A 229,288-nucleotide genomic window follows, 5' to 3' on the forward strand; every position below is an offset into this window, starting at 1 on the left:
AACCAGTCCTTGATCCGGGCGGCCTCGTACGTGGTACCGACGGCGAGGACGTCCGAGCCCAGCCGGGTGGCCTCCTCGGCCAGCCGCTCGTGTCCGAAGCCGTAGCCGTTGCCCTTGCAGACCGGGACGAGTCCCGGGAACTGCTGCTGCACGTGCTTGTGATGCGCCCGCCAGCGCGCGGTGTCGACGTAGAGCGTGAGCGCCATGGCCGGACCTGGAACCTTTCTTGTGGCTGTGGTGTGTCGGAGGAATGAGAGCTGTGAGGCCTGTGAGAGCCGGTGGAGCGAGCTGTACGGCGGAGCCGGGATCAGCGGCGCGACATGTAGATGTCGAGTGCCTTGTGGAGCAGCTTGTTCAGCGGGAAGTCCCACTCGCCGAGGTACTCGGCGGCCTGGCCGCCCGTGCCCACCTTGAACTGGATCAGACCGAAGAGGTGGTCGGTCTCGTCCAGTGAGTCGGAGATGCCACGCAGGTCGTAGACCGTGGCGCCGAGCGCGTAGGCGTCGCGCAGCATCCGCCACTGCATCGCGTTCGAGGGACGGACCTCACGGCCGATGTTGTCGGAGGCGCCGTAGGAGTACCAGACGTGACCTCCGACGATCAGCATCGTCGCCGCCGACAGATTGACGCCGTTGTGCCGGGCGAAGTACAGCCGCATGCGGTTGGGGTCCTCCGTGTTGAGGGCGGTCCACATGCGCTGGAAGTACGACAGAGGGCGCGGCCGGAAGTGGTCGCGCACGGCGGTGATCTCGTACAGCCGCTGCCACTCGGCCAGATCGTCGTAACCGCCCTGGACGACCTCGACACCGGCCTTCTCGGCCTTCTTGATGTTGCGGCGCCACAGCTGGTTGAAGTTCTTGTGGACCTCTTCCAGGGACCGGTTCGCCAGCGGCACCTGGTAGACGTAGCGGGGCTGTACGTCGCCGAATCCGGCCCCGCCGTCCTCGCCCTGCTGCCATCCCATACGGCGCAGCTTGTCGGAGACCTCGAAGGCACGGGGCTCGATGAAGTCGGCCTCCAGGTCGCGCAGACGCTTCACGTCCGGGTCCTGGATCCCCTTCTTGATGGTCGTCGCCTCCCAGCGTCGGATGATCACCGGCGGCCCCATCTTCACCGAGAAGGCACCCTGCTGCTTCAGATGCGCGAGCATCGGCTCGATCCACTCCTGAAGGTTTGGCGCGAACCAGTTGATGACCGGGCCTTCGGGGAGATAGGCCAGGTAGCGCTTGATCTTGGGAAGCTGCCGGTAGAGGACGAGGCCGGCGCCGACGATCTCACCGGTCCGGTCGTCGAACCAGCCGAGGTTCTCCGCACGCCACTCCGCCTTGACGTCCGACCAGGCAGGGACCTGCATGTGACTCGCCGACGGCAGGCTCTGGATGTATGCCAGATGCTGCTCTCGGCTGATGGTCCTCAGGGTCAGGCTCATTTCGGGGCGCTCCTCGGGCTGGTGTGTCCCCATGGGTTCAGGGGCTCCGGCTCTCGCGCGAAGCCTACTGCGCCGTGGGGGCGCCCCGGTTGGGCACACGGGACCTGCGCCCCGGCCCGTCGGCCGGGGCGCTCCACGGTATGCGGGAGGAGGCGCCCGACGGGATGTTCCGCCGGACAGGCTCTAGTCGAAGACCCCGCCGAACAGGCCGCCGTGCGCCATGCCGAGGAAGAAACCGATCGCCGCGGCGCCCAGTCCCAGGATCAGGCCGAAGCGCTCCCGTGTCGTCTCCGAGATCCACTGGCCGTACGCGCCGGTGAGGATTCCCACCAGGCCGGTCCAGGAGCTGAGCAGGTGCAGATGGTGGAACATCGCGGTGACGAGGGATGTGACCCCCAGTACCAGGGTCACCGCGAGCAGGGCCTTCTGGACTGGGTGGGGTTTGCCGTCCGTGGCGAAAAGGCCTCCGGCGGTGTTGGGTCGCAATGCCTGTGCCATGGGGCACCTCCTGCGAAAGGCGGCGCATCGTAGCGCCATACACACCCGATGTGTACAGACTGACGGGCTTCCGAGACGGATTTCAACCGGAAGCCGCTGTGCGGGTACTCTGTACCGTCTGCACCGGTGTCTGTTCGGACAGATCCAGTCACGTTCAGGACAGGGCCACGGGTCCGCCCCGGCCGACCTGGAGAAACCGCCGCCCGACCGCGATTGTCAGTGGCGGCTGTTCTACTGACAGGCATCGTTGCGCAACGCATCACGACCCTCCTGCCACGGAACGACCGTGGCCGCTGAGTCCAAAGGAGGTGGGTTCCACATGCGTCACTACGAGGTGATGGTCATCCTCGACCCCGATCTCGAGGAGCGTGCTGTCTCCCCGCTGATCGAGAACTTCCTCTCTGTCGTCCGTGACGGCGGCGGAAAGGTCGAGAAGGTCGACACCTGGGGCCGTCGTCGTCTCTCGTACGAGATCAAGAAGAAGCCCGAGGGCCTCTACTCGGTCATCGACCTGCAGGCCGAGCCTGCGGTCGTCAAGGAGCTCGACCGCCAGATGAACCTGAACGAGTCGGTCCTCCGGACCAAGGTCCTCCGCCCCGAGAACCACTGAGCCCTTTCGCTCAGCTGGTCTCGGGATCCGAGTAGCAGTACAAGCAGCCAGCAGCAAACCCGCCGAGAGGTTCCCCCATGGCAGGCGAGACCGTCATCACGGTCGTCGGCAACCTTGTCGATGACCCCGAGCTGCGCTTCACCCCATCCGGTGCGGCCGTCGCGAAGTTCCGTGTCGCGTCGACTCCCCGCACCTTCGACCGCCAGACGAACGAGTGGAAGGACGGCGAGAGCCTGTTCCTGACCTGCTCGGTCTGGCGCCAGGCGGCGGAGAACGTCGCCGAGTCGCTCCAGCGAGGCATGCGCGTCGTCGTGCAGGGCCGGCTGAAGCAGCGGTCCTACGAGGACCGCGAGGGCGTCAAGCGCACGGTCTACGAACTGGATGTCGAGGAAGTCGGCGCCAGCCTGCGCAACGCCACGGCCAAGGTCACCAAGACCACCGGCCGCGGTGGCCAGGGTGGTTACGGCGGCGGTGGCGGCAACCAGGGTGGCGGCGGCTGGGGCGGAAGCCCCGGTGGCGGCCAGCAGGGTGGCGGCGCTCCGGCCGACGACCCCTGGGCATCCGGCGCTCCTGCCGGCGGCCAGCAGGGTGGCGGCGGCCAGGGTGGCGGCGGCTGGGGCGGAAGCTCCAGCAGCAGCAGCGGTGGCGGCGGCTACTCGGACGAGCCCCCCTTCTAGGCGGGGCCGCACCACACTTCTTGATCACACAGGAGATACATCATGGCGAAGCCGCCTGTGCGCAAGCCGAAGAAGAAGGTCTGCGCATTCTGCAAGGACAAGGTCACGTACGTGGACTACAAGGACACGAACATGCTGCGGAAGTTCATTTCCGACCGTGGCAAGATCCGTGCCCGTCGCGTGACCGGCAACTGCACTCAGCACCAGCGTGACGTCGCCACGGCCGTCAAGAACAGCCGTGAGATGGCGCTGCTGCCCTACACCTCCACCGCGCGATAAGGGAAGGGTGACCGACTCATGAAGATCATCCTCACCCACGAGGTCTCCGGCCTCGGTGCCGCGGGCGACGTCGTCGACGTCAAGGACGGTTACGCTCGCAACTACCTGGTTCCGCGGAAGCTCGCGATCCGCTGGACCAAGGGTGGCGAGAAGGACGTCGAGCAGATCCGTCGCGCTCGCAAGATCCACGAGATCCAGACCATCGAGCAGGCCAACCAGGTGAAGGCCCAGCTCGAGGGCGTCAAGGTCCGCCTCGCGGTCCGCTCCGGCAATGCCGGTCGTCTCTTCGGTTCCGTCACGCCGGCCGACATCGCTTCCGCGATCAAGGCCGCCGGCGGTCCTCAGGTCGACAAGCGTCGCATCGAGCTCGGTGCGCCGATCAAGACCCTCGGCGCCCACGAGACGTCCGTGCGCCTGCACCCCGAGGTTGCCGCCAAGGTCGACCTCGAGGTTGTCTCGGAGTAATTGCTGTTCGTTGTAGCAGTGGGATGGGGCCGCGCTTTCAAGGCGCGGCCCCATCGTCGTTTCACGTGAAACGTGGGCTTCCACGTGAAACGGTCAGCGTGCGGCGCCGGTGACGACCCAGCGGCCCGAGCGGGTACGGAACCACAGGGTCAGCAGCCGAACGGCCATCATGAGCGCCATCGTGCCCCACAGTGCGGTGAGCCCGCCTCCGAACACCGGAACCAGCAGGGCGAACGGAGTGAAGACCGCCAGGGTGATCAACATCGCCCATGCCAGATACGGCCCGTCGCCCGCGCCCATCAGTACCCCGTCCAGAACGAAGACGATGCCGGAGATGGGTTGGGACAGCGCGACGATCACCAGAGCCGGCAGCGCCGTGTCCGTGACCGTGGAATCGCCGGTGAACAGGGGCAGGAAAACCGGCCGGGCGAGCACCACGAGTACTCCGAGGGCGGCCCCGACCGCGAAGCCCCACTCCACCATGCGACGGCACACCTGGCGGGCACCCTGGGCGTCCCCGGCTCCCAGGTAGCGGCCGATGATGGCCTGCCCAGCGATCGCGATGGCGTCCAGCGCGAAGGCGAGCAGGCTCCACAGGGAGAGGATGATCTGGTGAGCCGCGATGTCGGAATCACCCATTCGGGCGGCGACTGCGGTGGTGATCATCAGAATGGCCCTGAGTGAGAGGGTCCGTACCAGCAAGGGCGCGCCGGCCTGGGCGGAGGCTCTGATCCCCGCGAGGTCCGGGCGTAGCGAGGCGCCATGCCTGCGCACCCCCTTCAGCACCACGATCAGATAGGCAACGGCCATACCCCACTGGGCGATGAATGTGCCCCAGGCGGAGCCCGCGATACCGAAGCCGGCGCCGTAGACGAGAGCGGCATTGAGAGCGCCGTTGGCGGCGAAGCCGCCGACGGCGACGTAGAGAGGGGTCCTGGTGTCCTGTAGTCCGCGGAGGACACCGGTCGCGGCGAGCACGATCAACATGGCCGGTATGCCGAGTGAGGAAATACGCAGGTAGGTGATCGCGTAGGGAGACGCGGTGTCCGAGGCGCCGAACAGATCCACGAGGGCAGGTGCCATGGGCAGGACCACGGCGACGACACCGGCACCGAGGAACAGGGCAAGCCAGATTCCGTCCACGCCCTGGCGGATGGCTGAGGGGAGGTCGTCGGCGCCGACCCGCCGGGCGACGGCGGCCGTGGTGGCGTAGGCGAGGAAGACAAAGACACTGACGGCGGTCATCAGGAGGGCCGAGGCGACGCCGAGTCCGGCGAGCTGTGCTGTGCCGAGATGGCCGACGATGGCGCTGTCTGCCATGACGAAGAGGGGTTCGGCGACGAGGGCGCCGAATGCCGGTACGGCCAGCATGACGATCTCGCGGTCGTGCTGCCGTCGGGCGGCTCGGGGGCGCGCGGGGGCCTGTGTCATGTGCACCAATCTAATCGTCCACAGGTAAGAGACGCAATGCTCAATGGACCCTTACGTGATGGCTCAGGGTGTGTGCTTGCATACAGCGCTCGGGGAGATCTTGAGCCGATGGGGAAAGTTTTTGTTCTGCACAGGCGGTGGACGATGAAAGGCCAGGTCAGGAACTTCGTTGCGGATCGATGCAGGTCTTGTTCACAGGGCTGTCCACCGGGCCGTGCACAGGTTCGGCGGACTTCTCCACAGCATTGGGCCAGTCGTCCACATGCCCTGTGGATAACCAGATTGGCTGACGGTGCGGAGGGGCCTACGGTGGTCCGGCGCCTGCTCCGTCCGCCGGTTTCCAAAAGGTCGCAAAACCGGCGCGCGACAACCGGAGTCGGGCGTCCTATTTATCAGTGCCGTGCCGTAGAAAAAGATGGGGCATGGCGAGGTCCGCTCGGCGGACGGGAGGAGGTGGCTCGGTGAGCATTTCCGAGCCCTTGGACGACCCGTGGGCCGACAGCGGACCCAGTGATCGTCTGCCCGCCTCCCGGCGCCGTGAGGACGGGGGCCGGAGCCGCGACGAGCAGCACGACCGCGGCCGTGACTCCGGCGGATGGGACGGCACGGGCTCCGCCTTCGAGCGGGTGCCGCCGCAGGACCTCGAGGCCGAGCAGTCCGTTCTGGGCGGCATGCTGCTGTCCAAGGACGCCATCGCCGATGTCGTCGAGATCCTCAAGGGCCACGACTTCTACAAGCCGGCTCACGAAACCGTCTACACGGCCATTCTCGACATCTATGCGAAGGGCGAGCCGGCCGACCCCATCACGATCGCCGCGGAGCTGACCAAACGCGGCGAGATCAACAAGGTGGGCGGGGCCTCGTATCTGCACACCCTCGTCCAGATGGTGCCCACGGCGGCCAACGCGGCGTACTACGCGGAGATCGTGCACGAGCGCGCCGTGCTGCGCCGTCTGGTCGAAGCCGGTACGCGCATCACCCAGATGGGATACGCGGCCGACGACGACGTCGACGAGATCGTCAATCGTGCGCAGGCCGAGATCTACGCCGTCACCGAACAGCGCACCAGCGAGGACTACCTCCCGCTCGGCGACATCATGGAAGGCGCGCTGGACGAGATCGAGGCGATCGGCTCGCGCAGCGGTGAGATGACCGGTGTGCCCACGGGGTTCACGGACTTCGACTCGCTCACCAATGGGTTGCATCCCGGGCAGATGATCGTCATTGCCGCGCGTCCCGCGATGGGCAAGTCGACGCTCGCGCTGGACTTCGCCCGTGCCGCGTCCATCAAGCACAACCTGCCGAGTGTGGTCTTCTCGCTCGAGATGGGGCGCAACGAGATCGCGATGCGTCTGCTGTCCGCCGAGGCCAGGGTCGCCCTGCACCACATGCGGTCCGGCACGATGACCGACGAGGACTGGACCCGCCTTGCACGCCGGATGCCGGACGTGTCGGCGGCGCCGCTCTACATCGACGACTCCCCGAACCTGTCGATGATGGAGATCCGCGCCAAGTGCCGTCGGCTGAAGCAGCGCAACGACCTGCGGCTGGTCGTCATCGACTACCTCCAGCTGATGCAGTCCGGCGGTTCCAAACGGGCGGAGAGCCGTCAGCAGGAGGTCTCGGACATGTCCCGTAACCTCAAACTGCTCGCCAAGGAACTGGAACTCCCGGTCATCGCGCTCTCCCAGCTCAACCGCGGCCCCGAGCAGCGAACCGACAAGAAGCCGATGGTTTCCGACCTGCGTGAGTCGGGTTCCATCGAGCAGGACGCAGACATGGTCATCCTGTTGCACCGCGAGGACGCGTACGAGAAGGAGTCCCCGCGCGCGGGCGAGGCCGACCTGATCGTGGCCAAGCACCGAAACGGCCCGACGGCGACCATCACGGTCGCCTTCCAGGGTCATTACTCCCGCTTCGTGGACATGGCGCAGACCTGACCGGTTCTTTTCCTGTCGGGCGCCGGGGAACAGCACGGAGGGCGGCCGCAGTGCTTGACTCTTCCGTATGTCGACGACTCTCGGTGTGCCCCGACCTGATCAGGCTGACTACATGCTGCGAGCGGCAGCCGGCGCCGGCCGCGGCTACAAGCGGGAGCTGATGGACCGGCTGGACGTACAGGCGGGGCAGACGGCACTCGACGTGGGCTGCGGCCCGGGTACCGACCTGCCGGCACTGGCCGAACGCGTGGGTGTCAGCGGCACGGTGATCGGAGTCGACCGTGACCCGGCCATGCTCACCGAGGCGCGCCGGCGCACGAGTGACCTGTCGGCAGTGGAGATCCGGAAGGGGGACGCCCACTCCCTGCCCGTCGCACCGGGGGCAGTGGACCGGGCCAAGACAGACCGGGTTCTCATGCATGTCGCCGAGCCCACCGATGTCCTGGCACAGCTCCACCTGGTCACCCGGCCAGGTGCGCGGGTCGGTCTCGCCGAACCCGACTGGGACACATTGATCGTCGACGCGGAGGATCTCGACACAAGCCGCGCCTTCACGCGCTACACCACCTCGGAAGTGGTCCGGCACGCCACCATCGGCCGCAGCCTCGCCCGCCACGCCGAGCAAGCCGGTTTCACCGTTGAGGCGGTGACCGTCACGACACCGGTCTTCCTCGACTTCCAGGACGCGGACCGGACTCTGGGCCTGGGCCGCAACACGCAACAGGCCATTCAGGACGGTCACATCGGCGAGGAACGTGGCCGTCGCTGGTTCGCCTCTCTTTCCGAGGGGACCTTCTTCGCTTCCTTCGCGCTCGTCAGCGTGATCTGCTCCCGCTGACGAGCGCCCAGGACGGACGCGGCGACAAACGCTCCGGCACCCAGGCCGTCGGCTTCGTTCGGGCGGAAACCGCATCTGGTGAACTGAGGGCATGACGACTCATCAGGAAGAACTGCTGGCCGGTACACGTCGGGCGTTGCTGCACCGGATCGCCGTCGCCCAGGCGGAGGGGCGTGCTCCGTCGCTCGTCGCGACCGTGGTACGGAGCGGCCAGGCCGTGTGGACGGGGGCGCGGTCATCGGTGGAGGGACATGCGCCGGACGAGGACGTGCAGTACCGGATCGGCTCCATCACCAAGACGTTCACCGCCGTTCTCGTTCTCCAGCTGCGCGACGAGGGAGCGATCGACCTCGGGGACCCGCTGGAGAAGTATCTGCCGGGTACGGGCGTGGGGGAGGCGACCCTTGCCGAACTGCTCTCGCACTCGGGCGGTCTGGCGGCCGAGACGCCGGGGCCATGGTGGGAGCGCACCCCCGGTGCACTGCGGCCCGACCTGGCCGATGTCCTGGGCGAGCGGCCTCTGGTGCATCCGGTCGGCCGACGGTTTCACTACTCGAACCCCGGATACGCGCTGCTCGGCGCGCTGGTGGAGAAGCTGCGCGGTGCCTCGTGGGAGGAGGTACTCCGGCGTGACGTTCTCGAGCCCCTGAGCCTGTGTCGGACAGGTGTGCGTCCGCAGGCGCCGCATGCGGATGGCTGGGCCGTGCATCCGTGGGCCGACGTGATGCTGCGCGAGCCTGCCGAGGACCTCGGGCGGATGGCGCCGGCAGGACAGCTCTGGTCCACCACAGGTGACTTGGCGCGCTTTGCGGCCTTCCTGGCCAACGGGGACGAACGCGTGCTGAGTGCCGAGTCCTTGCGGGAGATGAGGAGGCCCGCGGCGCCTGCGGAGGCGACGGACGTGGCGAGCGGCTATGCCTACGGCCTGGGACTGGAGTTGCGTCACCGGGACGGGCGGGCTCTTGTCGGGCACACCGGATCCCTGCCGGGCTTCCTCGCCTGTCTGGCGATCGGAGTGGAGGACGACGTGGCCGCGGTGGTCCTGGCCAACTGCACGTCGGGGCCGCTGCTGTTTCCGGTCGTCGCCGATCTCGTTCGAATCGTCGCCGAGGCGGAACCGCGTATCCCAGCTCCCTGGCGGCCGTTGCGGGAGACTGATTCCACGGTGCTGGCGCTGGTGGGTCAGTGGTACTGGGGGACGCAGGGCTTCGCCCTGCGTCTGTCGGCCGACGGACTGCTGTCGTTGGAGCCGCTGTCCAGTACGGGCCGTCGTGCCCGCTTCCGCTCGAATGGCGACGGAACCTGGACCGGGCTGGAGGGCTATTACGCCGGAGAGCTTCTGAAGCCTGTACGGCGGCCGGACGGATCGGTGGGCCACCTTGACCTGGGGTCCTTCGTGTTCGGCCGTCAGCCGTACGGGGAAGAGGCTTCCGTGCCCGGCGGGGTGGACTCCGAGGGGTGGCGAGGGATCGGCTAAGGCCCGGTTGCCCACCCGGCCTGCCCAGGGGTTCAGAGGGCTTGGAACCTCTGGGGCCTGTGGCTGTTTCACGTGAAACAGCCACTGCGGATTGTCCTTACAGCGCCAGCTTGAAGCCCACGTGGGAAGCCGAGAAGCCGAGCCGTTCGTAGAAGCGGTGGGCATCGGTACGGGTGTTGTCGGAGGTCAGCTGTACCCATTGGCATCCCTGGCGGCGGGATTCGGCGATGGCCCACTTGATGAGTCGGGCTCCCAGACCGCTGCCGCGCTCGTCGGCGTGAATACGGACGCCCTCGATGATCGATCTTGTGGAGCCGCGCCGGGACAGCCCGGGAACGATCGTGAGCTGGAGTGTGCCGACCGCGCGGTTCTTGCGGACTGCGACGACCAGGTGCTGGTTCGGATCGGCGCTGAGTCGCTTCAGTGCGGCCAGATACGGAGCGAGGTCGTCCGGAGACTCGCGCCGCGCCCCCAGAGCGTCGTCCGCGAGCATGCCGACGATCGCGGGGATGTCATCGGCGACCGCGGCGCGTATCTCAAGATCTTCCATGGCGGCACCTTACGCAGGCAGCCGGTACGCTCCGGCGCGGCCGGCTCATGCCGGCACGGACGCCTTCAGTGTCTCCACCGTGCGGACCAGCGGGGCCAGGTCGGGGTTCTCCGCCGCCACGTCGAGTGCCTCGCGCAATGCGGAGTCGTTGGTCGGCCGCGCCTCCTCGAGGAGGGCGAGGCCGGTGGGTGTGACGTTGGTGTAGATGCCACGCCGGTCCGTAGGGCAGAGGTAGCGTTCCAGCAGGCCACGGTCCTCGAGCCGGGTGACCAGGCGAGTGGTCGCGCTCTGACTGAGTACGACCGCGTCTGCCACCTGTTTCATCTGCAGATGTCCCCCGTCGCCGTCGTGCTGTCGGCTCAACACGTCGAGCAGGGAGTATTCCCGCACGCTCAGATCGTGCCGGGTCTGGAGGGCTCGCTCGATGTGGGCCTCGATTCTCCCGTGCAGCAGGGAGAGCGCGCACCAGCCCTGCGCAAGGGCGGTGAGTGCGGGGTCCGTGGCTGTCATGGGTGTTTCCCTCCGTTCGGGAGCTTCTGGAACCAGGATAGAGCAACATCGAAATAGACAGCGCTTGCATTTATCCCGCGCTTGCAATTATTGTTTGAGCCCGCAAAGCGATGTTGCAATCTTTAGGGAAGGGCTGTCTCCTCATGCCTCTCGCGCTTCTGGCCCTCGCGATCGGGGCCTTCGGGATCGGAACGACCGAGTTCGTGATCATGGGCTTGCTGCCCGAGGTCGCCGGCGACTTCGGGGTCTCCGTCCCCACGGCCGGCCATCTGGTGACCGGCTACGCCCTGGGCGTCGTGCTCGGTGCCCCGCTGATGACCGTGCTCGGCACCAAGATCTCCCGCAAGCGGATGCTGATGCTGCTGATGGGTCTGTTCATCGCCGGGAACCTGCTGTCGGCCCTGGCCCCGGTCTTCGGTGTCATGCTGCTCGGGAGGGTGATCGCCTCTCTCGCTCATGGCGCCTTCTTCGGGATCGGCTCGGTGGTCGCGGCCGGTCTGGTAGCCCCGCACAAGAAGGCCGGAGCCATCGCCCTGATGTTCACCGGACTGACCGTGGCCAATGTCGTCGGTGTCCCCCTGGGCACTCTCATCGGCCAGTCGGTCGGCTGGCGGATCACGTTCGGGCTCGTCGCCGCGCTCGGCGTCATCGGACTGGCCGGTATCGCCGGGCTCGTTCCCGACCTTCCCACGCTCGAGGGCGTACGGCTGCGTCACGAACTGGCTGCCTTCAAGAACGTCCAGGTACTGCTCGCCATGGCGATGACCGTCCTGGGATTCGGCGGTGTCTTCGCCGCCATCACCTACATCGCGCCGATGATGACGCAGGTCGCCGGCTTCGCGGACGGATCGGTCACCTGGCTGCTGGTCCTCTTCGGTCTCGGCATGGTCGGGGGCAACCTCGTGGGCGGCAGGTACGCGGACCGCGCCCTGATGCCCTTGCTGTACGTGTCCCTGGGCGCTCTCGCCGTCGTTCTCGCGCTCTTCACCCTGACCGCGCACCACAAGGCCCTGGCGGCCGTCACGATCGTCCTGATCGGCGGCTTGGGCTTCGCCACCGTTCCGCCTCTGCAGAAGCGTGTTCTCGACCAGGCCCACGGCGCCCCCACGCTGGCCTCGGCCGTGAACATCGGTGCCTTCAATCTCGGCAACGCCCTGTCCGCTTGGCTCGGTGGTCTGGCGATCGCGGCCGGTCTCGGTTACACCGCGCCCAACTGGGTCGGTGCCGTTCTTGCCGCGAGCGCCCTGGTGCTGGCCTTCGTCTCCGCCGCCCTCGACCGTCGAGGCAAGGCCTTGGGCGCCGTGACGGTCGGCCAGGCGCCTACCGAGCGGCGGACCGCGGTTCCCCACTGACCGCGACACCTGTGGGCACAGAGGCCGGGGCCACCTCCGCACCCTCCGGTGGACCCCTTTGCCGCCACGGTCGGTACCGCCTCCACCCCCGGCACCACTTTCCTTACGGACCTCACCGCTTCAAGCACCACCACCCCTGCACACGAGGAGTACCTGTTCGTGAACACCAGCACCGCTGTCGCCCTGCTCACCACCGCCGGCGCCGAACCCCTCGTCACGGCCGCACAGCAGGCCGCCGGGGCCGCAGTCAGCGTGACCGTCCTGGACGCGGGCGGGCATCTGCTCGCCTTCCGGCGGGACGACCGCGCCGTGCTGATCTCCGGCGAGACCAGCACCCGCAAGGCGTACACCGCTCTTCAACTGAACGCGCCCACAGCCCACCTCGTCGACGCCGTACAGCCCGGGGAACTCTTCCACACCCTGCCCATCGCACTGGACCGGCCGTTGCTGTTCATCCCGGGGGGCGTGCCCGTCCAGCGTGGCGGCCGTCCGATCGGCGCGATCGGCGTCGGCGGCGGCACGCCGGAGCAGGATCACTCCTTCGCCACGGCCGCAGTGGACGCTCTTGCCTGAACAGCGGGCCCCAGGCACGTACGCCGGTTCTGCGCCGGTTCCCGGCACCTGCGGGAACCGGCGTCGTCGTGGCCGGACTGCCTCAGCCGGCCGCGACTGTCACAGGGGCGAACCGCCTGGTCCAGTCGCCGGGCAGGTCCGTGCTCCCGTACGTCATCACCGCGCTGAAGGTGCCGGATGCCAGACCGCGTGCCTTCGCCCAGGTAAGCAACTCTTCGTGCCGCACGTCGATGTCGGTGCGCAGCGACCGGTCGGTATGGGCGGCGAGTGAAGCGATGAGCGCCTTGGCCACGAGGGTGTCGCGGGCGATCAGAGGGCCCACGACATGAGTGTCCATGTGAGGCCACGCAGCGGCGTAGCCGACGATCCGGCCTTCCTCCTCGGCCACACGCAGCTGGTCGGCGAATGCGGGCAGCCGGGTGACGATGTGTGTGCGGTCCGCTCCGAACACGCCCTCGTCGAGCTGGAGGAGGGCGGGCAGGTCCCTGGCGGTTGCGGTGCGGGTGGAGACCTCGGTCTCCGGTTCACCCGAGCCCGGGACGAAGTGCCCGTGGAGCATCTCCACTCGGCCGGTGACCTTGAAACCGAGCTCCTCGTAGAGCGGGAGGCCGTGCGACGTCGCGTGCAGTGTCAGTGGCGTGGAGCCCATCGTCGAGACCACGTGGCGCATCAGACGGCGTCCTACACCCTGCCGGGCATGCCGTTCCGCGACCAGGAGCATGCCGATGGCACCGAGTGTGGGCTGTTCCTGGGGTCCGTACTCGGTGACGACGCAGGCGGATACCAGCCCGCCGTCGGGGTCGTCGATGCCGTAGCCCTTCCCGGCGGAGAGGAGGAAACCCCACTTGTGCTCCTCGCGCGACCACCCCCGGTCCTCGGACAAGTCGGCGCAGGCCGAGAGATCGCGGAGTGTCAGGCGGCGGATGGGCAGAGAAACAGGGGGAGGTGTCGGCACGCAGGTCAGGCTGTCCGACGTCGGCTGTCGACGTCCACTTGTTTCCGAAGATCGATGCGATCTTTCGGTCACACCGAGGCCGATGCGGGGATGTGGTCGCCGGTAGAGGATGTTTCACGTGAAACGCCCGAAACGAACGAACTTGCCACAGGGTCAGCCCAGGTCGGGAGCGTGCAGGGCACGCACACCCTCGATGTTGCCGTCCAGATAGTGCCGCAGTGACAGTGGGACGAGGTGGACGGAAGCGATGCCCACGCGAGTGAACGGCACGCGGACGATCTGGTACTCACCGGCGGGCTCGTCGACCTCCGGGCCGTGCCGCAACGAGGGGTCCATGGAGTCGAGGTGGCAGACGAAGAAGTGCTGCACTTTCACGCCGGTGGCACCGCCGTCCGCGCCGGTGTGCTCCACCGTGTCGACGAAACAGGGCACCACATCGCTGATCTTGGCGCCGAGCTCCTCGTACACCTCTCGGTGGAGAGCATCGACGACGGTCGAGTCCTCAGGCTCTACACCACCGCCCGGGGTGACCCAGTAGGAATCCACGCCGGGCTTGGTGCGCTTGATCAGAATCAGGTGGCCGTCGTCCAGCAGAACGGCTCGAGCGGTGCGCTTGACCACGGGTCGGACGGTCATGGAGGAAATCTGGCCCAGCTCGTTCCACGTGAAACATCACGGGACATCACCGGTCGGATTTCCGGCCGTGGGCCGCACGGCCGGGGGGTCAGCACCAGTCGGTGGCCGCCTGCTGCAGTGCCTCATGGGCGCGTGCGACATGTGGCATGGCCAGGGTGCCGTTCCGGGCGACCAGGAAGTACGTACGCAACGGCGGCACCGCGGGCTCGTGCAGGGCGGTCACCTCCCCCCGTTCGAGTGCGGCTGTGCACAGATACCGGGGCAGCACGGCCAGCCCGGCCCCCGCGACTGCGCAGGCCAGCACCGCGCGTAGATCCGGGACGACGACAGTGCCCGCGGTGGCGGGCCGGGAGTCGAAGACGGAGGCCCAGTAACGGGAGACGAGGGGGAGCGACTCATGCACCTCGATCACCGGGATCTGTTCCAGAGAGGATACCCCTGTGGGGTAAACCTTGTCGGAGCCGATCCGCTCGGCCCACCGGGGCGCGGCGACGAGGACGTGTTCCTCGTCGCAGAGCGGAGTCGCCGAGAGCAGTGCGCCGCGTGGCCGGACCGTACTGATGACCAGATCGTGTCGTCCGGCGGCCAGCCCCTCCAGCGTCTCCTCGGCGGTTCCGAAGGATGCGCGCAGGGTGAGGCTCTGGCCGTCCCCGCGGGACAGCGCGGTGAGCACGGGCACCGCCCGCTCGGACGTGAACTCCAAGGGCCCCGCCAGATGCAGCGTCCGCGAGGAGGAGTCCTCGTCGAGACCGGTTTCGGTGATCTCCGCCAGGGCGTCGAGATGGGGTGCGGCCTTGTGGGCGAGCTCGTCCCCGATGGTCGTGGGTGTCACGCCACGGGCCTGCCGCAGGAATAACGGCCGCCCCAGCTGCCGCTCCAGGGTCCGGATCTGTGAGGTCACGGCCGGCTGGGAGAGGCCGAGCAGGGCGGCGGCACGGGTGAAGGACCCGGCTCGGTGCACGGTCACGAAGGTCCGCAGCAAGGCCAGATCCACAGCACGCCCTCCCGTTTGTCGGCCTCGCTGCCGATTCGGCACAACTATAAATATGTCGATAGGTGACCGTCGCTACAGTGATTGGACACTGACGCAGAGTCAACTAGCCTTGGTCACACGGTTCTTCGCACGCGCAGAACCGGGACGGTCCGAGCCACGAGGGGGGAGACTCGGACCGTCCGTCGTCCGAGCCGGGTTTTTGGTGTTCCACCCGGCCGGGCCGGTCAGTCGGCCGACTCGTCGAGTGCGTGCAGTACGTCCGCCACCAGATCGGCAGGGTCCTCGGCACCGACGGACAAGCGGACGAAACCCTCCGGCACCGCGTCCCCGCCCCAACGACCCCTTCGTTCGGCTGTGGACCGCACACCGCCGAAGCTCGTCGCGTCGTCCACGAGCCGCAGCCCGTCGAGGAACCGGTCCGCACGCGCGCGTGAGGGCAGTGTGAAGGACACCACGCATCCGTAGCGCCGCATCTGCTGCGAGGCGATCTTGTGCGAGGGGTCGTCAGGCAGCCCCGGATAGCGCAGCCCTGTCACCTCGGGCCGTTCCCGCAGCGCCTGGGCCAGCATCAGCGCCGTGGCGTTCTGCCGGTCGACCCGCAACTGGAGCGTGGCGATCGAACGGTGTGCGAGCCAGGCCTCCATGGGCCCGGCAATGGCACCGGCGATCTTGCGCCAGCGGCGTACCGAGGCCATCGCCCCGGCGTCGCGGCCGGCGACGTATCCCAGCAGGATGTCGCCGTGCCCGGTGAGCTGCTTGGTACCGCTGGCCACGGTGAAGTCGGCACCGAGCTCCAGGGGGCGCTGGCCGAGCGGTGTCGCGAGGGTGTTGTCGACGGCGACCAGCGCACCGCGTGCGTGTGCCGCCTCGGCGAGCCGTCGCACGTCGCACACGTCGAGCCCGGGGTTGGACGGAGTCTCGATCCACAGCAGCCTCGCGCCGTCGAGGAGATCGAGTTGGGCGTCGCCGCCGGTCGGTGCGGTGCGCACCTCGATGCCGTACGCCTCCAGCTGGGCGCGTACCAGAGGCAGTGCCTGATAGCCGTCGTTCGGCAGGACGGCAACGTCCCCGGTGTGGAGCTGGGAGAAGAGCACCGAGGAGATCGCGGCCATGCCCGAGGGGAACACCAGGGTTTCGACGTCGTCCTGTCCCGGTGCCTCCAGTTCCCCGATGGCCCGCTCCAGCAGCGTCCAGGTCGGGTTCTCGTCCCTGCCGTAGGTGTAGGGGCCGGTGGGGTCGCCGGGCAGGTGGAAGTGGGCGGCGAAGACGGGGCCGGGCAGGGTCGGCTCGTGCTTGACCGGCTCGGGCAGCCCGGCCCGCACCGCGCGCGTGCCGTCACCGGGAGATGCCTCCCCCGCACCCGCCCCGTGGCCGCTGTCCTTTGTCGGATCGCTCATGCCGCCCGTCCTTCCGCTTGCTCACGTATCGAGGAGAGCAGCCCGTCGCTCGCCGCCTCCACCATCTCAAGACATGTGGAGAAGTCGTCCGTCTCCCCGTAGTAAGGGTCGGGCACGTCTGGATCGCCGCCCGCTCCGGGGTCGTACGAGCGGCAGCAGGCGCACCTTGTCCGCGTCCCGCTGGGTGGGGGCCAGGCGGCGCAGGGTCCTGAGATGGCCTGTGTCGAGGGCGATGACCAGATCGAGGCGGCCGAACCAGGACGGGTCGAACCGCCGGGCGGTGTGGTCGCCGGCGTAGCCGTTCTCCTCAGGGACGGCAACCGCTCGGGGGTCGGCGCCGTCACCCGCGTGCCAGCCGTCGGTGCCGGCGCTGTCGGTCTCGACCGCGCCGTCGAGGCCCGCCTCGACGATGCGCGAGCGGAAGACGGATTCGGCCATCGGGGATCGGCAGATGTTGCCGGTGCAGACGAAACAGACGCGGTAGGCCATGCTGCTCAGTCTCCGTCGGGCAGGACGACGTTCAGGGCCCAGGAGACGACCGAGATGACCAGACCGCCCAGCACGGCCGTCCAGAAGCCCTCCACATGGAAGCTCAGGTCGACCACGTCGGCGAGCCAGGAAGTGAGCATCAGCATCAGAGCGTTCACCACCAGTGTGAACAGCCCGAGCGTCAGGATGAGCAGCGGGAGACTGAGGAACTGCACGAGTGGCTTGACCAGGAAGTTCACCACGCCGAAGATCAACGCGACGAGTATGAGGGTACCGATCTCCTTGCCCGTGCTGTCGCCGGACAGGGTGATCTTGTCGATCAGCCATACCGCGACCGCGAGGGCCGCGGCGTTGGCGATCGTCTTGACTACGAAATTCTTCATGTGTCTGATCGTGGCAGACAGGACCGGGCATGAGCAGTGAGGCAGGGGCGGACAAGGCTATGAAGGCATTTCGGCTGGACGAACTGGAGGCCGAACGCGCCGCCAACGAGGGCGCCTACCTCCAGTTCCTGCGGGAGCGGAACATGTCGGTCGGTCTGTACGCCCTGGACGCGGGCGGGCAGGATCCGCAGCAGCCGCACGGCCAGGACGAGGTGTACTTCGTCGTCAGCGGCAGGGCGGCGATCACCGTCGGCATGGAGACCACGCAGGTGGCCCGTGGCAGCGTCGTGTACGTGCCGGCCGGGGTCGCGCACAAGTTCCATCACATCAGTGAGGACCTGAGGGTCCTGGTGGTGTTCTCTCCGCCCGAGAGCTGAGCGGCGGTCTCGGGTTCCCTAGGGGACCGCTCAGGGGAGGACAAGGGATCCGAGGCCCCCGGCAGGGCTCCTGCCGCCCTAGCATCGAGTGCAGGACATCATTCACGTGGCCCGGTATGAGACGGGCGGAGCAGGTAAGGACGAAGGCGATGCGAGAGATCTTCATGGGACTGCCGTGGTGGGTGAAGTGGATCGCGGTGCCCGTCATCGCCCTGGTCGTGTTCGGCGGCCTGATAGCCAGCGTGGTCGGCTTCGTGATCGGACTGCTCTTCAAGGTGCTGGTCTTCGTAGCCCTGGTCGGCGGACTCATCTACGTGGTGCGGAAGTTCACGTCGAGTTCGACGTCGCGCGGCGACTGGTGAGCCTCAGGGGGAGTCGGTGAAGCGGTAACAGCCGACGCCGGTTCCCTCGGGCGGGGGAAGTTTCCCGGACGGACCGTCTGTCTGCGGTGACAGAGGGTTAGAGTCCGGAAAGCCATGCGGGGGCGATCCCCGCGAGCGGCGTACACCCCCACCCGTGTTCCCCCGCACGGGCTGCCCCCTCGCTTCGGGAGTGACCCTTGGCCACGGCTGCCACCGTCCCCGCACACCTGTCCGCCGTTCCCTGCCAGCCCCGCGTGCGGGCGGCGTCCGAGCCGGCTCCCACCGCGACCCTGATCGGCTCGGTGCAGCGCGCGATGCGTCTGCTGGAGTCCGTGGCAGGACACGAGTACGGGGCCCCGGCCAAACAGCTGGCCCGCGAGACGGGGCTGGCGCTTCCCACGGCCTACCACCTGCTGCGCACCCTGGTGCATGAGGGCTATCTGCGCCGTGACAAGGGGCTGTTCTTCCTCGGCGACGCGGCCGAGCGACTGACCGGCACCGGAGCCCCGCAGAAACGTCGCCGCACGGTTGTCGACGCGCTCGCGCGCTGGCGTGACGCAATCGGGGCTCCCGTCTACTACGCGGTGTACCGCGAGGGCGAGATCGATTTGGTGTGCGTCTCCGACACCCCGGGTCATCCCGCGGTCCAGGAACGGGCCGACTTCCGGGCGACCGGTCATGCGCATGCCATCGGACAGTGCCTGCTCTCCCAGCTCGACGTGGCCGCCCGCCGGGACCACCTCGACCGCTATCCCGTGCAGCCCGTCACGCCGTACACCGTGCGCGACGGGCACAGCCTGCTCCGGCGCCTGGAGCGGACGCGTCGTATGGAGCCGGTGTTCGCGCGTCAGGAGTACGCGCTGGGCACGGTGTGCGCGGCCGTCCCCATCACAGCCGGTGCCACGGCCGCGACGGTCGCCGTCTCTCTGCCGGCGCACCAGGTTCACCGGCTGCACCCTGCCGCCCAGCAGTTGCAGACGGAAGTGGGTCGTCTGCTGGGCCCATTGGCACTCTCTATCAGTATCTGAAAACTCACTCCTTGTGATTCGACGTGTACGTTGAGCAAGATTCACCTAGTGTCAGGAGTCCATTCCCGGCCGGTCCGTAGCGAATGACGGGGTAGGCGATGCGCGAGTCCGTGCAGGCAGAGGTCATGATGAGTTTTCTCGTGTCGGAGGAGCTGTCCTTCCGTATCCCGGTGGAACTCCGCTACGACACCTGTGATCCCTACGCCGTACGGCTGACCTTCCATCTTCCCGGTGACGCGCCGGTGACCTGGGCGTTCGGCCGGGAGTTGCTGATCGACGGCGTGGGCAGACCATGTGGCGAGGGCGACGTACGCGTATCACCGGTCGATCCCGACGCCCTGGGCGAGGTACTGATCCGGCTTCAGGTCGGCGGCGACCACGCGCTGTTTCGCTCGTCGACGGCGCCGCTCGTGGCCTTCCTCGACCGCACCGACAAATTGGTGCCGCTGGGCCAGGAGGGGGCGCTCGCCGACTTCGACGCCCATCTCGACGACGCGCTGGACCGCATTCTGGCGGAGCAGAGCGCCGGGTGAAGCGTTCTGCCACCGGTCCCCGCTGCGGACTGGCCGGCCCGTAGTGGGTGACCGGTGGCCGACTGTCGGAAGGCGGGTCGTCGAGGGAGGGGCCGGGGGCGGTCACGAGCCGACGGCGTGATCCGGCGCAGCAGATCAGCGCTTGCGGCGCCTGCCCCGCCCCCCGCCGCGTGCCGGAGCCGCCCGGACGCCCTCTTCGGCCGCCTGTGCCGTCGGACGGTCGGCCGAGACCACCAGGGCGGCCAGCGCCGTGGTGACCGGCACCGAGGCGACCAGACCGATCGATCCGATCAGCGTACGCACGATCTCCTCCGCCACCAGCTCGCTGTTGGCGACGGTCCCCACACTGCTCTGTGCGATGGAGAACAGCAGCAGCAAGGGCAGCGCGGCGCCCGCGTAGGCGAGGACCAGGGTGTTGACGACGGACGCGATGTGGTCGCGGCCGATGCGGATGCCTGCGCGGTACAGCCCGCGCCGGCCCATCGACGGGTTGGCCTCGTGCAGTTCCCAGACGGCCGACGTCTGTGTGACCGTCACGTCGTCGAGCACACCGAGCGATCCGATGATGACGCCGGCCAGCAGTAGGCCGCTCATGTCGATGTCGGGGTAGAGGCCGTGGATCAGCCCGGTGTTGTCGTCGGTGTCGCCGGTCAGCGCTGCCCAGCTGATGAAGGCCGAGCCCAGAACACCGATCAGCAGCAACGAGATCAGCGTGCCGAGCACTGCCACGGAGGTGCGTGCCGACAGTCCGTGACAGAGATACAGGGCTTGCAGCATGATGGCGCTCGCCCCCACCACCGCCACGACCAGGGGGTTCGATCCCTGCAGGATCGCGGGCAGGATGAAGAAGTTCAGCACCAGGAAGCTGACCGCCAGTGCGATCAGCGCCATCACACCGCGCAGCCGTCCGACGGCCACTACGGCGACCGCGAAGATGCCGGCGAGCAGGGCCAGCGGCACGCGCCGGTTCACGTCGGCGACCGAGTACTGGAGGTCCTCAGGCGCGGAGGGCTCGTAGGCGACCACGACCTCCTGCCCCTCGCTCAGCTGCCGTGACTGGTCCGGCTGCACGATCTCGGTGAAGGTGCGGCCTGCATCGTCGCCGGTGTCGACCCGGATCGTCGCCTTCTTGCACGTGCCGTCCGCCTGCTGCTGTGCGGAGGACCCCTCGGCCGTCGAGGTGTCGCCGGTCGGGACGCCTCCGGACGCGTTGACGGACGAACAGCTCACCTCGTCCACCTTGGTGACCGTGGCCTGCTGCGTCTGCCGGTCGAAGCCGACGCCGGTGCGTTCGTGGCCGGGTGCGCCACCCGGCCACAGCACCGCGAGACCGATCAGCACCGCAGCGCCGAACGGGATGAGGACTGCCGCGATGACCTTGCGCAGGTGCTTCGAGACAGGGGCGGCCGGGCCGTGGCTGTGACTGTGCCCATGGCCGTGCCCGCCATCGGAGCCCGGACTGTGCTGGTGTCCGCCGTCGCCCGGAGGCGGACCGCTGTACCCGCCGCCCGGGTTGGGGCCGCCACCGGAGTTCGAGCCATGCCCGCGGCCCCCGCCACCGGGGTCCGGGCTGTGGCCATGGTCAGGACCGCGATCCTGGCCGCGGGCACGACCCTGCCCTTGCCCTCCTTGCCCTCCTTGCCCTTGCCCCGGGCCCCTGCCGGGCAGGCGGCTCTGCGCCGCCGGTGCCTCGCCGGAACCGTGTCCATGCCCGAACCAGTCTCCGGAGCCGGGGCCGTCTTTCTGACCGTCCCCATGGTTCAGGCCGTGGTCGGGGGTGGGCTCTCTGCCACGGTCGCCGCCGATTCGGGCTCCGGAGCCGCGGGGTGGTTCGGGCGGCGGGTACGGGGGAGGTTGCGTCGAGGTCACCGCCCGATCATCGCAAGAACAACGAGGGCCCTCTGTTCACCGCGCCAGAATTCCCGCTAGCGTGGGGGCACCTTTTGTACGCGCGGGAGCTCGGAGCACCGGGCTGAGAGGACGCTGACCTTCGTCCCAGGGGCGTTTCACATGAAACATCACCATTGTCCGAGTGATGTTTCACACGGAACGCCGACGGACGGAAGCCGCTGCGTCGACCGCTGAACCTGTTACCGGGTAATGCCGGCGTAGGGAGTAGGTCTCATGACCAACAAGGATGCACGCACGCCTGCCTCCGCCCAGGATCCGACGGAAGCGTCGGTGCGGGAGGAGGCCGGGAAGCCCATCGGCTGGCACAAGGCGTACATCGAGGGCACACGCCCCGATCTGCGGGTGCCGGTCCGTCAGGTGCACCTCACCAACGGGCAGTCGGTCACGCTGTACGACACATCGGGCCCGTACACCGACCCCCTGGTCGACACCGATGTGCGCAGAGGGCTGGCCCCGCTGCGGGAGAACTGGATCATTGCGCGTGGTGACACCGAGGAGTACGCGGGGCGTCCGGTCCGTCCCGAGGACGACGGGATCAAGCACACCTCGCCGCGCGGTGGGCTGCGCAATCTCGACGCGGTGTTCCCCGGCCGGCCCCGTCAGCCACGCCGGGGCCGGCCGGGCGGGCCGGTCACACAGTTGGCGTACGCACGCCGCGGCGAGATCACGCCCGAGATGGAGTACGTGGCCATCCGGGAAAACGTTTCGCCGGAGGTCGTGCGGGAGGAGATCGCGGCAGGCCGTGCGGTGCTGCCCGCCAATGTCAACCACCCGGAGATCGAGCCGATGATCATCGGTAAGCGGTTCCTGGTGAAGGTCAACGCCAACATCGGCAACTCCGCGGTGACCTCCTCCATCGAGGAAGAGGTGGAGAAGATGACCTGGGCGACCCGATGGGGTGCCGACACGGTCATGGACCTGTCCACCGGCCGCAACATCCACACCACCCGGGAGTGGGTGCTGCGCAACTCTCCCGTCCCCATCGGCACAGTGCCGCTTTACCAGGCGCTGGAGAAGGTCGACGGCAGGGCCGAGGAGCTGACCTGGGAGATCTACAAGGACACGGTCGTCGAACAGGCTGAACAGGGCGTGGACTACATGACGGTCCACGCGGGCGTACGGCTGGCGTATGTGCCGCTCACCGCCCACCGCAAGACGGGCATCGTCTCGCGCGGCGGCTCGATCATGGCGGCATGGTGCCTGGCACACCACAAGGAGTCGTTCCTGTACGAGAACTTCGAGGAACTTTGCGAGATCCTCGCGGCGTACGACGTCACCTACTCGCTCGGTGACGGTCTCCGGCCGGGCTCGATCGCCGACGCCAACGACGAGGCCCAGTTCGCGGAGTTGCGCACCCTCGGGGAACTCAACCGGGTCGCCAGGCGTTTGAACGTGCAGACCATGATCGAGGGCCCGGGGCATGTCCCGATGCACAAGATCAAGGAGAACATCGAACTTCAGCAGGAGATCTGCGATGAAGCACCGTTCTATACGCTCGGCCCGCTGACGACGGACATCGCGCCCGCGTACGACCACATCACCTCCGGTATCGGTGCGGCGATGATCGCCTGGTGGGGTACGGCGATGCTCTGCTACGTCACGCCCAAGGAGCACCTGGGCCTGCCCGACCGCGACGACGTCAAGACGGGCGTCATCACCTACAAGATCGCCGCACATGCGGCCGACCTGGCCAAGGGGCATCCAGGGGCGCAGGAGTGGGACGACGCCCTGTCCGACGCGCGCTTCGAGTTCCGGTGGGAGGACCAGTTCAACCTGGCTCTCGACCCGGACACGGCACGCGAGTTCCACGACGAGACCCTTCCGGCGGAGCCCGCGAAGACGGCGCACTTCTGCTCGATGTGCGGGCCGAAGTTCTGCTCCATGAAGATCAGCCGGAGCATCACGGAGCGGTTCGGAGGGATCTCGACGGAGGGGGCGTCGGCCGAGGAGATCGCCGAGGGGATGCTGCGGAAGTCGAAGGAGTTCGCAGAGGCAGGCAACCGCGTGTATCTGCCGTTGACGGACTGAGACGGACCGAACGAACAAGCGGACCGGAAGAACGAGGGGGCGGGCCGTTCGGGCCCGCCCCTCCCTTCCCGGAAGGACGGGTCGGCAGACTGGATGCCATGACAGCGAGATCAATGAGCAAAGGGTCCAACCTCCCCGTCGACGCCCAGGCGGTGCACGTCGAGATCGCTTGGGCGGCCGGAGCCGGTGTGCCCGACATCGACGCGTCGGCTCTGCTGCTCACGGAGGCCGGGCGGGTGCGGGACGACGGCGACTTCGTCTTCTACAACCAGCCGCGGCACACCTCCGACGCCGTGACGCACCTGGGGAAGCGGAACGCCGTCGGCGCCGCGACCGACACGATCGAGGTGGACCTGAGCCTGCTGGAACCGGGCGTCGATCGGGTCGTACTGTGCGCATCGTCCGACGGCGGGACGTTCGGCCAGGTGCCGGGACTGGTACTCAGGCTGCTCGACGCCGGTGCGGGGTCCGAGATCGCCCGGTTCGACATGGCGGCCGCGACGGAGACCGCGTTCATCGGGGGCGAGCTGTACCGACGCCAGGGAAAGTGGAAGTTCCGCGCGGTGGGGCAGGGGTACGCCTCGGGGCTCGCCGGGCTGGCCACCGACTTCGGTATCACCGTGGAAGACCCTTCCCCGGCGGCAGCGGCCTCCACGACGGCTGACGGCTCCACCACGGTACCCGGCGCTACGACACCCCCTGCCGCGCCCGCGGTGCCGCCGGTCCCGCCTGCGGCACCCGCCACCCCGCTCCCACCCCGGCCCTCGGTCGCGCACACCGCCTCCGCCCCGGGGCCCTCTGCCCCGCCCTCCGTGCTGTCGGCCGTTCCTTCGGCCGCTCCGCGGCTCGCCAAGGGTGAGGAGCGGTTGCCGGTGGACATGCGCAAGCGGCTGTCATTGCGCAAGGAACAGGTGGCAGTCAGTCTGCGCCAGCACGGGGCCGCCGGGGTCACCGCGCGCGTCGTCCTCGTACTGGACGCCTCCGGTTCCATGTCCTTCCTGTACTCCAAGGGAGTCGTGGCGGACGTCGTCGAACGTATGGCCGCGGTCGCCGCGCAACTGGACGACGACGGTGAGATGCAGGCCTGGACGTTCGCATCGAATCCGGCGCGGCTGCCGGACCTGCTCCTGGGCGAGCTGCCCGAATGGCTTCGGCTGCACGTACGGGTGGGAGAGATGAGTCTCTTCCGGCGCGGGCGGAAGAAAGGGCTGGACCCGAGCCAGGTCGACATGCGGGAGGTCGGCATCCAGAACGAGGAGCAGAAGGTCATCGCCGAGGTCCGCTCGTTCGTCAGGCACAGCCCCGCGGCGGCCCCGACGCTCGTGCTGTTCTTCTCCGACGGCGGTGTCTACCGGAACGCAGAGATCGAGCGGGAACTCCGCGAAGCGGTGGAGGAACCGATCTTCTGGCAGTTCGTGGGCCTCGGCCGGGCGAACTACGGCGTGCTGGAGCGGTTCGACACGCTGCCCGGACGCCTTGTCGACAACGTCGGGTTCTTTGCCGTCGACGACATCGGCACCGTGCCGGACCCGGAGTTGTACGACCGCCTGCTGTCCGAGTTCCCCCAGTGGATCACCGCAGCCGGCCGGGCGGGCATTCTCCGTTCCTGACAGCCACGGCCCGGGCCGGCAAGGGCGCAGGGCGGCGCGCTGGGCACCCGGCTCACGTCCCTCGGCGCGGAGCCTCGGCAACGGGATCCGCCGGTGAGGGAGCGGAAGCCGACGGCCCGGCCGTCCGAACACCGTGGTCCGTTCGGCAGGCTCATCCGGCTGTCCGACTCATCCGGTTCGGCAGGCTCATCCGGTTCGGCCGGCTCCGGTGGGCCCGGCTTATTCGCTTGTTACGGCTACTCCGGCTTGTGCTCCGGCTCTCCGAAGTCCGGGCTGGTGTAGTCGGGACTCGAGTAGCTCGGCCGCCGGCCGCGGTTCGTACCCCCGCCGGGGCTGGTGAACCCTGGCCGGTCGTAGCCGAGATGCGGGATACGGCCGGCCGGTTCGGCCGGTGCCGCGCAGTGCAGTGCGGCCGCCGTGCCCGGGTCGGCGAGCGCGTCCCGCAGGAACGGGACGATTCCCCGTTCCAGCAGTGCCTCGTGCCAGGCTTCCCTGGCCAGAGTCATCTCCTTGTCGGCTTCGCCGTGCGGCCCACTTCGGGCCGAGGGCTTGTTGCGCAGTGCGGTGAGCAGCAGGCCCACCGCGGCGACCAGGATGGCGACCGCGGTCACGGCGCCGAATGTCCAGCCCGTGGTGAGCATGGTCCGGGCGAAGGCCGCGCCGGGGTCGAGCATCCGCAGGACGTAACCGACCAGCAGGAATATCGCGGCCGCGGTTCCGGCCAGAACAGGTGCCAGAACGGCGACGACGGCTACGGCACCCGCGCCGACGGTCTCGGCGACCTCTCCCACGGTCGTGGCGATCCCCGCCGTGCCCGGCTCCGGCTCGGACGTGCGCGTGGACGGGGTGGACGACGCCGGTGGCCGGCGCAGTTCCTCGCGGACCTTGGTGTAGTGCTGGTACTCGGTCGCCGCGGCCGCCGTGATGATCGCGGTGGCGTTGAGCGCCATCGTGCGTAGTTGTTCGGAGGTGAGCCGCTGTCCGACAGTGGTCAGTTCCGGGCGTTGTGGTGCGGAGCGCAGCACCTCATCGAGAATCCGCACGTAATCCTGGCGGTCCTCGGTCAACAGATGCTGCGGAACGCTGTTCATGTGCATCCCCCGATGCTCCGTAGGGCTTGTGGCTCGGCATGCTGACGAGCCGTTGGGCAGAAACGGAGGGGAGCCTGCTACGGATAAGCCGATGGTAGAGCGCCGACGGTGCGCCGTGACAGGGGGTTTACCGAAATTGGCCTCGGTCCGATGCCGGGCCGGGCCGGGGAGACCGGGCCCGGCGACCGTTCACTTCGCGAGCGGCAGTTGCTGGACCAGCAGCTTTCCGGCCATCGTCACGCCACCGTCCATCGCGATGGCCAGTCCCTCGGCGTAGACGTGCGGACCCTCGACGACCGGACCGTTGTCGTCCTCACCGTCCTCGGAGCCTACTTCGCCCAGCAGGTAAGGAATGGGGCTGTGGCCGTGAACGACCCGGGTGCCGCCGTACGTATCCAACAGGGAGCGCACGGCTTCGGCACCGCCCTCGTCGCGGAAGGAGAACCGCTTGGTGAACTTGCGGAACAGGTCCCAGACCTCATCGGCGTCGTTGCGGGTGATCGTCTCGCGGACGGTGTCGTTGACCTCCTCGATGGAACGGCCGTAGTCGAGATAGGCGGTGGTGTCGGAGTGCAGCAGCAGGTGGTCGTCGACGGCCTCGACGGCGTCCAGGCGGGCCATCCACTGCAGGTGGTGGTCCTGGAGACGGTCCATGTCGCTCTTCTGCCCACCGTTGAGCAGCCAGGCGGCCTGGAAGGTGGCGGTGCCCGCGCCGGAGTTGACGGGGGTGTCGCCGAACCGCTTGGCGCCGAGCAGCAGCAGTTCGTGGTTGCCCATCAGGGCCTTGCAGTAGCCGCCGGCCGCGGCGGCCTCGGCGGACAGCCGCATCACGAGGTCGATGACGCCGATGCCGTCCGGGCCTCGGTCGGTGAAGTCGCCGAGGAACCACAGCCGTGCGGGGCCGGCGCACCACTGGCCCGCGGAGTCGACAAGGCCCTGCTCCTGGAGGGCGGCCAGCAGCTCGTCGAGGTAGCCGTGGACGTCACCGACCACGTAGAGCGGGCCGGGCCCGGTGGCGGGCTGTGGTGCGGGTACGGACGCGGGGTCGACGGTCACCTGCACAGTGTCACCCCGATTGATGACCGGGAGGTCCCGTTGCGTGGGCGTGTATCCCTCCGGGTGGTTCGCCTCGGAGGGCGGGGTCACATCGCCGGGGTGCATGCTGTGGGCGTACGGACCGGTCTCGTGGACGTAAGCGGGCACCCGGAAGTCGCGCACCGTAGCTGTGCGCTCCGCCTCGGGTCCCTGACCGGCCCCCTGCGTCATCGACCCCTCCACCATCAAGCCGCAACTGCACCGCGTCGGACTGCCTGGTCGCAGCGGCCCGCGGTGTCGTGGGCCCATCATAGGAATGTGGATCGCGCCGTGTGATGACCCAGGGGTGGTGAATCGGGGAACGACTCCAGTTCACCGCGGCTTTTTTCCGATTGGTCAGTTCTTCGGCCCGTCCGGAAGCCGTCCGACGGCGCGGCGGAGGGAGCCCGCGGCAAGGCCGCGGAAGTGCGGCGCCGCACCACTCCCGTGGAAGCAATGGCTCCACCCCTCCGGGAGCCGTTACTGCCACCGGTGCCACCGCACCCTCCGCCCCGCTGTCGAGCCCCGCGCTCCGTCACGTCCGCTCCGGTGACCGCGGCGGGCTGACCGTCGTGCGCGGCGGGCGGCGCTGCGACGAGGTGCGCACGATCAGCTCGGTGGGTATGACCTGCGCCACCGTGTGCTCGGGGTCGACGCCCTCGATCGCGTCGATGAGCAGTTGGATCACCGCCGTGCCGATGCGGCGCGGTTTGAGCGAGAGCGTGGTGACGGGCGGCTCGGTGTTGGCGTAGACGGTCGACTCGCTGCAGCAGACCAGCAGCAGGTCGTCCGGGACACGCAGGCCGTAGCGGCGTGCGGCGGCGAGCAGATCGGTGCCGTTCGGATCGAACAGGCCGTAGACGGCGTCCGGGCGGTCGGGACGGGCGAGCAGCCGGTCGGCCGCGACGGCGCCCGCGCACGGATCGTGCGCCGGATAGGCCTCGTACACCGGTTCCTGGCCGACGCGCTCGCACCAGTGCAGATACGCGGTGGTCGACAGGTGGGTGTACGTGTCGGTCGTGGTCCCGGTCAGCAGGCCGATGCGGCGGGCGCCGGCGTCGGCCAGGTGGTCGAGGATCCCGAGGACCGCCGCTTCGTGGTCGTTGTCCACCCAGGCCGTGACCGGGAGCGAGCCGGCCGGGCGGCCGTCGGAGACGACCGGTAAACCCTGCCGGACCAGTTCGCTGACGACCGGGTCCTGGTCCGAGGGGTCGATGACGACCGTGCCGTCCAGGGCGACGTTGGACCACACGTCGTGCCGGGAGGTCGCGGGGAGGATCACGAGGGCGTAGCCGCGGGCCAGCGCGGCGGAGGTGGCGGCGCGCGCCATCTCGGCGAAGTACGCGAACTCGGTGAAGGTGAAAGGTTCTTCCCCGTACGTGGTCACGGTCAGGCCGATGAGTCCCGACTTTCCGGTGCGGAGCGTACGGGCGGCGGCCGAGGGGCGGTAGCCCAGTCTGTCGGCGACCTCGCGGACGTGGCGCCGGGTGGCGTCCGGGAGTCTGCCCTTGCCGTTGAGGGCATCGGAGACGGTCGTGATGGATACTCCGGCTGCGGCGGCCACGTCCCTGATGCCCGCCCGGCCCGGCCTGCTGCTTCGGCGTGAGGTTTCCGCGCGGCTCACCTGGTGCTTCCCTGCTGCTGTCATGGCGAGCCGATAGTAGGGCTCATGCGGTGGGGTAGGGCGGACGCATATGCGCGCATTGACAGGCACGTTTCTGCATGATCATTAAGCGGTAACCTCCTTGGAAATCAAGGAGGTTGAACGTTCCAATATCAAGACCTAGCGTGTCGGCGCATGCGGGCCTGTCGAGGGGGCGATGTTGCGAAGAGGTCTCAACTCACCTGCACGAGGGACGCGCGCCACGGCGTGAGCTACCGGCGCGTAGATATATGTGAGGCGCGCCCCCTGGGTGGACACCCTTTGTGGGCCTTCGAGCGGTGATGCCCCTGTTGCCGAAGGGGCCGATGCGGCTCAGAGGGCTGACCGCTCCGAAGGTTCCCGGGAGGCCGCCCCGCCCCTCGGCGCCCACCCCGACGCAGGCCGTGACGCCCCCGCCGGCACGCGCGCCGGACCGCACCATGACCCGGACCCCGGCAGGCCCGTCCGTGTCGCCGCTGTACGCGTCTACGCAGCGACGCCGAATCCTCTTAAGGTGAGCAGTATTGGATGTCGGCGGCGGTCAAGGGCCGCCGGTCTTCGGAGGAGGACTGCGGTGAGCGAGACGAGCCCCAGGCTGCGCGCCGAGCTGGAGGGTATTCCCACGTACAAGCCGGGCAAGCCGGCGGCGGCCGGGGGCCCGGTGGCCTACAAGCTGTCCTCCAACGAGAACCCCTATCCGCCGCTGCCGGGGGTGATGGAGGCCGTGACGTCCGCGGCGTCCGCCTTCAACCGCTACCCCGACATGGCCTGTACGTCTCTGATGGCGGAGCTGTCCGGGCGCTTCGCCGTCCCGGTCTCCCATCTGGCCACCGGTACCGGCTCGGTCGGCGTCGCCCAGCAGTTGCTGCAGGCCACCTCGGGCCCCGGCGACGAGGTGATCTACGCGTGGCGTTCGTTCGAGGCGTACCCGATCATCACCAGGATCAGCGGTGCCACCGCCGTGCAGGTGCCGCTGACACCGGGCGATGTGCACGACCTGGACGCGATGGCCGGGGCGATCACCGAACGGACCCGGCTGATCTTCGTCTGCAACCCCAACAACCCGACCGGCACGGTGGTGCGGCGGGCGGAGCTGGAGCGTTTCCTCGACCGGGTGCCCCGTGATGTCCTGGTGGTGATCGACGAGGCGTACCGCGAGTTCATCCGTGACCCCGAGGTCCCGGACGGCGTGGAGTTCTACCGGGACCGGCCCAACGTCTGCGTCCTGCGGACCTTCTCCAAGGCCTACGGTCTGGCGGGGCTGCGGGTCGGCTTCGCGATCGCCCATGAGCCGGTGGCCGCGGCGCTGCGCAAGACGGCGGTGCCGTTCGGTGTGAGCCAGGTCGCACAGGATGCCGCGATCGCCTCGCTGCGTGCCGAGGACGAGCTCATCGGACGGGTCGGCTCGCTGGTGTGTGAGCGCAACCGTGTCGTGGAAGCGCTGCGCGCCCAGGGCTGGCAGGTTCCCGAGACCCAGGCCAACTTCGTGTGGCTGCGGCTGGGGGAGCGCACGATGGCCTTCGCGCAGGCGTGCGAGCAGGCGGGGGTGGTCGTCAGGCCCTTCCCCGGTGAGGGCGTGCGGGTGACGGTCGGCGAGGCCGAGGCGAACGACATCTTCCTGAAGGTGACGGAAGCCTTCCGCGAGGGCCTGTAGGGGTTGTCACCGCACACGGTCAGGAGCAGGTCCAGGAGTGCCGGGCGACGGGTGGGCCGTCGCCCGGCACTCCTGTGTTCCCAGCGTTGCCGAGAAGGGGTTGACGTCACAGGGGACCCCCCTTCCAGATGCGAAAAGCAGTAGGTCATAATTGCTTGTGAATGTGAACGCGTTCACAAGCGCGTCCTGTTTCCTCCGGGCTGCGTCGGACGAACAGGGCCAAACGGTCGTTGTGACCACGGCGATGTAAGGAGCGGCGACGTGGACCTGGCTTTGGCGCCGGAGACACTGGCGCGATGGCAGTTCGGTATCACCACCGTCTATCACTTCCTCTTCGTTCCTCTGACGATCTCGCTGGCCGCCCTCACGGCCGGGCTGGAGACCGCATGGGTGCGCACCGGGAGGGAGAAGTACCTCAGGGCGACGAAGTTCTGGGGGAAGCTCTTCCTGATCAACATCGCGATGGGGGTGGTCACCGGCATCGTGCAGGAGTTCCAGTTCGGCATGAACTGGTCCGACTACTCGCGGTTCGTCGGTGACGTCTTCGGCGCCCCGCTCGCCTTCGAGGCCCTGGTCGCCTTCTTCTTCGAGTCCACCTTCATCGGTCTGTGGATCTTCGGCTGGGACAAGTTGCCCAAGAAGATCCACCTGGCCTGTATCTGGATGGTCTCCCTCGGCACACTGCTGTCGGCGTACTTCATCCTGGCGGCCAACTCCTGGATGCAGCACCCGGTCGGCTACCGGATCAACGAGGAGAAGGGGCGGGCGGAGCTCACCGACTTCTGGCTGGTGCTCACCCAGAACACCACGCTCAACCAGGTCTTCCACAGCTTCTCGGCGTCCGCGCTGACCGGCGGCGCCTTCATGGTCGGCATCGCCGCCTTCCATCTGATGCGCAAGAAGCACATCCCGGTGATGCGGACGTCGCTCCGGCTCGGCCTGGTCACCATGGCGGTCGGAGGCATGTTCACCGCAATCAGCGGAGACACCCTCGGCAAGGTCATGTACGAGCAGCAGCCCATGAAGATGGCCGCCGCCGAGGCCCTGTGGGAGGGCGAGAGTCCGGCGCCGTTCTCCGTGTTCGCGTACGGCGACGTCGACAAGGGGCACAACGAGGTCGTCCTGGAGGTACCCGGGCTGCTGTCCTTCCTCGCCCACGGCGACTTCGATTCGTACGTGCCCGGCATCAACGACACCAACGAGGCCCTGCGGGAGCAGTTCGGTCCCGGTGACTACAAGCCCATCGTGCCGGTCGCCTACTGGGGCTTCCGCTGGATGATCGGCTTCGGCATGGCCTCCTTCTCGCTCGCGCTGCTGGGGCTCTGGCTCACGAGGAAGAGGTTCCTGGTGCCCGCCGCCCTGCGTACCGGGGAGGACGAGGTGCCGCACCTGGTGCTGCTGAAGAAGCCGCTGGGCGCGAGGCTCACCCGGCTGTACTGGCTCCTGGCGCTCTGGACCATGGCCTTCCCCCTGATAGCCAATGCCTGGGGCTGGATATTCACCGAGATGGGCCGGCAGCCCTGGGTCGTCTACGGCGTGATGCAGACCCGGCACGCGGTCTCCCCCGGAGTGTCCCAGGCCGAGGTCGTCATCTCGATGACCGTCTTCACCCTGCTGTACGCCGCTCTGGCCGTGGTGGAGGTCAAGCTGCTCGCCAAGTACGTCAAGGCGGGCCCGCCCGACCTCACCGAGGCCGATCTCAATCCGCCCACGAAGATCGGTGGCGATCTCCGGGACGCCGACAAGCCGATGGCCTTCTCGTACTAGGCCCGAGGGAGCCACAGAGTCATGGAACTTCACAACGTCTGGTTCGTTCTGATCGCCTTCCTGTGGATCGGCTACTTCTTCCTGGAGGGCTTCGACTTCGGGATCGGGATCCTCACCCGGCTGCTTGCCCGTGACCGCGCCGAGAAGCGGGTGCTGATCAACACCATCGGCCCCGTCTGGGACGGCAACGAGGTATGGCTGCTCACGGCCGGCGGCGCGACCTTCGCGGCCTTCCCCGAGTGGTACGCCACGCTCTTCTCCGGCTTCTATCTGCCGCTGCTGGTCATCCTGGTCTGCCTGATCATCCGCGGTGTCGCCTTCGAGTACCGGGTCAAGCGGCCGGAGGAGCACTGGCAGCGCAACTGGGAGGCGGCGATCTTCTGGACCTCGCTCATCCCCGCGTTCCTCTGGGGCGTGGCGTTCGGCAACATCGTGCGTGGAGTGAAGCTCGACGCCGAGTTCGAGTACGTGGGCAACGTCTGGGACCTGCTCAACCCGTACGCGTTGCTGGGCGGTCTGGTCACACTGACGCTCTTCACCTTCCACGGCGCCGTGTTCGCCGCGCTCAAGACCGTCGGTGACATCCGGGGCAGGGCCCGGCGGACGGCCCTGCGAACGGGGCTGATCACCGCTGTCCTCGCGCTGGTCTTCCTGGTGTGGACGCAGATCGAGCGTGGTGACGGCGCGAGCCTGGTCGCGATGGTCGTCACGGTGGCTGCCCTGGCCGCCGCGCTGGTGGCGAACCAGGCAGAGCGCGAGGGATGGTCGTTCGCCCTGTCCGGTGTCACCATCGTGGCCGCCGTGACGATGCTCTTCCTGACGCTCTTCCCGAACGTCATGCCGTCCACGTTGGACGCGGACTGGAGTCTCACCGTCACCAACGCCTCCTCCAGCGACTACACATTGACGATCATGACCTGGCTCACGGTGATCGCCGCGCCGCTCGTCATGGTCTACCAGGGCTGGACCTACTGGGTCTTCCGTCAGCGGATCGGCACCCAGCACATCGCCGATCCCGTGCACTGAGGTGTGTTTCACGTGAAACCAATCGATCCGCGGCTGCTCCGCTACGCCCGTGCCACACGGCTCTTCCTGGTGGCGGTGGTCGCCCTGGGTGTCGTCGGCGCGGTGCTGGTGATCGCTCAGGCCATGCTCATCGCCGAGGTGGTGGTGGGTTCCTTCCAGCACGGCATGGCGGTGGCGGACCTCGGCACTCCTCTGGTGCTTCTGGCCTGTGTCGCGGTCGGCCGTGCCCTGGTCGGCTGGCTCACCGAACTGGCCGCGCACCGGGCCAGCGCGGCGGTCAAGTCGGAGCTTCGGGGCCGGCTGCTGGAGCGGGCGACGACGCTCGGCCCGGGGTGGCTGACCGGGCAGCGGACCGGCTCGCTGGTCGCCCTGGCGACCCGCGGGGTCGATGCCCTCGACGGCTACTTCTCGCGCTATCTGCCCCAGTTGGGGCTCACGGTGGTCGTTCCGGTCGCGGTGCTGGCGCGGATCGTCACCGAGGACTGGATCTCGGCGGCGATCATCGTCGTCACCCTGCCGCTCATCCCGGCCTTCATGATGCTGATCGGCTGGGTCACCCAGTCCCGGATGGACCGGCAGTGGGAGCTGCTGTCCCGGCTGTCCGGCCACTTCCTGGACGTCGTGGCCGGGCTGCCGACGCTGAAGGTGTTCGGACGGGCCAAGGCACAGGCGGAGTCGATCCGGCGGATCACCGCCGAGTACCGCAGGGCGACCCTGCGGACCCTGCGGATCGCCTTCATCTCCTCTTTCGCGCTGGAACTCCTCGCCACCCTCTCGGTGGCCCTGGTCGCCGTGACGATCGGCATGCGGCTCGTGTACGGCGACATGGACCTGTACATCGGCCTGCTCATCCTGATCCTCGCGCCCGAGGCCTACCTGCCCCTGCGTCAGGTCGGCACGCAGTACCACGCGGCGGCGGAGGGGCTGGCCGCCGCAGAGGAGATCTTCGAGGTCCTGGAGACACCCGTTCCGGCACCGGGGGCTGCGGCGGTGCCGTCGGGGGCCCTGTCCTTCGAGGGCGTGACCGTCCGCTATTCCGGACGGTCGTCGGACGCCGTGTCGGACGTGTCGTTCTCCGTCGAACCCGGGGAGACGGTCGCGCTCGTCGGGCCGAGCGGGACGGGCAAGTCGACACTGCTGAACGTGCTGCTGGGCTTCGTGCGGCCGACCGAGGGGCGGGTCCGGATCGGGGGAGCCGATCTCACCGGTCTCGATCCGGCCCAGTGGCACAGCCGGGTGGCCTGGGTGCCGCAGCGGCCGCACCTGTACGCCGGGACCGTCGCCGAGAACGTACGCCTGGCCCGGCCCGACGCGGACGACGATGCCGTCCGTCGGGCTCTGCGGGACGCGGGCGCCCTGGAGTTCGTGGACGCGCTGCCCGAGGGCACCGGCACGGTGCTGGGGGAGGACGGGGCGGGACTGTCCGCGGGACAGCGGCAACGGCTCGCGCTCGCCCGTGCGTTCCTCGCGGACCGGCCCGTGCTGCTGCTCGACGAACCGACGGCCGCGCTGGACGGTGCCACCGAGGCCGAGGTCGTGGCGGCGGTACGGCGCCTGGCGGCCGGACGGACGGTACTGCTGGTGGTGCACCGCCCGGCACTGCTCGCGGTGGCGGACCGGGTGGTGCGGCTGGCCGAACCCGCCCCCGGTGACCGGCCGCAGCCCGAGCAGGGGGACACCGTCCTCGGTGCCGGCCGGGAACGGGCGGACGTCCAGCCCGCTCTCGACTGGGAGCAGGTGGAGAAGGCCGGGCCCGCCGACTCCGAGGACCCGGCGCCGACCGGGCCGGTCGTGGCGGCCGGAGCGGGCGGCGTGCTGGCCCGTGTCCGTGCCATGTCCGGTGCCCACCGGGGGCGGCTCATGCTCGCGCTGCTGCTCGGCAGCCTCGTGCTGGGCAGCGCTGTGGGCCTCATGGCGACATCCGGGTATCTGATCTCCCGGGCCTCGCAGCAGCCGCCCGTGATGTACCTGATGCTCGCCGTCACGGCGACCCGGGCCTTCGGTATCGGGCGGGCCGTGTTCCGGTACGCCGAGCGGCTCGTGTCGCACGAAGCGGTGCTGCGGATGCTGGCCGACACCAGGGTCGCGGTGTACCGGCGGCTGGAGCGGCTGGCGCCCGCCGGACTGCGCGGGGTCCGCAGGGGCGATCTGCTCTCCCGGCTGGTCGCCGATGTGGACGAACTCCAGGACTACTGGCTGCGCTGGCTGCTGCCGGCCGGTGCGGCGGTGGTCGTCTCGGCCCTGTCCGTCGGCTTCACGGCCTGGCTGCTCCCGGAGGCCGGTGCCGTCCTCGCGGCCGGGCTGCTCGTGGCGGGGGCGGGTCTGCCCCTCCTCACGGGCTCGGTGGCCCGGCGCGCGGAGCGCAGGCTGGCGCCCGCCCGCGGAGTCCTCGCGACCCAGGTCACCGACCTGCTCACCGGGACCGGGGAGCTGACGGTCGCCGGGGCTCTGCCCGCGCGGACCGCCGAAACCCGGCGGGCCGACGGCGTGCTCACCCGGATCGCCTCGCGTGCCGCCACCGCCACCGCCCTCGGCGACGGGCTCGTCGCACTCGTCTCGGGCCTGACCGTCACGGCCGCGGCCGTCGTCGGCGTCCAGGCGGTGGCCGCCGGCCGGCTGGACGGAGTGGCACTGGCCGTCGTCGTCCTCACCCCGCTCGCGGCCTTCGAGGCCGTACTCGGGCTGCCGCTCGCCGTGCAGTACCGGCAGAGGGTGCGCAAGAGCGCCGAGCGCGTGTACGAGGTGCTGGACGCCCCGGTGCCCGTACAGGAGCCGGAGCAGCCCCGGCAGGCGCCCGCGTCGCCGTTCCCACTCGTGGTCAAGGGGCTGGAGGCCCGGCACGCCGGGCAGGAACGGGACGCGCTCGCCGGGCTGGACCTGACGCTGGAGCAGGGCCGCAGGATCGCGGTGGTCGGCCCGTCGGGCTCCGGCAAGACGACGCTCGCACAGGTGCTGCTGCGGTTCCTGGACCCCGGCGCCGGTTCGTACACGCTGGCCGGTGTGGACGCGTACGCCCTGGACGGTGACGACGTACGAGGGCTGGTCGGGCTGTGCGCGCAGGATGCCCATCTCTTCGACAGCTCCGTACGCGAGAACCTGCTGCTCGCCAAGCGCGAAGCCACCGAGGGAGAGCTGCGCGACGCGCTTGCCCGCGCCCGGCTGCTGGAGTGGGCCGACAGCCTGCCCGACGGCCTGGACACACTCGTCGGCGAGCACGGGGCGCGGCTCTCCGGCGGCCAGCGACAACGGCTGGCGCTGGCCAGGGTGCTGCTCGCGGACTTCCCCGTGCTGGTGCTGGACGAGCCTGCGGAGCACCTCGACCTGCCGACCGCCGACGCCCTCACCACCGACCTGCTGGCCGCCACCGAGGGCCGTACGACGTTGCTGATCACCCACCGGCTGGCCGGGCTCGAGGCGGTGGACGAGGTGATCGTGCTGGATGAGGGGCGTGTGGTGCAGCGCGGTGCGTACGGGGAACTGGCCTCCGCAGCAGGGCCGTTGCGGCGGATGGCGCGGCGCGAGGCCGAGGCGGACCGGCTGGTGGAGCTGGCGGAGGTGGGCTGACCGGGTACGAGGGGCGGGCATGTGGCACGAGGCGCGCGCGCCCGGTACGGACGTGCCTGACGGAAGGATGATTGACCGGCTGTCAATCCCGGCTCCCCGTGCCTCTGTTCGGCGGTATCAATGGTCCATCCGGGTCGTCCGGTCCCCCAGGCGTACGACGTGAACAGGGTCGTGGGCCGGGGCGGGGACCAGGATCGCTGTCATGCGTTTCACCCGCCGTCATCCGCTGCTCGTCGCCGTGCCGTTGTGTGCGCTCGCCGTGCTCGCCGCCCGGTCCACCGACCGGGAGGGCGACGGTCCGCATGCTCCGGGTCACGGTCCACAGGCGGGGATCAGCGCACAGGTGGCGCGGCTCTACGAGGAGGCGGCCGCGGCGACGCTGAAGTACGAGGCGGGCCGGCGCGAGGCCGAGCGGCAGCGGACCGAGGTGCTGCGGCTGGAGAAGTTGCTCGACCGGGAGCGCCGGGACGCCGAGGTCCTGCGCGACGACCTCGGTCGTATCGCACGGTCCCAGTACCGCAGTGGCGGCGGACTTCCGTTGACCGTGCACATGTTTCTCGCGGACGACCCGGAGGAGGTGATGCGTGGTCAGCGTGCCCTGTGGAAGGCGAACCTGGCTCTCGACAAGGCGATCGGGAAGAACGCGCGGGCCGAGGCCCGGCTCGCCCGCGACGAGGCGAAGGCGGCGGGGGCATGGAAGGCGCTGGAGAAGCGGAACAAGGAACTCGCCGACCTCAAGAGCGGTATCGAGCAGAAGCTGGAGACGGCTCGGTGGCAGCTCCAGGGCCAGGCGGACGCCTCGGTGGCGGCCGGCTCCTGCCGCGGTGCGGTGCGGCTCGACCAGCCGGAGACCGTGTTCACCGACTCCTGGGTGGCACCGGTGGAGACCTACGCGCTGTCCGCGTCCTACGGAAGCGGTGGTGCGCGCTGGGCGAGCCGGCACACCGGCCAGGACTTCGCGGTGCCGATCGGCACGCCGGTGCGGTCCGTGGGCGCGGGCAAGGTGGTGAAGGTGTCCTGTGGAGGGGCGTTCGGTATCGAGATCGTGGTCGAGCACGCGGGCGGCTATTACACGCAGTACGCCCACTTGGCCGCCGTCGCCGTGGACCAGGGCGAGCACGTCTCGCCCGGCCAGTGGATCGGTCAGTCCGGGACCAGCGGCAACTCCACCGGGCCGCACCTGCATTTCGAGGTACGGGTCACGCCCGAGACGGGCTCGGCGGTGAACCCGGTGCCGTGGCTGGCCCAACGCGGGGTGCCGCTCTGAGCGGGCACCGGGCCCGGCCCGCTTCGCCGTTCGCGCCCGGCCCGGTCGAGGGGGCGGGCCGGAGTGGATCCGTTCCGGTGCTCGGATCCGGTCAGGGCCGTTGGGCCAGCATCTGTTCGATCATCACGGCCACACCGTCCTCGTTGTTGGCGACCGTGTGCCCCGAGGCGGCGGCCAATACGTCCGGGTGGGCGTTGCCCATTGCGTAGGAACGGCCCGCCCAGGTCAGCATCTCGATGTCGTTGGGCATGTCCCCGAACGCCACGACCTCCTCGTGGGAGATCCCGCGCTCGGCACAGCACAGGGCGAGCGTGCTGGCCTTCGACACGTCGGGTCCGCTGATCTCCAGCAGGGCGCTGGGGCTGGAGCGGGTGACGTTGGCGCAGGTGCCGATGGCCAGCCGGGCCAGCGTGAGGAACGCGTCGGGGTCGAGCTCGGGGTGGTGGGCGAGGATCTTGAGCACCGGCTCGGCGGCGGCGGCGCCGTCCGGTGCCAGCAGGTCCTCGGCCTGGGCGCGGACGTCCGGGATCTCCATGTGCAGCTTCGGATACGCCGGCTCCTGGTGGAAGCCGTAGGTCTGCTCGACGGCGTACACGGTGCCCGGCGCCGCGTCGCGCAGCAGGCGCACCGCGTCCAGTGCGTTCTGCCGGGCCAGCTCGCGTACCTTCACGAAGCGGTGGGCGCCGGGGCCACCGTGCAGGTCGACGACGGCGGCACCGTTGCCGCAGATGGCGAGCCCGTGGCCGTGGACGTGGTCGCTGACGACGTCCATCCAGCGGGCCGGGCGGCCGGTGACGAAGAAGACCTCGATGCCCGCCTTCTCTGCGGCGGCCAGCGCGGCGACCGTGCGGGGGGACACCGTCTTGTCGTCGCGCAGCAGGGTGCCGTCGAGGTCGGTGGCGATGAGCCGCGGCGGGGTGAGAGGGCTGTCTCCCCGCTCGAGCGAGGTCGAGAACTGGGGGGAGCCCGGGGTCTCGGGCTGTGCGGTCGCTGAGGTCACCCGGCCATTGTCCCGTACGAGTCCGCACGGGCGTGCGGCACTCCGCACATGTGAGTGGGTACCGTTCCTGGTGAGCGGCCCGCTCAGCCCAGCTGGGTCGGTGCCTCCATGGCGATCCGCTCGAAGGTCTTCTGGTCCGCCGCGAAGTCCGAGTCGGGGATGGGCCAGTGCAGCACGAGCTCGGTGAAGCCCAGCTCCGCGTGGCGACCCGCGAAGTCGACGAACGCGTCCAGGGATTCCAGCGGGCGGCCCCGGTCCGGGGTGAATCCCGCGAGCAGGATCTTTTCCGGCCCTGTCACGTTCCGCCCGATCTCGGCGCAGGCCTCGGCCAGCCTCTCCACCTGACCTCGAAGGGCGTGTACCGACTGCTCGGGTGTGCCGTTCTCGTACAGCTTGGGGTCGCCCGTGGTCACCCATGCCTGCCCGTACCGGGCGGCGAGCCGCATCCCGCGCGGTCCGGCGGCGGCCACGGCGAACGGCAGCCGGGGCCGCTGCACGCAGCCCGGGATGCCGCGGGCCTCGTGTGCCGCATAGAAGTCGCCCTCGTACGACACCGTGTCCTCGGTGAGCAGCCGGTCGAGCAGGGGGACGAACTCGCCGAAGCGGTCCGCCCGCTGGCGCGGGGTCCACGGCTCCTGGCCGAGCGCGGTGGCGTCGAAACCGGTGCCGCCCGCGCCGATACCGAGGGTGACGCGCCCGCCCGAGATGTCGTCGAGGGAGATCAGCTCCTTGGCCAGGGTCACCGGGTGCCGGAAGTTCGGAGAGGTGACGAGCGTGCCGAGCCGGATCCGTTCGGTGGCCGCCGCGGCGGCGGTGAGCGTGGGTACCGCGCCGAACCAGGGGCCGTCCCGGAAGGTCCGCCAGGACAGGTGGTCGTAGGTGTAGGCGGTGTGGAAGCCCAGCTCCTCGGCGCGCCGCCATGTGTCTCGGCCCCCCTCGCGCCAGCGGTCGATCGGCAGAATCACAGTGCTCAGTCGCATGGGGACGACCCTACGAGAGACCGAGCAGGTGTTGCATCGACTGCGCGGCGCGGACGGCGGCGTCACCGCAGCAGTTGTTGAACAGGACGTGGACCTCCCGCGTCTGCTCGGCCATCTCGCGCACGTGCGGTGTCCACTCGGAGAGTTCTTCGGGGGTGTAGGAGTGGCGGAACCTCTCTTCCTTGGTGCCGGTCCCCCACGCGCTGCTGCGGCCGTGGAAGCGCACCAGGGCGAGTTCCGGGGTGGTGACCCGTACGACCGGTGGCACGGAAGCGGGGAGCGTCTGCACCATGTCCACGGCCACGGCGGCCGTGTCCAGCTCCGTCAGCAGGGCGGTCGTCGCATCGACGTGCTCCTCGCGCCACCAGCCGGGGTGTCGGAACTCCACGGCCATCGGCCATCCCGCGGCACGCTCACGGCACCGGCGCAGGAACTCCACCGCCGGCCTGCCCGGTACGAGCCGGTGCGGGAACTGGAAAACCAGAGTCCCCAGACGGCCGGACGCGCGCAGTGGTTCGAGGGCCGCGCTGTACCGGTTCCACACGTCATCGAGCAGTCCGGGGTCGATGCCGGCCCGCCCCCGCTGTCGTGCGAGGGCCGGTCGCAGTTCGGCGGGCAGCGCTTCCGGCCGTGTCGGATGCCCGGTGAGCAGGGAGAACGCCTTCACGTCGAACCGGAAGCCCTCAGGGGTGCGGTCGGCCCACAGAAGGCTGTTACGGGTACTGGGCAACCCGTAGTAGGTGGAGTCCACCTCTGCCACCGGGAACTGTGTGGCGTAGTGCCGCAGTCTGCCCTCCGCGTCACGGTGGCCTGTCGGGTACCAGCCGCTGGACACCAGCGCCTTGTCCGTCCACGAGCAGGTTCCGACCCGGATCTCTCCCATCCTGCCCGTCTTCCCCGGCCGCGGTGACGGATGCGTCCAGAGCGTGGGGGCACCCACCCGGCGGTCCGGGGCGGGCCCCGGTGGTCCCGCCGGAGCCGTCGGTCAGCGGACCCTGCCGTTCCTCCAGGGCATGGGCGAGGTGTCGGGTACGGGTTCCTCGTACGTCTCGTCACCGGGGAGCGGGGCGGCCGGCCGTCGGTCGGACGGGAAGAACCGGCCCTTCCTCCACAGGGGCGAGTCCGTCGGTGTCGACGACTCGGTACGGCACCTGACCTCGTCCCGCCGTGCCACACGCCGGGATTTCCGTGGGCCGAACCAGCGGTGGTGTCTGTCCGGTTCAGCTCGTGGCGGATGGGCAAGGCCGGACCGAGGTCACCGGGATGCCCAGGCGCATCCGGTCGGTGACCGGCCGCCGTGGCGGCGGCGCGGGAGGAACACGGTGCTCAGGTGTGGACTCATGCCCTCGAGCCCAGGTCCTGAGGGGCTTCCCGGGACGCGGTGTTTCACGTGAAACGATCACTGCACCTTCGGTGAATACTGAACCTCCGGCGACCACTGCACGTCCGGCGACCACTGCACGTCCGGTGACCACCGGCTCCGGCTGGTCACCGCACGCGGGCACTCAGCCAAGGCGTGAGGACGATCATCGGGATGAACTCCTTGTGCGTCCGGCCCCCGGGGGAGCGGTACGACCAGGAAGTGGCCCGGCGGGAAGCGCCGGCCTCGGACGTGGGCGAGGCCGTCGAAGACGGAGCGGAGGAAGGCGGGTACGTCGTCGCGGGCGATGTCGGGGCACTCCACGCCCTCCACGTCGATCAGGGCATCGTCCTCGGGATAGAGCCGCACGCCGACCCGGGGCAGGCCACCGAACTCGACGTGGGCCTCGTGGGGGAGAGAGCCGTCCGGGTCGGTGGTCACGCCCACGCCCGCCGCGGTGCGGCGTGATGTCTGGTCGGCGCCGATGTCGTGGGTGACCTCGATCTCACGCTCGTACACGGCCGCGAGCTCCCGGAGTGCGTTGACGGCGGCCTCCGTGGTGGGCAGATGTTCCATACCGCCGATCATGCATCATTGCGGGCCGTCGGAAACTGCCGGGTCAGTGGCTCGAGGGGAACCGCAGATATCCAGGAGGCACGGTGCCGGTCAGCCACACGCCGTTCGCGCTCACCCGGAAGACATGGCCGTCGCGGTCCATGGCGGCCGCGTCCACGGGGAGGACCACGGGGCGGCCTCTGCGGGCGCCCACGCGGGTCGCCGTCGCGCGGTCGGCGGAGAGGTGCACGTCGTGCCGGTTCATGGGCAGCAGCCCCTCGGCGCGGATGGCGGCCAGGTGCCGGGCGACGGTGCCGTGGAAGAGATACGGCGGCGGGGTGGCCGGCGGCAGCCCGAGGTCGACCTCGATGCTGTGCCCCTGACTGGCGCGGATCCGGGTGCCCTCGGTCGCGAAGCGCTGCTTGTCGTTCGCGGTGACGACGTGGTCCAGTTCCGCCCGGGTGAACCGGAAGCCGTGTGCGGCCGCCGCGGCGATCAGCGTCTCGATCTCGACCCAGCCGGCCTCGTCGAGGGTGAGCCCGATCGCCTCGGGCTGGTGGCGCAGATGTCTGGCCAGGTACTTCGACACCTTCACGGTGCGTCTTTCGTCCATCCGCTCAGCCTGCCGGGCGAGACGTGCACCACGCGATCGAATATGCCCGGGATGTGTGATCCACAGCCAGGACTGTTTACCCGCAGCGGAGGGGCCCCGTGGGCCCCGCAGCCGGCCGACCCGGCGCGGAGGAGGCCCCGCAGCCGGCGGTCGATCCAGTGCCGAAGGGGTTGAGCGAAGGCCCGGGCATCGAGGTGAACGAGGCTGTCCGTCCCTCGGCACGTCCGACGGTGACGAACTCCCCTGCCTGCACCGAGCTCCAGTCGTGCCGCACCAGAGGCACCGGCTCGTCCGGGCCGACCGCGTCCGCGACGGCCAGGAAGTCGTCGGTCGGTTTTTCGAGGGTGGATCCGCCCCGCGACAGGCGCGGCGCGGTGGACCGCCCGTGGCCGCGGATGTCGTGCGCCACGACGTGGAAGTGCCCGGCGGGACGCGGCGCGACCTCGGACCGCACCTCCTTGCTGTCGGGGTAGCCGTGCACCAGGACGACGGCCGGCCGTCCGGGGCGCCGGCTCCTCCCCGCACAACTCGACGCCACCCGTGCGCACCCGGCGCTCGCGCGCCCCGCAGCACCGCTTCGGACAAGCCCTTCCCCCCTCCGCCCCGCGCGCCCCGCAGCACTGCTTCGGGCAAGCACCCCACCCCCTCCGCCCGCGCCGACGGGCGCTGGGCCCGAACGGCCCTCCCGCACCGTTCCCGTCGTCGGCGACCGCCGCGCCGCAGCCGCGCCGTGGTCCCGGACAGCCGGCTGCGCTACGTTTCCGTAGCGTGCCACCGGCGAATCTCGTAGTTCCCCGGAGGCCGGTTCAAGAGCGGCCCGGAGGGAGGGGACAGCTCCTGGCGGGGGATCCCCTACGGGCCTGTACGACTCCAGACGGACGCCAAGACCGCTCTCCGGTCTGACGACCCGCGTGGCGCGGGTCACTAACGTCGGTGAGGTGACTGTGATCGCGACCGAAAGCCTGAGCAAGCGGTTCCCCAGGGTGACCGCGCTTGACCGGCTCTCCATGGATGTCGGCCCCGGTGTGACCGGGCTCGTCGGGGCCAACGGAGCCGGCAAGTCCACGTTGATCAAGATCCTTCTGGGTCTGTCCCCCGCGACGGAGGGCCGCGCCGAAGTGCTCGGCCTCGACGTCGCGACCAAGGGCGCCGCCATCCGGGAGCGGGTCGGCTACATGCCGGAGCACGACTGCCTGCCGCCTGACGTCTCGGCCACCGAGTTCGTGGTCCACATGGCACGCATCTCCGGCCTGCCGCCCACCGCCGCGCGGGAGCGCACCGCGGACACCCTGCGCCACGTCGGCCTGTACGAGGAGCGCTACCGCCCCATGGGCGGCTACTCGACGGGCATGAAGCAGCGCGTGAAGCTCGCGCAGGCCCTGGTGCACGACCCGGACCTGGTCTTCCTGGACGAACCGACCAACGGTCTCGATCCCGTAGGCCGTGACGAGATGCTCGGCCTGATCCGCCGTATCCATACCGACTTCGGCATCTCGGTCCTGGTCACCTCCCACCTTCTGGGCGAACTCGAGCGCACCTGTGACCACGTGGTCGTCGTGGACGGCGGCAAGCTGCTGCGCTCCAGCTCCACCACGGACTTCACCCAGATCACGACGACCCTCGCGATCGAGGTCACCGACACCGACGAGCACCCCGACGGCACCCGCGCGGTGCGCGACGCGCTCCACGCGCGCGGGGTGACCGTCCAGGACGGCAGCGGGCTGCCGGGCTCCGGACACGTCCTCCTTCTCACCGCCCAGGGCGAGGAGACCTACGACCTGGTGCGGGACGTGATCGCCGACCTCGGACTCGGCCTGGTGCGCATGGAACAGCGCCGCCACCACATCTCCGAGGTCTTCACGGACGACACGGACACCGGCGCAGGCGCAGGTACGGACACAGGAACAGGCAAAGACACCGGGGCCGACGGCGGCAACGGCGAGCAGCGGAAGGAGGCGGTCGGCCATGGCGGTTGAGCAGCCCCTGCGGACACCCGCACCGACGCCGGGTGACCAGACCCGGATCCACAACATCGGCTACCGCTCCTACGACGGACCCCGTCTCGGCCGCTCCTACGCCAGGCTCTCGCTGTACTCGCAGTCCCTGCGAGGCTCCTACGGACTCGGACGCTCGGCGAAGTCCAAGGTGCTGCCGATGCTGCTGTTCGTGGTGATGTGCGTGCCCGCCGCCATCATGGTCGCCGTCTCGGTCGCCACGAACGCCAAGGAACTGCCCGTCGACTACACGCGCTACGCGATCATCATGCAGGCCGTCATCAGCCTGTACGTCGCCGCTCAGGCACCGCAGTCCGTCTCGCGCGACCTGCGCTTCAAGACGGTTCCGCTGTACTTCTCGCGGCCCATCGAGACCACGGACTACGTGCGCGCCAAGTTCGCGGCACTGGCCTCGGCCCTGTTCATCCTGACCGCCGCTCCCCTGCTCGTGCTCTATGTGGGCGCGCTGCTGGCCGAACTCGATTTCACCGACCAGACCAAGGGATTCGCGCAAGGGCTCGTCTCCGTGGCACTGCTCTCACTGCTTTTCGCCGGCATCAGCCTCGTCATCGCGGCAGTCACCCCGCGCCGCGGCTTCGGCATCGCCGCCGTGATCGCCGTCCTGACCATCTCCTACGGCGCGGTCTCCACCCTCCAGGCGATCGCGGACGTCCAGGACAGCTCCGGTTCGATCGCCTGGATCGGGCTGTTCTCGCCGATCACCCTCATCGACGGTGTGCAGTCCGCCTTCCTGGGCGCGAGCAGCACCTTCCCGGGCGGAACCGGACCGTCGAACGGCGAGGGCGTGGTGTACGTCCTCTTCACCCTCGGCCTGATCGCGGCCTGCTACGGCCTTCTGACGCGCCGCTACCGGAAGGTGGGCCTGTGACCACGCTCTCCATCGACCATGTCTCCCGCTGGTTCGGCAACGTGGTCGCCGTCAACGACATCACCATGACCATCGGCCCCGGCGTCACCGGCCTCCTCGGCCCCAACGGCGCCGGAAAGTCCACCCTCATCAACATGATGGGCGGCTTCCTCGCCCCCTCCACCGGCACCGTCACCCTCGACGGCCAGGCCGTGTGGCGCAACGAGAAGATCTACCGGCACATCGGCGTCGTCCCCGAGCGCGAGGGGATGTACGACTTCCTCACCGGCCGCGAGTTCGTCGTCGCCAACGCCGAACTGCACGGGCTGGGCGCCAAGGCGGCCCAGCGGGCCCTGGCGACGGTCGAGATGGAGTACGCGCAGGACCGCAAGATCGCCACGTACTCCAAGGGCATGCGGCAGCGCGTGAAGATGGCCTCCGCGCTCGTCCACGAGCCGTCCCTGCTCCTGCTGGACGAACCGTTCAACGGCATGGACCCGCGCCAGCGCATGCAGCTGATGGACCTGCTGCGGCGCATGGGCGACGAGGGCCGCACCGTGCTGTTCTCGTCCCACATCCTCGAAGAGGTCGAGCAGCTCGCCTGGCACATCGAGGTCGTCGTCGCCGGCCGGCACGCGGCCAGTGGCGACTTCCGCAAGATCCGCCGCCTGATGACGGACCGCCCGCACCGTTATCTGGTGCGCTCCAGCGACGACCGTGCCCTCGCGGCCGCGCTGATCGCCGACCCGTCCACGTCCGGCATCGAGGTCGACCACAGCGAGGGCGTTCTGCGTATCCAGGCCGTCGACTTCGCCCGCTTCACGTCCCTGCTGCCCAGGGTCGCGAAGGAACACGGCATCCGCCTGCTCACGGTCTCGCCGTCCGACGAGTCCCTCGAGTCCGTCTTCTCGTATCTCGTCGCGGCGTAGGAGGCCGAACCATGTACGACCCCACAGTCGCCCGACTCACCTACCGGGCCCTGCTCGGCCGTCGCCGGGCCCTCATCCTGGGCGCCCTGCCCCTGCTGCTGATCGCGATCTCCCTGGCGGTGCGCGTCCTCGCCGGTGCCGACGACCAGACCGCGGCCGACGTGCTCGGCGGGCTGGCGCTCGCCACCATGGTGCCGATCATCGGTGTCATCGCCGGCACCGGCGCCATGGGCCCCGAGATCGACGACGGCTCGGTGGTGTACCTGCTGTCCAAGCCGGTCAAGCGGTCCACGATCATCTTCACCAAGCTGATCGTGGCGATCGCCGTGACGATGGTCTTCTCGGCGGTGCCCACCCTGGTCGCCGGTTTCATCCTCAACGGCAACGGCCAGCAGGTCGCCGTCGCCTACACGGTGGCCGCGCTGGTCGCCTCCATCGCGTACGCGGCGCTCTTCCTGCTGCTCGGTACGGTCTCCCGGCACGCGGTGGTGTTCGGTCTGGTCTACGCGCTGGTCTGGGAGGCCCTGTTCGGCTCCCTGGTGCCCGGGGCCCGCACCCTGAGCGTCCAGCAGTGGTCGCTCGCGGTGGCCCAGAAGGTCTCCGGCGGCGACCTGGTCACCTCGGACGTCGGCCTGACGACCGCGACGGTCCTGCTGGTCGTCGTCACCGTCCTGGCCACCTGGTACGCCGGTCAGAAGCTGCGCACGCTGACACTCGCCGGAGAGGAGTGACCTCACCTCGTTCCGCGGTCTGTTCCACTCCGGCCCGCGGGCGCAGGGGGACACCGGGGGCTACGGCTCCTGATCCGACGGAAGGACCGATCGCGACGGCGGACGGGACGTTCGGGCACGACGAGCGGCGCAAGCACGAGAGCGACGACCTCCCCGGCCTCCGGACCGGCGGCCCGGCCCGTGACGGGGACACCGAGGCCACGGGCGGGGACTCCACCGCCCCGGACGACGTGGTCCTGGACGACGCCTTCATCCGCGCCGCGGAGCCCGCCGAGCCGTCCGCCCGCGCCCGCATGCCGGCCGAACGCCGACTGCACGAGGAGCCGCAGCCCCGGCGCTCCAACGAGCCGCCGACGGGACGGGTTCTTCAGCAAGGCGCGCCGGCGGGGGTGGCGGTGTCGGCGGGGATGAGGGCGGCGGGGCGTCAGGGCTCCGCGGCCCCGGCCCCCGGCCCCGCGTCTTCGGCGTATCCCGTCGGCCGGGCCGGTCCTTGGGGGCCCTTCCCTGTGCCCGATCGGGGCGTGGTGCCGGGCCACGCGACCCGATCGGACGCTCAGAGGAAGAGGGCCCCTTAAACGAGTGGCATCCCACTCGCCCGGCGGGCAGAGTGGTCGTGTCCGCATCGCCGGGAACGCCCGGTGTCGTGATCCGGGAGAGGAGCGGGGCGATGTCCATGCACGGCAGTACGTCCAGCTCCTGCCAGGGCAGCCGACGGCGGACTCCGGAGTAGTTCCTGCTCCGTTGTTGAGTCCGCCCCACCGGGAGCTGCCCGGGGCGGCCGCTTCGAGCACGCGCATCAGCCGCGTGGGCCGCCCACCCGGAGGATTGGCCGAGAGGTAAGGCACCGGCTTGCTGAGCCGCGGTCGGGCGAAAGCCCGCGCACGTTCGATCCGTGCATCCTCCGCACGACGTTGAACCCGCGATGCCCGCCGAGCGCGGGCGTCGCGGGTTCAACGGGCCTCTCAGCCCAGCAACCGCTCCAGCACCACCGCGATCCCGTCCTCCTCGTTGGAGGACGTCACCTCGTCGGCCACCGCCCGCAGTTCCTGGTGGGCGTTGGCCATGGCGATGCCGTGCGCGGACCAGGCGAACATCGGGATGTCGTTGGGCATGTCGCCGAAGGCGATCGTGCCCGTGGCCTTCGCCCCGAGCCGGCGAGCGGCCAGGGACAGCCCGGTGGCCTTGGACAGGCCGAGGGGAAGCAGCTCGACGATGCCTTCGCCCGCCATGGCGACGGTGACGAAACCGCCCGCGGTGCGGGTGGCCACCTCGGTGAGTTCGTCGTCGGTGAGTGCCGGGTGCTGGATGTACAGCTTGTTCAGGGGAGCCGCCCACAGGTCCGCCGCGTCCGTGAGCGGCGTCGAGGGCAGTCTGCCCGTCACCTCGTAGCCGGGGCCGACCAGTACCTCGCCGTCCAGACCGTCGCGGCTCGCGGCCAGGTGCAGCGGACCGACCTCCGCCTCGATCTTGGCCAGCGCCACCGAGGCCAGCTGCCGGTCCAGGGTCACCGACGTGAGCAGCCGGTGAGCCCCGGCGTCGTACACCTGGGCGCCCTGGCCGCAGACGGCGAGCCCCTGGTAGCCGAGGTCGTCGAGGATGGGCCGGGTCCAGGGAACCGCGCGGCCGGTTACGACGATGTGGGCGGCGCCCGCCGCGGTGACGGCGGCGAGCGCGTCCCGGGTGCGGTCGGAGACCGAGTGGTCCTCACGCAGCAGTGTGCCGTCGAGGTCGGTGGCGACAAGCTGGTACGGGAACGGCGCGCTCACCTGGTGACCGGTTCCAGGAGCTCCCGGCCACCCAGGTACGGACGCAGCACTTCAGGGACCCGCACCGAACCGTCGGCCTGCTGGTGGTTCTCCAGGATGGCCACGATCGTGCGCGGTACGGCACACAGGGTGCCGTTGAGCGTTGCCAGCGGACGCACCTGCTTGCCGTCCCGCACGCGGATCTGGAGCCGACGGGACTGGTACTCGGTGCAGTCCGAGGTCGAGGTCAGCTCGCGGTACTTGCCCTGGGTCGGGATCCACGCCTCGCAGTCGTACTTCCGCGCGGCGGAGGAACCCAGGTCGCCCGAGGCGACGTCGATCACGCGGAACGGCAGCTCCAGCGACGTCAGCCACTGCTTCTCCCACTCCAGCAGCCGCTGGTGCTCCTCCTGCGACTCCTCCGGAGTGACGTAGGAGAACATCTCGACCTTGTCGAACTGGTGTACGCGGAAGATGCCGCGGGTGTCCTTGCCGTGAGAGCCGGCCTCGCGCCGGAAGCAGGGCGAGAAGCCCGCGTACCGGAGCGGCAGCCGGTCGGCGTCGATGATCTCGTCCATGTGGTACGCCGCGAGCGGCACCTCGGACGTGCCGACCAGGTAGAGGTCGTCCTTCTCGAGGTGGTAGACGTCCTGGGCCGCCTGGCCGAGGAAGCCGGTGCCCGCCATGGACTGGGGCCGCACCAGGGCCGGGGTCAGCATCGGGGTGAAGCCGGCCGCGGTCGCCTGGGCGATCGCGGCGTTCACCAGCGCCAGCTCGAGCAGGGCGCCGACGCCGGTCAGGAAGTAGAAGCGCGACCCGGAGACCTTGGCGCCGCGCTCGACGTCAATGGCGCCGAGGATCTGGCCGAGCTCCAGGTGGTCCTTGGGCGCGAAGCCCTCGGCGTCGAAGTCGCGGGCGGCGCCGTGTGTTTCCAGCGTGACGAAGTCCTCCTCGCCGCCGACCGGGACATCGGGGTGGACGAGGTTGCTCAGCCTGCCCAGAAGCTCCTGCGTCTCCGCCGCTGCCGTGTCCCGTTCCGCGTCGGCCGCCTTCACGTCGGCCGCGAGGGTACCGGCCTTCTTCAGCAGCTCGGCCTTCTCGTCACCGGCCGCCTGGGGAATGAGCTTGCCGAGCGCCTTCTGCTCGGCGCGCAGCTCGTCGAAGCGGACGCCGGACGACCTGCGCCGTTCGTCGGCGGACAGGAGGGAGTCGACGAGCGCGACGTCCTCTCCACGGGCGCGCTGCGAAGCGCGCACACGGTCGGGGTCCTCACGGAGCAGGCGAAGGTCAATCACGTGGTCAAGGCTACCGGTGCGGGGTGACGCCCCACGACTCGCTCTTCCACCGGACCTGCTCGCCGACCGTTATAGGCGAATTGCACCCTGTGCCCGTAAGGGCTGATTCGAGGTCTCCGTGGGGACGTCACGGGGCCGATTCGGGGTGGACGGGAGTGTGCTGCACCGCCTGGAAAGGGGGGCGGCCCGCAGGCTGCGCGTCGACTGCAATTCCCTGCTGGAGTCAGGGTGCGGCCCCAGTTGTCCACAGGCCCTCGCGGGCTTCCGAAAGTTATCCACAGGGTGTGAGGAAAGTCTGTGGACTTCGGAATCAACCACTCCGAAACGCGCGACCGGAGGTGGGGATTCCCGTCGAGAAATCCCCTTACCTCCACTTTCAGGTGGAAAGGGATCCTCCCGAAGGGTTGACGAAAGGGAAAGGGTGGACGAAGGGCGATCCTCGGGCGAGTAACCGCGATCATGGACAGGGGGTGATTTGTCGACGAAACGGCACAACGCTGTCGACTTGTCCCCAGGTCGAGAAGTGGGCCTGTGGATAACTTCTGTGGATAACGAAAATCAGAAAATGAGACTGATAAGGCCGGCCGCGGGCAGCCCAGGGCCGCCCGCGACCGGTCTCCCACCTGACCTCAGACCCTCAGAACCGGCCGTCCTGGCAGCGCGCCACCCAGTCCGCCGCGGACGCGAATTCTTCGTCCGAGGTCCCTGGCTGGAGATCCCGTACCTTCGGCGGACCCACATCCGCACGCGGGTACGAGCCGAGGAAGCGCACCTGAAGGCAGACCCGCTTGAGACCCATCAGTGTCTCGGCCACCCTGCGGTCCGAGATATGGCCCTCGGCATCGATGCAGAAGCAGTAATTGCCGATACCGGCACCGGTGGGCCGGGACTGGAGCAGCATGAGGTTGACGCCGCGCGTGGCGAACTCACCCAGCAGATCGCGCAGGCCACCGGGGTGGTCGTCGCGCTGCCACAGCACGATGGACGTCTTGTCCGCGCCGGTGGGCGCGGCGGGCCGTGCGGGGCGTCCGACCAGGACGAAGCGGGTCTGGGCATTCTCCGCGTCGTGGATTCCGGTCTCCAGGGCCTCCAGCCCGTACCGGGCCGCCGCGAACTCGCCGGCGAAGGCCGCGTCGTACCGGCCCTCCTGCACCAGTCGGGCACCGTCCGCGTTGGAGGCGGCCGACTCCCAGACGACGTCCGGGAGGTGCTTCTTCAGCCAGTTGCGTACCTGCGGCTGGGCGGCGGGGTGGGCGGTGACGGTCTTGATCTCCGACAGTCTGGTGCCGGGACGGACGAGCAGCGCGAAGGTGATCGACAGCAGCACCTCGCGGTAGATGGTCAGCGGGGTACCGGCGACCAGTTCGTCGAGAGTGGTGGTGATGCCGCCCTCGACGGAGTTCTCGATGGGGACGAAAGCGGCCTCGGCCTCCCCGGCGCGTACCGCGTCGAGCGCGGACTGCACGGACACGTACGGGATCAGTTCCCGGGTGGCTGCCTCCGGGAGAGTACGCAGGGCGACTTCGGTGAAGGTGCCCTCGGGGCCGAGATACGCATAGCTCGCTGGCATGACCTCACCCTAATGGGCCCACGCCGGGCGCATCCCCGGACGCGAGCCCAGGAGTGCCCCCGCGAGTGGCAGGTATGTGACACGGGTGGCCTCAGCCCTCCAGCAGCAGCTGCCCCACATACCCGCCCTCCGCCGCGCCACCCGGCACCGCGAACAGTCCGCTCGCCTCGTGCCGGAGGAACGGCGTCAGCGCGTCGCCCCGGTCGAGCTTGCGCTGCACCGGTACGAAGCCGCGCAGCGGGTCGGCCTGCCAGCAGACGAACAGCAGACCCGCGTCGGGCACGCCGTCCGCGTCCATACCGTCGTGGTACGAGAGGGGGCGCCGGAGCATCGCCGCGCCGCCGTTCTGGTCGGGGCGGGTGATCCGGGCGTGGGCGTTGACGGGAACCACCGGATTGCCCGCGGAGTCCGTCTTCTCCAGGTCCATCTCGGTCGTCTCGGTCCCTCCGGACAACGGCGCTCCGTCGGACTTGCGGCGCCCGACGACGGCCTCCTGCTCCTTGACCGCGAGCTTCTCCCAGTCGTCGAGCAGCATGCGGATGCGGCGGACGACCACGTAGGAGCCGTGCGCCATCCAGGCGGGGTCACTGTTCGCCGGTACGAAGATCCGCTGGTCGAAGTCGGATTCGGACGGCTTGGGGTTACGGGTGCCGTCGATCTGGCCCATCAGGTTGCGTGCGGTCATCGGGCGGGCGGTGGCGCCGGGTGAGCGGTTGAACCCGTTCATCTGCCAGCGCACCCTGGCCGCAGAACCGGCGTCCTTCTGCACGGCGCGCAGTGCGTGGAAGGCGACCAGGGCGTCGTGGGCCCCGATCTGCACCCACAGGTCGCCGTTGCTGCGGGCCTTGTCGAGGTGGTCGGAGGAGAAGTCGGGCAGCGGGTCCAGGGCCACCGGACGCTGCTTCTCCAGTCCGGTACGGGCGAAGAAGCTGTGACCGAAGCCGAAGGTGAGGGTCAGTGAGGAGGGCCCGGCGTCCTGGGCCACACCGGTGTCCCCATTGGCGCTCGGTTCGCCTGCCATGAGCCGTCGGGCCGTGTCCGACCAGCGGCGCAGCAGGGCGGCCGCTTCCTTGCGTCCGGCGCCCGGCGCGAGGTCGAAGGCGATGAGATGGCCGCGGGCCGGGAGTCCGTCGGTGATGCCGGGCTGATGTTTCCCGTGAAACATTGCCCGGTCCTCGCCCACGGAGGTGAGTGGGGTGACTTCGGCGGACGCGGCGGGCGCGGCGGCGGCGTAGCCCACCGTACCGCCCGCGGCGCCGAGCACGACTCCGGTGGCCCCGGCGGTGCCGAGCAGACGGCGCCGGGAGATGCCCTCCCGGTCGGCGCGCGCGGTGGTGCCTTCCCGGGGTTCTGGCACCGCAGTGGTGCGGGCCTCCGGAGTGGACTGGTCAGCCATGGTGGTTCAGCCGATCTGTGCGTTCTTGGAGACGGTCGCCTGGTCGATGTCGGAGGTCCGTACGGTCACCTCGACCGTCCAGTCTCCGGCCATGGGGATCTGCACTCCGCTCGCCGACCAGTGTCCGGTGGCGAGGTGGTCGGGGACGACGGACAGCGGTCCGATGTCCTTCGCGTCGAGGGTGAGGGCGACTTTGAGTTCGGGGACGTCGAAGGCCTTGCCGTCGGTCCGCTCCACATAGACGTGCAGGTCGTTGCCGCCCACGCGGGCGGGGTCCAGGTCGATGGTGACGACGCCCCTGCCGTTCTTGCCGCCGGTGTCGAAGGGCATGTTCAGGGTCACCGCACCGGTTCCCTGGGCGGCCGAGGACGAGGGCGACGACGTGGCCGGGGACGACGAGGCGGCCGACGCGGCCTCCTGCTCCGTGCGCCCCGGCTCGGTCTGTGTGAGCACGGTGGTGATCGTGAGCAGGACGACGGCGATACCGGCCTCGGCGAGCACGGAGCGGCGCAGCCCGAAGAGGTTCGGATCGGAGTCCCGCAGCCGCTTCTGCCGGGCGCTCGCCACGGCGGCCCGCTGCCGGGCGAGTTGTGCGGCCCGCGCGGAGTCCACGCCGGCCTGCGCCCCGGCACCGGATTCCTCCGGACGAACATCGGCAGGCCCCGTGTCGTCCGCGACCTTCCCCCGTTCCACCTCGGTGTCGGTGTCGGTGTCGGTGTCGGTGTCGGTGTCGGTGTCGGTGTCGGTGTCGGCGGCAGGGACGCCCCTCTCCGCACCGGTCGCCCCGCCCTTCGAGTCCGACACCGCCGCCACGGTTTCCTTCGGCTCCTCCCGGAGCGACACCGGCGCCCCGGGCTCCGCCAGTCGCGCCGTCCACCGCCGGGAGGCGTACGCGATCCCGACCATGACCACCACGAGCCCGATCTTGGCGAGCAGCAACTGCCCGTACCGGGTGTCGGTGAATGCCGACCAGGAGCCGAGCTGCCGCCAGCTCTGGTAGGCCCCGGTGCCGACCAGGGCGACCACACTGCCGAACGCGAGCCGCGAGAACCGCCGGACGGCGGCCGCGTCGACCGCGGTGTCGGCAGGGGCCCGGTAGAGCGCGACGAGCAGGGCGGTGAGCCCGCCGAGCCAGGTGGCGACGGCCAGCAGGTGGACGACGTCGACCGGCATCGCGATGCCCGGCTGGAGCCCTTGGGAGGCGTGCTCGGACATGGCCCAGCTCGCGGCGAGCCCGGCCGACACGACCGTCCCGCCGATCGCGAGCCCGAAGGACAGGTCCCGCCTCTCCTCGTCGTTCTGCTCGTAGCGGGCGGCACCGAACAGCACCGCGATGAACAGCGCCGCCGCGGCGAGCAGCAGCAGCCGTGACACGAGAGCCGCGCCGGTCTTGGTCTGCAGCACCTCGCTGAGCAGCGTCAGGTCGAAGACGTCGGCGACCTTCCCGGAACTCGTGTAGGAACCGCGCAGGAGCAGCAGTGCGAGGGTGGCCGCGGTGAGCGTGAGCCACCCGGAGACGACCAGCCGCTGCACCGCCCGTACGCCGGAGCCGTGCCGCCAGCAGGCGAGCACGAAGGCGGCTCCGCCGACCATGACCACGAACCCGGCGTACGACAGGTACCGTCCGATGCCGTACAGCGAGCCGACCAGTCCGTCGTCGGAGGCCTGGACGGTGGCCTCGACGGAGGTCTCCGAGGGGGCCCCGACGGAGAAGGTGAAGGCGCCGGCGACGGGGTGGCTGTCCGCGGACACCACCTGGTAGGTGACGGTGTAGGTGCCGTCGGGCAGCCCACCGAGCAGCCGCACGGTGTACGTGGTGCCGCTCGCGGCGGCCGGGTCGCCCTTGTCGACCCGCTCGCCCTTGGGGTCGAGGACGCGCAGGGCGTCGTCGCTCACCGCGACCGGTTCGGAGAAGGTGAGCGAGACCTGGGCGGGGGCCTGGTCGACCACCGTCCCCTGCTGGGGATCGCTGCCGGTCAGCGCGGCGTGCGCGGAGGCGGGAGCGGCCCCGGCGAGGAGCGCGCCGGTGACGGCCAGGAACAGCAGCACCAGGATCCGGACGCGGGGGACGATGGTCTGGGTCACAGGGGTTCCTCCCTCAGTGTCCGTGCTTCGGGGTGTAGGTGGCGGGCTTCACCGGAATCTCGACCGTGACGGGGCCGGAGCGGGCGAAGCGCAGCTCGACGGAGACCTTCTGACCCTGCTTCGGCCGCTGTTTCAGCTGCTCGAACATCAGATGGTTGCCGCCGCTCTCGAGCACGAGGCTGCCGTGGGCCGGGATGTCGAGCGCGTCGGCCTCCTGCATGGCCCCGTCGACGGTCTCGTGCACGGTGACGTGGTCGGCGGCGTCACTGCTGACCGAGGTCAGCTGGTCGGCCGCGCCGCCCTTGTTGCTGATGACGAGAAAGCCGGCCGCCATGTCCGACACCGGCTGCGGCATGTAGGCGGAGCCGACGGACAGGTCCGCCTCGCCACCCGAGCCCGGGCTGTCCGAGTCCGAGCCGCCGCAGCCGGCCAGGGCCAGCGCCCCGGTGAGGGCCACCGCCGTGAGGCCGTGCGGCCTGCCGAGGAGCCGTCTGCCGGAAGGCCGGCTTTCTGCGAGCCGCTTCCCTTCGAGCCGGTTCACGGGTTCTCACCCTTGATGATCTTGGGGAGGTCCGCGGTGTAGTCCTCGACGGTGGCGTCCTCGCCGTAGAGGAGGTAGCCGCCGTCGGTCTTCGGGGAGAAGGCGATGACCTGGGTTCCGTGGTCGGAGACGACCTGGCCCCTGTCGTCCTTGCGCGGCGCGTCGATCGAGATGCCGAGGGTGCGGGCGCCGGCCTGGATCGTGTCGAAGTCCCCGGTCAGGCCGACGACCTGGGAGTCGATGCCCTTGAGCCACTTGCCGAGCGCGGCGGAGGTGTCCCGCTCGGGGTCGGTGGTGACGAACACGATCCGCAGCTCGTCCTGCTGGTCCTGGGGCAGCTGCTTCTTGGCCACCGCGAGGTTGTTCATGGTCAGCGGGCAGACGTCGGGGCAGTGTGTGTAGCCGAAGTAGACCAGCGTGGGCTTGCCGGCGGTCTCCGCGCGGAAGTCGTACTCCTTGCCCTGCGTGTCGGTGAGGACGAGGTCCGGCTTCTCGAACGGGTTGTCGAGGGCGGTGGCGGCCTTCTCCGCGCCGGCCTCCTCGGAGACCATGGCGATGGGGCTGTCGCTGTCGCTGTCGCTGTCACTGTCGCCGCTGCCGCAGGCGGAGAGGGTCAGGGTGGCGGCGAGCAGGGCCGCCGCGAGGGTCTTCTTGCGCATGATGAGGTCCAGAAGGTAGGTGCTCCGGCGCGCACCGGGGTTCCACGGGGCCGTGGAACCCCGGTGCGCGCCGTTGAACAGGGGGCTCAGGCGTCGGCGCGTCGGCGTCCGGCGAGTACGCCGTAGGCGACGCCCGCGGCGCCGACCACGATGCCGACGACGCCCAGGACCCGGGCGGTGGTGTCCGTGCCGCCCGCGTCGTCGGAGCCGGCCGCCGCGGTGCTCTCCGCGGCGGCGTTCTCGCCGTTCCCGGTGGTCTCGTCGGCCTTGGAGCCCTCGGCCTCGCCGTCCGACGCACCGTGCGCGTGACCGTCGGCGGAGGCCTCGGCCAGAACGAGCACGGGGGCCGGGAAGTCGGGCTCCTCCTGACCCTCCTGGGGTACCTCGATCCAGCGGACGACCTCCTTGTTGGAGTACGTCTGCAGCGCCTTGAAGACCAGTTCGTCGGCGTCCTCGGGCAGGGTGCCGACGGACACCGGGAACTTCTGGAAGAAGCCCGGATCGATGCCGTCGTCATCGTCGGCGGTCCAGGTGACCTTGGTGACGGCCTCGTCGATCTTCCTGCCGTGCATCTCCAGCGGCTTGTCCAGCTTGGACTTGGTGACCTTGATGTCCCAGCCGTCGACCGGCTGCGGCATCACGGAGGCCAGCGGGTGGTCGGTGGGGAACGTCACCTCGAGCTTGGTCGTCGACGCGTTGTCGCGCTCGTTGGGGACCTTGAAGTCCACGACCGCGTAACCGCCCTTGGCCGCCTCGCCCTCGGGCTGCACGCTGACGTGGGCGAAGGCGGGGGCGGACAAGGTGAGGACGGCGACACCGGCGACAGCGCCGACGGCGGCGATACGGGAAGCCTTCATGGCAGAAGCACTCCGCTTCAGTTGGGTTTCGCTGACGGTAAGGGATCCGCGTACGGACGTACGTCCCCGCCGGTGGCCGGCTGCCGGGCCGCAGCCGGCCCGCTCGCGCGAAAGAAGTACGAGCGGAGCGGGCGGGAAGTGCGCGGGGGAACACGCGGGAAAGCGGACGCGCACGCGCGTGCCGTACCGCACGCCGGCGCCCCTCTCCCGTCCGGAGGTCCGGCGGTGGCGGAGTGGTGGCCCGGTCGCGTCAGGCGGCGAGGGCGAGTGCGGTACCGGTCGGCGGCGGGCCCCGGCGGATCACCGTGTGCTGGAGTGCGGTGATCCGGGGCGTGGGCGGCACGGTCGGTACGGTGCGCAGCCGGCGCGGGGTCTCCCGGGGAACCCCCGGCAGACCCGCGTGCAGCGCAAGGACCAGAGTGAGCGCCACGCGGAGGGACCGTACGAGGGAGCCCTCGGCGACGCCGTGCGCCGACAGTTCGGTGAGCCGCAGCAACGCCAGGTCGCCGCGGCGCAGCAGCCAGCCGGTGGCGAGCGCCGCGAGGAGGTGCACGAGCAGCATCGGCAGGGACGGCAGCAGCGGCACCGCCGAGCCCGCGGCCGAAGGGTCCGAGGCCAGGGACAGGACGCCCTCCGGGGCGCGCCCCGGGTGGGGCCCGCCGACCGCGCTCTCCGTGCCGGTCGTGCCGGGGTGGATCCGGGCGTCGGTGAGGATGCGCCGAGCCTGTGCGGGGCTGATGGCCGCCGTGCCGGCACCGCACACCAGCCGGGCCGCCTGCTCGATCAGCGAGGCGTCGGACACGGACACGGACCCGGACCCGGGAGACGACGCGGCCGACGACACGTTCGCGGTGACCGCGACGCCGTGCTGGCCGATGCCGAACACGGTGTGCAGCACCGCCTGGCCGACTGCCAGCAGGGCGGCGATACCGGGCAGGGACCGCGCACGTCCGGCGAGGGGCAGCACGGCCGCGAACGCCCCGAGGAATCCGACGCCCAGCGTCCACAGCGGAACGACGGCGTGGGAGGCGAGTGTGTGACCTGCCCCGGCCAGCACGACACAGACCGCGGCGAACACCGCGGCCCGCGGCATCCGGAGCCCGCGTCCGGAGCGCATCGTGTGCGGGTGGGGGGCAGTCATGGCGGGCTCATCATCGCACTGGGCCTCCGGCTGCCGTACGGCAGGTCCGCAAGGAGAGCTACGGCCGGAAGGCCACTTCTGTGACGTGACGTCCCGTATACACCAGTCGGCCCCATGGCGCACCCGCCATATGGGGGTCATCACGTCAGCGGGACGCTTACAAGCGTGTACGCAGGGCAATAGGTAACGGTATGTCGAGCCGCGGCCGGGAGGCTGGAGCATGAGCATCTGGTGGTCACTCCATCTGCGCCGTGATGCTGCGAGCGTGCCGCTCGCGCGTCGCCTCCTTCTCGGCGCGATGGAGACCGCGGGCGTCGACCCCGACATCTCCTACGACCTGTCCGTCGCTCTCACCGAGGCCTGCGCGAACGCCGTCGAGCACGGTGGGGGCACCGTCCGGGGCGGGTTCACCGAGGCGTACCGGGTGACCGCCTATCTCGAGGGCGAGAAGTGCCGTATCGAGGTCGCCGACGCGGGCCCCGGCTTTCCCGCCGTGGCCGGCGGCCGCACCCACCCGCCGGTCCGCCCCGCGCCGTACGACGCGGAGCACGGCCGAGGTCTCTGCCTCATCCAGGAGCTCGCCGACCACGTCCACATCGGCAACAAGCCCGATCGGGGTGGCGCCGTGGTGAGTTTCGACAAGATCCTCAAATGGCGGAAGGGCGCGCCGCTGATGGCGGTGTGACCCCACCGAATCCGTCCGCAGCGGACCCCCATCGCACTGAGGCCGGCACCCCTCCCGGGGGCCGGCCGCGGTGCGCGTGCGCGTGCGCGCATCAGCTCACCGATCGACCGCTCAAGCGGTTCATCAGCATCTCGAGAACCCCTCGAGCCGTGATCAGCCCTCGTGATCAGCCCTTGAGGGCCGCCATCCACGCCTCGACCTCGTCCGACCGCCTGGGCAGAGCGGCGGAGAGGTTCCGGTTGCCGTCCTCGGTCACCAGGATGTCGTCCTCGATGCGGACGCCGATGCCCCGGTACCCCTCGGGGACGGTCAGGTCGTCGGCCTGGAAGTACAGGCCCGGTTCGACCGTGAGCACCATGCCCGGCTCCAGGGTGCCGTCGACGTACGCCTCGGTGCGTGCGGCGGCGCAGTCGTGGACGTCCAGACCGAGCATGTGGCCGGTGCCGTGCAGCGTCCAACGGCGCTGCAGACCCAGCTCCAGCACCCGCTCCACCGGGCCCTCGACCAGACCCCACTCGACGAGCCGCTCGGCCAGGACCCGCTGGGCGGCGTCGTGGAAGTCGCGGTACTTGGCGCCGGGCTTCACCGCCGCGATACCGGCCTCCTGGGCGTCGTACACGGCGTCGTAGATCTTCTTCTGCAGCGCGCTGTACGTGCCGTCGATCGGCAGCGTGCGTGTGACGTCCGCCGTGTAGTACGTGTGCGTCTCCACGCCGGCGTCGAGCAGCAGCAGGTCGCCGGAACGGACCGGACCGTCGTTGCGTACCCAGTGCAGGGTGGTGGCGTGCGGGCCGGCGGCGCAGATGGAGCCGTAGCCGACGTCGTTGCCCTCGACCCGTGCGCGCAGGAAGAAGGTGCCCTCGACATAGCGCTCGCTGGTGGCCTCGGCCTTGTCGAGGGCCTTCACGACGTCCTCGAAGCCACGCGCGGTGGAGTCGACGGCCTTCTGCAGCTCGCCGATCTCGAAGGCGTCCTTGACCAGCCGGGCCTCGGAGAGGAAGACCCGCAGCTCCTCGTCGCGCTCGGCGGTGACCTTGTCGGTCAGCGCCGCCTCGATGCCGGTGTCGTAGCCCCGCACGACGCGCACCGGGCCGGTGGCCTCGCGCAGGGCGCCGGCCAGCTCGCGCACGTCGGCGGCGGGGATGCCGTACCGCTTCTCGGCCTCGGTGAGGGAGTGGCGGCGGCCGACCCACAGCTCGCCCTGGCCGTCCAGCCAGAACTCGCCGTTCTCGCGGTTCGAGCGCGGGAGGAGGTAGATCGTCTCCTGGTGGCCGTCGGCCGTCGGCTCCAGGACGAGGACGCCGTCCTCGGTCTGGTTGCCGGTGAGGTACGTGTACTCGACCGACGCGCGGAAGGCGTACTCGGTGTCGTTGGACCGCGTCTTCAGGTTGCCCGCGGGGACCACCAGGCGCTCGCCCGGGAAGCGCGCGGACAGCGTGGCACGGCGGGCGGCGGTCTCCGTGACCTGGGGGATCGGCTGGAGGTCGTGCAGTTCGGTGTCGGCCCAGCCGCTCTTCATGTTGTCGGCCAGCTCGTCGGACACGCCGGGGTAGAGGCCGTTCTTGCGCTGTTTGACGGGCTCTTCCTCGGCGGTCTCGGCATCCGCCGCGGCTTCCGGGCCTTCGGGGCCTGTCGTCCCGGCGGCCTCGTCGAACGCGGTCGGGAGCTCTTCTGCCACAGCGGTCATCCTCCTCGGTAAGGCTCTGGACCTCCCCCAGGGTGCCGGTTTCGTCCGGGCCGGGGGACCTCCTCCATCGTACGGTGACCGGCGAAACGGTCACCGGGGGGAATGGCCTGTTACCAAGGGCGCGCGGAGGGCGACGGAAACGGGCACGGTCATGGGCACAAGCACGGAAACGGGCACCGAGCCGACCGCGAACCGATACCGCGAAACCGGTGCTGCGAACCGGCACCTTCCTGCTTCTCCGGCTCCTGCCCGACCGGCGTCGTCTCCTTCCCGCTCCGCCTCTTCCCGCCCCGTCGCACCCCGCTGCGCCCCGCCCCGCCCCACCCCGGCCTGCTCCGCTCCGCCCCGCGTGGCGCTGCGGCTACTCGAACCGGGCGGCCAGCAGGACGACGTCCTCCGTGGCGTCTGTCGTCTGCGCACCCTCGGGCAGCACGGTGCGCAGAATGTGGTCGGCGATCGCGCCCGGGTCGCGGCGCAGCGCCTGGGGTACCCCGGCGGCAGCCGCGTGCAACCGCGCGAAGGCGCGGTCGGTGGGGTCGCCGGTGTGGTGCAGCAGTCCGTCGGTGTAGAGCAGAACCGTCTCTCCCGGTTCCGCGTGGACCTCCACGCTCGGCGCCTCCCAGCAGGCGAGCATGCCCAGGGGGGCCGAGACCGACGTCTCCACGAACTCCGTACGGCGCTCGCCGAGCAACAGCGGCGGACTGTGCCCGGCACCGGCCAGCGTGACCCTGCGCAGCGCGGGTTCGCAGTAGCCGAACAGCGCGGTGGCCGAACGGGCGGGTTCGGTGAGCCTCAGCAGCAGTTCCAGGTCGGACAGGACGGCGACCGGGTCCTCGCCCTCCAGCACGGCATAGGCGCGCAGGGATGCCCGCAGTCGCCCCATCGCGGCGACCGCGCTCGGCCCGGCCCCGGTGACCGACCCCACGGCGAGGCCGAGAGTGGCGTCCGGCAGTGGCAGCGCGTCGTACCAGTCGCCGCCGCCGTCCGGGGAGGCGCGGTGCCGGGCGGCGAGCTGGACGCCGGGGATCCGGGGCAGGCGCGAGGGGAGGAGTTCCTCGGACATGGTGGCCATGGACGCACGCGTGCGCTCGAGCTCCAGGAGACGGGCGAGGTGCTCGGCGGCGTAGCGGGCGTAGAGGCCGACGAGGTGCCGCTGGCGCTCCGACGGCTCGGCGGGTTCGTCGTAGAGCCACACCGCGGCGCCCAGGCGACGCGCCGCCTCCGCCGTCTGCGGGGCGTCCGTGCCGGCCGCGGTCTCGGGGGCGAGGGGCAGCGTGTAGCTCGCGGCGTAGCCGAGGCGGGCGGCGACCTCGCGGTGTCGGGGGTCGAGTCCGTTCTCGGCGAGCAGGTCGGGCACGGCGATGCCGTCGTCGGCGCCGGGCAGTCCGTCGAGGATCCTGCCGTACGGCACCGCGCTGCGCGGGATCGTCTCGATGTGGCCGAGGTCCGCGCGGGCCAGGCCGAGACCGATCGTGGTGTCCGGCCCGCGACCGTCGGCGGGTTCCAGGACGACGAGACCGCGTCGGGCGCCCACCAGGGCGGCGCCGGCACGCAGCAGCTCCCGGAGTGCCTCGTCGAGGGAGCTCGTGCGGGCCAGGTGCTCGGTCAGCTCATGAAGGGTCGTGAGATCGGAGACCCATCCCGCGAGTCGGTCCTGCAGGAGCACGCCCGGGGTGTTCTGGGGGTTTGCCGGGGCAGCCGGAGAGGTACCCGTGGCAACGGGCGCGACAGTGTGTGCGGGAGCCGGAACTGTTGAATCGATTCCAGCCACTTTCGGAGGGTGCGGGGCGTTCATGGCGTCCGGCTTTCCTGCCGGTGCGAACTGCTCAAAAGCATCGCAAACCCCCATGTCGTTCTGCGTCGTCGGCAGTGTCTCCACATGTACACGTTCTCGTGAGGAGATGTCCAGCATTGTCCTGCTGGGATTACTGGTGTCCGTGGGGCTGGAGGGAGTCCGGGAGGAGTTCGCTCCCGCCCCCTTGCCGAAAAGGAAACGTGGCTTGAAACTGCCTCAGGGGGAGGTTGATTGCGGTCGACTGGGCTCGCTCGACGGAGCGTCACAGCGGTCGTGATGGGTACGTACTCGGAGAAGGCCAGGGGTAGTGGGGAATCTCCCGGGAACCTGGCGACGGACCCGGGCGTCTTAATCATCGACGACCGTGCCCCATCCTCCCGTGGCGGAGGCGGAGAGAAACACGCGCGACGGTAAACGCCAGACTTCGCCACCCCCACGCCACCCCGTGCTTCCGATCGACGCAGTAGGGGTGGTGCGGCCGCGGAGGCAGTCCTTGTTCGGCCCGTAGGGGCTCCCCTTGCCCGGTGCAGGGGTGTGATGCGCCAACAGGTACGCACAGTAGGTACGCACAGTGCAGTGATCGACACATGGTGTGACGTGGACCACGGTGTTCCCAGGCGTGCAACGGAAAGGAACGAGCGCTCATGCGCGAGATCCTCGGAAGGCGGCGCAGGCTCCTGTCGCGGCGAGGCGACAGTGGGTCCCAGCTGATCGAAGCGGCCCTGACCTTCGCCTCGGACTGGCAGTGGCCGGTGCTCCCGGGTGTGGCCACGGACCCGCAGGGCGGGTCCCGCTGTGGCTGCCCGGACCCCGAATGCACAGTGCCGGGCGCCCATCCCTTCGACCCCGGGCTCCTCGCCGCCACCACCGACGCGCGCATGGTGCGCTGGTGGTGGGGCAACCGGCCCACGGCGTCCATCGTCCTGGCCACGGGGGGCAGGGCCCCCTGCGCGGTCTCCCTGCCCGCCGTGCCGGCCGCCCGTGCCCTGGTCGCCCTCGACCGGCTCGGTATGCGGCTCGGCCCGGTCGTCGCCTCGGCGGACCGTTGGTCGATCCTGGTCAAGCCGTACTCCCTGGAGCAGCTGGGCGAGCTGCTGTACGCCAAGGACTTCGTCCCCGGCTCGCTCCGCTTCCACGGCGAGGGCGGCTACCTCGCCCTGCCCCCGTCCGCCACCGGCCTGGGTGATGTCCGCTGGGAGCGCGCGCCGCTGCCCGGCTCGGCCTCGCCCTGGGCGCCCGATGTCGAGGCCGTGGTGGACGCCGTGGTCGAGGCCCTCACCGGTACGGGTGTGAGCGCGCCCGAGATGTAGGCGCTGTCGGCGTGCGTGGTGCTCCGGTGCTTCCTGTCGCCGCGCGCGGCATCCGGCGGCTTCGTTGTCCCCGTGCCTTCCGGCGGAGCCTCGGCGGGATGGGCTCTCGCGGCACCGCACGCGCCGGTCCCGCAGTCGCCGGGTCTGCTGACCAGGTCGTACGAGGGTTGTCGGCCGCCGGCGCGCTGCCGACCTGCGCTCCGGGAGCAGCCGTTCAGGGGGAACCGGTGGTGGAGGCGCGACCGTGTGCTGTGAAGAATCGCGGTCAAGCGAAGACCCGGTTGCTGGCGACGGGGGATGCACCAGCAACCGGGCTACTGGAACGGTAACAAGAGATCGGCGGTTAGCAAATTCGATCTCAGCTTTTCCGGTCACCGACTGGCTTGTCTTCACCGGGAGTTGTGGACGAAGCCGGTCACATGGACCGGGCGGTCGCACGGACCGGGCAGTCGGCGCGACCGGGAAGCGTGCCCGTGCCTCAGCTGAGGGTGACCTGGCGGTTGGTCAGGCCACCGCGTGCGCGGCGCTCGTCGCCGGTGAGCGGGGCGTCGGTGGCCAGGGCCGCGGCGAGGCGCTCGGCGAACTCGGTCGCCGGCTTCTCCACGTCCTCGGCCCCGACCCCGCTGGGCAGGTCCCAGACCGGGACGATGAGCCCGTGAGCGCGGAAGGAGCCCACGAGGCGGGTCCCCTCGCCGAAGGAGGAGCGGCCTGCCGCGTGCAGCCGCGCCAAGGCGTCCAGAAGCCGCTCCTCGGGGTGCGGCATGACCCACCGCAGATGGTTCTTCTCGGGCGTCTCGCACCAGTACGCGGAGTCCACGCCCGAGAGCTTGACGGTCGGGATGGCCGCCGCGTTGGCCCGCTCCAGGGAGGCGGTCACGTCCGGGGTGGCGTTCTCCGGGTCGGGGACCCAGAACTCGAAGCCGCTGTGCACCACCGGCTCGAACGTGCCCTCGGGGTCGAGGAGGTCCTGCAGCCGGGGTCCCTCGGCCGGAGCGCGGCGGGCCTGTACCGGGGTCCCCGGAGCGGCGGTGAGCGCCCGCTGAAGGGTGTCGGCGAGGTCGCGGCTGATGTCACCGGACGAGGTGTCGTTCTGCAGGCCGAGCAGGACCGAGCCGTCGTCACGGCGCAGCGCGGGCCAGGCCATCGGCAGCACGGTGGCCAGGGTGACCGACGGGACGCCGTCGGGCAGGCCGTCCTTGAGGGGCAGCTCGGCGGTGGCCGCCGGCACCAGTTCGCGCAGCGCCACCCAGTCGCACTCGCCCGGTACTCCCTCGAACGGGCGCTGCACCAGTTCGGTCGCGGCGTGTGCGGCGGCGCGGCCGTGGCAGGCCTTGTAGCGGCGGCCGCTGCCGCAGGGGCAGGGCTCGCGGGCGCCGACGACCGGAAAGTTCCCGTCGGCGCCTGCGGCGCGGGCTCCGTCCGTAGGCTGCGGGCGCTTGGCCTTGGTCTGGGGGCGCTTCTTGGCCATCGTGGGTGTCTCCCGGTTACGGCTCGTCTCGTACGGGCGGGAGCCTAGCCGTTCAGGACGAGGCCGAAGGGACCCTGTGGACAACGTGCCGCCTGTGGGCGACGTGCACGCAGTTACGGGAGCGGGGCCGCGCGAGGCGGCCGCGAGGCCACCGCGAGACGGCTGACGGAGGCCGAAGCGGCCGAGCCGACGGTGGACGACCGCGCGGGGCGGCCGGGGGGGGCGGCCGTGAGGGATCGCCGCGCGCGTGCGCCGGTCAGTCGAGGCGGTCGAAGGCGTCCACGAACTCCAGGTCCGACATCTCGGGCATATCGGATGTCGTGGGGGCCGTCACCCGCGCGGCGAAGTCGTCGCGCCGGTGTCCGGCGTCCGGGTCGTACACGTCGTCGTGGACGACGACCCATACCGTGACTTCGCCCGGCACCTCGTCGCGTACGCCCCAGTCGTCGGCCAGGGCCGCGATGATGTTCAGCCCCCGGCCGCCGTGCGCGGTGACCGACGGGGTCGCCGGCGCAGGCCGGGTCGGGCCTCCGCCGTCCGTGACCTCCACGATGAGCCGGCCGCGGGGATCCACCTGCCAGGCCGCGCGGATGTCACCGTCCCCGGCCAGGGCGTCACCCAGGGGTCTGCCGTGTTTGCAGGCGTTGCTCAGCAGTTCGGAAAGGATCAGTACGGCATCGTCGATGACCGTCTCCGCCACGCCGCCGTCGCGCAACTGCAGGCGCATGCGGCGCCTTGCCTTCCCCACGTCCGCAGGGCCATGGGATACGGCCATGCTCGACGACGCGGGCACCTCCTGTGCCACCACCAACGCCACCCCCGAGACCTCCTTCGCCCCACGCCACGGTGTGAATGCCCCATGGGTCTGAACCGGAAACCGGCCCATCCATGTGCGGTGACGCACTCGAAACAACCGAGCACGTACCGAATGCGCCGGAGCACTCCGCGTAGTCAGATGGCTGGATTTCGTCGATGTGGCCGAGATGTGAGGATGGAGTGAGAGGGGGCCCGCGGTCAAGAGTCCTGCACGGGCGGCGTGGACGGTGCGGACTGCACGGGCCGCACGGACCCGCCCGCCCGGCCGATCCGTCCCGTGCCGCTCAGCGGCCCAGTTGGTCGAGCACCGCGCGGGGGCGGTTGGTGATGATGGCGTCGACTCCGAGGGCGGCACAGGCGTCCACGTCCTGGGGATCGTTCACGGTCCACACGTGTACCTGGTGGCCGGCCTGCTTCAGGCGCTCGATGTAGGCGGGGTGGCTGCGGACGATCCGGATCGAGGGTCCCGCGATCGGCACCCCTTCCGGCAACCGCCCCTCGCGCAGGCGGGGCGAGACGAACTGCATGAGGTGGACCGTCGGCAGGGTGGGCGAGACGGCGCGCACGCGATGCAGCGACCGTGCGGAGAAACTCATCACGCGTACCGGTGACTCCTCCGGGGAGCCGGGAGCGTCCAGGCCGAACCTCTTCAGCAGGAGCAGTAGCCGCTCCTCCACCTGCCCCGCCCACCGTGTGGGGTGCTTGGTCTCGATCGCCAGCTCCACCCGGCGGTCGGCGTCGGCGACAAGCTCCAGCAGCCGCTCCAGGGTGAGGACGGAGGTCGCCTCCCGGTCCTCCGGCCTGTGCTCCCAGTCGGGCTCCTCGACCCGCCCCCTGAGCGGGTCGCGCGTCTTCCAGGAGCCGAAGTCCAGGGTGGACAGGTCGGACAGCTCCAGCGCCGACACCGCGCCGCGGCCGTTGGACGTACGGTTGACGCGGCGGTCGTGAACGCAGACGAGATGACCGTCCGCGGTCAGACGTACATCGCATTCGAGCGCGTCCGCACCGTCCTCGACCGCCTTGCGGTACGCGGCCAGAGTGTGCTCGGGGGCGTCCTCGGAGGCTCCGCGGTGGGCGACGACCTGGGGCGGACGTTGACGTGCATGGGTCACCGCGTCATGGTGCCATCGCATGGGGGGTACCTGCGCGGTCGTGTGGGTGGCGACGGGCAGGTCGACGCGGAGATCTGATCGGAGGCGCGGTGATGGTGCACCCTTGGTGAGCAATGCCCTGTATAAGGAAGGGCCTCGCACCCACAGGAACGGCTTATGGTGCCCTGACGGCCCATGGGAAAAGCTGACGTCATACAAAGAGACATGCACAGCTGAAGCGCGCCGGACTCGTCGACATGCGTGAACGAGCGTGAATGAGCGTGACCGAGTGCGACCTGGAACAACAGCCGTGGATCGAGGAGAGAGAGCTGTGAGCACCGAGAACGAGGGCACAAACGAGGGCGCATCGGTACCCCCGGCCCCGTCCGTACCGCCCGCGCCGGTGGATGCTCCTGCTGCTCAGGCGCACCCGGAGCGTCAGGCTTTGGACGGGGACAGCCCGACGACCCCCCTGCCCCCGGTCCCGCCGAACGCGCCGGGAGCGGCACAGGGCCACGGCTCGTCGCAGTACCCGGCATACGGAGGCGGCGACCACGGCGGATACGGAGAGCCGGCCGGTCCTGCCGCCCAGGCCGCCCACACCGGCCAGGGAGGCTACGGCGCCCAGGAGCAGCCCCAAGCCGCCCCTCCGCCGGGAGCCTCCTCCCCGCCCGACGCCTCCTGGCCCCCGCCCCCGGCGCAGGGCACCCCGTCGTACGACGGCGGCGCCGGTCACGGCGCGGACGGCTGGGGCGCTTCCTACCAGCAGCCGCCGGCACCGAAGAAAGGCGGCAGGCGTGGCCCCCTGATCGCCACGGTCCTGCTGGCCGCGCTGATGGCGGGCGGTCTGGGCGGCGGCCTCGGCTACACGCTGGCCAAGAACAACGACAGCAACGGCTCGACGACCGTCTCGTCGTCGACCAGCGGCGGCAACGTCAAGCGCGACCCGGGTACGGTTGCGGGCGTGGCCGCCAAGGCGCTGCCGAGCACGGTCACCATCGAGGCGGAGAGCAGCAGCGGTGAGGGCGGGACCGGCACGGGATTCGTGTTCGACACCCAGGGGCACATCGTCACCAACAACCACGTGGTGGCGGACGCCGTGGACGGCGGCAAGGTCGCGGTGACCTTCCCGGACGGCAAGAAGTACGACGGCGAGGTGGTCGGCAACGCCCAGGGCTACGACGTCGCGGTCATCAAACTGGGGAACGCCCCCTCGAACCTGAAGCCCCTCACCCTGGGCGACTCCGACAAGGTCGCCGTAGGCGACTCGACGATCGCCATCGGCGCCCCGTTCGGCCTGTCCAACACGGTGACGACCGGCATCATCAGCGCGAAGAACCGCCCGGTGGCCTCCAGCGACGGCGCCGGCAGCCAGGCTTCGTACATGAGCGCCCTGCAGACCGACGCCTCGATCAACCCGGGCAACTCCGGCGGACCCCTGCTGGACGCCCAGGGCAACGTCATCGGTATCAACTCCGCCATCCAGTCCACCAGCAACGGCGGCTTCGGCACCGGCCAGGCCGGCTCCATCGGCCTGGGCTTCGCCATCCCGATCAACCAGGCCAAGTACGTCGCCCAGGAACTGATCAAGACGGGCAAGCCGGTGTACGCCAAGATCGGCGCGTCGGTCTCCCTGGAGGAAGGCACGGGCGGGGCGAAGATCACCGACCAGGGCGCCGGCGGCTCCGAGGCGGTCGACCCCGATGGCCCCGCCGACCAGGCCGGCCTGCGGCCCGGTGACGTCATCACCAAGCTCGACGACCGCGTCATCGACTCCGGGCCCACCCTGATCGGTGAGATCTGGACCCACAAGCCGGGCGACGAGGTCACCCTCACCTACGAGCGCGACGGCAAGGAGCAGACCACGGAACTCACCCTGGGCTCCCGCGTCGGCGACAGCTGATCCCACCGCGCCCGCACCGACCCGTTACCCTTGTCCCCGCGCCGCCGATCACCCGGCGAGCGCGGGGAGGCGTGCCCGAGCGGCCTAAGGGAACGGTCTTGAAAACCGTCGTGGCAGCGATGTCACCGTGGGTTCAAATCCCACCGCCTCCGCACGTGAGTGGCCCCTGACCGGGACGAACGGTCGGGGGCCGCTCTCGTCCCCCATGTCCCGTGCCCGACCGCTGTTCCCCGTGGGTTCCGTCCGGTCCGGCAGGCATGGGGTGTGGGAGCCGTCAGCGCGCGCTGCGGGACGCGCTTCCCCGTCAGGTAATCGATCCCTGCGCGTCGGCGTGGCACGCTCTCGGCGTACGGAGCCCGACCGGCCGGAAGGACGTCATGCCCGCCTACGCCATAGCTCACCTGCGAGAGGCCGCCCCGCACCCGGAGATCGCCGAGTACATCGAGCGGCTCCCCGCCACCTTCGAGCCGCATGGCGGCCGTTACCTTGTGCACGCCACGCAGCACGAGGTGAAGGAGGGCAGCTGGCCCGGGCACGTCGTGATGATCGGCTTTCCAGGGATCGTCGAGGCGCGGGCCTGGTGGTGCTCACCCGCGTACCGGGAGATCGCACCGCTGCGCTCTCGGCACATCGAGGGCGACATCATCCTGGTCGAAGGCGTCCTCGAGGCCTACGACCCGGGTGCCGCCGTAGAGGCGATGCGGGAGGCCCTGCCGGCCGAGTAGCCCTCGGGCTCGGCCGGGCCCAGCGGCAGAGGACGAAGCGAGAGTGGCGGAGTCTCACGTGACCGGGGCAGGCCAACGGGTGCCGTCCCTCCTGGAACCGTCGTGGCAGCGATGTCGCCGTGGGTTGTGAGGTCACCGTGGGCTTCGCATCCCACCGCCTCCGCTCGGGTCCATGCTTGCGTGGGCCCGGTCTGCAGCACGTGCGGCCATCCTGTGGTCAGGACGCGGCTCTGAGCATGCGGAGCTGGCCGATTTCTGTCGCGTTCTTCAGGAGTTCGGTGTTCACCCGGGCGACCGTGTGGGCCAGGGTGCACTCCGGGGCGTCCGGCCAGGGGAAGGGCGCCGTGGTGTCCAGGTCGGTGTCGGTGAGGTTGTCCAGGGTCGCGAGCCACTCCGTCCGCAGGCCGCGCAGCCACTGGACGGTCGCCGACCCCTCGCCGGGCCAGGTGATGTCGGTCCGTTCCCGGGGAGGGCGTCCGCGCGTGTGGTCCGGGGTCACGCTCCACCACCAGCCGATGTGCCAGCTGACCCAGGCGATGGTGGGGACGGGGTCGGGCTCGGTCTCCGCCCAGTCCGGTACCCAGGTTCCGTCGGCGGAACGGTGCATCGTCCAGCAGCGGACGGCGGGCTCCCACAGGAAGTCGTCCGGCTCCAGTCGCTCCAGGTGGTACTCGAACAGGGACCAGGTCAGTTCGAACTGCCATCGCAGCAGTTCTGTTCGCGACACAGGGGCGGGGGCAGGGGCGGGTGTGCTCATTCGAGGGCTTTCCAGGGGTGTGCGGGGTGTGCGGTCAGATCTCCTCGTCCTCGGCCAGTCGTTCCCAGGACACCTCCTGCAGTGCGGGCTCCGTGTCGTGGCCCGACGGTACGTGGGCGGCCGGCTGGAACCAGACGACGGTGAGGCGGGAGCGGTACAGGGCGCGGTCGTGGGCGGGGTCGAGGGCCTCGGAGCGGAAGTGGCCCAGGCAGGTCACGGCGGGGATGACCTCCACAGGGCCGAAGGCGCCTGCGTACTGGTCCGGGTGCTCGCGCGGGGGCGGAACCAGGTGGACCGGGGTTCCGGGGAAGGCGTCTTCGGCGGACCGCAGCGCCGAGGTGATCTTCCGGTCGTTGAGGGGCTTGCACGGGTAGCCCTCGAGCATGCCGCCGTACGTCGACGACATCCGCAGCTCGGAGAGGTCGACCGAGCGGCCTGAGGCGAGGACGACGCGCGTGAGTGACATGGTCGGCACTCCAGGGCGGTGGTGCATCCGGGGCTTTCGGTTTTCCGTGGGGAGGGGGAGGGGGAGGGCGGGGCGGGCTGTGCCTTGTTGTCAGGGGTGGTGGCCTGTCGTGCGGGCTGCCGAGGCGATCGTCGCGCGGGCCTCGCGTTCGGTCAGGCCGGTGTTGAGGGCCGCCTCGACCAGGGGGGCCACCAGGGCGGGGCCGATGCCGTCCTCGTAGGCGCGGCAGGCCGCCCAGAACAGGCGGGTGTTGCGCTGGCCCTGGTGTGCGGCGAGGACGAACTGGACGAGTCCCTGCCCGTGACCGCCGGCTGCCGGGGGCGTGGGGTGGTGGGCGCGGGGCGGAGGCAGCAGGAGTCGCAGGAGGGCGGGTGGGCACGCGGCGGGGGCGAGGTGGGCGGTTCCCGGGGCGGCGGTGTACGTGCCGTGGTCCGTACGGGAACCCGGGCCGGCCAGGTAGCCGCCGGCGCCCCGGATGTCGATGCCGGGGGCGAGCCGGCTCGCGGAGTTGGGGACGACGACGTCCGGCGGGCCGCTGAGCCACAGGTGGCGGCCGCCACTGGGGGTCAGGACGACCACGGTGGCGGGGATCGTGAACAGGTGGCGCAGGGCCGGCTCGCGCAGGGCGGCGGAGGAGTCGGCGCTGCTCCTCGTGTCCAGGTCGACGCCGATCAGGTGGTGCGGCGGAAGGCCACAGGCGATGCCATAGCCGGTGGCCCTGGGGGCGGCGGCGAACAGTGCGCGGATGCGGGCGGGGTCGGTGGAGGCGTCGTGGACACCGTGTCCGAAGCGGCCGCACTCGCCGCGACAGCGGGTGGTGGGGCCGGGGCGGGGGCCGGGTTCGTCGTGGTGCGGAGAACGCAGTGCGGGGAGTTTCGTCCGGGACAGCGGGATGACGGCCAGTCCGCGCTCGGCGGCGGACAGGGCGTGTGCGAGGGCCGGCGTCGTGGCCTGCCGGTCGGTGGTGGCCATGCTTCTATTTTCGTACGCACGTTCGAATAAAAGAAGGGGGAGGTGGAGCGACACGCCAGGGTTCGCGCGGTTGGCGGGAAAAGCGCCGGAACGCTTCACCTCTTGTCGGGCTTGGAGTGGAGGTGCCCTTGTCGGGCGGAGGAGGCGGATTGGGGGGCGAGTAGGGGTTTATCGACTTGTCCTCACGCTTGCGTGCGAATGATGGCTTCAGGGGTGGTTCACGGGGGTCCGGTGGGCAATCCTGATCTTGCGACGTCGAGTACAGCCCGGGGCGGTCGGCCAACTTCCCTGGTGGCAGCCGTACATCGGGCACACGCGGTCATGGGCCGGTGCGTCCTTGGTTCTGGAGGAAACACAACATGGCAAGCATCCGTACCGCCCGCGTCGTCGCCGCCGTCTCCGCCCTTCCGCTGGCGGCAGCCCTCTTCACCGGTGTCGCGGCGGCGGACAACGGCGCTCTCGCGGAGGACGGCTCGAGTGCCACGGCCGCGAGTGCCACGGCGGGCGTGGTCGGCAGCGGCGTCGGCGGGGACAACTTCGGCACCTCGGCCACCTCGCAGCAGCAGGCCGTCGGTTCCGGTGCCTCGAACCAGAGCAACACCGCCCAGGTCAACGGATCCGCGTTCACGGCCGTCAACCAGGGCAACGACAACGTGGCGATCGGCTTCACCCCGCTGTGGTGGTGAGGTGAGGGGGCAGTGGCCCTCTTGCGGCTGTGCGGAGTGTGCTTCGTGGGGTGCGGGGCGTGTGTGCGCCGGTACTTCGTCGTCGCCGCGCACACGTCTCGTGGGGGCGGGTTCGCAGAGGGGCGCAGGGGGAGGCGATGCGGGACGGCGAAGGGGGCGCGTGAGCGGGGCCGACGGGGAGGGGGTTGGGGGCCGCCGGGGGCTTGGGGCGTCGGATGCGTTCGAGGCGCGGTGAAGTCGTACGAGAGGCGGCTCTCGTGGGGGAGGGTGCGGGCGTGCCGGCCTCGGCGCTCAGGGCGCGGGGGGCGCCCGGGGCGCCGGGGAACACCCTTGGGGAACGGGGGGAGGCCCCGGGGTGCCGGTGTGCTTTCCCCAGGGGTGAACCCGCAGGGGCTCTCCACCGCTCGTCCACCTTCAGGAGGTGCAGCGGGCGCTCCCCCTACAACCTGAGGGGGACGCGGCTTCGGGACCTGCGGCCGATCCGCCGGACGCACCCCGCTCATAGCGTTGAGCCATGACCACACCCGTCTGCACCAGCGCCTCGGACGCCGCTGCTCCAGTGACGCAGACCCTCCCGTACCCGTCGTTCTCGTCGTACATGAGGGCCCGCCAGCCGGCGCTCCTGCGTACCGCCCGGTCCCTGACCGGGAATCCGAGCGACGCGGAGGACCTGCTGCAGACCGCGCTCGCCAAGACGTACGTCGCCTGGGAGCGCATCGAGGACCACCGTGCGCTCGACGGCTATGTGCGCCGGGCGCTGCTGAACACCCGGACGTCGCAGTGGCGCAAGCGGAAGGTGGACGAGTTCGCCTGTGAGGAACTCCCCGAGCCGGACCCGGTGTCCGCGGCCGACGACCCGGCCGAGCGGCAGGCGCTGCGTGACGCGATGTGGCGGGCGATCATGCGGCTGCCCGCGCGGCAGCGCGCCATGGTCGTCCTGCGGTACTACGAGGACCTCAGTGAGGTTCAGACGGCCGAGGTGCTCGGCGTATCGGTGGGAACGGTGAAGTCGGCCGTGTCCAGGGCGCTCGGCAAGCTGCGGGACGACGCCGAGCTGGGGCTTGTTCGGTCCTGAACCGACATGTCGTTTCGCGGCATGTGATCGATCATCCGCTCCTCTAGTGACATACCACGCGGTATGTGCGCAGAATCAGCACATCCGTTACCGCCGCGTAGGCAATGTCGCCCGGGAGGACGCCGTGCTGAGCACCATGCAGGACGTACCGCTGCTGATCTCGAGGATCCTGACCCATGGGGCGGCGATCCACGGCACGTCACAGGTGACCACCTGGACCGGCGGGAGCGAGCCGCACCGCCGTTCCTACGCGGAGATCGGCACCCGAGCGGCGCAGCTGGCCCATGCCCTGCGCGACGATCTCGGAGTGACCGGCGACGAACGGGTCGCGACCCTCATGTGGAACAACGCCGAGCATGTCGAGGCGTACTTCGCGATCCCCTCCATGGGCGCGGTGCTCCACACCCTGAACCTCCGTCTTCCGGCCGAGCAGCTCGTGTGGATCGTCGACCACGCCGCCGACCGGGTGGCCCTGGTCAACGGTTCGCTGATCCCGCTGCTCGCTCCGCTGCTGCCGCACCTGAAGTCGCTCGAACACGTCGTCGTGTCCGGCCCCGGGGACCGTTCCGCGCTGGCGGACGCCGCGGCGCAGGCGCAGATGCGGGTGCACGAGTACGAGGACCTGATCGCCGGGAAGCCCACCGCCTACGACTGGCCCGAGCTGGACGAGCGTGCCGCCGCGGCCATGTGCTACACGTCGGGCACGACCGGGGACCCCAAGGGAGTGGCCTACAGCCACCGTTCGATCTACCTGCACTCGATGCAGGTCAACATGGCCGAGTCGATGGGGCTGACCGATCAGGACACCTCACTGGTGGTGGTCCCCCAGTTCCACGTCAACGCCTGGGGTCTGCCGCACGCCACCTTCATGACCGGTGTCAACATGCTGATGCCGGACCGCTTCCTGCAGCCCGCACCGCTCGCCGAGATGATCGAGGGCGAGCGTCCGACCCACGCCGCCGCCGTCCCCACCATCTGGCAGGGCCTGCTGGCCGAACTGCTGGCCAAGCCGCGGGACGTCTCCTCCCTCACCCAGGTCACCATCGGCGGCTCTGCTTGTCCGCCCTCCCTGATGGAGGCGTTCGACCGGATGGGCATGCGGGTCTGCCACGCCTGGGGCATGACGGAGACCTCCCCGCTCGGCACCATCGCCCGCCCGCCGGCCCACGCCGTGGGCACCGACGAGGAGTTCACCTACCGCCTGACCCAGGGTCGCTTCCCGGCCGGGGTCGAGGCCCGGCTCACCGGCCCCGGCGGCGAACGCCTCCCCTGGGACGGCGAGTCCGCGGGCGAGCTGGAGGTGCGCGGCCCCTGGATCGCCGGCGCCTACTACAACGGCACCGACGCCGAACCCCTGCGCCCCGCGGACAAGTTCAGCGAGGACGGCTGGCTGAAGACCGGCGACGTCGGCACGATCTCGCCCGACGGCTTCCTCACCCTCACCGACCGGGCCAAGGACGTCATCAAGTCCGGCGGCGAGTGGATCTCCTCCGTCGATCTGGAGAACGCGCTGATGTCCCACCCGGACGTCGCCGAGGCCGCCGTCGTCGCCGTCCCGGACGACAAGTGGGGCGAGCGCCCGCTGGCCACCGTCGTCCTCAAGGAGGGCTCCACCGCGGACTTCACCACGCTGCGCGAGTTCCTCGCCGGCGAGGGCAGGATCGCCAAGTGGCAGCTGCCCGAGCGCTGGACGGTGATCGAGTCGGTGCCGAAGACGAGCGTCGGCAAGTTCGACAAGAAGGTGCTGCGCAGGCGGTACGCCGAGGGCACGCTGGACATCACCCGGCTCTGACGCGCTCCGGCGCGCGCACCCCTGCGCGCGCCGGACACACCATGACGCGCCCCGCATACGTCGGCCGGTCACCGGACCGACGTGCGCGGGGCCGGTGTGCGTCGGACCGGTGTGCGCGGGGCCGGTGTGCGCGGGGCCACGCACGGCCTGCGCCCGGAGGGGAGGCGCGGCACCCCGGTCCGTACCCGGTCCGTACCCGGTCCGTACCCGGTCCGTACTCGGTCCGTACCCGGCGCGCCTCAGTTGGTGCCGATGCGGGCCAGCAGGTCGACGATCCTGTCCTGCACCTCGTCGCTCGTGGAGCGTTCCGCGAGGAACAGCACCGTCTCGCCGGAGGCCAGCCGTGGCAGGTCCCCCTGGTCGACGGCGGCGGTGTAGACGACGAGCGGGGTGCGGGTGAGCTGCCCGTTCGCCCGCAGCCAGTCGACGATCCCGGCCTGCTGACGGCGTACCTGCATCAGGTCCATCACCACCAGGTTCGGCCGGAACTGCCCCGCCAGCGCCACCGCGTCCGCGTCACCCGCGGCCCGCGCGACCTGCATGCCGCGCCGTTCCAGCGTCCCGGTCAGCGCGAGCGCGATCTCCGCGTGCTCCTCGACCAGCAGCACCCGCGGCGGATGCTGCTCGCTGTCCCGCGGCGCGAGGGCCTTCAGCAGTACCGCGGGATCGGCGCCGTAGGCGGCATCGCGCGAGGCCTGCCCCAGCCCGGCCGTGACGAGCACCGGTACGTCGGCGGCCACCGCCGCCGTCCGCAGCGACTGGAGCGCCGTACGGGTGATCGGCCCGGTCAGCGGATCCACGAACAGCGCGGCGGGGAACGCCGCGATCTGGGCGTCGACCTCCTCGCGCGAGTGCACGATCACCGGCCGGTAGCCGCGGTCGCTCAGCGCCTGCTGCGTGGCGACGTCCGGCGCGGGCCACACCAGCAGCCGGCGCGGGTTGTCCAAGGGCTCGGGCGGCAGTTCGTCGTCCATCGGCTGCGGACGAGGGGGGTCCGCCACCTCGACGGCCCCGCCCGGACCGTCCAGCGGCTCGGGTCCCTCGGCCGCGTCCGCGTCCGGCGCTCCTATGGCGTACGAGCGTCCCGTGCCCTCGGTCGTGGGCGTGAGCCGTGACTGGCCCGGCTGCCCCGGCTGCCCCGGCTGCCCTGGTTGACCGGCGATCGAGTGCTGGGGCTGTGACGGGGGCTGCGGCTGGGCCTGGGCCTGGGGCTGTGACGAGGGCTGCGGCTGAGGCTGTGGGGGCGCTGCCTGGGCCTGCCGCTGGGTGGGGGCGGAGCCGGTCGCCGCGTGCGGGTGCGCGCTCTGCTCCTGGCTCGTGGCCGGGTCGGGGCGCGTACCGAGCTTGCGGCGGCGGCCCGAGCCGCCCGGCTGATGCGGGGGAGGCGTGGCCGACGGCAGCGGCTGCTGGACCTGGGCGGCCTGCCGGGTGAACGGCACGCCCTGCCCCAGCGTGCGCACGCTGAACGCACGCCCCTGGGTCGAGTTCGGGTCCACCGGCACCGACGGTGGACCCGTTTCGACGGGGAGCGGCTGGGCGACCCGCTGCGCGGGCGCCGCGTTCTCGGGAGGCAGCGGGGCGGCCGGTGCGGGCACAGGCGTCGGCATGCCGTTCGGCGGTACGGGAGTTCCGGCACCGGAGGTGTCACCGGGGGCGGGCCACGGAGGCTGCGCGGACGGGGTGCCCTGGGGCGGAGTTCCCTGACCGGGCGCGGCCTCGGCGGGCAGCGGCTGGGCCACGGCGGCGGGCTGCTCCGCGGCCGGGACGACGGGCTGCGCCTGGTCCTGTGCCGGGGGCTGCCCCTGGGGGGCGGGCGGTGGCGCTGCCGGCTGGGGCAGCGGCTGTCCGGCGGAGGCCGCCTGCGGCTGGTCGTGGGATGCCGGTGCCGGCATCTGTCCCGGGACGGCGGCCGTGTGCCCCTGCCCCGTGATGCCCTGCGGCGGAACCGCCGACGGAACGGCCGACGGAACCGCCGACGGAACCGCCGACGGAACGGCCGACGGAACCGCCGACGGAACGGCCGCTCCCTGTGGGGCGGTCCCCTGCACCGGTGCGACCGGTACGGGAGCCGGCTGGGCGGCACCTCCGGCCGGAGCCCCCGGAGCCTGGACCGGAGCCCCCGGGGCCTGGACCTGAGCGGCCTGCGCCGGTGAAGGTGCCGCGTCCTGCTCGGCCGGCTGGGCGGCGGCCCGTCGTCGGCGGCCGGTCGGGGCACTGGTGGGGTGCGGCTGCGGAGGAGTGTGATCGTCGGGCTGGTCGTGCGGGACGGCGTCATGGCGCCCCCCGTCGATCAGCGCGTCCCCGGAAGCAGCCGGTCCGGGCACCGCCACGGGAGCCGGCCCCTGCGCGGGGCCCTGCTCCGGGCTCCGCCCGACCGCGCCGACAGCCCCGGCCTGTTCCTGGTCCCCCTGGTCCGCCTCGGCGGGCGGCAGGGCGAACACCGTACGGGGCGCGGCCTCCTGCGCCGCCGCCCGCTCGGTCGCCGCCGCAAGCGCACGCCGGCGTCGCCCGGCCCCCTGGGGCTGCTGCCCCTCCCCCTGGTCGGGCTCCTGCCCTTGCCCCTGGGAGGCACCGGCGGTCCCGTCCCCGCTGCCCACCGCGGGCAACGCGGGCGGCAGGGCGTGCTGCTCACCGGAGGCCTGCCGGGCACGCTGCCCCCCGGCGGGGACGGGTACGCCCTGCGGCGGTACGGTCCCGCCCAGCCCGGTGTTCGACGCGGCGGACCCCGCCGCGTACTCGGCGGCCATGACAACGGCGCCCTCGGACACTCCGGCCCCGGAGCCGATCGCGCCGACAGCCCCACCCGCACCCGCACCTGCCCCCGGGACGACAGCGGCTGCAGCGGCCTCCGTGCCCTCGGCCGGCCGGCCGCGCCGCCGTCCGGTCCCGCCGGACGGCTGAGCCGGAGCCTGTACGGGCTCCGCGGCTTCCGCGGCCGCCCGGCGCCTGCGCCGGCCGGTGGGTGCCGTGGCGTCCGGGCCGGCGTCGGCTCCCGGCACCTCGCTGTCCAGGAACGCGTCCACCGAGGACCGTCGGGCCCTCCGCCGTCCGCCACCGGAACCCTGCTGACCGCCCGCCACAGCGGCGGCCTCCCCGGCCGGAGCCGCACCTGGCACGGCTCCCGGCACCGGTGCCACGCCCGGCTCCTCGGCCGCCGGCACTCCGGCGGGCAGCGCGAGCTGGGCAGGCGGCTGGCCTGCGGCGACGACACCCGCACCGGCCCCGATGGGCACCTCGAGGACGAACGCGCTGCCGCTCATCCCCGGTACCTCGTGCGTCTGCAGCACCCCGCCGTGCGCCCGTACGATCCCGCGCACGACCGGCTCGTGCACCGGGTCGCCGCCGCTGTACGGCCCGCGCACCTCGATGCGTACGACCTCGCCGCGCTGTGCCGCCGCGACCACGACCGTGTTGTCCAGGTAACCGCCCGCCGACACGGGAGTGTTGCCGGTGGCGTCGACACCCGCGACATCCGCGACGAGGTGGGCGAGGGCAGTGGCGAGCAGCCGCGCGTCGACCTCGGCCTCGATGGGCGGCGCGTGCACGGCGAACTGCACCCGGCCGGGCCCGATGAGTTCCACGGCCCCGTCGACACCGGCGGCGACGACGGCGTCGAGCATCGCCTTCGTACGGGTGATCTTCTCCGTCCCGGAGTCGAGCCGCTGGAAGCCGAGGACGTTGTCGATGAGGGTGTTGATCCGGGAGTACCCGGCCGACAGGTGGTGGAGCACCTGGTTGGCCTCGGGCCACAGCTGTCCGGCGTCGTCGGCGGCCAGCGCGGCCAGGTCGCGGCGGAGTTCCTCCAGCGGGCTCCTGAGGGACTGCCCGAGCAGTGTCAGCAGCTGCTCGTGCCGGCCGGTGAGGGCCTCGAAGCGGTCCTTCTCCCGCTCGCCGAGCGCGGCGTACCGCTCCTCGTTCGCGGCGAGTTCCTCGGTGTGCGCCTCCTGCAGTTCCTCCAGCTCGCGGACGTGGTTCTGGCGCAGGGCGGTGAGCTCCGAGGCGTGCTCGTCGGCGAGCCGCTCCAGTTCCTCGGCGTGCTGCCGCTCGGCCGCTTCCTTCTCCTTGAGGAGCGTGTCGTACGGACGCCGGTCGGTGAAGGTCATGACGGCGCCGACGAGCTGGTCGCCGTCGCGTACCGGCGCGGTCGTCAGGTCGACCGACACCTTGTCGCCGCTCTTGGAGTACAGCACCTGCCCGCGCACCCGGTGCTTGCGTCCGGAGCGCAGGGTGTCGGCGAGCGGGGACTCGCCGTACGGGAACGGGGAGCCGTCGGCGCGCGAGTGGAGGACGAGGGTGTGCAGCTCACGTCCGCCGAGGTCGCTGGCGCGGTAGCCCAGTATCTGGGCGGCGGCCGGGTTGACGAGGACGATCCGCCCGTCGGTGTCCGTCCCGACGACGCCCTCGGCGGCGGCCCGCAGGATCATCTCGGTCTGCCGTTGCGAACGTGCCAGCTCGGCCTCGGTGTCCACGGTGCCGGACAGATCGCGTACGACGAGCATCAGCAGTTCGTCGCCGGTGTAGCCGTAATTGTCGTAGGCCTGTTGGCCGGTCTCCAGATTCGCACTGGTGACCTCGACCGGGAACTCGGTTCCGTCGGTCCGCCGGGCGACCATCCGCGTCGGCTTGGTACGGGCCCGCGGGTCGATGTGGTCGGGCCGGCGCATGGAGCCGGGGATGAGCTTGGAGTCGAACTCGGGCAGCAGGTCGAGCAGCCCGCGCCCCACCAGCGCCGTGCCCGGGGTCTCGAAGGCCTCGAGGGCGATGCTGTTGGCGTTGACGACCGTCCCGTTGGCGTTGACCAGCACCAAGGCGTCCGGAAGCGCGTCCAGTATGGCTGCGAGGCGAGCAGTGCCTCGGGATGGCCTGCTGCTCACGAGACGCTTCCTTCCTGTTCCGCTGCGTGCCGACCGGCCGGGCCATCTTGCCAACCGGCCCTCAACGTGTCACGCGAGGGAGTCTAAGGGCTGGGGTTGCGCTCGCGACGCCGGATGAGACCGAGGTCGCACGTAACGTGACGGTGATGTAACGCCTCCGCCGCCCGTCACCGGCCACGGCCCGGCCCGCCGCGCCCCGAACCGTTGCGGGACCTCCACGTGGTCCGGCCTGCCCGGTGACGGCGACGACGCGCCCGCCACGCGCCCGCCGGAAGAGCTTTGCTCTGCGGCCGTCGCGCCTAGTACCGTAGGGGGCGATTGGTGACACCACGCAGGACTGTGTCATCATCGGCACGCACCACTGAACCGCGCTCGCGCGAGGGATGTCGTGCACGGAGGCGTCGCCTAGTCCGGTCTATGGCGCCGCACTGCTAATGCGGTTTGGGCCTTAAAGCCCATCGAGGGTTCAAATCCCTCCGCCTCCGCACCGATTGTGAAGCCCCGGCCCATCCGGCCGGGGCTTCGTCGTGTGTCCGTCCCGAACTGCTGTCTTCGCAGGTCGCAAGGGGTGAGCCAAACGGATTTCACATGGCGGCGGCGGTCATGTAATGTTCTTCCTGTCGCCGCGAGCGAGCCCGCAGAGGGCCGGGAGCGGCGAGAAAACTGAAAAACACGCACTCGTAGCTTAACGGATAGAGCATCTGACTACGGATCAGAAGGTTGCAGGTTCGAATCCTGCCGAGTGCACACGGACAAGAGCCCCGCCGGTTGAACCGGCGGGGCTCTTGCGTGCGGGGAACGGGACCGGACGGATCAGGTTTTGTGCTCGTGGTCGGTTCTGCGGCGGAGGAGCGTGGTCTGGAGTTGGCGGCTCAGGGCGGTGGCCGCCGCGGTGAGGAAGACGAAGGTGTAGAAGATCTGGAGGATGGCGACCAGGCGGGCCGCCTGGCCGTGGGGGGTGATGTCTCCGTAGCCGATGGTGGCGAGGGTGACCAGCGTGAAGTAGAGGGCGTCCAGACGGGTGTCGAGGCCGATGAGTTCGCCGGGGTGCTGGGCCAGGGCCTGGTAGGTCGTCGCGAAGACCAGGATGGACAGGCACATCAGCAGGGGGATGACCAGTCCGGGCCGGGCGTGCGGGTGGCCGAGCAGGACGTGGCCGATCTGCTGGAGCAGCAGGGCGGCGATGACCCCCAGGGACAGGCCGAAGAGGGTCCAGCTCAGGCCGGGCTGGCGGGGACCCAGATGGTCGAGGGGGAGCAGGAAGTAGGCGGTGACCAGACCGGCCGCGCCGGCCGTCTGGGCGAGCCGGCGCCACAGTCTGCTCGCTGCCGTGGGGGGTTTCTTCTCGCTGTTTTCCATGGGGTGGGGAGGATGCCCGGAGGGGTGTTCCTAGGTCGGGGGCGTCGTCTCGCGGCGTGGTGAGCACAGGGCCCAGATGATGAAGCCGTCGATGACGATGAGGACGATCGACCAGACCGGCGCGTAGGGCAGCCACACGAAGTTGGCGATCATGCTCATGCCGGCCAGCGCGATGCCCGTGACGCGGGCCCAGACCGCCCCGCTGAACAGGGCGAGCCCGGCGGCCAGGACGAGGGCGCCGAGGATCAGGTGCACCCAGCCCCAGCCGGTCAGGCTGAACGCGTAGGTGAAGTTGCTGGTGGTGACGAAGACGTCGTCCTCGGCGATGGCCGCGATGCCCTGGAAGATCGCCATGATCCCGCCGAAGGTCATCAGTACCGCCGCGGCCGCTGTCCAGCTCGTCGCCCAGGCACTGCGCGGCTCCCAGCCGGCCCGGTGGTGCGTTCCGCCGACATTGCTAGCCATGTGCTCGCCCTTCCGGCTGTCCCCGAGCGGGTCCCGAGTGGGCGCCGAGGTGCACGGCGCCTCCTCCAGGTTTGCACCACGGGGGGTGCTCGGCACCTCGGCACCTCGGTGCGGACGGGCTGGGAGTGGAAGCGGGGCGTTGTCGGTGCCAGCCTCTACTCTCGTCGGAGATGGCACGGGTATGGAGGTGCTCGGGGCTGCGCTGGTCGGCGGACGGTCCCGTGCTGGTGTGGGAGGGCGGGCGGCGCACCGCGCTGCCCTGGGGGAAACGGGTGGCCTTCGCGGTCGGGGAGAGGAGCGTACGGACCTGTGTCGGGGCGCGGGGGCACACGTGTCCGCTCGGCGCGGTGGTGTCGGCGCGGAGTACGGGGGCGCGCTGCGAGGAGTGCGCGCGGCTGGACCGGGCGCACTCCGTGGCCGCCGACACCGTTGCGGACGATCCGCGGCCGTACCGGGTGTACCTGGCGTGGTTCGGGCCGGGGACGGTCAAGGTCGGGATCACCGGGGTGGCCCGGGGCCCGGCGCGTTTGCTGGAGCAGGGCGCGGTCTGCTTCAGCTGGCTGGGGACCGGGCCGCTGATGGCGGCCCGGCGTACCGAGGCGCTGCTGAGCGCCGCGCTCCGGGTGCCCGACCGGATTCCGTACGCCGACAAGCGTGCGGTGCGGGCGGTGCTTTTGGACACGGAGGGGGAGCGCGCGGCCGAGCTTGCGGAGTTGCATGACCGGGCGGGCGCTCTGCCCGGGTGGCCCGAGTCGCTGGCCCGGGAGCCTTTCCGGCCCGTCGATCATGTGCGGGTGTTCGGGCTGGCGGGGGCGTCGGCCGTGTCGGGGGAGGTGAGCGAGCTGGTCGCCGGGGGTGCGGTGAGCGGGGAGCTGGTGGCCGCGGCGGGACCGGATCTGCATCTGCGTGTCGTGCCGGCGGGCGGGGAGCGGGCCGACGTCGTGGTGCTCGACACGCGGTTGCTGGGCGGGTGGGGGCTCGTGCCGGGTGGGGGGCGGGCGTTCGATCTTCCGGTGAGGCATCCGAAGGGAACGAAGGGAACGAAGGGCGTCGGAGGGGCGAGGGGGGACGGCGAAGGGGCGGGGGTGCAGGACGGGTTGTTCTGATGCGGACCGGTGCCTGCGGCCGGGCTCGGGCCGGCGTGGCTGCGGGCGGTGTGCCACGACAGCGCGGCCCGCCTCTTTGGACTGCGGGAGAACGACAACGGAAGCGGGAGAGGGCGCGGGCGCGCCGGTCTCGGAGGCAGTGCCGGCCTCGCCGCCGGCACCGGCTGAAACGCGTGCTCCCCCGCCGTGCACCGGGCGTGCTCCCCCGCCGTGCACCGGGCGTGCTCCCCCGCCGTGCACCGGGATTCTCAGGGAAAACACAGATTTACGAAAGGGCGCTCTCAGAGGTTCCCGCGAGGGTGTGGAGCATGACCACGACCTCGCCCCAGGGGCGCACCGAACTGCTGAGGCCGGACGGGAGCCCCGTCCGCGTGCTGGTGGTGGACGACGAGCAGTCGATCACCGAACTGCTGTCCATGGCCCTGCGTTACGAGGGCTGGCAGATCCGCAGCGAGGGGGACGGCCAGGGCGCCGTCCGGGCCGCGCGCGAGTTCCGGCCCGATGCCGTCGTCCTGGACATGATGCTGCCGGACATGGACGGGCTGTCCGTGCTCGGGCGGCTGCGCCGTGAGCACCAGGACGTGCCCGTCCTGTTCCTCACCGCCAAGGACGCGGTCGAGGACCGTATCGCGGGCCTGACCGCCGGCGGCGACGATTACGTGACCAAGCCGTTCAGCCTGGAGGAGGTCGTCGCGCGGCTGCGCGGGCTGATCCGGCGTTCCGGCGCAGCCGACCGCCGGTCCGAGTCCCTGCTGGTCGTCGGCGACCTCACGCTGGACGAGGACAGCCACGACGTGACCCGGGGCGGGGTGGGCATCTACCTCACCGCCACCGAGTTCGAACTGTTGCGCTACCTGATGCGCAATCCGCGGCGCGTGCTCAGCAAGGCGCAGATCCTCGACCGGGTGTGGTCCTACGACTTCGGCGGGCAGGCGAACGTCGTCGAGCTGTACATCTCGTATCTGCGCCGGAAGATCGACGCCGGCCGGGAGCCGATGATCCACACCCGGCGCGGTGCCGGATACCTGATCAAGCCCGCGGTGTCGTGAGCGGACGGCGACGGCCGCGTCCACGACGGAGAGCGGGGACACCGCGCACACTCCGGACCCGGCTCGTCGTCGCGTCCGTGGTGCTGATCGCCGTGGTGTGCACGGTCATCGGCACGGTGACGACGCTGGCCCTGCGCTCGCACCTGTACGAGCAGCTGGACGGGCAGTTGCACGAGGTGGCGATGCGTGCCGTCGGCGGGCCCGACGACGGCGGGCCGCGGCCCCAGCACCTGGACGACCAGGACCCGCTCGAATTCGTCGTGATCGGCCCGCAGGGCATCGGCACCATCGGTGCGACCGTCGGGGACGGCCGGGTGACCGACGGGATCGTCAGCACCTCCAAGGAGGAGAACGGGGTCACGACGCCCGAGGCCGAGCCGCTCACCGACGCCCAGCTCACCGCCCTCGCCGCCGTCCCCCGTGACGAGAAGCCGCACACCGCGGAGATTCCCGGGCTGGGCGAGTACCGCGTGGAGTACCTGAACGGCCGGAAAGGCGCGTTCTACGTCGCGCTGCCGACCGAGAACACCGACGACACCATCAGCACCCTCATCCTGGTCGAGGTGAGTGTCACCGGCGCCGGGCTGGTGGCGGCGGGAACAGCGGGGTTCGTCCTCGTCGGCGTCGCGACCGGTCCGCTGCGCAGGGTCGCCGCCACCGCCACCCGGGTCTCCGAACTGCCGCTGCACCGCGGCGAGGTGACCCTCGAGGAGCGGGTCCCGGAGGCCGAGTGCGATCCGCACACCGAGGTCGGCCGGGTCGGCGCCGCCCTGAACCGGATGCTCGACCACGTCCACGGCGCGCTGCACGCCCGGCAGGCGAGCGAGACGCGGGTACGGCAGTTCGTCGCGGACGCCAGCCATGAGCTGCGTACGCCCTTGGCCTCCATCCGGGGGTACGCGGAACTCACCCGGCGGGGACGGGAGGAGGTCGGTCCCGACACCCGGCACGCGCTGCGGCGGATCGAGTCCGAGGCGGGCCGGATGACCCTGCTCGTCGAGGACCTGCTGCTGCTCGCCCGCCTGGACGCCGGGCGGCCCCTGCAGTTCGAGGAGACCGACCTCGTGCCGCTCGTCGTGGACACCGTCAGCGACGCCCGCGCGGCCGGCCCGGATCACCACTGGCGGCTGGAGCTGCCCGACGAACCCGCCACCGCGCACGCCGACGCGGCCCGCCTCCATCAGGTGCTCGTCAACCTGCTCGGCAACGCGCGCACCCACACGCCGCCGGGCACCACCGTGACCGCGAGGGTGCGGCCCCACGGCCCCTGGCTGTACGTGGAGGTGGAGGACGACGGGCCCGGCATCCCGTCGGCGCTGCTCCCGCACGTCTTCGAACGGTTCGCGCGCGGAGACGTGGCGCGCGCCCGCTCGGGCGGCTCGGCCTCCGTGGCCCCCCCGGCCGGTGGTTCGACCGGTCTGGGGCTGGCCATCGTGCAGGCCGTCGCGACCGCGCACGGCGGTGCGGTGACCGTCCGGAGCGTGCCGGGGCGGACGGTGTTCACGCTCCGGCTGCCCGCCCTCGTGCCGCTCTCCCCGCTCGCACCGCAGCCGGCGTCCGCGTCCTCTGCGCCCCCGTACCCCTCTGCGCCCCCGTACCCCTCTGCGCCCCCGTACCCCTCTGCGTCCCCGCATCCCTGCGTGCCTGCGTCCCCGGCTCCGTACTCACAGGTGCAGCACAGCCTCAACACACCCTCAGAACAGGGGACTTGAGAAGAGTCGGTGTCATGCGAACCGACTCTTCCTCCGGCAGCGGGCCGGCGTGGGAGCATCTTCCGGCCCGGGAGCACCTCCCGGTCGAGGGAGCAGCCACGCCGGTCCTGGACGTAGTGATCCCCGTCTACAACGAGGAGAAGGACCTCCAGCCGTGCGTCCGCAGACTGCACGAGCACCTCACCCGCACCTTCCCCTACGCGTTCCGCATCACGATCGCGGACAACGCCTCCACGGACACCACCGCACAGGTGGCGGCGGGGCTGGCGGGGCGGATCGCGGAGGTGAGGTCCCTCCGGCTGGAGCAGAAGGGGCGGGGCCGGGCCCTGCGGACCGTCTGGTCGGCCTCGGACGCACCCGTCCTCGCCTACATGGACGTGGACCTCTCCACCGACCTGAACGCCCTGCTGCCGCTGGTCGCCCCGCTGATCTCCGGCCACTCGGACCTCGCCATCGGCTCCCGGCTGAGCCGGAGTTCGCGGGTCGTGCGGGGTGCCAAGCGGGAGTTCATCAGCCGTTCGTACAACCTGATCCTGCGGGGTTCGCTCCAGGCCCGCTTCTCCGACGCGCAGTGCGGGTTCAAGGCGATCCGCAGGGACGTCGCCCAGGCGCTGCTCCCGCTGGTGGAGGACAGCGGCTGGTTCTTCGACACCGAACTGCTGGTGCTCGCCGAGCACGCGGGGCTGCGGATCCACGAGGTGCCGGTCGACTGGGTCGACGACCCCGACTCGACCGTGCACATCGTCCGGACGGCGACCGACGACCTCAAGGGCGTGTGGCGGGTCGGCAGGGCGCTGGCCACCGGTTCACTGCCACTGGACCGGCTGGCCAGGCCCTTCGGCGACGACCCGCGCGACCGCGAGCTGACGGGTGTACCGCGGGGGCTGGCACGGCAGTTGGTCGGCTTCTGCGCCGTCGGCGTGCTGTCCACCCTGTTCTACCTGCTGCTCTACAGCGGCTTCCGGAGCTTCACCGGTTCCCAGACCGCCAACGGGCTCGCCCTGCTGGTCTCGGCGGTCGCCAACACGGCCGCCAACCGCCGGCTGACCTTCGGGGTACGGGGGAGCGGCGGCGTGGTGCGGCACCAGGCGCAGGGGCTGGTCGTCTTCGGTATCGGCCTCGTGCTGACCGCCGGCTCGCTCGCCGCGCTCAACGCCGCGGCCGGCGATCCCGCCCACTCCACCGAACTGGCGGTCCTCATCGCGGCCAACCTCGCCGCGACGGTGCTGCGGTTCCTGCTGTTCCGGGCATGGGTGTTCCCGGACCGCGCCCCTCGTGCCTCCCGTCACCACGGCGACGTCGCGCCACAGGCCCAGGCCCCCGGCGCACCTGGCACCTTCGACGCCTTCGACACCGACCGCTCCTGGCGGGACGCGACCGTGCGGTTCCAGCCGGTGCGCCCGCCCGCCACGCCCCACGCCACCCACGCCTCCCACCCCGCCCGTGCTTCTCACGCCTCCCACCCGTCCGGCCCGGCCGACACCGACCCGAGGAACCCTCGATGACCACCCCGTCCGATCAGACGAGTCCCGGCACACGTCCCGGAGCGGACCCCGCCACCTGGGGACCACCCCGGTCGGCCCCCCGCCCCGCTCCTGCCCCCGCGGCGGGTGAACCGCGGCAGCCGTCCGCCCGGAGACTGTGGCGCGGCAGGCCCGAGGACCCCCGCTGGGCGCGCCCGGCCCTCCTCGCCCTGCTGCTGGTGACCGGGCTGCTGTACCTGTACAACCTGAACGCGTCCGGATACGCCAACTCCTTCTACTCGGCGGCCGTGCAGGCGGGCAGCGAGTCGTGGAAGGCGTTCTTCTTCGGCTCGCTGGACGCGGCGAACGCCATCACCGTGGACAAGCCCCCTGCCTCGCTGTGGCCGATGGAGCTCTCGGTGCGGATCTTCGGCCTGAACTCCTGGGCGATCCTCGTGCCCGAGGTGCTGATGGGCGTCGGCACGGTCGCCGTCGTGTACGCGTCCGTACGCCGCCGTTTCGGCCCGGCCGCCGGTCTGATCGCGGGCACCGTACTGGCGCTGACGCCGGTCGCCGCGCTGATGTTCCGGTTCAACAACCCCGACGCCATGCTGGCGCTGCTGATGTCCCTCGCCTGCTACCTCGTCGTCCGGGCCCTGGAGGACGGCCGTACGAAGTGGCTGGTGTGGGCCGGTGCCGTGATCGGCTTCGCCTTCCTGGCGAAGACGCTGCAGGCCTTCCTCATCCTCCCGGCCCTCGCGCTCGTCCACGGCGCCTGCGCCCCGGTGGAGCCGAGGAAGCGGCTGGTGCAACTGGCGTGGGCGACCCTCGCGCTGCTCGTCTCCGGCGGCTGGTGGGTGGCGGTCGTCGAACTGTGGCCCGCGTCCTCTCGCCCGTACGTCGGCGGCTCGCAGAACAACAGCTTCCTGGAGCTGACCTTCGGCTACAACGGCCTCGGACGGCTCAACGGCGAGGAGACGGGCAGTGTCGGCGGTGGTGGCGCCGGTGGGCCCGGCGGTGGTGCCGGGGGCGGGCAGTGGGGTGAGACCGGCTGGGACCGGATGTTCAACTCCTCGATCGGCGGCCAGATCTCCTGGCTGCTGCCCGCCGCGCTGATCCTGCTGGTCGCGGGGCTGGTTCTCACCCGCAGGGCCGGGCGGACCGACCCGGCGCGCGGCTCGTTCCTGGTCTGGGGCGGCTCGCTGCTGATGACGACGGCCGTCTTCAGCTACATGGCCGGCATTTTCCACGAGTACTACACGGTGGCCCTCGCGCCGTACGTCGCGGCACTGGTCGGCATGGGCTCGGTCGCCCTGTGGGAGAGGCGCCGTTCGGTTCCTGCGTCCCTCGCCCTCGCGGCCGCCGCGACGGCCACCGCCGCCTGGGGGTACGTCCTGCTCAACCGCACGCCCGACTACCTGCCCTGGCTGAAGTGGCTGGTCCTGGTCGGCGGGCTGGCCGCGGCACTCGGACTGGTCTTCGTGGGCCGGCTCGGCCGCGGCCCGGCGCTCGCGGTGGCCGGGTCGGCGCTGGTGGTGGCGCTGGCCGGTCCGACGGCGTACACGCTGAGCACAGTGCAGGAAGGGCACACAGGTTCCATCGTCACGGCGGGTCCGGCGGGCGCGAGCGTAGGCGGCAGGGGTGGCCCGGGCGGGGGTGACGGTCCTGGCGGAGGCGGCGGTTTCCCCGGCGGGGGAGGTCAGGGCCGGCGGAACCAGCAGGGCCAGACCCCGCCCGGGGGCGGCACCGACGGCACCGGCGGCTTCCCCGGCGGCGGACCGATGGGCCAGGACGGCCAAGGGGGCCGGAACCAGCAGGGCGGTACCGGCGGCAGCGCCGAGAACGGCATGCCGGGCGGCGGTGGCGGCACGGGCGGACTGCTCGGCGGTGCGAGTGTCGACTCCGAGGCCAGGGAACTGCTGGAGACCGACGCCGAGGACTACACCTGGGTCGCCGCCGCGATCGGCGCCCAGAACGCCGCGAGCCACCAACTCGCGACCGGCGACCCCGTGATGGCGATCGGCGGCTTCAACGGCACCGACCCGTCGCCGACCCTTGCCCAGTTCCAGCAGTACGTGGCGGAAGGCAAGATCCACTACTTCGTCGCCGGCGGTGGCATGGGCGGAGGTATGGGCGGAGGCACGGGCGAGGGCGACGGCTCCGGTGACTCCAGCACCTCTTCGCAGATCACGTCCTGGGTGGAGGAGAACTTCAAGGAGGTGACGGCAGGCTCGGCCACCTTCTACGACCTCACCCGGAAGGCCGACGGCTGACGCCGCTCAGCGGGCGCCGGCAAGCAGGCGAAGGGCGGTGGCACCGGGAACCACCGCCCTTTCGCTATTCCCCTTGGACCAGCCGTGCCGGAAAGCCGCCCGTCGCCACCGGGCCCCACCGCTCCGGGGTGATCCGGATGATCGACTTGCCCTGCTTGACCATGGCCGCCCGGTACTCGTCCCAGTCGGGGTGCTCACCGGCGATGTTCCGGTAGTACTCCACGAGCGGCTCCACCGACTCGGGCGTGTCGACGACCTCGGCGGCGCCGTCGATCTGTACCCAGGGCCCGTTCCAGTCGTCACTGATGACGATCAGGCTCACCCGGCTGTCCCTCTGGGCATTGCGGGTCTTGGCGCGCTCCGGATAGGTGGAGAGCACGATCCGGCCGGAGTCGTCGACCCCGCAGGTCAGCGGCGATCCCTGAGGGCTTCCGTCGGCCCGCCGGGTCAGCAGGATCGCGCGGTGCCGGGGCCGTACGAAGTCCAGCAGCTCGTCGAGGGAGACGCGGGTGTTCGTCGCGATGTTCGGTGCCATGGCGCCAGCCTAGGGCCGACGGGGTCCCCTCACCCGCGGCGAGGAGGAACGGCCCGCGGCGGGGCGCGCCTCCGCCGAGAGCGCGCCGGCCGCCGCGGGCCGGGGGCGTAAGGACCGTCCGGTCCCGGGTCACTTGCCGGAGCCGGAGCCGGGCCGGCTCGGGACGTTCGTGGCGTCGGCGCCGGTGCCGGCGCCGGTCCCGGTGGCGGCCGACCCGCCGGTGGCCCCGCCCGTCGTCCCGGCAGCCACCGGGACCGGCGTGGCGGAGCGCGACTCGGCGGCCTGGGCCAGCGCGCCCGAGGTCCGCAGCGGGACCTCCTTGATGAACAGCGTCACCAGGAAGGAGAGGAAGGCGATCGGGGCGACGTACAGGAAGATGTCGGCGATGCCGTGCCCGTAGGCGCTCTCCAGCCAGGTGCGGATGCCGTCGGGCAGCAGGTCCATGTCCGGCAGTTCACCGGAGCCTGCCGACCGGGCGGCGGCGGCCTGTTCCTGCGGGCTCAGCGCGCCGATGGTCTCCTGGGCGTAGTGGCTGATCCGGGTCGACATGACCGAGCCGAGCACCGAGACGCCCACCGCGCCGCCGAGCGACCGGAAGAAGGTGACGACGGAGCTGGCGGCTCCGAGGTCGCTCGGTTCCACCTGGTTCTGCGTGCACAGCACCAGGTTCTGCATCATCATGCCGACGCCGAGGCCCATGATCGCCATGAAGACGCCGATGTGCCAGTACGGGGTGTCGTGGCGTATGGAGCTCAGCAGCCCCAGAGCGGCGGTCAGCAGCGCACCGCCGACGACGAGCCATGCCTTCCACCTTCCGGTCCGGGTGATGATCAGGCCGGAGACGGTCGAGGAGACGAACAGACCGCCGATCATCGGGATGGTCAGGACACCCGACATCGTCGGGGACTCGTTCCGGGCCAGCTGGAAGAACTGGCTGAAGTAGATGGTTCCGGCGAACATCGCGATACCGACGAACAGCGAGGCGGCCGAGGCCAGCGTGATGGTGCGGTTGCGGAACAGCCGCAGCGGGATGATCGGCTCGGCGGCCCTCGTCTCGACGAACAGGAAGACCAGGGTGAGCAGCAGCGCGCCGCCGACCATCGTGTACGTCTGCCAGGACACCCAGGCGAACTTGTCGTCGGCGAAGGTGACCCAGATGAGCAGCAGGCTGACGGCCGCGGTGATGAAGAAGGCGCCGGGCCAGTCGACCTTCGCCCTGCGCCTGGTCTCCGGCAGCTTCAGGGTCTTCTGCAGCACGACGAGGGCGATCAGCGCGAACGGCACACCGACGTACAGGCACCAGCGCCAGCCGAGCCACGAGGTGTCGGTGATCACGCCGCCGATCAGCGGGCCGCCCACGGTCGCGACGGCGAAGGTCGAGCCCAGGTAGCCGGAGTAGCGGCCGCGCTCCCGGGGGGAGATCATCGCGGCCATGATGATCTGGGCCAGCGCGGTCAGACCACCGGCGCCGAGACCCTGGACGACCCGGGCCGTGATCAGCATGCCGGGGTTCTGTGCCGTGCCGGCGATCACGGAGCCCACGACGAAGACGACCAGGGCCGTCTGGACCAGCGTCTTCTTGCTGATCAGGTCGGCCAGCTTGCCCCACAGGGGGGTGGACGCCGTCATCGACAGCAGCGCCGCCGTCACGACCCAGGTGTAGGCGCTCTGGCCGCCGCCGAGGTCGGTGATGATCTCGGGCAGGGCGTTGGAGACGATGGTGGAGGACAGGATCGCTGCGAACATGCCGAGCAGCAGGCCCGACAGCGCCTCCAGGATCTGCCGGTGGGACATCGGAGCGCCGCTTTCGGAGGAGTCCCCTCCGTGTCCGGCCTGAGCCCGCACACCGGTCGGTGTGGTCGTTGCCATGGACTTCCTTCTCTTGCTCGTTTACGGGTGTACGGGTGGTGCAGTGGTCCCGGTGTCCTGCAGGGCGTGAGGCGCTGGTGGTGCGGGGCTCGGCGGGGGTGCCGCGCGGGGCGTGGGCCGGCAGTCGCTGAAGCTGTCCCGGAGCCGGGACATGAGCTGGGCGAGCAGGCCGATCTCGTCGTCGGACCAGTCGTCCAGGCGCTCGGCGAGCAGCCGGGTGGTCTGTCGGAACAACGCGTCGAGCTGGACCTCGCCCGCGGGGGTCAGGCGCAGGATGCGGGAGCGCTTGTCGGCCGGGTCGGGGGAGCGCTCGATCCAGCCGCGCTCGGCCACATGGGTGACATGGCGGCTGGTGACCGACAGATCGACGGCGAGCAGTTCGGCGAGCCTGCTCATACGCATGTCGCCGTGGCGGCCGATGGCCGTCAGCACGGCGGCGGAGCCGCTGTGGAAGTCGGCCGACATGCTCCGGCGCAACTCCCGCTTCACCGCGCCGAAGGCACTGAGCTGCCGTACCAGCTCCTCGTACTGCGCCTGCTCGGCCATGACACCTTCCCATCGTTGCTTAGGGCAACGGTAGAAGTGGATGGTTGCTGAAGGCAAATAAAAACGAGGCTCAAGCACTCAAAACTTGGCAAAGACAAGCATCGCGAATCGTAAACGTGCAGGTGGGGCGGATCGTCGGCCCTTCCGCGCCGCCGGCTTGGCGCTCCGGCCGGGCGCTCCGACCGCCCTCGCGATCACCCCGTGCGGGCGTCCCGTGTGATCGCCCCGTGCCGTCGACCCGAGCCATCCACCCGTGCCATCGCCCCGTGCGGGTGTTTGAAGGAGCCCCAGCTTGGGGCCTGCGCGCGCGGTTCGCTAGTGTCTAGGGCCATGGCTAACTCCCAGGCCCCGCAGGGCAACCACGACCCCGCCGGCAGCACCCAGATGTTCCGCGCGTTCGTCGACGACGCCCCTCAGGGGCAGCAGGCCGCCGCGACGAGCGGTGGCGGTCCGCGTATCGGTCTGATCGTCGGCGTCGTCGTCGCCGTGGCGATCGTCGCGGCCGTGGCCTGGCTGGCGCTGCGCTGACCCGGCGGCAGGACGCGCGGAGGCCGCCGTTGCGCCTGTGAGGGGCGCCCCGGCGGCCACGGGTCCGCGTCCGGTCCGGTGACCGGCCACCGGTGGCCGGTGGAGCCGTGGACCGACGCCCGAGGGCGGGAGTCGGTGGCTGCCGGCGGTCGGTGTGTCCCGGTCCGACCGGTGTGTCTCAGTCCGCGATGAGCCCCTCGCGCAGCTGGGCCAGGGTCCGGGTGAGCAGCCGGGAGACGTGCATCTGGGAGATGCCGACCTCCTCGCCGATCTGTGACTGCGTCATGTTGGCGAAGAAGCGCAGCATGATGATCCGCCGTTCCCGGGGCGGCAGCTTGGCCAGCAGGGGCTTGAGCGACTCCCGGTACTCCACGCCCTCCAGTGCCGTGTCCTCGTAGCCGAGGCGGTCCGCGAGCGAACCCTCGCCGCCGTCGTCCTCGGGCGCCGGTGAGTCCAGCGAGGACGCCGTGTACGCGTTGCCGACCGCGAGTCCGTCGACGACGTCCTCCTCGGACACGCCCAGCACCGCGGCGAGTTCGGCGACCGTCGGGGAGCGGTCGAGCTTCTGGGAGAGCTCGTCGCCGGCCTTCGTCAGCGCCAGGCGCAGTTCCTGCAGCCGGCGGGGCACCCGCACCGACCACGACGTGTCGCGGAAGAAGCGCTTGATCTCACCGACCACCGTCGGCATCGCGAACGTCGGGAACTCCACGCCCCGTTCGCAGTCGAAGCGGTCGATCGCCTTGATCAGCCCGATGGTGCCGACCTGGACGATGTCCTCCATCGGCTCGTTGCGCGAGCGGAAACGGGCCGCCGCGTACCGCACCAGTGGGAGGTTGAGCTCGATCAGGGTGTCCCGGACGTAGCCGCGCTCCGGACTGTTCTCGTCGAGTGCGGCGAGCCGCAGGAACAGGGAGCGGGACAGGGTGCGGGTGTCGATCGCCGCCGTGTCCGGAAGGGTTGCCTCCGGAAGGTCCGGAGCCGGCGCGGCCGCGAGGGCCGGAGCATCGTCGATGGGGCCGAGTACGTCGAGAGCATTGGGAGCTGTCTCGCTCTCCGCGAGCGTGAGCACCTTCGAGCTGCCCTGGTCTGCGGACATGCCACCCCCTTTGGGTCGCGGGACGGTCGCGGCGGCGTTCCCGTCCGAGGAACGCAGCCTTCACCTGAATACCGGAGCCGGGGCTTCGGCAAACGCGCTTCCGGCAGAATGTCACATGTCGGCAACGCGCTGTAGTGACATGTCGACATCGATCCTGCGAATCAGCCCTGGAAACAAGGGGTCTGGCGGTGTTTCAGGCCAGAAGCGCGCGTAAGGGTACTGGTGAGCGATTCGCTCTCGGGGGTTACGCGTCGATCCTGTTTGCGGACCGCAGTCGCTGGAAGCTGCGCGCGAGCAGCCGGGACACGTGCATCTGGGAGACGCCCAGTTCGGCGCTGATCTGCGACTGGGTGAGGTTGCTGTAGTACCGCAGCAGCAGGATCCGCTGTTCCCGCTCGGGGAGTTGGACGAGCAGGTGCCGGACGAGGTCGCGGTGCTCGACGCCGTCCAGTGCCGGGTCCTCGTAGCCGAGCCGGTCGAGGATCCCGGGGAGCCCGTCGCCCTCCTGCGCGGCCTCCAGGGAGGTGGCGTGGTACGACCGCCCGGCCTCGATGCAGGAGAGCACCTCCTCCTCGGTGATGCGCAGCCGTTCGGCGATCTCGGCGGTCGTCGGGGAGCGGCCGAAGGCGGTCGTGAGGTCCTCGGTCGCGCTGTTGACCTGTACCCACAGCTCGTGCAGCCGGCGTGGTACGTGGACGGTGCGGACGTTGTCGCGGAAGTACCGCTTGATCTCGCCGACCACCGTCGGCATCGCGAACGTCGGGAACTGCACGCCCCGCTCCGGGTCGAAGCGGTCGATGGCGTTGATGAGCCCGATGGTGCCGACCTGGACCACGTCCTCCATCGGCTCGTTGCGCGAGCGGAAGCGGGCGGCCGCGTAGCGCACGAGGGGCAGGTTGGCCTCGATGAGCGCGGCGCGTACGCGGGTGTGCTCCGGCGTGCCCGGCTGGAGGTTCTTGAGCTGGCCGAAGAGCACCTGGGTCAGCGCCCGGGTGTCCGCCCCGCGCCGCTTGGCGGGTGACGGAGCGGTGGCGGGCGGTGGAGTGCCGGGAGGAGTGGCGAGGGGGGCCGGAGGGGCGGCGGGCGTGTCCGGGGTGTCCGGGGACTGAGCCGGAGCCGGAGTCAGGGCGGACACCTGGTCCTGGGGCGGCGCAGTACTGGCCGACACGGTCAACGCCACCTCTTCATCGGTCGACTCATCCGTCAAAAGCAGTCATAGCATCACAAGACATGCTCACTGTGTGCAAGCACCGCATATTCCGTGTTGGGGGCGAGGGGTGCCGAGAACGCGGGAAAGCCCCCCGTCGTCGCGACAGGGGGCTGCGGGGGCGAAGGCTCAGAACTCGTAGTCGGCGATCACCCACGTGGCGAACTCGCGCCACAGGCCGACGCCCGCCCGGTGCTCCGGGTGCTCCACGTACCGGCGCAGCGCGTCGGCGTCGTCGAACGCCGAGTTGATGGCGAAGTCGTAGGCGATGGGCCGGTCGCTGATGTTCCAGGCGCACTCCCAGAAGCGGATCTCCGGGATCCTGCCCTCGAGGGAGCGGAACGCCTCCACGCCCGCGACGACGCGCGGGTCGTCGCGCTCCACGCCCTCGTTCAGCCTGAACAGGACCAGGTGGCGGATCATCGGTCTCCTCCGCCGGCGAGCCATGTCATGAAGTCCCCGACGGCGGTCGCGGCGTCGGATATGCTCTCGAACACTATCTTGACGTAGTCCGCCGCCTTCACCGGATCCGTGATGATCACGTACAGCGCGAAGACCACGAGGACGTAGACGGCGACCTTCTTCGCGTTCACCGCCATCGCGGCCCTCCCCTGTCACTGTTGCGCACCGGTGTCACGGTGGTGCACCGGCGTCACCCCTGCGTGCCGAGCGGGCCCATGATCGCACGAAGGGCCCCGTCTGACGACGAGGCCCTTCACCGGCGGTGGCGGAGGGACGTGAAGTCACTTACGTGACTCGCCGCACCTGCGGTTCTTCCTGAGAGTGGAACGTGTCGCCGTGTTTCTGTCCCGCTGGATCCTGCTCGACCGTCCTCCGACGGTTTCCGCGCGGCACGTGCCTCACGGCGCACAGAGCGACTCCGGCGACCGGACGGGAGCCGCACTCGATGGGCGGAGGACGGGGTGGAGCGCAGAGGAAGCGCTGGACCGGCTGACCGGGCGGCTTCGACGCCGTCGTCACCGTGCTGCGCCGAGTACCGGGCCGTGTCCCGTGGTGTGGTGGGACGGATCATGGGTCACGCGTTCTGGTGCGATCCCGCTGACGATCTTCGCGGACGCCGCTCCCCGCAGGGCGCCCTGCGGGGACGGGACCGACCTCCGGTCCGGCGGAACCACCGTCCCCGGCCTGCGGATTCCGGCACCTTGACCGGCTGCACCATCCGGTGGGACACCATCGAGTACCGTCGGTCCTCCCGGTCCTCCCGGTCCTCCCGGTCCAGAAGTGGTGTCCCGGAGAACCGGAAGCGGTGTCCCGGAGCAGGTCCCGGACCGCGCGTTCAGGGCGTGTACAGCGACTGCAGCCTGGTGACCCGCCCCTCTCCGTCGAAACTCAGGTCGTACCCGAGGAGCGAGCGGGCTGAGGACGACTGGGCCGTCAGCCGGCTGACGAACTCGGCCCGGGAGTACGACGCGGCATGCTTCGCGTCACCGAGCGGCACCGACAGCAGCACCTTGGCGTCCTCGGCCATGGGCACCTCTGTGTAGGGCCCCTCGCCCGGGACGATCACCCCTGCCTCGAATTGGGTGTGGGCCTTCTTCTCGGCGGGCCGCACCGACAGATACGTCCGTCCGTCGCCGGTCCGGGCGTCGTCGATCTGCACGAACTGCTTGGTGCCGGCCCAGGGGGCCGCACCGGTCGACGAGGTGCCGTCCGGGTCCGCACCGCCGCCCGGCGTGGTGGTCGGGGCCGTTTCGTCGGCCGACGCGGAAGGCGTCGCCGAGGTCACCGGCGCGGTGGCTGCCGCCTGCGCGTCGCTCTCACCACTGCACCCGGTCAGGGCCGCAAGGCCGAACGCGAGAGTGGTGAGGCAGCGTACGGTGGCCCGGCGGTGTGAGACGCGCATGGTCAAGGCCCCCCAAGGATCAGGTGTGTTCGGGTACGTGGTCTTTACGCGCCACCCCGCCCTTCGGGTTACACCCCGATCCGTTTTGTTTGCCGCCTCCGTCCCCGGGTCTCCCGTGTGGGCTCACTTGGCGAGCCAGTACGCCTCCCGCAGGGACTGCACGCGGCCCTCGCTGTCGTAGTCGATCGCGAACACCCACCGCGGACCAGCGGCCAGTCGGTCCACCAGCCGGCCCAGCTGCACGTCCGCGGGGTTCCCGCCGACCAGTTGCCGTGCTTCGACCAGCGTCCCCCGCGGCAGGGTCAGCGTGTGCACCACACCAACGGATGCCGCGGTTCCCCGCACGCCACGGAGCTGCTCGACGGTGACCTGCACCATGTCTCCCTTCGTCACCGCGGCGTACACGTAGCCCAGCTCACTGGCGTACTCCTCACCCGGACCGGGCGTCGGTGGCACGAACCGCGAAGCGGTCGGCGCCGGGACGACGGCGGGCGGCCCGGGTTCCCGGAAGGCCTGGGTCAGCGACAGACCGCCCACGGCCACAGCCGCGGCCAGCAGCGCACCGCCACACGCCAGAGCGGCCCGTTTGCGGCGCAAGCGCTGCTCACCGCGCGCCCGGATCCGCTCTGCGGCAAGCGGTGCCGTGTGCCGATGACCCGACTCGGCGAGGCCGACCAGGTAATCCTCCAGCCCGGTTTCGTCAGCCATGACGTACCTCCGACAGGCGAGTCGTCCGAGGATCCAGCTCGGAGTCGGCCAGCAGCCGCGCAAGCGCAGCCCGGCCCCGGCTCAGGTGTGCCTTGACCGTACCGACGGGGCAGCCGGCCTCGGCAGCCACCTGTTCGACCGTCAGGTCACACAGATGATGAAGTACCACGGCCCGGCGCTGAGCCTCGGGGATCTGCCTCAGGGCCTGAACCAGCAGCACGTGGTGGGGTTCCGGTGGCGGCGCCGTGGCCGGCGGGCCCTGGCGTCGGGCCCCTCTCTGTCATTCTTGGGCGGGTCAGGCATACTGGACGATTCGATGTATTGAGGGTGGAGAAGGAGTAGTGCCCAAGTGGCCAGCATCAACGACCACGGGACCCCTGATCCGCAGGCAGAGCCCCGTTCAGCCGGTCCGCGCCGGTATTCCGCGGAGTACAGGGCGAGGATCCTCGCCGAGTACGAGACACCCGACAAGAAGGGCAAGGGAGCCCTGCTGCGCCGGGAGGGTTTGTACTCGTCGCTGATCGCGAACTGGCGGGAGCAGCGGGACGCGGGCGCGAAGGCCGCGCTCGCCGCGCCGGCGGGGCGGCCGAAGGCCGATCCGCGGGACAAGGAGATCGCCCGCCTGGAGGCGAAGGTCGCCCGGCTGGAGAACGAGCTGGGCAAGGCCCAGACGGTGATCGAGGTCCAGTCAAAACTCTCGGCACTGCTGGACCAGTTCGCCACTGGCGGTGCGACGAGCACGGGCGAGACGAAGTAGCCGTCTCCAGCGAGGAGTTGGACCTGGCGGCAGGCGCCGGAGTGACGGTCGGCCAAGATCCTGCCGGAGCCGGAGCCGGAGCCGGAGCCGGAGCCGGAGCCGGAGCCGGAGCCGGAGCCGGAGCCGGAGCCGGAGCCGGAGCCGAGGAGGTGCGGGCCGGTTTCGAGCGGGCCAGGGTTGCGGCGTTGGAGGAGCTGGCAGGTGTGGTCGGCCGGGTGCGGGCATGTGCCGCGCTCGGGGTGAGTCGGGCGACGTACTACCGGCATCATCGCCGGTCCCCGGCGCCGGTGCGGCCGTGTGCCGAGCGTCGGCCGCACCCGCGTTCGCTGTCGGCGGCCGAGCGGGAGGAGGTGCTTGACGTGCTGCACAGTGAGGAGTTCGCGGACATGGCGCCCGGCGAGATCTACGCGGTCCTGCTGGACAGGGGCACCTGTCTGTGCTCGGAGTCGACGATGTACCGGCTGCTGTGCGGGCACGGAGAGGTCCGCGAACGGCGCCGGCAGGCAACCCACCCGCCGCGCAAGAAACCGGAGTTGGTCGCCGAGGGCCCGAACAGGGTCTGGTCGTGGGACATATCGAAGCTGAAGGGTCCGGTCAAGGGCAGCTACTACTGCCTCTACACGGTCGTGGACATCTACAGCCGCTACACGGTGGGCTGGATGCTCGCCGGTCACGAGAACAAGGAGCTGGCCGAGCAGTTCCTGTCCTCCAGCATCGCCAAGTACACCATCGGAGAAGGGCAGTTGACGATCCACTCCGACTGCGGCTCGCCCATGGTCGCCGAGAACGTCGCACAGATGATGTCCAACCTCGGCGTCACCAAGTCGCACTCGCGCCCGAAAACCTCGAACGACAATCCCTTCAGCGAGAGTCAGTACAAAACCCTCAAATACCGCCATAGCTATCCGGACCGGTTCGGGTGCATCGAGGACGCCCGCGCCTGGTGCGAAGACTTCTTCGACTGGTACAACCTGGCGCACCGACACTCGGGGATCGGCATGCACACGCCTTTCGACGTCCGCTTCGGTCTCGCCGACCAGCTCCGCGAGATGCGTGCCGACGTCCTGGCCTCCGTCTACGACCGGCACCCCGAACGCTTCGTCCGCAAGGCCCCCGAACCCCCGAAACTCCCCGGCACCGTCTGGATCAACAAGCCGACCGACCCGCGTCACCCCGACGCAGAGATCCCAGCTCAGGGATAGCCGCAAAATCCTGACTCACCAAAATTGACAGGTTCCGGGGTCCTCGTACCGGCCAACTGAGACGGAAAGCGAAGGGGCGCCCTGTGAGTAAGACAGGGCGCCCCTTCTACCAGCGGTAGCGGAGGGATTTGAACCCTCGGTGACTTGCGCCACACTCGCTTTCGAGGCGAGCTCCTTCGGCCGCTCGGACACGCTACCGAGAGAGACCCTACAGCACGCGGCGCAGTGGTTTGAAATCGGTGTGCGGGATGCGGCGGCCCCGCCGTCAGCGGTCCCGGAAGAACGCCGTGAGCAGGTGCGCGCACTCCTCGGCGAGCACCCCTTCGACGACCTCGGGCCGGTGGTTGAGCCGCCGGTCGCGGACGACGTCCCAGAGGGAGCCGACCGCGCCCGCCTTCTCGTCCCGGGCGCCGTAGACGATCCGGTCGACCCGGGACTGCTGTACGGCGCCCGCGCACATCGTGCAGGGCTCCAGCGTCACGACGAGGGTGCAGCCGGTCAGCCGCCACTGTCCGAGCGCCGCGGCGGCCCGCCGCAGGGCGAGCAGTTCCGCGTGCGCGGTGGGGTCGCGGCCGGCCTCGCGCTCGTTGTGCCCGGAGGCCAGCACGGTGCTGCCGTCCGGCGCCAGGACGACGGCGCCGACGGGGACGTCCCCGCTCCGGTCGGCCCGCTCGGCCTCGGCCAGGGCGAGCCGCATCGCGGCCCGCCAGGGGGAGCGCACCGGGTCGGGTGGGGGGGGCCCGGTCAGCGGACGGTCTCCAGGACCTCGGCGGCGCCCAGGACCTCGGCGATCGCGCCCAGGGCGTCCCCGGACAGCGCGCGCAGGTCCTTCTCGCTCACCCCCAGGTCGTCCAGGACCAGGGCGTCGCCGACCGGCCCGTGCGGCACGGAGTCGGCGGGACCGGTGTCCGCCGCAACGTCCTCGGAGTCGTCGGCGTCGTCCGGTTCACCGTCCTCCGTGCCGTCGAGGTCGAGGGCGTCCAGGTCGGGGCCGTCGTTCCCCGGTTCCCGGCCGAGCAGTTCGTCGGTGAGCAGGATCTCGCCGTAGCTGCTGCGGGCGGCGGCCGCGGCGTCGGACACGTAGATGCGAGGGTCGTCCTCGCCGTCCACGCGGACGACGCCGAACCAGCCGTCCTCCTGCTCGATCAGCACGAGCACCGTGTCCTCGTCGGGGGCGGCCTCCCGGGCCAGATCGGCCAGATCCGACAGGGTCTCCACATCGTCGAGCTCCGTGTCGCTCGCTTCCCACCCGTCTTCGGTGCGCGCGAGCAGTGCGGCGAAGTACACCGTGACTCTCCCACTGGTCTTAGGCGTGCCGGTTGGGGTTCCCCCCGGCGGAGGTGTGTGGACGAGGAGTGCTCCATGAGCCCCGCCCACTCGGAATCGTGGCAGAAACAAGGCCGGCAGGGGACGTCTTCGGCTCCCTGTGTCCGGCAGTTTTGACCCCGCGCCGCCGAGTATTCCCCCGGAGCCTGCCCGGGACCCGTCGGCGCGCCCGCCGTCGTCACAGCGGATCGTACGCGGCTCGGACTGCCGTCCTGGTACGGCCACCCGGCAAACACCCGCATGGGCCGCGGTCTTCCCGCAGCCGGACCTGTTTCCGCCGGGTCCGCGGCGCCTCGCTCACCGGGGGCGCCCCGTTCCGGGACGCCAGGGGATTCCTACCAGCGGAAGGTCCGCATGCGCATCGCGTGCCGCAGCCGGGCCGCCTTGGCGCGGCGCGGCTGGACCCGGTCACGCAGTTCTCTGGCCTCGGCGAGTTCGCGCAGGAACCGGGCGCGGCGCCGCCGCCGCTCGGTGTCCGTCTCGTCAGCCCCGGGTGGTCCGGTCATGCCGGGCACCCCGGAGACGCCGGACACCTCCGGCGGGCGGCCGCCCCGGCGCTCGCCCACCTCACCGCGCAGGCCGCCGGACGTCTTCCGTACCGACGGCTCATCTCGGGAATTCCGCTCAGGCATTGCTTCATCACCCCAGTCCGTCCCCGCCACCTTCCCCCGGACGAGCGGTTTGACGCCAACGAAGGAGCGGTGGCGGACCGCGGGGCCTGCCGTGTGCGGGGGAACCGGGCCCGTCCCCGCCCGGTTAGTGTGGGGACATGCGTCTCCACGTCGTCGACCACCCCCTGGTCGCACACAAGCTCACCACGCTGCGCGACCAGCGCACCGACTCCGCGACCTTCCGCCGTCTCGCCGACGAACTGGTCACCCTCCTCGCCTACGAGGCCACGCGCGACGTGCGCACCGAGCAGGTCGACATCCACACGCCGGTGGAGCGGACCACGGGTGTCAAGCTCTCCCACCCGCGCCCGCTGGTGGTGCCGATCCTGCGGGCCGGCCTCGGCATGCTGGACGGCATGGTCCGGCTGCTGCCGACCGCCGAGGTGGGCTTCCTCGGCATGATCCGCAACGAGGAGACGCTGCAGGCCTCGACGTACGCCACCCGGATGCCGGAGGACCTCTCCGGGCGTCAGGTGTACGTGCTGGACCCGATGCTCGCCACCGGCGGCACGCTGGTCGCCGCGATCCAGGAGCTGATCAAGCGGGGCGCGGACGATGTGACCGCCGTGGTGCTGCTGGCCGCGCCGGAGGGCGTCGAGGTCATGGAGCGCGAGCTGGCCGGCACCCCGGTGACCGTCGTGACGGCGTCGGTCGACGAGCGCCTCAACGAGCACGGCTACATCGTGCCGGGCCTCGGCGACGCGGGGGACCGGATGTACGGGGCGGCCGAGTAGCCGAACAGGCCCGTCCGTCTCCGGTACGCAGCCGGTACGGAGCCGTACCCGGGCGATACCGGGGCCGGTACGAAGCGGCCGTCCTGGAACTCTGGTGCAGAGCTCCAGGACGGCCGCTTCCGTGTGCTTGTGCTTCTGCTTGCCCTCTGCCGTCGCCCCTGCCCCTGCCTCGGGGGCGGCAGCTCAGCAGTTCAGCAGCTCTTCTTCGTGGTGGGCGCGGGCTCGGGGGCGTTCAGCGCGGCGAGGGCGCGGTCGGCGTCCGCCGCGGCCGTCAGCCGGGTGAAGGCGTCGCCGATGATCAGGTCGATCTCGCCGCCCTTGCGGGATGCCTCGGTGCGGCGTTCGGCGTCGGCGAGCTGGGTGCCGAGCACCGGCAGCGAGGTCCTGAGAGCGGACGCGGGGCCGAGGAGCACCCCGGTGCCCTTGACCTTCTTGTCGTACTCCTTGGCCGCGTTGCCGACGTCACCGATCGTGAAACCGCGTTTCTCCAGTTCGGCGGCGGTCTTCTTGGCCAGGCCGGACCTGGTCGTGGCGTTGAGGACGTTGACCGTGATCCGGTCGGGTTCGGGGAGCGCGGCAGTGGGGCTCGGGCGGGGCGAGGGGCTTGCCCCGGTGGTGCAGCCCGCCTTGACGCCGACCGCGGAGGCGGGGTTGCCGCCGCCGGTGAAGACGTCGAAGAGCTGCAGCGTGCCCCAGCCGGCCACGCCGAGCGCCGCGACGGAGGTGATGGCCAGGACGACGAGCCTGCCGTGGCGTCGGGGTCGGCGCATCCGCGGGTACTTGTCACCCCGGATCCGGTACTGGCCGCCCATGCCGGGAGGAGTCAGCATGCTCATGAGCGCAGCGTAGTGCGCTCCGACGACTATGCCTACTAGATGATCATTCGATAGGGCGCAGTCCGACCCGAAAGGGTCAAAGCAGGGGTCCGCAGGGGTGCGTCCGGCAGGGGCGAAGGGCCCCGCCGGCGTACTGCCGGCACGCGTACGGCCGACGTGGCGTCCGGTGACATGCGTCCGGGCCGCAGGCCGCGGGCGGGGGTGTCAGTCCAGTTCGAGGACGCGGGCGTGCAGCACCTGGCGCTGCTGGAGCGCCGCCCGTACCGCGCGGTGCAGCCCGTCCTCCAGGTACAGATCGCCCTGCCACTTCACGACGTGCGCGAAGAGGTCGCCGTAGAAGGTCGAGTCCTCGGCGAGGAGGGTCTCGAGGTCGAGCTGCTGCTTCGTCGTGACGAGCTGATCGAGGCGGACCGGGCGCGGTGCGACGTCCGCCCACGACCGGGTGCTTTCCCGGCCGTGGTCGGGGTACGGCCGGCCGTTTCCGATGCGCTTGAAGATCACACGGGAAGCCTACCGGCCCGGACGTTCCGGGCGCAGCCTCCTGGCTGCGGCGGCACGGGCAAGTGCGTACAGATCGTGAACGATTTCAGGCAAAGGGGGCTCGTGTGTCCGAATTCGGGTGCGGCCGGTTCGCGCGCCAGTACCCCAGGGCGTGCATCCGCTGCCTGGGTACGCCCAGTTCCTTGCGCAGGAACGCCGACAGTGTCCGGGTGGTCGCGGTGTCGCAGGCGACCCAGACGTACGGGTCGGAGTGGGCCCGCAGCAACCCGGGCAGGTCCGCCCGGACCCGCTCGACGAGGTGGGCGCCGGAGCCGAGGCGCGGGACCTCGCGCACCTCGTGCCGCTCCGGGTCGGCGAGGCAGGGCAGCCCGTCCAGGGCGCCCTCGAACCAGAGGGTCGCCGGTGCGGATCCCAGGGCGCCCAGCAGGGAGTTGATCGCCGGGAGGGAGGCCGGGTCACCCACCGCGAAGACGTGCGAGGGGGCGGGGCGGGGCGCGTCGAAGCCCGTGCCCTGCACGGTCGCCCCGATGGTGTCCCCGGGCTTCGCCGCCCGCGCCCAGTCGCTGGCGCACCCCTCGTGCAGGGCGAACTCCAGGCCGAAGGTGCCGGCCGCCGGGTCGGGGTCGACCAGGGTGTACGCCCGCTGGTGCGGTGTGCCCGCGTTGTCGAACCACAGCCGCACCCACATCGTCGGGTGGACGCCGGTCGCGGCGAGCATGCCGCCGTCGGTGAAGCGCAGCCGCCGGTAGTCGGGGGTGACGTCCTCGGCGTGCGTCACCGTGAACTCGAAGTCCTTGGCGCGCATCAGTCTGAGGAGCGCGCCCTCCCAACCCCGCCCCTGCCCCATCGTCCGTTCACCTCTCGCGTACGATTCCGTCACGGCTTACTTAGGGGAGCCTAACCTAAAATGAAGGGGGGCCACAGTGGCCGGCGAGATCTTCCGGGACGCCTGGGGCATTCCGCATCTGCGTGCGGGTGACGCCGTCGAACTCGCCCGTGTCCAGGGCCGGGTCACCGCCCTCGACCGGGCCTGGCAGCTGGAGACCGAACGGCACCGGGCGCAGGGCACCTCGGCGTCCTTCCTCGGCCCCGAGGCCCTGCCCTGGGACCGTTTCGCCCGCCGTGTCCGCCTGGCCGACACGGCCCGCCGCTGCCTCGCCGCACTGGACCGGCGGGACCCGGAGACGGGGCGGTGGCTCCGGGCGTACGTGGAGGGGGTCAACGAGGGGCTGGCCGCGGCGACGGCCCCGGGTGCTTCCCGCCCCGCGGCCCCCGAGTTCGCCCGTGTCGCCCTCGCGCCCGGCCGTTGGGAGCCCTGGACGCCGCTCGCGGTCTGGCTCGCCGCGCACATCCTGTTCGCCGGGTTCCCCGCGAAGCTCTGGCGCGAGCAGGTCGTGGAGCGGCTCGGGCCGGACGCCGTGGGGCTGTTCGCCGCCGACGGCCCCGGCACCTCCGGAAGCAACGGCTGGCTGGTCGCCGGGGAGCGGACGGTGACCGGGCAGGCGGTGATCGCTGGGGACCCGCACCGCTTCATCGAGGACCCCGGCGTCTACCAGCAGATCCACCTGTCCTGCCCGGAGTTCGACGTCGTCGGCCTCGCCGTGCCCGGCGTCCCCGGCATCGCCCACTTCGGCCACACCGGCACGGTCGCCTGGGCGATCACCAACGCCATGGCCGACTACCAGGACCTCTACCGGGAGCGGTTGCGCCGCACCGGCGCGGGTGTGGAGGCGCTCGGCCCGGACGGCGTCTGGCACCGGGCCGCCCGGCACACCGAGACCATCGAGGTCGCCGGCGAGGACCCGGTCGGGGTCGAGGTGATCGAGACCGCCCGGGGGCCGGTGATCATCGGTGGCCCCGAGGGCCTCGACGACGGGGTGCCCGAGCCCGGCGCGCCCCCGGTCGCCGTCGCCCTGCGCTACCCGCCCCGCGTCACCGGTGACCTGGGCTTCAGTGCCCTGCTGCCGCTGCTGCGGGCCCGCCGGGTCGCCGACGTGGACCGGGCCGTCGACCGGTGGGCCGAGCCGGTCAACGTGGTCCAGGCCGCCGACACCGAGGGCGGCACCCTGCACCGGGTGGCCGGCCGGGTGCCGGTCCGGGCCGAGGCCAACCGGATCCGTCCGGTGCCGGCGTGGGAGCCCGGTCACGACTGGGACGGCTGGCACGAGTCGCCGCGCGCCGGACTGGCCGACGGCGTCGCCGTGATGGCGAACCAGCGCGGCCCGGCGGCCCCGCTCGGCGTCGAGTTCGCCGCGCCGCACCGTGCCGACCGTATCGCCGCGCTGCTCGCACGGCGGGACCGCTGGTCGGCCGCCGGGATGCCCGCCCTCCACACGGACACCCACCTCGCCTCCGCCGCCGCCCTCCTCGATCACGCCGCCGCCCTCGACGGCCTGACCGGTGCGGCGGCCGGCCTGCGCGACCGGCTGCTGGCCTGGGACCGGCACATGGACGCGTACAGCGCCGGTGCGGCGCTGTACGCGGCGGTGCGCGGCGCGCTCGTACGGCGGTTGGCGGCGCACCCCGCGTTCGCCGGGCTGACCTCGCCCCCGGCCTACCCGGAGGTGTTCCAGCCCTGGCTCGCGCTGGTACCGCGGATCGGCTACGCGCTCGAACACCTCCTGGACGCGAAGGAGCTGTACGGCATCGACCGACCGGCGGCGGTACGCGCGGCGCTGGAGGAGGTGGCCGCCCGGCACCCGGCCGGCACCCCGGCCGGCACCCCGGCCGGCACCCCGGCCGGCACCCCGGGCGGCACCTGGGGCGACACCCACCGGCTGGCGCCCTGGCGGGCCCTGCCGCCCACGACGCCGTACGACGAACCCGCGCTCTCCGGCGACCACGACTGCGTGCTGTGCACCTCCTCCGTACCCGGTCTCACCGACCTCGCGGCGCGCGGTCCGGCCGCCCGTTACGTCTGGGACCTGGCCCGCCGCGAGGACAGCCGCTGGGTGGTGCCGCTCGGTGCCTCGGGCGTCCCCGGCTCGCCCCACCACCGCGACCAGCTGCCGCTGTGGCTCGCGGGGGACCTGGTTCCGGTCGTCACCGACTGGGACGGGCTCCGCAGGGAGGACGTGGTCCGAACCCCGCGGGGGGAGACCGGACAGGCCGGGAAGCGCGAAGAGCGCGAAGAGGAAGAACGCGAAGAGACCGATGAGCTTCAGGAGGAGACCGATGCCTGACCCGTCCGCCCCGTCCGCCCCGTCCGCCCCGTCCGCCCCGTCCGACCGGTACGCCTCCCGGGTGGCCGTTCACGAGCACGTGGCCGACGGCTTCGGCTCCGTACGCGTGCTGCCGCTCGACCCGTCGGCGGACGCGCCCGTACTGCACCACTGGGTGAGCGGCGAACGGGCCTTCTTCTGGGGCATGAACGGCCTCACCGAGCAGCAGGTGGCCGAGATCTACGCCCATATGGACACGCTCGACACCCACCACGCGTACCTCGTCGTCAAGGACGGCGAGCCGGCCGCGCTGCTCCAGACGTACGAGCCGGAGGCCGACCGGGTCGGCGACTGCTACTCCGTCGAGCCCGGCGACATCGGCGTCCACCTGCTGCTCGCTCCGGCCGGCCCGGAGGGGGTGCGTTCCGGGTGGACCGCCGGGCTGGTGGCCGTGCTCATGGGGTTCGTCCTGCTGGGCCTGGACCGCAGGCGCGTGGTGGTCGACCCGGACGTGGCCAACGGGAAGGCGGTCGCCCGCTTCCTGCGGCAGGGTTTCACGGCCGGCCCCGAGGTCGTCCTGCCCGAGATCGACCTGCCGGACGTGTACCTGCCGGAGAAGAAGGCCCGCCTCGCCTTCCTCACCCGGGAGGCGGCCTTCGGTGACAGGTGATGCGGACCGGCCCGGCGGACCGTCGTTCCGCCGGGTGGTGAGCATTTCGCGCCTGACACCCGTACCTACCTGAAGCCGGATGGCCGGATGGCCGGGAGGTGGGAACGACGTGCAGCGACGGCGCGGTGGGGCGGCGGGCGATGTCGGGCGGGGTGCGGGACCCGGGGCGACGGGCCGCGGAGTGACGAGCTCCGGAACCCGGCGACTTCAGGGGCTGGTGCTGCTGGGCACCGTGCTGGTGCTGCTCCTCCTCGGCGGTGCGGGCCCGGCGAGCGCCCACGCGGCGCTCCGCGGAGCCGACCCCGAGGACGGAAGCGTCGTCCGGTCCGCCCCCCGGCACGTCACCCTGACCTTCACGGAGTCCGTCGCCCTGCTCGACGACTCCTTCCGGATCTACAGCCCCGACAACCACCGGGTGCCGCTGGGCGAGCCGGAGCACGCCGACGGCAGGTCCGACACCGCACGCGTCGGCCTGCCCGACGGGCTCGACGACGGCACCTACACGGTCGCCTGGCGGGTGGTCTCCGCGGACAGCCACCCCGTCTCCGGCGCCTTCACCTTCTCCATCGGCGAACCCTCGCCCACCGCAGCCGCGGTGCCCGCGCCCCCGGCGGAGCACCCGGTCACCGCGAGCCTCTACGACACCGGCCGTTATCTCGCGTACATCGCCGCCGCGCTGCTCATCGGTACGGTGGCGTTCGCGGCCCTGTGCCGGCCGCCGGACACCGCCCCGCTGCGGATGCCGCTCGTCACGGGCTGGTGGACGCTGTCGGCGTCGACCGTGGTCCTCCTCGTCCTGCGGGCTCCGTACGAGAACGGCACGTCCCCGGCGACCGCGTTCGACCTCGCGGCCTTCACCGGCGTCCTCACCGAGCGGCCGGGCATCGCGCTGCTGACCCGGGCCGCCCTGCTGGTGCTGACGGCGGCGCTCCTCCTGCGCCTGCGCCGCCCGCCCCTGCCGCGGCGGGGCCACGGTGGGCCGGACGACCCGACACCGCCGGCCCGGCTCGCCGCGGGTACCGTCCTGGCCGTCGCCCTCGCGTTGACGTGGGCGTCGGCCGAGCACGCCTCGGCCGGTATCCAGGTCCCGCTGGCGATGACGTCGTCCGTGCTGCACCTGCTGGCGACGGCCTGCTGGCTCGGTGGCCTCACGGCCCTGCTCATCGTCCTGTTCCGCGCCGGCACCCCGCCGCCCGTCGCCACGGTCACCCGTTTCTCCCGCCTCGCCTTCCTCTCGGTGACGGTCCTCGTCGTCACCGGCGTCTACCAGTCCTGGCGGGGCCTCGGCTCCTGGTCGGCGCTCGCGGACTCGTCGTACGGGAGGACCCTGACCGTCAAGCTCGTGATGACGGCCGCGCTGCTGCTCGCGGCGGGCCTGTCCCGCCGCCTGACGCTCCGCCTGGCGACGGCGGCTTCGGCAGCCGCGGGTACAGCCGCGGACGCGGATACGGAGAAGTCCGCGGGAAGGGCCTCGGCGGCCGTGCGGGAGCGGATCCCGGAACTGGTGGCCTCCGCCACTCCGGACAAGCCGTCGCCGGTCGCCCCCACGCAGCCCGCCGCCCCCGCACGGCCCGCCCCGGACGACGGCCCCCCGGGTTTCCGCCCGCCCGCTCCGGACCCGTCCGGGGTGCCCGGCCCCGACGACCCGTCCCTCGACCGCCATCGCCGCGCCCTGCGCGTCTCCGTGCTGGTGGAAGCGGCGGTGGCGGTCGTGGTGCTGCTGGTCACGACGGTGCTGACCAGTACCCTCCCGTCCCGGGCCGAGGCCGAGGCCGAGGCGGCAGCGACGGAGGCGGGGGCGGCCCCGGTCGCCGGGCTGCCCGCGGCGACGGTGGTCACGATCCCGTACGCCATCGACGTCCCCGGCGGGAAGGGCGGCGTGCAGATCACCCTGGACCCGGGCCGGGTGGGCGAGAACGGCATCCAGGCGGTGGCGTTCGACTCCGCCGGTGCCCTGGACTCGGTCCCGGAACTCCGCCTCTCCTTCACCCTCGCCGAGAAGGACATCGGCCCGATCGACGCGGGCCTGACCGACCGCGGCGGCTACTGGGCCACCAGCGACCTCACCCTCCCCCTGCCGGGCACCTGGACGATGAAGGCGACGATCAGGGTCTCGGAGGTGGACCAGGTGACCGAGTCCCATTCCGTGCGCATCGAGCCCTGAGCAGCAGGGACCTGACACGACACCCGTCGGTTTCTTCGTGTGCGGCGGCCGGGGCGGCGGTGGTGACCGCGGTGGTGACTGCCGCGTCGACTCCGGGCCGGGGGCGCCCGCGGAGCCGGGAGCGGGTGCGGGGCCGCCTTCGCCGAGGCCGTACGGCGGTCGTGGAACGTGTGCGGGAGGCGCGGTGCGCACCGTGCTCGCCGGCCTCCGCCGGCGCCTCGGGGCCACCGGGCCGGGCCGATGCCCCGCGTGCGGCAGGGAGATGCCGAGGACCCCGGCGGCCGCTCGGCGGTCCGGGGTCCTGTCGTGCCTGGTCACGCGGTTGCGGGCCAGGGCCTGCGGCGGAAGCGTCGTCGTCCGCAGGGCGGCCGTGCGGCGTCACGGGGGTCCCCCTGCTCGAGCGAAGCCGAGAGGCTGGGGGAGCGTGCTCGGGGCGTGCCGTCCGGAAGCCCTCGTACCGGGCGGGCGTGTCCGGGCTTTCGTCCGGTGCGGCGGGAGTGCCTGCCGGGCGTCGCACGGCAGGCGTCACGCTCGCCCCAGGTCCTAGCGTGCCCTGCGGCGGGGCGCACCCGTGTTCAGGTCGGGGAAGGGCGACGTCCCCGCATCCTCGAACGGGAAGGTCTCGTCCTCCCCGAAGTCCGGGGCCTGGAAGGGATCCGCCGCCGGAGGTGGCGATGCCGCGGTGGTCCGACGCGGTGCCCCTTCCGGGGCGGAGAACAGCGAGGTCGGTTCGATGGGAGGTCTCCGATTCGATGCGGGGCCGTGAATGGGTCTGGCATGTCGTGACCGGGCCCGGCGGTCCTGGAGCCGTGGTGAAGGCTGTGACGCAGGTCGCAGCGGCACCTTCGGCTCCTGCTGCGGCTACGGGTGCGGCTGGTACTGCTACAGCTTGCTCATCTTGGCGTACGGGCTCAGGATCCGCTGCTGCGCCGAACCGAAATCCACGAGTACCGCGATTCCGTCCTCGATGCCGATCACCCGGCCGAGACCGTACATGTCGTGCGTGACCTGGTCGCCCACGGCGAAGTGCTTGGGCGGAGGCGCGACCGGGGCTTTGAAGGGGCTGGTGGGCAGAATGCGCTTCGGTGCAAGTGGCTTTGTCATTGTCACCAGTATGGGCCTGCGGGCGCCGCTTGCTACCGTCGTCCACGGTCCACTACTCCCGGCTCCATGGGAAACTCGGGGTGTGATCGTCGAACGTGCGTACGTATCCGGTGTCCCGTCCGACGGGGACGAGGGGAAATGGCCCTGGTCCGTGCCCTGTGTGCGGGGGCTCGTGGCGGACGGTCTGCGCCTCACCGCGCCGGTGACCTATCTGGTCGGTGAGAACGGCTCGGGCAAGTCGACGCTGGTCGAGGCCCTCGCCGAAGGCTTCGGTCTGGACTCCTGGGGCGGTTCGCACGACTGGCGCTATGCCACGCACCGCCCGAAGTCGGTGCTGGGCGAGCGGATCCGCTTCGACGCGGCGCCGCGCGGGCGCCACATGCTGGGCAGCTGGCGTGCCCGCAAGGGTTTCTTCCTGCGCGCCGAGACGGCGCTGGACGCGCTGGACCGGGAAGGGTTCGCACCGGATTCGGTCAGCCACGGCGAGGGCTTCCTCGCGGCGTTCCGGGGAAAGTTCCTCCATCCCGGCCTGTACGTGATGGACGAGCCGGAGGCGGCGCTGTCGTTCACGTCGTGCCTGGAACTGCTCGGCCACATCGACCAGTTGGTGAAGCGCGGTGGCCAGGTCGTCTGCGCCACGCACTCTCCGCTGCTGACCGCCCTGCCCGGCGCGGACATCGTCGAGGTCGGCGACCACGGCATGCGCCGGACGGCCTGGGACGAACTCGCCCTGGTCGAGCACTGGCGCCGCTATCTGGCCGACCCGCGCTCCTGCCTGCGGCACGTCCTGGACTGAGCGCTAAGGGCCCCGCCGTCCGCCGTCCGGGACGGCGGTTCCGTCCGACGGGGCCCGCGAGGCCGCGGTGCGGCGGGTCAGTGCTTGATGTCGAAGGTGGCGGCGGAGGGTACGAACAGGGTGTCCCCGTCCTTGGCCGTCGCCAGTACCGAGACCTGCCAGGTGCCCGCGTCGAGCTCCGCCTCTTGCTTCTCGGTGGCCTTCAGGGTGTAGGTGCAGCGGGAGGTCTCGGCCGAAGTGCTCCGGCACGTGGCGGTGTCCACCTCGCGGAGCTCCGCCTCGGTCGGGTCCAGCTTCGAAGCCGTGGGCCACGCCAGGACGTTGAGGTTCTCGACGCCGGAGTCGTCACTCACGTCCGTGACGAAGGTGAACGTGCCCGCGCTGTCACCGGACGAAGCGGTGTGGCCGGCCGAGCTGTTCTTCAGGGACGGCTTCTCGGGTGCCGAGGCCGCGGCGAAGCCGGCGGCGGCTCCGCCGACGAGGACGGCACCGGCGACGGACCCGACGAGAACACGCTTGGACATGGTAAATCCCCCTGGATGTAGGCGAGTTCGCTGGAAATCGCTCGGTTGGCCGTGCGGGAGCAGGTGAGGTCGCACCTGCCGGATCGGGCAGCGGGAAAGTGGTGCGCCGGACGGGATCCACTGGTCGAAACCGCTGGTCGAGCCGGTGGAGAAGCCGGTGGAGAAGCCGGTGGTGGGCTGCTTTCCCGATGTGATCGAGACTATGGCCGGGGGCGCCCCCCGGTCCTCGGGCCGAAGGACGACTGCCGTGTGGAACCTGGGACGGAGAAGGGCTTCGGCGTCTCCACCGGGCGGGCGGCGTGTCCTGGTGCTGACCACCTTCGACCTCGGCGTGTACGTCTTCGACGCGCTGCGCGCCGGCGCCTCCGGCTTCCTGCTCAAGGACGTGCACCCCGCCGAACTGCTCCAGGGCATCCGGGTGGTGGCCGCCGGCGAGAGCGTGCTCTCCCCGTCCGTGACCCGCAGGCTCGTCAGCCACTACGCGTCCGGCGCGCCCACCCGGATCCACACCGGGGGCACCCACCCCGAGCTGGACAGCCTGACCGCGCGGGAACGGTACGTCCTGACCCTGGTGGCGTCCGGACTCACCAACCTGGAGATCGGCGCCGAACTCGGCATCACCGTCGGCACGGTGAAGTCCCACGTGAACGCGTTGCTGCGCAAGCTCGGACTGCGTGACCGGGTACAGGCGACGATCCTCGCGTACGACGTCGGCCTCACCCGCCCGCACCCGCCCGGCGCCCACCTCTGACGCCCCTGATCACCTCTGGCACCTGTCAACCCGCGACACCCCTGACACCCTGACACCGAGAGACGAAGGCCCGCCATGACCGACTCCGACGGATCTGCCAGTCCTGCCCGATCCCTTTCCCGTCGGCTGCGCCACCTCTTCGGTGATGTCTTCGCCCTCGTCTACCTCGGGGGTCTGCGCCGCCCTGCTCGTGTGGGCGCTGGTGGTGACCGCTGCCGGCGACGGCTCGGACGCGTCCTTCGCGGGCGTCATCCCGCTGCTGGCCACGGCCCCGGTGAGTATCGTGCTGCTCCTGCTGCCGGGCGGTCCCATGACGGTCATTGCCGCGGTCGTCGGCGGCGCGCTGGCCAACGCCGCGGTCATCGGCTGGTGCGCCCGCACACTCCGCCACGGCGGCCGCCCGGCCGGCTGAGCAGTCGGGTGCCGGGCCGCCGGGTACCGCGCGCCGCCCCGGGGGGCCAACGGGTTCCGTCAGGTGTCGAAGCGCTGCCGGGCGGCATCGATGTGGCCGAGGTACTGGTGGGTCCAGTCGCACATCCCGTCGACCATGGCGCGCAGGGCCCGGCCCGGTTCGGTGAGGGTGTACTCGACCCGCGGCGGCACAGTGGGGTGCACCGTGCGCTCGACCAGACCGTAGCGCTCCAGCATGCGCAGGTTCTGGGTGAGCATCTTGTGGCTGATGCCCTCGACCGCGTCCCGCACCTCGCTGAAGCGCAGGGTCCGCTCACCGAGCCCTTCGATGATCAGCAGCGCCCACTTGTTGGCGACGTCCGAGAAGATCTCCCGCGCCAGGGAATCCGCGCGCCTCAGGTCCGCGTCCTCGGGTGATCCCGTGTACTGCTTGGTTCCCATCTGGTTCCCCAGTCACCGAAAAGTGCGTTCTTCCCGTGCGGCAGCCACTCTCCTACAGTTCCTGAGTAACCACAAGAGAGTAAGTGTGGGCACCCCCATCGGAAGGACGGGCACCATGACCACCACCGATGTCTTCCACCACGGCATCCCGGCCGAGAGCGACTTCGGCTACGCGCAGGCGATCAGGTCCGGCGACCTGATCCACGTGTCCGGTCAGCTCTCGTTCGACGCGGAGGGCGCGTTCCGTCACGCCGGGGACTTCGCCGCCCAGCTCGAACTGACCCACACCAACATCGACAAGGTCCTGGACCACTACGGCGTCACCCGCACCCAGATCGTCTCGCAGACCCTGTACGTGGTGAACCTGCTGCGGAACGCCGACGCGGTGGCGGAGGGCAACCGGGCGTACTTCGGCGCCCACCACCCGGTCGGCACCGCCGTCGGCGTCAGCGAACTGACGTTCCCCGGCCAGGTCGTCGAGATCAGCTGCGTCGTCGACACGAGGCTGGAGGCGTAGGTCCGGGACCGCATCCGCGGCGCTCGCGCGAAGTACCCGCGCCCCCGGGGGGTTCAGACGACAACAAGAACCCGTCCCCCCGGGGCGGTGACTTCGCCCCCGGCCGCCACAAGGGCCGGTGCGCCGCCGACGAGTACGCGGCCGGCATCACCTGCACCGGCCGCCCCGGCTCCCTCCGCACCCCGGACGCGCTGCACTGCCGCAAGCCGGCCTGACCGGCACCGGGTGCCCGGCTCCGCCGAATCGCGCACGCGGCACGCCCGCTCCGTGCGGGGGCGGGACGGGACGGGCCTGCCCTGGCTCCGTGTGATCCCCCGAGGACCCCCGTGGACCGCCCCTCGCCCGCCTGTTCCCCGCCCCCTGTTCCTTCCCGCCCGGCCGATCCGGCGTTGCGCCAATCCGCTGCCGGTCCTGCTCCGGATTACCCCTGGTTCCGGAGGGCGGGAGGAGACGCGAGGGGACGGGCGGGTGCACCGCGTCGACCCGTCGCCCCTTCCCGCAGGAGTCGGAGACGAGCCTGTCGGGCCGGTACGGGGGATGCCGACCGGAGTACGCCGGTGCCCTCGGGTCGGCCGGGCCGGGCCGGTCCGGTCCGGGGCCACGGCATACGCCCGCGCCCGCGGGATTGCCCGTCCGGCCCCGCCCCGACGGCTTTGACGGATCCGCCCACGGCACCTCGGAGAAAGCGACATGAGGACAGCAGAGTCCGGACCCACCGCCTCCCGCCCCCGTACCGCCGTGACCGCGGCCCTCGTCCGGCGTGCCCTCGGCGGGCTGCCCCTGCGGACCCGGTTCGCCGGCGGGGGCGATGTCGGGCTGGGCGGGCCGCTGCTCGAGGTGCGCGACCCGGCCGCCTTCCACGCCCGGATCGGCACCGGCGGTCTGGTCGGGTTCGGCGAGTCCTACCTGGCCGGCGAGTGGGACGCCCCCGACCTGGTGGCCGCCCTCACGGTGCTCGCCCGGCACGCCGCCGACCTGGTCCCGGCCCCGCTGCAACGACTGCAACGGCTGCAACGACTGCGCGGACTGCGGGCGCCACGCCACCCGCACGACGAGCGCCACACGCCCGACGGCCCCCGCACCGACAACAGCCGCCCCTACGACCTGTCCGACGACCTGTCCACCCTCTTCCTCGACGACACCCTCACCTACTCCTCCGCCGTCTTCCGAGGCTTCCCGGCGAGCCGGGACCGGCTCGCCGCGGCCCAGCACCGCAAGATCGACCGGCTGCTCGACCTGGCCGACGTGGGCGAGGGAACCCGGCTGCTGGAGGCCGGCACCGGCCGGGGCGAGCTGGCCCTGCGGGCCGCCGCCCGCGGCGCCCGCGTCACCTCGCTCACCCTCTCCCGGGAGCAGCGGGACCTGGCCCGGGAGAGAGTGCGTGCGGCGGGGCTCGACGCGCGGGTCCGTGTCGAGCTGTGCGACTACCGCGAGGCGCGCGGGGAGTACGACGCCGTCGTCGGGGTGGAGACGACCGGGGCGGTGGGCGCGGAGTCCCTGCCGGTGTACTTCCGCGCCCTGGACGAACGGCTGGCTCCGGGCGGCCGGGTGGCGCTGCAGGCCATCACCGTGCCGCACGAGCGGACGGCCGCCTCCCGCGACACCTCCACCTGGATCCACCAGCACGTCCTCCCCGGCGGTCGCATCCCCTCCACGCGGGCGATCGAGGAGACCGCACGCGACCACAGCCGGCTGCGCCCGGCCCGCCGCGACGCGTTCGGCGCCCACTACGCCGAGACGCTGCGCCTGTGGCGCGAGCGGTTCACCGAGCGCGCCGACGAGGTCGCCGCGCTCGGCTTCGACGAGGTCTTCCACAGGCTGTGGACCTTCCGTCTGGCGTACTCCGAGGCAGGGTTCCGGGCCGGCTGCCTCGACGTGCAGCAGTACCTCTTCGACGAAGGAGAACCGTTCCTGGCCGGTGAGCGGGAACGGGTCCGGCGGTACGGACCGTGCCCGCGGACGGGGACCCACTCGACGGGGACTCACTCGACGGTGACCACGACGGAGTGCCATCCACTGGCGCCGTCGGGGGCGGTGCGGGTGCGCTCCTCGGTCTGCGTCTCGCCGGTGCGGTCGGTGGCACGGACGGTGAGCGTGTGGCTCCCCTTGGTGGCCTGCCAGGGAAAGGACCACTGCCGCCAGGTGTCGCGCGAGGCCTCCGCCGCCGGCCGGGCCTCCTGCCAGGGGCCGTCGTCCACACGGATCTCGACCTTGTCGATGCCGCGGTGCTGTGCCCAGGCGACCCCGGCGACCATGACCGTGCCGGCCGACGGGCGGGCGAAGGGCTTGGGGGTGTCGATGCGGCACTGCGTCTTGACCGGTGCCTCGCGGGCCCAGTCCCGCTCGACCCAGTAGGGGTCGTAGGCGTCGAACGTGGTGAGCTCGATGTCCTGGATCCACTTGCAGGCGGAGACGTAGCCGTAGAGGCCGGGCACCACCATGCGGACCGGGAAGCCGTGCTCGAAGGGCAGCGGTTCGCCGTTCATGCCCAGGGCGAGGAGGGCGTCGCGGCCGTCCATCAGGTCCTCGACGGGACTGCCGATCGTCATGCCGTCCACGGAACGGGCCACCAGCTGGTCGGCCGGGCCTCCCCGGGAGGGCGGCTCGACGCCGCACTCGGCCAGCAGGTCGGCGAGGCGGACGCCGGTCCACCGGGCGTTGCCGACGTAGGGACCGCCGACCTCGTTCGACACGCATGTGAGCGTGATGTCGCGCTCGATCGGCTCGCGCCGCAGCAGGTCGTCGTAGGAGAGGGTGACCGGCCGGGTGACGCCCTTGCCGTGGAGGCGCAGGTTCCAGCGCGTCGCGTCGACCTTGGGCACGACCAGGGCGGTGTCGACGCGGTAGAAGTCACCGTTGGGCGTCACGAAGGGGCTGACCCCGGGGATCCGCAGCCGGGCACCCCGGGGGACGGGCCGGGCCGGGGAGCCGGGTGCGGGCAGGACCACGTTCTGGCGCGAGGCGACCGCGTCCCGGCCGCCGGCCCCGTTCAGGGAGCGGCCGAGCAGACCGGCTCCGGCGGTCACGGCCGCGGCGGCGCCCGCCGTGATCACGAAGCCGCGGCGGTCCCACGTCCCATCCTGCGGCGGCGCTTCCTCACCGCGCGGCGGTGGTGTGCCCGGCGCGGGGGCCCGGGGCGCGAGGCGGCCCACGAGGACGTACAACAGCACGGCTCCGAGGACGGCGCCGACGACGGAGGGCAGGGCGTCGGTGATGCCGTTCGCATCGGGCCTGCCCGACGCCGCGGCCGCGCCGACGGCGCCGAACAGCAGCACACCGGCCGCCGCGCCGCGCCGGAACCGCAGCGCGGCCACTCCCAGCGCCAGGGCGAAGAGCGTCAGTACCGCGAGAATTCCCAGCTGAAGAACCAGCTTGTCGGCGGTGCCGAACGTGCGGATCGCCCAGTCCTTCACGGCGGCGGGCGTACGGTCGATCACCGCGCCGCCGACCGCGACGACGGGACCGGCCTGCGGACGCACCGCTCCCGCCACCGCCTCGGCCACCGCAAGGGCGGCGAAACCCGCCAACGCCCCGCTCAACGCCGCCGCCAGCAGCCGTATCGGCCTGCGCGGACTCTTCGGGCTCCGTGGTTCTTCCTCGTTCTCGGTCACGCGGGGAATCCGTTTTCGCCGGCCGGCCGGATTGGTCGCCGCCACGATCGAACGGATTTCCCTCTCCGCCGATTCCGGCCACGGAGGAGAAAACGGAGCTGCGGGCTCGGAGCTGCGGGCGTGAGGGTGCGGGGACGTGAGGACGCGGGGACGTGAGGGTGCGGAGCTGCGGGCGTGAGGACGCGGGGACGCGGGCGTGCGGGGACGTGAGGGCGTGAGGGTGCGGGGACGTGAGGGTGCGGAGCTGCGGGCGTGAGGGTGCGGGGACGCGGGGGTGCGGGGACGAAGAAGCCTTCTGTCGTCAGGTGTCCCGGGGTGGTCTCCGGCAAGGTTCCGGTCGTCGGTCGTCGGCCGGAGCCGCCCGCTGCCCCCGCTGCCCGCTGCCCCCGGTGCCGTTCACCCGAGCGGCGACGGACGCGACGCGGCCCGACGGTCCGGATGCCGGGCCGTCGGGCCTCTTCGTCCCTGCCGGTGTTCTCGTCGGGACGTTCGCTCAGATGGGGAGGGACATCAGGGCGACGGGTTCGGTGGTGGGCTGCTCCGAGCCGCCGCCGGGTTCGACGGTGATGCCCATGCCCGACGCCCCGTCGACCGCGCCCCGCAGGAGAATGGCCTGGTCGCTGCGGGCGGGGTCCATCAGGCCGGCCGACCGCATGGTGCCGCCGTCGTCGAACCACAGCTGGTAGACCTTCCCGCCGGGCGGGCGGGCCATCCCGGAGGCGACGAACACGGCCCTGTCCCGGTCGCGGGAGACGACGACGGTGCCGGTGGCGCCGTCGCCCAGCCCGGACGCCAGTGTCCTGGCGTCCGGTGCGGCCAGCACGGCGGCGATCTCGTCCGCCGCCTGCACGGTGCGACGTGCCTGGTCGCGGGCGTCCTCGGCCCGCTGGTGCTGCCACACGGCCGTCCCGCCGAGCGTCGCGGCCGCCGCGAGACAGGCGGCGAGCGCCCACCCGGACAGCGTCCGGGCCCGCAGGCCGGCCCGGACGGGGAGGGGACGGGCACGAGCACCGGGCGTCTGCTGCCGGACCGTGGAGATCCGGCGCAGCACCTGGTCGCGCAGGGCCGGCGGGGGTGTCGTGGCGACGGCGAGGCCCAGGCGCGCCGCGGTGGAGCCCAGTTCGGCCGTCTCCTGCGCGCACGGTTCGCAGCCCGCCAGGTGCCGCTCGAACGCGGAGCTCTCCTCGTCGGACAACGCGTGCAGGGCGTAGGCGCCCGTCAGCCGGTGCAGATCGGTGGTCGTCACGCGGTCACCCCCAGGCAGTCGCGCAGCCGGATGAGTCCGTCACGCAGTCGGGTCTTGACGGTCCCCAGCGGAAGCGCCAGCGCCTCCGCCACCTCGCGGTAGGTCAGCCCCCGGTAGTACGCGAGGGTGACGGCCTGGCGCTGGAGTTCGGTCAGCGTGCGCAGGCAGCGGCGTACCTGTTCCCGCTCCAGCCGTGCCTCGACGTGCTCGGCCACCTCGTCGTACTCGGGAAGCCGGTCCAGCAGGGCTGCCTTGTGGTCCCGGGCGGCGGCGGCGTCCACCGACCGCACCCGGTCCACGGCCCGGCGGTGCGCCAGGGTGAGGATCCAGTTGATGGCCGTTCCGCGGTCGGGCCGGTAGCGGGGGGAGGTCCGCCACACCTCCACCAGTACCTCCTGCGTCACTTCCTCGGACTGTGCCTGATCGCGCAGCACGGCGCGCACGACACCCAGCACCGGCCCCGCCACGGCGTCGTAGACCCCGGCGAACGCCTCCTCGTCCCCCAGGGCCACCCGCCCCACCAGCTCCTGCAGGTCGGGTCTCGTCGAGGGATTTCCGACGATATGCACTGCTTCTTTCACCGAGGGCCTCCGCGGTCGGGACATGTCCGGTCGTAATCCGTTACCGCCACAGCCACGGATTGGTCACGGTGGCGACGGCACCGCGGTCGCGCACGACGGCACGGGCGAGCCCTACGGCACGGGGGACGCGCCGGTGTCCGCTTCCGCGGCCCCGTCCTTGCCGAGTTCCGCCGTGAACTGCGCGCCGGTGAGCAGCGCGAGGTTGGACAGCCAGAGCCAGACGAGGAAGACGACGACGCCGGCGAGGGAGCCGTAGAGCCTGCTGTACGTGCTCAGGGTGGAGGCGTACAGGGTGAACCCCGTGGAGACGGCCAGCCAGAGCGCGGCGGCCAGTATGCCGCCCGGCACGCTGTGGCCGTTGCGGCGGGCCGGGGCGGGCCCGGTGTGGAAGACCACGACGACCAGCAGTACCACCAGGCACAGCAACAGCGGCCAGCGCAGCAGGCTCCAGCCCCAGGCCGCCGTGGTGCCCAGGCCGATGATCCGGCCCAGGGCCTGCGCCAGCGGCCCGGTCAGCAGCAGGGCGAGCGAACCGGACAGGAGCAGGGCGAGCAGGGCGAGGGCGGTGAGCACGATGCGGTGCGCCGTGCGCCAGGGCGAACGCCGGTCCTCGACCCGGTGCATGCGGTGCAGGGCACGGCGGAAGACGGCGAGGTAGCTGGAGGCGGACCACAACGCGCTGACGGTACCGGCCACCAGAAGCGGCCAGGCGCCCCCGCCCGCGTCCAGCACGCGCGACAGGACGGCGTGCAGGGCGTCGGCGGACTCGGCGGGGGCGTACGCGGTGACGTGGGTGACGAACTCCTCGGCCGTGTTCGGGCTGAACGTGCCGAACGCCAGGACGGTCACCAGCATCGCCGGCACCACCGCCAGGATCGCGTAGTACGTCAGGGCCGCGGCGTAGTCGGAGATGTCGTCGTTCCACAGGGACACCGGGGTGCGCCGCAGCGCCGGCCCCCATGCGGCGGGCCGGTCCGCGCCGCAGGCGCCACCGGACACGGTTGTGGTCGCCTGCGCCGTGCCGCCGGGGTGTGGTGCCGACAGGTCCTTCGGGTCCTTCGTGGTCATGGCATGTCCCTCTCTGCGTCGGGTGACGTGCCTATGTCTCTCGGGACCCGCCCCGGTCGCGGTGGTGACGCGGATGCCCGCAAACGTCCGCGGAACACCGACGGGGCCGGGGCATCTCTGCGGCCCCGGCCCCGCGTTCCCCCGCACCGTCAGGCAGCGGGCATGAGGACGGTGTCGATGATGTGGACCTCGGCGTTGGCGGTCTTGACGCTGCCGCAGACGACCTTGGCGGAGTCGTTCACGGTGTAGTCCTCGCCGGAGCCGGCGGTGGTGAGCTCGGACTTCTCGAGCGTTTCGTAGGAGCCGCTCTCCAGGTCCTCGGGAGTGAGCTTCTGGCCGACGACGTGGTGGGTGAGGATCTGGGTGAGCTGCTCCTTGTCGTTGAGGACCTTCTCGAGGTCCTTCTCGGGGATCTTGGCGAAGGCGTCGTTGGTCGGCGCGAACACGGTGATGTCCTGGGCGTTGTTCAGGGTGTCGACGAGGCCGGCCTTCTTCACCGCGCTGACCAGGGTGGACAGGGCGGGATTGTTGGAGGCGGCGGTCGCCACCGGGTCCTTGGCCATGCCGTCGAAGGAGCCGGCGCCGTCCTCGGGGACGGAGGAGCAGGCCGGTCCGAAGGGCCGGCCTGCGGGGGTGGCGTCGGAGCCGCCCATGCCGTCGTCCGAGGCCGGTGCCGAGGCGGACGCCGCCGAGGAGGTGTCGGCCGTGGCGGAGTCGCCGCTGTCGTCGGAGCAGGCGCTCAGGGCGAGGGGAAGCAGGGCGGCGGCGGCCAGGGTGCCGGCGGTACGGCGGATACGGGTGGTCATCGTGTTTCTCCTGGGGTCAGGTGCAGCCGACGCTGCGTCAATGGGGGAGAGCGATCAGTGGTTCGTCGGTGACTCGGGTTCCGGCCGACGGTCACGGCCGGGCGGGCACCGGAGCGCACCCGCCGCCGGGGCCCGTCCGGGCCCGTTGACCGTGTGGTTCTTCTCGTGGCCGGTCACGGGGGGAATCCGGTTCCGCGCCTGCGGCGGATGGGTCGTATCCCTCGATCGGGTGAATTTTTTTTCCGGACCAATCCGCATGCGTTCCTGCTACGGACCAGGCAAATGGGGGTCTGCCTCCTCCTGGGTGGTCCCACCGGGCCGGGCTCCGCCGGGAGCCCCCACGAGGAAGCCGTCCGTGACGGGCGCGGCGCGCAGGTGTCGAACCCTGGGAGACCGGACGAGAGGAGCCCCCCGGTGGCGGGGGCCCGCAGACGGACCGCACCACCGGACGGTGCGGGAAGCCGCGGACCGCGAGCCGGGCATGGCCGTCGCGAGCCGGGCATGGCCGTCGTGGCGGTGGACGTCCGTACCGCCGGCCTCGTCCGGCCCCGTCCCCCCTCTGCCCCGTACCGGCCCGGCAGGGGCCGGTACGGGGGCACCTGTAACATCTCCGGCCCGGGGGGAGCACGCCCCGGGCCTGATGGTGACGGTGGCGGTCTCCTGGCGGTTCGTGCCGTCGGTTCGGTGTCCCGGAGCCCGGTGACCCTCTTCTGCGACGCGAAGGTTGAGTCTTGTCGAACGACATATCGAATGCCGTCGCGCAGGCCCGTTCCCCGCTCCCGGGGCCGGCGGCGAAGCCGGAGGCCGGCACCACCGCCGGCGGTGGCACACGCGACGCGTTCTTCGACAACGCGAAGTACCTGCTGATCGTCCTGGTGGCCGTGGGACACGCGTGGGAGCTCGTCGAGAGCACTCGCGCCACCAAGGCGCTGTACATCCTCGTCTACACCTTCCACATGCCGGCGTTCATCGTCGTCTCCGGCTACCTGTCGCGCAGCTTCGCCGGCCGCCCCCGCCAGATCGGGCGTCTGCTCAGCGGCATCGTGGTTCCGTACGTGGTGTTCGAGACCGCCTACTCCCTGTTCCGGCGCTACGCCGCCGACGAACCCGACTTCGCCATCAGCCTGCTCGACCCGTTCCTGCTCACCTGGTTCCTCGCCGCGCTGTTCATCTGGCGGCTCACCACACCCCTGTGGCAGCAGCTGCGTCACCCTCTCGCCGTCGCCCTGGCCGTCGCGGTGCTGGCGTCCGTCACCCCCGGCATCGGGGAGGACCTCAACCTGCAGCGGGTCCTGCAGTTCCTCCCGTTCTTCGTGCTCGGCCTGTGCCTGAAGCCCGAGCACTTCCGGCTCCTGGACCGTCGCGCGGTCAGGGTGCTGGCGGTCCCCGTCTTCGCCGGTGCGCTCGCCTTCGCGTACTGGGCGGCCACCCGCATGCGCAACGAGTGGTTCTTCCGCCGCTCCAGCGCGCAGGAGATCGGGGAACCGTGGTGGACCGGCGCGGTCATGACCCTCGCGCTGTTCGGCTGCTCCCTGCTGCTGACGGCCGCCTTCCTGGCCTGGGTCCCGCGTCGGCGTACCTGGTTCACGGTGCTCGGCGCCGGCACCATCTGCGGGTACCTGCTCCACGGCTTCCTGATCAAGGGCGCCAAGTACGCGGGCTTCATCGACGCCCACGACTGGCTGCACGACCCCGCCGGGAAGATCGTCCTCACCCTCGTCGCGGCCGTCGCCGTCACCCTGATGTGCACCCCGCCGGTGCTCCGTGTCCTTCGCCCGGTGACCGAGCCGGACCTGTCCTGGGCCCTCCGCCGGGACCCGGCCGAACGACCGGCCAAGGGCTGAACCGCCACGCGGCCGGTGACGGCGACCCGCGGCAGCAGGTCGTTCGCAGGGGGTCCCGGCGCGACGGCGGCCTCCGCCACTTCGCCCGTCATGCCCGTCGCCCCTGCCGTCAGGACCGCGGCAGCGGCGGAAGCGGCCGCTGCCCACGAGGTCGTCCGGTTCTGCCGGTCGGCGCCGCTCGGTCCGTCGGCTGTTGCCGGCCCGACGCCGGCGACCGGGCCGGATCCGGTGGACGGGCCGGTGAAGCGTGGCGACTCGCCGGATCGCCCGCCGGGTCCTTCCCCGGGCACTGCTGACCGGCGGTCCGTGGCGGATGTAAGGGTTTCGTCATCCGCCGGGCGGACCGGGACGGCCGCTCGACCCGTTGAATGGGAGAGAGCCGAGTGACTTGCAGAAGGAGGCGGTATGGGACGGGTGCGGAGCGCGTTGGTCAGGCCGTGGACGGTCGGTGTGCTGGTGGTGGCGGTCGCCGCGGTCGCCTTCGGGCTGTACTGGTTCCAGCCGTGGAAGCTGTGGCAGGACGAGACGGTGCAGGAGTCGCTGCCCGCCGCGGCAGCGGCGGTCCCGCCGGATCCGGTCGAGACACCGTCCGGTGCGTCCTCCGCGCCGCCGGCCCCGTCCGGACCGACGACGCTGGCGAGCGGCGAGCTGATCAGCCACGAGCACGCGACGTCCGGCACGGTGAAGCTGGTGCAGCTGGCCGACGGTTCCCACGTGGTGCGCCTGGAGCAGCTCGACACCAGTAACGGACCCGACCTGCGCGTGTGGCTGACCGACGCCCCGGTGAAGGAGGGAACCGCCGGCTGGCACGTCTTCGACGACGGGGAGTACGTCAGCCTCGGCAAGCTCAAGGGCAACAAGGGCAGCCACAACTACGCCCTGCCCGAAGGCGTCGACCCGGCCCGGTTCAGCAGCGTCAGCATCTGGTGCGACCGCTTCGACGTCTCCTTCGGTGCCGCGGAGCTCGCCCGGGCCTGACGCGGACGGCGGAGTTCCCGCGCGGGCCGTCCTCCTCGAGGTTCCCGCGCGGGCCCTTTTCCACCGGGCCGTCCGGTGACGGGCCGACGGCACCCGTGCCTCGGGTGGTCCCGCCGGACCACTGCTCGCCTCCCTGCTGGTCACCAGTGAGATCGTCCGCAGGAAGTACCGCTGGGTGGAGCGGGGCGCTTTCCTGCTGGTCGTGGCGCTCCCCCGGTTCGCAGCCGTGGTGTACACCGCGTGACCCCCACCGGGCGCCCACGCCCGCCGGGTGTCACGGGGACCGCGACCGCCCGGACCCACCGGCGGTTTCGACGGGTCCGGGCGTGCCGGGCAGTGGTCCGTTCGCGAGGTCAGTTCACGGTGAAGAAGTAGTCTTCGGCGGCCAGTCGGATGCCTGATCCGGTCGTCGCGTAGACCGTGAGGTAGTGGAAGCCGTTCGTGTCCGGCGTCCAGTCGACGCTCGCGGTGCGGTCGGTGCCCGCGGCGACCACGACCTCCGGGCCCCCGTCGAAGGAGTACGTGTAGCTCACGACGTCTTCCACCTTCGGCGCGAACGTGAACGTTCCCGGAACGCCGACGCCGCCGCTCGATCCGTTCTCGGGGTAGGCGTCCGAGGTGACGGTGGGCGTCGTGTCGTAGCTGATGTTCCACGATGCCGTGTCGCTGACCCAGCCGTTCGCGCTCCTGCTGGTCACCTGGATGAACGCGCCGTGGATGCCGTCGAGCGTGAGCTCCACCTGCGCGGTGCCGTCCTCCGCCGCCGTGACGTCGACGGTCTTGGTGCCGCCCTGGTGGTCGCTGGTCCGTACGGAGTAACCGACGACCGGGCTCGTCGACTGGAGCGCCGCGTCGGGCCGGAGCGTGAACAGGGTTTTTTTGCCGAACTCGGGCGACGGGACGGCCGGGGTGACGGTCGGAGCCGTGGAGCCTACGCGGAACGTGTAGCTGGTGGTCGCCGAGCCGTTGAAGGCCCGGTCCAGGCTGCGCACCCACAAAGTCATCACGCCGGCACCGTGCGGCGGAATCAGGCTGAGCGTTGCCGAACCACCGGGGGCGTCGGCGCGCTTGAAGTACTCGGAGTGCGAGTACGGGTCGACGGGCTGCGGGATGCCGTAGTCGCCGATGCTGGTGCCGATGACCGAGAAGTCCTGCTGCCAGGAGAACTGGAAGCCGGTGACGTCGTCGTCGCCGTTGGCGTTCAGCGTGAACGTGACCGGCCGGCCGCCCTGGTTCCACTCGTCCGGAGGGTAGTTCGGCGAGGAGAGGGCGGGCGCGTTCGCGGGGCGGGTGTTGTCGATCGTGACGTAGCAGGGAGCAGACCACTCCGAGGCCGCGTCCCCGGCCACCGTCTGCGCCTGCCAGGCGTAGGTCTGTCCGTCGGTGAGCGCGGCGGCGGGTACGGTGACGGGAGCCTCGAACCGGGGTCCGGCCCGGTCGCGGGTGACCGTGGTGACCTGATCCGGGTCGGCGACCGGCCAGATCTGGTACCGCGCAGTCACCAGGGAGTCGCCGGTGGTGCCGGGGATGCCCGTGATGGCCAGGCCGTCGCGGGCCCAGAGGTGGGTGGGCCGGTTCACGTCGGCCGAGCAGTGCCGGTTGCCGTTGAACAGCTGAGTGGGTGCGGTGGGTGTCCCGTCAGCGGCGCTCGCGGGCGAGGTGCCGGCGGTCAGCGCGAGGCCGAGGACTCCCACAGAAGCGAGGACGGCACGTAATCCCGTGCCGAAGGACATGGTCAAGTGGTCCCTCCCTGTCGAATGCCCGTCAGCAGCGCCCTGACGTGCACTGGTGTACGAGCGGCGAGGGGATCGTACGCGGGCGCCGCAGGGAATAAAGGACGGTGACGGCGCCCACCTCGTCGCCGTGGTGGGGGCGCCCCCGGCGGGCTCCCCGTCCGTCGTCCGCCGCAGCATCCTCCGCCCACGCCGTTCACGCACCGGCCCTCCGCCACCCGCACGGCCTCGGCAGTCGCCGGCAGTGCCGTCGCCTCCCGTGAACGTCCACCGGCTCGCCGGTCACCGACCGCCGCCGCGACCGGTGACGAACGCCGCCTACGGGACCGGGCGGCAGCCTGCGCACGCGGTTCTCACTCTTCCTCAAGCCCTTGCCAAGCCGGCTCACAGCCGGGTGACCCATGGTCGAACCATGAGCCGATCCACTGTGAACGGTGGCAGGCCGGAGGCGGGATCTTCGGGGCCCCTCAGCCTCAGCCGCCCGACAGCTTGCGGACGGGGAAAAGTTCCGAACACGGTCTCGGCGGGGGAACCATCATCAGTGGGGAGCCGGCGACGGCCGAGCCGCAGCCCACGCCGCCCGCTCACCGCGGGGCAGCCCTGCCCGGAACAGCCGTGTCAGCCGACGCAGAACCGACCCGGCCGTGATCAGCCAGACCTCTTCTCCCTGGCCTGGCTGACGGGCCACCGGGAAGTTCCGGCACCTGGTCCGCAAGCGCCTTGGGGCCGCGGTGGCGGCCCAGGTGGGGTGGGGCGCGCCGAGGCTGAGCCGCGTTGCCGGTGGCTTCCCTGGTTATCGCATCCATGCTCCAGTGCCGTCGGTTCGGATCCGAGGAGTACGCACGTTCCCGCTGTGTGCCACCGGCCGCGTTACCAGCCCGAAGCGCCGAACAGTCACAGCTCCTACCGGGCGACCTGCCCGGCGAGGCCGGTTCGGGTGTACGGAAGCGCACCCTCGGGACCGGAATCTCGCGTGTGGTGGTACCGGACCGCCCTCACGCCGGAACCAGGTCCCGCTGCCCTGCTGCGAACGCCCCGTCCTGACACCGCTCCGCAGATCGGTCCAGGCCGCATCCTCGCGTTCCGGTCCGGGAACGGTCCTGACTTCCGGCTCACGGCAGATTGCCTGCTCACCGGCCATCCCTGTGATCAACTCCGTTTGTTCCATTGACATTTCACTCAGCGGGCCTACCGTTGGGAGCGCTCCCACTACAGCTTGCAACTGGAAGGAGTTCCCCCCACATGCGCAGACAGAGTTCGTTGACCGGGCGTTCGCGGTCGCCCTTCCGCCGGCCTCTCCAGGTGCTCGTCATGCTGTTCGCCGTAGTCGTCGGCGCACTGACCTGGTCGGCCCCCGCCCAGGCCCACGGCACCATCGTCGGCCCCGCCACCCGCGCGTATCAGTGCTGGAAGACGTGGGGCAGCAACCACACGAACCCGGCCATGCGGACCGAAGACCCCATGTGTTGGCAGGCCTTCCAGGCCAACCCCGACACCATGTGGAACTGGATGAGTGCGCTCCGCGACGGCCTCGGCGGCCAGTTCCAGGCACGGACCCCCGACGGGACGCTCTGCAGCAACAACCTCTCGAGGAACGCCAGCCTGAACACGCCCGGGCAGTGGAAGACCACCACCGTCGGGAACAACTTCTCGGTCCACCTGTACGACCAGGCGTCGCACGGTGCCGACTACTTCAAGGTCTACGTCAGCAAGCAGGGATTCAACCCCAAGACCCAGACCCTGGGCTGGGGCAACCTCGACTTCATCACGCAGACCGGCCGTTTCGCCCCGGCGCAGGACATCACGTTCCCCGTCCAGACCTCCGGCTACACCGGACACCACGTCCTGTTCGTGATCTGGCAGGCCTCGCACCTCGACCAGGCCTACATGTGGTGCAGCGACGTGGACTTCGGCTGAGCCGGGAAGCGCCGCACACGGCACCGGCCTCTGCCCGGCGCCGGTGACCCGCCGCCCGACCGACCGAGCTCCGTCGGGACAGGGGACCCATTCGGTCACCCTGCCCCGACGGGGCTTCCTGCGCTCCTTGCGCTGTGACCGGGAACCCTTGCCGGACCGCCGTGGTGCCGGATGTCAGGACGGCGTGGGGCAGGGGCGGGTGTGGCGTCACCGGTGAGGGTCCGTCGGCCGGCCGAGCAGGAGGGGCAGAAGCTGCAGCAGGTCGGCGTCACACGTGGCGCAACCATGCGACGTGGGGCACACCGCCGCCGAATCGGACCGGACAAAAAGAAACCCCAGGGCGCTTACCTGGGGTTTCGCCTGGAGCGGGTGACGAGAATCGAACTCCCGCTCTCAGCTTGGGAAACGACGGCGCTTGCGTGGCCGGACGCTTCCGGCCTGGCCGTTTGCTTCCAGCGTGACCCCTGCGGGCGCGGGATCGCACCGCTGTTGACCGTGGTCGACCCGTCGCACGGGCACGCCATGGGCACGCCGCCGGCTCGAAGGCGCGGCAAGTCCTTCTGGGGAGCACCGCCGAAGCGCTGTGAGCGACCCGCTCGATCGCGCCGTGCGGTCGATGCGCTTTCCCGGCCGGTCCTGCGGGCGGATCAGCGCAGTCCGGCGAAGAGATCGTTCTCGGGCAGGGCCGCGCCGGTGGCGTCCTGGACACGGACGAAGGTCTCCATGCCCATCAATGCGCCGAACCTCTCCTTTCCCATCTTGAGGAAGAAGATGTTCTCGCCCTGACTGGCGTGCGCGGCCAGCGCGTCGAACTTCTGACCGCTGAACGCGGTGGTGTCCACCCACGTGGTGACCTCATCGTCGGGGAGGCCGATCTCGGCCATCGCGGCGGCCTCGGCAGGGTCCGGCTCCGGCATGTCCGGATGGAACTCGCGCATGATCTCGCCGAACTGTTGCATCCCCGAGCGGGGCATCGTGGTCCAGTACACCTTCGGTGTCAGCGCGGTCATCTCCAGCGCCGCCATCGTGATGCGGTGGGCTTGGATGTGGTCGGGGTGGCCGTAGAAGCCGTTCTCGTCGTAGGTGACGACCACATCAGGTCGGTAGTGCCGCATGAGTTCCGCGAGTCGGGCAGCGCCTTCCTCCACGGGGGTCCGCCAGAAGGATCCGGGGGCGTCGTTGCTCGGCCAGCCCGTCATCCCGGAGTCGGCATAGTCCAGCATCTCCAGATCGCTGACCTTCAGGACGTCACAGCTCGCTTTGAGTTCTTGACGACGCATCAAGGCGACCGCCGCCGGGTCGTGCCCGGGATCGCCCGGCTTGACACCCCCCGGCCCGTCACCGCAACCACCGTCGGTACACGTCACGAGAACCGTGCGGATGCCTTCCGCCGCGTACCGCGCCAGGACACCTCCGGTTCCGGTGGCCTCGTCGTCGGGGTGGGCGTGTACTGCCATGAGCGTCAAGGGTCGGTCAGTCATGAAACAGTCCTCCTGCGGATATAAGTCCTGGCCCGAGTACGCGGCGGGCGTGCCGCGATCCTGGAGCCCGGATCCTGGTGGGGCGGATGACCTTGCGGCCTCAGTGCTCCCGCCGTCTGGCGCCGGCCCCTCGGTCGGTGCAACCGCGCCGGACGCACCGGCTGTTCCCGGCGCGGCCACTCGGCCTTCGGGCGTCGGCGTTCAACGCGACCGGGGGACAGGCGCGACTGCACGTCTCAGCACCACGTCGGATTCGGCTTCCGTCCAACACCAGCTGTGAGATTCCGATCGGTGTGCGGGCCTGGGGATGCGTAGAGCGGCTGAGCGCGGCAGATGCGGTCGCACATGGCTGCCGGGCCCTCGCCTCGGCTCGGGAGATCACAGAATGTGGGATCACCCCTACGGACTTCGACCTCCACGAGAAGTGGTTCGGTGCAAGAGGCGGCGAGCACGGTGCGGTGCCGTAGCCCAATGCCCCACACCCATGACGGGCGCGGCCAGTTCCGCCCCCTGCGATCGCGGCGTCCGACGAACCGAAGGACAAGGAACCTGCGTGTGTCAATCTGAACCGTTCCGGGTTCGGTAGAGATCTCAGATGTTGGGTGTGACCTGGAGTTGTACGCCGAGTCGGGGCCGGACGGGTTGGTCTTCGTCGGGGAGAAGGGGGCTCCCTTCCGGCGCAGCACCTTCGGGCGGACGTGGCGGAAGGCGCGTGAGGCCGTCGGCATGTCAGAGGGCTTCCGGTTCTACGATCTCCGGCACACCGGGCACACGCTGTCCACCCGGTCCGGGGCCACGCTCAAAGACACCATGGTCCGTGCCGGGCAGTCCTCGGAGAAGGCGGCGCTGATCTATCAGCACTCCGACGACGAGCGGCAAGCGGAGGTCGCCGCCGGGCTGGATGCCACCGTGCGGAAGGCGCGGGCCGCTGCCAGGGAGAAGGAGCCCGACAGGCCTTCTGGCACGAATCTGGCACGCGGCAAGTGATCACGGAGCACAGCAGAAAGGCCCGGGTCTCTGACCTGGGCCTTCTTCATGGAGCGGGTGACGAGAATCGAACTCGCGCTCTCAGCTTGGGAAGCTGATGTTCTACCATTAAACTACACCCGCTTGTGATCCAGGACGCCGGCCTCGGCCGGTGTCCGGATGCCCGCCCACTGTACCCCATGCCGGGTCTCCGGTGTTTCCCGTACCCGGGGGCCTGATGGTGCCTCAGGGGTGGAAGCGGGTGCGGAGGGCTGAAGTTGGGGCGTACGGTGGGGGCCCCGAGCGGGGGTGGTCGGGTGTGGAGTGCCGCCTGCAGGGCCGTCCCTTTGATCCCGTAACGTGGCTTTTGTCGTCAGGGCAGGAAGCCAGATGCGGTTCTTGGGGAAGGGACTCTCGGACTTGATGCAGCGCACCGTCGTCCGCTGTGCCGATGGGCACGTGTTCACCGCCACCTCGTTCCCGATGCGGCAGGCCGAGCGACTCGGCCCCGGTCGGTTGCTGCGTTGTCCGCGCTGTGCGCGGCTTCGCAGCGTCGTACCGGTGGTCTTCGAGAAGCGGTAGAGCGGCAGGGCCGGGTCCGGCCCGCCGACCGTGAGACCGGTCGGCGGGCCGGGGCAGCACACCTGGGGCAGGGGCGCGTGGGGCGGCGGGATGGTGGCCGGCCTGCGCGTCTTGCGTATCCTCGGGGAGTGCTTCTCTCAGACAAGGACATCCGGGCCGAGATCGACGCCGGGCGGGTACGGATCGATCCCTACGACGAATCCATGGTGCAGCCGTCCAGTGTCGACGTGCGCCTCGACCGCTTCTTCCGGGTGTTCGAGAACCACCGGTACCCGCACATCGACCCCTCCGTCGAGCAGGCCGATCTGACCCGGCTCGTCGAGCCGGAGGGGGACGAGCCGTTCATCCTGCATCCCGGTGAGTTCGTGCTGGCCAGCACGTACGAGGTGATCTCACTCCCCGACGATCTCGCCTCGCGGCTCGAAGGGAAGAGTTCGCTGGGGCGGCTCGGGCTGGTCACGCACTCGACCGCCGGGTTCATCGACCCCGGCTTCTCCGGTCACGTGACCCTCGAGCTGTCGAACCTCGCCACGCTCCCCATCAAGCTCTGGCCCGGTATGAAGATCGGCCAGTTGTGTCTGTTCCGGCTCAGCTCGCCCTCCGATTTCCCGTACGGCAGCGAGCGGTACGGGTCCCGGTACCAGGGGCAGCGGGGGCCCACCGCCTCGCGGTCCTTCCTCAACTTCCACCGGACCCAGGTGTGAGCGGCGCGGGTGACGCGAGCGGCGTGCGGGAGAAGCTCACGTACGAGCAGTTCGGTGTCGCCGTGCGTGAGCTCGCGCAGGCCGTCGCCGACGACGGGTACCGGCCCGACGTCGTGCTGAGCATCGCCCGTGGCGGTGTCTTCGTCGCCGGCGGGCTCGCCTACGCCCTCGACTGCAAGAACCTCCATCTCGTGAACGTCGAGTTCTACACCGGCGTGGGGACGACGCTGGAGATGCCGGTCATGCTGGCGCCCGTGCCCGACGTCGTCGACTTCACCGACAAGAAGGTGCTGATCGCCGACGACGTCGCCGACACCGGCAAGACGCTCAGGCTCGTCCGTGACTTCTGCCTCGACGCCGTCGCCGAGGTGCGCAGCGCCGTCGTGTACGAGAAGACGCAGTCGCTGGTGAAGTGCGAGTACGTCTGGAAGCGGACCGACAAGTGGATCGACTTTCCGTGGTCCGCGCAGCCGCCCGTCGTCGGGCGGGCCGGGCAGGTTCTCGACGCGTAGAGCGGGGGAAGAGGGAAAAGAAGAAGGGGGCTCCCCGCCGGGAGCCCCCTTCCTCGTGTGCTGCTCGCCGCGCTACAGCGTGCCCAGCTTGATCAGGGACAGCAGGGCCAGGAGCTGGATCGCCGAGGCGCCCAGGGCCTTCGGCCAGGGGAGGTCGTGGGAGCGGCTGACCATCAGGGTGAGGAGCGCGCCGCCCGCGACCCAGGTGGCCCAGCCGATGATCTGGACGAACGTGGCGTCGCCGCTCGCGAACATCGCCAGGATCAGGCGCGGGGCGTCCGTGAGGGACGCGATCAGCATGGACAGGCCGACCGTGGGCTGCCAGTTCCCGTTGCCGCCGAGCTGGCGGGCCAGGGAGTGGGTGACCACGCCCAGGATGAGGAAGCTGATCACCATCGCCACGGCCGTCATCAGGACGATGGGTATGGCGTTGGTGATGGTGGCGTTGATCGCCTCCTCGCGGGCGCCGTCGAAGCCGAAGACCGCGAGCAGGCCGTAGAGGAAGGTCACGATGAGGGCGGGGCCCCACACCGTGTAGTCACGCATCTGCAGGAAGGTCCGGTCGGGGGCGGTGACGATGCCCTTGAGCAGGTCCTTCCAGCGCAGCCGGGGCCCCACCGGACCCGGCAGGGGGGCCGCGTCACCGGGGTAGTGGTCGTCGTTGATCTGGAAGGCCTGGGTGTGGCCCGGGTTGTTCGCCGCGTAGGGGTCGTGCGGGGCGTGTGGGGAGTGCGGGGCGTGGGCGCCGGGAGGGTACGCGCCGCCGTCGCCGAAGTATTCGGGCTCGTCGTGTCCGCCGCCGTGACCGCCGCCACGCCCGGGGCCGTGCGGGCCGCCGTGGCCGCCGTCCGGTCCGGCCGGGCCGCGGTTCATCTGCGGCCAGCCGCCCCCGCTGCCCCCACCGTTGCCGCCTCTGCCGTAGGGCGGCTGCTGGGGCGGGTACGGTCGAGGCGCCTGCGGGGAGCCGTACGACGGCCCCGGCGGCGTCTGCTGTCCGTACGGAGGGTTGTGCGGTCGCGCGTGAGGAGCGCCGTTGTTGTCCCGGCCGCGTCCGATTCTGAATCCAGCCACGTCGTCGAACGTACCTGGTCCCGGCGAGCCGCGTGCCGGGCCCGGGGTTCCGGGCCCGGCTTTGCGGCTGAGCTGTGACATCCCCTAAGGGGCCATCAGCCCGGTTGTCCGTCCTGCGTAGGGCTTCGCGGCGGCCCGGTCCTGCGGAGGACGGAGCCGAAGCCGGAAGAGGACGGAGCCGAAGCCGGAACCGGAGCCGGTGTCATTCGAGGAAACCGCCACTGAACTCCGGCAGCGTGACGGCGTCCTGCGACGCCGGGGTGGTGCCCGTGCCGTGCAGCAGGATGGCGCGCCACTGCGCGCCCACGCCGAGGTCGGCGCGGCCGTCGGCGTTCAGGTCGCGCAGGCGTACGGAGTGCCCGAAGAAGCTGTCGGCTTCGGCCGGGCCCAGCACCGTCTGGGCGATCCAGGAGGAGCGGGAGCCGCTGAGGCCGCCCGAGCCGCCGCGGAAGAAGTGCACGCCGCCCTGGTAGGCCCGGTCGCCGACGGCCTCGTGCGGCACGCCGACCGCGAGGTCCGCGTAGCCGTCACCGTTCGCGTTGCCGGCGGAGACGGCGTAGCCGAAGTCGTCGTCCGCCTCGGGAGGGTGGCGGCCAGGGCGGCGGTCTGTCTGCGCGAGAAGGTCTCCCGGGGTGGGTGGGCCGACGGGCTGGTGGGACCGGCCGGCCGGCGGTGCGGGGCCGGCCGGTGGGCGGCGTCAGCCGTTGACGTGGAAGCCGAACAGCGGGGTGCCGGCCGAGGAGATGCCGGCGGGGGTCAGACCGATGCCGCGTCCGGCGGGGTCGATCTTCGTGCCGTCGGAGTTGAAGACGACGGCGTAGCCGTTGCCCGTGTTCTCCCAGGGGGTTCCGACCGTGAGGTCGGCCTTTCCGTCGCCGGTGACGTCGGAGAGGAGGACCTCGCCGCCGAAGCCGTCGTTCTCCGCGCCGCCGCCGGGGACGCCCGGGGTGTTCTGGTCCAGGGCCTGGGAGCCGGTCTCGCGCAGGCCGCCGGTCCAGCCGTAGATCACGGAGACCATGCCGGCGTCCTTGACCCCGTCCAGGTCCTCGCCCGGCGCGCCGACGACGAGGTCGTCGTGGCCGTCGCCGTTGATGTCGCCGAGGGAGACCTCGTAGCCGAAGCTGTCTCCGGTCTCGTTGCTGCCGGGCACGCCGGCCGTGTTCTGGTCGATGGTCTCGGCGGCGCCGTCGGGGCCGGACGACGTCCCGTAGAGGATCTCGACGGCTCCGCCCTTGGACGTGCCCGCGCTGTTGCTGCCGCTGTCCCACTGGTTGCCGATGACGATGTCGCCGCGGCCGTCGCCGTCCACGTCGCCGATGTCGGAGATGATCCCGGCGGGCAGCTTCTGCGCGCCCGGCGTCGTCATACCGGAGGAGGAGCCGGGCAGCCAGTAGTTGGCGTTGTACGAGTACTCGTCGTCGCTGTCGCCCTCGTAGCCGTCCACGACCAGGTCGGTACGGCCGTCGGCGTCGATGTCGCCCGGGGTGAGGTTGAAGATGTCCAGGCCCTTCACCTTGAGAATGGGGGTCGTGATGCTGTAACGGCCTCCGGTGGAGCCCGACTTGGTGAAGCCGCCGCGGTAGATGTCGACCTTGTTGATGTCGGACGCGATCGCGAGGTCGTCGCGGCCGTCGCCGTTGTAGTCGCCGGCCGCGACCACCTGGCCGAACCAGTCGTGGGTGGAACGGGCCGGGTCGGAGACCGTGGTGCCGCCGGACAGGCCGCCGGAGCCGCCCCACAGGATGACCACGGTGCCGCCGTCGGTGTCCGAGCCGGCGTCCTCGCCCGGCGCGCCCACGGCCAGGTCGGCGTAGCCGTCGCCGTTGTAGTCGCCGGGTGCGGTGTGGGAGCCGAACTGGTCGCCCGTCTCGGCGGCGCCCGGGACGCCGGCGCTGTTCTGGCTGAAGGTCTGGATCCTCTTGGCGCCCGCGCCGCCCGGGGAGCCGTACAGGACGGTGACGACGCCGGCCTTGGACTTGCCGTTGACGGAGGCGAGGGGGGCGGTGACGGCGACGTCCCGGTAGCCGTCACCGTTGAAGTCGCTGTCGAGGCCCGGGGCGGCGGCCGCGGGTCCGGCCGTGGCCACGAGCAGGCCGCCGGTGAGCGCGGCCGCGGTGGCGGTCGCCAGGGTGATGCTGAGCTTCTTGCGCATGGGTCTCCTGCCCTGTGCGGGACGGCCGTCGGCTGCGGCGCCCCGTGCCGATGCGGTGATGCGTCCGTGCTCGCCCTGGAGGGGGCACGGGTTCACCGGGAGGTCACGGGGTGATCATCGTCAAGGAGACCGGCGAGGGGTGGGGAGAGTTGTACGTGGACATGGCGAAAGTGCGGGAGGGGTGCGCGACGGGCGTGAGGCAGGCACCGACGGGCGTGAAGCCGCCGCCCGCCCCGCATGGTTGAGCCCCGCGCGGTTGCGCCCGGGACGGACGCGTCGGGGCAGGCGCGTCGGGATGGACGCGTCGGGACAACGACGGCGCCCCGCCGCCGGCCGGAGCCGGGACGGGGCGCTGGAAGCTGGAGGAGCGAGGGGGAGTGCCCTGGGGCCGGTTACTTCACCGGCTCGGGCTCCGGGGCGTCTTCGCTCTCCGTCTCGCCCGCCGGGTCCAGCGGTGTCTTGACGGACTCCAGCAGGAGCTGGGCGACGTCCACGACCTGGATGGACTCCTTGGCCTTGCCGTCGTTCTTCTTGCCGTTGACCGAGTCGGTCAGCATGACGAGGCAGAACGGGCAGGCGGTGGAGACGATGTCGGGGTTCAGGGCGAGGGCCTCGTCGACGCGTTCGTCGTTGATGCGCTTGCCGATCCGCTCCTCCATCCACATCCGCGCGCCGCCGGCGCCGCAGCAGAAGCCGCGTTCCTTGTGGCGGTGCATCTCCTCGTTGCGCAGGCCCGGGACGCCGGCGATGATCTCGCGCGGAGGCGTGTAGATCTTGTTGTGCCGGCCCAGGTAGCACGGGTCGTGGTAGGTGATGAGGCCCTCGACCGGGGTGACCGGGATCAGCTTGCCCTCGTCGACGAGGTGCTGGAGCAGCTGGGTGTGGTGGATGACCTCGTAGTCGCCGCCGAGCTGCGGGTACTCGTTGCCGAGGGTGTTGAGGCAGTGCGGGCAGGTGGCGACGATCTTCTTGGCCGACTTGGGCTTCCTCGTCTCCTCGGTGACGTTGCCCTCGTCGTCGGTCTCCTCGCCGAAGGCCATGTTCAGCGACATGACGTTCTCCATGCCGAGCTCCTGGAACAGGGGCTCGTTGCCGAGGCGGCGGGCGGAGTCACCGGTGCACTTCTCGTCGCCGCCCATGATCGCGAACTTGACGCCCGCGATGTGCAGCAGTTCGGCGAAGGCCTTGGTGGTCTTCTTGGCGCGGTCCTCGAGGGCGCCGGCGCAGCCGACCCAGTACAGGTACTCGACCTCGGACAGGTCCTCGATGTCCTTGCCGACGACCGGGACCTCGAAGTCGACCTCCTTGGTCCACTCCAGGCGCTGCTTCTTGGCCAGGCCCCAGGGGTTGCCCTTCTTCTCCAGGTTCTTGAGCATCGTGCCCGCCTCGGACGGGAAGGAGCTCTCGATCATCACCTGGTAGCGGCGCATGTCGACGATGTGGTCGACGTGCTCGATGTCGACCGGGCACTGCTCGACGCAGGCGCCGCAGGTGGTGCAGGACCACAGGACGTCGGGGTCGATGACGCCGCCCGCGGCGGAGCCGCTGTCGGACGCGGCGTCGAGCGTGCCGATCAGCGGGCGCCCGGCCTCGGCCAGCGCCGCCGCCGGCACGTCCTTCAGGGCCTCGGCGGACGCCTTCTCCTCGCCCTCCATGGTCGTGCCGCCGCCGGCCAGCAGGTAGGGGGCCTTGGCGTGCGCGTGGTCGCGCAGCGACATGATCAGCAGCTTGGGGGAGAGCGGCTTGCCGGTGTTCCAGGCGGGGCACTGCGACTGGCAGCGCCCGCACTCGGTGCAGGTGGAGAAGTCCAGCAGGCCCTTCCAGGAGAACTGCTCGACCTGGGAGACGCCGAAGACGTCGTCGTCGCCGGGGTCGGTGAAGTCGATGGGCTTGCCGCCCGACGTCATCGGCTGCAGGGCGCCGAGGGCGGTCCCGCCGTCGGCCTCGCGCTTGAACCAGATGTTCGGGAAGGCGAGGAAGCGGTGCCAGGCCACACCCATGTTGGTGTTCAGCGAGACCACGATCATCCACACGAACGAGGTCCCGATCTTGATCATGGCGACCAGGTAGACCAGGTTCTGCAGTGTCCCGACGGACAGGCCGTCGAAGGCCAGGACCAGCGGGTACGAGGCGAAGTACGCCGCCTCGTAGCCGTCCACGTGGTGCAGGGCGCCCTCGAGGCCGCGCAGCACGTAGATGGCGAGGCCGATGGTGAGGATGACGTACTCGACGAAGTACGCCTGACCCGACTTGGAGCCGGCGAAGCGGGACTTGCGGCCCGGGCGTGACGGCAGGCTGAGCAGCCGGATGACGATGAGCACGGCGATGCCGAGCACGGTCATCACGCCGATGAACTCGATGTACATCTCGAACGGCAGGAAGCCGCCGATGACCGGCAGCACCCAGTCGGCCTGGAAGAGCTGGCCGAAGGCCTGGGCGAGGGTGGGCGGCAGCGTCAGGAAGCCGACGGCCACGAACCAGTGGGCGATGCCGACGATGCCCCAGCGGTTCATGCGCGTGTGGCCGAGGAACTCCTTCACCAGGGTCACACTGCGCTGGTAGGGATGGTCGGTCCGGGTACCGGCCGGGACCGGCTGGCCCAGCTTGAAGTACCGGACGAACTGGCCGATCGCGCGTGCGAGCAGGGCAACGCCGACCACGGTCAGGACCAGCGACACGATGATCGCGGCGAGTTGCATGGGGGCTCCTCGGGCCTGCGAGGGTTTCGTCGGGGGCTCCTGCCACGGGATTCCCGACATTACTAAGCGGTAACTTATGTAGTCCGTCCGAGACTACCCCCAACCCCGGTCGCACTGTAGCCGGGTGCGGGGTGATCTGGGTCGCTGAGGCTTGCCTTGGCGGGTGCCCCGGATGTGGCCGCGTGACGGCCCGTAAAGCGGGGCATACGCCACTAACTTATATCCGTGGCGCGCGCCCGCGTCCGCGTGCCGCCGCGACCGAGACCTGCGGCGGCGGCCCGCGGAGGCCTGCGTGCGGCGCCTCCGTGCGGCGCCCTTCACGCTCCCCGGAGGGGCTGTTCCCGCCTCGCCTGCCCGCGCGACTTCGCGACATCACAGGTCAGCGCCTGGTTGCGCGTAAGGAGAGGATAAGAGTTGAGTCCGGCTGACTCACCTCTGTTGACCCTGCGCCGGACGTCAGGCATGCTTGAGTCTGTTCCACTCAAGTCAGTTGGAGGAATCGAAATGGCACGTGCGGTCGGCATCGACCTGGGCACGACTAACTCCGTCGTCAGCGTTCTGGAGGGCGGCGAGCCCACCGTCATCACCAACGCCGAGGGCGCCAGGACCACGCCTTCCGTCGTCGCCTTCGCGAAGAACGGCGAGGTGCTGGTCGGTGAGGTGGCCAAGCGTCAGGCCGTGACCAACGTCGACAGGACCATCCGGTCGGTCAAGCGCCACATGGGCACCGACTGGAAGATCAACCTGGACGGCAAGGACTTCAACCCGCAGCAGATGAGCGCCTTCGTGCTCCAGAAGCTGAAGCGGGACGCCGAGGCGTACCTGGGCGAGAAGGTGACCGACGCGGTCATCACCGTCCCGGCGTACTTCAACGACGCGGAGCGCCAGGCGACCAAGGAGGCCGGCGAGATCGCCGGCCTGAACGTGCTGCGCATCGTCAACGAGCCGACGGCCGCCGCCCTGGCGTACGGCCTCGACAAGGACGAGCAGGTCATCCTGGTCTTCGACCTCGGTGGCGGTACGTTCGACGTCTCGCTGCTCGAGATCGGCGACGGCGTCGTCGAGGTGAAGGCCACCAACGGTGACAACAACCTCGGTGGTGACGACTGGGACCAGCGCGTCGTCGACTACCTGGTCAAGCAGTTCCAGTCCGGGCACGGCGTGGACCTGGGCAAGGACAAGATGGCGCTCCAGCGCCTCCGTGAGGCCGCCGAGAAGGCCAAGATCGAGCTGTCCTCGTCCACCGAGACCACGATCAACCTGCCCTACATCACCGCCTCCGCCGAGGGCCCCCTGCACCTCGACGAGAAGCTGACCCGCGCCCAGTTCCAGCAGTTGACCGCGGACCTGCTCGAGCGCTGCAAGACGCCGTTCCACAACGTGGTCAAGGACGCCGGCATCGCGCTGTCCGAGATCGACCACGTCGTCCTCGTCGGTGGCTCCACCCGCATGCCCGCCGTCGCCCAGCTCGTCAAGGAGCTGACCGGCGGCAAGGAGGCCAACAAGGGTGTGAACCCGGACGAGGTCGTCGCCATCGGCGCCTCGCTCCAGGCCGGTGTCCTCAAGGGCGAGGTCAAGGACGTCCTGCTGCTCGACGTCACCCCGCTGTCCCTCGGTATCGAGACCAAGGGCGGCATCATGACCAAGCTGATCGAGCGCAACACCACGATCCCGACGAAGCGCTCCGAGATCTTCACCACGGCCGAGGACAACCAGCCGTCGGTGCAGATCCAGGTCTACCAGGGCGAGCGCGAGATCGCGGCGTACAACAAGAAGCTCGGCATGTTCGAGCTGACCGGTCTGCCGCCGGCACCCCGCGGCGTCCCGCAGATCGAGGTCTCCTTCGACATCGACGCCAACGGCATCATGCACGTCACGGCGAAGGACCTCGGCACCGGAAAGGAGCAGAAGATGACCGTCACCGGCGGCTCCTCGCTCCCGAAGGACGAGGTCGACCGCATGCGTGAGGAGGCCGAGCGGTACGCGGAGGAGGACCACCAGCGCCGCGAGGCCGCCGAGTCCCGCAACCAGGGCGAGCAGCTCGTCTACCAGACCGAGAAGTTCCTCGCGGACAACGAGGAAAAGGTCCCCGGCGAGGTCAAGACCGAGGTCGAGTCGGCCGTCGCCGAGCTGAAGGAGAAGCTCAAGGGCGAGGACACCGCCGAGATCCGCACCGCCACGGAGAAGGTCGCGGCCGTCTCCCAGAAGCTGGGCCAGGCCATGTACGCCGACGCGCAGGCCTCCCAGGCCGCGGGCGGCGCCGCCGGGGCCGACGCGGGTGCCGCCGGGGCCAAGGCGGACGACGACGTGGTCGACGCCGAGATCGTGGACGACGAACGTAAGGACGGTGCGGCGTGACCGAGGAGACCCCGGGCTTCGACGAACAGTCGCAGCAGCCCGACGTCCCCTCAGGCGTTCCGGCCGATGACGCCGAGCCGAAGGCCGCAGCCCCCTCCGCGGAGGAGGAGGCGGCGGCCCCGGCCGGGGACTCGGGTCCCGATGCGGGTCTGGTGGCCCAGCTGGACCAGGTGCGTTCGGCACTCGGCGAGCGCACCGCCGACCTCCAGCGGCTCCAGGCCGAGTACCAGAACTACCGCCGCCGGGTCGAGCGCGACCGGATCGCGGTCAAGGAGCTCGCCTCGGTGAACCTCATGACCGACCTCCTGCCCGTGCTCGACGACATCGGGCGCGCGCGGGAGCACGGCGAGCTGGTCGGCGGGTTCAAGTCCGTCGCCGAGTCGCTGGAGGCGACCGTGGCGAAGCTGGGCCTGCAGACGTTCGGCAAGGAGGGCGAGCCCTTCGACCCGACGATCCACGAGGCCCTGATGCACTCCTACGCCCCGGACGTCACGGAGACGACGTGCGTGGCGATCCTGCAGCCCGGGTACCGCATCGGCGAGCGCACCATCCGTCCCGCGCGGGTGGCCGTCGCCGAGCCGCAGCCGGGTGCCCAGCCGGGCAAGCCGGCCGAGGCCGAGGAGGGCACAGAGGCGGCGGCGGACGAGAAGGAGACCGGTGGCCCCCAGGAGGGCTGACGCCCCGGCCGGCGCGGGCGTGCCGGCGCGGGCGGGCACGACAAGCGGGACGGGCAGGACGGGCGGGCCGGGGACGGCCCGCAGGGCAGGAGAGGAGGGACGTCGGGGATGAGTACCAAGGACTTCATCGAGAAGGACTACTACAAGGTTCTCGGCGTCCCCCAGGACGCCACCGAGGCCGAGATCAAGAAGGCGTACCGGAAGCTCGCCCGCGAGTACCACCCGGACGCCAACAAGGGCAACGCCAAGGCGGAGGAGCGTTTCAAGGAGATCTCCGAGGCGAACGACATCCTCGGCGACGCCAAGAAGCGCAAGGAGTACGACGAGGCCCGCTCGCTCTTCGGCAGCGGAGGTTTCCGCGCGGGGCCGGGGGCGGGCGGTGCCGGGTCGTTCAACTTCGACCTGGGTGACCTCTTCGGGGGCGGCCAGGGCGGTGGTCAGGGCGGCGGCCAGGCCGGTGCCGGTGGCTTCGGCGGCGGGATCGGTGACGTCTTCGGCGGCCTGTTCAACCGCGGTGGCGGCACGGGCGGCGCGCGTACCCAGCCGCGGCGCGGCCAGGACATCGAGTCCGAGGTCACCCTGAGCTTCACCGAGGCGATCGAGGGGGCGACGGTCCCGCTGCGGATGTCCTCCCAGCAGGCCTGCAAGGCCTGTTCGGGCACCGGCGACAAGAACGGCACACCGCGCGTGTGCCCGACCTGCGTCGGTACCGGGCAGGTGGCCCGGGGCAGCGGCGGCGGCTTCTCGCTCACCGACCCGTGCCCGGACTGCAAGGGCCGCGGGCTGATCGCGGAGAACCCCTGCGACATCTGCAAGGGCAGCGGCCGGGCCAAGTCCTCGCGGACGATGCAGGTGCGCATCCCCGCGGGGGTCAGCGACGGCCAGCGGATCCGGCTGCGCGGCAAGGGCGCTCCGGGAGAGCGCGGCGGCCCGGCGGGCGATCTCTACGTGGTCGTGCACGTCGGCAGCCACCCGGTGTTCGGCCGCAAGGACGACAACCTGACCGTCACCGTCCCGGTCACCTATCCGGAGGCGGCGCTCGGCGGTGACATCCGCGTCCCGACGCTCGGCGGTCCGCCGGTCACGTTGAAGCTCCCCCCGGGGACGCCCAACGGGCGGACCATGCGGGCGCGGGGCAAGGGAGCGGTCCGCAAGGACGGCTCGCGCGGTGATCTGCTGGTCACCGTGGAGGTGAGTGTTCCCAAGGATCTTCCGGGGAAGGCTCGTGACGCGCTGGAGGCGTATCGCGAGGCGACCGCGGACGAGGATCCGCGGGCGGAGCTGTTCCAGGCCGCGAAGGGAGCTTGAGGGCGATGGACGGTCGTCGACGCAATCCGTACGAACTGACGCAGGACACCCCGGTCTACGTCATTTCGGTGGCGGCCCAGCTCTCCGGGCTGCACCCGCAGACGCTGCGTCAGTACGACCGTCTGGGGCTCGTCTCCCCGGACCGCACCGCCGGCCGGGGCCGCCGCTACTCGGCCCGTGACATCGAGCTGCTCCGCCAGGTGCAGCAGCTCTCGCAGACCGAGGGCATCAACCTGGCCGGCATCAAGCGCATCATCGAACTGGAGAACCAGGTCGCCGCGCTCCAGGCCCGGGTGGCGGACCTGGAGGGCGCGCTGGACGGCGCGGCGGCGACCATGCGCCAGCGCGAGGCGGCGGTGCACGCGTCGTACCGCCGGGACCTGGTGCCGTACCAGGAGGTGCAGCAGACCAGCGCGCTGGTGGTGTGGCGGCCCAAGCGCCAGCAGCAGCACGACTGATGGCCGGACGCCGGACGCCGGCTGCCGGGCACCGGGCGCCGACCGCCGGCTGTCGGACACCGGCTGCAGGGCGCCGCGCACCGGCTGCCGGACGCCGGACGGTAGGCTCCGGACGCCTCCGGTCGGGGGCCGCCGGGTGGCGTGAAAGCGTCGGTCCGGTGCGGGTGGCACTGTGAAGGAAACGGTCCCGCGGTGCGGGCCGCGGTCCGACGGGGAAGTTCCGTCTGACGCGGAAGTGGAGTGTCCTGTGAGGCCCGGAGGTTCGTTCGAACCTCCGGGCCTCACCTGCGCGCGGACGGTTGACGGTCCGTCACCTCTCGGTTCGTGCGCCCCGGCGCACGCCCCGCGCACGTCTGTGAGCAGCGCGTGTATGCATGTGTAGGGGTTATGTGCGAGTCTTTCGCCGAGCCCACACGACTTCAGCGCACGGTGCTGTGTTCATCTCGTCAAGTAGTTGGTCTTGACGCCAGTGGTCGCTGGAGCGTTGGCTTTTCAGTCACATGGGCCGCAATGCTGTGCCCACGTCCAAAACGCACTGAAGTGAGCTCCCGTATGCGTCGTATCGCCATATCAGCCGCCGCCGCCTCGATGTCCGTCGTGCTCGCCGGTTGCGGCGCACTCAACGCGACGGGGAGCAGTGACGGAGCGAGCCCCACCAAGGGGAACGACGTCACCATCGGGCTCCTGCTGCCGGAGAAGGCCAACACCCGGTACGAGCAGTTCGACTACCCCATCTTCAAGAAGAAGGTGGAGGAGCTCACCGGCGACAAGGGCGAGGTGGACTACGCCAACGCCGAGGCGGACGCCGGCAAGCAGTCGGCCCAGATGCAGCAGATGATCCAGGACGAGGTCGACGTCATCGTGCTGGACGCGGTCGACGCGCACGCCATCGCCGAGGACGTGACGAAGGCCAAGGACGCGGGCATCCCCGTCATCGCCTACGACCGGCTGGCCGAGGGCCCGATCGACGCGTACATCTCCTTCGACAACGAGCTGGTCGGCGAGGTCCAGGGCCGCTCCCTGCTGGAGGCGCTCGGCGGCGACGGCGACGTCACCAGCAAGGTCGTCATGATGAACGGCTCGCCGACCGACCCGAACGCCAAGCAGTTCAAGGCGGGCGCGATGTCCGAGCTCAAGGGCGCGGTGACCATCGCCAAGTCCTACGACACCAAGGACTGGAAGCCGGAGAACGCCGAGGCCAACATGGCCGAGGCGATCGCCGAGATCGGCGCGGACGACATCGCCGGGGTCTACTCCGCCAACGACGGCATGGCGGGCGGCATCGTCAAGGCCCTGGAGGCGGCCGGCGTGACCGAGCTGCCCCCGATCACCGGCCAGGACGCCGAACTCGCCGCGGTGCAGCGGATCCTCCTGGGCGACCAGTTCATGAGCGTGTACAAGTCCTACCCGACCGAGGCGGACAACGCCGCGGAGATCGCGGTGACGCGGATCCAGGGCAAGAGCATCCAGTTCGACGCGCTGACCGACGACCGCGTCGACAGCCCCACCCACAAGGACATTCCCGCGCAGCTCGTGCCCGTGGTCGCCCTGACCAAGGAGAACATCGCGGACACGGTCGTCGCCGACGAGATCTACAAGCTGTCGGACATCTGCACGGCCACCTACAAGGAGGCGTGCGACGAGGCCGGGCTGAAGTAGCCCTCGACCGTCCTGCCGGGGAGCGCGGACCGCCGCGCTCCCCGGCAGCGTCGTTCCCCCGCGCGCTTCGGGCTCTCGCTCGGGACTCTCGCCTCGGGCCCTCACTCAGGGCCCTCACTCAGGGCTCCCGCCCCGGAGCCTCGCTCTCGCCGCGCCCGCGTTCCCCGCCGCATGCACGCCGCCCTGGCGCCGCTCACCCGGGCCCGGCCCCACCGGTTTGTCGCAATGTGACGGGACGAGGCCCGGAGATAGGCGGCCATACCGGTGGTTTACGGCAGTCACGCCGACGGGAGCCGTGTTGCGGAGCCGGTTGGGTCCGCGCATAGTTGCGCATCGGAAAGTGGCTGAACCGGGGGTGGGACGGGCAATGGCCGGGCGCGGGACGGGCGAGCATCCGCATGGTGCTGACCGACTGTGCGACGCCGGGGATCGCGTGTATTCCCGGGCCGTACGGCGCGGGCGGGTGCCGCGCCGGGACGCGGAGCCGGTGCCCTGCCTCCTGGACCTGGCCCTGCTGCATCCGGACCCCGACGACATGGACTGGCTGGTGCCGACCGCCCCGCAGGAGGTCATGACCCGGCTGCTGCGCGGGATGTACGACGAGGTCAGCGCGAGCCAGCGCCGGGTCGGTTCAGCCGTCGAGGCCTTCGAGTGGTACGCCGGTCTCGGCCGCGGGGCGCAGTCGCCGTCGGCCTTGGCCGCCACGGCCGGGGAGGGCCCCGCCATCCGGGTGCTGGACGGTGTGGCCCGTATCCAGGCCGCGATGGACGAGGCGACGCAGGCGTGCACCACGGAGGTGCTGACGGTCCAGCCCGGCGGCATCCGGCGCGAGGCGGAGCTGTCGGAGGGCCTGCACCGGGCGACGGCGCTGCGCGGGCGCGGGGTGCGGATGCGGGACCTCTACACGCATGTGGCCCGGCACGGCCAGGGGCTGCACACGTACCTGGAGCTGATGGGCGACGCGGTGGAGGCGCGGACGCTGGACGAGGTGACCGAGCGGCTGATCCTCTTCGACCGCACGGTCGCCTTCATCCCCGCCAACGCCGAGCGCTCGATGGCGCTGGAGCTGCGGCACCCGGCGCTGGTGGAGTACCTGAGCACGGTCTTCGAGCGGCTGTGGCGACTCGCCCTCCCGCTGGCCGCCCCGCTCCCCGACACCGGCATCGAGGGCATCTCGCACCGGGAGCGGTCCATCGCGGCGCTGCTGGCGGAGGGGCACCAGGACGCGGTGATCGCGGAGCGGCTGGGGATCAGTGTGCGCACCTGCCGGGCCCACATCGCCCGGCTGTCGGAGACGCTGGGCGCGGCCAGCCGTACCCAGCTGGGCGTCAGGATCGCCCAGGCTGGTCTGGACGGCCCGCCGGGCTCGGTGGCGGCCTCCGTCACGGTTCCTGCTCGAGGATCCCCGACTGGGCGATGAGGTAGCCCAGTTGGGCGCGGCTGCCACTGCCGAGGGCGGAGGCCAGCTTGGCTATGTGGGCGCGGCAGGTGCGCACGTTCATCCCCAGACGCCGGGCGATGGCCTCGTCGACGTGGCCCTCCACGAGGAGTTTGGCGATGGAGTGCTGGATGTCCGTGAGGCCGTCCGAGGCCGGCTCGTACGGGGCGCCCATGCTCAGGGGGACCGCGCGGGTCCACATGAACTCGAAGACCTTGATCAGGTAGCGGACGAGGCCGGGGTGGCGCAGTTCCAGGGCGACCTGGCGGTCGTCGCGGGTGGGGATGAAGGCCACGGTCTCGTCGCAGATGACCAGCCGCTCCACGAGTTCGTCGATGGTGCGGTACTCCACCCTGCCGGTGTCGAACCGTGCCACGTACGCCAGCGTCTCGGGGCTGTGGCGGGCGGTGTGCTGGTAGAGGGTCCGGATGCGCACCCCGCGTTCGGTCAGATGCCGGTCGCGCTCCAGTCCCTGGGCGAGGGTGTGTTCCAGCCGACGGCCTCCGGGCTGGACGGTGAGCATCTCGGACCGGCACTGCGCGGTGGCCAGATCGAGGGCGGCGTTGATCCGGTCGAGGCCCTCCAGCACCGTGATCGAGTGGGTCGTCATCGTCGCCTGGGCGCTGAGGGCCATGAACGGTTCGAAGGCGTCGGCCAGTTCGATCGACATCCGCCTGCGCTCGGTGATCTCCCGTTCCAGCGGGTTGAGCCGGTGGGCCAGGGCCACCGCCGGGGAGAGGGGGCGCAGCCAGGTGGGGTCGTCCGGGTCGGGGTGCAGCAGGGCGAGCTCCATCAGGCAGGGAGCCGGCTCCACGTCCGTGCGGGCGATGCGGCCCGCGCGCAGGGCGTCGGCGTAGAGGCGGCTGCCGGCCTCGCACAGTTCGGTGACCGCATGGGGATGTGCCTCATTAGCCCGATTCATCATCAAATCTCCACCCCACAGGGTCCTGAACATGCAGGAACATGATGCACCGATTGTGTGGCCATGACGTGCCCGAATGAGCCATCGTCGTACCTGACGGGGGAAAAGGGTGATCTTCGAGTGAGGACGAAGCCGACTATGCGCAAGAGAACGCTTCGCTCGGTGCTTGTCGCCGCATTCTCCGCCGTCGTGGCCTTCGGGGCGCTGAGTGGCCCGGCCGGCGCGAAGGGTGACGTCCGGGCGGACAGCAGCTGGGGACCGGCGGTGGCCGTCCAGTCCGCGGTCGGGGGTGACAGCAGTTGGGGTGTGGTCAGCCCCATGACCGAGGGCGACAGCAGTTGGGGTGTGGTCAGCCCCATGACCGAGGGCGACAGCAGTTGGGGTGTGGTCAATCCCACGGCTGCGGACGACAGCAGTTGGGGCTGAGTGATGACCACGCCTCCCGACGACCGATCCTTCCGTCGCGAGATGGCCACCGCCTACCGGTCCGGATGGCACTTCATCGACCTGGTCACCGCCATCCCCCACAGCGGTGACTCGCTGATGGTGACCGTGTTCGGTGAACCGGTCGTCGTCACGCGCGACGAGGATCAGGACGTACGGGCGTACCGGTGCCTGCGGCGGCCCCGTGGGGCGCCGCAGCCCGTGCGGTGTGCCATCCGGTACGGAATGATCTTCGTGAACCTGGACCAACGGGACCATGAGCAGGTGGAGTCCGACTCTCCCGCTGCTCGGACCATCTCGGCCACCCCCCGCAGTGCCTGACGCGATTCCCCCGTCGTAAAAGATCGCGCAGGTGCTTCCCCCGGCAGTGGCGTCACCGTGACCTGAACACGGTGACGCCACTGCAGTTTTCGGGGACATTTCCGGGTATGGGCAGCGTCCGGTGATGGCCGAAACCGGTTGTCGGGCGGTACGAACCGTCACCGCGGCATCACCCCTGCCCCCTCGCGCCGTGAGCGATCTCCATGGTCTCCCGCGCCGGATCCGGTGCCGGTCGCGCCCGCCCGCGACGCCCCGCCCGCACCTCTGCCGCGCGCTTTCGGCCGGTCCGCGCGACGGGCCGTCGCCCCTCCAGTGTCGCCCACGAACCGCGGTTGGCGTCCCCCGCGTGCGGGTCCGTCGCGCGCCTTTCACGTCGACCCCGTGCCTTCACGTCGGCCCTGCGCCTTCGCGCTTCCCTCGTGCTTGCCTCACCTCATGGCTCCGAGTGCGGCCGTGTCCGCGTCCATGTCCGACCCGCATCGGCATCGTCTGATCCGTATCGGCATCCGCGTCCGTATCCATGTCCGCGTGCACGGGTGTCGACCGCGCCGGAAGCCGGAAGCCGGAAGCGGGGAGCGGGAAGCCGGGAGCGGGGAGCCGGGTGCCGGGAGGCGGGGAAGCGGGGTGCCGGAAGGCGGAAGCCGGAAGCGGGGAGCGGGGAGCGGGAAGCCGGGAGCGGGGAGCCGGGTGCCGGGAGGCGGGGAAGCGGGGTGCCGGAAGGTGGAAGCCGGAAGCGGGGAGCGGGGAGCGGGAAGCCGGGAGCGGAGGGCCGGAAGGGGGGGGGAGCCGGGAGACGGAATCCGGGGTCGGGGGCGTTCGGGCCTCCCGTCTGCACCTTGAGTGGAATAGACTCAATTTTGTGTACGCTGGCAGAGTCAGCCAAGCCGAATCAGCCCTGAAGGCCGCTGAACGGTGATCGCAAGGAGGAGAACGCGAACGTGGACGCCGAGCTGACCAACCGGAGCCGGGACGCGATCAACGCAGCCGGCAATCGGGCCCTGACCGGGGGACACCCCGACCTCACCCCTGCCCACCTGCTGCTCGCTCTGCTCGAAGGGCAGGACAACGAGAACATCACCGACCTGCTCGCCGCGGCCGACGCCGACCAGGCCGCCGTACGTTCCGGGGCCGAGCGGGTCCTCGCCGGGCTGCCGAGCGTCGCCGGGTCCACCGTCGCCCCGCCCCAGCCCAACCGTGAGCTGCTCGCCGTCATCGCGGACGCCCAGTCCCGCGCCCGTGACCTGGGCGACGAGTACCTCTCCACCGAGCACCTGCTCCTCGGCATCGCCGCGAAGGGCGGCGCCGCCGGCGAGGTGCTGTCCGGCCAGGGCGCCACCGCGAAGAAGCTGCAGGCAGCCTTCCAGCAGACGAGAGGAGCGCGCCGGGTGACGACGGCCGACCCCGAGGGTCAGTACAAGGCCCTGGAGAAGTTCGGGACCGACTTCACCGAGGCCGCCCGGGAGGGCAAGCTCGACCCGGTGATCGGCCGGGACCAGGAGATCCGGCGGGTCGTGCAGGTGCTGTCCCGCCGCACCAAGAACAACCCCGTGCTCATCGGAGAGCCCGGCGTCGGCAAGACCGCCGTCGTCGAGGGGCTCGCGCAGCGGATCGTCAAGGGCGACGTGCCCGAGTCGCTGAAGGACAAGCGGCTGGTCGCGCTCGACCTGGGGGCGATGGTCGCCGGGGCCAAGTACCGCGGCGAGTTCGAGGAGCGGCTGAAGACGGTCCTCGCCGAGATCAAGGACTCCGACGGGCAGATCATCACCTTCATCGACGAGCTGCACACGGTCGTCGGCGCGGGTGCCGGCGGCGACTCCGCCATGGACGCCGGCAACATGCTCAAGCCGATGCTCGCCCGCGGTGAGCTGCGCATGGTCGGCGCCACCACCCTCGACGAGTACCGCGAGCGGATCGAGAAGGACCCGGCGCTGGAACGGCGCTTCCAGCAGGTACTGGTCGCCGAGCCGTCGGTCGAGGACTCCATCGCCATCCTGCGCGGCCTGAAGGGCCGCTACGAGGCCCACCACAAGGTGCAGATCGCCGACAGCGCGCTGGTGGCGGCCGCGACCCTCTCCGACCGTTACATCACCTCCCGCTTCCTGCCCGACAAGGCCATCGACCTCGTCGACGAGGCGGCTTCCCGGCTCCGCATGGAGATCGACTCCTCGCCCGTCGAGATCGACGAACTCCAGCGCGCTGTGGACCGGTTGAAGATGGAGGAGCTGGCGATCGGCAAGGAGACCGACGCAGCCTCCCGTGAGCGGCTGGAGAAGCTGCGCCGAGACCTCGCCGACAAGGAGGAGGAACTGCGCGGCCTCAACGCCCGCTGGGAGAAGGAGAAGCAGTCCCTGAACCGGGTCGGCGAGCTGAAGGAGAAGCTCGACGAACTGCGCGGCCAGGCCGAACGCGCGCAGCGAGAGGGCGACTTCGACACCGCCTCCAAGCTGCTCTACGGTGAGATCCCCGGACTGGAACGCGACCTGGAGGCCGCCTCCGAGGCCGAGGAGGAGGTCGCCAGGGACACCATGGTCAAGGAGGAGGTCGGCTCCGACGACATCGCGGACGTCGTCGCCTCCTGGACCGGCATCCCCGCCGGCCGCCTGCTGGAGGGCGAGACGCAGAAACTGCTGCGCATGGAGGACGAGCTGGGCAAGCGGCTCATCGGCCAGAGCGAGGCCGTACGGGCGGTCTCCGACGCCGTACGCCGCAGCCGCGCCGGGATCGCGGACCCCGACCGCCCCACCGGCTCCTTCCTCTTCCTCGGCCCCACCGGCGTAGGCAAGACCGAACTGGCCAAGGCGCTCGCCGACTTCCTCTTCGACGACGAGCGGGCGATGGTCCGCATCGACATGTCGGAGTACAGCGAGAAGCACAGCGTGGCCCGCCTGGTCGGCGCCCCGCCCGGCTACGTCGGCTACGAGGAGGGCGGCCAGCTCACCGAGTCCGTGCGCCGCCGCCCGTACAGCGTGGTGCTGCTCGACGAGGTGGAGAAGGCGCACCCGGAGGTCTTCGACATCCTGCTCCAGGTGCTCGACGACGGCCGGCTCACCGACGGCCAGGGCCGCACGGTCGACTTCCGCAACACGATCCTGGTCCTCACCTCCAACCTGGGCAGCCAGTTCCTCGTCGACCCGCTGACCACCGAGGAGCAGAAGAAGGAACAGGTCCTGGAAGTGGTCCGGTCCTCCTTCAAGCCGGAGTTCGTCAACCGGCTCGACGACCTGGTCGTCTTCTCCGCGCTGACCAAGCCCGAGCTGGAGCGCATCGCCGCACTGCAGCTCGACCGGCTGGGCCGGCGCCTCGCCGAACGCCGGCTCGCCCTGGACATCACCCCCGAGGCGCTGGCCTGGCTGGCGGAGGAGGGCATGGACCCGGCCTACGGCGCCCGCCCGCTGCGCCGCCTGGTGCAGACCGCCATCGGGGACCGGCTCGCCAAGGAGATCCTGTCCGGCGAGATCAAGGACGGCGACACGGTCCGCGTGGACCGCGCCGGCGAGGGCCTCCTGGTGGGCCCGGCCACGGGCAAGACGCTGTAGCACCCCCGGAGGCACGGACGCCACGGTCTCCGTGACCACACCGGACGACCCGGATGTGATCATGGAGACCGGTGCGTGGGGGCGACCCGTCGGCCAGGCAGGTTGCCCGGCACGTGCCAAGAGAGAGAGGGTGGGACGTACGTCTGGTCCCATCCACGGCCGGACGCCAGACGACCGCAGGAGTGTCCCAGCATGTCCATCGACCCGTCCTCGATTCCCAGCTTCGGGGGCCAGCAGCCGGAGCCGCAGCCCCAGGGCCCCGCCGGCCCCGTCGTCCCGGATCAGGACCTCGTGAAGCAGCTCCTCGACCAGATGGAGCTGAAGTACGTCGTCGACGACGAGGGAGACCTCGCGGCGCCGTGGGAGCAGTTCCGTACCTACTTCATGTTCCGCGGGGAGGGCGACCAGCAGATCTTCTCCGTGCGGACCTTCTACGACCGGCCGCACGGTATTGAGGAGAAGCAGCAGCTCCTCGAGTCGATCGACGACTGGAACCGCCGCACCCTGTGGCCCAAGGTCTACACCCACACCCATGACGACGGCACGGTCCGCCTCATCGGCGAGGCCCAGATGCTGATCGGCACGGGCGTCAGCCTGGAGCACTTCGTCTCGTCGACGGTCAGCTGGGTACGGGCCGCGATCGAGTTCGACAAGTGGCTCGTCGAGCAGCTCGGCCTGGAGCAGGAAGTCAACGAGGCGGAGAAGCCCGAGGACGGCGAGTAGCCACTCGCCCCCGCCGCAGGCACGAAGGAGCCCGGCTCCGGAACCGACCCCCGAGGTCGTCCCGGAGCCGGGCTCCTTCGGTCTCCTCACCGGGCCCACTGCCCGGGATCCTTCTCACGCGGGACGGCAGAGGGCACGGTCGACGAGATCGCGCAGCAGGTTCTCCTGACGGGCCGCCGTGTCCGGATCTCCCGGGCGGCTGTGCACGGAGACGGTGATGCTGCGGCGGCCGTCCGTCGTGGTGGCGGCCCGGACGAGATAACCGAAGCCGCTTCCCCCGTGACCGAGGTGACCGCCACCGCAGGACAGGGGGGTGAAGAACAGCCCCAGCCCGCTCCGGGTGCCCACGGGATGGCCACTGTCCTCGGGCATGGGGACGGTGGTCCGCATGGTGGCGAGGGTGGCGGGTTCCAGCGGCCGGCCCCGGGCCAGGGTGGTGAAGAAGCGGTTCAGGTCACGGGCCGTGCCCGTCATTGCTCCGTCGGCCCCCAGGTCGAAGGGGCGGTAGGGAATCGTGGTGTCGACCATCGGGCCGTCCGGGGCGAACTGCTGGTGGTTGGCCGCGTGCGGCTGCGGCAGGAAGGGCCGGGGGCCGGGGATGTCCGTGTGACGCATCCCGAGAGGGCGCAGGATGCGCTCGCGGACCTGCTGCTCCCAGGAGCGGCCGGTGACGCTCTCGATGACCATCCCGGCGAGGACGTAGTTCGTGTTGGAGTACTCCCAGTCCGTTCCCGGAGGGAAGACCGGTTCGTGGCGCATGGCCATGGCGACCAGCTGGTCCGGCCGGTAGGCGTGCCACCGACGGGCGTAGTAGGTTTCCACGCCCGGGTCGGGGAACACGTCGGCCGTGTAGTCGTACAGCCCGCTGGTGTGCTGCAGCAGATCGCGGAGTGTGATCGTACGACCGTCGTTGCCGGCGCCGGTCACCACCCCGGGCAGTAATCGCTCCACCGTCTGGTCGAGCGCCAGCCGCTCCTCGTCCACCAGCTGCAGCAACACGGTCGCGACGAACGTCTTGGTGACACTGCCCAGACGCAGATAGCCGTCCTCGGGAACCGGGCGGCCACCGACCAGGTCACCCACACCGGAGCGGGCGGTGGCGGCTCCCCGAGGGGTCTCCAGGCGGACCGAGACCCCCGTGACTCCGGCGTCGCGCAGCGCGTCGGCGCCGTGCTGCAGGAACTGCTCCACAGGAGAAGGGTGCGGCATGGGGGGCGCGGCCGCCGCGGACGGGGAAACCGCCACGGTCAGCGCCAGAACGGCGGCGGACGACGACAAGCGACGAAGAACCATGGTCCGAAGGTAGGAACACTCCCCCTTCCACCGGCCATCCGGACCGCCCCCCCCGACCTGTCGGGGGCTTGCAGGATGGACAAGCGCCCGAAGAAACCCGAAGGCACCCGAGGGAAACCGAGGGAAGCTGAAGCGTGCTCGCGCGGTCGTTCCTGGGGCCTCGATTACAGCTTCGAGGCCTTCGGCTTCGCGGCGCCCCCTGACGGCCGGCGCGTTCGCGCTGCCGAGCAGCCACGGCCCGCCACCCCCGAGCGGGGCCCCTCCCGGTCCCGCAGTCGCGCCGTCGGGCTCGGTGACGCGGCGCTGTCCGCCCGGTGCCCCGGCCTCTTTGCGGTCGTGGAAGGCCGACGTGGGAATGGCGACGACGCCGGCGCGTTGCGGGAGAGCGGGGCAGAAGGCTTCGCCGTCGGTTTCGCCGAGGGGGCGGATGTCGGCGGTGGTGAAGTGGGTGCCGGCCGGCCGCAGGACGCCGAAGCCCGCCTCCGTGAGGCCCGCCGCGATCAGGTCCCGCTTGGCCAGCATGTCCGCGCGGAAGGCGTCGAAGCAGGTGTCGGGGAGGGCCAGGGCCTCGGCGACGGCGTACTGGAACGGGCCCGCGGAGACGTATGTCAGGTACTGCTTCGCCGAGCGCACCGCCGTCACCAGCTCGGGCGTACCCGTCACCCAGGCCACTCCCTATTCGCACGCCTATTTGTATGCGGCGAGGGTCAGGCTGCGAGGAGTGTGCTCAGGACGACGGCGGGGTCGGCGTCGGGCGGTCCGGCCGGCCACCAGGTGCCCCGGTCCTTGGTGTACGGGTACCACAGTCCGTCGCGGCCCAGGCGCAGCTGTGCGGCGTGGCCCTCGACGGTCCAGCGGTTGCGCCAGGAGCGGAGCCGGGGTGGTCTGCCGTCGGCCCAGTCTGCGCGCAGCGCTTCGCGGGCACGTTTCAGGTGGGAGGCGGGTGGGTTCCAGGGGCTTTCCAGTACGTCCAGGGATGCTGCGCCGCCGTGCCGCCATGCACGGGTGGCGGCTGCGAGCTCGTCGGGGGTGCGGCCGCAGTTCGAGGCGATCCTGGCGAAGACGTCCAGGGTGGGGTGAGTGGCGGCGAGGCGGACTGCGTCCTGCCATTCGGTGAGCGGGGCGGGTGGGGCGGTGTCGGTGTGCCGTGCGCCGAGAGCTCCGGCGAGGAGGTGGTGGGCACGCGCCGCGGCGTCGACGGCGAGCAGTTCCAGGGCTGCCGGGTCCAGACCGGACTCCGGGACGGCGGAATCCACCAGCGCGGGGCCGCGGCCGGGCCGATCGGGGAGCGGCGGCGGGCCGGGCAGGGGCGGTAGCGCGGTACGGGAGGCGAAGGTGGGCCCGGCTGGATCACCGGGCCGGGCCGGGAGCGCGGCCGGGCCCGCGCCTGCGGCCGCCGCGGATGCGGCGGAGGCGCGGGCGGTGTTGCGGCGGCCGAGCTCGTCCATCAGCTCCCGCTCGCCGCGACCCCGCAGGAGCAGCAGCACGAAGGGGTCGTGGTCCAGGAGTCGGGCGACCTGGTAGCAGAGGGCGGCGGCGTGTTTGCAGGGGTAGCCCCAGTCGGGGCAGCTGCATCCAGGGTCGAGGTCCCGGGGGCCGGGCAGCAGCGGGACACCGGCGGCTGCGGCGTCGTCGGCGAGCCCGGTGGGCATCTCGCCGTCCAGCAGCGCGGCGATGTTGGCGGCCCGCTCGGCGATCATGTCGAGCAGCTGGTCCCACTGCCGGTCCGTCAGCTGCTCGACCTGGACCGTGGAGCGGTACGGGGTGCGGTGGCTGCCTTGCACCGGGGCGGCGGCCGAGCCGGGGGCGATGGTGACCGGTCCGACCGCACCGCCGCGCGCGTAGGTCCGGCCGCGCGAGAGGCGGCCGGAGTCCAGGGAGGACTCCTCCAGGGAGCGTAGCCATGCGCGGCCCCACCAGGACTCGGCGAAGGGCGCGCGGCTGCCCTTGGTCGGCGGGAGCGCCTCGAAGGTACGGGCGGCCGACGTGCCCGGCCGGCTGCGCCTGGTCATCGTCCCGTCCTTCGCAGCGTGACCAGTTCGGTCAGTTCGGTGTCGCTCAGTTCGCTGAAGGCAGCCTCGCCCGAGCCGAGCACCGAGTCGGCCAGTTCCCGCTTCTGGCGGAGCATCTCGGCGACCCGGTCCTCCACGGTGCCCTCGGCGATCAACCTGTGTACCTGGACCGGCTGTGTCTGTCCGATCCGGTAGGCGCGGTCGGTGGCCTGGTCCTCCACGGCCGGGTTCCACCAGCGGTCGTAGTGGATGACGTGTCCGGCCCGGGTCAGGTTCAGACCGGTCCCGGCGGCTTTGAGGGACAGCAGGAACACCTTCTTCTCGCCGGCCTGGAAGGCGTCGACCATCTCCTCGCGGCGTTTGACCGTGGTGCCTCCGTGCAGGAACAGGGTGTCCACTCCGCGGTCGGCCAGGTGGCGCTCGATCAGCGCGCCCATGGCCACGTACTGGGTGAAGACCAGGGTCGACCCGTCCTCGGCCAGGACGGTGTCCAGGAGTTCGTCCAGGAGTTCCAGTTTCCCCGAGCGGCCCGGGAGCTTGGCGCCCGCGGATTCCTTCAGGAACTGCGCGGGGTGGTTGCAGACCTGCTTCAGGCCGGTGAGGAGCTTCATCACCAGGCCGCGCCGGGCGATGCCCTGCCTCTCCTCGATCTCGGTCATGAGCTCGCGTACCAGCGCTTCATACAGCGAGACCTGTTCCTTCGTCAGGGACACCGGCTGGTCGGTCTCGGTCTTGGGTGGCAGTTCGGGCGCGATGCCGGGGTCGGACTTGCGCCTGCGCAACAGGAAAGGGCGGACCAGCGCGGACAGTTGCCGGGCGGCCTGTTCGTCGCGGTCGCCCTCGACGGCCGTGGCGTAGCGGTCACGGAAGGAGGTGAGCGTGCCGAGCAGGCCGGGGGTGGTCCAGTCGAACAGTGACCACAGTTCGGACAGGTTGTTCTCGACCGGGGTGCCGGTCAGCGCTACCCGCCCCCGCGAGGGGATCCGGCGCAGGACCTGGGCGGTGAGCGCGTGCGGGTTCTTGACGTGCTGGGCCTCGTCGGCGACGAGCAGTCCCCAGGAGTGCTGCGCGAGGCGTTCGGCGTCGCGGCGCATGGTCCCGTAGGTGGTCAGGACGAAGCCGCCGTCCGCTCCGCCGTCGAGGCCGGCCAGGTCGCGGCCGGGGCCGTGGAAGCGGCGCACCGGGGTGGCCGGTGCGAAGCGCTGGATCTCGCGCTCCCAGTTGCCGAGCAGTGAGGCAGGGCAGACCACCAGGGTCGGGCCGGCAGTGGTCTTCCGTTCCTGGCGGCGCAGGTGGAGAGCGATCAGGGTGACGGTCTTGCCCAGGCCCATGTCGTCGGCGAGACAGCCGCCCAGGCCGAGCGAGGTCATCCGGTGCAGCCAGTTCAGGCCGCGCAGCTGGTAGTCGCGCAAGGTTGCGGCCAGGGCTTTCGGCTGTCCCTGGGGCTCGTGCGCGGCGCGGGCCTCGGGGGCGGCGATTCGGGAGCGCAGCTCTTCCAGTACGCCGCTCGCGGTGACCGCCACTTGTTCGCCGTCCACTTCGACGCTACCGGTCAGCGCGGCGCCCAGAGCGTCGATCGCGGTGAACGTCGCCGTCCTGGACTGCGCGGCCCGTCGCAGCCGGCGGACCAGCTCCGGGTCCACGACCACCCACTGGTCGCGCAGCCGCACGATCGGCCGGTGAGCCTGGACCAGTCGTTCCAGCTCCTCCTCGGTGAGTTCCCGGTCTCCGAGCGCGACCCGCCAGCGGAAGTCCAGCAGGCCGCCGGAGGACAGGAAAGACTCGGCCGCAGACTGCGTCCCCTGGGGGCGTACGGGTTCCAGGACTCCGGAGGCGGTCAGTTCGCGAACCAGCTCCTTGGGCCAGTGCACGGCGACCCCGGCGGCGGCGAGGCTTTCCGCCGCGTCGCCCAGCAGCGCCTGGGCCTCCTCGTCGGACAGCTCCAGACCGGCCGGGGCGGCGGAGTCCAGCATCCGGCCGGCTGGGGGCCAGGCACGGGCGGCCCGGCGCAGCATCAGCAGCGTGTCCACCTTGGCCCGTGGACCGAACAGTTCGGGGGCGCTGGCGCTGCCGGACCACAGGTCCGCGGCGTCGGCGAGCACCGTGGGATCGGCCAGGCTGCGCAGTTGGACCACGGCTCGGAAGGAGTCCGAGCGGCCCAGTTCCAGCCGCAGCGACACCGCCAGACCTGCGTCGCGGCCGGCGGCGACCTCCGCCGCCCAGCCTCGCTGCTCGGGCACGGACTGCGGAGCTCGGACCGCGAACGCCGGTCCGCCAGTCACCTGGCGGGCGGCGGGAGGGCGGGCGAGGGAATCGGCCACGGCGTCCAGGAAGGCCCGCAGCAGCGGCTCGGCCGCCGGAAGCGTGAGGGGGAGAGCCCGGGAACTGCGACCGCGCGGGCCTCCGGAGGCATGGCGGCGGCCAGGGAAGCCAACCGCTCGCGGTCCTCGGTGTCCAGCGGGCCGGCCCGCCACGCGTCGAATCCTTCCGGCGACACCCCGGGCAGCATCCGGCCCCGGGCGAGCAACTGCAATCCCAGCATGGCAGCTGTGCCCCAGAACGCGGTACCGGCCGACGCCCGCCCACTGCCGTCCGCACCGAGTGCCCGGCAGCGGGTCAACAGCGGCAGCGCCTGCTCCACCGGCAGCAGCACGGCGACCACCCGCGCCCGGCGCACGGACGAACCGTGCGGGCGAACCACGGTGAGTTCCTCGGGTTACACCCCGAGGTCCGGCGGCTCACTCCCGGGCGTCCAGAACGCCATCCGTCCCATCCGGGGCGGATCCGCGGGAAGGAACACCGCCTTGCTCAGGGCGAGCTCCGGCAACCGAGTGAACATCCGCTCCCGGTCCGGAGTCGTCGATCCGGGCTCTGCCGACCGATGGACCTTCACCACTACGCCCACTCCTGGCACAGGCTCCTGCAACTGTTCGGGAGGACGCGAGCCGCCCGCGAGCCCTCGGTGGGTAAGGCTATCCGCGCAGACGGACAGCGCGTGCCAGAAGTGCTTCGCTCACTCGGCGCAGTGCGGGAAGATGCCACCGGCACCCGCCGGGGACGGTTGCGGCACTTCTGTGGTCGCACTCCCTTGCCAGTGGGTGATCGCCGCGTGACACCGGTGTCAGCAGGTGCTGTGCTCGATCCGGTTGAGTCCTGTCAGCTCTCGTAGTGGTAGCGGCACTGTGCGATCAGGACGCCGTCCTCGGTGGCCTTGTAGATCAGTCGGTGCTCGTCGTTGATGCGGCGCGACCAGTAGCCCTGGAATCCGTGCTTGAGCGGTTCCGGTGTGCCGATCCCCTCGTTGCCGTTTCTGGCGATGTCCGCGATGAGCGTGTTGATGCGCTTCAGGATCTTCCGGTCCTGAAGCTGCCACCACAGATAGTCCTCCCAGGCGCGGGAGGAGAAGGTGATCTTCATTCGCGGCCTTTATTCTCCGGTCGCCAGCTCGCGCACGGTGCCGCCGCCGTTCTCCAGCTCGTCGATGGACGCGAGCAGGCGCCGGGCGTTCGCCGGGCTTCGCAGCAGGTACGCCGTCTCCTTCAGGGACTCGTAGTCCTCAAGGGAGACGATGACGACCGGCTCATGTCCGGCCCGGGTGATGACGACCTCTTCGCGGTCGTCGGTGACGGAGTTGAGTACCTCGGCGTACCGGGCGCGCGACTCGGAGTACGTCATGGTTTTCACGATCGGCCCTCCTTACGTACAGGAAATTGTACGTCGGCCACTGTGGTGCGACAAGCGCCGGAATAACGGCCGCGACCGGGCGGCCTCCGGCGTGAAGGTTCCGGGCGGGTGAGGTGTGGCAGGCAACGGGGAATGCGACGACCAGCCCCGCAGGACGGCGGTCGGTGCGCGAATGCCTTGCGGAGCCGTTCCGTCGCGTCCACCACGTCCACCAGTACCTCGGTGCGCTTGCAGAAGGCGAAGCGGATGTACGGGGCGCCCGCCTCCCGGTGGTCGTGGAAGGCCGACGTGGGGATGGCACGATCAAGCCGATGCAGCACGATCAAGCCGATGCAGTACGACACGGTCGTGTCCCTCGGACGCCACGCGAAGACCGCCTCGGACGTCTGCATCGACTTACCCGCCGACGAGAACTCCGCCCCCGATCTGGCGATCCTCCGCGAGGATTCCCGCCGGGAGGGCAAGCGCTACAGCTTCGAGGACGTCCTGCTGATCTCCGAGGTCGTCTCGACCTCCTCCGCACGCAAGGACTACGACGACTGCACTACGAAGTACGGCCGCTACGGCATCCCCATCTACTTGGTCGTGGACCCCTACGCCCAGGAAGTCGTCCTCCACACCCAGCCGACCGCCACCGGTTGCATCGCGGCACACACCCACAAGTACGGCACGGGCAAGCCCCCCCATCCCCCTGGCCGACGGCCGCACCTTCACCCTCGACCTCGACGAACTCCCGCGTTCCGAGCCCGAGGCCGGCGCCCGCTGACGTAGGGCACCCGGCGGCGCGGTTCGTGGGTTCAGGGCGCCAGGCGTCGCAGTCGGCCGGCGGCCTCGTGGAGAACGTCGTCCCTCTTGCAGAAGGCGAAGCGGACCTGGCTGCGGCCGTCTTCCGGGTCGTCGTAGAAGACGGATACGGGAACGGCGACGACGCCGCAGCGTTCGGGGAGGGCGCGGCAGAAGGCATAGGCGTCCTTCTCGCCGAAGGGGGCGATGTCGGTGGTGATGAAGTACGTGCCCCGGGGCCGGTAGACCTCGAACCCGGCCGCACGCAGGCCGTCGCCGAGCAGGTCGCGCTTGCGCCGGTGGTCGGCGCGGAAGTCGTCGAAGTACGCGTCCGGCAGCGCGAGGGCCTCGGCGACCGCGTACTGGAAAGGGCCCGCTGAGACGTACGTCAGGTACTGCTTCGCCGAGCGGACCGCCGCCACCAGTTCGGGGGTTCCCGTCACCCAGGACGCTCCCTGTTCACGCACTCATTCACATACGGGCCTACAGAGCTGCGCACCCCCGAGTGACAGTGAGCCGTTGTGTACATATGAGACACCCGGTACTCTCGGGCGCATGTCGCAGCCGATGCCCATAGAGTCCATCCGCGATGTGCGGGCACACCTGGCCGAGGTCGTTGAGCGGGCCGACCGGGATGATGTACCCACCGTCATCACTCGGCGCGGTAAGCAGGTCGCCGCCGTGGTGTCCATCGAGGTGCTGCGCAAATACCAGGAGTGGGAAGAGCGCGAGATCAACCGGATCATCGACGAGCGCATGGCCGACCCGGCGCCCGGCATCCCGATCGAGGACATCATGAGGGAGACGCTGGCGCGCAGTGAGTGAGTACCGCACCGTCTTCCGAGCCGAGGCTCAGGCCGAACTCCGCAAGGTTCCGCGAGACATGGCCCTCCGCATTCTGGCCAAGCTGACTGAGCTGGAGAGCGACCCGACGGGGTTCAACACCACGGCCCTCGTCTCCCAGCCCGACCGGCGCCGCCTAAGGGTGGGCGACTACCGCGTGATCTACACAATCGACAACGGCGAGCTGGTGGTGTGGGTCGTCCACGTCGGGCATCGCTCCACTCCCAGCCCGACCGGCGCCGCCTAAGGGTGGGCGACTACCGCGTGATCTACACAATCGACAACGGCGAGCTGGTGGTGTGGGTCGTCCACGTCGGGCATCGCTCCACCGTCTACGACACCTGAGCACTCCCGATACGACCACGCGGTCCAGGCCCTATGCGCTGAGTGTCTTGAGGCGGGAGACGGCCTCCTCCAGCACGGCCGTCTGCTTGCAGAAGGCGAAGCGTACGAAGGGGGCGCCGGCCTCGCGGTGGTCGTAGAAGACGGCGTTCGGGATGGCGACGACGCCGGCGCGCTCCGGCAGGGCGCGGCAGAAGGCGAAGCCGTCGCCGTCTTTGGACAGCACAGCGCCGAGGGGGCGGATGTCGGTGGTGATGAAGTACGTGCCCGCCGTCCGGAACACCTCGAACCCGGCCTCCGCCAGCCCCGCCGCCAGTACGTCCCGCTTGGCGAGCATGTCCGCGCGGAACCCCTCGAAGTAGGTGTCCGGCAGCGCGAGGGCCTCGGCGACGGCGTACTGGAACGGCCCGGACGCCACGTATGTGAGGTACTGCTTCGCCGAGCGCACGGCGGTGACGAGCGCTGGCGCGGCCGTCACCCAGCCGACCTTCCAGCCGGTGAAGGAGAAGGTCTTGCCGGCGCTCGAGATGGTGACCGTGCGGTCGCGCATGCCCGGGAAGGTCGACAGGGGGACGTGTTCGGCGTCGTCGTAGACCAGGTGTTCGTACACCTCGTCCGTGACCACCAGCAGGTCGCGTTCCACCGCCAGCGCGGCGATCACCGACAGCTCCTCACGGGTGAGGACGGTGCCGGTCGGGTTGTGCGGGGTGTTGATCAGCAGCAGGCGGGTGCGGTCGGTGACGGCGTCGCGCAGTTCGTCGAGGTCGAGGTGGAAGCGGCCCTCGCGCGGGCGCAGGGTGACCGGTATGCGGGTGGCGCCCGCCAGCGCGACGCAGGCCGCGTACGAGTCGTAGTACGGCTCCAGGGCGACCACCTCGTCGCCCGGCTCCAGCAGGGCGAGCAGCGCCGCGGCGATCGCCTCGGTGGCGCCCGCGGTGACGAGGACCTCCGTGTCGGGGTCGGGGGAGAGGCCGTAGCGGCGCTGCTGGTGCGCGGCGATCGCGGTGCGCAGTTCGGGGACGCCGGGGCCGGGCGGGTATTGGTTGCCGCGGCCGTCCCGCAGTGCCTTCACCGCCGCCTCCCTGACCTCCTTCGGGCCGTCGGTGTCCGGGAACCCCTGGCCCAGGTTGATGGAGCCGGTGCGCAGGGCCAGGGCGGACATCTCGGCGAAGATCGTGGTCCCGAACTCGGCGAGCCGGCGGTTCAGGAGGGGACGCGCGCTGGAGGTCATGCGGCTCATCCTGCGCCGAACCTCTGGAGTTGCTCAACTCCGGCTTGGGCCGTGCGGGCATCGGGCATCTCCCGTCCACACACGTGAGCGAGGCACCCACGGGGGTCGCTTCGGGGGAATCACGGGGGACGAAAGGACGGTGGCGTCATGGTCATCGGAATCATCCTGACCCTGGTCTTCGCGTTGGGCGTCGTGTTCGCGGTGGCGGCGGGACGCCGTCGCCCTGCGAGCCGGCCGCGTCGCGGCGGCAGCGGCGGCAGTGACAGCGGCGGCAGCTGGTGGGCGGGCGGCGGGGCCGTCGCCGCCTCCTGCGGCTCGTCGCACGGTGACGGAGGCGGGGGAAGCTCCGGCGGATCGTCCTGCGGGGGCGGCGGAGGATGCGGCGGGAGCGGCAGCTGACGGAGCCGGGGAGGCAGGAGGGCCGGGGCAGCCCGTCCCGGGAGACAGTGGGGTCCGCGCCTGGCGGGCCCCACTGTCGCGCTGTACGCCGGATGCGCGCCGGATGTGCGCCAGAGCGCGCGCCAGGCATGCGCCGTGCCCGACACCTTGAACAGGTGATCTGAGGAGCCCCCGAGGGGATGGAAACCGCACGAAGTTGGGTAAAAACGCTGTGGCGGCACCATAGTTCGTGATTCCCTCTCCCTTACCAGCACAGCCCTCGGACTCCCTGCGGACCTCATCCGACCGGCCGGCCGGGCTGGCGAGCCGAACCCTCCGGTATGACCGGGGTGCGACGGACGCCCGTATCTCCCCCTCCCACCCCCTCTCCATGTGCGCTTGCGGAGCCGATCCATGCTCACGACCCTGACCACCGCCTACACCGACACGCGCGCGGCCGACCTCGCCTGGGTCCTGGGGCGCGAGCCGCTGCCCGCGCTGGCCACGCTCGACCTCGAACTGGCGCGGGCCAAAGTCCAGTTGCGGCTCCTCGGCGCCTCCCACCAGGTGCTGCTGGAGGAGGAGCAAGGGGTCTGTTCGGAGACGGTGGCGTGCATCCCGGGCAGCAGAACACCCCTTCCCCTGGGCGTCGCCACCCGGGTGGGCGACTGGGAGTACGAGTTCGCCGCCCGCGTGGAGATGCTCTCCCCGGGCTCCTTCGCGGGCCGCGCCCAGGAGTTGCTCGCCCTGGTCTCCGACCATCCGCACGGTCTCGCGGGCGTGTTTCCGGGGAGCCCGCACGCGTTCACCGCGATGCTCGCCCAGCGCCAGGAGAATCGGGTCCACTGGCGGACCTGGCACGCCTACCCGCAGGACGGTCAGTTGGTGGCGACCCGGACAAGGGTGGGCGTGCGGGTGAAGGCGGGCGTGTGAGCGGTGTCGTGTGTGTCGTGTGGAATCTTTTCCGTTCGTACTGAAATCGGGCAAGGGTGAGTAAACATCACACGCATGGGTGACGTTCCGCTGCTGAGGCGTAACGTAACGTCGCAGGGTGATCGAACCGCAGGCCCCCGCTCCGCCCGGCTCCACGCAGTCCCCGGGCAGGCCACGCGGCAGTAGCGACGGCAGTCGCGAGGGCGTGGGCGGAAGCGGTGGCGGGGGCGGGGGCGGTGGCGGGGATGGCCCGGGCGGTTCTCTGCGGTTGCCCGTGCGGCCGGGCACCGGGCGGTTCCTGGTGCTCGCGGGTGTGTTCGTCTGCGCGGCCTGCGGACTCGTGTACGAACTCGAACTCGTCGCACTCGCCGCGTACCTGATGGGCGACTCGGTCACCCAGGCATCCGTCGTGCTGTCCGTCATGGTCTTCGCCATGGGCATCGGCTCGCTGGGCGCCAAGCGGCTGCGGCGGCACGCGGCGGCCGGTTTCGGAGCCGTCGAGGCCGCCCTCGCCCTGGTCGGCGGATGCAGCGCGATGGCCCTGTACGCCGTCTTCGCATGGACCGGCGGCTGGGGCGGTCCGTGGGCGTACGGGCCCCCTGTCCTGCTGGTCGTGTTCTCGCTGGCCGTCGGCCTGCTGATCGGGGCCGAGGTGCCGCTCCTGATGGAGCTGATCCAGCGGATCCGACGCCAGGACGCGGGCGGCGCGGTGGCCGACCTGTTCGCCGCGGACTACGTCGGCGCCCTCGTCGGCGGGCTCGCCTTCCCGTTCCTTCTCCTTCCGTTCCTCGGCCAGTTGACGGGGACCCTGATCACCGGCGCGGTCAACACGGTGGTCGGCGGCGCGCTGGTGCTCGGTCTGTTCCGGCGGGATCTCACCCGCCGCGCCCGCCGCCTGCTGATCGTCGGCAACCTCTGCGTGCTGACCGTCCTCGCCTCGGCCACCGTCCTCGTCGACGACTTCGAACGGGCCGCCCGCCACGCCATGTACGGCTCGGACGTCCGGGTGGCCCTGCGGACCGACGTGCAGGAAGTGGTGCTCACCGGTGACCGGGACGGCCGGTCCCTCGGCCTGTTCCTCGACGGCCGGCTGCGGGCCGGCAGCCGGGACGAACTCCGCTACCACGAGGCCCTGGTGCACCCCGCGATGGCCGGACCGCACGCGCGCGTACTCGTCCTCGGCGGCGGCGACGGGCTGGCCGCCCGCGAGGTGCTGCGCCATTCCGGCGCGCGGCGGGTCGACGTCGTCGAACTCGACGCGGGCGTGGTGCGGCTGGCCCGCCACGACCCCGCCCTGTCCGCACTGAACGACCGCGCCCTCGACGACCCGCGTGTACGCGTCACCACCGAGGACGCCTTCGACTGGCTGCGCGGGGCGCCCCCGGCCGCGTACGACGTGGTGGTCTCCGATCTGCCGCACCCGGAGATCACCGCGAGCACCAAGCTGTACTCGCAGGAGTTCTACGGCCTGGCCCGGCGCCTTCTCGCCCCGGGCGGGCGGCTCGTGGTGCACGCCGGGCCGGTGGCGTCCCGGCCCGAGGCGTTCTGGACGGTGGAGTCCACGATCCGCTCGGCCGGCTTCCGCACCGCCCCGTACGGCACGGGCGGCCGACAGGCCGGTCCCGTCGACGGGCCTGGCCGCACCCCGGCGGACACCACCCGCGCCCTGCGCGACCGGGGCTTCGTCCTCGCCGCCCGTACCGCCCCCGAGCTGCGCCTGGACCCGTCCGGCCCCCGCCCGCGCACCCTCACCGACAGCTCCCTGGCCGCCGGCGCGCGGGCCGTCGAACGTACCCGCGTCCCCGGTCTCCCGCCGTCGACACTGATCCATCCCCGGTACGCGCGCTGAGCCGTGACCGCTGGACCGTGACCGCTGGACCGAGACCGCTGAGGCGGGCCCACCGGGCCGCGTCCGATGGTCCTTTCGCGCCGACGGGGATACAGCCCGGCGTTCGCGTGGGTAGGCTCCGCAGTCATGGAGCACGAGGTGTTCGTTCCGGTTCCGGTGGAGCGGCTCAGGGAGGCGCTGGACGATCCCGCACGGGTCGCCCGCGCGGTGCCGGGGCTCCAGCACGAGGCCGGTGCCGAGCCGGTCACCGGCCGGCTCAAGGTCCGCATCGGCAGCCACTCCATCACCTACCGGGGCGCCGTCCGGGTGTCCCGGCGGGACGACGGCTCCTACGCCGTCGAGGGCGAGGGACTCGAGGCGCGCGGCACCGGCGCGGTGAAACTGGGGCTGAGGCTGACCCTGCGGGCCGCGGAGGGCGGTGCCACGCTCACCGTCCACGGCACGGCGACGGCCGGCGGCCGGGTCGAGGAGCTGCCGCCGGACGCGGTGGCCTCGGCGGTGGCCCGCCTCCTGAACCGCTTCGCGGCGAATCTGGGCACGTCGACGGGGACAACGGGGGAGACGCCTGCGGGGGAAGCGCCTGTGAGTGAGACATCCGCGGGGGAAGCGCCTGTGGAGGAGACACCTGTGGGGGAAGTGCCCGCGGGGGAAACATCCACGGAGGGGGTGCCCGCAGGGGAGACGCCCGTGAGTGAGACATCCGCGGGGGAAGCGCCCGCGGGGGAGACGCCCGCGGAGGGGGCGTCCTCCTCGGAGGAGCCTCCCGCCCCGGAGCCGTCCTCGGCTTCCTCGGCCCCCTCCGTCTTCGACGCGGAGAAGCCCTCTCCGGCCTTCGGACCCGGGCTCCGGGACGACACGGGCGAGACGGGCGACACGAACGACGCGAACGAGACGGATGAGACGGGCGAGACGGCGGAGGAGACAGTGGACGGGGCAGCGGGCCCGGCGGGCGACGCGGACGGGGCCGATGACTCCGTCGGCGCGGACAGGGTCACGGAAACGGAGGCGGACACGGACGCGGACGCGGATGCGGATGAAGACGCCGTCGCCGAGGCCGCGCACGCGCGCCGCACCATGATCGGCCGCAGTGCCGAAGAGGTGGACCACGCTCCGCCCCGGGGCCGCTACGCGCCGGTTCCCGGCCCCCAGACCGTCTCCGCCGTCGCCCCCCTGCGCTGGGCCGCCCCGGCGGCGGCCCTGGCGGTGGCCTCGGCGATCGTCGCGGTGCGGGCCCTTCGCAGGCGCCGCTGACACCCGTGGCCGGGGGTGGGGCCGGGCCGGCCGGCGGAGGCACCCTTGATCACCCCAGTAGGGTCGTCCCGTGAGTGACGAAGACATCACGCTGACCGCGGGCGACGCGGAGGTGACCGTACGGCCGGGGAACGGCGGGCGGGTCTCAGGGCTGCGGGTCGGGGGCCTCGAGCTGCTGCGGCAGGGCGACCGTTTCGGGTGCTTCCCGATGGTCCCCTGGTGCGGGCGGACCAGGGACGGCCGGTTCCGGGACGGGGCGAGCGTCCACCAGCTGCCGTTGAACGCCCCGCCCCACGCCATCCATGGCACCGCCCGTGACGCTGCCTGGCGCACCGCCCGCAAGAGCGCCGACGAGGCCGTGCTCACGTACGACCTCGTGGCGCCGTGGCCGTACCCCGGGAGGGTGACGCAGCAGTTCACGCTCGGCGAGGACGCGCTGACGCTGACCATGGCCGTGGAGACGTACGAGTCGTCCTTCCCGGCGCAGATCGGCTGGCACCCCTGGTTCAACCGCACCCTCGGCGGCCCGGACGACACCCGGGACGTACGCCTCGACTTCACCGCCGCCTGGCAGGAGGAGCGCGGCGACGACCACCTGCCCACCGGCAACCGGACCGATCCCCGTCCCGGCCCCTGGGACGACTGCTTCGGCATGCCCGACGGGGTCGACGTCACCCTCACCTGGCCGGGGCGGCTGGAACTGAGGGTGACCAGCCGTGAGGAGTGGGTGGTGGTCTACGACGAGCAGCACGAGGCCGTCTGCGTGGAACCGCAGACCGGGCCGCCCAACGGACTGAACACCCACCCGCGCCTGGTCACCCCGCTGGAGCCGCTGGAGGCAACGACCACCTGGACCTGGCGGCGGCTCTAGGGCATGCCCCGCAGTACGCCCTGCGGGGCATGCCCCGGCGCCGTCTACCCTGGCTGCCATGAGTGACGTCAACGGAGCAATGCCGCCGGGCACACGCGGCGCGCTGCTGCAGCAGATCAAGGACAAGGCCGTGGTGCACGGCAAGGTGACCCTCTCCTCGGGGCTCGAGGCCGACTACTACGTCGATCTGCGCCGCGTCACCCTCGACGGGGAGGCCGCCCCGCTCGTCGGCCAGGTGCTGCTGGACCTCACCGCCGAGCTGGACTTCGACGCGGTCGGCGGCCTCACCATGGGCGCGGACCCGGTGGCCGGTGCCATGCTGCACGCCGCGGCGGCGCGCGGGCGGCGGCTGGACGCGTTCGTGGTCCGCAAGGCGGCGAAGGCGCACGGCATGCAGCGGCGGGTCGAGGGCCCGGACATCAGGGGCCGCCGGGTCCTGGTGGTCGAGGACACCTCCACCACCGGTGGCTCCCCGCTCACCGCCGTCGAGGCCGTGCGCGAGGCCGGCGGCGAGGTCGTGGCCGTCGCGACCATCGTCGACCGGGCGACCGGCGCCGCCGAGAAGATCCAGGAGGGTGCCGGGGTGCCGTACCTGTTCGCCTTCGGCAAGGACGAGCTCGGCCTGGACTGACCGGCAGGCCCCACGGGACCGGCGGGCAGGCCCCACGGGGCCGGCACTCCGACGTCACCCCGCATAACGACTCGACCGGCGCCGTGGACGGGCGGGGCGAGTCTGGGAAGATGGGCCCGACAACGACGTCGCATCCAAGGTTCCAGGTCAGGGCCGACAGTACGCAGTACGCCAACCCGCACGCGCATGCATAAGGAGCGGACAGATGCCCATCGCAACTCCCGAGGTCTACAACGAGATGCTGGACCGGGCGAAGGCAGGAAAGTTCGCCTACCCGGCCATCAACGTCACCTCGTCCCAGACCCTGCACGCGGCTCTGCGCGGCTTCGCCGAGGCGGAGAGCGACGGCATCGTGCAGATCTCCACGGGCGGCGCCGAGTTCCTGGGCGGTCAGCACAAGAAGGAGATGGTGACCGGGTCGGTCGCCCTGGCCGAGTTCGCGCACATCGTCGCCGAGAAGTACGACGTCAACATCGCCCTGCACACGGACCACTGCCCGAAGGACAAGCTCGACGGCTACGTCCGTCCGCTGCTCGCGATCTCGGAGGAGCGCGTCAAGGGCGGCCGCAACCCGCTGTTCCAGTCCCACATGTGGGACGGCTCCGCGGAGACCCTTGCCGACAACCTGAGCATCGCCCAGGAGCTTCTGGAGCGTGCCCGCGCCGCGAAGATCATCCTCGAGGTCGAGATCACCCCGACCGGTGGTGAGGAGGACGGCGTCTCGCACGAGATCAACGACTCCCTCTACACCACGGTCGACGACGCGATCCGCACCGCGGAGGCGCTCGGTCTCGGTGAGAAGGGCCGCTACCTGCTGGCCGCGTCGTTCGGCAACGTGCACGGCGTGTACAAGCCGGGCAACGTCGTCCTGCGTCCGGACCTGCTCAAGGAGCTGAACGAGGGCACCGCCGCCAAGTACGGCAAGCCGGCCGACTCGCAGCCGTTCGACTTCGTCTTCCACGGCGGCTCGGGCTCCTCGCCGGAGGAGATCCTCACCGCGCTGGAGAACGGCGTCGTGAAGATGAACATCGACACGGACACGCAGTACGCCTTCACGCGTCCGGTCGTCGACCACATGTTCAGGAACTACGACGGTGTCCTCAAGGTCGACGGTGAGGTCGGCTCCAAGAAGACGTACGACCCGCGCACCTGGGGCAAGCTGGCCGAGGCGTCGATGTCCGCCCGCGTCCTGGAGGCCTGCCAGAACCTGCGCTCCACGGGGACGAAGATCAAGTAACCGCACGTACGCGTGGACGGGCCCGGCGCCGGTGGTGCCGGGCCCGACCCGTTTCCGTATGCTCCGAGCATGCCCGATGTCCGGCTGTCCTCCCCGCAGGGCAAGTGGGTTCTGCTCACCACGGTGCTCGGTTCCAGCATGGCCCTGCTGGACTCCACCGTCGTCAACGTCGCCCTCCCGCGCATCGGCCGTGACCTCGACGCGGACCTCGCCGTCCTGCAGTGGACGGTCAACGCGTACATGGTCACGCTGGCCGGGCTGATCCTGCTGGGCGGGGCGCTGGGCGACCGGTTCGGGCGCCGGAGGGTGTTCGTCGTCGGGGTGCTGTGGTTCGCGGCGGCCTCCCTGCTGTGCGGCCTCGCGCCGAACGCCGGTGTGCTGATCGCCGCCCGTGCCCTGCAGGGGGTCGGCGGGGCGCTGCTCACGCCCGGCTCGCTCGCCCTGATCCAGGCGTCCTTCCACCCCGACGACCGGGGCCGGGCGGTGGGTCTGTGGTCCGGCTTCGGCGGGATCGGCGCGGCGGTCGGCCCGTTCCTCGGCGGCTGGCTGGTGGACGGGCCGGGCTGGCGCTGGGTGTTCCTGATCAACGTGCCGCTGGCCGTGCTGTGCGCCCCGATCGCGGTCCGTCACGTACCGGAGTCGGACAGCGGGGAGCGGGCCCACGGCCGCTTCGACGTGCTCGGCGCGGTGCTCGGCGCGCTCGCCCTCGCCCTGGTCACGTACGCGCTGATCGAGGCGGGCGGGGCCGGTGGGGGCTCCCTCCTGGTCGCGGCCACCGGGGTCGCCGGACTGGCCGTCGCGGTCGCCTTCGTGGCCGTCGAGAAGCGCGGCCCGCACCCGATGATGCCGCTGGACGTCTTCGGCTCACGTCTGTTCACGGCGGTCAACATCGTCACGCTGTGCGTGTACGCGGCCTTCGGCGGCTTCTTCTTCCTCGCCGCGCTCCAGCTCCAGGTCGCCGTCGGCTGGTCCGCGCTCGCCGCGGGTACGGCGCTGCTGCCCACGACCGTGCTGATGCTGCTGCTCTCCGCCCGCTCCGGCGAGCTCGCCGACCGGATCGGGCCGCGCGTCCCGCTCACCGTCGGGCCGCTGCTGTGCGCGGCCGGGATGCTGCTGATGACGCGGGTGGGGCCGGGCGCCTCGTACCTCCCCGACGTCCTGCCCGCGCTGCTGGTGCTGGGACTCGGCATGGTCACCCTGGTGGCGCCGCTGACCGCGACCGTTCTCGCCGCCGTGGACACCGCACGGGCGGGCCTGGCCAGCGGCATCAACAACGCGGCGGCCCGCGCGGCCGGCCTGGTGGCGGTGGCCGCGCTGCCCCTGCTGGTCGGGATGGGGCCGGAGGCGTACCGGGAGCCGGACGCCTTCGACGGCGCGTTCGGCCGGGCGATGGTGCTGTGTGCCGGGGTTCTGGTGGTCGGCTCGGTCATCGCCTTCGCGATCGTGCGGCGTCCGGCACCGGACTGCCGCCATCCCGAATGCCGTACGCACGGCAGTGTGGCGGTACCCCCACTGGAACCCGAGACCGAACCCGAGATCGCATCCGGGCCTGATAGGGGGCGGAAAGGTGGTGTTTCACGTGAAACACCACCACCGCCCGGGCCCGAGAGGCTCTAGGCGCGCTTCAGCTCCTCGTACGCCTCGGCGCTGCTGTCCTGGAGGAACTGCTTGCAGCGCTCCGCCTCGTCCTTCTCGTCGATCGCCTCGGCGGCGCGGGCGAGGGCGGCGAGGCAGCGCAGGAAGCCGCGGTTGGGGCGGTGGCTCCACGGGACGGGGCCGTGCCCCTTCCAGCCGGACCGGCGCAGGGAGTCGAGCCCTCGGTGGTAGCCCGTCCGGGCGTACGCGTACGACTCGACCACTCGCCCCGCCTCGAAGGCTTCGTCGGCGAGCATGGCCCAGGCAAGCGAGAACGTCGGGAACTTCGCCGCCACCTCGGAGGGCGGCAGGGACTCCTCGCCGAGCAGGCGGTACGCCTCCTCGTTCTCCGGCAGATGGGTCGGGTCCGGGCCGCCGAGCAGGTTCTTCTGAGTGGTCATGACGCCAGTCTGCCATCTGCCGCGGACCGTTCCGGCGGGGCGGCGGTGTCCGCGTCCAGGGTGACGGCGAAGAGCGCGGCGTCGTCCTGCAGCGCGCCCCCGGTGTGTCGGAAGACGGCGTCGAGCACGGCGTCGAGTACCACGTCCGGGTCCGGCGGGAAGGGCCGGGAGAGCATCGGGACGAGGTCGAAGAAGGTGCCGTCCGCGTCGCGGGCCTCGTTGATGCCGTCGGTGTAGAGCACCAGCGTGGCCCCGGCCGGTAACGCGAACCGGTCGACCGGGACCTCGTCGCCGTCGGGAGCGTCACCGCAACCGCCGCCGAGAACGCTCAGGCCCAGGGGCAGCGACGCCACGGCAGGTTCCAGCGGGACCGCCCTGCCGTCGTGCACCAGCAGGGGTGCCGCGTGGCCCCGGACGGCGATACGGAGTTCGGAGTAGTCGGGGGCGAGCTCCGCGACGACGGCCGTGGCGAACGACTCGGTCTCCGTCCCGCTCGCCTGGTCGATGTCCCCCCGCATCCGCTCCTCCAGCTGCCGGACCACGCCCGGCAGGTCCGACCGGTAGAGGCAGGCCTCGTGGAACGATCCGAGCAGGGCGTTCACCGCGCGGACCGCCTCCAGTCCCTTGCCGCGCACATCGGCGATGAGCATGCGGATGCCGTGCGGCGTCTCGTGGATCGCGAAGAGGTCACCGCCGATGGCGGCCTCCGTGTGGGCGACCTCGTACCGGGCGGCCACGGTGAGCCGTCCCACCCGGCGCGGCGGGTCCGGCAGCACCGCGCGCTGCACCACCGCCGCCACCTCGCGGCTCGTCCTCAACTGCTGCCGGTCGCGTGTCAGCTGCACGTTGAGGCCCGCAGCGATGACGGTGAGCAGGACCAGACTGCTGAACGCGGTGCCGTCGGCGCGGGTCGGCTCTCTTTCCAGGCCCACCAGGAGGAGCCCCACGACGTTCGCCGCCACACCCGTGGTGATCGTCCCGTTCAGGGAGAGGACCGGCGCGGCCACGACGGGGGCGGCCGCGAGCAGGGGGAACGTGCTGAAGTTGTTCAGGAGGAGGAGGTCGAGGACGAAGGCACCCACGAGCAGCGCGGCGGGCAGCCACCGGAGCCACCGCTCGCGCTCCCTCACGTCCCTGCGCCCGTTTCGCATGCGATTCAGCGTTCCTGAGGTGGTCGTCCCGTCGGTGCGGCCGGCACCCAGTCTCCGGCACACCCCGGGCGACGGCTACCGGAAGATCTCCGCGGGCGCGGGCGCGGGCGCGGGCGCGGGCCGGCTCCGGCGGCCAGGGCACGGTGCGGTGTGCTCCCGTTTCCCCGTGCCCCCGCGGCGCGTTCCGAGGACGTGACCTCCGGCGCGTCCCCCTGACGTATCCCCGTGAGGTACCCCCGTGAGGTACCCCCGTGGCCCGTCCGTGATCAGGCGGGCCTTGCGATGCCGGGGGACGATTGCGGAGGATGCCGTGTGGGGACCGGGGCCCCCGTGTCGGTAACGGCAGGGGCGGACCGCTACCCGGAGCACAAAAACAGGAGACAGCGATGTCCCACGAGGCTTTTGAGCCGGAGACCCCGCATCTCGACTTCGAGGGCACGACCCCCTACGAGGACTACGTCAAGGCCGACGTCCTCACCCATCTCCAGCACACCCTCTCCGACGATCCCGGAGAGATGGTCTTCCTGGTCACCACCCAGGTGATGGAGCTGTGGTTCACCGTGATCGTGCACGAGTGGGAGACGGCGGCGAACGCGCTGCGCGGCGACGACATCCCCACCGCGATCGACGCGCTGAAGCGGTCCGTCCGGGAACTGGAGGCGCTGAACGCCTCCTGGAAACCACTCGGACAGCTCACCCCGGCGCAGTTCAACGCCTACCGCGGCGCGCTCGGCGAGGGATCCGGCTTCCAGTCGGCGATGTACCGGCGCATGGAGTTCCTGCTCGGCGACAAGTCCGCGTCCATGCTCGTCCCGCACCGGGGCGCGCCGCGGGTGCACGCCGAACTGGAGAAGGCGCTGCACGAGCCGAGCCTGTACGACGAGGTGCTGCGCCTCCTCGCACGCCGCGGGCACGCGGTCCCCGGCGAGGTGCTGCGCCGCGACGTGTCCCGGCGGTACGAGCCGTCGCCGCAGGTGGAGGAGGTCTGGACGGCCGCCTACTCGGGTGACGAGCGCGGCGACGTCGCCCGGCTGGGCGAGGCGCTCACCGATGTCGCCGAGCTGGTCTGGCGCTGGCGCAACGACCACCTGGTCGCCACCCGCCGTGCGATGGGCGCCAAGACCGGTACGGGCGGCTCCGCCGGAGTGGCCTGGCTGGAGAAGAGGGCGCGGAACAACGTGTTCCCCGAGCTGTGGACGGCGCGATCGTATGTCTGAACCGATGCCCGAGCCGATGCCCGAGCCGGTGTCCGACCCGAGACTCAGGGCGAAGGAACTGGACGCGGCCGACGGACTGGCCGCCAAGCGGGCCGAGTTCGTGCTCGACGCGGACGGCGACGAGAGCGGCGGCGACGCGGTCTACCTCGACGGCAACTCGCTGGGCGCGCTCCCCGTCGCCGTCCCCGGCCGGGTCGAGGACGTCGTCCGCAGGCAGTGGGGCGAGCTGCGCATCCGGTCCTGGACGGAGAGCGGCTGGTGGACGGCGCCCGAGCGGATCGGCGACCGGATCGCCCCGCTGGTCGGCGCGGCGGCCGGGCAGATCGTCGTCGGCGACTCCACGAGTGTCAACCTCTTCAAGGCGGTGGTGGGCGCGGTGCGCCTGGCCCGGCTGACGGACGGTGCCGCCGGAACCGCCCGCGACGAGATCGTGGTGGACGCGACCACGTTCCCCACGGACGGCTACATCGCCGAGTCGGCGGCCCGGATGACCGGCTGCACCCTGCGTCCGGTGCCGCCGTCCGAGGTCCCGGGCGCGCTCGGCGACCGTACGGCCGCCGTACTGCTCAACCACGTCGACTACCGCACCGGCCGGCTGCACGACCTGCCCTCGCTCACGGCCGCCGTGCACGCGGCGGGGGCGTACGTCGTCTGGGACCTGTGCCACAGTGCGGGCGCGCTGCCGGTCGGGCTGGACGAGCACGGCGTGGACCTGGCGGTCGGCTGCACCTACAAGTACCTGAACGGCGGCCCCGGCTCACCGGCGTACCTCTATGTGCGCGCGGAGTTGCAGGACCGCTTCGACTCCCCGCTGCCCGGCTGGAACTCCCACGCGGAGCCCTTCGGCATGCGACCGGAGTACGCACCGGCGCCGGGCGCGCTGCGCGGGCGGGTCGGCACCCCGGACATCCTGTCCATGCTCGCCCTGGAGGCGGCGCTGGACGTCTGGGACGACGGCGTCACGGTCGAGGCGGTACGGGCCAAGTCCCTCGCCCTGACCGACTTCTTCCTGGAGTGCGTCGAGGCGTACGTCCCCGAGGGCAGGGTCGAGTGCGTGACCCCGCGTGCGCACCGGGAGCGGGGCAGCCAGATCGCCCTGCGCTGCCGGGACGCCGGTGACGTCATGCGGCGGCTGATCGAGCGGGGGGTGGTGGGCGACTTCCGCCACCCGGACGTCCTCCGCTTCGGCTTCACCCCGCTGTACGTCGGCTTCGCGGACGCGGAGCGGGCGGCCCGGGTGCTGGCGGAGGTGCTGGCGGAGGCGCCGGCGGAGGCAGAAGCCGACAGCGAGGCCTGACCGACGGCCGGAAGAGGGTGGCCGGGGTCAGGAGGTGCTCTCCGCCCCGGCCACCCTCGGGAAAGGTTCACCGAGCGTGATATCCCCATGTCCACGCACGTCATCGTGCTGATACCGTCCCGGCCAACGGCGGAATTCTTCTCTCGTCCGTCAAGTACGTTTGATCGCTGAGAGGTTGAGCATGAGGGACGACGCCGCAGCCGCCCGGTCCGCAGCCGAGGAGGAGTCGGTCTTCTCCCGTCCGCCGGTCGCCCCCGACGCGACCGCGGCCTACGGCGACGGCCTGGACCAGCTGATCGACTTCTACGTCCCACGTGCCACGGGCGGCCCCGGCGGCCCCGCGCCCGTGGTCGTCGTCCTGCACGGTGGTGCCTGGCGGGCGCCCTACGACCGGCGGCGCGTCAGTCCGTTCGCCGGTTTCCTGGCCCGCCGGGGATTCGCCGTGGCCAGTGTCGAGTACCGGCGCGGGGCGGGGGAGACGGGCGGCGGGGACCCGGTCGCGGGACGGTGGCCCGACACCTTCGACGACATCGCCGCCGCGCTCGACGCGCTGCCCGAGCTGGCCCGCCGTCACCTGCCCGGCGCCGACCCGCGCCGCACCGTGGTCACCGGTCACTCGGCGGGCGGCCACCTGGCGCTGTGGGCCGCCGCCCGGCACCTCCTCCCCGCCGATGCCCCCTGGCACACCGACCGCCCCGCGCCCCTGCGCGGCGTGGTCGCCCTCGCCCCGATCGCCGACCTCGCGGTCGCCGGCAAGCTGGACGTCTGCGGCGGTGCGGTACGCCAGTTCCTCGGCGGCGACGAGCGGTTCGCCGAACGGCAGCCCTACGCCGACCCCGCGCTGCTGCTGCCCACCGGCATCGCCACCACCATCGTCCAGGGCCGTACCGACGCCGATGTCCCGCAGGCGGTCGCCGAGTCGTACGCCGACGCGGCGGCCAAGGCCGGTGAGGTGGTGGGGGTGACGCTGCTGGAGGACGTCGGCCACTTCCCGCTGATCGACCCGGCGGCGGACGCCTGCGCGGTGGTGGCGGAGGAGATCGCCCAACTCGCCTGGTGAACCCGGCCGGCCGAGGTGTGCCCGGCAGGGCTCTCCCCCCAGTGCCGCCGGCCCTGCCCGTCATACCTGAGAGCTACCCCCGGGGTGAGCTCCCCGGCGGGACGCGGACTACCTGCGCCGATCCGTAACTTCCTTGTCCGAAGGGCCCGATGAGCGGGCGGACGGACAGGGAGGAGGCCGACCGTGGGTCTGGCAGCAAGAGGGCTTCGGTGGCGCCGCGCCGTGCTCGCCGTGTTCGTCGCCTCGGCCGTGACGCTGCCCGTGGTCGGAGCGGCCCGGTCCCCGGCCTCCGCCCCGCCACCGGTCACGCTCGCCGCACCGACCGCGGCCACCCTCGACGCCACCTACGCCGCCCACCGTGCGGGCGCCGCGAAGGCCGCCCGGATGGCCGCGGATCACGGCGACCGGCGGCGCGCGGCCGCCGACCGTTCCCTGGCCGACTCCGCCCGGCACCTGCTCGCCTTCGACGGGCGCGGCTCCGGACTGGTCACCGAGGTCCTGGGCGACCTCGCGCGCGCCGACCGCGTCGCAGTCCTCGTCCCCGGTTCCGACACCGGCCTCGACACGTACGGCCGGTTCCGCGCCGCCGCCCAGGCCCTGCACGCGCGGCTCACCCGTGAGGCCCCGGCGGGCACCCGCACGGCGGTGGTCGCCTGGCTCGGCTACGAGACGCCCGCCACGATCGGCGTCGCGGTCGCCACCACCGACCTCGCGGACCGGGCCGCCCCCGAACTGCGAGCCTTCGTACGGGACGTGCGGGCCGTCACCGGTCCGCGCCCGCGCCTCTCCCTGCTCTGCCACTCCTACGGCTCGGTCGTCTGTGCCCGTGCCGCCCCCGGTCTGGACGCCGCCGGCATCGACGACATCGCCGTCGTCGGCAGTCCGGGCACCGGCGCCGACACCGCCGCCGGTCTGCGCACCCGCGCCCGGATCTGGGCGGCCCGCGGCGCCGGCGACTGGGTGAGGCACGTGCCGCACATCGGCGTCGGCCTGTTCGGCAGCGGCGTCGGCTTCGGCACCGATCCCGTCTCCCCGGCGTTCGGCGCCCGGGTCTTCGCGGCCGGCGACGGCGGCCACAGCGACTACTTCGCACCCGGCTCCCCCTCCCTTGCCGACCTGGCCCGGATCGTCCTGGGCGAGACCACGGCGGTGACCCATGACTGACCTGACCCCGTACGCCGTACGCGACGGCGTACGGCAGGCCGCCCGCCGCCTCGACGCGGCCACCCCCGCCCACCGCGACCGTGCCGTGGACGCCCTGCGCGCCGGCGCGATCCTCGGTGTCGTCCTCGGCCACTGGCTGGTCACCGGGCTCGTCGCGGACGGCCGCACCCTGCACACGGCCAGCCCGTTGCAGCCCATGCCCTGGCTGGCACCCGTCTCCTGGCTGTTCCAGACGCTCGCCGTGTTCTTCCTGGTCGGCGGCCATGTGGCGACCCGCGGCCACGCCTCGGCCCGCGCCCGGGGCGTCCCGTACCACCGCTGGCTGCGCGGCCGGCTCGCCCGGCTGTTCAAGCCGGTCGCCGCCGTCCTCACCCTGTGGACAACCGTCACGGTCGTGCTGCTGCTTGCCGGTACCGACCTCGCGACCACCCGCACGCTGGTGAAACTCGCCCTGTCCCCGCTCTGGTTCCTGCTGGTCTTCGCCGCCCTCACCGCCGCGACTCCGCTGCTGGCCCGGCTCCACCCGCTGTGGCCGCTCGCCGTCGTCCTGCACGTGGATGTGGCGCGCCTCGGCCTCGGCGGCCCCGCGTGGCTCGGCTGGATCAACCTCGCGGCCGGCTGGCTGGTCCCCTACACCCTGGGCGCGGCCTGGACCCGGGGCGAGCTGGAGCACCGCCGCTCGGGCTGGATCCTCCTCGTCTCCGGTACGGCGGCCACGACCGCGCTCGTCGCCTGGGCCGGCTACCCGGCCTCCATGGTCGGCGTCCCGGGCGCCGGGCTCTCCAACCTCGACCCGCCGACGCTGGCCGCCGTCACCTTCGGCCTGGCCCAGTGCGGACTGGCGCTGCTGCTGCGGGAACGGCTGCGGGGTGCCATGCGCCGGCCCGTCGTCTGGGCGGCGGTGGCTCTGGTCAACCTCTCCGCGATGACGGTCTTCCTCTGGCACCAGACGGCCCTCCTGGCGACCACCGCCACCGCGCTCCTCCTCGGCCGCCTCCCCGGACTCCACACCGTCCCCGACGGCCTCGGCTGGGTGGCCGCCCGGCTGGCCTGGCTGCCGGTGCTCGCCGGTGCCCTCGCGGTCTGCTGGGCGGCGTTCCGGTCCTGGGAGCGGGGCGGGGGACGGCGCGGGCGGTGGCCCCGGGGAGTGCGGGAGGCGCGGGCGTATCGGCCGACGGCGGACAAGGCAGTGAAGGGTGCACGTCATGTCTAAGCTGGACCGTGTGGCGGACAAGGGGGCGGAGGCGGTCCTGCGGTGGCTGCGGGTGCTGCGGGACGATCTGTGGACGCTCCGTGCCGACCCGCTGCCCCCGTCGGTGTGGCTGCGCTGGTTACCGCACGGGATCGTGTGCCTGGCCGGGTGCGGGGTCGTGCTCGGCGACGCGAACCAACTCTCCGACCACGGACACCTCGTGTCCGGGCCAGCCTTCCTGATCGCACTCGGACACGGCGCCGCGATGCTGCTCGCGCTGTGGTACCCGGTCCCGGCATGGTGGGCGTCCCTTGCGACCACGGTCGTCGCAGCGATGGCCGTGCGGGCGCGGATGGCCCCCGACGAGTACAGGTTCACCTGGCCCTGGACCTCGGCCGGTCTGATCTCCCATCTGTTCGTCCTGCTGCTGCTCGCCCTGCGGGTCCGTACCAGGATCTCCGTGGAGGCGCTGGTACTGACCGGGCTTGTCACCTACGTCGTCCAGGGACTGATCGGCGCACAGAACTACCAGCCCACCGGCCAGATCGCCGTCACCCTGTTCGCCACCGCCGTCGTCCTCGGCATCGCCCTGCGCGGCCGCCGCGAGGCCCGCGCGGAACTCGTGCAGCAGACCACGCTCACCGCCGAGGAGCGGGCACGGCGCACTCTGCTGGAGGAACGCAGCCGGATCGCGCGGGAGTTGCACGATGTGGTGGCCCATCACATGTCGGTCGTCTCCATCCAGGCCCAGGTAGCCCCGCACCTGGTCGAGAACCCCTCCGAGGAGCTGAAGGAGAACCTGGTCGGCATCCGGCAGAACGCCCTCGACGCGCTCACCGAACTACGCCGTGTCCTGGGTGTACTGCGTTCCGAACACCCCGCCTCCCCCGTGCGCGAGGACGGTTCCGGCGCCGCCCCGCACGCCCCGCAGCCCACCCTGGACCGGCTCGGGGCGCTGGTGGAGAACACCCGGGCCGCCGGACTCGCCGTGACCACCGAAGTAACCGGTGTGCGGAGGCCGTTGCCGCCCGGCGTTGAGCTGTCGGCGTACCGGATCGTGCAGGAGGCGCTGAGCAACGTACTGCGGCACGCCCCCGGCGCCACCGCCCGGGTCACCCTCGCCTACGCTCCGCACGGGCTGGGTGTGGAGGTGACCAACACCCGGCCCACGGGCGAGGCGCCCCCGTCCGCCGGCGCAGGGCACGGGCTGCTCGGCATGCGGGAGAGGGCCGCGATGCTCGGTGGCAGCCTCACCACCCGTCCCCGGTCCGACGGCGGCTACCGGGTCGCCGCCCACCTTCCCGCCGAATTCCGCGCCGGGACCGGCGACCCGGCTCCTCAGCGCAAGGACGACACTCCATGATCCGCGTACTCGTCGTCGACGACCAGCAGATGGTCCGGCAGGGTTTCACCGTGCTGCTGAACACCCGGCCCGACATCGAGGTGATCGGCCAGGCGGTCGACGGGCTGGACGCGGTCGCGCAGGTCGCCGATCTCGCCCCGGACGTCGTCCTGATGGACATCCGCATGCCCGAACTCGGCGGCATCGAGGCCACCCGCCGCATCACCGCCGCCACCCCGCACATCCGGGTGCTGGTGCTGACCACCTTCGACCTCGACGAGTACGTGTACGAGGCGCTGCGCGCGGGCGCCTCCGGGTTCCTCCTCAAGGACGCCTCCAGCGACCAGCTCGCCGAGGCGGTACGGGTGGTGGCGGCCGGCGACGCGCTGCTCGCGCCCGGCGTCACCCGGCGGCTGATCGCCGAGTTCGCACGCCTCGAGGACAGGCCCCGTTCCCCGCTCAGAGAACGTGTCGCCGACCTCACCGAGCGGGAGACGGAGGTGCTCGGGCTGATAGCGCAGGGCCTGTCCAACGCGGAGATCGCGGTGCGGCTGGTGGTCGCCGAGCAGACCGTGAAGACCCATGTGGGCCGCATCCTGGTGAAACTGGGCCTCCGTGACCGCACCCAGGCCGCTGTCTTCGCCTACGAGGCGCGGCTGGTGACACCGGGCTGACCGGCGAGCTCGCACCACACATACCTGCCCCGGTTGCCGAATCCGGAGAGCGGCTGCCGGCCCCACAGGTCGGAGCAGGCCCTGACCAGGGCAAGCCCTCGGCCGCCCTCATCGATGACGCTGCCGTTCGACTCCGCCGGAACCCCCGGCGGTTCGGGGTGGTCCGCGTCCCGGGCGCCGGTCCGCAGCACACCGCTCCGGATTATGCTCAGGCGGTGTTCACCTACACGCGCCCCGAGTTGTCGGAGAGCGAAGCGGCGCTTCGCGTGGACCGCCGGATGATGTGAGGCGTCACATGAGCCGAACCCCGTGCCGGCGGAAGTCCAGCTACTCAGGCTCAGGCGGCGGTGAGGGCGACACCTGCGTCGAGAGCGCGGAGGCGCGCCCCCGCACAGCCGTCCGCGACTCCAAGGCCCCCGCCCGCGCCGTCCTCTCCGTCCCCGCCCTCTCCTTCGCAGCCCTCGTCGGGCATGTGATGCGAAACGCCTGTCCAGGGGCGTGACCCCGGGCGGTCAGTGGCCTCCCCGGTTCTTGACGCAGGGGCCCGTCCCCGGCTGGGGCTCGATGTAGGCGCCGTGCACCTCGCTGGTCAGCTCGTGCTTCGTCACGTCACCGGACACGCACACGACTCCCGTGTGGACGCTGTAGAACCCGGGCCCGATGTACACGCCGTGCTCCTCGCCGCAGCCGAGACGGCTCAGCGCCGCCGCGATCCGTTCCCCGCCGAAGACGCCGTGCTCACCGGCACCACCTTCCTGCCGGACCTTCTCCAGCTCCTCGCGGATGAGCTTCGCCGACGCCTGCCCTCGGGCACGCTCGTCCGGCGTCAGGGACGCCTGCACGCGGTAGGCGTGGTTCTCGGCGTAGTGGGGGGCCTGATCCCCGTTCTCCTCCTGGCGTGCGCCGGTCACGCTCGGAACGGGAGAGGACGGCAGATCCGAAGGCACCGCGACGGGCTCCGCGCACGTCGGCCGGGGCGTGAAGGAAGGCGGCGGACCCGTCGGCCGCGCCTGCTCGCCCGGCTGGGTTCCACACGCGGTCACCGTGACCGCGACAAGGGAGACCGCGGCTGCCGCAGCTGATCGTCTGAGGGACATGGTCGGAGTTTCCCGTCCCGTACGGCAGACGCCATGAGCACGGGTACTCATCCGGCCAGGGTGCTGTGGTCGTGTCCCACGGCGTGGTGCAGGGGATCAAGCGCTCGCGTTCCGGTACGAGGCCCATGGCGGTCTTCGCGGAGGCGGCAGCCCGAGAGGTGTCCCGTTGGGGCGGGTTGAACACCCGAACCGGCGGGACCGCCGTCCCCGGCCTGCGGATTCCGACGTCCTGATCCCCTGCACCACCTGGCGGGACGCCATCGGTGCTGTGCGAGGCACTGTCCGGTCTCGCTCCGCAGGTCACAAGGGGCAGCCCTTGTCGGCCCTTCCTGTCCCCGTCGGGAAGGCCGCTTTCGATGAGGGCTCTGGGCACAGGCCCGGTCGGCGTCCTATGGTCCGTTCATGACGGCTGAATCCGACCTCGCGTTCGACCCGTGGGACCCGGCGTTCCTCGCCGACCCGTACCCCGCCTACGCCGAGCTGCGGGAACGGGGCCGGGTGCACTGGTTCGAGCCGACGAACCAGTGGCTGGTCCCGCACCACGCGGACGTCTCCGCGCTGCTGCGCGAGAGGCGTCTGGGCCGGACGTACCAGCACCGCTTCACCCACGAGGAGTTCGGCCGGACCGCCCCGACGCCCGAGCACGAGCCGTTCCACACCCTCAACGACCACGGCATGCTCGACCTCGAGCCGCCGGACCACACCCGCATCCGGCGCCTGGTGTCGAAGGCGTTCACCCCGCGCACGGTGGAGCGCCTGAAGCCGTACGTCGAAGGGCTGGCGGGGGACCTGGTGTCCGCGCTGGTCGACGCCGGCGGGGGTGACCTGCTGCGGGACGTCGCCGAACCGCTCCCGGTCGCGGTGATCGCCGAGATGCTGGGCATCCCCGAGCCGGACCGGGCCCCGCTTCGGCCCTGGTCGGCGGACATCTGCGGGATGTACGAGCTGAACCCGTCGCAGGAGACGGCGAAGCGGGCGGTCCGGGCCTCGGTCGAGTTCACCGAGTACCTGCGCGAGCTGATCGCGCACCGTCGAGCCCGCCCCGGCGACGACCTGATCTCGGGGCTGATCGCCGCCCACGACGAGGACGACCGCCTCACCGAGCAGGAGATGATCTCCACCTGCGTGCTCCTGCTGAACGCGGGCCACGAGGCGACGGTGAACTCCACGGTCAACGGCTGGGCGGCGCTGTTCCAAAACCCCGGTCAGCTGGCCGCCCTCCGCGCGGACCACTCCCTGGTCCCCTCCGCCGTGGAGGAGCTGATGCGCTACGACACCCCGCTCCAGCTCTTCGAACGCTGGGTGCTGGACGACATCGAGATCGACGGCACGGTGGTCCCCCGGGGCGCGGAGATCGCCATGCTCTTCGGCTCCGCCAACCACGACCCGGCCGTCTTCACCGACCCTGCCCGCCTCGACCTCACCCGCGCGGACAACCCGCACATCTCCTTCGGCGCCGGCATCCACTACTGCATCGGGGCGCCCCTGGCCCGTATCGAACTCGCGGCGTCCATGAGGGCGCTGCTGGAGCGGGCCCCCACCCTCGCCCTGGCGGAGGAACCGAAGCGCACACCGAACTTCGTGATCCGGGGGCTGGAAGGGCTGGCGGTCGAGGTCTGACCCGCCGGTCCGCGCCGGGCGGGGCTGCGGGACGGTTGCCCTTCCCGCAGCCCCACCCGGCTACTTCGTCTCGAGGTCCCGTCGCCGGAAGCCCGCCAGGCCCAGCCACACCAGGCCGGCGGCGACGAGGGACAGCAGGAGCAGCGGGGTCCAGTTCATCTCCGCGGCGGGGAGCCGGGGGACGTGGCCGAACGGGGAGAGGTTGTTCGTCCAGGCCGGGAACTGCAGGATCGGGCCGAGGTAGCCGACCACGAAGGCGTACACCGGCACGATCCAGGCCGCCTGGCTCGCCCGCGGGAACCAGCCGAAGAGCACCACGGCCACGCCGACCGTGACCCACAGGGCGGGCGCGTACGCCACGGCCGCGCCCACCAGGTCCGGCAGCAGCCCGGTGTCACCGGTCGAGGCCGCGCCCGCGATGCCGAAGCCGAGCCCGGCCAGCAGCAGCACGACCGTACCGCCGCCCATGGCCACGGCCAGGTGGCCGCCGACCCAGCGGGTGCGTGAGAGGCCGGTGGCGAGGAGGGGTTCGGCGCGGCCCGCCGTCTCCTCGGAGCGGGGCCGCAGGGCCGCCATGACGACGTACACCGCCGCCACGACCGTCAGGACGACCATGACCATGGAGGCGAAGGACTCGGCGACGCCGCTACCGCCGATGCGGTCCAGGGCCTCCTGGATCTCGTCGATGCCCTCCAGCATGTCCTCGGCGTCCCCGAGGATCGATCCGTACATCGCGCCCATCAGGAACAGGCCGGTGCCGAAGCCGGTCAGCATGCCGCGGTGCAGGCGCAGGGCGAAGCCGACCGGTGTGGCGAGCGCGTCGGAGGCCGTGGGGCGGCCCGGCTTCCCGGGACGCAGGCCCGCGCCCACGTCCCGCCGGGTGGAGAGCACGAACCCCGCCGCCGCACACGCCGCCGCGAACACCAGGCAGAGCAGCAGCGGCCACCAGCGGTTGTCGACGTACGGGTAGCTGCGCTGCACCCAGCCGATCGGGGACAGCCAGGACAGGGCACCGTTCTCGCCGCTGTCGCCGGCCGCGCGCAGCACGTAGGCGACGCCGATGACCGCGAGCGCCGTGCCGGACGCGCCGCGCGTGTGCGCGGTGAACTGGACGGTGACCGCGGCGACGGCGGCGAAGACGAGGCCGACGGCGGCGTGGCCGAAGCCGTAGAGCAGCGAGCCCGCGGTGTCGATGCCCTCCAGCCCCAGGCCGGCCAGGCCGAAGGTCAGCAGCAGGGCCAGGGCGAGGTTGGCCAGGGCCGCGACGGACAGGGCGGCGGCGAGGTGGGCGTGGCGGCCCACGACGGTCGAGCGCACCAGCTCGGCGCGGCCGGTCTCCTCCTCGGCGCGGGTGTGCCGGGTGACGACCAGCACGCTCATGAGGCCGACGAGGACGGCCGTGAAGCCGATCATCTGGTGGCCCAGCATGGAGCCGAAGGTGTAGTCGTCGAGGTAGTGGCGGGGGCCGGACATGGCGAGGCCGGCCGGGCTGTCCATGCTCCTGACGGCGTTGGCCCGGTCCTGCGGCTCGCTGTACAGCGTCCTGAAGCTGTTCGCCGTCATGAGCGTGCCGAGGAGCAGGGCCAGGATCCACACCGGGAGCCGGATCCGGTCCCGGCGCAGGGCGAAGCGGATCAGGGTCCGGGTCCCGGCCAGCGCGGTGCCGCCCGCGACCGGTCCGGCGGGTGCCGGAGCCTCGGGGGCGGCGGTCGCGGTGGTCATCGCAGGCCTCCGTCCGTGCGCTGCTCGTCCGTGCCGTGTCCGTCCGTGCGCTGCCGGTACGTGCGCTGCCCGCCGGTGCCGTGTCCGTCCGCGCCGTGCTCGTCCGGGCCGTGTCCGTTGGCGGCGAGCTCGCTGCCGTAGTGGCGGAGCATCAGCTCCTCCAGGGTCGGCGGGTGGCTGACGAGACTGCGGATGCCGAACTCGGTGAGCTTGCGGACCGCTCCGTCGACCCGGCCGCCGTCGACGGCGAACCGGACCCGGCCGGTGGCCTCGTCGAGGGTCCGCAGGTCGTGGACGCCGGGCAGCTCGTCGAGGCCGGTGGCGGGGCGCTCGGTCTCCACCTCGATGGTGGTGCGGGTCAGGTGGCGCAGCTCGCCGAGGGTGCCGGACTGGACGGTGCGCCCCAGCCGGATGATGCTCACGCGGTCGGCGAGCTTCTCCACCTGGGCCAGGATGTGGCTGGAGAGCAGGACGGTCTTGCCGGCCGCCTTGGCCTCGCCGATGACGTCCTGGAAGACGACCTCCATGAGCGGGTCCAGTCCCGCGGTCGGCTCGTCGAGCAGCAGCAGCTCGGCGTCGGAGGCGAGCGCGGCGACGATGGCGACCTTCTGCCGGTTGCCCTTGGAGTAGGCGCGGCCCTTCTTGGTCGGGTCCAGGTCGAAGCGCTCGACGAGTTCGGCGCGCCGCTTCCTGTCCAGGCCGCCGCGCAGCCGTGCCAGCAGGTCGATGGCTTCGCCGCCGGTGAGGTTCGGCCACAGTTCGACGTCGCCGGGGACGTAGGCGAGGCGACGGTGGAGCTCCACGGCGTCCGCCCACGGATCGCGCCCGAGCACCTGGGCGGCGCCCGAGTCGGCACGCAGCAGGCCGAGCAGGACGCGGATGGAGGTGGACTTGCCGGAACCGTTCGGGCCCAGGAATCCGTGGACCTCGCCGGTCTCGACCTCCAGGTCGAGACCGGCGAGTGCGTGCGTGCGGCCGAACGACTTGTGGAGTCCGGACACGGTGATGGCCTTCGTCATGCTTCGGAACGTACGCTGATTTCACAAATTTGTGAAGTTAAGGAAGTGTATAAACGCCGGACTAGACTGGTCGACGTCGCTGAGCTGCGGATACGGACACGGGGACGGGGACGGATCCGCGGAGGGCGGACGGGACACGTACGGGCCGAGGGCGGAGATGGGCGGGCCATGACGCAGGAAGGGGCCGGACTGCCGGGGCGGGACCCCGAGGCGGTCTCCCGGTTCGTCGAGCACTTCGCCGCGCAGTTGGCGGCGGCCGGAGTGCCGCGCATGCCGGCCAGGGTCTTCGCTGCCCTGCTGGTCTCGGACACCGGTCTCAGCACCTCCGCCGAACTGGGGGAGACGCTGCGGATCTCGCCCGCCGCGGTCTCCGGGGCGGTGCGCTACCTGGACCAGCAGCACCTGGTCTCCCGCGAGCGGGAGCCCGGCTCGCGCCGTGAGCGCTACCGGGTGCGCGGCGACCAGTGGTACGAGGCCCTCACCAGTCGCGAGGCCGTCCTCCGGCGCTGGCAGGACGCGCTGCGCGAGGGTGTCGCCAGCGTGGGCCCCGACACCCCGGCGGGCCTCCGGCTGGCGGAGACACTGGCCTTCTTCGAGTTCGTCGAGAAGGAGATCGAAACACTCATGGACCGCTGGCGCGCCCACCGCGAGGAGCGCTTCGGCCGCGGCTGAGCCGCTCCGCCCAGCCGAGGCCGACCCCGCTCACACCGGCAGCGTCAGCCCCCAGGCGTCCTCCCGGGCCACCCACGTCCGGGTGCCCACCGGCCCCGCCACGACCGCGTCCGCCCGGTAGCGGAAGTGCGCTCCCGACACGGTCACCGTGTGTCCTTCGGCCAGCAGCGGCGACGCCTCCGTGCCGACCGACACCGGCCGCACCTCGACCCGGGCGACCCCGCCGGGGCCGGGGACGACGGAGACGCCCTCCACCGGCTGACGCAGGTCGACCAGCGTCACCCCGTCGACCTCCACCCGCAGCCGTACCGGCCCGCCCTCGGGAGCGGAGGCGACCCGGGGCGGCAGGGCCGGCACCAGGGTGCGCACCAGGGACTGGCAGGTCCGCAGCCACGGATGCTGCACCGTGCCGGTGTCCCGGCCGACGTCCTCGGCGTCCTCGGCGTCGTAGGCGTCCCCGGCCCCGCCGGCCCCCTCCTCCCGCATCCGCGCGGCACCGGCCGGCGGAATCCGCACCGCCCCGAGCACCACGCCGTCGCTGTCGTCCACCAGCAGGTTCATCCGCCGCTCGGTGCCCTCCAGCACGGCGCGGGACGCGGCCACCGCCCCCGTGGGCACCCCCAGCGACCGGGCGAGCGACAGCGCGCCCCCGACCGGCACCAGGGCCAGCGCGCAGCCGGTCAGCTCCCGCTGCCGGTGCAGCAGCCCCACCGCCCGGATCAGGGCCCGGTCGTCGCCGACCAGCACCGGGCGCCTCGAGCCCCGCCGGGCGAGCGCGCGGGCGAACTCCTCCGGGCCGTCCGGCAGGCACACCTTCGTCGTCGCACCCCCGCTGAGCACGTCTTTCGCGATGCGTACGGACTCGCCGTCCCTGCGGCGGGCGACCGGATCGATGACCACCAGGAGCTGATCGGACGTCGGGGAAGTCGCCACCTCGGCCATGCCTCGCTTCCTCGGGTAGCATCTTTGTGCAAGAGCCCCTTGCGCTGTTGCGCAGGGGCTTCGTCTATTCCGGGGCATCCGGTCCGACGGTTGGCGGCCAACGGTGGTCGCGGTGTGTGCGCGGCGGAGATCCTCCGCGTACGCCCCTGACCCTGGACATGCCCCACCCGGAAGGGGTGTACGCGCGTGCCCGCACTTGTGCTGCTCGGTGCTCAGTGGGGTGACGAAGGCAAGGGAAAGGCGACGGACCTGCTCGGTGGGTCCGTCGACTACGTGGTGCGTTACCAAGGCGGTAACAACGCCGGCCACACGGTGGTCGTGGGCGACCAGAAGTACGCCCTGCACCTGCTCCCTTCCGGAATCCTCTCCCCCGGTTGCACCCCGGTCATCGGCAACGGCGTCGTCGTCGACCCCTCCGTCCTGTTCTCCGAGCTGAGCGGGCTGAACGAGCGGGGCGTCGACACGTCCAAGCTCCTGATCAGCGGCAACGCGCACATCATCACGCCGTACAACGTGACCGTCGACAAGGTGACGGAGCGGTTCCTCGGCAAGCGCAAGATCGGCACCACCGGCCGCGGCATCGGCCCGACCTACGCCGACAAGATCAACCGCGTCGGCATCCGGGTCCAGGACCTGTACGACGAGTCGATCCTCACCCAGAAGGTCGAGGCGGCCCTCGACGCCAAGAACCAGATGCTCACCAAGCTCTACAACCGGCGCGCGATCGCCGGCGAGCAGGTGGTCGAGGAACTGCTGGGCTACGCCGACAAGCTGGCGCCGTACGTCGCCGACACCGTCCTGGTGCTCAACCAGGCGCTGGAGCAGGACAAGGTGGTCCTCTTCGAGGGCGGCCAGGGCACCCTGCTCGACATCGACCACGGCACGTACCCCTTCGTCACCTCGTCGAACCCGACCGCGGGCGGCGCCTGCACGGGCTCCGGCGTGGGCCCGACGAAGATCAGCCGGGTCATCGGCATCCTCAAGGCGTACACGACCCGCGTCGGCGCCGGCCCGTTCCCGACGGAGCTGTTCGACGAGGACGGCGAGGCGCTGCGCCGCATCGGCGGCGAGCGGGGCGTCACCACCGGCCGCGACCGCCGCTGCGGCTGGTTCGACGCGGTCATCGCCCGCTACGCGACCCGCGTGAACGGCCTGACCGACTTCTTCCTCACCAAGCTCGACGTCCTCACCGGCTGGGAGCAGATCCCGGTCTGCGTGGCCTACGAGATCGACGGCAGGCGCGTGGAGGAGCTCCCCTACTCCCAGTCGGACTTCCACCACGCGAAGCCGGTCTACGAGACGCTCCCGGGCTGGTCCGAGGACATCACCGGCGCGAAGTCCTTCTCCGACCTGCCGAAGAACGCCCAGGCGTACGTCAAGGCCCTGGAGGAGATGTCCGGCGCCCCGATCTCCGCGATCGGCGTGGGCCCGGGCCGCGACGAGACGATCGAGATCAACTCGTTCCTCTGAGGGAGCTTTTCCGTAGTCCCGTAGATCTGATGGGATGGCCGGTACGGTGAACCCGACCGGACCGGCCGTCCCACTCTTCTCAGTGCCGATCAGTGCCGATCAGTGCCGATCAGTGCCGATCAGTGCCGAGCGACAGGGGAAGCGACCACTGTGCACGTCGTGAAGGAAGCGGGATGCTGCTGAGATTCCGGGTGGCCAACGTCCGGTCCCTGCGCGACGAGCAGGAACTTTCGTTCGTCGCGCCCGAGGACGACGAGAACGAGCGGGCCACCGCACGCGACACGGAACTCTCCGACGGACGGCGGCTCCCCGTCCACACCGTCCTCGGCGTCTTCGGAGCCAACGCGTCCGGCAAGTCGAACCTGATCGCCGCACTGCGGAACATGCGCCACTGCGTGCTGCGGTCGTACGCCGACTGGACCTCCTACGACGGCATCCCCCGCGACGAGTTCGCCCTCGACCCCAAGGCCGCCGCCGAAACCTCCCTCTACGAGGCGGACCTCGTCCTCGCCGACGGCGTGCGCTGGACGTACGGCTTCGAACTCGGGGAGCGCCGGGTGGAGGCCGAGTGGCTCTACGCCTACCCCAAGGGCCGCCGCCAGGTGTGGTTCGAACGGGACGCCACCCGCGAGAAGGACTTCGACTTCCCCGGCGACCGCCTCCGCGACCGTGCCAGGCTGGCCCGCACCACCCGCCCGGACGCCCTCCTCCTCACCAGGGCCGCGAACGACGGACACGGGCAGCTCACACCCGTCTTCGACTGGTTCAAGAACAACTTCTGGGACGTCACCCCCGAGACCGAGCGCACCCAGCGCGAGGACTACACGGCCCTGCGGCTGCTGCGCGACGACGGTTTCCGCCGCCGGGCCGAGGAGCTCCTGGAGGTCGCCGACCTGGGCATCGCCGGAGTGGAGGTCGAGCAGACCTCCTCCGGCAGGCCCCTGGTACGGCTCGTGCACGGGAACGGGGGCGACCGGACCACCCTCGACTGGGACGCGGAGTCCTGGGGCACCCGCTCCTGGTTCGCCCTGATCGGCCCGCTGCTGCTCGCCCTCGACACGGGAGCGGTCCTCCTCGTCGACGAGCTCGACGCCAGCCTCCACTCGCGCTTCGCGGCGGAGGTCGTGCGCCTCTTCCAGGCGCCCTGGCTCAACCGCAAGGGCGCCCAGCTCGTCTTCACCGCCCACGACCTCTCCCTCCTGCGGACCCCGGCCGGGGGGCGGCTGCTGCATCCGGGCCAGATCTGGCTCACCGAGAAGGACGAGCGGGGCGCCACGAGCCTGACCTCGGTCGCCGACTGGGAGCCGACGGCGGAGGAGGACCTGATGGCGTCCTACCTCGCCGGAACCTTCGGGGCCGTACCGAAGGTGTCGGAGGGCCAGGTCGGCCGACGGTTGCTGCGCACCCAGGAGACGGCCGGACTGGACTCCGGGACGATGGACGACGACTTAAGGGCGGGGGCGGAAGGGCTCTGATGGCGAGGGCACGAGGAGGGGACGACGTCTCCCGCAGGAGGGGCGGCGGCGCGAAGGGCCGGGCCGGCCGGGCACGCCAGGTGTACGTCTACACCGAGGGCGAGGTGACCGAGCCCGAGTACATCGACATCGTCGTCCGGGGCGGCACGTGGGCCGAGACGGGCCGCACGGTGCAGCACCACATCGCGAACCCCAACGCCGAGGGCAAGCACCGCAAACCGCTGCGCATGGTCCAGGAGGCCGTCCGCACCCTGCGCAAGGTCGAGCGCGAGGCGAAGGACGCCGGGCTCAGGCGCGACAAGGACTGGAACTGGCCCCAGGTGTGGGTCCTCTTCGACCGGGACGACCACCAGGGCGTCCGTGAGGCCTTGGACCTGGCGGAGAAGGAAGGCGTGCGCGTCGCCTATTCGCACCCGTGCTTCGAACTGTGGCGGCTGCTGCACTACTCCAACTACACGGCCACCTTCGGCGGGGTCGCCAGTGACGCCACCGGCAAGCTGCGCTCGCGCCCCGGATTCGCCGCGACGTACGGACGCGGTGTGCGGACGGTCACCGAACAGCAGTCGAAGCACGTCCGTGAGGGACAGGTCCTGACTCCCTCCCACGACGACGACCTCAGCCGGTACAGGACGGCCAAGAAGCACGCCCAGAAGATCAACGACGGTCATTCCACGACCAACCCCAACGCCTGGGATCCCTACACGGACGTGTGGCGGTTCGTGGAGGATGGTCTGCTCCTCAGTGGCTATTAGGCTGCATGGATGTACGGGCAGCGGCCCGAGGACATGCCACCGCGCCGCTGCCACCCCCACCGCTCGTGATACGTGAACAGGGAGCCGTAACGTGGCCAGGATCACGCTCGAACAACTGGAGCGTCACCTCTTCGCCGCCGCGGACATCCTCCGCGGCACCATGGACGCCGCCGAGTACCGCGACTTCCTGCTCGTCCTGCTCTTCCTCAAGCGGGCCAACGACGAGTTCGAGGCGGTACACGACAAGGTCGTCGCCGAGGAGATGGCGGCGGGCGCCACGCGCGAGGAGGCCGAGGAGGAGGCCGACGAACCGGCCCACTACACGAAGCGCAACGTGATGTACGTCCCCGAGGCCGCCCGCTGGAGCGGACTGGCCGGCGCGGTGGACGACGTGGCCACGAAACACCTCCAGCCCGCGCTCGACGCGATGGAGGCCGACAACCCCCGGCTGCGCCACCTCTTCGACCACGTGAACTTCAACCGGATCGGCGGCGGCGGGGGCACCGGCACGGCGGCGGCCAAGCTGGCCGACAAGCGGCTCCAGGGACTTATCGAGCACTTCGGTGGCATGCGGCTGCGCGCCGACGACTTCGAGTTCCCGGACGTGATCGGCGCCGCGTACGAGTACCTGCTGAAGGACTTCGCCGACTCGGCCGGCAGCAAGGGCGGAGAGTTCTACACCCCGCGAGCGGTCGTGCGGATGATGGTCGAGCTGGCGCGGCCCCGGGCGGGGCAGCGGGTGTACGACCCGTGCGTCGGCTCGGGCGGCATGCTGATCCACGCCAAGGAGTACATCGAGGAACACGGCGGCGACACCGAGGACCTGGCGCTGGCGGGGCAGGACGCCAACAACGGCTCCTGGGTCATGGCCACCATGAACATGCTGTTCCACGGGGCCGTCGACTTCAACCTGCGCATCGGGGACACCCTCACCAGCCCCATGCACCTCGACGAGTCGTACGACATCGTGCTGAGCAACCCGCCCTTCTCCATGGACTACAAGGCCGCCCAGATCCTCGACATCGAGGAGCGGATGCGGTACGGCCAGACGTCCGAGAAGGGCAAGGCCGACCTGATGTTCCTCCAGCACATGCTGTACATGACGGAGCGCCGGGACGGTTCCGTCTTCACGGTCATGCCGCACGGGGTGCTGTTCCGCAGCGGCGCGGAGGAGCGGATCCGCGCGAAGATCATCGAGGACGACCTGCTGGAGGCCGTGATCGGCCTGCCGTCGAACATCTTCTACGGCACGGGCATCCCGGCCTGCGTCCTGGTGCTGCGGTCCGGCAGCCGCAAGCGCGCGGGGCGCGAGGACAAGGTGCTGTTCATCAACGCGGATCGTGAGTACCACTCCGAGCGGGCACAGAACGTACTGCTCCCGGAACACGTGGAGAAGATCGTCTCCACCTTCCACAGCGGCGAGGAGGTACCGCGCTTCGCCCGCTGGGTCGAGCGGCAGGAGCTGCGGGACAACGCCTACAACCTCAACATCCGCCGGTGCGTCGACAACACCCCGCCGCCCGAGCCGCAGGACGTACGGGCCCACCTGGTGGGCGGGGTGCCGCGCGTGGAGATCGAGGCGCCGGAGAAGAAGCAGCTGCTGGAGGCGTACGGCGTCGAGCTGACCGACCTGTTCGCCGAGCGCGCGGACGATCCCGCGTACGTCGACTTCCTGCCGGAGGACCGACGCCCGGACGCGGACCGGCTGAGCGCACTGGCGGCCGCGCGCGAGCAGGAGCTGTCGGACGCCTTCGACAAGTGGTGGGCGACGGAGACGGAGAAGATCGTCGCGCTGGCCCCCTGCGAAGGCGATGACCGGACGGAGTTCGAGAAGCGGGCCCAGCTGGCCCGGCTGCGGGCCGACCTCATCGACTCCTTCCGCGACACTCTGCTCAGCGTGAGGGTATTGGACCGTTTCGCGCTCGCCGGCGCGGTCGCCGGATGGTGGCAGGACGCGAAGAACGAGCTGAAGGCACTGGCCGAGAACGGCTTCCGGGGCGTCGTCGACGGCTGGGTCGAGACGGTCGAGACGATGCTGGAACCGGAACCCGACCCGTGGACGGGCGGCGCGCGCAAGCGCTCGGCGTCCGAACGGCGTGAGGCGTACGCGCACAAGGTGGTGGCGCGTCTCGTCCCCGACTTCCTGACGGAACTCGCCGACGCGGACGCGCGCAAGGCGGAACTGGACGCCAAGGTGAAGGCGGCGGAGGCGGCGGAGGCCGCGCGGGCGGCTGCGGCGGCGGGAGTCTCCGAAGACGGTGAGCTGTCTGACGGCGCAGAGACCGACGACGAGGGCCCGGCCCTCGACCCGGCGATCGCGGAGGCGCTGCTGAGCGAGGCGGACCTGAAGAAACTGAAGCGGGAACGCACGGCGGCGAACAAGGCGGTGAAGACGCTGGAGGAGGCGTTCTACCCGTTCGACGGGATGGGAGACGCGTCGTCGTTGACCGCCAAGGAGAAGCCGGAGGCAGCGCAAGAAGAAGCTTCGGGCCAGACCGAGTTGGCCGTAGCAGTGGAGGACGAGCCCGCGGACCGCCCGACTCCTCGTCTCCACAAGGCCCGCGGGCAGCTGACCGACGACCGAGCACGCGAGATCGTGCTGGGCATCCTGCGCGACGACCTGGCCTCGAAGCTGGAAGGGCATGTAGTGCGTCGGCGCCGGAAATTGATCGACGTCTATGTGGACTGGGAACGGAAGTACCTGGTGTCGTTGCGTGATATCGAGAAGCGGCGTGAGGCGGCGACGGAGAAGCTGAACGGGTTCTTGAGGGAGCTGGGTTATGTTGGCTGAGCTGGAAGTCCGCTGGGTGCCGGTCGGTGAAGTTGGTGAGGTGCGGATGGGGAAGCAGCTTTCGCCGGCGAGTAGCCGTGAGGGCGGTATGCATGCCCCGTACCTGCGCGTCGCGAATGTGCTTGGCGGTTGGATTGACTACTCAGATGTGAAGTCCATGAGCTTCGACGCTCTGGAGCGACAGAGATACAGCTTGGAACCCGGGGATATCCTTCTCAATGAGGGCCAGAGTCTTGAGTTGGTTGGCCGAAGTGCCATTTATGATGGGCATCCCGGCGAGTACTGCTTCCAGAACACGCTTATTCGCTTCAGGTCGAGTGCCTGCGTTGTTCCAGAGTACGCTCACGCTGTTTTCACGCAGTGGCTGAACGATGGCACCTTCGCCTCAGTGGCGAAAAAGACCACGAGTATTGCGCATCTTGGTGGGGATAGGTTTGCGAAGATGCCGTTTCCTCTTCTCCCGTCTGCGCAGCAACAGCGAATCGTTGAGATTTTGGAAGCGGTCACCGAGTCGGAAAGGTCCGCGGAGGCCGAGATTGCAAAATTTCGCGCTGTACGCAAAGGAATCGTTAACAGCCTGCTGGTGGCGAATTCGGTTTCAAGATCAGTGCGGGAGTGATTGCGTCATGCGATCGGTTGAAGAAATCCATGCCCGTTCGTAAGCCGCCCACGTCCAGGCAGCGGCGTCTCGGGGCCGAGCTTCGCCGGATGCGTGAGCACGTCGGGCTCTCCCTCACCGAGGCCGCCGCGCTGCACCGTGTCGACAAGACGGCGATCAGCAACACCGAGTCCGCCCGGTTTGGGGTGAGCCCTGACCGGGTGCGAGTGTGGGCGGCCAATTACTCCTGTCCAGATCCCGGATACGTGGACGCTCTCGCGGGCATGGCCAAGGAGCGAGTCGGCGCCAACTGGTGGGATGACTTCAGGGACTCCATCGCCTCGTACATGCTGGATCTGGCCGAGCTGGAGCACCATGCCTTGGCTCTTCGGCACGTTCAGATCACGCACCTGCCCGGTCTGCTTCAGCACGAGGACTACGCATGTGCGGTGTTCGAAGAGGCTGTGCCGCCGCTGTCCTCGGAGGCCCTGGACCTTCAGGTCGACTTTCGTATGCGTCGCCAAGCGCTACTGGGCCGCACGAACCCTCCGGCATGCTCCTTCCTCCTGCATGAGGCCGCGCTGCGCATGCTCTTCGGGGGGCCGGTGATCGCGAAGCGGCAGTTGGATTACTTGCTGGAGCAGTCGGAGCGCGAGGCCGTCACCCTTCGCGTGGTGCCCTTCTCGGCAGGCGGGTTCCCGAGTGCGGGCAGCTCGACCATGTACGCCGGTGGCCCCGTCCGGCAGCTCGACACCGTTCAGATCGACGTACCGAACGGTGTGACGTTCCTGGACTCGGAGACGCATCTGACGAACTACCGCGCTGTACTTGACCGGATGGAGCAGCGATCCCTGGAGCCCGGACCCTCGCGGGACTTCATACGTAAGGTGCTGCACGAACTGTGAGAGCGTGAATCGGATGGACATCCAGTGGCGGAAGTCGTCGTACTCCGAACAGGCGGGAAACTGCCTGGAGTTGGCGGTAGTTGACGGTCAGGTGCTTGTCAGGGAGAGTGACGAGCCCGATGTCGTCGTCAGGACCACCCGCGCCAAGCTCGCGGCCTTCCTGGCCGGAGCGAAGGCGGGCGAATTCGACGAGCTGCTCTGACTCACGTCCCCAGTCGCAGCAAACTCCGCATCAATGTTGATGCGGCAGCACTGTTGGCGCTAGCCTGACTTCAGGCGGTAGTCGCACGATTACTCGCTGATGCAAGGTGCCCCGGCGGTGAGCCACCACCCCGGGGCAGGCCAACGCTGCAAAGGAGCGTCAGCATGTCCAAGCCTATCCGGCTTGCCCTCGAACAAGCGCTTGCCCAGATCCTGGTTCACCTCCTTCCCGCCACCGGCCAACGTCGACGCCGGGGCCGGCCGAGGCGGGTGCATGCGGCCCCGCGCACCCTGTCCGGGCTGCGGCTGTTCGTCCACCGGGCTGCTGTACCCACGGTGTTGAGCGAAGCGCTCCTGGCGAAGGCCCGTGCCGCGAGGCGGGCCGAGGCCTGCGCCCCGCTCGGTGACGCCGGTCCCCGCGTCCGTCCCTACCTGCTCGCGCACGAACGGCGGCAGCGGCAGCAGGTGCGACGTACGGCCCTGGTCCTCGCGCTCGACGGGATCGACATCGGACCGTGGGTCATCCATGGTCACCGCGTCGGCACCCCCGCGCCCCTGGAGGTGGCGGCCTGATGAGCGGGAAGCCCTCCACGCGGTTCCAGGTGAACCGCGTCCCCAGCAAGCCCGTCCGCCGGCAGGACGACGGGACCCTCGCCATCGACCTCTGGCTCTGCCGGGACGGGGTCTTCGACTCGGACGCGGCGCTGCACCTCACCCCCGCCGAGGCCGAAGTGCTGCACGCCCAGCTGTGCTACGCCCTCGACGACGACACCGCCGCCCTGATCGTGCCGGAGAGCAAGCGGCCCGACTGCCGCAAGGGTGTCGCCACCGGGCGAGGGCGCCGGTAAGCGCTGAACCTGGCTGAAACCCGCGCTCACCGAGCGCCCGCTGACCGAAACCCGTGCGTCAACCTCCCCCGGCGCACGGGTTTCTGGGCATGCGCGCCCCCAGTGGCCACAATGGGTCCCTTACGGATCACCGCGACGCTGGGGAGGCGCGAGGCATGGCTGCCGGAGTGGTCGGGGGAACGGCCGAGAGGGACGAGGCCGAACGGCCGCTCCTGGACCACCTCAAGGCGATGGGGTGGCAGCACATCGAGGGCGCTCGGCTGCGGGGCGAGGGCGAACGGGACGACTTCCGGGCGGTGTTGCTGGAGCAGCGGCTGCGCACGGCCGTACTGCGCAACTCGCCCTGGATGAGCAGCGATACGCAGGCCGAGCAGGCGGTCACCCGACTCCGCGCCGCCGCCCGTCATGTCACCGCCGGATCGCTGGCCCAGGCCAACCGGGACGCCACCACGCTGCTCCTGCACGGCATCCTTCAACCCGGTCCGGGCGACAAGGACTTCAAGACGCGGTTCGTGGACTGGTCGCCGGAAGCGATGGAAGGGAGCCGGGAGGAGGTCCTCGCCCGCAACGACTACCTGGTCGTCGACCAGTTGCGGGTGCACGACGCGGACGGCAGGCCGGCCGTGCTGGACCTCGTGCTGTTCGTCAACGGTGTTCCGCTGGTCGTGGTGGAGTGCAAGTCGCCCCACGTCCGGGACCCCGTCGGCCGGGCCATCCGTGACCTGCGTGCCTACTCCGGGCGGCCCCTGGACGACGACACCCGGCGCGGCACCGGCGCCCCGCGCGGCGTCCCGCACCTGTTCGCGCCGGTGCAGTTGCTCGTGGCCGCCGACGGGAAGGACGCCGCGCTCGGTACGTACTCCTCCTCCGAGGAGCACTACGCCCTGTGGCGCAGCCTGGCCCCCGACTACACCGACCCGGCCGTCCCCGGTGACGACGGGGCGGAGGCGCTGCGCCGGGAACTGCGCGGCTGGGGCCTGCTGGGGGCGGACGAGCGGCCCACGCTCCAGCACCGGCTGACGGCCATGGTCCTGCGGCCCGGCAACCTGCTGAACATCGTGCGCCACTACGTCTTCGAGAAGCCGCTGAACGATGACGACGACGGCCGCCGGGCGGGGAAGACGAAACCGAAGTCGGGAACGGCCAAGGTGGTCTGCCGGCACCAGCAGTACCGGGCCACCGAGAAGATCGTCGACCGACTTCGTACCCGCCCCAGCCGTCTCGTCACCGGGCGGGACCGCGACGAGCGTGGTGGCGTCATCTGGCACACCCAGGGCGCCGGCAAGAGCTTCACCATGCAGTTCCTCGCCCGACGCCTGCACATGAACGAGGATTCCGGGCTCAACGGCATCACCCTGGTCGCCGTCACCGACCGTACCGACCTCCAGCGGCAGCTGCGCAAGGCCGTGGAACTGAGCGACTCCAGGGTGGTGCAGGCCAAGTCCCGTACCGACCTGGAGCACCTGCTGGCCAAGGCGGGAAGGCCCGGAGGCCGGATGGTGGTCTTCGCGACGATCCAGAAGTTCCTCGGCGACCTGGCGCCCGGATCCGGCGACGGAGCGGGGGACACGGCCGACGGTGAGGACCGGGCGCTGGACGAGGACTTCGAGAAGGCGCGGAAGCGGGTGGCGGAGGGGGAGGACGCCGAGGAGGTCGCCGACCCCGCCCCGGACGAGCGGACACTGCTCCGTGCCGAACGGATCTTCCCCGAGTGCAGTGACGGGGACCGTGTCGTCGTTCTCGTCGACGAGGCGCACCGCTCCCACTCCTCCGTCCTGCACGCCTGCCTGCGCAAGGCCCTGCCCCACGCCGCCCGGATCGGCTTCACCGGCACTCCGTTGATGCGGGGGCGGCTCGACGACACCGGGCGCATCTTCGGACTGGAGCCCAGCAGCCTTCCCGGTGGCGCCCCGGAGTTCCTGGACACGTACCGCATGACCGAGGCGGAACGGGACAAGGTCGTCGTCCCCGTCCGCTACGAGGGGCGGGCCACCACCGCCGAGGTGCGCGACCGGGAGCGGATGGACGGGTGCTTCGAGGACCTGATCGAGCCGCTGGACGACGCCGAGCGTGAACGGGTGCGCAAGAAGTACGGCACGCCGTCCGCGAGGGCCGTCGCGGAGTCCCCGCCGCTGATCCGCCGCAAGGCCGCCGACATGCTGGAGCACTACGTCACCGGGCCGCTGACCGGTGGGTTCAAGGCGCAGGTGGCCGCCGTCAGCAGGCGGGCCGCGGTGCTGTACCGGGACGCGCTGCGGGACGCGCGGGCCGATCTGCTGCTCCGGGTCGCGGAGTTCGACAAAGGCGGCCGGCGGGAAGGGCTGCGAGGGCGGGCGCCGGAGACGTACACGGCGGAGGAGACCCTGCTGCTGCGCGCCTGGCAGTACCAGGAGCTGCTGCGCCGGATCGACTTCGTGCCCGTGATCTCCGCCGGTGCGGAGCAGAAGGACGGGTTGTGGCGGGAGTGGACCGACGACGACCGGCAGCGGGACCACATCGCACGCTTCCTTGCGCCCTTCCCCGAGCTGCCGCCGGACAACCCGTGGGTGGCCGCACCGGTCGCCGAGCACGATCCGGTGCCCGCGGGGTCGGTGGGCGGGATGAACCCGTGGAGCGACCTGGTGTGGGGCGGGGACAAGCCGGCCGAACAGCCACCGATCGCCTTCCTCATCGTGAAGTCCATGCTGCTGACCGGCTTCGACGCCCCCATCGAACAGGCCCTGTACCTGGACCGGCCCATCCGTGACGCCGAACTGCTCCAGGCCATCGCCCGCGTCAACCGCATCGCCCGCCGCAAGACCGAGGGGCTGGTCGTCGACTACTACGGCGTGCTGAACAACCTGGGCGTGACCCTGGCCGCCTACCGGGGGAACCCGCCCGCCCTGGACTCGCTGCACAGCATGGAAGACGAGATTCCGGTGCTGGAGCGGACCGCGAAGGACTTCCGGGTGTTCCTAGGCCGCGTGGGCATCGACCCGGACGGCCTGACGACCCCCGCCGCCCTCGCCCGTGCCGTCAGGGCCCTGGGACACCCGGAGCAGCGTGCCGGTTTCGACACCTCGCTCGGCGAGTTCCTGGACGCGGTGAACCGCGTGCTGCCTCATCAGGACGCCCTGGAGTACCTGCCGGACCTGCGGACGTGGAGCGTGCTGCAGATGCGGGTCCGCCGCCACTACCGGGACGACACCGGCGGCGGCTTCGCGATGCGCGGCTACGGCCGGAAGGTACGGGCGCTGATCGCCGATCACCTCCAGGCCCAGGAGGTGATCCAGAAGATCCCGCCGGTGTCGATTCTCGCCCCCGACTTCGACGAGGTGGTCGACAGCCTCCCGGTGCGCGAGGCCGCCGCCGAGCAGGTGCAGGCACTCCGCTACCACCTGGAGGAACGGCGTGCGGTGGAGGACCGGCCCGTCCACACCCAGCTCTCCAAGGAGCTGGAACGGGTGCTGGAGGAGTTCGCCGGACGCTGGGACGAGATCGGGAGCCGGCTCGGTCCCCTGGTCGAGCGGGCCCGGGACGCGGAGCGGAGCGACCCCGCCGTGGCCGACCTGAGCCCGATGGAACAACGGCTGCACGCGCTGCTCCGCGAGAAGCTGGCGGAGAGCGAGATCCTGGGCGACCCCACCCCCGAGGACCTGCGCCGGCTCGTGGCCGAGGTGCACGACGAGATCACCAGCCGGGTCCGTCTGGCCTCCTTCGGAGGCGGCGAGGCACATGTGACGAAGCTGGAGTCACACCTGTACGAGCTCCTTCGCACGGCCGGATACCGCCTGCGGGGCGAGGGCCGCCAGGAGGTGAAACGACTGGCCTCGACACTCGCCGGTTACGCCGTGGACCACCTGGAGGACTTCCGGTCGGAGGCCCGGCGAGAATAGGACCGTGCCAGAGCATCCCGGTCCCTCCGAGAACCGCCCCGGTGAGCCGGTGCTCACCGAGGACGGCTCCCTCGTGGTGGACGGGCGTGAGCTGCGCGTGCGGATCAGTGCCAGGCGACGCCGTGTCGGCCTGACCGTGGAACGGGACAGGTCTCTCACCCTGCACGTCCCGCGCGGGTGCGAGGTCAGGCGGGTGGAGGACTTCGTACGCGGCAGCGGCGCCTGGATCCACGACAAGACACGGCTCAGCGAGGACCGTCGCCAGCTGCACCCGGTCCGTACGCTCCGGGACGGCGAGATCCACCGCTACCTGGGGCGGGACTACCGGCTGCTCGTCGTCGACGGGGAAGAGGGGTCCGGGCCGGGCCCGCGGCAGGGGAACGAAGCCGAAGTACCCGGGGTACGACTGGTCGCAGGGCGGTTGCGCGTCCACCGCTCGGTCGCCGGGGATCCGGCCCTCACCCGGCGGGCCCTCGCGCAGTGGTACACCCGGGCCGGGCAGCACTGGACGCGCGGACGCCTCCAGCCCTGGGCCGCCCGCATGGACGTTCCCGAACCGGAGGTCCGCGTGCGCGATCTCGGACACCGGTGGGGGAGCTACCGCGCCGGACCGGGGAACGGCACGATCGCCCTGCACTGGGCCGCCTTCCAGCTGCCCGTCCACCTGATCGACTACGTGATCGCGCACGAACTCGCCCACGTCAGGATCTCAGGACACGGCCCCGACTACTGGAGGCTGCTGGGCCGGGCCCTGCCCGAGTGCCGCCGGGTGAAAGAGGAGCTGGACGAGCTGGGCAGACGCGTCTGGATGGGGGACCTCCCTCACTGACTTCCGGCCGGCTCAGCTGAACACGATCATCGAGCCCTGGGCCAGGCTGCGGGTGGCCGCCGCGTGCAGGCCGAGCCAGACGTGGCGTTCGCGGGCGAAGGGGCTGGGGTCGTACGGGGCGGGGACGGCGGGTTCCTCCAGCTCGGTCGGCCCCTGCGGGGGCTCCGGAGCGGCCGGGGGGTTCGCCGGGTCGATGCCGAGGGCCGGGGCGACGACCTCCAGTTCCCGCAGCAGCGCGTGGGAGGAGCCCAGCGGGCCGCCGCCGGCGAGGAGCTCGTCGCTGGAGAGCGGGTGCGGGAAGTCCACGGGGACGTAGGCCCCGGCGTGGTCGTAGTGCCAGACCAGGTGCGACTGCTGCGCCGTCGTCTCGAACATCTCCAGCAACTGCTCGTAGTCGCCGCCCAGTTCGTCCACCGGGGTGACCGGCAGTCCGCACACCTGGAGCAGGTAGGCGCGCCGCAGGAAGTGCAGCGCGTCGTAGTCGAAGCCCGCGACCGGGGCGACCTCGCCGGACAGACCCGGCATGTACTGGTACACCGGCACCGGCGGCAGCCCGGCCTCGGCGAGCACCTTGTTGTACTGCGCGAGTTCCTCGGCGAACGGATTGTCGGGGGTGTGGCACAACACGTCGACGAGCGGTACCAGCCACAGGTCACAGGCCAAAGAGGGCTCCTCGCATAGCACGTCCACCGCGTCCGGTACGTCCACTGCATCCGGGACGGCGGTCAGGGAAGGGTACCGGTGCGGCGCGAGGGTGACTCCCCTCGTGCAGGTCCTCTACCCATACGAACACAGACGACGCGGGGCCCGGCCCCCGGGCTCCGGCTCGCGGTCGCCCGGGCCGTTCAGTCCGTTCAGTCCGTGGGAAGCTGTTCGACGAGGGCGAGGGAGTACGCGTCGTACGAGGCGACGACCGCGCGGGCGGAGTCGGTGTCACGGCGCACCAGCGCGTCGACCAGATCGGTGTGCTCGCACCACAGCCGCCCCCGCAGGTCGGGCAGCCGCCGCAGATGCTGCACCACGCACACCCAGGTCTGGACGCGGAGCCGGTGCAGGAAGGCGGTGAGGTGGGGGTTGCCGAACAGGGCGACGAGCTCGCGCCAGAAGCGCAGGTCGTAGCCGATCAGTACGGTGAGCTCCCCGGCGAGGGCCGAACGCTGGGCCTCCTCGCCGCGCCGCCGGACCCCGGCGAGCGCGGCGGCGACCCGGGGCTCCTCGGGGCGCAGACGGGCGAGGCGGCCGTCGGCGTCGGTCAGGGCGTGGAACATCCCGTCGATCACCAGCGTGCGGGCCTCGATCATGCCGCGGAAGTCGTCGGCGGAGTACTGGTGCACCCGGAACCCCCGGTGCTGGTCGGCGTCGAGCAGCCCCTGTGCCGACAGGTCGACCAGCGCCTCCCGTACCGGGGTCGCGGACACCCCGTACTGGTCGGCGATCTCCTTGACGGTGAACTCCTGCCCCGGCTCCATCCGCCCGGCCAGCACCTCGTCACGGAGCGCGTCGGCGATCTGCTGCCGCAGCGTGCTGCGTGTCACCGCGCCGTTGCCGCCGATGCCGGGCATGGTCGGGCGTCTCCCTCGTCGTGTTCGAGTGGCGTGACCGTGCCACGCGCGGGGCGGTGCGCGGGTCCCACGCGCCGGCCGCCTGTATCCGGCCCGCGTGCCGGCCGCCTGCTCCGGCGCACGCGTCCGTCCACGGTCACGCCACTTTACGTGTTCGAGTGCCCCACGCCTGTTCGAATGACCGGGTCATCTCCTCACGGTCGGTCCGTGAACTCGTCCGCCGCCGACAGCGCCGAGTCCAGCGCGGTCAGGCCCTCCTTCAGTTCGGCCTCGCTCACGGTGCACGGCGGGACGACATGGGTGCGGTTCATGTTCACGAAGGGCCACAGTCCGTTCGCCTTCGCGACGGCGGCGAAGGCGGCCATGGGGGCGTTCGCCTCACCGGCCGCGTTGTAGGGGACCAGCGGCTCCCGGGTCTCCCGGTTCCGCACCAGTTCCAGCGCCCAGAACATGCCGACCCCGCGGACCTCGCCCACACTCGGGTGCCGCTGCGCCAGCGCGTGCAGCGCCGGCCCGGCGACGGACTCCCCGAGCCGCGCCGCGTTCTCGACGATGCCCTCCTCGGCCATGGCGTTGATCGTCGCGACGGCCGCGGCGCAGGCCAGCGGATGCCCGGAGTAGGTGAGCCCGCCCGGGTACGGCCGCCTCCCGAACGTGTCCGCGATCGCGCCGGAGATCGCGACGCCGCCGAGTGGCACGTACCCGGAGTTCACGCCCTTCGCGAAGGTCATCAGGTCCGGCACGACGTCGTACAGGTCCGCCGCGAACCAGGTGCCGGTCCGGCCGAACCCGGCCATCACCTCGTCCAGGACGAAGACGATCCCGTGCCGGTCGCACAGCTCCCGCACTCCGGCGAGGTAACCGGGCGGGGGCGGCATGATGCCCGCGGTCCCCGGAATGGTCTCCAGGACGATCGCCGCGATCGTCGACGGCCCCTCGAAGGCGATCGTCGTCTCCAGGTGCTCGAGCGCCCGCGCACACTCCTGCTCCTGGGTTTCCGCGTAGAAGCGGGAGCGGTACAGGAACGGCGCCCAGAAGTGCACGACCCCGGCCGTGCCGCTGTCGGAGGCCCAGCGGCGCGGGTCGCCGGTGAGGTTCACTGCCTGCTGGGTGCCGCCGTGGTACGAGCGGTACGCGGAGAGCACCTTGGGCCGCCCGGTGTGCAGCCGTGCCATGCGCAGGGCGTGTTCGACGGCGTCCGCGCCCCCGTTGGTGAAGAAGACCTTGTCCAGGTCGCCCGGCGTCCGCTCGGCGATCAGCCGCGCCGCCTCCGACCGCGCCTCGACGGCGAACGCGGGCGCGAACGTCGCCATCCGCCCGGCCTGCTCCTGGATCGCGGCGACGACCTTGGGGTGCTGGTGGCCGACGTTGGTGAAGACGAGTCCGCTGGTGAAGTCGAGGTAGCGCCGGCCCTCGTAGTCCCAGAAGTACGACCCCTGGGCCCCGGCGACGGCGAGCGGGTCGATCAGCTCCTGCGCGGACCAGGAGTGGAAGACGTGGGCGCGGTCGGCGGCCTTCACGGTGGCCCCGGCCCCGGCGTTCGGCTGAGCAGTCATACGGGCGAGCGTAAGTCGCCCCTCCGGTTCTTTGACAGTGTGCTGCATTTATGTCAGCATATTGTCAATAGGTGTTCGCCGGTGTCCGACCGGCACCCGACATCCGGCGGTCCTTGCCGGCACCCGTCGGTGGACACCGGTGTCCACCGGCGCACTCCAGGGAGCGGTCATGACCCCTAAGCCCGTCCATCTCGCCGTCTACGACACCTTCGCCGACTGGGAGACCGGTCACGCCACCGCGCACCTCGCCCTCGCCGGGTACGAGGTCCGTACCGTCGCCCCCGCCGGGGCGCCCGTCACCAGCGTCGGCGGGCTGCGCGTGCTGCCCGACCTCGCGCTCGACGCGCTGCGGCCCGAGGACAGCTCGCTGCTGATCCTCACCGGCGCCGGCCACTGGGACGAGGGCGACGACCTCGCCCCCTTCGCCCGCAGGGCCCGCGCGTTCCTCGACGCCGGTGTTCCCGTCGCCGCCATCTGCGGCGCCACGGCCGGACTCGCCCGCGAGGGCCTGCTCGACGACCGGGCGCACACCGGCGCCGCCTCCTCGTACCTGGCCGCGACCGGCTACGCCGGCGGAGAGCGGTACGTCGAGGCCGACGCGGTCACCGACGGCGGACTCGTCACCGCCGGTCCCACCGAACCCGTCGCCTTCGCCCGCGAGGTCTTCCGGCTGCTCGGCGCCTACGACGCACCGGCGATCGACGCCTGGTACCGGCTCTTCCACGACTCCGACCCCCAGGCGTACGCCGAGCTCGAGGAGGCTCTGGCCCGGTGAGCAGGGAACAGCAGGATCTGCTCAGCCGCAGCGCGCTCGGCGCCTTCCGGCTGAACGGCGAGTTCCTCGCGGTCGCCGAGGAACTCGCCCGGCCCGCCGGACTGACCGCCGCCCGGTGGCAGGTGCTCGGCGCGGTCCTCCGCGAGCCCCTGCCGGTCTCCGGCATCGCCCGCGTCATGGGCATCACCCGGCAGAGCGTGCAGCGCATCGCCGACCTGCTGGTCGACCGCGGTCTCGCCGAGTACCGGCCCAACCCGGCGCACCGCCGGGCCAAGCTCCTCGCCCCCACCGAGCGGGGGCACGCGGCCGTCGCGGGGATCGGCCCCGGCCACGCGGCCTTCGCGAAACGGCTCGCGGAGGCGTTCGGCGAGGCCGAACTCGCACAGGCGGTCCAGACGATGGAACGCCTGTGCGCCGTGCTCGACGACCTCGGCCCGCCCGTACCGCCCGCAGTGTCACCCGCTGCGCCGCCTGTTACGGAACCGTAGACAACGCCCAGCTCACCCCCGCCCCTGTCCGGTTTATCCTCAGGCTGTTGCTCACGGCGGGGAAGGCGGCAGAGCGATGGAGAAGCACGGGCCGGGGGGCGCGGCGGGGAATCCGGCGGGGGACCGGGGCGCCCGGCACCCGGGCAGGATCGGCGCGTACCGGCTGCTCGCGCGGCTCGGCTCCGGCGGCATGGGAGAGGTCCACCTCGCCCGTTCCGACCGGGGACGCACCGTCGCCGTCAAACTGGTGCGCGAGGAGCTGGCCCGGCAGGAGGAGTTCCGGGCCCGCTTCCGCCAGGAGGTGCAGAACGCCCGGCAGGTCGGCGGCGACTGGGCCGCGCCGGTGCTGGACGCGGACACCGAGGCCCCGGTGCCCTGGGTCGCCACCGGGTACGTCGCCGGGCCCAGCCTCCAGCAGGTCGTCGGGCACGACCACGGGGCGCTGCCCGAGCGTTCGGTACGCGTCCTCGCCGCCGGTCTCGCACACGCGCTGAAGGACATCCACGCCGCCGGCATCGTGCACCGCGACCTCAAGCCGTCCAACGTGCTCGTCACCATCGACGGGCCGCGCGTCATCGACTTCGGGATCGCGCGGGCCCTGGAGACCGTGACCGACGGCGGTCTCACCCGGACCGGGGCGCTGGTCGGCTCGCCCGGGTTCATGGCGCCGGAGCAGGTGCGCGGCGACCGCATCACCCCCGCCTGCGACGTCTTCTGCCTCGGCTCGGTGCTCGCCTACGCCGCCACCGGCGAGCTGCCCTTCGGCACCGCCCACAGCGGGGTGCACGCCCTGATGTTCCGCATCGCCGAGGAGAAACCCGATCTCCGCCGGGTCCCCGAGGGCCTCGCGGACCTCGTGCAGGACTGCCTCGTGAAGGACCCCGCCCGGCGGCCCACCCTCGACCAGATCCTGCGGCGCACCGGCGCCGAGGACACCGTCGCCGACGGCCGCTGCCGGGAGCCCTGGCTGCCGGGCGCCCTGGTCGCCCAGCTCGGCCGGCACGCCGTACGGCTCCTGGACGCGGAGGATCCCCAGGCGCCGCCGCCCGGGCCGGACGGCCCGGCCCCCGCCGCCACTCCCGACCACGCCCCCGCCGCCGACGGCTCCGCCCCGCCCGCCCCGGGCGCGCCCCGTGACGGTGCGGTGGTCGGCCACCTGCCCACCCTGGTCACCGGCCCGAACGGCCCCGCCGCACCCCCGGTCCCGGCCCCGGGCGCCCCGGCGGCCGGACAGCCCCCCGCCGCGTACGGCCACCCCCAGCCGTACGCCCGGCAGCAGGCCCAGCCGCACCCTCAGCCCTCCGGCTACGGCTCCCCCCACAACGGCTACGGGGCCGCCGGCGCCACCCCTGCCTACGGCCCGCCGCCCTTCGGCACGGCCCCGCCGCCGTACGGCCCGGCGCGGCCCCCGCGCGACCACCGTTCCACCGCACTGCTCGTCGTGATCGCGCTGGTCGTCGCGCTCGCCGCGGGCGGCACGATGTACGCGCTGATGAACGGCGGCGCCGGCGACACCGCCGGCGGCAGCCCTTCGGGCACGCCGGGCGAGGGCACGTCCCAGGGCACCGACGGCACCGACGGCAGCGACCCGTCGCCCGACGGGAAGTCCTCGGCCGGGACGGACGCGGCCGGCGGTACCGCCGGCACGGGCCGGCCGACCCCCTCGCCGGCCGCCGACGGGACGGTCCCGGCCGGATACCTCGGCACCTGGTCGACGACCATCGACAACGCGAGCGGGCTGCACACCCGCACGCTGACCATCCAGCAGGGCGAGGCCGGTGACACGGTCATGTCCCTGGTCGCCGAGGGTCCCACCGGGAACGGCACCTACCACTGCGTGTTCGAGGGCGACCTCGCCGGCGCCCCGGGCCCCGGAGAGCAGCTGGAGATCGGCCCGACCACCGTGACGGTCGGCCGGCCGCGCAGCGCCTGCACACCGGGCGCCGCCACCGACATCACCCTCCTGCCCGACGGCACCCTCCGGCGCGTGAACACCGGCAACGGCGACCAGCTCACCTACACGCGGGTGGACACGGGGCACTGACCCAGGGGACCGGCACGCCCCTCCGCGCCGCACCGGCCGCGCACCCGGACCCCGCCGTCGACCGTGCGGAGGCGGGGGAGCGTCCACTGCCGCGCGTCGTCGGGGAGCCCTCTCGGCGGCGACGCGCGGGCGGCCGGGCCCACCGCCGGCCCGCCGTGCCTCACCTCGGCTCCGGCGGCCGCTGGCGGGGCATGTTCGGGCGGGTGGCCCCGGGCGCGGTCGCGAAGCGGCCGTGGGGCTGTCCGGGCGACTCGGGGCGGCCCGTGCCCGCCGGCGCCCCCTGGACGGCGGGCGGCACGCTCGCGCCCGTACGGAAGCCCATCATCCAGTCCGCCGTCTCGGCCCGCACCAGCTCGTCCACGTCCTCGGAGAACCGCCGCAGCACCGACAGGCACCGCTCGGCCGCCTCGCTCGCGGTGCCCTCGGCCGGGCCCAGCATTTCGCGGACGCACTCCGACGCCCAGTCGAACTGGAACGCCTGGAGCCGCCGCTGCACGGCCTGCGCGGTCGCCACGTCCCGCATCCAGCCGGAGGTCATTCCGAAGAACCGGTCCGCGGCCACGCAGGCCGCCGCGAGCAGCAGCGCCATGTACCCCCAGGGGGCGGCTCCGTCGGTCGCTCCGGTCAGGTCCAGCAGCGGCAGCGCCGCCCCGGTGGCCGCCCCCGCCGCGGCCCCCGTACGCAGCGCCCGCGCGCACCGCCGCTTGTGGACCCGGACCGTGAGGTACCAGGCGGCGGTGTCCAGCGCCCCGCGCTCCACCCACCGGTACAGCTCGTCCAGCCGGGGCGCGGGTTCGCCCCAGTCCCCGAGCGGGAACACCCGCCCGGCCAGATCGCCCGGCCGCAGCCCGGCCGCCCCCTTGCCGAGCCCGTCCTGCGGACGGTCCTCGGGCTGCATCTCCGGCTGAACCACCCGGTACTCCCTACTGACCTTGGAGCCTGACCCCGAACCCGGACTCGGCCCTGCCCCGACCCCTGCTGGACTTCCTGGACCTCCACGGGACCCCTGCGGGCCCCTGCGCGACGCCCGCCCGGCGCCGGACGCCGGACACCGGCGCGGACGGCCGGCGCGGACATCGACGTGGACGTGGGCACGGACGTGCCGGCCCCCTTCCTACCGCCCAACGGGTGGCCGTGTCGGGGGTTCGGGCGCCGCTTCCGCCCGAAAGGGGGCTGTGATCAGGTATAGGGCGCGAGGGTGACTCACTCGAAAGAGTGCTGGGGCGACGGCCGCCCGGACCACGTAGGCTCGTGCCGAACGGGAAAATCCCGTACGGACGGACCGACCAAGGAGCTGAATCGTGATCCCCGGTGGTGGCCAGCCCAACATGCAGCAGCTGCTCCAGCAGGCCCAGAAGATGCAGCAGGACCTGGCCCAGGCGCAGGAGGAACTCGCGCACATGGAGGTCGACGGCCAGGCGGGCGGCGGTCTGGTGACGGCCACCGTCACCGGCTCCGGCGAGCTCCGAGCCCTGAAGATCGACCCGAAGGCGGTGGACCCCGAGGACACCGAGACCCTCGCGGACCTCGTCGTCGCGGCCGTCCAGGCGGCCAACGAGAACGCGCAGACCCTCCAGCAGCAGAAGCTCGGCCCGCTGGCCCAGGGGCTGGGCGGCGGCGGCATCCCCGGTCTGCCCTTCTAAGACGGCCCGCGGGCCTCTACGGTACGTACTGAAGAAACACGGGAAGGACGGCAGTCCGTTGTACGAAGGCGTGGTGCAGGACCTCATCGACGAACTCGGGCGGCTGCCCGGCGTCGGTCCCAAGAGCGCCCAGCGGATCGCCTTCCACGTCCTGCAGGCGGAGCCGACGGACGTACGGCGGCTCGCCCACGCCCTGATGGAAGTCAAGGCGAAGGTCCGCTTCTGCGCGACCTGCGGCAACGTGGCGCAGGAGGAGCTGTGCGCCATCTGCCGCGACGCCCGCCGCGACATCGCCGTCATCTGTGTCGTGGAGGAGCCCAAGGACGTCGTCGCCATCGAGCGCACGCGCGAGTTCCGGGGCCGCTACCACGTCCTGGGCGGCGCGATCAGCCCGATCGACGGGGTGGGCCCCGACGACCTGCGTATTCGGGAGCTGCTGGCCCGGCTGGCCGACGGCGCGGTCACCGAGCTGATCCTGGCCACGGACCCGAACCTGGAGGGCGAGGCCACGGCCACGTACCTCGCCCGCATGATCAAGCCCATGGGCCTGAAGGTCACCCGCCTGGCCAGTGGCCTCCCGGTGGGCGGAGACCTGGAATACGCGGACGAGGTCACCCTCGGCCGCGCCTTCGAGGGGAGACGACTCCTAGATGTCTGACGCCACGCTGCACGCTACCGACCGGGACCCGGACGACTTCTCGGTCCAGATCGCGGATCAGATCGAGAGCTTCCTGGTCGCCGTCACGGAGGTCGCCAAGGGCGACGAGCCGGACTCGGCGGTCCCCTTCCTCCTGCTGGAGGTCTCCCAGCTCCTGCTGGCCGGCGGCCGGCTGGGCGCGCACGAGGACATCCTCCCCGACGAGCGCTACGAGCCCGATCCGGGCCCGGAGGCCGACGTGGACGCGCTCCGCGAGAACCTCGCCCGTCTCCTGGAGCCGGTCGACGTCTACTCCGAGGTCTTCGACCCCTACGAGCCCCGCAAGGCGCCCGTCCCGGCCCGGATCTCCGACGATCTCACCGACGTCGTCTCCGACCTCCGCCACGGCATGGTCCACTACCGCGCCGGCCGCACCACGGAGGCGCTGTGGTGGTGGCAGTTCTCCTACTTCTCCAACTGGGGCTCCACCGCGTCCGCGACCCTGCGCGCACTCCAGTCGGTGGTGGCCCACGTCCGCCTCAACCAGCCCCTGGCCGCCCTGGACGGCCTCGACACCGACCAGGACGCGGGCGACGACGCCCTGGAGATCGAGGCGGGCAGGGTCATGGCCGAGGAGATCGGCGTCCCGCTGGGCCTGCGCCCGGTCACGTGACGGGTGTACGCCGGCAACGCGGGCAAAGGACGCGGCGCCGGACCGGGGCTGGATCCTCGGGCGCTTCAAGGACGCCGGTGATCCGCACCGCAGCGGGGCAGTGGAGATCAAACGGGGTGCCCACCCCCGTGGCGGACAGCGATCGCAGTGGGTGAAGGGCGAGGAACGCACAGCTCTCTCCCGGTCCTCGTCAGCGGCCGTTCCAGCGTCCGCCGGCCCTCCGTGCCCGGCTGCGCGGTGACAGCGGACGGGGGCAGCCGACGAGCCGGTACAGCACCTGACGGAGGGGAAGCGCAGGCTCCGCGAGAGCCGGCCCGAGGTGACCGACGCCGAGGGGGAGTCCCGCAAGCAGGCCGCACGTACGGCGACCGAGGCCCACGGGGCCGGATCCCCGAGCGGCGGGTGCGGCCCGGCCGGGGTGCGGAGCGGCGGGAGCGGCGCCCCGGGGGCCACGTGGGGTGCGGTCGGTGGCGGCGTGCCGGAGGAGCGGAGCGGCCGCGTGGTGCCGACCGGCGCCGGGATGCCGAGGCGGGGGGACCGTACGGTCGCCCCGCCTGCCGAGCCGCTGCGCCCCGGGCGGCCGGTCGCACCGCTGCCCGGCCCCCGGCGGAAGCAGGAAGGACACCCACCGCGCCCGCGCCGCCCCGGCCACGATCGGCCCGGCGTCCTCCTCGGCCGCCCCGCCCTCCACGTCCGCGACTCCACGTCCGGGACTCCACGGTGACCCCCGCGGGCCCCGGGCTCCGCTTCTCCGCCTCCGCCCGGCCGGCGTTCATCGCCGCAGTTCAGCCCGGAGCCTGAGCCCCGGGACCCGGGCTCCGTGCCCCGGGCTCTCCATCTGGTTCTTCTGGGTTTTCTCCGGTGTGGTCGAAATACCCAACCAACCCAGTCCGTAACGGGTGCGAGGTGCTGCCGCTGACCGCTGCTTTGGCCAAGGCGGCCGCCGTGCTCTGTCAGAAGAACAAGACGTCCGACGTCATCGACGCGAGCGTCGTCCTCGCCTCCCTCGCCTACGACGAGGCGCCGATCCTCACCGACGACCTGGGGGACATCAGGGCGCTGGCCGCCTGCGCCGGCCGGGAGGGCATCCGCGTCGAGCGACCGTGAGCCGTGAGCCGTGAGCCGTGAGCCGTGAAGGTGCGAGCCGTGAAGGTGCGAACGGGGGAGTATGTGACGCGGGGCACTTTTCCGAGTGGCCCGCGTCGCCCTGGGCAGGAGCCCTCCTGCGCGGGTGCCCGGAAGTCTCACGATGCGATATCGCGGAGGCGATTTTCGGGCGCTCGATAGAATGAGCCGACCACGCTGTGCACACATGTGCGCAAAACGTGGGACAACGACGGAATGAGCGAGGAGCGCACGTGGGCCTTGTCGTGCAGAAGTACGGAGGCTCCTCCGTAGCCGATGCCGAGGGCATCAAGCGCGTCGCCAAGAGGGTCGTGGAAGCCAAGCAGAACGGCCACCAGGTGGTCGTCGTGGTTTCCGCGATGGGCGACACGACGGACGAGCTGATCGATCTCGCCGAGCAGGTATCCCCGATCCCTGCCGGGCGCGAACTCGACATGCTGCTGACCGCGGGAGAGCGGATCTCCATGGCGCTGCTGGCCATGGCGATCAAGAACCTGGGCCACAACGCCCAGAGCTTCACCGGCAGCCAGGCGGGTGTCATCACCGACTCGGTCCACAACAAAGCCCGCATCATCGACGTCACGCCCGGCCGGATCCAGGCCTCGGTGGACGACGGCAACATCGCCATCGTGGCCGGTTTCCAGGGGGTCAGCCAGCAGGGCAAGAACATCACCACGCTCGGCCGCGGCGGCTCCGACACCACCGCGGTGGCTCTGGCGGCCGCCCTCGGCGCCGAGGTGTGCGAGATCTACACCGACGTCGACGGCGTGTTCACCGCCGACCCGCGTGTGGTGAAGAAGGCCCGGAAGATCGACTGGATCTCGACCGAGGACATGCTCGAACTGGCGGCCTCCGGGTCCAAGGTGCTGCTCCACCGCTGTGTGGAGTACGCCCGCCGGTACAACATCCCGATCCACGTCCGCTCGTCCTTCAGCGGACTGCGGGGCACGTGGGTCAGCAGTGAGCCGATTCAGCGAGGGGACAAGAAGGTGGAGCAGGCGCTCATCTCCGGTGTCGCGCACGACACCTCCGAGGCCAAGATCACGGTCGTCGGTGTGCCGGACAAGCCGGGCGAGGCGGCCTCGATCTTCCGCGCGATCGCCGACGCCGAGATCAACATCGACATGGTCGTGCAGAACGTGTCCGCGGCCTCCACCGGCCTCACGGACATCTCGTTCACGCTGCCGAAGACCGACGGCCGCAGGGCCATCGACGCCCTGGAGAAGAACAAGGGCGCCATCGGCTTCGACTCCCTGCGCTACGACGACCAGATCGGCAAGATCTCCCTGGTCGGCGCCGGCATGAAGACCCACCCCGGAGTCACCGCGGACTTCTTCACGGCGCTGTCCGACGCGGGTGTGAACATCGAGCTGATCTCGACCTCCGAGATCCGCATCTCGGTCGTCACCCGCAAGGACGAAGTGGACGAGGCCGTCCGCGCCGTGCACACCGCCTTCGGGCTGGACTCCGACAGCGACGAGGCCGTCGTCTACGGGGGTACCGGCCGCTGATGACGCGGTCCGGGCGACCGGCGCTCGCGGTCGTGGGAGCGACCGGAGCCGTCGGCACGGTACTGCTCCAGATCCTGTCCCAGCGGGCGGACGTCTGGGGCGAGATCAGACTGATCGCCTCCCCGCGCTCGGCCGGCCGCAAGCTGGCCGTGCGCGGCGAGGAGACCGAGGTCGTGGCGCTCACCGAGGAGGCCTTCGACGGGATCGACGTCGCGCTGTTCGACGTCCCCGACGGGGTCGCCGCGCGGTGGGCGCCCGTCGCCGTCGCGCGGGGCGCGGTGGTGGTCGACAACTCCGGCGCCTTCCGCATGGACCCCGAGGTGCCCCTCGTCGTCCCCGAGGTCAACCCGCACACCGTGCGGATGCGCCCGCGCGGGATCGTCGCCAACCCGAACTGCACCACCCTGTCGATGATCGTCGCCGTGGGTGCGCTGCACGCCGAGTTCGGGCTGCGCGAGCTGGTCGTCTCCTCCTACCAGGCGGTCAGCGGCGCCGGGCACGCCGGTGTGCGGACCCTGCGGGACCAGCTCTCCCTGGTCGCGGGCACGGAGCTGGGGACGGGCCCCGGTGACGTACGCCGGGTCGTGGGGGACGGCACCGGGCCGTTCACGGATCCGGTCGCGCTGAACGTCGTGCCGTGGGCGGGGTCGCTGCGCGAGGACGGCTGGTCCTCCGAGGAGATGAAGGTCCGCGACGAGTCCCGCAAGATCCTCGGCCTGCCCCGCCTGCCGGTCGCCGTGACCTGCGTCCGCGTGCCGGTGATCACCACGCACTCGCTCACCGTGCACGCCCGGTTCGAGCACGAGGTCACCGTCGACGCGGCCCGCGAGATCCTCGCCACCGCGCCCGGCGTCGTGCTGTACGACAATCCCGCCGCGGGTGAGTTCCCCACGCCCGCCGACGTCGTCGGCACCGACCCGACCTGGGTGGGGCGGGTCCGCCGGGCCCTGGACGACCCGACGGCGCTCGAACTTTTCGTCTGCGGCGACAACCTCCGCAAGGGCGCCGCCCTCAACACCGCGCAGATCGCCGAGCTGGTGGCGGTGCCGGACCGGCCCCGGACGCCCGCACCGTAAATAATGCTTGGTCACGGCATTCGCTTTGTAGGATCTGTGCAAGTGATGTGAACCGGTCATGATGCCCTGATCTCTTGATCCTGACCGGCGGGCAGTCAAGGATTTGCCTTCCGCCCCCACGCAACCGCGTGCCGGGCGTAGAACGTCTTTGCGGGCACCCCTTTTTTTCGGGCGCGCCGGGGGCGAGGTGGTCTTTTCCGGGCGTGGGGACGTCCGGAACCGGGCGTGGGGACGTCCGTTCATATGAGGCATAGGGGAAGAGCGGGACGCATGAGGGCATTCGGTGTGCTGTCGGTGGTGCTGCCCGGGGTGGACGGGGGACGGCGGATTCCGGGCGCCGCAACAAACGTGACGTCCGGCACGTACAACCCTCATGGGGGGACGTGTGTCCAACTGGCGTGGCTGAGGTACTCGACTTCGCAACGCCGCGCGGCCCGGCTCTGCGCCCGCCCCGCCAGGCACTCCGACCCCGTAGGGCCGGTGCGTCCGGTGGCATGCCGGTGATCGCGCCGATGCCCGCAGCGCGGCCCGCCCGCATACCCAGTCAGCGTGACGGCGGTGCCGACGGCGTAGTGGCGGCCGGCACGACCGTCGACCACCTCACCGAGACCTACCGCGCGCACTACCGCTCGCTGCTGGGCCTCGCCGCGCTCCTCCTCGACGACACCGCCTCCTGCGAGGACGTCGTCCAGGAGGCGTTCATCCGTGTCCATTCCGCCCGCAAGCGCGTCCGGGACCCGGAGAAGACCCTGGCGTATCTGCGCCAGACGGTCGTCAACCTCTCCCGTTCCGCGCTGCGCCGCCGCATCCTCGGGCTGAAACTGCTCTCCAAGCCCATGCCCGACATGGCGAGTGCGGAGGAGGGCGCGTACGACCTGCTGGAACGCGACTCCCTCATCAAGGCGATGAAAGGGCTCCAGCGCCGTCAGCGCGAGGTACTGGTGCTGCGCTACTTCGCCGACATGACCGAGGCTCAGGTCGCGTCGACGCTCGGCATCTCGCTGGGTTCGGTGAAGGCCTACGGCTCGCGCGGGATCGCGGCGCTGAGGGTGGCCATGGAGGCACCGGTATGAGCGTCGGGAAGGACGCACGCGGCGAGGACGTGCGGGGTGAGGAGCGCGAACCGCAGGGGCCCGGGGCGGAGGAGGGCACGTCCGAGCCCGCCCCCGGGGGCGGGCAGCGCGAGCCCGAGGGCGACGAGCGGGAACCCGAGGAACGGGAACCTCGCGAGGGGGAGCCCCGGGAAGGGGACCCCCGGGGAGGGGACCCCCGGGGAGGGGAGGCCGACGTGCGTACGGCCGGGGAGCGCGAGCCCGGAGAGGGCTCGGCCGGGGAGCCCGCGGCCGCGGTGCCCGCGTTCGAGGCGCTCGCGTCCGACGGCCCGGGTTCGTCCGGCGGGGACGGTCTGCGCGTGCTGCGTGGGCTGGTGTCGCCGTCCGGGCAGCAGTCGAAGCAATCGCACGCTGGGAACGGAACTGTGAACGACGCCAACGCCGGCCCGGACGGACCGGGCCCCGACCGGCTCGGTCCGGACGAGCTGGAGCTGCGCAGCCTGCTGCACAGCTCGGTGCGCGTGGTGGAGCCGAGCGAGGGTTCGCTGGACTACCTGCGGCGAGCGGTCCCCGCCCGCCGGGCGCGCAAGCGGCAGATCCTCGTCGGTGCGGCGGCCGCCGCCCTCTTCGTCGGCACGGCCGTACCGGCTCTCGTGCACATCTCCAGCTCCACCGGCCCCGACGCCAACCCGTCCGCCGTGGGCCATGCCTCGCAGGCACAGGGCGGTACCGGCGAGGGCGAGGGCCCCGGCGGGGGCGAGACCACCGCGGGCGGCACCTCGGACCGGGTCGAGGGGGACCGGAAGGACGACACGGAGGACGAGGAGAAGGCCACCGGCACCGGGGCGGGCACGGGCGTGACGGAGGGGGCCGACCCCTCGGCGAGCGCCACCGCGGGGTCACCCGTCTGTACGGGCGCGCAGCTCGGCCCGGCCGTCGCGAGCAGCGGCGCACCCGACTCCACCGGCGCGGTCTACGGCTCCTTCCGGGTGGCCAACGTGTCCACCGCCGGCTGTACGGTCGGCGGTCCGGGAAGCCTGGAGGTGACGCCGCTGGGCGCGGCCGACGCCGCCGCGGTGGTCCCGGTCCGGCACACGGCGGGGGACGCGGCGGCGGGCCTGCCGGACCCGTCCCTGGAGGCCGGGCGACTGGTGCTCGAGCCGGGTGAGGCGTACGACGTGAAGTTCGCCTGGGTGCCCTCCGAGCCCTGCCCCACCAACGGCGGGGGCGGCGGCAGCGGCGGCAGCGTGGACCCCTCGCCCGACCCCAGCCCGTCCGAGAACCCGACGGCCGCCGACGGCACGTCCACGGGCGGCGACACGGGGACCGAGGCCCAGCTCCTCACGGAGGACGGCACGACCGGCGGCAGCGTGACGGTGACGTACACCCCGGAGGGCGGAGCGGGCACGGCGACCGCCACGGTGCCCAACGCCTGCGCGGGGACCGTCTACTGGACGGGACTGCTGCCGACCACGGCGGGCTGACGGCGACGGCGGGCCGACGAGGCCGGCCCGTCACACCCCTGACGGGCTCGGCTGCTCCCGGCCCTGGTCCTGGTCCCGCTTCTGGTCCTCGTCCTGGCTCTGCTTCCGGTCCTGCGCGGGCCGCTCGTCCGGGACCAGGCCCAGTTCCGTGTCCCGGGCCAGTTCCGCCTCGCGGCGTACCAGGCGGAACCACATGAAGATCACGAAGCCCGCGAAGGCGAACCACTCGGCGGTGTAACCGAGGTTCTGGAAGGCCTTGAGGTCCAGGCCGGTACCGCCGGGCGCGACCGCGGGCACCGGGCGCATCCCCGGGTCGCCCTCGTTGAGGGTGATCCACGCGTCGTACACGTCGTGGGGCACCAGGTTCACCAGGGACGCCGAGCTGATCGCGCCGGTCTGGCCCTCGGGCAGGCCGCTGAGGGCGCCCACGCCGTTGCTGCCGGGTGTCTCGGACGCCTGGAGCGCCCCGGTGACGGTGACCTCGCCAGCCGGCGGCGGGGGCGCGCCGGCCGGGTCCGGGTCGCCGGGCAGCCAGCCCCGTACGACGGGCAGAACCTTGCCGGTGTCGGTGTGCAGCAGGGTCAGGACGTAGTGGCCGGGCTCGCCGTCGAGGTCGCGGTCGGGCACGAGGAGCTGTTCCTCGTAGCGGCCGCTCGCGGTGGCCTGCTTGCCGGAGGTCGCCTTGGTCACCGGCAGCAGCGTGTCCAGCTGCCGGGCCTCCTCCTGCCGGCTGGAGGCGACCTGTTCCTCGGCGCCGCGGTGGTTCTCGACGCGGTCCTCGAACCGGCCCAGCTGCCATGACCCCATGAAGACGCAGAAGGGGATGGCGAGCAGCACGAAGACGTTGATCCCCCACCATCGGGGCGTCAGCAGAAACCGGTACACGCCCCCACCGTACGGTGCCGCGCCCGGGAATCGGCCCGCGGGGCCGCCTCGACGGTCCGTGGTCCCGCCGGTTGTCCACAGACTGGGGATTCCGGTTGTCCACAGGTCGGGGACCTCGGCGGCGCGAACCCCGCCGGGGCGGGCAGTATGGGGTCATGACTGAGAGCAACGGGTCCGGCGCACCGGCGCGGCGGACGGACCGGACCGAGCGAGTACATCAGGGCGAGCGGATGCCCGCCTGGGAGAAGCGCTTCCGGGCGCCGCGGGTGTCCCTGCCCGACTGGGCGGAGGACGCCCCCGACCGTTCCCTGTTCGTGTCGAACGCGACGGGGACGTACGAGCTGTATGCCTGGGACCGGTCGACGGGCGGGCAGCGCCAGGTGACGGACCGGCCCAACGGCACCACGGACGGCGTGCTCTCGCCGGACGGCGAGTGGATCTGGTGGTTCGACGACAAGGACGGCGACGAGTTCGGGGTCTGGCGCCGCCAGCCGTTCGCGGGCGGTCCGGACGAGCTCGCCGCTCCGGGGCTCGACGCCTCGTACCCGGCCGGTCTCGCTCTCGGCCGGGACGGGAGCACGGCCGTCGTGGGCCGTTCCACGGACGAGGACGGTACGACGATCTACCTGGTGCGGGCGAGTGACGCGGCTGCGGCGCCGGTGGAGATCTACCGGCACCGTGAGTCGGCGGGCGTCGGGGACCTCTCGCACGACGGTTCGCTGATCGCCGTCGAGCACACCGAGCACGGCGACGCGATGCACTCCGCGCTGCGCGTGCTGCGCCCCGACGGCACCACGGTCGCCGAACTGGACGACACCAGGGGCGGTACCGAGGAGCTGGGCCTGGAGGTGCTGGGCTTCGCCCCCGTCGACGGTGACACGCGTCTGCTCATCGGCCATCAGCGGCGCGGCCGCTGGGAGCCCCTGGTGTGGGACGTGGCGACGGGCGAGGAGACGGACCTCTCCCTGGAGCTGCCGGGCGACGTGAGCGCCGAGTGGTTCCCGGACGGTACGGGTCTGCTCATCGCGCACAGCTTCGAGGCCCGCAGCGAGCTGTTCCGCTACGACCTGGCGGGCCCGGAGCTGGTGGAGATCGACACCCCGCCCGGCACCGTCTCGGGTGCGACGGCCCGGCCGGACGGCAGCGTGGAGTACCTGTGGTCGTCGTCGGCCCAGCCGTCGGCGGTGCGCTCCACGAGCGGCGGGGTCGTCCTGGACCCGCCGGGGATGCGCTCGCCCGGCTCGGTGCCGGTTCAGGACGTCTGGGTGGAGGGCCCCGGCGGCCGGATCCACGCCCTGGTCCAGAAGCCCGAGGGCGCGACCGGCCCGCTGCCCACCGTCTTCGACATCCACGGCGGCCCCACCTGGCACGACAGCGACTCCTTCGCCGCCGGCCCCGCCGCCTGGGTCGACCACGGGTACGCGGTGGTCCGCGTGAACTACCGGGGCTCCACCGGGTACGGCCGTGCCTGGACCGACGCGCTCAAGCACCGGGTCGGACTGATCGAGCTGGAGGACATCGCCGCGGTCCGGGAGTGGGCGATCGGCTCGGGCCTCGCGGACCCGGACCGCCTGATCCTCACCGGTGGCTCCTGGGGCGGCTACCTCACCCTGCTCGGCCTGGGCGTCCAGCCCGACGCGTGGACGCTGGGCATCGCGGTGGTCCCGGTCGCCGACTACGTCACGGCGTACCACGACGAGATGGAGGCGCTGAAGGCGATGGACCGCACGCTGCTCGGGGGCACGCCCGAGGAGGTGCCCGAGCGGTTCGAGGCGTCCTCCCCGATCACCTACGTCGACCGGGTGAAGGCGCCGGTCTACATCTCGGCCGGGGTGAACGACCCGCGCTGCCCGATCCGGCAGATCGAGAACTACGTCCACCGCCTCCGGTCCCGCGAGGCCCCCCACGAGGTCTACCGCTACGACGCGGGACACGGCTCCCTGGTGGTCGACGAGCGGATCAAGCAGGTTCGTATGGAACTGGACTTCGCCGAAAGGTACTTGGGGTCGGCGACAGGGGCGACGACGGGGACGGCGACGGCGGAGGGGGAGGGGAGGCAGGGCTGAGGGATTCCGGTGCTTCCCGGGCGCCGGCCGCCCGGGAAGCACCGGCAGGTCACCTTCCCGACCGTTCCCTCCCCCTGCGCCCGAGCAGTTCCGCCAGCCCCCGCCGGGTGGCGCCCAGCACCACCCGGTCCTCGTTCCGCAGGACGTACGTGTCGGGCAGGTCCCACACCAGTCCCGTCGGCCCCGTCGGCTCACCGGCCGCCGGGGTGCCGCCGGTCGCGCTCCCGGCCCCGGCTCCCGGGCCGGCGGCGTTCCCGGAGCCGTGGCCGGAGCCGTTCCCGCCCGCGCCCGGCGTCGCCCGGGGCGCCGCCGTGTCCAGGGCGAGTACCCGCCACGCCCCGGCCCGGAACGCCTCGCCGACCGTCTTGCCCTCCAGCTGCGGATGCCCGCCCACGGTCAGCGCCGCGAACAGCAGCACCCGCCGCTCGACCGGGATGGCACCCAGGATCTGCCGGCCCATCATCGCCCCGGCGAAGGCGGGTGCGGCCAGGTGGGAGACGCTGCGGCTGCGGGTCACCGCGTCGGGGTGCGCGGCCCGCAGCGTGCGGTACACGGCCGTCGCGAACTCGTCGTCGTACAGCCGCAGGACGACCCGCAGGTCGGCGCGTACGGCCCGCGCGTACAGCACGGCCTCCAGGTTGGTGGTGTCGACGCTGGTGAGTGCGAGGAACGCGTCGGCCCGGTGGATCTTCGCGGCCTCCAGCACGCCCTCCTGCGTGACGTCCCCGAGCACCACCGGTACGCCCAGCCGCCGTGCCGTGGCCATCCCCCGCGCCTCCGGGTCGGCCTCGACGCACACCACGGGGATGTGCAGTTCGCGCAGCCGGGTCAGCACCCGCGTACCGATCTTGCCGAGCCCGAGCAGCACCACGTGCCGGCTCAGCCCGCGCGGCGGCTTGCGCAGCGCCGAGACGATGCGGAAGGTGCCCAGCGCCTCCAGGACGGCCGCCAGCATCACCGGCAGCAGCAGCAACCCGACGAGTCCGGTGAGCAGTTGAAGTATCTGCCGGCCCATGGACTGGTTGTGCGCGGGCTCGTTGATCGCGAAGAGGTCGAGCAGGGTGACGTAGGTGGCGTGCAGCGGGTGGTCGTCCGTGACCAGGGCCAGCACGACCGCCAGGACCACCACGGCCGCCGCGAGCCCCGCCAGCGACCACCGCAGCCGCTGCGAGAACAGTGAGGCGAACGGCGGCACCCCGGCCCGTACGGCGGGCAGCGGTGGCCCGGAGTACGACACCTGCTCCAGCACCATCGTGCCGCGGCCGGTCGCCGCCGCGACGGCCGCCGCGTCGGGCAGCATCTGCGGCCCCTGGTCACCGCTGTCCTCCGAACCGTCCGAGCCGGCCGGGTCGTTGCTCGTCGCGGACAGCAACGCCAGCGTGCACAGGCCGGGATCGGTGACCTCGCCGGGCCGCGGGGGCCGGCGTTCCACCGCGCGCAGCATCAGCCCGTCGGTGTCGACGATCTTGCTGGTGCCGACGAGCGCGGTGGCGACCAGGGCGGGAGCGGCCGTGTCGGCGTCGGACAGCACGGTGGTGGAGGCATCGCCCCTGGGGTGTCCACGCCCCTGCGTGTCGACGCCGGACAACTCCGCGGCCTGGTCGAGCAGGTCCTCGATGTGCCGGCCCAGGCGCCGGTTGTAGAGGCGCAGGACGAGGCGGATCCCGGGGTTGATCCTGCGGGCGTTGAGGGCGGCGCGGATGTTGGTCTCGTCGTCGTCGTACACCAGGGCCAGTGCGGCGGCCTGTGCGACGCCCACTTCGGCGAGTACGGCGTCGGTGGGTTCGGCGGCCTCGACCAGAAGTTCGCCGGACGGGTCGTCCGAACCGCCGCCCGCGCCCGCGCGGTTGACGGTGGCGTTCACGAACCGGTCGAGCAGCGCGGCGGACGCGGCGCGGGCCCGTCCCACCACCGGTTCCCGTACCCGGAGCCCGGAGGGCGGTACGACGAGGGTGACCTGTTCGCCGTAGACGCCCCGGAGTTCGGCGGCGAGCCGGTGCGCGAGTCCGTCGTCACCGCACACCAGCATGTGCGCGGGGGGAACGCTCGGCGGGGTCTGATTCGGAAGGCTCACCACGAGAGGAAAGACTGCCGTATACACGCAGACGGTTCCAGGGGTGCACGACGGCCGGTGCCGAACGGTGCTGAACGGGCCCGCCCTCCGCTCCGTATCCATGGGAGGGGAGACGCGCGCCCCGCCCCGCACGACGTCCCTGCTCCCGCGCGCGAGTCCGGAGGTACCCGGCCCGTGGCCATGACCAAGCCGGCCCCCCGCAGGAGGGCCGACGGTGACACGGGGCCCGGTGACGGCGGCGGTGGTGGGGCGGCCGAGGAGTCCCGGCACCTCGACTCCCCTCTCCTCCTCGTCCTGTTCCTGCTCTGTGCCGTGATGTTCCAGGACCCGATCCGCCGCGCCCTGGGCGCCCCGGTGATGCAGAGCTGGACGACGGTGTTCGTGGCGGTGATGGTCCAGGCGCTGCCCTTCCTGGTGCTCGGCGTCCTGCTGTCCGCGGCGATCGCGGTCTTCGTCCCGCCGTCCTTCTTCGCCCGCGCCCTGCCGAAGCGTCCGTCCCTGGCGGTCCCGGTCGCGGGCGCGGCGGGCGCGGTGCTCCCCGGCTGCGAGTGCGCGTCCGTCCCGGTGGCGGGGGCGCTGGTGCGCAGGGGAGTGGCCCCGGCGGCGGCGCTGGCGTTCCTGCTGTCCGCGCCCGCGATCAACCCGATCGTGCTGACGGCGACGGCGGTCGCCTTCCCGAACGATCCCATGATGGTCCTCGCCCGGTTCGTGGCGAGCCTGCTGGTGGCCTGCCTGATGGGCTGGCTGTGGCAGCGCCACGGCCGCGCCGACTGGCTGCGCCCGCCGTCGCGTTCGTCCTACGAGGGGCAGAGCCGGGGCGCGGCGTTCTGGGGGTCGGTCCGGCACGACGTGATGCATGCCGGCGGCTTCCTGGTGGTCGGTGCGATGGCCGCGGCGACGCTGAAGGCGGTCGTCCCGGCCGCCTGGCTGCAACGGGCGGCCGACCACCCCGTGCTGTCGGTACTGGTCCTGGCGGCGCTGGCCGTCCTGCTGTCGATCTGCTCGGAGGCGGACGCGTTCGTCGCCGCGTCCCTGACCCAGTTCTCGCTGACGGCCCGGCTCACCTTCCTCGTGGTGGGCCCCATGATCGACCTCAAGCTCTTCGCCATGCAGGTCGGCACGTTCGGCCGCGGCTTCGCCCTGCGCTTCGCCCCGGCGACCCTCGTCCTGGCGATCGCGGTCTCGGCCCTGACGGGAGCGGTGCTGCTGTGAACCGGTTGCGTCGCCACCCGAGCCTGAACCTGAACCGGCAGGCGCAGGCGGCCCTGCTGTTCCTCCTGGGCGCGACCGTGCTGCACGCCGGGCTGACCGACCTCCATCTGCGCTACGTGAAGGCGGGCCTGCGCCCGCTGCTCCTGCTGTGCGGTGCCGTGCTCGTCGTGACGGCGTTGGCGACGGTCTGGTACGAGTGGCGCGGGGCCCGGGCGCCCCGCGTGAGCCGCGACGGCGGCCCCGGCGGTCACCAGGGGCATCACGAACCCCGCGTCTCCTGGCTCCTCGCCCTTCCCGTCCTCGCCCTGATCCTGGTGGCGCCGCCGGCCCTAGGCGCGTACAGCGCCACCCACACGGGCACGGCCCTGCAGAAGCCGTTCGGTTTCCCGGAACTCCCCGCCGGGGACACGCTGCGCCTGGGGGTGGGGGAGTACGCGGCCCGCGCGGTCTACGACGACGGCCGCGGCCTGGGCGACCGGCCCATCGAGATCACCGGCTTCGTCGCACTGGACCCGTCCGGCGCCCCCTACCTGGTCCGGATGTCCCTCAACTGCTGTGCCGCAGACGGTCAGCCGGTCAAGATCGCCCTGACCGGCGAGGTCCCCCCGGTCCTGCAGCCGGACGCCTGGCTGGAGGTCAGCGGCACCTACAGCCCGCGCCGGACGAAGGACCCGGTCAACGACGGGCCCGTCCCCTACTTCGAGGTCAGGTCCGCGAAGCCGGTCCCCACCCCGAGGGACCCGTACGACGAGGTCTGGAACGGCTGAGCGGGCTCGCCGGCGCTACCGCTGCTGCTGGGTGGGGCCGCCGTCGGCGGCCGTGTCCCGGGTGACGGTCTCCCCCCTGACGACGGTCTCGCCCTGGAGGACACGAGGGGCGTCCGGCTGCCGCGCCTGCTCCCCCTGGGGCGGGTGCGGCTGCTGAGAGGGCTGGGGCTGCTGTGCCTGGGCCCGTCGCTCGTCCTCCTGCGCCTCCGCCTTGGCCGCGCGGGCCTCGGCCTTGAGAATGCGGGCGGACTTGCCGGCCGAGCGGGCCAGCTCGGGCAGTTTTTTCACCGCGAGCACGGCTATGACGACGATGAGGATGATCGCGATTTCGCTCAGTCCGAACATGTGGGGGTCCGTCCGTCCTTCTCGTGAGCCGTTGCCGGATGCCGCCCGTAGAATCTACAGCAATGTAGAGAATTTGACGGTGTCTGCTCGTCTATACGATGACTGCCCGGGAACGGGAAGGCGACGGAAGGGAGACAGGCCGTGGTCGAACACAGCCGGCGTCACCGACGACGGGGACAGGGCGAGTTGGAGGCACTGGTGCTGTCGGCGCTGCGCGAGGCGGACGGTCCGGCGACGGCGGGCCGGGTGCAGGAGCGCCTGGGCGAGGACCTCGCCTACACGACGGTCGTCACGATCCTCACCAGGCTGCTCGCGAAGGGCGCGGTCACCCGTGAACGCGCGGGCCGCTCCTTCGCCTGGACCTCCGCCTCCGACCACGCCGGCCTCGCCGCCCACCGGATGCGCAGGGTGCTGGACGCCGAGAGCGACCGGGAGGCGGTCCTGGCCAGCTTCGTCACCGGACTCGGCCCCGACGACGAACGACTCCTGCGGGAACTGCTGGGTCAGCCCCGGAGCGACGGGGAAGACTGAAGCCTCATGGGGGTGTTCGTCTTCCTGCCGCTCGTCCTGCCGCTGACGGCATGGCCGATCGCCCGGCTCGCCGCACAGCACCTGCACCCGCGGACCGCGACGCGGATGCTGACCTGGGTCGCGGTGGTGATGGCGGTGTGCAGCACGGTGTGCCTGTGCCTGGTGATGGTGGTCGGCACCGCCACCCTGCCCGGCAACCCGCTGCCCGACGGCTGGTCGGACCCGGAGGTGCGGGAGGCGGTCCCGCACGACGAGGTCGTGGGGAAGGCCGCCATCCCGGCCCTGTGCGCGGTGCTGCTGGCCTGCTCCCGGACCCTGTGGCGGCACGTGCGCACCCGCCGCCGCGCCCACCGCGCCCTGGCCGGCCTGCCGGACACGGAGGTGGCGGTCCTGCCCGACGACGCCCCGTACGCGTACGCCCTCCCGGGCACCGGACCGCGCCGCGACCGGGTCGTGGTCACCACCGCCCTCCTGGGCCACCTGGCCCCTGCCGAACGCCGCGCCCTGTTCGCGCACGAGCGCGCCCACCTCACCGCACGCCATCACCGGTTCCTGCTGGCCGTACGGCTGGCCGCGCACGCCAACCCGTTCCTGCGCCCCCTGCGGACGGCGGTGTCGTACGCGACGGAGCGCTGGGCGGACGAGGAGGCGGCCCGCACGGTCGGTGACCGCCGTACCGTCGCCACCGCCATCGGCAAGGCGGCCCTCGCCTCCCGGGCCGGCGGTCCGCCCCTGCTCGCGTTCGCGGCGCCGGGACCGGTCCCCCGCCGGGTGGCGGCGCTGCTCGCCCCGGCTCCGGCCACGGGGCCCTGGCCGGAGGTGTTCACCTCGGCGGGCCTGGCGGCCTGGGGAGCGGCCGCCGGTACGGCCGCGTCGGCGATGTCGTCCGCCAACGCGGCGGTGACCCTCTTCTGGATCCTGCGCACGGCGACGCCGCTGTAAGGCGGATGCGGCGGGCAGCGCGGGTGCGGCGGGGCCGGACTCTCAGCCGATACCCGGTCCGGAGTGCGGCCCCCCGTGTCCGTACGCGCTGTCGCTGCCGTACGCCTCCCGGTGCTCGACCAGTTCACGCACCCAGCCGTCGACCTCGGTGGCCCAGTCACGGGCGTCGTCGTGGCCGACGGTGAACCGGCTGAGCGCGTCGTGTCCGGTGTCCTCGTCGCCGCCCGCGCTCCCGCCGCCCCGCTTGTCGGCCTCCAGGACGACGTCGATTCCGCCCGGGTGGGTGAGGAAGGTCAGCTCGATCTCCTCCACCCGGTCCGCGTACGACGGGGCCGGAGTGAGCCCGATCTCCTGGTGGAAGGGCAGCCGCTGCCCGGTGCCGCCGATGCGGCCGTGCTCGAGACCGGCGGACCGCAGCCCGTACCCGAGCCGCCGGAACGCGCCGATGATCGCCTCCTGGGCGGGCAGCGGGCCGACACCGAGCGGATCGGGGCCGGGGCCGGCGTCCGGTTCCTGCGGCCCGGCCACCGCCAGCTCGGTCCGCACGCCGAGGCGGACGCCCAGTTCCCGGCCGTCCAGCTCGGTGACCGGTGTCTCCCAGGGCAGCGTCACCCCGAACGGCACGGTGCGCGCCTCGCCCTCGTCCAGCCGGAACCCGCCACCGATGGCGAAGCGCTCGAACGGCACGGCGACCCTGCTCCCGCCACTTCCGCCGCTCCCGCCCTCCACCCGGGCCACGAGCTCAAGGGCCACCTGCTCGACGTCGAACGCGGTGTCGCCGCCCACGAGCCGCACCTGTCCGGCGAGCGTCCCGCCGGGCCGGACGGGTCCCGGCTCCAGAACCGTGTCGACCGTGGGCCCGCCCGACCCCGGCGAGCCGAGCAGTCGCTTGAACACCATCGAGGCATCCGCTCCTTATCTGCCACTTGACCTGTCGCGTGCGTACACCTGCCTGCATTTGCGCACAGGGAACAACCGCGTGGAGCATAGAGGGAGTGCCGGGTGGCGTCCTTGGCGGCCGGGCGGGGCGACCCGTATACGGGGCGGCGCGACCGGAGAGGGGCCGGCCGGCGGAGGGCGGGGCCCGCCCCGCGGCTCTACTGCTGGTAAGGCTGCTGGTGTTGCTGGGGCGGCTGTCCGTACGGCCGGCCGTTGCCGGGGCCGCCCGCGTCCTGCGCCTGCAACTGCTCGGCCTGCTCCGAGGACACCTTCGACTCGGCGCCGCAGAAGGTGCACTGCGTCATGTACTTCGTCGAGACAGGGAACAGCGGCACGAAGAACAGCGTGAACTTCGTGACCCGCTTCCTGAGCGTGTGCGCGGAGGGATTCCCGCACTGTGTGCACACCAGCGTGAGTATCGCGAGCTGGTAGAGATATCCCTTGGTGCCCAAAATGATCATGTGATTGCCCCTTCCAGGCATGGCCGGCCGCTGCCTCTGAGGGTGCCACCACCCACGCCACGAAAACCACTGTCCACCGGAACCGTGATGCGGGGCCTTTCGCGGTGAGTCAGGGGGAGCGGTCGGCAATGTGGCAGGCCGGAAGACTGCCGCACTGCGCACAGGCGGGCGCGGGCGTACGGCGGACAGGATTCCGGGCATGAGCGATGCGCGGGAAGTGACCTGCCGGTCCCAGTGGTCGGGTGCCCTGTGGTTCCTCGTCGGATTCGGGGCGACAGGGGCGGCGTCGGCCGTGCTGCTCTGGGCTCTCATGGGCCTCGCCGTGTGGCCGGTCGCCGCGGTGCTCTCCGCCGTGGCCGCCGTCGCGGCGATGGACAGGGCCACCGCATGGGTCCGCGCCGACGCCCACGGTGTGCACTCCCGCACGCTCCTGCGCCGCCGGAGCGTGCGCTGGAACGACGTCGCCGATCTGCGCGTACGCCTGAAGTACGCGAACACGCCCCGGGCCCAGGACGTCCGCCGCATCGTCGTGGTACTGCGGGGCGGGAAGGACGGGAAGGGCCAGGGGGGCGGGCGCAAGTGGACTCTGCCCCTGCCGGTGGGGCTGACCTCCCACGACCCGGACTTCGACGAGAAGCTGGAGGTGTTCCGTGCGCTGCACCGCCGGCACGGTACTCCGGAGTCGAGTCACCTCGCCGTCATCTCGTACCGCACCACGGGGCGCGGCTGGATCGGTTCCCTCGTCGTGAGCGTGCTGCTGCTGGCGCTCGCGGGCGCGGCCGCGGCGTTCGTCCCGGCCGTCGACGCGGATCTCCGGGCCTGGAAGTCGGCCGTGCCGTGCACCGCCGGGGCCTCTGCCGCGGAACGGGGGGAGACGTGCGTGACGACGATGCCGGCGGTGATCGGGCGCACCGAGGCGCATCACCCCAAGAAGGGCAGTTGGCTCTACTTCACCGACGCCCGCCCGCTGGAGCGGCTGCAGGTGTCCGAGGAGGCCGCGCGGGCGTTCCGTGCCGGTGACGACGTCGAACTGACCGTCTGGCGCGGCAGCGTGAAGGAGGTCGCCGGGGAGCGTCACGTCTGGCGTGAGCACAACGTGACTCCCGGCAGTGTCGCGGTAGCCGCGGCCGCCGTGGCCCTCGTCGCGGGCTACCCCGCCGCCCGGGTGCTGGTG

General features: G+C 71.3%; 197 protein-coding genes, 6 tRNA genes, 15 pseudogenes and 1 riboswitch (2 of these 219 running past the window's edge). Of the genes and pseudogenes, 119 read left to right on the forward strand and 99 right to left on the reverse strand.

The window, feature by feature from the left end:
- The 3 genes from TU30_RS00845 to TU30_RS00855 all read right to left on the reverse strand — a co-directional run.
- Positions 1-206, reverse strand: partial view of an alanine racemase gene (locus tag TU30_RS00845; protein WP_042163217.1) — the 5' portion only. Its footprint begins 826 nt before the window's first position; the window shows 206 of its 1,032 coding nt (coding positions 1-206); the start codon lies at positions 204-206; its stop codon lies off the left edge, out of view.
- A gap of 101 nt (positions 207-307) precedes the next feature.
- Complete coding sequence (femX, locus tag TU30_RS00850; RefSeq protein WP_042163219.1) at positions 308-1,429, reverse strand: peptidoglycan bridge formation glycyltransferase FemX; 1,122 nt, start codon at positions 1,427-1,429, stop codon at positions 308-310.
- A gap of 183 nt (positions 1,430-1,612) precedes the next feature.
- Complete coding sequence (locus TU30_RS00855) at positions 1,613-1,927, reverse strand: hypothetical protein (protein WP_042163221.1); 315 nt, start codon at positions 1,925-1,927, stop codon at positions 1,613-1,615.
- A 319-nt stretch (positions 1,928-2,246) separates the two neighbouring features.
- Between TU30_RS00855 and rpsF the strand changes: the two genes are divergently transcribed.
- The 4 genes from rpsF (at position 2,247) to rplI (ending at position 3,958) form a co-directional block, all read left to right on the forward strand.
- Positions 2,247-2,537, forward strand: a complete 291-nt coding sequence (gene rpsF, locus TU30_RS00860; RefSeq protein ID WP_042163223.1) for a 30S ribosomal protein S6 — start codon at positions 2,247-2,249, stop codon at positions 2,535-2,537.
- Between the two features lie 77 nt (positions 2,538-2,614).
- On the forward strand, positions 2,615-3,214 hold the full coding sequence (locus TU30_RS00865; RefSeq protein WP_042163225.1) for a single-stranded DNA-binding protein: 600 nt from the start codon (positions 2,615-2,617) through the stop codon (positions 3,212-3,214).
- 42 nt (positions 3,215-3,256) lie between these two features.
- Entirely contained in the window at positions 3,257-3,493 is a 237-nt protein-coding gene (rpsR, locus tag TU30_RS00870) for a 30S ribosomal protein S18 (protein WP_003949403.1), read from the forward strand.
- Positions 3,494-3,511: 18 nt separating this feature from the next.
- Positions 3,512-3,958, forward strand: a complete 447-nt coding sequence (gene rplI / locus TU30_RS00875; protein ID WP_042163230.1) for a 50S ribosomal protein L9 — start codon at positions 3,512-3,514, stop codon at positions 3,956-3,958.
- Between the two features lie 93 nt (positions 3,959-4,051).
- Here the strand turns inward: rplI and TU30_RS00880 are convergent, their stop codons facing one another.
- Complete coding sequence (locus tag TU30_RS00880) at positions 4,052-5,398, reverse strand: MATE family efflux transporter (RefSeq protein WP_042163232.1); 1,347 nt, start codon at positions 5,396-5,398, stop codon at positions 4,052-4,054.
- Between the two features lie 452 nt (positions 5,399-5,850).
- On the opposite strand from TU30_RS00880, the gene dnaB reads away from it, so the two are divergent.
- From dnaB to TU30_RS00895, 3 genes are all read left to right on the forward strand, one after another.
- A complete protein-coding gene (gene dnaB / locus TU30_RS00885) occupies positions 5,851-7,329 on the forward strand; it encodes a replicative DNA helicase (protein ID WP_042163234.1) in 1,479 nt (492 codons plus the stop codon).
- A 112-nt stretch (positions 7,330-7,441) separates the two neighbouring features.
- Positions 7,442-8,167, forward strand: coding sequence for a methyltransferase domain-containing protein (locus TU30_RS00890; RefSeq protein WP_234307724.1), 726 nt, complete (start codon positions 7,442-7,444; stop codon positions 8,165-8,167).
- Positions 8,168-8,258: 91 nt separating this feature from the next.
- Complete coding sequence (locus tag TU30_RS00895; RefSeq protein WP_042163238.1) at positions 8,259-9,644, forward strand: serine hydrolase; 1,386 nt, start codon at positions 8,259-8,261, stop codon at positions 9,642-9,644.
- A 97-nt stretch (positions 9,645-9,741) separates the two neighbouring features.
- Here TU30_RS00895 and TU30_RS00900 read toward each other — a convergent pair whose 3' ends face one another.
- Both TU30_RS00900 and TU30_RS00905 read right to left on the reverse strand, forming a co-directional pair.
- The gene (locus TU30_RS00900) at positions 9,742-10,194 is read right to left on the reverse strand and encodes a GNAT family N-acetyltransferase (protein ID WP_042163240.1); all 453 of its coding nucleotides are present in this window, start codon (positions 10,192-10,194) and stop codon (positions 9,742-9,744) included.
- A 45-nt stretch (positions 10,195-10,239) separates the two neighbouring features.
- Entirely contained in the window at positions 10,240-10,704 is a 465-nt protein-coding gene (locus TU30_RS00905; protein WP_042163242.1) for a MarR family winged helix-turn-helix transcriptional regulator, read from the reverse strand.
- Positions 10,705-10,847: 143 nt separating this feature from the next.
- On the opposite strand from TU30_RS00905, the gene TU30_RS00910 reads away from it, so the two are divergent.
- Both TU30_RS00910 and TU30_RS00915 read left to right on the forward strand, forming a co-directional pair.
- Positions 10,848-12,056 carry an MFS transporter gene (locus TU30_RS00910; protein ID WP_042163243.1) on the forward strand — a complete coding sequence of 403 codons (1,209 nt, stop codon included), beginning with the start codon at positions 10,848-10,850 and terminating at the stop codon, positions 12,054-12,056.
- A gap of 159 nt (positions 12,057-12,215) precedes the next feature.
- Entirely contained in the window at positions 12,216-12,629 is a 414-nt protein-coding gene (locus TU30_RS00915; RefSeq protein WP_042163847.1) for a heme-binding protein, read from the forward strand.
- A gap of 82 nt (positions 12,630-12,711) precedes the next feature.
- On the opposite strand, the gene TU30_RS00920 is transcribed toward TU30_RS00915, so the two are convergent.
- From TU30_RS00920 to TU30_RS00945, 6 genes and pseudogenes are all read right to left on the reverse strand, one after another.
- Complete coding sequence (locus TU30_RS00920; RefSeq protein ID WP_042163245.1) at positions 12,712-13,584, reverse strand: GNAT family N-acetyltransferase; 873 nt, start codon at positions 13,582-13,584, stop codon at positions 12,712-12,714.
- A gap of 153 nt (positions 13,585-13,737) precedes the next feature.
- Positions 13,738-14,220, reverse strand: a complete 483-nt coding sequence (locus TU30_RS00925) for an NUDIX domain-containing protein (protein ID WP_042163247.1) — start codon at positions 14,218-14,220, stop codon at positions 13,738-13,740.
- A gap of 88 nt (positions 14,221-14,308) precedes the next feature.
- Positions 14,309-15,214, reverse strand: a complete 906-nt coding sequence (locus TU30_RS00930) for a LysR family transcriptional regulator (RefSeq protein WP_042163250.1) — start codon at positions 15,212-15,214, stop codon at positions 14,309-14,311.
- 224 nt (positions 15,215-15,438) lie between these two features.
- On the reverse strand, positions 15,439-16,611 hold the full coding sequence (locus tag TU30_RS00935; RefSeq protein ID WP_042163253.1) for a cystathionine gamma-lyase: 1,173 nt from the start codon (positions 16,609-16,611) through the stop codon (positions 15,439-15,441).
- Positions 16,608-17,100: pseudogene (locus TU30_RS00940) on the reverse strand (low molecular weight protein-tyrosine-phosphatase). Before TU30_RS00940 ends, TU30_RS00935 begins: the two are co-directional and overlap by 4 nt.
- A 5-nt stretch (positions 17,101-17,105) precedes the next feature.
- Positions 17,106-17,483: a phage holin family protein gene (locus tag TU30_RS00945; RefSeq protein WP_042163254.1), complete on the reverse strand. Its 378-nt coding sequence runs from the start codon at positions 17,481-17,483 to the stop codon at positions 17,106-17,108.
- 59 nt (positions 17,484-17,542) lie between these two features.
- Here TU30_RS00945 and TU30_RS00950 point away from each other — a divergent pair, with 59 nt between their 5' ends.
- The 4 genes from TU30_RS00950 (at position 17,543) to TU30_RS00965 (ending at position 19,783) form a co-directional block, all read left to right on the forward strand.
- Positions 17,543-17,860, forward strand: a complete 318-nt coding sequence (locus tag TU30_RS00950; RefSeq protein ID WP_042163256.1) for a cupin domain-containing protein — start codon at positions 17,543-17,545, stop codon at positions 17,858-17,860.
- A 149-nt stretch (positions 17,861-18,009) separates the two neighbouring features.
- The gene (locus TU30_RS00955; RefSeq protein WP_042163258.1) at positions 18,010-18,222 is read left to right on the forward strand and encodes a DUF5326 family protein; all 213 of its coding nucleotides are present in this window, start codon (positions 18,010-18,012) and stop codon (positions 18,220-18,222) included.
- A gap of 314 nt (positions 18,223-18,536) precedes the next feature.
- Positions 18,537-19,250, forward strand: coding sequence for an IclR family transcriptional regulator C-terminal domain-containing protein (locus tag TU30_RS00960; protein WP_042163850.1), 714 nt, complete (start codon positions 18,537-18,539; stop codon positions 19,248-19,250).
- Positions 19,251-19,348: 98 nt separating this feature from the next.
- The gene (locus tag TU30_RS00965; RefSeq protein WP_042163260.1) at positions 19,349-19,783 is read left to right on the forward strand and encodes an SsgA family sporulation/cell division regulator; all 435 of its coding nucleotides are present in this window, start codon (positions 19,349-19,351) and stop codon (positions 19,781-19,783) included.
- Positions 19,784-19,918: 135 nt separating this feature from the next.
- Here the strand turns inward: TU30_RS00965 and TU30_RS00970 are convergent, their stop codons facing one another.
- The gene (locus tag TU30_RS00970) at positions 19,919-21,451 is read right to left on the reverse strand and encodes a YibE/F family protein (RefSeq protein ID WP_078878057.1); all 1,533 of its coding nucleotides are present in this window, start codon (positions 21,449-21,451) and stop codon (positions 19,919-19,921) included.
- Between the two features lie 273 nt (positions 21,452-21,724).
- A riboswitch (TPP riboswitch) is annotated at positions 21,725-21,915 on the forward strand.
- Here TU30_RS00970 and thiC point away from each other — a divergent pair.
- Both thiC and TU30_RS00980 read left to right on the forward strand, forming a co-directional pair.
- Complete coding sequence (gene thiC / locus TU30_RS00975) at positions 21,908-23,722, forward strand: phosphomethylpyrimidine synthase ThiC (protein ID WP_042163262.1); 1,815 nt, start codon at positions 21,908-21,910, stop codon at positions 23,720-23,722. It overlaps the preceding riboswitch by 8 nt.
- Positions 23,723-23,820: 98 nt before the next feature.
- Entirely contained in the window at positions 23,821-25,332 is a 1,512-nt protein-coding gene (locus TU30_RS00980) for a VWA domain-containing protein (RefSeq protein WP_042163264.1), read from the forward strand.
- A gap of 236 nt (positions 25,333-25,568) precedes the next feature.
- Here TU30_RS00980 and TU30_RS00985 read toward each other — a convergent pair whose 3' ends face one another.
- The 3 genes from TU30_RS00985 to TU30_RS00995 form a co-directional block, all read right to left on the reverse strand.
- Entirely contained in the window at positions 25,569-26,429 is an 861-nt protein-coding gene (locus TU30_RS00985) for a hypothetical protein (protein ID WP_042163266.1), read from the reverse strand.
- Positions 26,430-26,612: 183 nt separating this feature from the next.
- The gene (locus TU30_RS00990) at positions 26,613-27,704 is read right to left on the reverse strand and encodes a metallophosphoesterase (RefSeq protein WP_107068336.1); all 1,092 of its coding nucleotides are present in this window, start codon (positions 27,702-27,704) and stop codon (positions 26,613-26,615) included.
- Positions 27,705-28,032: 328 nt separating this feature from the next.
- Complete coding sequence (locus TU30_RS00995) at positions 28,033-29,145, reverse strand: LacI family DNA-binding transcriptional regulator (RefSeq protein WP_078878020.1); 1,113 nt, start codon at positions 29,143-29,145, stop codon at positions 28,033-28,035.
- 568 nt (positions 29,146-29,713) lie between these two features.
- Between TU30_RS00995 and hisC the strand changes: the two genes are divergently transcribed.
- The 5 genes from hisC (at position 29,714) to TU30_RS01020 (ending at position 38,417) form a co-directional block, all read left to right on the forward strand.
- On the forward strand, positions 29,714-30,793 hold the full coding sequence (gene hisC, locus TU30_RS01000; RefSeq protein ID WP_042163271.1) for a histidinol-phosphate transaminase: 1,080 nt from the start codon (positions 29,714-29,716) through the stop codon (positions 30,791-30,793).
- A gap of 261 nt (positions 30,794-31,054) precedes the next feature.
- Positions 31,055-32,560 carry a cytochrome ubiquinol oxidase subunit I gene (locus tag TU30_RS01005; protein WP_042163273.1) on the forward strand — a complete coding sequence of 502 codons (1,506 nt, stop codon included), beginning with the start codon at positions 31,055-31,057 and terminating at the stop codon, positions 32,558-32,560.
- A 21-nt stretch (positions 32,561-32,581) separates the two neighbouring features.
- Positions 32,582-33,586: a cytochrome d ubiquinol oxidase subunit II gene (gene cydB, locus TU30_RS01010; protein ID WP_042163275.1), complete on the forward strand. Its 1,005-nt coding sequence runs from the start codon at positions 32,582-32,584 to the stop codon at positions 33,584-33,586.
- 12 nt (positions 33,587-33,598) lie between these two features.
- The gene (gene cydD, locus TU30_RS01015) at positions 33,599-37,150 is read left to right on the forward strand and encodes a thiol reductant ABC exporter subunit CydD (RefSeq protein WP_042163278.1); all 3,552 of its coding nucleotides are present in this window, start codon (positions 33,599-33,601) and stop codon (positions 37,148-37,150) included.
- Between the two features lie 202 nt (positions 37,151-37,352).
- Positions 37,353-38,417, forward strand: coding sequence for a M23 family metallopeptidase (locus TU30_RS01020; protein WP_042163280.1), 1,065 nt, complete (start codon positions 37,353-37,355; stop codon positions 38,415-38,417).
- A gap of 91 nt (positions 38,418-38,508) precedes the next feature.
- On the opposite strand, the gene TU30_RS01025 is transcribed toward TU30_RS01020, so the two are convergent.
- From TU30_RS01025 to TU30_RS01055, 6 genes and pseudogenes are all read right to left on the reverse strand, one after another.
- Positions 38,509-39,417 carry a Cof-type HAD-IIB family hydrolase gene (locus TU30_RS01025; protein WP_078878021.1) on the reverse strand — a complete coding sequence of 303 codons (909 nt, stop codon included), beginning with the start codon at positions 39,415-39,417 and terminating at the stop codon, positions 38,509-38,511.
- Positions 39,418-39,500: 83 nt separating this feature from the next.
- The gene (locus tag TU30_RS01030) at positions 39,501-40,397 is read right to left on the reverse strand and encodes an LLM class flavin-dependent oxidoreductase (RefSeq protein ID WP_042163282.1); all 897 of its coding nucleotides are present in this window, start codon (positions 40,395-40,397) and stop codon (positions 39,501-39,503) included.
- 10 nt (positions 40,398-40,407) lie between these two features.
- The gene (locus tag TU30_RS01035) at positions 40,408-41,280 is read right to left on the reverse strand and encodes a DUF72 domain-containing protein (protein WP_042163284.1); all 873 of its coding nucleotides are present in this window, start codon (positions 41,278-41,280) and stop codon (positions 40,408-40,410) included.
- 605 nt (positions 41,281-41,885) lie between these two features.
- A pseudogene (locus TU30_RS01045) lies at positions 41,886-42,333 on the reverse strand (hypothetical protein).
- Positions 42,334-42,376: 43 nt separating this feature from the next.
- A complete protein-coding gene (locus TU30_RS01050) occupies positions 42,377-42,925 on the reverse strand; it encodes an RNA 2'-phosphotransferase (RefSeq protein WP_042163289.1) in 549 nt (182 codons plus the stop codon).
- A 66-nt stretch (positions 42,926-42,991) separates the two neighbouring features.
- A pseudogene (locus tag TU30_RS01055) lies at positions 42,992-43,473 on the reverse strand (alpha/beta fold hydrolase); the annotation flags it as partial.
- Between the two features lie 396 nt (positions 43,474-43,869).
- Here TU30_RS01055 and TU30_RS01060 point away from each other — a divergent pair.
- The 5 genes from TU30_RS01060 to TU30_RS01085 all read left to right on the forward strand — a co-directional run bounded on the left by TU30_RS01060 (position 43,870) and on the right by TU30_RS01085 (position 48,351).
- A complete protein-coding gene (locus TU30_RS01060; protein WP_042163293.1) occupies positions 43,870-44,901 on the forward strand; it encodes an ABC transporter ATP-binding protein in 1,032 nt (343 codons plus the stop codon).
- Positions 44,891-45,808, forward strand: coding sequence for a membrane protein (locus TU30_RS01065; RefSeq protein WP_042163296.1), 918 nt, complete (start codon positions 44,891-44,893; stop codon positions 45,806-45,808). Before TU30_RS01060 ends, TU30_RS01065 begins: the two co-directional genes overlap by 11 nt.
- Positions 45,805-46,716: an ABC transporter ATP-binding protein gene (locus TU30_RS01070; protein ID WP_042163297.1), complete on the forward strand. Its 912-nt coding sequence runs from the start codon at positions 45,805-45,807 to the stop codon at positions 46,714-46,716. Before TU30_RS01065 ends, TU30_RS01070 begins: the two co-directional genes overlap by 4 nt.
- A gap of 11 nt (positions 46,717-46,727) precedes the next feature.
- The gene (locus tag TU30_RS01075; protein WP_042163299.1) at positions 46,728-47,447 is read left to right on the forward strand and encodes an ABC transporter permease subunit; all 720 of its coding nucleotides are present in this window, start codon (positions 46,728-46,730) and stop codon (positions 47,445-47,447) included.
- Positions 47,448-48,266: 819 nt separating this feature from the next.
- A tRNA-Ser gene (locus TU30_RS01085) sits at positions 48,267-48,351 on the forward strand.
- A gap of 58 nt (positions 48,352-48,409) precedes the next feature.
- On the opposite strand, the gene TU30_RS01090 is transcribed toward TU30_RS01085, so the two are convergent.
- From TU30_RS01090 to TU30_RS01130, 9 genes are all read right to left on the reverse strand, one after another.
- Entirely contained in the window at positions 48,410-49,213 is an 804-nt protein-coding gene (locus tag TU30_RS01090) for an HAD family hydrolase (protein WP_042163302.1), read from the reverse strand.
- Positions 49,210-50,487, reverse strand: coding sequence for a serine--tRNA ligase (gene serS / locus TU30_RS01095; RefSeq protein ID WP_042163304.1), 1,278 nt, complete (start codon positions 50,485-50,487; stop codon positions 49,210-49,212). The genes TU30_RS01090 and serS overlap by 4 nt, the downstream gene beginning before the upstream one ends.
- 637 nt (positions 50,488-51,124) lie before the next feature.
- Positions 51,125-52,057, reverse strand: a complete 933-nt coding sequence (gene pheA / locus TU30_RS01100) for a prephenate dehydratase (RefSeq protein ID WP_042163306.1) — start codon at positions 52,055-52,057, stop codon at positions 51,125-51,127.
- Between the two features lie 91 nt (positions 52,058-52,148).
- Complete coding sequence (efeB, locus tag TU30_RS01105; RefSeq protein ID WP_042163308.1) at positions 52,149-53,453, reverse strand: iron uptake transporter deferrochelatase/peroxidase subunit; 1,305 nt, start codon at positions 53,451-53,453, stop codon at positions 52,149-52,151.
- A gap of 6 nt (positions 53,454-53,459) precedes the next feature.
- Complete coding sequence (locus TU30_RS01110; RefSeq protein ID WP_042163310.1) at positions 53,460-55,538, reverse strand: copper resistance CopC/CopD family protein; 2,079 nt, start codon at positions 55,536-55,538, stop codon at positions 53,460-53,462.
- Between the two features lie 13 nt (positions 55,539-55,551).
- Positions 55,552-55,995, reverse strand: a complete 444-nt coding sequence (locus TU30_RS01115; RefSeq protein WP_042163858.1) for a copper chaperone PCu(A)C — start codon at positions 55,993-55,995, stop codon at positions 55,552-55,554.
- An 80-nt stretch (positions 55,996-56,075) separates the two neighbouring features.
- The gene (locus tag TU30_RS01120; RefSeq protein WP_042163312.1) at positions 56,076-56,738 is read right to left on the reverse strand and encodes an SCO family protein; all 663 of its coding nucleotides are present in this window, start codon (positions 56,736-56,738) and stop codon (positions 56,076-56,078) included.
- Between the two features lie 86 nt (positions 56,739-56,824).
- Positions 56,825-57,595 (reverse strand): YcnI family protein, encoded by a 771-nt coding sequence (locus TU30_RS01125; protein ID WP_042163314.1) that lies wholly within the window; start codon positions 57,593-57,595, stop codon positions 56,825-56,827.
- A 250-nt stretch (positions 57,596-57,845) separates the two neighbouring features.
- Positions 57,846-58,736 (reverse strand): hypothetical protein, encoded by an 891-nt coding sequence (locus TU30_RS01130; protein WP_042163316.1) that lies wholly within the window; start codon positions 58,734-58,736, stop codon positions 57,846-57,848.
- 220 nt (positions 58,737-58,956) lie between these two features.
- Here TU30_RS01130 and TU30_RS01135 point away from each other — a divergent pair, with 220 nt between their 5' ends.
- Positions 58,957-59,421: an ATP-binding protein gene (locus tag TU30_RS01135; RefSeq protein WP_042163318.1), complete on the forward strand. Its 465-nt coding sequence runs from the start codon at positions 58,957-58,959 to the stop codon at positions 59,419-59,421.
- 166 nt (positions 59,422-59,587) lie between these two features.
- Here the strand turns inward: TU30_RS01135 and TU30_RS01140 are convergent, their stop codons facing one another.
- Positions 59,588-61,108 carry an aminopeptidase P family protein gene (locus TU30_RS01140; RefSeq protein WP_370626539.1) on the reverse strand — a complete coding sequence of 507 codons (1,521 nt, stop codon included), beginning with the start codon at positions 61,106-61,108 and terminating at the stop codon, positions 59,588-59,590.
- 361 nt (positions 61,109-61,469) lie between these two features.
- Positions 61,470-63,020 carry a PP2C family protein-serine/threonine phosphatase gene (locus TU30_RS01145; RefSeq protein ID WP_078878024.1) on the reverse strand — a complete coding sequence of 517 codons (1,551 nt, stop codon included), beginning with the start codon at positions 63,018-63,020 and terminating at the stop codon, positions 61,470-61,472.
- A gap of 527 nt (positions 63,021-63,547) precedes the next feature.
- Between TU30_RS01145 and TU30_RS01150 the strand changes: the two genes are divergently transcribed.
- Entirely contained in the window at positions 63,548-64,213 is a 666-nt protein-coding gene (locus tag TU30_RS01150; protein WP_042163321.1) for a bifunctional DNA primase/polymerase, read from the forward strand.
- A 478-nt stretch (positions 64,214-64,691) separates the two neighbouring features.
- Here the strand turns inward: TU30_RS01150 and TU30_RS01155 are convergent, their stop codons facing one another.
- The 3 genes from TU30_RS01155 to TU30_RS01165 all read right to left on the reverse strand — a co-directional run bounded on the left by TU30_RS01155 (position 64,692) and on the right by TU30_RS01165 (position 67,609).
- The gene (locus TU30_RS01155) at positions 64,692-65,681 is read right to left on the reverse strand and encodes a DUF5926 family protein (RefSeq protein WP_042163323.1); all 990 of its coding nucleotides are present in this window, start codon (positions 65,679-65,681) and stop codon (positions 64,692-64,694) included.
- 256 nt (positions 65,682-65,937) lie between these two features.
- On the reverse strand, positions 65,938-66,585 hold the full coding sequence (locus TU30_RS01160) for an ATP-binding protein (protein WP_042163325.1): 648 nt from the start codon (positions 66,583-66,585) through the stop codon (positions 65,938-65,940).
- Between the two features lie 196 nt (positions 66,586-66,781).
- Complete coding sequence (locus TU30_RS01165) at positions 66,782-67,609, reverse strand: glycerophosphodiester phosphodiesterase (protein ID WP_042163862.1); 828 nt, start codon at positions 67,607-67,609, stop codon at positions 66,782-66,784.
- 310 nt (positions 67,610-67,919) lie between these two features.
- Here TU30_RS01165 and TU30_RS01170 point away from each other — a divergent pair, with 310 nt between their 5' ends.
- From TU30_RS01170 to TU30_RS01180, 3 genes are all read left to right on the forward strand, one after another.
- Positions 67,920-69,491 carry a S1C family serine protease gene (locus TU30_RS01170; protein ID WP_042163327.1) on the forward strand — a complete coding sequence of 524 codons (1,572 nt, stop codon included), beginning with the start codon at positions 67,920-67,922 and terminating at the stop codon, positions 69,489-69,491.
- A 65-nt stretch (positions 69,492-69,556) separates the two neighbouring features.
- Positions 69,557-69,643: transfer RNA gene (locus tag TU30_RS01175), tRNA-Ser, on the forward strand.
- Between the two features lie 225 nt (positions 69,644-69,868).
- Complete coding sequence (locus TU30_RS01180) at positions 69,869-70,216, forward strand: DUF1330 domain-containing protein (RefSeq protein ID WP_042163329.1); 348 nt, start codon at positions 69,869-69,871, stop codon at positions 70,214-70,216.
- A gap of 217 nt (positions 70,217-70,433) precedes the next feature.
- On the opposite strand, the gene TU30_RS01185 is transcribed toward TU30_RS01180, so the two are convergent.
- The 3 genes from TU30_RS01185 to TU30_RS01195 all read right to left on the reverse strand — a co-directional run bounded on the left by TU30_RS01185 (position 70,434) and on the right by TU30_RS01195 (position 72,411).
- On the reverse strand, positions 70,434-70,973 hold the full coding sequence (locus TU30_RS01185; protein ID WP_042163331.1) for a DinB family protein: 540 nt from the start codon (positions 70,971-70,973) through the stop codon (positions 70,434-70,436).
- 34 nt (positions 70,974-71,007) lie between these two features.
- A complete protein-coding gene (locus tag TU30_RS01190; protein ID WP_042163333.1) occupies positions 71,008-71,439 on the reverse strand; it encodes a hypothetical protein in 432 nt (143 codons plus the stop codon).
- Between the two features lie 90 nt (positions 71,440-71,529).
- Complete coding sequence (locus TU30_RS01195; RefSeq protein WP_042163335.1) at positions 71,530-72,411, reverse strand: bifunctional DNA primase/polymerase; 882 nt, start codon at positions 72,409-72,411, stop codon at positions 71,530-71,532.
- Positions 72,412-72,770: 359 nt separating this feature from the next.
- On the opposite strand from TU30_RS01195, the gene TU30_RS01200 reads away from it, so the two are divergent.
- From TU30_RS01200 to TU30_RS01210, 3 genes are all read left to right on the forward strand, one after another.
- Positions 72,771-73,097, forward strand: coding sequence for a hypothetical protein (locus tag TU30_RS01200; RefSeq protein WP_042163337.1), 327 nt, complete (start codon positions 72,771-72,773; stop codon positions 73,095-73,097).
- 514 nt (positions 73,098-73,611) lie between these two features.
- Positions 73,612-74,172 carry a SigE family RNA polymerase sigma factor gene (locus tag TU30_RS01205; protein WP_042163339.1) on the forward strand — a complete coding sequence of 187 codons (561 nt, stop codon included), beginning with the start codon at positions 73,612-73,614 and terminating at the stop codon, positions 74,170-74,172.
- Between the two features lie 136 nt (positions 74,173-74,308).
- Positions 74,309-75,964: a long-chain fatty acid--CoA ligase gene (locus TU30_RS01210; protein WP_042163864.1), complete on the forward strand. Its 1,656-nt coding sequence runs from the start codon at positions 74,309-74,311 to the stop codon at positions 75,962-75,964.
- A gap of 239 nt (positions 75,965-76,203) precedes the next feature.
- Here the strand turns inward: TU30_RS01210 and TU30_RS01215 are convergent, their stop codons facing one another.
- Positions 76,204-80,838, reverse strand: a complete 4,635-nt coding sequence (locus TU30_RS01215) for a PAS domain-containing protein (protein ID WP_078878025.1) — start codon at positions 80,836-80,838, stop codon at positions 76,204-76,206.
- Positions 80,839-81,232: 394 nt separating this feature from the next.
- Between TU30_RS01215 and TU30_RS01220 the strand changes: the two genes are divergently transcribed.
- Together TU30_RS01220 and TU30_RS01225 are read left to right on the forward strand one after the other, a co-directional pair.
- Positions 81,233-81,323: transfer RNA gene (locus TU30_RS01220), tRNA-Ser, on the forward strand.
- A gap of 189 nt (positions 81,324-81,512) precedes the next feature.
- Positions 81,513-81,585 (forward strand) — tRNA-Arg (locus TU30_RS01225).
- Between the two features lie 66 nt (positions 81,586-81,651).
- On the opposite strand, the gene TU30_RS01230 is transcribed toward TU30_RS01225, so the two are convergent.
- Positions 81,652-82,197 (reverse strand): potassium channel family protein, encoded by a 546-nt coding sequence (locus TU30_RS01230; protein ID WP_042163344.1) that lies wholly within the window; start codon positions 82,195-82,197, stop codon positions 81,652-81,654.
- 30 nt (positions 82,198-82,227) lie between these two features.
- A complete protein-coding gene (locus TU30_RS01235; protein ID WP_042163346.1) occupies positions 82,228-82,662 on the reverse strand; it encodes a hypothetical protein in 435 nt (144 codons plus the stop codon).
- 170 nt (positions 82,663-82,832) lie between these two features.
- Here TU30_RS01235 and TU30_RS01240 point away from each other — a divergent pair, with 170 nt between their 5' ends.
- The 5 genes from TU30_RS01240 (at position 82,833) to TU30_RS01260 (ending at position 90,265) form a co-directional block, all read left to right on the forward strand.
- Positions 82,833-83,768 carry a DUF2797 domain-containing protein gene (locus TU30_RS01240; RefSeq protein WP_078878026.1) on the forward strand — a complete coding sequence of 312 codons (936 nt, stop codon included), beginning with the start codon at positions 82,833-82,835 and terminating at the stop codon, positions 83,766-83,768.
- Between the two features lie 308 nt (positions 83,769-84,076).
- A complete protein-coding gene (locus TU30_RS01245) occupies positions 84,077-84,817 on the forward strand; it encodes a response regulator transcription factor (RefSeq protein ID WP_042163348.1) in 741 nt (246 codons plus the stop codon).
- Complete coding sequence (locus TU30_RS01250) at positions 84,814-86,529, forward strand: HAMP domain-containing sensor histidine kinase (protein ID WP_042163350.1); 1,716 nt, start codon at positions 84,814-84,816, stop codon at positions 86,527-86,529. The genes TU30_RS01245 and TU30_RS01250 overlap by 4 nt, the downstream gene beginning before the upstream one ends.
- Before the next feature lie 14 nt (positions 86,530-86,543).
- Entirely contained in the window at positions 86,544-88,034 is a 1,491-nt protein-coding gene (locus tag TU30_RS01255; RefSeq protein ID WP_078878027.1) for a bifunctional glycosyltransferase family 2/GtrA family protein, read from the forward strand.
- Positions 88,031-90,265: a glycosyltransferase family 39 protein gene (locus TU30_RS01260; RefSeq protein WP_042163352.1), complete on the forward strand. Its 2,235-nt coding sequence runs from the start codon at positions 88,031-88,033 to the stop codon at positions 90,263-90,265. Before TU30_RS01255 ends, TU30_RS01260 begins: the two co-directional genes overlap by 4 nt.
- Before the next feature lie 64 nt (positions 90,266-90,329).
- On the opposite strand, the gene TU30_RS01265 is transcribed toward TU30_RS01260, so the two are convergent.
- From TU30_RS01265 to TU30_RS01275, 3 genes and pseudogenes are all read right to left on the reverse strand, one after another.
- On the reverse strand, positions 90,330-90,800 hold the full coding sequence (locus TU30_RS01265) for a PPOX class F420-dependent oxidoreductase (protein ID WP_042163354.1): 471 nt from the start codon (positions 90,798-90,800) through the stop codon (positions 90,330-90,332).
- Positions 90,801-90,956: 156 nt separating this feature from the next.
- Positions 90,957-92,669: pseudogene (locus TU30_RS01270) on the reverse strand (MDR family MFS transporter); the annotation flags it as partial.
- Positions 92,670-92,690: 21 nt separating this feature from the next.
- Positions 92,691-93,215 (reverse strand): MarR family winged helix-turn-helix transcriptional regulator, encoded by a 525-nt coding sequence (locus tag TU30_RS01275; protein WP_042163356.1) that lies wholly within the window; start codon positions 93,213-93,215, stop codon positions 92,691-92,693.
- Positions 93,216-93,545: 330 nt separating this feature from the next.
- Between TU30_RS01275 and TU30_RS01280 the strand changes: the two genes are divergently transcribed.
- Positions 93,546-93,743: a hypothetical protein gene (locus TU30_RS01280; protein ID WP_042163358.1), complete on the forward strand. Its 198-nt coding sequence runs from the start codon at positions 93,546-93,548 to the stop codon at positions 93,741-93,743.
- Positions 93,744-93,921: 178 nt separating this feature from the next.
- Here TU30_RS01280 and TU30_RS01285 read toward each other — a convergent pair whose 3' ends face one another.
- The 7 genes and pseudogenes from TU30_RS01285 to TU30_RS33360 all read right to left on the reverse strand — a co-directional run.
- A complete protein-coding gene (locus TU30_RS01285) occupies positions 93,922-94,839 on the reverse strand; it encodes an RNA polymerase sigma factor SigF (protein WP_042163360.1) in 918 nt (305 codons plus the stop codon).
- Positions 94,840-95,083: 244 nt separating this feature from the next.
- A complete protein-coding gene (locus TU30_RS01290) occupies positions 95,084-96,013 on the reverse strand; it encodes an RNA polymerase sigma factor SigF (protein ID WP_063837610.1) in 930 nt (309 codons plus the stop codon).
- A 162-nt stretch (positions 96,014-96,175) separates the two neighbouring features.
- Complete coding sequence (locus TU30_RS01295) at positions 96,176-96,469, reverse strand: Dabb family protein (protein WP_042163363.1); 294 nt, start codon at positions 96,467-96,469, stop codon at positions 96,176-96,178.
- Entirely contained in the window at positions 96,466-96,645 is a 180-nt protein-coding gene (locus TU30_RS01300) for a hypothetical protein (RefSeq protein WP_042163365.1), read from the reverse strand. Before TU30_RS01300 ends, TU30_RS01295 begins: the two co-directional genes overlap by 4 nt.
- A gap of 698 nt (positions 96,646-97,343) precedes the next feature.
- Complete coding sequence (locus TU30_RS01305) at positions 97,344-97,910, reverse strand: hypothetical protein (protein WP_042163367.1); 567 nt, start codon at positions 97,908-97,910, stop codon at positions 97,344-97,346.
- Between the two features lie 123 nt (positions 97,911-98,033).
- A complete protein-coding gene (locus TU30_RS35090; protein WP_042163369.1) occupies positions 98,034-98,618 on the reverse strand; it encodes a hypothetical protein in 585 nt (194 codons plus the stop codon).
- Positions 98,611-98,889 (reverse strand): annotated as a pseudogene (locus TU30_RS33360) (sigma factor-like helix-turn-helix DNA-binding protein); the annotation flags it as partial. The gene TU30_RS35090 and the pseudogene TU30_RS33360, both read right to left, overlap by 8 nt.
- A gap of 78 nt (positions 98,890-98,967) precedes the next feature.
- On the opposite strand from TU30_RS33360, the gene TU30_RS01320 reads away from it, so the two are divergent.
- The gene (locus TU30_RS01320) at positions 98,968-99,375 is read left to right on the forward strand and encodes a transposase (RefSeq protein WP_042163373.1); all 408 of its coding nucleotides are present in this window, start codon (positions 98,968-98,970) and stop codon (positions 99,373-99,375) included.
- A 149-nt stretch (positions 99,376-99,524) separates the two neighbouring features.
- The gene (locus TU30_RS01325) at positions 99,525-100,577 is read left to right on the forward strand and encodes an IS3 family transposase (protein ID WP_107068340.1); all 1,053 of its coding nucleotides are present in this window, start codon (positions 99,525-99,527) and stop codon (positions 100,575-100,577) included.
- A 113-nt stretch (positions 100,578-100,690) separates the two neighbouring features.
- Here TU30_RS01325 and TU30_RS01330 read toward each other — a convergent pair.
- From TU30_RS01330 to TU30_RS35100, 4 genes are all read right to left on the reverse strand, one after another.
- Positions 100,691-100,775, reverse strand: a tRNA-Ser gene (locus tag TU30_RS01330).
- A gap of 67 nt (positions 100,776-100,842) precedes the next feature.
- A complete protein-coding gene (gene tadA, locus TU30_RS01335) occupies positions 100,843-101,274 on the reverse strand; it encodes a tRNA adenosine(34) deaminase TadA (protein ID WP_042163375.1) in 432 nt (143 codons plus the stop codon).
- A 47-nt stretch (positions 101,275-101,321) separates the two neighbouring features.
- A complete protein-coding gene (locus TU30_RS01340; RefSeq protein WP_042163377.1) occupies positions 101,322-101,864 on the reverse strand; it encodes a hypothetical protein in 543 nt (180 codons plus the stop codon).
- A gap of 374 nt (positions 101,865-102,238) precedes the next feature.
- Positions 102,239-102,535 carry a hypothetical protein gene (locus tag TU30_RS35100; protein WP_141713786.1) on the reverse strand — a complete coding sequence of 99 codons (297 nt, stop codon included), beginning with the start codon at positions 102,533-102,535 and terminating at the stop codon, positions 102,239-102,241.
- Between the two features lie 137 nt (positions 102,536-102,672).
- Between TU30_RS35100 and upp the strand changes: the two genes are divergently transcribed.
- Entirely contained in the window at positions 102,673-103,308 is a 636-nt protein-coding gene (gene upp, locus TU30_RS01350; protein WP_042163381.1) for a uracil phosphoribosyltransferase, read from the forward strand.
- A 191-nt stretch (positions 103,309-103,499) separates the two neighbouring features.
- Here the strand turns inward: upp and TU30_RS01355 are convergent, their stop codons facing one another.
- The 3 genes from TU30_RS01355 to TU30_RS01365 all read right to left on the reverse strand — a co-directional run bounded on the left by TU30_RS01355 (position 103,500) and on the right by TU30_RS01365 (position 105,492).
- Positions 103,500-104,120, reverse strand: coding sequence for a LytR C-terminal domain-containing protein (locus tag TU30_RS01355; RefSeq protein ID WP_042163383.1), 621 nt, complete (start codon positions 104,118-104,120; stop codon positions 103,500-103,502).
- A 228-nt stretch (positions 104,121-104,348) separates the two neighbouring features.
- The gene (locus TU30_RS01360) at positions 104,349-104,645 is read right to left on the reverse strand and encodes a type II toxin-antitoxin system VapB family antitoxin (protein ID WP_042163385.1); all 297 of its coding nucleotides are present in this window, start codon (positions 104,643-104,645) and stop codon (positions 104,349-104,351) included.
- Between the two features lie 85 nt (positions 104,646-104,730).
- Entirely contained in the window at positions 104,731-105,492 is a 762-nt protein-coding gene (locus TU30_RS01365; RefSeq protein ID WP_042163387.1) for a siderophore-interacting protein, read from the reverse strand.
- A gap of 76 nt (positions 105,493-105,568) precedes the next feature.
- Between TU30_RS01365 and TU30_RS01370 the strand changes: the two genes are divergently transcribed.
- From TU30_RS01370 to TU30_RS01380, 3 genes are all read left to right on the forward strand, one after another.
- The gene (locus tag TU30_RS01370) at positions 105,569-107,827 is read left to right on the forward strand and encodes a penicillin acylase family protein (protein WP_107068341.1); all 2,259 of its coding nucleotides are present in this window, start codon (positions 105,569-105,571) and stop codon (positions 107,825-107,827) included.
- Positions 107,820-108,476: a GNAT family N-acetyltransferase gene (locus tag TU30_RS01375; protein WP_042163389.1), complete on the forward strand. Its 657-nt coding sequence runs from the start codon at positions 107,820-107,822 to the stop codon at positions 108,474-108,476. Before TU30_RS01370 ends, TU30_RS01375 begins: the two co-directional genes overlap by 8 nt.
- Before the next feature lie 217 nt (positions 108,477-108,693).
- Positions 108,694-110,640 carry a copper resistance CopC/CopD family protein gene (locus tag TU30_RS01380; protein WP_042163391.1) on the forward strand — a complete coding sequence of 649 codons (1,947 nt, stop codon included), beginning with the start codon at positions 108,694-108,696 and terminating at the stop codon, positions 110,638-110,640.
- 882 nt (positions 110,641-111,522) lie between these two features.
- Here TU30_RS01380 and TU30_RS01385 read toward each other — a convergent pair.
- Positions 111,523-111,744, reverse strand: coding sequence for a hypothetical protein (locus TU30_RS01385; RefSeq protein WP_042163393.1), 222 nt, complete (start codon positions 111,742-111,744; stop codon positions 111,523-111,525).
- Between the two features lie 82 nt (positions 111,745-111,826).
- On the opposite strand from TU30_RS01385, the gene TU30_RS01390 reads away from it, so the two are divergent.
- Complete coding sequence (locus TU30_RS01390) at positions 111,827-112,540, forward strand: ABC transporter (RefSeq protein WP_042163396.1); 714 nt, start codon at positions 111,827-111,829, stop codon at positions 112,538-112,540.
- A gap of 77 nt (positions 112,541-112,617) precedes the next feature.
- Here TU30_RS01390 and TU30_RS01395 read toward each other — a convergent pair whose 3' ends face one another.
- Positions 112,618-113,064, reverse strand: coding sequence for a DUF5707 domain-containing protein (locus tag TU30_RS01395; RefSeq protein ID WP_042163398.1), 447 nt, complete (start codon positions 113,062-113,064; stop codon positions 112,618-112,620).
- A 298-nt stretch (positions 113,065-113,362) separates the two neighbouring features.
- On the opposite strand from TU30_RS01395, the pseudogene TU30_RS01400 reads away from it, so the two are divergent.
- Both TU30_RS01400 and TU30_RS01405 read left to right on the forward strand, forming a co-directional pair.
- A pseudogene (locus TU30_RS01400) lies at positions 113,363-113,815 on the forward strand (DNA-binding response regulator); the annotation flags it as partial.
- A gap of 145 nt (positions 113,816-113,960) precedes the next feature.
- Positions 113,961-114,227: an SCO4225 family membrane protein gene (locus TU30_RS01405; protein ID WP_370626540.1), complete on the forward strand. Its 267-nt coding sequence runs from the start codon at positions 113,961-113,963 to the stop codon at positions 114,225-114,227.
- Between the two features lie 59 nt (positions 114,228-114,286).
- Here TU30_RS01405 and TU30_RS01410 read toward each other — a convergent pair whose 3' ends face one another.
- Positions 114,287-114,667 (reverse strand): helix-turn-helix domain-containing protein, encoded by a 381-nt coding sequence (locus TU30_RS01410; RefSeq protein ID WP_042163400.1) that lies wholly within the window; start codon positions 114,665-114,667, stop codon positions 114,287-114,289.
- A gap of 115 nt (positions 114,668-114,782) precedes the next feature.
- Here TU30_RS01410 and TU30_RS01415 point away from each other — a divergent pair, with 115 nt between their 5' ends.
- The gene (locus TU30_RS01415; protein ID WP_042163402.1) at positions 114,783-115,184 is read left to right on the forward strand and encodes a RidA family protein; all 402 of its coding nucleotides are present in this window, start codon (positions 114,783-114,785) and stop codon (positions 115,182-115,184) included.
- Positions 115,185-115,895: 711 nt separating this feature from the next.
- Positions 115,896-117,092 (forward strand): annotated as a pseudogene (locus tag TU30_RS33375) (class I SAM-dependent methyltransferase); the annotation flags it as partial.
- A 74-nt stretch (positions 117,093-117,166) separates the two neighbouring features.
- On the opposite strand, the gene TU30_RS01420 reads toward TU30_RS33375, so the two are convergent.
- From TU30_RS01420 to TU30_RS01440, 5 genes are all read right to left on the reverse strand, one after another.
- Positions 117,167-118,795 (reverse strand): molybdopterin-dependent oxidoreductase, encoded by a 1,629-nt coding sequence (locus tag TU30_RS01420; RefSeq protein ID WP_042163404.1) that lies wholly within the window; start codon positions 118,793-118,795, stop codon positions 117,167-117,169.
- 493 nt (positions 118,796-119,288) lie between these two features.
- Positions 119,289-120,041, reverse strand: a complete 753-nt coding sequence (locus TU30_RS01425) for an anti-sigma factor domain-containing protein (protein ID WP_042163406.1) — start codon at positions 120,039-120,041, stop codon at positions 119,289-119,291.
- Positions 120,038-120,622, reverse strand: coding sequence for a sigma-70 family RNA polymerase sigma factor (locus TU30_RS01430; RefSeq protein WP_042163409.1), 585 nt, complete (start codon positions 120,620-120,622; stop codon positions 120,038-120,040). Before TU30_RS01430 ends, TU30_RS01425 begins: the two co-directional genes overlap by 4 nt.
- A 111-nt stretch (positions 120,623-120,733) precedes the next feature.
- Positions 120,734-121,690: a YihY/virulence factor BrkB family protein gene (locus TU30_RS01435; RefSeq protein ID WP_078878033.1), complete on the reverse strand. Its 957-nt coding sequence runs from the start codon at positions 121,688-121,690 to the stop codon at positions 120,734-120,736.
- 149 nt (positions 121,691-121,839) lie between these two features.
- Positions 121,840-122,496, reverse strand: a complete 657-nt coding sequence (locus tag TU30_RS01440; protein ID WP_042163411.1) for a fasciclin domain-containing protein — start codon at positions 122,494-122,496, stop codon at positions 121,840-121,842.
- A 731-nt stretch (positions 122,497-123,227) separates the two neighbouring features.
- Here TU30_RS01440 and TU30_RS01445 point away from each other — a divergent pair.
- A complete protein-coding gene (locus TU30_RS01445) occupies positions 123,228-124,340 on the forward strand; it encodes an acyltransferase family protein (protein ID WP_042163413.1) in 1,113 nt (370 codons plus the stop codon).
- A gap of 405 nt (positions 124,341-124,745) precedes the next feature.
- Positions 124,746-125,318, forward strand: a complete 573-nt coding sequence (locus TU30_RS01450; protein ID WP_042163416.1) for a DM13 domain-containing protein — start codon at positions 124,746-124,748, stop codon at positions 125,316-125,318.
- 353 nt (positions 125,319-125,671) lie between these two features.
- On the opposite strand, the gene TU30_RS01455 is transcribed toward TU30_RS01450, so the two are convergent.
- Positions 125,672-127,051: a hypothetical protein gene (locus TU30_RS01455; RefSeq protein ID WP_042163418.1), complete on the reverse strand. Its 1,380-nt coding sequence runs from the start codon at positions 127,049-127,051 to the stop codon at positions 125,672-125,674.
- Positions 127,052-128,362: 1,311 nt separating this feature from the next.
- On the opposite strand from TU30_RS01455, the gene TU30_RS01460 reads away from it, so the two are divergent.
- Entirely contained in the window at positions 128,363-128,968 is a 606-nt protein-coding gene (locus tag TU30_RS01460; protein WP_042163420.1) for a lytic polysaccharide monooxygenase, read from the forward strand.
- 647 nt (positions 128,969-129,615) lie between these two features.
- Here TU30_RS01460 and TU30_RS01465 read toward each other — a convergent pair.
- A complete protein-coding gene (locus TU30_RS01465) occupies positions 129,616-130,449 on the reverse strand; it encodes a PIG-L family deacetylase (RefSeq protein ID WP_042163422.1) in 834 nt (277 codons plus the stop codon).
- 609 nt (positions 130,450-131,058) lie between these two features.
- On the opposite strand from TU30_RS01465, the pseudogene TU30_RS01470 reads away from it, so the two are divergent.
- Positions 131,059-131,436: pseudogene (locus TU30_RS01470) on the forward strand (tyrosine-type recombinase/integrase); the annotation flags it as partial.
- A gap of 49 nt (positions 131,437-131,485) precedes the next feature.
- Here the strand turns inward: TU30_RS01470 and TU30_RS01475 are convergent.
- Positions 131,486-131,559: transfer RNA gene (locus TU30_RS01475), tRNA-Gly, on the reverse strand.
- 566 nt (positions 131,560-132,125) lie between these two features.
- On the opposite strand from TU30_RS01475, the gene dcd reads away from it, so the two are divergent.
- Positions 132,126-132,701 carry a dCTP deaminase gene (gene dcd / locus TU30_RS01485; RefSeq protein WP_042163426.1) on the forward strand — a complete coding sequence of 192 codons (576 nt, stop codon included), beginning with the start codon at positions 132,126-132,128 and terminating at the stop codon, positions 132,699-132,701.
- A gap of 23 nt (positions 132,702-132,724) precedes the next feature.
- Positions 132,725-133,213, forward strand: coding sequence for a phosphoribosyltransferase (locus TU30_RS01490; protein ID WP_042163884.1), 489 nt, complete (start codon positions 132,725-132,727; stop codon positions 133,211-133,213).
- Between the two features lie 72 nt (positions 133,214-133,285).
- Here TU30_RS01490 and TU30_RS01495 read toward each other — a convergent pair whose 3' ends face one another.
- The 4 genes and pseudogenes from TU30_RS01495 to TU30_RS01510 all read right to left on the reverse strand — a co-directional run bounded on the left by TU30_RS01495 (position 133,286) and on the right by TU30_RS01510 (position 139,135).
- On the reverse strand, positions 133,286-134,365 hold the full coding sequence (locus TU30_RS01495) for a Yip1 family protein (RefSeq protein WP_042163429.1): 1,080 nt from the start codon (positions 134,363-134,365) through the stop codon (positions 133,286-133,288).
- Positions 134,366-134,486: 121 nt separating this feature from the next.
- A pseudogene (locus TU30_RS01500) lies at positions 134,487-134,837 on the reverse strand (FG-GAP repeat protein); the annotation flags it as partial.
- Between the two features lie 144 nt (positions 134,838-134,981).
- Positions 134,982-136,436, reverse strand: a complete 1,455-nt coding sequence (locus tag TU30_RS01505) for an FG-GAP-like repeat-containing protein (RefSeq protein WP_042163433.1) — start codon at positions 136,434-136,436, stop codon at positions 134,982-134,984.
- Positions 136,437-136,828: 392 nt separating this feature from the next.
- Complete coding sequence (locus TU30_RS01510; RefSeq protein ID WP_042163436.1) at positions 136,829-139,135, reverse strand: (Fe-S)-binding protein; 2,307 nt, start codon at positions 139,133-139,135, stop codon at positions 136,829-136,831.
- Positions 139,136-139,639: 504 nt separating this feature from the next.
- Here TU30_RS01510 and dnaK point away from each other — a divergent pair.
- From dnaK to TU30_RS01540, 6 genes are all read left to right on the forward strand, one after another.
- The gene (gene dnaK / locus TU30_RS01515) at positions 139,640-141,493 is read left to right on the forward strand and encodes a molecular chaperone DnaK (protein WP_042163438.1); all 1,854 of its coding nucleotides are present in this window, start codon (positions 139,640-139,642) and stop codon (positions 141,491-141,493) included.
- The gene (grpE, locus tag TU30_RS01520; protein WP_042163440.1) at positions 141,490-142,170 is read left to right on the forward strand and encodes a nucleotide exchange factor GrpE; all 681 of its coding nucleotides are present in this window, start codon (positions 141,490-141,492) and stop codon (positions 142,168-142,170) included. Before dnaK ends, grpE begins: the two co-directional genes overlap by 4 nt.
- A 108-nt stretch (positions 142,171-142,278) precedes the next feature.
- The gene (gene dnaJ / locus TU30_RS01525; RefSeq protein WP_042163443.1) at positions 142,279-143,478 is read left to right on the forward strand and encodes a molecular chaperone DnaJ; all 1,200 of its coding nucleotides are present in this window, start codon (positions 142,279-142,281) and stop codon (positions 143,476-143,478) included.
- A gap of 5 nt (positions 143,479-143,483) precedes the next feature.
- The gene (locus TU30_RS01530; protein WP_042163446.1) at positions 143,484-143,936 is read left to right on the forward strand and encodes a heat shock protein transcriptional repressor HspR; all 453 of its coding nucleotides are present in this window, start codon (positions 143,484-143,486) and stop codon (positions 143,934-143,936) included.
- Positions 143,937-144,488: 552 nt separating this feature from the next.
- Positions 144,489-145,595 (forward strand): sugar ABC transporter substrate-binding protein, encoded by a 1,107-nt coding sequence (locus TU30_RS01535; RefSeq protein WP_234307727.1) that lies wholly within the window; start codon positions 144,489-144,491, stop codon positions 145,593-145,595.
- A 367-nt stretch (positions 145,596-145,962) separates the two neighbouring features.
- Positions 145,963-147,015, forward strand: coding sequence for a helix-turn-helix transcriptional regulator (locus tag TU30_RS01540; protein ID WP_042163453.1), 1,053 nt, complete (start codon positions 145,963-145,965; stop codon positions 147,013-147,015).
- On the opposite strand, the gene TU30_RS01545 is transcribed toward TU30_RS01540, so the two are convergent.
- On the reverse strand, positions 146,978-147,955 hold the full coding sequence (locus TU30_RS01545; protein ID WP_234307728.1) for a helix-turn-helix transcriptional regulator: 978 nt from the start codon (positions 147,953-147,955) through the stop codon (positions 146,978-146,980). The genes TU30_RS01540 and TU30_RS01545 overlap by 38 nt on opposite strands.
- 162 nt (positions 147,956-148,117) lie before the next feature.
- Here TU30_RS01545 and TU30_RS32760 point away from each other — a divergent pair, with 162 nt between their 5' ends.
- From TU30_RS32760 to TU30_RS01565, 4 genes are all read left to right on the forward strand, one after another.
- Positions 148,118-148,381 (forward strand): hypothetical protein, encoded by a 264-nt coding sequence (locus TU30_RS32760; protein WP_234307729.1) that lies wholly within the window; start codon positions 148,118-148,120, stop codon positions 148,379-148,381.
- 3 nt (positions 148,382-148,384) lie between these two features.
- Positions 148,385-148,720, forward strand: a complete 336-nt coding sequence (locus TU30_RS01555) for a hypothetical protein (protein WP_042163890.1) — start codon at positions 148,385-148,387, stop codon at positions 148,718-148,720.
- Between the two features lie 938 nt (positions 148,721-149,658).
- Positions 149,659-152,256: an ATP-dependent chaperone ClpB gene (gene clpB, locus TU30_RS01560; protein ID WP_042163458.1), complete on the forward strand. Its 2,598-nt coding sequence runs from the start codon at positions 149,659-149,661 to the stop codon at positions 152,254-152,256.
- A gap of 192 nt (positions 152,257-152,448) precedes the next feature.
- Positions 152,449-152,979, forward strand: a complete 531-nt coding sequence (locus TU30_RS01565; RefSeq protein ID WP_042163462.1) for a YbjN domain-containing protein — start codon at positions 152,449-152,451, stop codon at positions 152,977-152,979.
- 114 nt (positions 152,980-153,093) lie between these two features.
- On the opposite strand, the gene TU30_RS35105 is transcribed toward TU30_RS01565, so the two are convergent.
- From TU30_RS35105 to TU30_RS36720, 6 genes and pseudogenes are all read right to left on the reverse strand, one after another.
- Entirely contained in the window at positions 153,094-154,935 is a 1,842-nt protein-coding gene (locus tag TU30_RS35105; RefSeq protein WP_158719287.1) for an aminotransferase class I/II-fold pyridoxal phosphate-dependent enzyme, read from the reverse strand.
- A 44-nt stretch (positions 154,936-154,979) separates the two neighbouring features.
- Positions 154,980-156,284, reverse strand: a complete 1,305-nt coding sequence (locus tag TU30_RS01575; protein WP_042163464.1) for an SWIM zinc finger family protein — start codon at positions 156,282-156,284, stop codon at positions 154,980-154,982.
- Positions 156,281-158,961: pseudogene (locus TU30_RS01580) on the reverse strand (DEAD/DEAH box helicase). Before TU30_RS01580 ends, TU30_RS01575 begins: the two are co-directional and overlap by 4 nt.
- A 479-nt stretch (positions 158,962-159,440) precedes the next feature.
- Entirely contained in the window at positions 159,441-159,701 is a 261-nt protein-coding gene (locus TU30_RS01585) for a Txe/YoeB family addiction module toxin (protein WP_042163467.1), read from the reverse strand.
- Positions 159,702-159,710: 9 nt separating this feature from the next.
- Entirely contained in the window at positions 159,711-159,968 is a 258-nt protein-coding gene (locus TU30_RS01590) for a type II toxin-antitoxin system Phd/YefM family antitoxin (protein WP_042163469.1), read from the reverse strand.
- Between the two features lie 167 nt (positions 159,969-160,135).
- A pseudogene (locus tag TU30_RS36720) lies at positions 160,136-160,267 on the reverse strand (aminotransferase); the annotation flags it as partial.
- Positions 160,268-160,298: 31 nt separating this feature from the next.
- Between TU30_RS36720 and TU30_RS01595 the strand changes: the two are divergent.
- Positions 160,299-160,739, forward strand: coding sequence for a Uma2 family endonuclease (locus TU30_RS01595; RefSeq protein WP_234307730.1), 441 nt, complete (start codon positions 160,299-160,301; stop codon positions 160,737-160,739).
- A gap of 26 nt (positions 160,740-160,765) precedes the next feature.
- Here the strand turns inward: TU30_RS01595 and TU30_RS01600 are convergent.
- Positions 160,766-161,197: pseudogene (locus TU30_RS01600) on the reverse strand (aminotransferase class I/II-fold pyridoxal phosphate-dependent enzyme); the annotation flags it as partial.
- Positions 161,198-161,306: 109 nt separating this feature from the next.
- Between TU30_RS01600 and TU30_RS01605 the strand changes: the two are divergent.
- Genes TU30_RS01605 through TU30_RS37920 form a run of 3 tightly spaced genes read left to right on the forward strand, consistent with a single transcriptional unit; the run spans position 161,307 to position 161,939 of the window.
- The gene (locus TU30_RS01605; RefSeq protein WP_042163472.1) at positions 161,307-161,576 is read left to right on the forward strand and encodes a type II toxin-antitoxin system Phd/YefM family antitoxin; all 270 of its coding nucleotides are present in this window, start codon (positions 161,307-161,309) and stop codon (positions 161,574-161,576) included.
- The gene (locus TU30_RS37915) at positions 161,569-161,841 is read left to right on the forward strand and encodes a type II toxin-antitoxin system RelE/ParE family toxin (RefSeq protein WP_042163474.1); all 273 of its coding nucleotides are present in this window, start codon (positions 161,569-161,571) and stop codon (positions 161,839-161,841) included. The genes TU30_RS01605 and TU30_RS37915 overlap by 8 nt, the downstream gene beginning before the upstream one ends.
- A 2-nt stretch (positions 161,842-161,843) precedes the next feature.
- Positions 161,844-161,939 carry a type II toxin-antitoxin system RelE/ParE family toxin gene (locus tag TU30_RS37920; protein ID WP_267889318.1) on the forward strand — a complete coding sequence of 32 codons (96 nt, stop codon included), beginning with the start codon at positions 161,844-161,846 and terminating at the stop codon, positions 161,937-161,939.
- Positions 161,940-161,970: 31 nt separating this feature from the next.
- On the opposite strand, the gene TU30_RS01615 is transcribed toward TU30_RS37920, so the two are convergent.
- Positions 161,971-163,176, reverse strand: a complete 1,206-nt coding sequence (locus TU30_RS01615) for a pyridoxal phosphate-dependent aminotransferase (protein WP_042163476.1) — start codon at positions 163,174-163,176, stop codon at positions 161,971-161,973.
- 138 nt (positions 163,177-163,314) lie between these two features.
- Here TU30_RS01615 and TU30_RS33380 point away from each other — a divergent pair, with 138 nt between their 5' ends.
- The 8 genes from TU30_RS33380 (at position 163,315) to TU30_RS01650 (ending at position 171,934) form a co-directional block, all read left to right on the forward strand.
- Positions 163,315-163,566, forward strand: coding sequence for a hypothetical protein (locus TU30_RS33380; protein WP_078878035.1), 252 nt, complete (start codon positions 163,315-163,317; stop codon positions 163,564-163,566).
- 393 nt (positions 163,567-163,959) lie between these two features.
- Positions 163,960-164,478, forward strand: coding sequence for a DUF2617 family protein (locus TU30_RS01620; RefSeq protein ID WP_042163478.1), 519 nt, complete (start codon positions 163,960-163,962; stop codon positions 164,476-164,478).
- A gap of 118 nt (positions 164,479-164,596) precedes the next feature.
- Positions 164,597-166,327 (forward strand): polyamine aminopropyltransferase, encoded by a 1,731-nt coding sequence (locus TU30_RS01625; protein ID WP_078878036.1) that lies wholly within the window; start codon positions 164,597-164,599, stop codon positions 166,325-166,327.
- 126 nt (positions 166,328-166,453) lie between these two features.
- Positions 166,454-167,578 carry an SRPBCC domain-containing protein gene (locus TU30_RS01630; protein WP_042163480.1) on the forward strand — a complete coding sequence of 375 codons (1,125 nt, stop codon included), beginning with the start codon at positions 166,454-166,456 and terminating at the stop codon, positions 167,576-167,578.
- 70 nt (positions 167,579-167,648) lie between these two features.
- Positions 167,649-168,449 carry an aldose epimerase gene (locus TU30_RS01635; RefSeq protein ID WP_042163483.1) on the forward strand — a complete coding sequence of 267 codons (801 nt, stop codon included), beginning with the start codon at positions 167,649-167,651 and terminating at the stop codon, positions 168,447-168,449.
- A gap of 58 nt (positions 168,450-168,507) precedes the next feature.
- Complete coding sequence (gene pyrE / locus TU30_RS01640; protein ID WP_042163485.1) at positions 168,508-169,080, forward strand: orotate phosphoribosyltransferase; 573 nt, start codon at positions 168,508-168,510, stop codon at positions 169,078-169,080.
- A gap of 205 nt (positions 169,081-169,285) precedes the next feature.
- A complete protein-coding gene (fbaA, locus tag TU30_RS01645; protein WP_042163487.1) occupies positions 169,286-170,317 on the forward strand; it encodes a class II fructose-bisphosphate aldolase in 1,032 nt (343 codons plus the stop codon).
- 69 nt (positions 170,318-170,386) lie between these two features.
- A complete protein-coding gene (locus TU30_RS01650) occupies positions 170,387-171,934 on the forward strand; it encodes an MFS transporter (protein ID WP_078878037.1) in 1,548 nt (515 codons plus the stop codon).
- Here the strand turns inward: TU30_RS01650 and TU30_RS01655 are convergent.
- Both TU30_RS01655 and TU30_RS01660 read right to left on the reverse strand, forming a co-directional pair.
- Entirely contained in the window at positions 171,931-172,353 is a 423-nt protein-coding gene (locus tag TU30_RS01655) for a DUF3151 domain-containing protein (protein WP_042163490.1), read from the reverse strand. The two genes, TU30_RS01650 and TU30_RS01655, sit on opposite strands and share 4 nt — an antisense overlap.
- Positions 172,350-173,504: a PP2C family protein-serine/threonine phosphatase gene (locus TU30_RS01660; RefSeq protein WP_042163493.1), complete on the reverse strand. Its 1,155-nt coding sequence runs from the start codon at positions 173,502-173,504 to the stop codon at positions 172,350-172,352. The genes TU30_RS01655 and TU30_RS01660 overlap by 4 nt, the downstream gene beginning before the upstream one ends.
- A 386-nt stretch (positions 173,505-173,890) precedes the next feature.
- On the opposite strand from TU30_RS01660, the gene TU30_RS01665 reads away from it, so the two are divergent.
- The 7 genes from TU30_RS01665 to TU30_RS01695 all read left to right on the forward strand — a co-directional run bounded on the left by TU30_RS01665 (position 173,891) and on the right by TU30_RS01695 (position 181,450).
- Entirely contained in the window at positions 173,891-174,721 is an 831-nt protein-coding gene (locus TU30_RS01665; RefSeq protein ID WP_042163496.1) for a tryptophan 2,3-dioxygenase family protein, read from the forward strand.
- Between the two features lie 16 nt (positions 174,722-174,737).
- Positions 174,738-176,018, forward strand: coding sequence for a kynureninase (kynU, locus tag TU30_RS01670; protein WP_370626543.1), 1,281 nt, complete (start codon positions 174,738-174,740; stop codon positions 176,016-176,018).
- Between the two features lie 181 nt (positions 176,019-176,199).
- Entirely contained in the window at positions 176,200-177,078 is an 879-nt protein-coding gene (locus tag TU30_RS01675; RefSeq protein ID WP_042163498.1) for an alpha/beta hydrolase, read from the forward strand.
- Positions 177,079-177,261: 183 nt separating this feature from the next.
- Positions 177,262-178,242 (forward strand): alpha/beta hydrolase, encoded by a 981-nt coding sequence (locus TU30_RS01680; RefSeq protein ID WP_042163501.1) that lies wholly within the window; start codon positions 177,262-177,264, stop codon positions 178,240-178,242.
- The gene (locus TU30_RS01685) at positions 178,235-179,455 is read left to right on the forward strand and encodes an acyltransferase (RefSeq protein ID WP_042163503.1); all 1,221 of its coding nucleotides are present in this window, start codon (positions 178,235-178,237) and stop codon (positions 179,453-179,455) included. The genes TU30_RS01680 and TU30_RS01685 overlap by 8 nt, the downstream gene beginning before the upstream one ends.
- The gene (locus tag TU30_RS01690) at positions 179,448-180,797 is read left to right on the forward strand and encodes a sensor histidine kinase (protein ID WP_042163505.1); all 1,350 of its coding nucleotides are present in this window, start codon (positions 179,448-179,450) and stop codon (positions 180,795-180,797) included. Before TU30_RS01685 ends, TU30_RS01690 begins: the two co-directional genes overlap by 8 nt.
- Positions 180,794-181,450: a response regulator transcription factor gene (locus tag TU30_RS01695; protein WP_042163508.1), complete on the forward strand. Its 657-nt coding sequence runs from the start codon at positions 180,794-180,796 to the stop codon at positions 181,448-181,450. Before TU30_RS01690 ends, TU30_RS01695 begins: the two co-directional genes overlap by 4 nt.
- On the opposite strand, the pseudogene TU30_RS01700 reads toward TU30_RS01695, so the two are convergent.
- Positions 181,420-181,647, reverse strand: a pseudogene (locus tag TU30_RS01700) (ATP-binding protein); the annotation flags it as partial. The gene TU30_RS01695 and the pseudogene TU30_RS01700 overlap by 31 nt on opposite strands.
- Positions 181,648-181,745: 98 nt before the next feature.
- Between TU30_RS01700 and TU30_RS33385 the strand changes: the two are divergent.
- Positions 181,746-181,952, forward strand: coding sequence for a DUF397 domain-containing protein (locus TU30_RS33385; RefSeq protein ID WP_078878038.1), 207 nt, complete (start codon positions 181,746-181,748; stop codon positions 181,950-181,952).
- Between the two features lie 10 nt (positions 181,953-181,962).
- On the opposite strand, the gene TU30_RS01705 is transcribed toward TU30_RS33385, so the two are convergent.
- On the reverse strand, positions 181,963-182,361 hold the full coding sequence (locus tag TU30_RS01705; RefSeq protein WP_042163515.1) for a hypothetical protein: 399 nt from the start codon (positions 182,359-182,361) through the stop codon (positions 181,963-181,965).
- A 588-nt stretch (positions 182,362-182,949) separates the two neighbouring features.
- On the opposite strand from TU30_RS01705, the gene TU30_RS01710 reads away from it, so the two are divergent.
- Positions 182,950-184,167 carry a cytochrome P450 gene (locus TU30_RS01710; RefSeq protein WP_042163517.1) on the forward strand — a complete coding sequence of 406 codons (1,218 nt, stop codon included), beginning with the start codon at positions 182,950-182,952 and terminating at the stop codon, positions 184,165-184,167.
- A 60-nt stretch (positions 184,168-184,227) separates the two neighbouring features.
- Here the strand turns inward: TU30_RS01710 and TU30_RS01715 are convergent, their stop codons facing one another.
- Positions 184,228-185,889, reverse strand: coding sequence for an ABC transporter permease (locus TU30_RS01715; RefSeq protein ID WP_042163519.1), 1,662 nt, complete (start codon positions 185,887-185,889; stop codon positions 184,228-184,230).
- A complete protein-coding gene (locus TU30_RS01720; protein WP_078878039.1) occupies positions 185,886-186,908 on the reverse strand; it encodes an ABC transporter ATP-binding protein in 1,023 nt (340 codons plus the stop codon). The genes TU30_RS01715 and TU30_RS01720 overlap by 4 nt, the downstream gene beginning before the upstream one ends.
- A 168-nt stretch (positions 186,909-187,076) precedes the next feature.
- On the opposite strand from TU30_RS01720, the gene TU30_RS01725 reads away from it, so the two are divergent.
- Positions 187,077-187,580 (forward strand): GbsR/MarR family transcriptional regulator, encoded by a 504-nt coding sequence (locus TU30_RS01725; RefSeq protein WP_042163522.1) that lies wholly within the window; start codon positions 187,077-187,079, stop codon positions 187,578-187,580.
- Between the two features lie 30 nt (positions 187,581-187,610).
- Here the strand turns inward: TU30_RS01725 and TU30_RS01730 are convergent, their stop codons facing one another.
- On the reverse strand, positions 187,611-188,522 hold the full coding sequence (locus tag TU30_RS01730) for a diacylglycerol kinase family protein (RefSeq protein ID WP_042163525.1): 912 nt from the start codon (positions 188,520-188,522) through the stop codon (positions 187,611-187,613).
- Positions 188,523-188,708: 186 nt separating this feature from the next.
- On the opposite strand from TU30_RS01730, the gene TU30_RS01735 reads away from it, so the two are divergent.
- The 11 genes from TU30_RS01735 to TU30_RS01780 all read left to right on the forward strand — a co-directional run bounded on the left by TU30_RS01735 (position 188,709) and on the right by TU30_RS01780 (position 202,266).
- Positions 188,709-189,992: an adenylosuccinate synthase gene (locus tag TU30_RS01735; protein WP_042163529.1), complete on the forward strand. Its 1,284-nt coding sequence runs from the start codon at positions 188,709-188,711 to the stop codon at positions 189,990-189,992.
- Between the two features lie 173 nt (positions 189,993-190,165).
- Positions 190,166-191,467, forward strand: a complete 1,302-nt coding sequence (locus TU30_RS01740; RefSeq protein WP_042163532.1) for an ATP/GTP-binding protein — start codon at positions 190,166-190,168, stop codon at positions 191,465-191,467.
- Positions 191,467-192,219 carry an RloB family protein gene (locus TU30_RS32770; RefSeq protein ID WP_052479714.1) on the forward strand — a complete coding sequence of 251 codons (753 nt, stop codon included), beginning with the start codon at positions 191,467-191,469 and terminating at the stop codon, positions 192,217-192,219. Before TU30_RS01740 ends, TU30_RS32770 begins: the two co-directional genes overlap by 1 nt.
- A 91-nt stretch (positions 192,220-192,310) precedes the next feature.
- Positions 192,311-195,010, forward strand: coding sequence for a class I SAM-dependent DNA methyltransferase (locus tag TU30_RS01750; RefSeq protein ID WP_042163533.1), 2,700 nt, complete (start codon positions 192,311-192,313; stop codon positions 195,008-195,010).
- Complete coding sequence (locus tag TU30_RS33390) at positions 195,000-195,629, forward strand: restriction endonuclease subunit S (RefSeq protein WP_069086888.1); 630 nt, start codon at positions 195,000-195,002, stop codon at positions 195,627-195,629. The genes TU30_RS01750 and TU30_RS33390 overlap by 11 nt, the downstream gene beginning before the upstream one ends.
- Positions 195,630-195,658: 29 nt before the next feature.
- Entirely contained in the window at positions 195,659-196,513 is an 855-nt protein-coding gene (locus TU30_RS01755; protein WP_042163534.1) for a helix-turn-helix transcriptional regulator, read from the forward strand.
- Between the two features lie 13 nt (positions 196,514-196,526).
- The gene (locus TU30_RS01760; RefSeq protein WP_042163537.1) at positions 196,527-196,715 is read left to right on the forward strand and encodes a DUF397 domain-containing protein; all 189 of its coding nucleotides are present in this window, start codon (positions 196,527-196,529) and stop codon (positions 196,713-196,715) included.
- A gap of 164 nt (positions 196,716-196,879) precedes the next feature.
- Complete coding sequence (locus TU30_RS36730; RefSeq protein WP_234307731.1) at positions 196,880-197,287, forward strand: hypothetical protein; 408 nt, start codon at positions 196,880-196,882, stop codon at positions 197,285-197,287.
- Positions 197,287-197,562 (forward strand): hypothetical protein, encoded by a 276-nt coding sequence (locus TU30_RS01770; protein WP_042163544.1) that lies wholly within the window; start codon positions 197,287-197,289, stop codon positions 197,560-197,562. Before TU30_RS36730 ends, TU30_RS01770 begins: the two co-directional genes overlap by 1 nt.
- Before the next feature lie 155 nt (positions 197,563-197,717).
- Positions 197,718-201,437, forward strand: coding sequence for a type I restriction endonuclease subunit R (locus TU30_RS37925; RefSeq protein ID WP_052479715.1), 3,720 nt, complete (start codon positions 197,718-197,720; stop codon positions 201,435-201,437).
- Positions 201,438-201,441: 4 nt separating this feature from the next.
- Entirely contained in the window at positions 201,442-202,266 is an 825-nt protein-coding gene (locus TU30_RS01780; protein WP_234307732.1) for a M48 family metallopeptidase, read from the forward strand.
- Between the two features lie 12 nt (positions 202,267-202,278).
- Here TU30_RS01780 and TU30_RS01785 read toward each other — a convergent pair whose 3' ends face one another.
- From TU30_RS01785 to TU30_RS01795, 3 genes are all read right to left on the reverse strand, one after another.
- The gene (locus TU30_RS01785; protein ID WP_042163549.1) at positions 202,279-202,929 is read right to left on the reverse strand and encodes a hypothetical protein; all 651 of its coding nucleotides are present in this window, start codon (positions 202,927-202,929) and stop codon (positions 202,279-202,281) included.
- A 191-nt stretch (positions 202,930-203,120) separates the two neighbouring features.
- Positions 203,121-203,828, reverse strand: coding sequence for a GntR family transcriptional regulator (locus TU30_RS01790; protein ID WP_042163551.1), 708 nt, complete (start codon positions 203,826-203,828; stop codon positions 203,121-203,123).
- Between the two features lie 194 nt (positions 203,829-204,022).
- Entirely contained in the window at positions 204,023-205,384 is a 1,362-nt protein-coding gene (locus TU30_RS01795; RefSeq protein WP_042163553.1) for an aspartate aminotransferase family protein, read from the reverse strand.
- A 169-nt stretch (positions 205,385-205,553) separates the two neighbouring features.
- Between TU30_RS01795 and TU30_RS01800 the strand changes: the two genes are divergently transcribed.
- The 3 genes from TU30_RS01800 (at position 205,554) to TU30_RS01810 (ending at position 208,691) form a co-directional block, all read left to right on the forward strand.
- The gene (locus TU30_RS01800) at positions 205,554-206,159 is read left to right on the forward strand and encodes a DJ-1/PfpI family protein (protein ID WP_042163555.1); all 606 of its coding nucleotides are present in this window, start codon (positions 205,554-205,556) and stop codon (positions 206,157-206,159) included.
- Positions 206,156-206,647, forward strand: coding sequence for a MarR family winged helix-turn-helix transcriptional regulator (locus tag TU30_RS01805; RefSeq protein WP_042163557.1), 492 nt, complete (start codon positions 206,156-206,158; stop codon positions 206,645-206,647). Before TU30_RS01800 ends, TU30_RS01805 begins: the two co-directional genes overlap by 4 nt.
- A 76-nt stretch (positions 206,648-206,723) precedes the next feature.
- On the forward strand, positions 206,724-208,691 hold the full coding sequence (locus TU30_RS01810; protein ID WP_078878041.1) for a serine/threonine-protein kinase: 1,968 nt from the start codon (positions 206,724-206,726) through the stop codon (positions 208,689-208,691).
- A gap of 160 nt (positions 208,692-208,851) precedes the next feature.
- Here TU30_RS01810 and TU30_RS01815 read toward each other — a convergent pair whose 3' ends face one another.
- Positions 208,852-209,604, reverse strand: coding sequence for an SLATT domain-containing protein (locus TU30_RS01815; protein WP_042163560.1), 753 nt, complete (start codon positions 209,602-209,604; stop codon positions 208,852-208,854).
- A 388-nt stretch (positions 209,605-209,992) separates the two neighbouring features.
- On the opposite strand from TU30_RS01815, the gene TU30_RS01820 reads away from it, so the two are divergent.
- The 9 genes and pseudogenes from TU30_RS01820 (at position 209,993) to TU30_RS01860 (ending at position 217,892) form a co-directional block, all read left to right on the forward strand.
- Positions 209,993-210,334, forward strand: coding sequence for a YbaB/EbfC family nucleoid-associated protein (locus tag TU30_RS01820; protein ID WP_078878042.1), 342 nt, complete (start codon positions 209,993-209,995; stop codon positions 210,332-210,334).
- Positions 210,335-210,392: 58 nt separating this feature from the next.
- On the forward strand, positions 210,393-210,992 hold the full coding sequence (gene recR, locus TU30_RS01825; protein WP_042163566.1) for a recombination mediator RecR: 600 nt from the start codon (positions 210,393-210,395) through the stop codon (positions 210,990-210,992).
- Positions 210,985-211,644, forward strand: a complete 660-nt coding sequence (locus TU30_RS01830; RefSeq protein ID WP_042163569.1) for a DUF5063 domain-containing protein — start codon at positions 210,985-210,987, stop codon at positions 211,642-211,644. Before recR ends, TU30_RS01830 begins: the two co-directional genes overlap by 8 nt.
- Positions 211,645-211,647: 3 nt before the next feature.
- A pseudogene (locus tag TU30_RS36740) lies at positions 211,648-211,863 on the forward strand (signal peptidase I); the annotation flags it as partial.
- A 687-nt stretch (positions 211,864-212,550) separates the two neighbouring features.
- Positions 212,551-212,751, forward strand: coding sequence for a hypothetical protein (locus tag TU30_RS01840; RefSeq protein ID WP_141713738.1), 201 nt, complete (start codon positions 212,551-212,553; stop codon positions 212,749-212,751).
- A gap of 251 nt (positions 212,752-213,002) precedes the next feature.
- Entirely contained in the window at positions 213,003-214,280 is a 1,278-nt protein-coding gene (locus TU30_RS01845; protein WP_042163576.1) for an aspartate kinase, read from the forward strand.
- Complete coding sequence (locus tag TU30_RS01850) at positions 214,280-215,356, forward strand: aspartate-semialdehyde dehydrogenase (protein ID WP_042163578.1); 1,077 nt, start codon at positions 214,280-214,282, stop codon at positions 215,354-215,356. Before TU30_RS01845 ends, TU30_RS01850 begins: the two co-directional genes overlap by 1 nt.
- Before the next feature lie 398 nt (positions 215,357-215,754).
- Entirely contained in the window at positions 215,755-216,429 is a 675-nt protein-coding gene (locus TU30_RS01855; RefSeq protein ID WP_078878043.1) for a SigE family RNA polymerase sigma factor, read from the forward strand.
- Positions 216,426-217,892, forward strand: a complete 1,467-nt coding sequence (locus tag TU30_RS01860; protein WP_042163583.1) for a hypothetical protein — start codon at positions 216,426-216,428, stop codon at positions 217,890-217,892. Before TU30_RS01855 ends, TU30_RS01860 begins: the two co-directional genes overlap by 4 nt.
- 30 nt (positions 217,893-217,922) lie before the next feature.
- On the opposite strand, the gene TU30_RS01865 is transcribed toward TU30_RS01860, so the two are convergent.
- Positions 217,923-218,777: an SURF1 family protein gene (locus tag TU30_RS01865; RefSeq protein ID WP_042163587.1), complete on the reverse strand. Its 855-nt coding sequence runs from the start codon at positions 218,775-218,777 to the stop codon at positions 217,923-217,925.
- A gap of 155 nt (positions 218,778-218,932) precedes the next feature.
- Here TU30_RS01865 and TU30_RS01870 point away from each other — a divergent pair, with 155 nt between their 5' ends.
- On the forward strand, positions 218,933-220,843 hold the full coding sequence (locus tag TU30_RS01870; RefSeq protein ID WP_042163590.1) for a prolyl oligopeptidase family serine peptidase: 1,911 nt from the start codon (positions 218,933-218,935) through the stop codon (positions 220,841-220,843).
- Positions 220,844-220,892: 49 nt separating this feature from the next.
- On the opposite strand, the gene TU30_RS01875 is transcribed toward TU30_RS01870, so the two are convergent.
- Positions 220,893-222,872: a TrkA family potassium uptake protein gene (locus tag TU30_RS01875; RefSeq protein ID WP_042163593.1), complete on the reverse strand. Its 1,980-nt coding sequence runs from the start codon at positions 222,870-222,872 to the stop codon at positions 220,893-220,895.
- 225 nt (positions 222,873-223,097) lie between these two features.
- Between TU30_RS01875 and TU30_RS01880 the strand changes: the two genes are divergently transcribed.
- Positions 223,098-224,129: a permease gene (locus TU30_RS01880; protein ID WP_042163914.1), complete on the forward strand. Its 1,032-nt coding sequence runs from the start codon at positions 223,098-223,100 to the stop codon at positions 224,127-224,129.
- Positions 224,130-224,158: 29 nt separating this feature from the next.
- Positions 224,159-224,896: a TIGR03943 family protein gene (locus tag TU30_RS01885; RefSeq protein WP_042163916.1), complete on the forward strand. Its 738-nt coding sequence runs from the start codon at positions 224,159-224,161 to the stop codon at positions 224,894-224,896.
- A 15-nt stretch (positions 224,897-224,911) separates the two neighbouring features.
- Here the strand turns inward: TU30_RS01885 and TU30_RS01890 are convergent, their stop codons facing one another.
- Positions 224,912-225,241 (reverse strand): twin-arginine translocase TatA/TatE family subunit, encoded by a 330-nt coding sequence (locus TU30_RS01890; RefSeq protein WP_042163596.1) that lies wholly within the window; start codon positions 225,239-225,241, stop codon positions 224,912-224,914.
- Positions 225,242-225,382: 141 nt separating this feature from the next.
- Here TU30_RS01890 and TU30_RS01895 point away from each other — a divergent pair, with 141 nt between their 5' ends.
- Both TU30_RS01895 and TU30_RS01900 read left to right on the forward strand, forming a co-directional pair.
- Complete coding sequence (locus tag TU30_RS01895) at positions 225,383-225,772, forward strand: BlaI/MecI/CopY family transcriptional regulator (RefSeq protein WP_042163598.1); 390 nt, start codon at positions 225,383-225,385, stop codon at positions 225,770-225,772.
- Between the two features lie 6 nt (positions 225,773-225,778).
- Positions 225,779-226,714, forward strand: coding sequence for a M56 family metallopeptidase (locus tag TU30_RS01900; RefSeq protein WP_042163602.1), 936 nt, complete (start codon positions 225,779-225,781; stop codon positions 226,712-226,714).
- A gap of 45 nt (positions 226,715-226,759) precedes the next feature.
- Here TU30_RS01900 and TU30_RS01905 read toward each other — a convergent pair.
- Both TU30_RS01905 and TU30_RS01910 read right to left on the reverse strand, forming a co-directional pair.
- A pseudogene (locus TU30_RS01905) lies at positions 226,760-227,614 on the reverse strand (sporulation protein); the annotation flags it as partial.
- A 197-nt stretch (positions 227,615-227,811) separates the two neighbouring features.
- Positions 227,812-228,114 (reverse strand): zinc-ribbon domain-containing protein, encoded by a 303-nt coding sequence (locus TU30_RS01910; RefSeq protein ID WP_042163605.1) that lies wholly within the window; start codon positions 228,112-228,114, stop codon positions 227,812-227,814.
- 199 nt (positions 228,115-228,313) lie between these two features.
- On the opposite strand from TU30_RS01910, the gene TU30_RS01915 reads away from it, so the two are divergent.
- Positions 228,314-229,288, forward strand: the 5' portion of a protein-coding gene (locus TU30_RS01915) for a membrane protein (RefSeq protein ID WP_042163607.1). 606 nt of this gene lie beyond the right edge of the window; the window shows 975 of its 1,581 coding nt (coding positions 1-975); its start codon is at positions 228,314-228,316; its stop codon lies beyond the right edge, outside the window.

It is taken from the genome of Streptomyces sp. NBRC 110035 (genome assembly GCF_000829695.1).
Taxonomy (GTDB): Bacteria; Actinomycetota; Actinomycetes; order Streptomycetales; family Streptomycetaceae; genus Streptomyces.

Coding starts and splice junctions, on each gene's coding strand:
- TU30_RS00990 (WP_107068336.1), bottom strand. CDS start 27,704: ATGGTGGAGGGGTCGATGACGCAGGGGGCCGGTCAGGGACCCGAGGCG.
- TU30_RS00890 (WP_234307724.1), top strand. CDS start 7,442: ATGCTGCGAGCGGCAGCCGGCGCCGGCCGCGGCTACAAGCGGGAGCTG.
- TU30_RS01455 (WP_042163418.1), bottom strand. CDS start 127,051: ATGTCCTTCGGCACGGGATTACGTGCCGTCCTCGCTTCTGTGGGAGTC.
- TU30_RS01910 (WP_042163605.1), bottom strand. CDS start 228,114: ATGATCATTTTGGGCACCAAGGGATATCTCTACCAGCTCGCGATACTC.
- TU30_RS00945 (WP_042163254.1), bottom strand. CDS start 17,483: ATGAAGAATTTCGTAGTCAAGACGATCGCCAACGCCGCGGCCCTCGCG.
- TU30_RS01715 (WP_042163519.1), bottom strand. CDS start 185,889: ATGACCACCGCGACCGCCGCCCCCGAGGCTCCGGCACCCGCCGGACCG.
- TU30_RS01890 (WP_042163596.1), bottom strand. CDS start 225,241: ATGTTCGGACTGAGCGAAATCGCGATCATCCTCATCGTCGTCATAGCC.
- TU30_RS01180 (WP_042163329.1), top strand. CDS start 69,869: ATGCCCGCCTACGCCATAGCTCACCTGCGAGAGGCCGCCCCGCACCCG.
- kynU (WP_370626543.1), top strand. CDS start 174,738: ATGCCCGAGCCGGTGTCCGACCCGAGACTCAGGGCGAAGGAACTGGAC.
- TU30_RS35090 (WP_042163369.1), bottom strand. CDS start 98,618: ATGGCTGACGAAACCGGGCTGGAGGATTACCTGGTCGGCCTCGCCGAG.
- TU30_RS01460 (WP_042163420.1), top strand. CDS start 128,363: ATGCTGTTCGCCGTAGTCGTCGGCGCACTGACCTGGTCGGCCCCCGCC.
- TU30_RS01375 (WP_042163389.1), top strand. CDS start 107,820: ATGCCTGACCCGTCCGCCCCGTCCGCCCCGTCCGCCCCGTCCGCCCCG.
- TU30_RS01140 (WP_370626539.1), bottom strand. CDS start 61,108: ATGACCGCTGTGGCAGAAGAGCTCCCGACCGCGTTCGACGAGGCCGCC.
- TU30_RS01035 (WP_042163284.1), bottom strand. CDS start 41,280: ATGGGAGAGATCCGGGTCGGAACCTGCTCGTGGACGGACAAGGCGCTG.
- TU30_RS01275 (WP_042163356.1), bottom strand. CDS start 93,215: ATGGCCGAGCAGGCGCAGTACGAGGAGCTGGTACGGCAGCTCAGTGCC.
- rplI (WP_042163230.1), top strand. CDS start 3,512: ATGAAGATCATCCTCACCCACGAGGTCTCCGGCCTCGGTGCCGCGGGC.
- TU30_RS01800 (WP_042163555.1), top strand. CDS start 205,554: ATGACCCCTAAGCCCGTCCATCTCGCCGTCTACGACACCTTCGCCGAC.
- TU30_RS01065 (WP_042163296.1), top strand. CDS start 44,891: ATGGCGGTTGAGCAGCCCCTGCGGACACCCGCACCGACGCCGGGTGAC.
- TU30_RS00910 (WP_042163243.1), top strand. CDS start 10,848: ATGCCTCTCGCGCTTCTGGCCCTCGCGATCGGGGCCTTCGGGATCGGA.
- TU30_RS00980 (WP_042163264.1), top strand. CDS start 23,821: ATGACAGCGAGATCAATGAGCAAAGGGTCCAACCTCCCCGTCGACGCC.
- TU30_RS01075 (WP_042163299.1), top strand. CDS start 46,728: ATGTACGACCCCACAGTCGCCCGACTCACCTACCGGGCCCTGCTCGGC.
- TU30_RS01125 (WP_042163314.1), bottom strand. CDS start 57,595: ATGAAGGCTTCCCGTATCGCCGCCGTCGGCGCTGTCGCCGGTGTCGCC.
- TU30_RS01790 (WP_042163551.1), bottom strand. CDS start 203,828: ATGCCCGGCATCGGCGGCAACGGCGCGGTGACACGCAGCACGCTGCGG.
- TU30_RS01245 (WP_042163348.1), top strand. CDS start 84,077: ATGACCACGACCTCGCCCCAGGGGCGCACCGAACTGCTGAGGCCGGAC.
- TU30_RS01495 (WP_042163429.1), bottom strand. CDS start 134,365: ATGTCACAGCTCAGCCGCAAAGCCGGGCCCGGAACCCCGGGCCCGGCA.
- TU30_RS01030 (WP_042163282.1), bottom strand. CDS start 40,397: ATGCGACTGAGCACTGTGATTCTGCCGATCGACCGCTGGCGCGAGGGG.
- TU30_RS01265 (WP_042163354.1), bottom strand. CDS start 90,800: ATGGCACCGAACATCGCGACGAACACCCGCGTCTCCCTCGACGAGCTG.
- TU30_RS01740 (WP_042163532.1), top strand. CDS start 190,166: ATGCTGCTGAGATTCCGGGTGGCCAACGTCCGGTCCCTGCGCGACGAG.
- TU30_RS01285 (WP_042163360.1), bottom strand. CDS start 94,839: ATGTCCGCAGACCAGGGCAGCTCGAAGGTGCTCACGCTCGCGGAGAGC.
- TU30_RS36730 (WP_234307731.1), top strand. CDS start 196,880: ATGTCCAAGCCTATCCGGCTTGCCCTCGAACAAGCGCTTGCCCAGATC.
- TU30_RS01305 (WP_042163367.1), bottom strand. CDS start 97,910: ATGCGCGTCTCACACCGCCGGGCCACCGTACGCTGCCTCACCACTCTC.
- TU30_RS01760 (WP_042163537.1), top strand. CDS start 196,527: ATGGACATCCAGTGGCGGAAGTCGTCGTACTCCGAACAGGCGGGAAAC.
- TU30_RS01685 (WP_042163503.1), top strand. CDS start 178,235: ATGACTGACCTGACCCCGTACGCCGTACGCGACGGCGTACGGCAGGCC.
- TU30_RS01810 (WP_078878041.1), top strand. CDS start 206,724: ATGGAGAAGCACGGGCCGGGGGGCGCGGCGGGGAATCCGGCGGGGGAC.
- TU30_RS00925 (WP_042163247.1), bottom strand. CDS start 14,220: ATGACCGTCCGACCCGTGGTCAAGCGCACCGCTCGAGCCGTTCTGCTG.
- TU30_RS00955 (WP_042163258.1), top strand. CDS start 18,010: ATGCGAGAGATCTTCATGGGACTGCCGTGGTGGGTGAAGTGGATCGCG.
- TU30_RS01135 (WP_042163318.1), top strand. CDS start 58,957: ATGAGCATCTGGTGGTCACTCCATCTGCGCCGTGATGCTGCGAGCGTG.
- TU30_RS01730 (WP_042163525.1), bottom strand. CDS start 188,522: ATGGCCGAGGTGGCGACTTCCCCGACGTCCGATCAGCTCCTGGTGGTC.
- tadA (WP_042163375.1), bottom strand. CDS start 101,274: ATGCGGCTCGCCCTGGCCGAGGCCGAGCGGGCCGACCGGAGCGGGGAC.
- TU30_RS01130 (WP_042163316.1), bottom strand. CDS start 58,736: ATGACTGCCCCCCACCCGCACACGATGCGCTCCGGACGCGGGCTCCGG.
- TU30_RS01900 (WP_042163602.1), top strand. CDS start 225,779: ATGGGGGTGTTCGTCTTCCTGCCGCTCGTCCTGCCGCTGACGGCATGG.
- TU30_RS01355 (WP_042163383.1), bottom strand. CDS start 104,120: ATGGGCGGCCAGTACCGGATCCGGGGTGACAAGTACCCGCGGATGCGC.
- TU30_RS00900 (WP_042163240.1), bottom strand. CDS start 10,194: ATGGAAGATCTTGAGATACGCGCCGCGGTCGCCGATGACATCCCCGCG.
- TU30_RS01830 (WP_042163569.1), top strand. CDS start 210,985: ATGTCTGACGCCACGCTGCACGCTACCGACCGGGACCCGGACGACTTC.
- TU30_RS01050 (WP_042163289.1), bottom strand. CDS start 42,925: ATGGACGAAAGACGCACCGTGAAGGTGTCGAAGTACCTGGCCAGACAT.
- TU30_RS01545 (WP_234307728.1), bottom strand. CDS start 147,955: ATGAATCGGGCTAATGAGGCACATCCCCATGCGGTCACCGAACTGTGC.
- pyrE (WP_042163485.1), top strand. CDS start 168,508: ATGAGTGACGTCAACGGAGCAATGCCGCCGGGCACACGCGGCGCGCTG.
- TU30_RS01260 (WP_042163352.1), top strand. CDS start 88,031: ATGACCACCCCGTCCGATCAGACGAGTCCCGGCACACGTCCCGGAGCG.
- dnaJ (WP_042163443.1), top strand. CDS start 142,279: ATGAGTACCAAGGACTTCATCGAGAAGGACTACTACAAGGTTCTCGGC.
- TU30_RS01555 (WP_042163890.1), top strand. CDS start 148,385: ATGACCACGCCTCCCGACGACCGATCCTTCCGTCGCGAGATGGCCACC.
- TU30_RS01415 (WP_042163402.1), top strand. CDS start 114,783: ATGACCACCACCGATGTCTTCCACCACGGCATCCCGGCCGAGAGCGAC.
- TU30_RS00865 (WP_042163225.1), top strand. CDS start 2,615: ATGGCAGGCGAGACCGTCATCACGGTCGTCGGCAACCTTGTCGATGAC.
- fbaA (WP_042163487.1), top strand. CDS start 169,286: ATGCCCATCGCAACTCCCGAGGTCTACAACGAGATGCTGGACCGGGCG.
- TU30_RS33390 (WP_069086888.1), top strand. CDS start 195,000: ATGTTGGCTGAGCTGGAAGTCCGCTGGGTGCCGGTCGGTGAAGTTGGT.
- TU30_RS01880 (WP_042163914.1), top strand. CDS start 223,098: ATGACCAAGCCGGCCCCCCGCAGGAGGGCCGACGGTGACACGGGGCCC.
- TU30_RS01405 (WP_370626540.1), top strand. CDS start 113,961: ATGTCTTCGCCCTCGTCTACCTCGGGGGTCTGCGCCGCCCTGCTCGTG.
- TU30_RS32770 (WP_052479714.1), top strand. CDS start 191,467: ATGGCGAGGGCACGAGGAGGGGACGACGTCTCCCGCAGGAGGGGCGGC.
- TU30_RS01795 (WP_042163553.1), bottom strand. CDS start 205,384: ATGACTGCTCAGCCGAACGCCGGGGCCGGGGCCACCGTGAAGGCCGCC.
- TU30_RS37925 (WP_052479715.1), top strand. CDS start 197,718: ATGGCTGCCGGAGTGGTCGGGGGAACGGCCGAGAGGGACGAGGCCGAA.
- TU30_RS01695 (WP_042163508.1), top strand. CDS start 180,794: ATGATCCGCGTACTCGTCGTCGACGACCAGCAGATGGTCCGGCAGGGT.
- cydB (WP_042163275.1), top strand. CDS start 32,582: ATGGAACTTCACAACGTCTGGTTCGTTCTGATCGCCTTCCTGTGGATC.
- rpsR (WP_003949403.1), top strand. CDS start 3,257: ATGGCGAAGCCGCCTGTGCGCAAGCCGAAGAAGAAGGTCTGCGCATTC.
- TU30_RS01675 (WP_042163498.1), top strand. CDS start 176,200: ATGAGGGACGACGCCGCAGCCGCCCGGTCCGCAGCCGAGGAGGAGTCG.
- TU30_RS01650 (WP_078878037.1), top strand. CDS start 170,387: ATGCCCGATGTCCGGCTGTCCTCCCCGCAGGGCAAGTGGGTTCTGCTC.
- TU30_RS00905 (WP_042163242.1), bottom strand. CDS start 10,704: ATGACAGCCACGGACCCCGCACTCACCGCCCTTGCGCAGGGCTGGTGC.
- TU30_RS01655 (WP_042163490.1), bottom strand. CDS start 172,353: ATGACCACTCAGAAGAACCTGCTCGGCGGCCCGGACCCGACCCATCTG.
- TU30_RS01300 (WP_042163365.1), bottom strand. CDS start 96,645: ATGGCGGTGAACGCGAAGAAGGTCGCCGTCTACGTCCTCGTGGTCTTC.
- TU30_RS01235 (WP_042163346.1), bottom strand. CDS start 82,662: ATGGCTAGCAATGTCGGCGGAACGCACCACCGGGCCGGCTGGGAGCCG.
- TU30_RS01145 (WP_078878024.1), bottom strand. CDS start 63,020: ATGCTGGACATCTCCTCACGAGAACGTGTACATGTGGAGACACTGCCG.
- TU30_RS01240 (WP_078878026.1), top strand. CDS start 82,833: ATGGCACGGGTATGGAGGTGCTCGGGGCTGCGCTGGTCGGCGGACGGT.
- femX (WP_042163219.1), bottom strand. CDS start 1,429: ATGAGCCTGACCCTGAGGACCATCAGCCGAGAGCAGCATCTGGCATAC.
- TU30_RS01535 (WP_234307727.1), top strand. CDS start 144,489: ATGCGTCGTATCGCCATATCAGCCGCCGCCGCCTCGATGTCCGTCGTG.
- TU30_RS01365 (WP_042163387.1), bottom strand. CDS start 105,492: ATGGGGCAGGGGCGGGGTTGGGAGGGCGCGCTCCTCAGACTGATGCGC.
- TU30_RS01510 (WP_042163436.1), bottom strand. CDS start 139,135: ATGCAACTCGCCGCGATCATCGTGTCGCTGGTCCTGACCGTGGTCGGC.
- TU30_RS01870 (WP_042163590.1), top strand. CDS start 218,933: ATGACTGAGAGCAACGGGTCCGGCGCACCGGCGCGGCGGACGGACCGG.
- TU30_RS01620 (WP_042163478.1), top strand. CDS start 163,960: ATGCTCACGACCCTGACCACCGCCTACACCGACACGCGCGCGGCCGAC.
- TU30_RS01850 (WP_042163578.1), top strand. CDS start 214,280: ATGACGCGGTCCGGGCGACCGGCGCTCGCGGTCGTGGGAGCGACCGGA.
- TU30_RS00965 (WP_042163260.1), top strand. CDS start 19,349: ATGCGCGAGTCCGTGCAGGCAGAGGTCATGATGAGTTTTCTCGTGTCG.
- TU30_RS01540 (WP_042163453.1), top strand. CDS start 145,963: ATGGCCGGGCGCGGGACGGGCGAGCATCCGCATGGTGCTGACCGACTG.
- TU30_RS01440 (WP_042163411.1), bottom strand. CDS start 122,496: ATGACCACCCGTATCCGCCGTACCGCCGGCACCCTGGCCGCCGCCGCC.
- TU30_RS00855 (WP_042163221.1), bottom strand. CDS start 1,927: ATGGCACAGGCATTGCGACCCAACACCGCCGGAGGCCTTTTCGCCACG.
- TU30_RS33380 (WP_078878035.1), top strand. CDS start 163,315: ATGGTCATCGGAATCATCCTGACCCTGGTCTTCGCGTTGGGCGTCGTG.
- TU30_RS01255 (WP_078878027.1), top strand. CDS start 86,544: ATGCGAACCGACTCTTCCTCCGGCAGCGGGCCGGCGTGGGAGCATCTT.
- rpsF (WP_042163223.1), top strand. CDS start 2,247: ATGCGTCACTACGAGGTGATGGTCATCCTCGACCCCGATCTCGAGGAG.
- TU30_RS01505 (WP_042163433.1), bottom strand. CDS start 136,436: ATGCGCAAGAAGCTCAGCATCACCCTGGCGACCGCCACCGCGGCCGCG.
- TU30_RS01720 (WP_078878039.1), bottom strand. CDS start 186,908: ATGACGAAGGCCATCACCGTGTCCGGACTCCACAAGTCGTTCGGCCGC.
- efeB (WP_042163308.1), bottom strand. CDS start 53,453: ATGGCTGACCAGTCCACTCCGGAGGCCCGCACCACTGCGGTGCCAGAA.
- TU30_RS00995 (WP_078878020.1), bottom strand. CDS start 29,145: ATGACAGCAGCAGGGAAGCACCAGGTGAGCCGCGCGGAAACCTCACGC.
- thiC (WP_042163262.1), top strand. CDS start 21,908: ATGACCAACAAGGATGCACGCACGCCTGCCTCCGCCCAGGATCCGACG.
- TU30_RS01280 (WP_042163358.1), top strand. CDS start 93,546: ATGGCTAACTCCCAGGCCCCGCAGGGCAACCACGACCCCGCCGGCAGC.
- TU30_RS01630 (WP_042163480.1), top strand. CDS start 166,454: ATGGAGCACGAGGTGTTCGTTCCGGTTCCGGTGGAGCGGCTCAGGGAG.
- TU30_RS01875 (WP_042163593.1), bottom strand. CDS start 222,872: ATGCTGGTGTGCGGTGACGACGGACTCGCGCACCGGCTCGCCGCCGAA.
- TU30_RS01150 (WP_042163321.1), top strand. CDS start 63,548: ATGCGCGAGATCCTCGGAAGGCGGCGCAGGCTCCTGTCGCGGCGAGGC.
- TU30_RS01595 (WP_234307730.1), top strand. CDS start 160,299: ATGCAGTACGACACGGTCGTGTCCCTCGGACGCCACGCGAAGACCGCC.
- TU30_RS01725 (WP_042163522.1), top strand. CDS start 187,077: ATGACGCAGGAAGGGGCCGGACTGCCGGGGCGGGACCCCGAGGCGGTC.
- TU30_RS33385 (WP_078878038.1), top strand. CDS start 181,746: ATGAGCCGAACCCCGTGCCGGCGGAAGTCCAGCTACTCAGGCTCAGGC.
- TU30_RS01195 (WP_042163335.1), bottom strand. CDS start 72,411: ATGGCCACCACCGACCGGCAGGCCACGACGCCGGCCCTCGCACACGCC.
- TU30_RS01205 (WP_042163339.1), top strand. CDS start 73,612: ATGACCACACCCGTCTGCACCAGCGCCTCGGACGCCGCTGCTCCAGTG.
- TU30_RS01155 (WP_042163323.1), bottom strand. CDS start 65,681: ATGGCCAAGAAGCGCCCCCAGACCAAGGCCAAGCGCCCGCAGCCTACG.
- TU30_RS01465 (WP_042163422.1), bottom strand. CDS start 130,449: ATGACTGACCGACCCTTGACGCTCATGGCAGTACACGCCCACCCCGAC.
- TU30_RS00895 (WP_042163238.1), top strand. CDS start 8,259: ATGACGACTCATCAGGAAGAACTGCTGGCCGGTACACGTCGGGCGTTG.
- TU30_RS01410 (WP_042163400.1), bottom strand. CDS start 114,667: ATGGGAACCAAGCAGTACACGGGATCACCCGAGGACGCGGACCTGAGG.
- TU30_RS00950 (WP_042163256.1), top strand. CDS start 17,543: ATGAAGGCATTTCGGCTGGACGAACTGGAGGCCGAACGCGCCGCCAAC.
- pheA (WP_042163306.1), bottom strand. CDS start 52,057: ATGCCAGCGAGCTATGCGTATCTCGGCCCCGAGGGCACCTTCACCGAA.
- TU30_RS01435 (WP_078878033.1), bottom strand. CDS start 121,690: ATGACCACGAAGGACCCGAAGGACCTGTCGGCACCACACCCCGGCGGC.
- TU30_RS01200 (WP_042163337.1), top strand. CDS start 72,771: ATGGCAAGCATCCGTACCGCCCGCGTCGTCGCCGCCGTCTCCGCCCTT.
- TU30_RS01585 (WP_042163467.1), bottom strand. CDS start 159,701: ATGAAGATCACCTTCTCCTCCCGCGCCTGGGAGGACTATCTGTGGTGG.
- TU30_RS00935 (WP_042163253.1), bottom strand. CDS start 16,611: ATGAGCGATCCGACAAAGGACAGCGGCCACGGGGCGGGTGCGGGGGAG.
- dnaK (WP_042163438.1), top strand. CDS start 139,640: ATGGCACGTGCGGTCGGCATCGACCTGGGCACGACTAACTCCGTCGTC.
- TU30_RS01185 (WP_042163331.1), bottom strand. CDS start 70,973: ATGAGCACACCCGCCCCTGCCCCCGCCCCTGTGTCGCGAACAGAACTG.
- TU30_RS01860 (WP_042163583.1), top strand. CDS start 216,426: ATGAGCGTCGGGAAGGACGCACGCGGCGAGGACGTGCGGGGTGAGGAG.
- TU30_RS01190 (WP_042163333.1), bottom strand. CDS start 71,439: ATGTCACTCACGCGCGTCGTCCTCGCCTCAGGCCGCTCGGTCGACCTC.
- TU30_RS00960 (WP_042163850.1), top strand. CDS start 18,537: ATGCGTCTGCTGGAGTCCGTGGCAGGACACGAGTACGGGGCCCCGGCC.
- TU30_RS01690 (WP_042163505.1), top strand. CDS start 179,448: ATGTCTAAGCTGGACCGTGTGGCGGACAAGGGGGCGGAGGCGGTCCTG.
- TU30_RS35100 (WP_141713786.1), bottom strand. CDS start 102,535: ATGCCTGAGCGGAATTCCCGAGATGAGCCGTCGGTACGGAAGACGTCC.
- TU30_RS01565 (WP_042163462.1), top strand. CDS start 152,449: ATGTCCATCGACCCGTCCTCGATTCCCAGCTTCGGGGGCCAGCAGCCG.
- TU30_RS01450 (WP_042163416.1), top strand. CDS start 124,746: ATGGGACGGGTGCGGAGCGCGTTGGTCAGGCCGTGGACGGTCGGTGTG.
- TU30_RS01575 (WP_042163464.1), bottom strand. CDS start 156,284: ATGACCAGGCGCAGCCGGCCGGGCACGTCGGCCGCCCGTACCTTCGAG.
- TU30_RS01710 (WP_042163517.1), top strand. CDS start 182,950: ATGACGGCTGAATCCGACCTCGCGTTCGACCCGTGGGACCCGGCGTTC.
- upp (WP_042163381.1), top strand. CDS start 102,673: ATGCGTCTCCACGTCGTCGACCACCCCCTGGTCGCACACAAGCTCACC.
- TU30_RS01615 (WP_042163476.1), bottom strand. CDS start 163,176: ATGAGCCGCATGACCTCCAGCGCGCGTCCCCTCCTGAACCGCCGGCTC.
- TU30_RS00985 (WP_042163266.1), bottom strand. CDS start 26,429: ATGCACATGAACAGCGTTCCGCAGCATCTGTTGACCGAGGACCGCCAG.
- TU30_RS01770 (WP_042163544.1), top strand. CDS start 197,287: ATGAGCGGGAAGCCCTCCACGCGGTTCCAGGTGAACCGCGTCCCCAGC.
- TU30_RS01385 (WP_042163393.1), bottom strand. CDS start 111,744: ATGACAAAGCCACTTGCACCGAAGCGCATTCTGCCCACCAGCCCCTTC.
- TU30_RS01120 (WP_042163312.1), bottom strand. CDS start 56,738: ATGCGCAAGAAGACCCTCGCGGCGGCCCTGCTCGCCGCCACCCTGACC.
- TU30_RS01020 (WP_042163280.1), top strand. CDS start 37,353: ATGCGTTTCACCCGCCGTCATCCGCTGCTCGTCGCCGTGCCGTTGTGT.
- TU30_RS01755 (WP_042163534.1), top strand. CDS start 195,659: ATGCCCGTTCGTAAGCCGCCCACGTCCAGGCAGCGGCGTCTCGGGGCC.
- TU30_RS01665 (WP_042163496.1), top strand. CDS start 173,891: ATGTCCCACGAGGCTTTTGAGCCGGAGACCCCGCATCTCGACTTCGAG.
- TU30_RS01605 (WP_042163472.1), top strand. CDS start 161,307: ATGTCGCAGCCGATGCCCATAGAGTCCATCCGCGATGTGCGGGCACAC.
- TU30_RS01530 (WP_042163446.1), top strand. CDS start 143,484: ATGGACGGTCGTCGACGCAATCCGTACGAACTGACGCAGGACACCCCG.
- TU30_RS01660 (WP_042163493.1), bottom strand. CDS start 173,504: ATGCGAAACGGGCGCAGGGACGTGAGGGAGCGCGAGCGGTGGCTCCGG.
- TU30_RS01395 (WP_042163398.1), bottom strand. CDS start 113,064: ATGTCCAAGCGTGTTCTCGTCGGGTCCGTCGCCGGTGCCGTCCTCGTC.
- TU30_RS01295 (WP_042163363.1), bottom strand. CDS start 96,469: ATGATCCGCCACCTGGTCCTGTTCAGGCTGAACGAGGGCGTGGAGCGC.
- TU30_RS01210 (WP_042163864.1), top strand. CDS start 74,309: ATGCAGGACGTACCGCTGCTGATCTCGAGGATCCTGACCCATGGGGCG.
- TU30_RS01230 (WP_042163344.1), bottom strand. CDS start 82,197: ATGGAAAACAGCGAGAAGAAACCCCCCACGGCAGCGAGCAGACTGTGG.